This window comes from Nonomuraea sp. NPDC050022, assembly GCF_044460705.1.
GTDB lineage: Bacteria > Actinomycetota > Actinomycetes > Streptosporangiales > Streptosporangiaceae > Nonomuraea.
The window spans coordinates 168897-395765 of record NZ_JBITKE010000006.1 but is presented as its reverse complement, the minus strand read 5'-3'; the positions used below and the strand labels follow the sequence as shown (position 1 = coordinate 395765).

At 70.0% G+C, this 226869-nt stretch carries 209 protein-coding genes, 1 pseudogene and 1 riboswitch (2 of these 211 running past the window's edge); of the genes and pseudogenes, 108 read left to right on the top strand and 102 right to left on the bottom strand.

All coding sequences use genetic code 11. From position 1 onward, the window contains the following. The 3 genes in view from ACIBO2_RS27660 to ACIBO2_RS27650 are tightly spaced (at most 8 nt apart) and all read left to right on the top strand, a layout consistent with a single transcriptional unit that may run on beyond the window. Window positions 1–1461, top strand: partial view of an N-acetylneuraminate synthase family protein gene (locus tag ACIBO2_RS27660; RefSeq protein WP_397300430.1) — the 3' portion only. It extends 576 nt beyond the left edge of the window; 1461 of the gene's 2037 nt are visible here — the last part of the coding sequence; the start codon falls outside the window, past its left edge; its stop codon occupies window positions 1459–1461. Window positions 1462–1469: 8 nt separating this feature from the next. After that, a complete protein-coding gene (locus ACIBO2_RS27655) occupies window positions 1470–2450 on the top strand; it encodes a glycosyltransferase family 2 protein (protein WP_397300427.1) in 981 nt (326 codons plus the stop codon). Next, window positions 2447–3685, top strand: a complete 1239-nt coding sequence (locus ACIBO2_RS27650) for an alpha-2,8-polysialyltransferase family protein (protein WP_358550649.1) — start codon at window positions 2447–2449, stop codon at window positions 3683–3685. Before ACIBO2_RS27655 ends, ACIBO2_RS27650 begins: the two co-directional genes overlap by 4 nt. A gap of 87 nt (window positions 3686–3772) precedes the next feature. Here the strand turns inward: ACIBO2_RS27650 and ACIBO2_RS27645 are convergent, their stop codons facing one another. From ACIBO2_RS27645 to ACIBO2_RS27635, 3 genes are all read right to left on the bottom strand, one after another. Further along, on the bottom strand, window positions 3773–4933 hold the full coding sequence (locus tag ACIBO2_RS27645; protein WP_397300820.1) for a DUF6716 putative glycosyltransferase: 1161 nt from the start codon (window positions 4931–4933) through the stop codon (window positions 3773–3775). 174 nt (window positions 4934–5107) lie between these two features. Further along, window positions 5108–6028 carry a hypothetical protein gene (locus tag ACIBO2_RS27640; RefSeq protein WP_397300424.1) on the bottom strand — a complete coding sequence of 307 codons (921 nt, stop codon included), beginning with the start codon at window positions 6026–6028 and terminating at the stop codon, window positions 5108–5110. Between the two features lie 121 nt (window positions 6029–6149). Then, window positions 6150–7379: a transposase gene (locus ACIBO2_RS27635; RefSeq protein ID WP_358550645.1), complete on the bottom strand. Its 1230-nt coding sequence runs from the start codon at window positions 7377–7379 to the stop codon at window positions 6150–6152. A 137-nt stretch (window positions 7380–7516) separates the two neighbouring features. On the opposite strand from ACIBO2_RS27635, the gene ACIBO2_RS27630 reads away from it, so the two are divergent. From ACIBO2_RS27630 to ACIBO2_RS27615, 4 genes are all read left to right on the top strand, one after another. Further along, a complete protein-coding gene (locus ACIBO2_RS27630; RefSeq protein WP_358550643.1) occupies window positions 7517–8344 on the top strand; it encodes an aldo/keto reductase in 828 nt (275 codons plus the stop codon). Window positions 8345–8363: 19 nt separating this feature from the next. Then, a complete protein-coding gene (locus ACIBO2_RS27625) occupies window positions 8364–9317 on the top strand; it encodes a Gfo/Idh/MocA family oxidoreductase (protein WP_358550641.1) in 954 nt (317 codons plus the stop codon). 118 nt (window positions 9318–9435) lie between these two features. Next, window positions 9436–9574: riboswitch (cyclic di-AMP (ydaO/yuaA leader) on the top strand. Window positions 9575–9586: 12 nt separating this feature from the next. Further along, window positions 9587–10267 (top strand): CHAP domain-containing protein, encoded by a 681-nt coding sequence (locus ACIBO2_RS27620; RefSeq protein WP_358550639.1) that lies wholly within the window; start codon window positions 9587–9589, stop codon window positions 10265–10267. A 246-nt stretch (window positions 10268–10513) separates the two neighbouring features. Next, complete coding sequence (locus ACIBO2_RS27615; RefSeq protein WP_214641500.1) at window positions 10514–10678, top strand: hypothetical protein; 165 nt, start codon at window positions 10514–10516, stop codon at window positions 10676–10678. A gap of 200 nt (window positions 10679–10878) precedes the next feature. Here ACIBO2_RS27615 and ACIBO2_RS27610 read toward each other — a convergent pair whose 3' ends face one another. Continuing rightward, entirely contained in the window at window positions 10879–11193 is a 315-nt protein-coding gene (locus tag ACIBO2_RS27610; protein ID WP_397300420.1) for a hypothetical protein, read from the bottom strand. A 764-nt stretch (window positions 11194–11957) separates the two neighbouring features. On the opposite strand from ACIBO2_RS27610, the gene ACIBO2_RS27605 reads away from it, so the two are divergent. The 3 genes and pseudogenes from ACIBO2_RS27605 to ACIBO2_RS27595 all read left to right on the top strand — a co-directional run bounded on the left by ACIBO2_RS27605 (window position 11958) and on the right by ACIBO2_RS27595 (window position 14087). Next, window positions 11958–12641, top strand: coding sequence for a DUF1963 domain-containing protein (locus ACIBO2_RS27605; RefSeq protein ID WP_397300417.1), 684 nt, complete (start codon window positions 11958–11960; stop codon window positions 12639–12641). 293 nt (window positions 12642–12934) lie between these two features. After that, a pseudogene (locus ACIBO2_RS27600) lies at window positions 12935–13363 on the top strand (serine hydrolase domain-containing protein); the annotation flags it as partial. A 79-nt stretch (window positions 13364–13442) separates the two neighbouring features. Further along, window positions 13443–14087 (top strand): MerR family transcriptional regulator, encoded by a 645-nt coding sequence (locus tag ACIBO2_RS27595; RefSeq protein WP_397300837.1) that lies wholly within the window; start codon window positions 13443–13445, stop codon window positions 14085–14087. On the opposite strand, the gene ACIBO2_RS27590 is transcribed toward ACIBO2_RS27595, so the two are convergent. Next, complete coding sequence (locus ACIBO2_RS27590; protein ID WP_397300415.1) at window positions 14059–14391, bottom strand: hypothetical protein; 333 nt, start codon at window positions 14389–14391, stop codon at window positions 14059–14061. The genes ACIBO2_RS27595 and ACIBO2_RS27590 overlap by 29 nt on opposite strands. Window positions 14392–14793: 402 nt before the next feature. Here ACIBO2_RS27590 and ACIBO2_RS27585 point away from each other — a divergent pair, with 402 nt between their 5' ends. The 9 genes from ACIBO2_RS27585 to ACIBO2_RS27545 all read left to right on the top strand — a co-directional run bounded on the left by ACIBO2_RS27585 (window position 14794) and on the right by ACIBO2_RS27545 (window position 24750). Beyond that, window positions 14794–15225 carry a YciI family protein gene (locus tag ACIBO2_RS27585; protein WP_358550690.1) on the top strand — a complete coding sequence of 144 codons (432 nt, stop codon included), beginning with the start codon at window positions 14794–14796 and terminating at the stop codon, window positions 15223–15225. A gap of 305 nt (window positions 15226–15530) precedes the next feature. Next, window positions 15531–16775 (top strand): RNA polymerase sigma factor, encoded by a 1245-nt coding sequence (locus ACIBO2_RS27580; protein ID WP_358550625.1) that lies wholly within the window; start codon window positions 15531–15533, stop codon window positions 16773–16775. Between the two features lie 419 nt (window positions 16776–17194). Continuing rightward, the gene (locus ACIBO2_RS27575) at window positions 17195–18535 is read left to right on the top strand and encodes an extracellular solute-binding protein (RefSeq protein ID WP_358550623.1); all 1341 of its coding nucleotides are present in this window, start codon (window positions 17195–17197) and stop codon (window positions 18533–18535) included. A gap of 57 nt (window positions 18536–18592) precedes the next feature. After that, window positions 18593–19531: a carbohydrate ABC transporter permease gene (locus ACIBO2_RS27570; RefSeq protein WP_397300411.1), complete on the top strand. Its 939-nt coding sequence runs from the start codon at window positions 18593–18595 to the stop codon at window positions 19529–19531. Next, a complete protein-coding gene (locus tag ACIBO2_RS27565; protein WP_225295030.1) occupies window positions 19528–20358 on the top strand; it encodes a carbohydrate ABC transporter permease in 831 nt (276 codons plus the stop codon). The genes ACIBO2_RS27570 and ACIBO2_RS27565 overlap by 4 nt, the downstream gene beginning before the upstream one ends. Next, window positions 20355–21764 carry a GH1 family beta-glucosidase gene (locus ACIBO2_RS27560; protein WP_358550620.1) on the top strand — a complete coding sequence of 470 codons (1410 nt, stop codon included), beginning with the start codon at window positions 20355–20357 and terminating at the stop codon, window positions 21762–21764. Before ACIBO2_RS27565 ends, ACIBO2_RS27560 begins: the two co-directional genes overlap by 4 nt. Then, window positions 21745–22746 carry a LacI family DNA-binding transcriptional regulator gene (locus tag ACIBO2_RS27555; RefSeq protein ID WP_358550618.1) on the top strand — a complete coding sequence of 334 codons (1002 nt, stop codon included), beginning with the start codon at window positions 21745–21747 and terminating at the stop codon, window positions 22744–22746. Before ACIBO2_RS27560 ends, ACIBO2_RS27555 begins: the two co-directional genes overlap by 20 nt. A gap of 71 nt (window positions 22747–22817) precedes the next feature. Further along, the gene (locus ACIBO2_RS27550) at window positions 22818–23660 is read left to right on the top strand and encodes an aldose 1-epimerase family protein (RefSeq protein ID WP_397300406.1); all 843 of its coding nucleotides are present in this window, start codon (window positions 22818–22820) and stop codon (window positions 23658–23660) included. Between the two features lie 91 nt (window positions 23661–23751). Then, window positions 23752–24750, top strand: a complete 999-nt coding sequence (locus ACIBO2_RS27545; RefSeq protein WP_397300403.1) for a phosphotransferase family protein — start codon at window positions 23752–23754, stop codon at window positions 24748–24750. Here ACIBO2_RS27545 and ACIBO2_RS27540 read toward each other — a convergent pair. Together ACIBO2_RS27540 and ACIBO2_RS27535 are read right to left on the bottom strand one after the other, a co-directional pair. After that, a complete protein-coding gene (locus ACIBO2_RS27540) occupies window positions 24694–26943 on the bottom strand; it encodes a M64 family metallopeptidase (RefSeq protein ID WP_397300400.1) in 2250 nt (749 codons plus the stop codon). The two genes, ACIBO2_RS27545 and ACIBO2_RS27540, sit on opposite strands and share 57 nt — an antisense overlap. Before the next feature lie 58 nt (window positions 26944–27001). Then, the gene (locus ACIBO2_RS27535) at window positions 27002–27745 is read right to left on the bottom strand and encodes an anti-sigma factor domain-containing protein (protein WP_397300397.1); all 744 of its coding nucleotides are present in this window, start codon (window positions 27743–27745) and stop codon (window positions 27002–27004) included. 120 nt (window positions 27746–27865) lie between these two features. Here ACIBO2_RS27535 and ACIBO2_RS27530 point away from each other — a divergent pair, with 120 nt between their 5' ends. The 3 genes from ACIBO2_RS27530 (at window position 27866) to ACIBO2_RS27520 (ending at window position 31390) form a co-directional block, all read left to right on the top strand. After that, window positions 27866–29065 carry an FAD-dependent oxidoreductase gene (locus ACIBO2_RS27530; protein ID WP_397300817.1) on the top strand — a complete coding sequence of 400 codons (1200 nt, stop codon included), beginning with the start codon at window positions 27866–27868 and terminating at the stop codon, window positions 29063–29065. Window positions 29066–29153: 88 nt separating this feature from the next. Next, complete coding sequence (locus ACIBO2_RS27525; protein ID WP_397300814.1) at window positions 29154–30491, top strand: class II 3-deoxy-7-phosphoheptulonate synthase; 1338 nt, start codon at window positions 29154–29156, stop codon at window positions 30489–30491. Window positions 30492–30613: 122 nt separating this feature from the next. Then, entirely contained in the window at window positions 30614–31390 is a 777-nt protein-coding gene (locus ACIBO2_RS27520) for an SAM-dependent methyltransferase (protein ID WP_358550606.1), read from the top strand. A gap of 87 nt (window positions 31391–31477) precedes the next feature. Here ACIBO2_RS27520 and trxA read toward each other — a convergent pair whose 3' ends face one another. Further along, the gene (gene trxA / locus ACIBO2_RS27515) at window positions 31478–31852 is read right to left on the bottom strand and encodes a thioredoxin (protein WP_357952551.1); all 375 of its coding nucleotides are present in this window, start codon (window positions 31850–31852) and stop codon (window positions 31478–31480) included. Window positions 31853–32204: 352 nt separating this feature from the next. Between trxA and ACIBO2_RS27510 the strand changes: the two genes are divergently transcribed. Both ACIBO2_RS27510 and ACIBO2_RS27505 read left to right on the top strand, forming a co-directional pair. After that, the gene (locus ACIBO2_RS27510; RefSeq protein ID WP_358550686.1) at window positions 32205–33239 is read left to right on the top strand and encodes an iron-containing alcohol dehydrogenase family protein; all 1035 of its coding nucleotides are present in this window, start codon (window positions 32205–32207) and stop codon (window positions 33237–33239) included. Window positions 33240–33529: 290 nt separating this feature from the next. After that, the gene (locus ACIBO2_RS27505; protein ID WP_358550604.1) at window positions 33530–33793 is read left to right on the top strand and encodes a hypothetical protein; all 264 of its coding nucleotides are present in this window, start codon (window positions 33530–33532) and stop codon (window positions 33791–33793) included. 39 nt (window positions 33794–33832) lie between these two features. Here ACIBO2_RS27505 and ACIBO2_RS27500 read toward each other — a convergent pair whose 3' ends face one another. Together ACIBO2_RS27500 and ACIBO2_RS27495 are read right to left on the bottom strand one after the other, a co-directional pair. After that, complete coding sequence (locus ACIBO2_RS27500; protein WP_358550602.1) at window positions 33833–35443, bottom strand: DUF6880 family protein; 1611 nt, start codon at window positions 35441–35443, stop codon at window positions 33833–33835. 147 nt (window positions 35444–35590) lie between these two features. After that, on the bottom strand, window positions 35591–37273 hold the full coding sequence (locus tag ACIBO2_RS27495) for an ExeM/NucH family extracellular endonuclease (protein ID WP_358550600.1): 1683 nt from the start codon (window positions 37271–37273) through the stop codon (window positions 35591–35593). 106 nt (window positions 37274–37379) lie between these two features. Between ACIBO2_RS27495 and ACIBO2_RS27490 the strand changes: the two genes are divergently transcribed. Continuing rightward, entirely contained in the window at window positions 37380–38813 is a 1434-nt protein-coding gene (locus tag ACIBO2_RS27490; RefSeq protein ID WP_397300392.1) for a pentapeptide repeat-containing protein, read from the top strand. A gap of 72 nt (window positions 38814–38885) precedes the next feature. Here ACIBO2_RS27490 and ACIBO2_RS27485 read toward each other — a convergent pair whose 3' ends face one another. Genes ACIBO2_RS27485 through ACIBO2_RS27475 form a run of 3 tightly spaced genes read right to left on the bottom strand, consistent with a single transcriptional unit; the run spans window position 38886 to window position 40004 of the window. Further along, window positions 38886–39320, bottom strand: a complete 435-nt coding sequence (locus tag ACIBO2_RS27485; protein WP_397300390.1) for an SRPBCC domain-containing protein — start codon at window positions 39318–39320, stop codon at window positions 38886–38888. Then, window positions 39313–39654 (bottom strand): metalloregulator ArsR/SmtB family transcription factor, encoded by a 342-nt coding sequence (locus tag ACIBO2_RS27480; RefSeq protein WP_358550594.1) that lies wholly within the window; start codon window positions 39652–39654, stop codon window positions 39313–39315. Before ACIBO2_RS27480 ends, ACIBO2_RS27485 begins: the two co-directional genes overlap by 8 nt. Continuing rightward, complete coding sequence (locus tag ACIBO2_RS27475; RefSeq protein WP_397300387.1) at window positions 39651–40004, bottom strand: VOC family protein; 354 nt, start codon at window positions 40002–40004, stop codon at window positions 39651–39653. Before ACIBO2_RS27475 ends, ACIBO2_RS27480 begins: the two co-directional genes overlap by 4 nt. Window positions 40005–40096: 92 nt before the next feature. Here ACIBO2_RS27475 and ACIBO2_RS27470 point away from each other — a divergent pair, with 92 nt between their 5' ends. Next, window positions 40097–40795, top strand: coding sequence for a permease prefix domain 1-containing protein (locus ACIBO2_RS27470; RefSeq protein ID WP_358550590.1), 699 nt, complete (start codon window positions 40097–40099; stop codon window positions 40793–40795). Here the strand turns inward: ACIBO2_RS27470 and ACIBO2_RS27465 are convergent. Next, window positions 40766–41101: a helix-turn-helix transcriptional regulator gene (locus ACIBO2_RS27465; protein ID WP_358550588.1), complete on the bottom strand. Its 336-nt coding sequence runs from the start codon at window positions 41099–41101 to the stop codon at window positions 40766–40768. The two genes, ACIBO2_RS27470 and ACIBO2_RS27465, sit on opposite strands and share 30 nt — an antisense overlap. A gap of 105 nt (window positions 41102–41206) precedes the next feature. On the opposite strand from ACIBO2_RS27465, the gene ACIBO2_RS27460 reads away from it, so the two are divergent. Genes ACIBO2_RS27460 through cydC form a run of 4 tightly spaced genes read left to right on the top strand, consistent with a single transcriptional unit; the run spans window position 41207 to window position 46672 of the window. Continuing rightward, complete coding sequence (locus tag ACIBO2_RS27460; RefSeq protein ID WP_397300383.1) at window positions 41207–42358, top strand: cytochrome ubiquinol oxidase subunit I; 1152 nt, start codon at window positions 41207–41209, stop codon at window positions 42356–42358. Window positions 42359–42368: 10 nt separating this feature from the next. Beyond that, a complete protein-coding gene (locus tag ACIBO2_RS27455) occupies window positions 42369–43133 on the top strand; it encodes a cytochrome d ubiquinol oxidase subunit II (protein WP_397300380.1) in 765 nt (254 codons plus the stop codon). A 6-nt stretch (window positions 43134–43139) separates the two neighbouring features. Then, window positions 43140–44906, top strand: a complete 1767-nt coding sequence (cydD, locus tag ACIBO2_RS27450; RefSeq protein WP_358550582.1) for a thiol reductant ABC exporter subunit CydD — start codon at window positions 43140–43142, stop codon at window positions 44904–44906. Continuing rightward, window positions 44903–46672 (top strand): thiol reductant ABC exporter subunit CydC, encoded by a 1770-nt coding sequence (cydC, locus tag ACIBO2_RS27445; protein ID WP_397300377.1) that lies wholly within the window; start codon window positions 44903–44905, stop codon window positions 46670–46672. The genes cydD and cydC overlap by 4 nt, the downstream gene beginning before the upstream one ends. Before the next feature lie 10 nt (window positions 46673–46682). Here cydC and ACIBO2_RS27440 read toward each other — a convergent pair whose 3' ends face one another. Next, window positions 46683–47618, bottom strand: a complete 936-nt coding sequence (locus ACIBO2_RS27440; RefSeq protein WP_397300374.1) for a discoidin domain-containing protein — start codon at window positions 47616–47618, stop codon at window positions 46683–46685. A gap of 18 nt (window positions 47619–47636) precedes the next feature. Further along, entirely contained in the window at window positions 47637–49205 is a 1569-nt protein-coding gene (locus tag ACIBO2_RS27435) for an alkaline phosphatase D family protein (protein ID WP_397300371.1), read from the bottom strand. Between the two features lie 305 nt (window positions 49206–49510). Between ACIBO2_RS27435 and ACIBO2_RS27430 the strand changes: the two genes are divergently transcribed. Then, window positions 49511–49987, top strand: a complete 477-nt coding sequence (locus ACIBO2_RS27430; RefSeq protein ID WP_358550574.1) for a DUF5946 family protein — start codon at window positions 49511–49513, stop codon at window positions 49985–49987. Window positions 49988–49997: 10 nt separating this feature from the next. Here ACIBO2_RS27430 and ACIBO2_RS27425 read toward each other — a convergent pair whose 3' ends face one another. Then, a complete protein-coding gene (locus ACIBO2_RS27425) occupies window positions 49998–50990 on the bottom strand; it encodes an aldo/keto reductase (RefSeq protein ID WP_397300368.1) in 993 nt (330 codons plus the stop codon). Window positions 50991–51426: 436 nt separating this feature from the next. On the opposite strand from ACIBO2_RS27425, the gene ACIBO2_RS27420 reads away from it, so the two are divergent. Beyond that, a complete protein-coding gene (locus ACIBO2_RS27420; protein ID WP_358550570.1) occupies window positions 51427–52125 on the top strand; it encodes an SDR family oxidoreductase in 699 nt (232 codons plus the stop codon). A gap of 21 nt (window positions 52126–52146) precedes the next feature. Here the strand turns inward: ACIBO2_RS27420 and ACIBO2_RS27415 are convergent, their stop codons facing one another. From ACIBO2_RS27415 to ACIBO2_RS27400, 4 genes are all read right to left on the bottom strand, one after another. Continuing rightward, window positions 52147–52950 carry a transposase gene (locus ACIBO2_RS27415; RefSeq protein ID WP_397300364.1) on the bottom strand — a complete coding sequence of 268 codons (804 nt, stop codon included), beginning with the start codon at window positions 52948–52950 and terminating at the stop codon, window positions 52147–52149. A gap of 95 nt (window positions 52951–53045) precedes the next feature. Next, window positions 53046–53573, bottom strand: coding sequence for a hypothetical protein (locus ACIBO2_RS27410; RefSeq protein ID WP_358550568.1), 528 nt, complete (start codon window positions 53571–53573; stop codon window positions 53046–53048). A gap of 382 nt (window positions 53574–53955) precedes the next feature. Next, window positions 53956–54621 carry an AIM24 family protein gene (locus ACIBO2_RS27405; RefSeq protein ID WP_358550566.1) on the bottom strand — a complete coding sequence of 222 codons (666 nt, stop codon included), beginning with the start codon at window positions 54619–54621 and terminating at the stop codon, window positions 53956–53958. A 47-nt stretch (window positions 54622–54668) separates the two neighbouring features. Further along, a complete protein-coding gene (locus ACIBO2_RS27400) occupies window positions 54669–55643 on the bottom strand; it encodes a HEAT repeat domain-containing protein (RefSeq protein WP_397300360.1) in 975 nt (324 codons plus the stop codon). A 105-nt stretch (window positions 55644–55748) separates the two neighbouring features. Between ACIBO2_RS27400 and ACIBO2_RS27395 the strand changes: the two genes are divergently transcribed. After that, a complete protein-coding gene (locus ACIBO2_RS27395; protein WP_358550562.1) occupies window positions 55749–56015 on the top strand; it encodes a DUF1876 domain-containing protein in 267 nt (88 codons plus the stop codon). 49 nt (window positions 56016–56064) lie between these two features. Here ACIBO2_RS27395 and ACIBO2_RS27390 read toward each other — a convergent pair whose 3' ends face one another. Further along, a complete protein-coding gene (locus ACIBO2_RS27390) occupies window positions 56065–57468 on the bottom strand; it encodes a sensor histidine kinase (protein WP_397300356.1) in 1404 nt (467 codons plus the stop codon). Further along, window positions 57465–58172: a response regulator transcription factor gene (locus ACIBO2_RS27385; RefSeq protein ID WP_358550558.1), complete on the bottom strand. Its 708-nt coding sequence runs from the start codon at window positions 58170–58172 to the stop codon at window positions 57465–57467. Before ACIBO2_RS27385 ends, ACIBO2_RS27390 begins: the two co-directional genes overlap by 4 nt. Window positions 58173–58271: 99 nt before the next feature. Between ACIBO2_RS27385 and ACIBO2_RS27380 the strand changes: the two genes are divergently transcribed. The 7 genes from ACIBO2_RS27380 to ACIBO2_RS27350 all read left to right on the top strand — a co-directional run bounded on the left by ACIBO2_RS27380 (window position 58272) and on the right by ACIBO2_RS27350 (window position 63477). After that, on the top strand, window positions 58272–59618 hold the full coding sequence (locus ACIBO2_RS27380) for a ferredoxin reductase family protein (protein ID WP_358550556.1): 1347 nt from the start codon (window positions 58272–58274) through the stop codon (window positions 59616–59618). Between the two features lie 12 nt (window positions 59619–59630). Next, entirely contained in the window at window positions 59631–60110 is a 480-nt protein-coding gene (locus ACIBO2_RS27375; RefSeq protein WP_358550554.1) for an FMN-binding protein, read from the top strand. Further along, on the top strand, window positions 60107–60826 hold the full coding sequence (locus ACIBO2_RS27370) for an FAD:protein FMN transferase (RefSeq protein ID WP_397300352.1): 720 nt from the start codon (window positions 60107–60109) through the stop codon (window positions 60824–60826). Before ACIBO2_RS27375 ends, ACIBO2_RS27370 begins: the two co-directional genes overlap by 4 nt. A 93-nt stretch (window positions 60827–60919) precedes the next feature. Continuing rightward, window positions 60920–61549 (top strand): hypothetical protein, encoded by a 630-nt coding sequence (locus tag ACIBO2_RS27365; RefSeq protein WP_397300349.1) that lies wholly within the window; start codon window positions 60920–60922, stop codon window positions 61547–61549. Beyond that, the gene (locus tag ACIBO2_RS27360; protein WP_357962348.1) at window positions 61546–61866 is read left to right on the top strand and encodes a transcriptional regulator; all 321 of its coding nucleotides are present in this window, start codon (window positions 61546–61548) and stop codon (window positions 61864–61866) included. Before ACIBO2_RS27365 ends, ACIBO2_RS27360 begins: the two co-directional genes overlap by 4 nt. After that, window positions 61863–62744: an ABC transporter ATP-binding protein gene (locus tag ACIBO2_RS27355; RefSeq protein WP_358550548.1), complete on the top strand. Its 882-nt coding sequence runs from the start codon at window positions 61863–61865 to the stop codon at window positions 62742–62744. Before ACIBO2_RS27360 ends, ACIBO2_RS27355 begins: the two co-directional genes overlap by 4 nt. Then, the gene (locus ACIBO2_RS27350) at window positions 62737–63477 is read left to right on the top strand and encodes an ABC transporter permease (RefSeq protein ID WP_358550546.1); all 741 of its coding nucleotides are present in this window, start codon (window positions 62737–62739) and stop codon (window positions 63475–63477) included. Before ACIBO2_RS27355 ends, ACIBO2_RS27350 begins: the two co-directional genes overlap by 8 nt. Window positions 63478–63587: 110 nt before the next feature. On the opposite strand, the gene ACIBO2_RS27345 is transcribed toward ACIBO2_RS27350, so the two are convergent. Together ACIBO2_RS27345 and ACIBO2_RS27340 are read right to left on the bottom strand one after the other, a co-directional pair. Continuing rightward, a complete protein-coding gene (locus ACIBO2_RS27345; RefSeq protein ID WP_363988121.1) occupies window positions 63588–64829 on the bottom strand; it encodes a trypsin-like peptidase domain-containing protein in 1242 nt (413 codons plus the stop codon). Between the two features lie 252 nt (window positions 64830–65081). Further along, on the bottom strand, window positions 65082–66650 hold the full coding sequence (locus tag ACIBO2_RS27340) for a hypothetical protein (RefSeq protein WP_397300344.1): 1569 nt from the start codon (window positions 66648–66650) through the stop codon (window positions 65082–65084). A 462-nt stretch (window positions 66651–67112) separates the two neighbouring features. Between ACIBO2_RS27340 and ACIBO2_RS27335 the strand changes: the two genes are divergently transcribed. The 3 genes from ACIBO2_RS27335 to ACIBO2_RS27325 all read left to right on the top strand — a co-directional run bounded on the left by ACIBO2_RS27335 (window position 67113) and on the right by ACIBO2_RS27325 (window position 68537). Beyond that, on the top strand, window positions 67113–67352 hold the full coding sequence (locus ACIBO2_RS27335) for a hypothetical protein (protein ID WP_358550540.1): 240 nt from the start codon (window positions 67113–67115) through the stop codon (window positions 67350–67352). A gap of 124 nt (window positions 67353–67476) precedes the next feature. Beyond that, window positions 67477–68286 (top strand): DUF1963 domain-containing protein, encoded by an 810-nt coding sequence (locus ACIBO2_RS27330; protein ID WP_358550538.1) that lies wholly within the window; start codon window positions 67477–67479, stop codon window positions 68284–68286. Next, window positions 68280–68537, top strand: a complete 258-nt coding sequence (locus ACIBO2_RS27325; protein WP_358550682.1) for a DUF5713 family protein — start codon at window positions 68280–68282, stop codon at window positions 68535–68537. Before ACIBO2_RS27330 ends, ACIBO2_RS27325 begins: the two co-directional genes overlap by 7 nt. 103 nt (window positions 68538–68640) lie before the next feature. On the opposite strand, the gene ACIBO2_RS27320 is transcribed toward ACIBO2_RS27325, so the two are convergent. Beyond that, a complete protein-coding gene (locus ACIBO2_RS27320) occupies window positions 68641–69306 on the bottom strand; it encodes a DUF4352 domain-containing protein (protein WP_358550536.1) in 666 nt (221 codons plus the stop codon). Between the two features lie 413 nt (window positions 69307–69719). Between ACIBO2_RS27320 and ACIBO2_RS27315 the strand changes: the two genes are divergently transcribed. Beyond that, on the top strand, window positions 69720–70058 hold the full coding sequence (locus ACIBO2_RS27315; RefSeq protein ID WP_358550534.1) for a hypothetical protein: 339 nt from the start codon (window positions 69720–69722) through the stop codon (window positions 70056–70058). A gap of 14 nt (window positions 70059–70072) precedes the next feature. On the opposite strand, the gene ACIBO2_RS27310 is transcribed toward ACIBO2_RS27315, so the two are convergent. The 7 genes from ACIBO2_RS27310 to ACIBO2_RS27280 form a co-directional block, all read right to left on the bottom strand. Then, window positions 70073–70600 (bottom strand): VOC family protein, encoded by a 528-nt coding sequence (locus ACIBO2_RS27310; RefSeq protein WP_358550532.1) that lies wholly within the window; start codon window positions 70598–70600, stop codon window positions 70073–70075. Window positions 70601–70693: 93 nt separating this feature from the next. Then, window positions 70694–71596 (bottom strand): SDR family oxidoreductase, encoded by a 903-nt coding sequence (locus ACIBO2_RS27305; RefSeq protein ID WP_397300339.1) that lies wholly within the window; start codon window positions 71594–71596, stop codon window positions 70694–70696. Window positions 71597–71718: 122 nt separating this feature from the next. Next, the gene (locus ACIBO2_RS27300; protein WP_358550528.1) at window positions 71719–72867 is read right to left on the bottom strand and encodes a thiolase C-terminal domain-containing protein; all 1149 of its coding nucleotides are present in this window, start codon (window positions 72865–72867) and stop codon (window positions 71719–71721) included. After that, window positions 72864–73250, bottom strand: coding sequence for a Zn-ribbon domain-containing OB-fold protein (locus ACIBO2_RS27295; protein WP_397300335.1), 387 nt, complete (start codon window positions 73248–73250; stop codon window positions 72864–72866). The genes ACIBO2_RS27300 and ACIBO2_RS27295 overlap by 4 nt, the downstream gene beginning before the upstream one ends. Further along, the gene (locus ACIBO2_RS27290; RefSeq protein ID WP_358550524.1) at window positions 73247–74086 is read right to left on the bottom strand and encodes a MaoC/PaaZ C-terminal domain-containing protein; all 840 of its coding nucleotides are present in this window, start codon (window positions 74084–74086) and stop codon (window positions 73247–73249) included. Before ACIBO2_RS27290 ends, ACIBO2_RS27295 begins: the two co-directional genes overlap by 4 nt. 89 nt (window positions 74087–74175) lie before the next feature. Further along, window positions 74176–74829 (bottom strand): response regulator transcription factor, encoded by a 654-nt coding sequence (locus tag ACIBO2_RS27285; protein WP_358550522.1) that lies wholly within the window; start codon window positions 74827–74829, stop codon window positions 74176–74178. Continuing rightward, the gene (locus tag ACIBO2_RS27280) at window positions 74807–75958 is read right to left on the bottom strand and encodes a sensor histidine kinase (protein ID WP_397300333.1); all 1152 of its coding nucleotides are present in this window, start codon (window positions 75956–75958) and stop codon (window positions 74807–74809) included. The genes ACIBO2_RS27285 and ACIBO2_RS27280 overlap by 23 nt, the downstream gene beginning before the upstream one ends. A gap of 168 nt (window positions 75959–76126) precedes the next feature. Here ACIBO2_RS27280 and ACIBO2_RS27275 point away from each other — a divergent pair, with 168 nt between their 5' ends. Then, window positions 76127–77971: a serine hydrolase domain-containing protein gene (locus tag ACIBO2_RS27275; RefSeq protein ID WP_358550518.1), complete on the top strand. Its 1845-nt coding sequence runs from the start codon at window positions 76127–76129 to the stop codon at window positions 77969–77971. 54 nt (window positions 77972–78025) lie between these two features. On the opposite strand, the gene ACIBO2_RS27270 is transcribed toward ACIBO2_RS27275, so the two are convergent. The 8 genes from ACIBO2_RS27270 to ACIBO2_RS27235 form a co-directional block, all read right to left on the bottom strand. Next, complete coding sequence (locus ACIBO2_RS27270) at window positions 78026–79369, bottom strand: MFS transporter (protein ID WP_397300330.1); 1344 nt, start codon at window positions 79367–79369, stop codon at window positions 78026–78028. A gap of 381 nt (window positions 79370–79750) precedes the next feature. Then, window positions 79751–81286: an AMP-binding protein gene (locus tag ACIBO2_RS27265; protein ID WP_397300327.1), complete on the bottom strand. Its 1536-nt coding sequence runs from the start codon at window positions 81284–81286 to the stop codon at window positions 79751–79753. Between the two features lie 140 nt (window positions 81287–81426). Beyond that, on the bottom strand, window positions 81427–82023 hold the full coding sequence (locus ACIBO2_RS27260; protein WP_358550514.1) for a hypothetical protein: 597 nt from the start codon (window positions 82021–82023) through the stop codon (window positions 81427–81429). Window positions 82024–82156: 133 nt separating this feature from the next. After that, on the bottom strand, window positions 82157–82981 hold the full coding sequence (locus ACIBO2_RS27255) for a MetQ/NlpA family ABC transporter substrate-binding protein (protein WP_397300324.1): 825 nt from the start codon (window positions 82979–82981) through the stop codon (window positions 82157–82159). A gap of 9 nt (window positions 82982–82990) precedes the next feature. Beyond that, window positions 82991–83647: a methionine ABC transporter permease gene (locus tag ACIBO2_RS27250; protein WP_225291457.1), complete on the bottom strand. Its 657-nt coding sequence runs from the start codon at window positions 83645–83647 to the stop codon at window positions 82991–82993. Window positions 83648–83684: 37 nt separating this feature from the next. Next, window positions 83685–84629 carry an ATP-binding cassette domain-containing protein gene (locus tag ACIBO2_RS27245; protein ID WP_358197367.1) on the bottom strand — a complete coding sequence of 315 codons (945 nt, stop codon included), beginning with the start codon at window positions 84627–84629 and terminating at the stop codon, window positions 83685–83687. 272 nt (window positions 84630–84901) lie between these two features. After that, entirely contained in the window at window positions 84902–86197 is a 1296-nt protein-coding gene (locus ACIBO2_RS27240) for an alpha-amylase family glycosyl hydrolase (RefSeq protein WP_358550511.1), read from the bottom strand. Then, the gene (locus ACIBO2_RS27235; RefSeq protein ID WP_397300319.1) at window positions 86181–87437 is read right to left on the bottom strand and encodes an FUSC family protein; all 1257 of its coding nucleotides are present in this window, start codon (window positions 87435–87437) and stop codon (window positions 86181–86183) included. Before ACIBO2_RS27235 ends, ACIBO2_RS27240 begins: the two co-directional genes overlap by 17 nt. 110 nt (window positions 87438–87547) lie before the next feature. On the opposite strand from ACIBO2_RS27235, the gene ACIBO2_RS27230 reads away from it, so the two are divergent. Beyond that, window positions 87548–88015, top strand: a complete 468-nt coding sequence (locus ACIBO2_RS27230; RefSeq protein ID WP_358550507.1) for a MarR family transcriptional regulator — start codon at window positions 87548–87550, stop codon at window positions 88013–88015. Window positions 88016–88126: 111 nt separating this feature from the next. Here ACIBO2_RS27230 and ACIBO2_RS27225 read toward each other — a convergent pair whose 3' ends face one another. Beyond that, window positions 88127–88999 carry a helix-turn-helix domain-containing protein gene (locus ACIBO2_RS27225; protein ID WP_358550505.1) on the bottom strand — a complete coding sequence of 291 codons (873 nt, stop codon included), beginning with the start codon at window positions 88997–88999 and terminating at the stop codon, window positions 88127–88129. Between ACIBO2_RS27225 and ACIBO2_RS27220 the strand changes: the two genes are divergently transcribed. Next, window positions 88998–89540, top strand: a complete 543-nt coding sequence (locus ACIBO2_RS27220; RefSeq protein ID WP_358550503.1) for a TIGR03086 family metal-binding protein — start codon at window positions 88998–89000, stop codon at window positions 89538–89540. The genes ACIBO2_RS27225 and ACIBO2_RS27220 overlap by 2 nt on opposite strands. A gap of 217 nt (window positions 89541–89757) precedes the next feature. Here ACIBO2_RS27220 and ACIBO2_RS27215 read toward each other — a convergent pair whose 3' ends face one another. Together ACIBO2_RS27215 and lon are read right to left on the bottom strand one after the other, a co-directional pair. Next, window positions 89758–90906 carry a Fic family protein gene (locus tag ACIBO2_RS27215; protein WP_358550501.1) on the bottom strand — a complete coding sequence of 383 codons (1149 nt, stop codon included), beginning with the start codon at window positions 90904–90906 and terminating at the stop codon, window positions 89758–89760. Window positions 90907–91014: 108 nt separating this feature from the next. After that, entirely contained in the window at window positions 91015–93375 is a 2361-nt protein-coding gene (lon, locus tag ACIBO2_RS27210) for an endopeptidase La (RefSeq protein ID WP_358550499.1), read from the bottom strand. Window positions 93376–93544: 169 nt separating this feature from the next. Here lon and ACIBO2_RS27205 point away from each other — a divergent pair, with 169 nt between their 5' ends. The 3 genes from ACIBO2_RS27205 (at window position 93545) to ACIBO2_RS27195 (ending at window position 96978) form a co-directional block, all read left to right on the top strand. Beyond that, window positions 93545–94795 carry a sensor histidine kinase gene (locus ACIBO2_RS27205; protein ID WP_397300313.1) on the top strand — a complete coding sequence of 417 codons (1251 nt, stop codon included), beginning with the start codon at window positions 93545–93547 and terminating at the stop codon, window positions 94793–94795. Further along, a complete protein-coding gene (locus ACIBO2_RS27200; RefSeq protein WP_358550495.1) occupies window positions 94792–95448 on the top strand; it encodes a response regulator transcription factor in 657 nt (218 codons plus the stop codon). Before ACIBO2_RS27205 ends, ACIBO2_RS27200 begins: the two co-directional genes overlap by 4 nt. A gap of 168 nt (window positions 95449–95616) precedes the next feature. Beyond that, window positions 95617–96978, top strand: a complete 1362-nt coding sequence (locus ACIBO2_RS27195; protein ID WP_397300310.1) for a phenylacetate--CoA ligase family protein — start codon at window positions 95617–95619, stop codon at window positions 96976–96978. Window positions 96979–97671: 693 nt separating this feature from the next. On the opposite strand, the gene ACIBO2_RS27190 is transcribed toward ACIBO2_RS27195, so the two are convergent. Next, entirely contained in the window at window positions 97672–98469 is a 798-nt protein-coding gene (locus ACIBO2_RS27190; protein WP_358550491.1) for a DeoR/GlpR family DNA-binding transcription regulator, read from the bottom strand. 290 nt (window positions 98470–98759) lie between these two features. Between ACIBO2_RS27190 and ACIBO2_RS27185 the strand changes: the two genes are divergently transcribed. Genes ACIBO2_RS27185 through ACIBO2_RS27145 form a run of 9 tightly spaced genes read left to right on the top strand, consistent with a single transcriptional unit; the run spans window position 98760 to window position 108048 of the window. Then, window positions 98760–100109 carry an ABC transporter substrate-binding protein gene (locus ACIBO2_RS27185; RefSeq protein ID WP_397300307.1) on the top strand — a complete coding sequence of 450 codons (1350 nt, stop codon included), beginning with the start codon at window positions 98760–98762 and terminating at the stop codon, window positions 100107–100109. Between the two features lie 12 nt (window positions 100110–100121). Then, window positions 100122–100787, top strand: a complete 666-nt coding sequence (locus tag ACIBO2_RS27180; protein WP_358550487.1) for a glycerophosphodiester phosphodiesterase family protein — start codon at window positions 100122–100124, stop codon at window positions 100785–100787. Further along, on the top strand, window positions 100784–101572 hold the full coding sequence (locus tag ACIBO2_RS27175) for an inositol monophosphatase family protein (RefSeq protein ID WP_358550485.1): 789 nt from the start codon (window positions 100784–100786) through the stop codon (window positions 101570–101572). Before ACIBO2_RS27180 ends, ACIBO2_RS27175 begins: the two co-directional genes overlap by 4 nt. After that, entirely contained in the window at window positions 101569–102477 is a 909-nt protein-coding gene (locus ACIBO2_RS27170; protein ID WP_397300303.1) for a carbohydrate ABC transporter permease, read from the top strand. The genes ACIBO2_RS27175 and ACIBO2_RS27170 overlap by 4 nt, the downstream gene beginning before the upstream one ends. Continuing rightward, window positions 102474–103280: a carbohydrate ABC transporter permease gene (locus tag ACIBO2_RS27165; RefSeq protein ID WP_358550481.1), complete on the top strand. Its 807-nt coding sequence runs from the start codon at window positions 102474–102476 to the stop codon at window positions 103278–103280. The genes ACIBO2_RS27170 and ACIBO2_RS27165 overlap by 4 nt, the downstream gene beginning before the upstream one ends. Further along, window positions 103277–104776 carry a metallophosphoesterase gene (locus ACIBO2_RS27160; RefSeq protein WP_397300300.1) on the top strand — a complete coding sequence of 500 codons (1500 nt, stop codon included), beginning with the start codon at window positions 103277–103279 and terminating at the stop codon, window positions 104774–104776. Before ACIBO2_RS27165 ends, ACIBO2_RS27160 begins: the two co-directional genes overlap by 4 nt. Window positions 104777–104819: 43 nt before the next feature. Then, the gene (locus tag ACIBO2_RS27155) at window positions 104820–106481 is read left to right on the top strand and encodes a right-handed parallel beta-helix repeat-containing protein (RefSeq protein ID WP_358550477.1); all 1662 of its coding nucleotides are present in this window, start codon (window positions 104820–104822) and stop codon (window positions 106479–106481) included. 5 nt (window positions 106482–106486) lie between these two features. Further along, window positions 106487–107428: an inorganic phosphate transporter gene (locus ACIBO2_RS27150; RefSeq protein ID WP_358550475.1), complete on the top strand. Its 942-nt coding sequence runs from the start codon at window positions 106487–106489 to the stop codon at window positions 107426–107428. After that, window positions 107425–108048 carry a DUF47 domain-containing protein gene (locus ACIBO2_RS27145; RefSeq protein ID WP_397300296.1) on the top strand — a complete coding sequence of 208 codons (624 nt, stop codon included), beginning with the start codon at window positions 107425–107427 and terminating at the stop codon, window positions 108046–108048. Before ACIBO2_RS27150 ends, ACIBO2_RS27145 begins: the two co-directional genes overlap by 4 nt. Window positions 108049–108402: 354 nt before the next feature. Here ACIBO2_RS27145 and ACIBO2_RS27140 read toward each other — a convergent pair whose 3' ends face one another. Together ACIBO2_RS27140 and ACIBO2_RS27135 are read right to left on the bottom strand one after the other, a co-directional pair. Next, window positions 108403–109347, bottom strand: a complete 945-nt coding sequence (locus ACIBO2_RS27140; RefSeq protein ID WP_397300293.1) for an acyltransferase domain-containing protein — start codon at window positions 109345–109347, stop codon at window positions 108403–108405. 348 nt (window positions 109348–109695) lie between these two features. Beyond that, the gene (locus tag ACIBO2_RS27135) at window positions 109696–110550 is read right to left on the bottom strand and encodes an SDR family NAD(P)-dependent oxidoreductase (RefSeq protein ID WP_358550469.1); all 855 of its coding nucleotides are present in this window, start codon (window positions 110548–110550) and stop codon (window positions 109696–109698) included. Between the two features lie 210 nt (window positions 110551–110760). Between ACIBO2_RS27135 and ACIBO2_RS27130 the strand changes: the two genes are divergently transcribed. From ACIBO2_RS27130 to ACIBO2_RS27105, 6 genes are all read left to right on the top strand, one after another. Then, window positions 110761–111387, top strand: a complete 627-nt coding sequence (locus ACIBO2_RS27130; protein WP_358550467.1) for a TetR/AcrR family transcriptional regulator — start codon at window positions 110761–110763, stop codon at window positions 111385–111387. A gap of 377 nt (window positions 111388–111764) precedes the next feature. Continuing rightward, the gene (locus ACIBO2_RS27125) at window positions 111765–112652 is read left to right on the top strand and encodes an alpha/beta hydrolase (protein WP_358550465.1); all 888 of its coding nucleotides are present in this window, start codon (window positions 111765–111767) and stop codon (window positions 112650–112652) included. A 103-nt stretch (window positions 112653–112755) separates the two neighbouring features. Then, a complete protein-coding gene (locus tag ACIBO2_RS27120; RefSeq protein WP_358550463.1) occupies window positions 112756–113397 on the top strand; it encodes a biliverdin-producing heme oxygenase in 642 nt (213 codons plus the stop codon). 99 nt (window positions 113398–113496) lie between these two features. Further along, entirely contained in the window at window positions 113497–114171 is a 675-nt protein-coding gene (locus ACIBO2_RS27115; RefSeq protein ID WP_397300288.1) for a TetR/AcrR family transcriptional regulator, read from the top strand. 109 nt (window positions 114172–114280) lie between these two features. After that, window positions 114281–114598, top strand: coding sequence for a hypothetical protein (locus tag ACIBO2_RS27110; protein ID WP_358550459.1), 318 nt, complete (start codon window positions 114281–114283; stop codon window positions 114596–114598). 223 nt (window positions 114599–114821) lie between these two features. After that, complete coding sequence (locus ACIBO2_RS27105; protein ID WP_397300285.1) at window positions 114822–116072, top strand: DUF6745 domain-containing protein; 1251 nt, start codon at window positions 114822–114824, stop codon at window positions 116070–116072. Between the two features lie 166 nt (window positions 116073–116238). On the opposite strand, the gene ACIBO2_RS27100 is transcribed toward ACIBO2_RS27105, so the two are convergent. From ACIBO2_RS27100 to ACIBO2_RS27080, 5 genes are all read right to left on the bottom strand, one after another. After that, a complete protein-coding gene (locus tag ACIBO2_RS27100; RefSeq protein ID WP_397300283.1) occupies window positions 116239–117114 on the bottom strand; it encodes an STM4011 family radical SAM protein in 876 nt (291 codons plus the stop codon). Next, window positions 117101–118387: an STM4012 family radical SAM protein gene (locus ACIBO2_RS27095; protein ID WP_397300280.1), complete on the bottom strand. Its 1287-nt coding sequence runs from the start codon at window positions 118385–118387 to the stop codon at window positions 117101–117103. The genes ACIBO2_RS27100 and ACIBO2_RS27095 overlap by 14 nt, the downstream gene beginning before the upstream one ends. After that, complete coding sequence (locus ACIBO2_RS27090) at window positions 118387–119181, bottom strand: STM4013/SEN3800 family hydrolase (protein ID WP_397300809.1); 795 nt, start codon at window positions 119179–119181, stop codon at window positions 118387–118389. Before ACIBO2_RS27090 ends, ACIBO2_RS27095 begins: the two co-directional genes overlap by 1 nt. A 118-nt stretch (window positions 119182–119299) precedes the next feature. Then, window positions 119300–120451 (bottom strand): STM4014 family protein, encoded by a 1152-nt coding sequence (locus ACIBO2_RS27085; RefSeq protein ID WP_358550451.1) that lies wholly within the window; start codon window positions 120449–120451, stop codon window positions 119300–119302. After that, a complete protein-coding gene (locus ACIBO2_RS27080) occupies window positions 120448–121380 on the bottom strand; it encodes an STM4015 family protein (RefSeq protein WP_358550449.1) in 933 nt (310 codons plus the stop codon). Before ACIBO2_RS27080 ends, ACIBO2_RS27085 begins: the two co-directional genes overlap by 4 nt. Window positions 121381–121441: 61 nt before the next feature. On the opposite strand from ACIBO2_RS27080, the gene ACIBO2_RS27075 reads away from it, so the two are divergent. Next, window positions 121442–122842 (top strand): MFS transporter, encoded by a 1401-nt coding sequence (locus tag ACIBO2_RS27075; protein WP_397300276.1) that lies wholly within the window; start codon window positions 121442–121444, stop codon window positions 122840–122842. Here ACIBO2_RS27075 and ACIBO2_RS27070 read toward each other — a convergent pair. Next, entirely contained in the window at window positions 122832–124061 is a 1230-nt protein-coding gene (locus ACIBO2_RS27070; protein WP_397300273.1) for a cytochrome P450, read from the bottom strand. The two genes, ACIBO2_RS27075 and ACIBO2_RS27070, sit on opposite strands and share 11 nt — an antisense overlap. A gap of 67 nt (window positions 124062–124128) precedes the next feature. Between ACIBO2_RS27070 and ACIBO2_RS27065 the strand changes: the two genes are divergently transcribed. Next, complete coding sequence (locus tag ACIBO2_RS27065; protein WP_397300270.1) at window positions 124129–125523, top strand: FG-GAP and VCBS repeat-containing protein; 1395 nt, start codon at window positions 124129–124131, stop codon at window positions 125521–125523. Between the two features lie 106 nt (window positions 125524–125629). On the opposite strand, the gene ACIBO2_RS27060 is transcribed toward ACIBO2_RS27065, so the two are convergent. Genes ACIBO2_RS27060 through ACIBO2_RS27040 form a run of 5 tightly spaced genes read right to left on the bottom strand, consistent with a single transcriptional unit; the run spans window position 125630 to window position 130918 of the window. Next, complete coding sequence (locus tag ACIBO2_RS27060) at window positions 125630–126511, bottom strand: ATP-binding cassette domain-containing protein (protein ID WP_358550441.1); 882 nt, start codon at window positions 126509–126511, stop codon at window positions 125630–125632. Next, a complete protein-coding gene (locus tag ACIBO2_RS27055; RefSeq protein ID WP_358550439.1) occupies window positions 126504–127553 on the bottom strand; it encodes an ABC transporter ATP-binding protein in 1050 nt (349 codons plus the stop codon). The genes ACIBO2_RS27060 and ACIBO2_RS27055 overlap by 8 nt, the downstream gene beginning before the upstream one ends. Beyond that, complete coding sequence (locus ACIBO2_RS27050) at window positions 127550–128428, bottom strand: ABC transporter permease (protein ID WP_358550437.1); 879 nt, start codon at window positions 128426–128428, stop codon at window positions 127550–127552. Before ACIBO2_RS27050 ends, ACIBO2_RS27055 begins: the two co-directional genes overlap by 4 nt. Next, window positions 128425–129375 (bottom strand): ABC transporter permease, encoded by a 951-nt coding sequence (locus tag ACIBO2_RS27045; protein WP_358550435.1) that lies wholly within the window; start codon window positions 129373–129375, stop codon window positions 128425–128427. Before ACIBO2_RS27045 ends, ACIBO2_RS27050 begins: the two co-directional genes overlap by 4 nt. Window positions 129376–129391: 16 nt before the next feature. Next, a complete protein-coding gene (locus ACIBO2_RS27040; RefSeq protein WP_358550433.1) occupies window positions 129392–130918 on the bottom strand; it encodes an ABC transporter substrate-binding protein in 1527 nt (508 codons plus the stop codon). Window positions 130919–131165: 247 nt separating this feature from the next. Between ACIBO2_RS27040 and ACIBO2_RS27035 the strand changes: the two genes are divergently transcribed. From ACIBO2_RS27035 to ACIBO2_RS27025, 3 genes are all read left to right on the top strand, one after another. Next, window positions 131166–132626: an amidase gene (locus ACIBO2_RS27035; protein ID WP_397300263.1), complete on the top strand. Its 1461-nt coding sequence runs from the start codon at window positions 131166–131168 to the stop codon at window positions 132624–132626. Further along, window positions 132623–133387 carry a FadR/GntR family transcriptional regulator gene (locus ACIBO2_RS27030; protein WP_397300260.1) on the top strand — a complete coding sequence of 255 codons (765 nt, stop codon included), beginning with the start codon at window positions 132623–132625 and terminating at the stop codon, window positions 133385–133387. The genes ACIBO2_RS27035 and ACIBO2_RS27030 overlap by 4 nt, the downstream gene beginning before the upstream one ends. A 108-nt stretch (window positions 133388–133495) precedes the next feature. Continuing rightward, window positions 133496–135763: an arylsulfatase gene (locus ACIBO2_RS27025; RefSeq protein WP_397300258.1), complete on the top strand. Its 2268-nt coding sequence runs from the start codon at window positions 133496–133498 to the stop codon at window positions 135761–135763. Window positions 135764–135775: 12 nt separating this feature from the next. Here the strand turns inward: ACIBO2_RS27025 and ACIBO2_RS27020 are convergent, their stop codons facing one another. From ACIBO2_RS27020 to ACIBO2_RS26995, 6 genes are read right to left on the bottom strand one after another with little or no spacing between them, the layout of a single operon-like run. Continuing rightward, on the bottom strand, window positions 135776–137299 hold the full coding sequence (locus tag ACIBO2_RS27020) for a sensor histidine kinase (protein ID WP_397300255.1): 1524 nt from the start codon (window positions 137297–137299) through the stop codon (window positions 135776–135778). Window positions 137300–137311: 12 nt separating this feature from the next. Further along, window positions 137312–138004 carry a response regulator transcription factor gene (locus ACIBO2_RS27015; protein WP_225291483.1) on the bottom strand — a complete coding sequence of 231 codons (693 nt, stop codon included), beginning with the start codon at window positions 138002–138004 and terminating at the stop codon, window positions 137312–137314. Then, window positions 138001–138537 carry a hypothetical protein gene (locus tag ACIBO2_RS27010; protein WP_397300252.1) on the bottom strand — a complete coding sequence of 179 codons (537 nt, stop codon included), beginning with the start codon at window positions 138535–138537 and terminating at the stop codon, window positions 138001–138003. The genes ACIBO2_RS27015 and ACIBO2_RS27010 overlap by 4 nt, the downstream gene beginning before the upstream one ends. 22 nt (window positions 138538–138559) lie before the next feature. Then, the gene (locus ACIBO2_RS27005) at window positions 138560–139834 is read right to left on the bottom strand and encodes an ABC transporter permease (protein WP_358550422.1); all 1275 of its coding nucleotides are present in this window, start codon (window positions 139832–139834) and stop codon (window positions 138560–138562) included. Next, window positions 139831–140562: an ABC transporter ATP-binding protein gene (locus ACIBO2_RS27000; protein WP_357946184.1), complete on the bottom strand. Its 732-nt coding sequence runs from the start codon at window positions 140560–140562 to the stop codon at window positions 139831–139833. The genes ACIBO2_RS27005 and ACIBO2_RS27000 overlap by 4 nt, the downstream gene beginning before the upstream one ends. Continuing rightward, on the bottom strand, window positions 140559–141671 hold the full coding sequence (locus ACIBO2_RS26995) for an efflux RND transporter periplasmic adaptor subunit (RefSeq protein WP_397300247.1): 1113 nt from the start codon (window positions 141669–141671) through the stop codon (window positions 140559–140561). The genes ACIBO2_RS27000 and ACIBO2_RS26995 overlap by 4 nt, the downstream gene beginning before the upstream one ends. A 177-nt stretch (window positions 141672–141848) precedes the next feature. On the opposite strand from ACIBO2_RS26995, the gene ACIBO2_RS26990 reads away from it, so the two are divergent. Beyond that, entirely contained in the window at window positions 141849–143423 is a 1575-nt protein-coding gene (locus ACIBO2_RS26990) for an efflux RND transporter periplasmic adaptor subunit (RefSeq protein ID WP_397300244.1), read from the top strand. A gap of 121 nt (window positions 143424–143544) precedes the next feature. On the opposite strand, the gene ACIBO2_RS26985 is transcribed toward ACIBO2_RS26990, so the two are convergent. Further along, a complete protein-coding gene (locus tag ACIBO2_RS26985; protein WP_358550416.1) occupies window positions 143545–145071 on the bottom strand; it encodes an alkaline phosphatase D family protein in 1527 nt (508 codons plus the stop codon). Between the two features lie 103 nt (window positions 145072–145174). Continuing rightward, on the bottom strand, window positions 145175–149140 hold the full coding sequence (locus tag ACIBO2_RS26980) for a hypothetical protein (RefSeq protein ID WP_397300240.1): 3966 nt from the start codon (window positions 149138–149140) through the stop codon (window positions 145175–145177). A 194-nt stretch (window positions 149141–149334) separates the two neighbouring features. On the opposite strand from ACIBO2_RS26980, the gene ACIBO2_RS26975 reads away from it, so the two are divergent. Beyond that, window positions 149335–149502 carry a hypothetical protein gene (locus tag ACIBO2_RS26975; protein ID WP_358550412.1) on the top strand — a complete coding sequence of 56 codons (168 nt, stop codon included), beginning with the start codon at window positions 149335–149337 and terminating at the stop codon, window positions 149500–149502. Window positions 149503–149699: 197 nt separating this feature from the next. Here ACIBO2_RS26975 and ACIBO2_RS26970 read toward each other — a convergent pair whose 3' ends face one another. From ACIBO2_RS26970 to ACIBO2_RS26955, 4 genes are all read right to left on the bottom strand, one after another. Continuing rightward, window positions 149700–151412, bottom strand: a complete 1713-nt coding sequence (locus ACIBO2_RS26970) for a hypothetical protein (protein ID WP_358550410.1) — start codon at window positions 151410–151412, stop codon at window positions 149700–149702. Next, window positions 151405–153186, bottom strand: coding sequence for an HSP90 family protein (locus ACIBO2_RS26965; protein WP_358550408.1), 1782 nt, complete (start codon window positions 153184–153186; stop codon window positions 151405–151407). The genes ACIBO2_RS26970 and ACIBO2_RS26965 overlap by 8 nt, the downstream gene beginning before the upstream one ends. Window positions 153187–153270: 84 nt before the next feature. Further along, window positions 153271–153852, bottom strand: coding sequence for an HAD family phosphatase (locus ACIBO2_RS26960; RefSeq protein ID WP_358550406.1), 582 nt, complete (start codon window positions 153850–153852; stop codon window positions 153271–153273). Further along, window positions 153849–154667 (bottom strand): hypothetical protein, encoded by an 819-nt coding sequence (locus tag ACIBO2_RS26955; protein ID WP_358550404.1) that lies wholly within the window; start codon window positions 154665–154667, stop codon window positions 153849–153851. Before ACIBO2_RS26955 ends, ACIBO2_RS26960 begins: the two co-directional genes overlap by 4 nt. A gap of 160 nt (window positions 154668–154827) precedes the next feature. On the opposite strand from ACIBO2_RS26955, the gene ACIBO2_RS26950 reads away from it, so the two are divergent. Continuing rightward, on the top strand, window positions 154828–155106 hold the full coding sequence (locus ACIBO2_RS26950) for a helix-turn-helix transcriptional regulator (RefSeq protein WP_358550402.1): 279 nt from the start codon (window positions 154828–154830) through the stop codon (window positions 155104–155106). A 17-nt stretch (window positions 155107–155123) separates the two neighbouring features. On the opposite strand, the gene ACIBO2_RS26945 is transcribed toward ACIBO2_RS26950, so the two are convergent. Further along, complete coding sequence (locus ACIBO2_RS26945; protein WP_358550400.1) at window positions 155124–155951, bottom strand: hypothetical protein; 828 nt, start codon at window positions 155949–155951, stop codon at window positions 155124–155126. 113 nt (window positions 155952–156064) lie between these two features. Between ACIBO2_RS26945 and arfB the strand changes: the two genes are divergently transcribed. Further along, the gene (gene arfB, locus ACIBO2_RS26940) at window positions 156065–156472 is read left to right on the top strand and encodes an alternative ribosome rescue aminoacyl-tRNA hydrolase ArfB (protein ID WP_358550678.1); all 408 of its coding nucleotides are present in this window, start codon (window positions 156065–156067) and stop codon (window positions 156470–156472) included. A 59-nt stretch (window positions 156473–156531) separates the two neighbouring features. Here the strand turns inward: arfB and ACIBO2_RS26935 are convergent, their stop codons facing one another. Continuing rightward, window positions 156532–157095, bottom strand: coding sequence for an NAD(P)H-dependent oxidoreductase (locus ACIBO2_RS26935; protein WP_358550398.1), 564 nt, complete (start codon window positions 157093–157095; stop codon window positions 156532–156534). A 117-nt stretch (window positions 157096–157212) separates the two neighbouring features. Between ACIBO2_RS26935 and ACIBO2_RS26930 the strand changes: the two genes are divergently transcribed. Continuing rightward, the gene (locus ACIBO2_RS26930; protein WP_358550396.1) at window positions 157213–157461 is read left to right on the top strand and encodes an aldo/keto reductase; all 249 of its coding nucleotides are present in this window, start codon (window positions 157213–157215) and stop codon (window positions 157459–157461) included. Here ACIBO2_RS26930 and ACIBO2_RS26925 read toward each other — a convergent pair. Further along, a complete protein-coding gene (locus tag ACIBO2_RS26925; RefSeq protein WP_397300232.1) occupies window positions 157454–158728 on the bottom strand; it encodes a zinc ribbon domain-containing protein in 1275 nt (424 codons plus the stop codon). The genes ACIBO2_RS26930 and ACIBO2_RS26925 overlap by 8 nt on opposite strands. A 51-nt stretch (window positions 158729–158779) precedes the next feature. Next, window positions 158780–159466 carry a hypothetical protein gene (locus ACIBO2_RS26920; RefSeq protein ID WP_397300230.1) on the bottom strand — a complete coding sequence of 229 codons (687 nt, stop codon included), beginning with the start codon at window positions 159464–159466 and terminating at the stop codon, window positions 158780–158782. Window positions 159467–160010: 544 nt separating this feature from the next. Between ACIBO2_RS26920 and ACIBO2_RS26915 the strand changes: the two genes are divergently transcribed. Beyond that, entirely contained in the window at window positions 160011–160793 is a 783-nt protein-coding gene (locus ACIBO2_RS26915) for an aldo/keto reductase (RefSeq protein ID WP_397300806.1), read from the top strand. 171 nt (window positions 160794–160964) lie between these two features. Here the strand turns inward: ACIBO2_RS26915 and ACIBO2_RS26910 are convergent, their stop codons facing one another. Further along, window positions 160965–161885 (bottom strand): acyl-ACP desaturase, encoded by a 921-nt coding sequence (locus ACIBO2_RS26910; RefSeq protein WP_358555857.1) that lies wholly within the window; start codon window positions 161883–161885, stop codon window positions 160965–160967. 83 nt (window positions 161886–161968) lie between these two features. Between ACIBO2_RS26910 and ACIBO2_RS26905 the strand changes: the two genes are divergently transcribed. Next, the gene (locus ACIBO2_RS26905; RefSeq protein ID WP_358555851.1) at window positions 161969–162436 is read left to right on the top strand and encodes an NUDIX hydrolase; all 468 of its coding nucleotides are present in this window, start codon (window positions 161969–161971) and stop codon (window positions 162434–162436) included. Here the strand turns inward: ACIBO2_RS26905 and ACIBO2_RS26900 are convergent. Continuing rightward, entirely contained in the window at window positions 162399–163022 is a 624-nt protein-coding gene (locus ACIBO2_RS26900; protein ID WP_397300227.1) for a hypothetical protein, read from the bottom strand. The two genes, ACIBO2_RS26905 and ACIBO2_RS26900, sit on opposite strands and share 38 nt — an antisense overlap. Window positions 163023–163064: 42 nt before the next feature. After that, window positions 163065–163853, bottom strand: a complete 789-nt coding sequence (locus tag ACIBO2_RS26895; RefSeq protein ID WP_225291503.1) for an HAD-IIA family hydrolase — start codon at window positions 163851–163853, stop codon at window positions 163065–163067. Window positions 163854–163906: 53 nt separating this feature from the next. Here ACIBO2_RS26895 and ACIBO2_RS26890 point away from each other — a divergent pair, with 53 nt between their 5' ends. The 8 genes from ACIBO2_RS26890 (at window position 163907) to ACIBO2_RS26855 (ending at window position 172932) form a co-directional block, all read left to right on the top strand. Beyond that, entirely contained in the window at window positions 163907–165097 is a 1191-nt protein-coding gene (locus ACIBO2_RS26890) for a M20 family metallopeptidase (protein ID WP_397300224.1), read from the top strand. 15 nt (window positions 165098–165112) lie between these two features. Continuing rightward, window positions 165113–166075 (top strand): zinc-binding alcohol dehydrogenase family protein, encoded by a 963-nt coding sequence (locus ACIBO2_RS26885; protein ID WP_358555842.1) that lies wholly within the window; start codon window positions 165113–165115, stop codon window positions 166073–166075. Between the two features lie 150 nt (window positions 166076–166225). Then, the gene (locus ACIBO2_RS26880) at window positions 166226–168049 is read left to right on the top strand and encodes an ABC transporter substrate-binding protein (protein WP_358555839.1); all 1824 of its coding nucleotides are present in this window, start codon (window positions 166226–166228) and stop codon (window positions 168047–168049) included. 3 nt (window positions 168050–168052) lie between these two features. Further along, window positions 168053–169060, top strand: a complete 1008-nt coding sequence (locus ACIBO2_RS26875) for an ABC transporter permease (RefSeq protein ID WP_358555836.1) — start codon at window positions 168053–168055, stop codon at window positions 169058–169060. Beyond that, on the top strand, window positions 169057–169962 hold the full coding sequence (locus tag ACIBO2_RS26870) for an ABC transporter permease (RefSeq protein WP_358555833.1): 906 nt from the start codon (window positions 169057–169059) through the stop codon (window positions 169960–169962). Before ACIBO2_RS26875 ends, ACIBO2_RS26870 begins: the two co-directional genes overlap by 4 nt. A gap of 2 nt (window positions 169963–169964) precedes the next feature. After that, on the top strand, window positions 169965–170954 hold the full coding sequence (locus ACIBO2_RS26865; RefSeq protein WP_358555830.1) for an ABC transporter ATP-binding protein: 990 nt from the start codon (window positions 169965–169967) through the stop codon (window positions 170952–170954). Then, complete coding sequence (locus tag ACIBO2_RS26860; RefSeq protein WP_397300217.1) at window positions 170951–171961, top strand: ABC transporter ATP-binding protein; 1011 nt, start codon at window positions 170951–170953, stop codon at window positions 171959–171961. The genes ACIBO2_RS26865 and ACIBO2_RS26860 overlap by 4 nt, the downstream gene beginning before the upstream one ends. Then, on the top strand, window positions 171958–172932 hold the full coding sequence (locus ACIBO2_RS26855; RefSeq protein ID WP_358555824.1) for a GNAT family N-acetyltransferase: 975 nt from the start codon (window positions 171958–171960) through the stop codon (window positions 172930–172932). The genes ACIBO2_RS26860 and ACIBO2_RS26855 overlap by 4 nt, the downstream gene beginning before the upstream one ends. A 41-nt stretch (window positions 172933–172973) precedes the next feature. Here ACIBO2_RS26855 and ACIBO2_RS26850 read toward each other — a convergent pair whose 3' ends face one another. Next, complete coding sequence (locus ACIBO2_RS26850) at window positions 172974–174095, bottom strand: DUF1343 domain-containing protein (protein ID WP_358555821.1); 1122 nt, start codon at window positions 174093–174095, stop codon at window positions 172974–172976. A gap of 57 nt (window positions 174096–174152) precedes the next feature. On the opposite strand from ACIBO2_RS26850, the gene murQ reads away from it, so the two are divergent. From murQ to ACIBO2_RS26835, 3 genes are all read left to right on the top strand, one after another. Then, window positions 174153–175052: an N-acetylmuramic acid 6-phosphate etherase gene (murQ, locus tag ACIBO2_RS26845; protein ID WP_358555818.1), complete on the top strand. Its 900-nt coding sequence runs from the start codon at window positions 174153–174155 to the stop codon at window positions 175050–175052. Window positions 175053–175221: 169 nt separating this feature from the next. Continuing rightward, the gene (locus tag ACIBO2_RS26840; RefSeq protein WP_358555815.1) at window positions 175222–176277 is read left to right on the top strand and encodes a serine hydrolase domain-containing protein; all 1056 of its coding nucleotides are present in this window, start codon (window positions 175222–175224) and stop codon (window positions 176275–176277) included. 85 nt (window positions 176278–176362) lie between these two features. After that, window positions 176363–177334: an aldo/keto reductase gene (locus ACIBO2_RS26835; RefSeq protein WP_358555813.1), complete on the top strand. Its 972-nt coding sequence runs from the start codon at window positions 176363–176365 to the stop codon at window positions 177332–177334. A gap of 9 nt (window positions 177335–177343) precedes the next feature. Here ACIBO2_RS26835 and ACIBO2_RS26830 read toward each other — a convergent pair whose 3' ends face one another. Both ACIBO2_RS26830 and ACIBO2_RS26825 read right to left on the bottom strand, forming a co-directional pair. Next, on the bottom strand, window positions 177344–177715 hold the full coding sequence (locus ACIBO2_RS26830; RefSeq protein WP_358555810.1) for a hypothetical protein: 372 nt from the start codon (window positions 177713–177715) through the stop codon (window positions 177344–177346). Between the two features lie 18 nt (window positions 177716–177733). Next, on the bottom strand, window positions 177734–178825 hold the full coding sequence (locus tag ACIBO2_RS26825; protein ID WP_358555807.1) for a YafY family protein: 1092 nt from the start codon (window positions 178823–178825) through the stop codon (window positions 177734–177736). A gap of 61 nt (window positions 178826–178886) precedes the next feature. On the opposite strand from ACIBO2_RS26825, the gene ACIBO2_RS26820 reads away from it, so the two are divergent. Next, on the top strand, window positions 178887–179456 hold the full coding sequence (locus ACIBO2_RS26820) for a DinB family protein (protein WP_397300211.1): 570 nt from the start codon (window positions 178887–178889) through the stop codon (window positions 179454–179456). On the opposite strand, the gene ACIBO2_RS26815 is transcribed toward ACIBO2_RS26820, so the two are convergent. After that, window positions 179453–180352: a TIGR03619 family F420-dependent LLM class oxidoreductase gene (locus ACIBO2_RS26815; RefSeq protein ID WP_358555801.1), complete on the bottom strand. Its 900-nt coding sequence runs from the start codon at window positions 180350–180352 to the stop codon at window positions 179453–179455. The genes ACIBO2_RS26820 and ACIBO2_RS26815 overlap by 4 nt on opposite strands. Before the next feature lie 18 nt (window positions 180353–180370). Between ACIBO2_RS26815 and ACIBO2_RS26810 the strand changes: the two genes are divergently transcribed. Continuing rightward, window positions 180371–181225, top strand: a complete 855-nt coding sequence (locus ACIBO2_RS26810) for a phosphotransferase (RefSeq protein ID WP_358555798.1) — start codon at window positions 180371–180373, stop codon at window positions 181223–181225. 54 nt (window positions 181226–181279) lie between these two features. Next, window positions 181280–181540, top strand: coding sequence for a zf-TFIIB domain-containing protein (locus ACIBO2_RS26805; protein ID WP_358432879.1), 261 nt, complete (start codon window positions 181280–181282; stop codon window positions 181538–181540). 82 nt (window positions 181541–181622) lie between these two features. Here the strand turns inward: ACIBO2_RS26805 and ACIBO2_RS26800 are convergent, their stop codons facing one another. The 3 genes from ACIBO2_RS26800 to ACIBO2_RS26790 form a co-directional block, all read right to left on the bottom strand. Next, entirely contained in the window at window positions 181623–182615 is a 993-nt protein-coding gene (locus tag ACIBO2_RS26800) for a hypothetical protein (RefSeq protein WP_358555795.1), read from the bottom strand. Window positions 182616–182652: 37 nt separating this feature from the next. After that, window positions 182653–184233 carry an ABC-F family ATP-binding cassette domain-containing protein gene (locus ACIBO2_RS26795; protein WP_358555792.1) on the bottom strand — a complete coding sequence of 527 codons (1581 nt, stop codon included), beginning with the start codon at window positions 184231–184233 and terminating at the stop codon, window positions 182653–182655. A 220-nt stretch (window positions 184234–184453) separates the two neighbouring features. Then, a complete protein-coding gene (locus ACIBO2_RS26790; RefSeq protein ID WP_357946081.1) occupies window positions 184454–184975 on the bottom strand; it encodes a CGNR zinc finger domain-containing protein in 522 nt (173 codons plus the stop codon). Between the two features lie 25 nt (window positions 184976–185000). On the opposite strand from ACIBO2_RS26790, the gene ACIBO2_RS26785 reads away from it, so the two are divergent. Beyond that, entirely contained in the window at window positions 185001–185171 is a 171-nt protein-coding gene (locus tag ACIBO2_RS26785; protein ID WP_357946078.1) for a hypothetical protein, read from the top strand. Between the two features lie 71 nt (window positions 185172–185242). Next, entirely contained in the window at window positions 185243–187006 is a 1764-nt protein-coding gene (locus ACIBO2_RS26780; RefSeq protein WP_358555789.1) for a long-chain fatty acid--CoA ligase, read from the top strand. 10 nt (window positions 187007–187016) lie between these two features. Here the strand turns inward: ACIBO2_RS26780 and ACIBO2_RS26775 are convergent, their stop codons facing one another. The 5 genes from ACIBO2_RS26775 to meaB all read right to left on the bottom strand — a co-directional run bounded on the left by ACIBO2_RS26775 (window position 187017) and on the right by meaB (window position 193122). After that, window positions 187017–188111 carry an acyltransferase family protein gene (locus ACIBO2_RS26775; RefSeq protein ID WP_358555786.1) on the bottom strand — a complete coding sequence of 365 codons (1095 nt, stop codon included), beginning with the start codon at window positions 188109–188111 and terminating at the stop codon, window positions 187017–187019. Further along, window positions 188111–188728: a TetR family transcriptional regulator gene (locus ACIBO2_RS26770; protein ID WP_358555783.1), complete on the bottom strand. Its 618-nt coding sequence runs from the start codon at window positions 188726–188728 to the stop codon at window positions 188111–188113. The genes ACIBO2_RS26775 and ACIBO2_RS26770 overlap by 1 nt, the downstream gene beginning before the upstream one ends. Window positions 188729–188773: 45 nt before the next feature. Further along, a complete protein-coding gene (locus tag ACIBO2_RS26765; protein WP_397300202.1) occupies window positions 188774–189709 on the bottom strand; it encodes an acyltransferase domain-containing protein in 936 nt (311 codons plus the stop codon). Between the two features lie 5 nt (window positions 189710–189714). Further along, on the bottom strand, window positions 189715–192021 hold the full coding sequence (locus ACIBO2_RS26760; RefSeq protein ID WP_397300199.1) for a CehA/McbA family metallohydrolase: 2307 nt from the start codon (window positions 192019–192021) through the stop codon (window positions 189715–189717). Between the two features lie 135 nt (window positions 192022–192156). Continuing rightward, window positions 192157–193122 carry a methylmalonyl Co-A mutase-associated GTPase MeaB gene (gene meaB / locus ACIBO2_RS26755; RefSeq protein WP_397300196.1) on the bottom strand — a complete coding sequence of 322 codons (966 nt, stop codon included), beginning with the start codon at window positions 193120–193122 and terminating at the stop codon, window positions 192157–192159. 108 nt (window positions 193123–193230) lie between these two features. Between meaB and ACIBO2_RS26750 the strand changes: the two genes are divergently transcribed. The 3 genes from ACIBO2_RS26750 to ACIBO2_RS26740 are packed head-to-tail and all read left to right on the top strand — an operon-like array spanning window position 193231 to window position 196105. Next, window positions 193231–194727: a serine/threonine protein kinase gene (locus tag ACIBO2_RS26750; protein ID WP_397300193.1), complete on the top strand. Its 1497-nt coding sequence runs from the start codon at window positions 193231–193233 to the stop codon at window positions 194725–194727. 2 nt (window positions 194728–194729) lie between these two features. Next, entirely contained in the window at window positions 194730–195596 is an 867-nt protein-coding gene (locus tag ACIBO2_RS26745) for a serine/threonine-protein kinase (RefSeq protein WP_397300190.1), read from the top strand. After that, the gene (locus tag ACIBO2_RS26740; RefSeq protein ID WP_397300187.1) at window positions 195593–196105 is read left to right on the top strand and encodes a hypothetical protein; all 513 of its coding nucleotides are present in this window, start codon (window positions 195593–195595) and stop codon (window positions 196103–196105) included. The genes ACIBO2_RS26745 and ACIBO2_RS26740 overlap by 4 nt, the downstream gene beginning before the upstream one ends. A gap of 7 nt (window positions 196106–196112) precedes the next feature. On the opposite strand, the gene scpA is transcribed toward ACIBO2_RS26740, so the two are convergent. The 5 genes from scpA to ACIBO2_RS26715 form a co-directional block, all read right to left on the bottom strand. Then, window positions 196113–198383 (bottom strand): methylmalonyl-CoA mutase, encoded by a 2271-nt coding sequence (scpA, locus tag ACIBO2_RS26735; protein WP_358555763.1) that lies wholly within the window; start codon window positions 198381–198383, stop codon window positions 196113–196115. Next, a complete protein-coding gene (locus tag ACIBO2_RS26730; protein WP_397300184.1) occupies window positions 198380–200173 on the bottom strand; it encodes a methylmalonyl-CoA mutase subunit beta in 1794 nt (597 codons plus the stop codon). Before ACIBO2_RS26730 ends, scpA begins: the two co-directional genes overlap by 4 nt. A gap of 66 nt (window positions 200174–200239) precedes the next feature. Then, window positions 200240–201016 (bottom strand): N-acetylmuramoyl-L-alanine amidase, encoded by a 777-nt coding sequence (locus ACIBO2_RS26725; protein ID WP_358555757.1) that lies wholly within the window; start codon window positions 201014–201016, stop codon window positions 200240–200242. Between the two features lie 88 nt (window positions 201017–201104). Further along, a complete protein-coding gene (mtnA, locus tag ACIBO2_RS26720; RefSeq protein ID WP_358180721.1) occupies window positions 201105–202043 on the bottom strand; it encodes an S-methyl-5-thioribose-1-phosphate isomerase in 939 nt (312 codons plus the stop codon). Window positions 202044–202089: 46 nt separating this feature from the next. After that, complete coding sequence (locus ACIBO2_RS26715) at window positions 202090–203946, bottom strand: potassium transporter TrkA (RefSeq protein WP_358555754.1); 1857 nt, start codon at window positions 203944–203946, stop codon at window positions 202090–202092. Between the two features lie 117 nt (window positions 203947–204063). Between ACIBO2_RS26715 and ACIBO2_RS26710 the strand changes: the two genes are divergently transcribed. After that, a complete protein-coding gene (locus ACIBO2_RS26710) occupies window positions 204064–205614 on the top strand; it encodes a serine/threonine-protein kinase (protein WP_358555751.1) in 1551 nt (516 codons plus the stop codon). An 80-nt stretch (window positions 205615–205694) separates the two neighbouring features. Continuing rightward, window positions 205695–206804: a DUF5925 domain-containing protein gene (locus ACIBO2_RS26705; protein WP_358555748.1), complete on the top strand. Its 1110-nt coding sequence runs from the start codon at window positions 205695–205697 to the stop codon at window positions 206802–206804. An 81-nt stretch (window positions 206805–206885) separates the two neighbouring features. Here ACIBO2_RS26705 and ACIBO2_RS26700 read toward each other — a convergent pair whose 3' ends face one another. Continuing rightward, window positions 206886–209039 (bottom strand): DUF6493 family protein, encoded by a 2154-nt coding sequence (locus tag ACIBO2_RS26700; protein WP_397300180.1) that lies wholly within the window; start codon window positions 209037–209039, stop codon window positions 206886–206888. A 235-nt stretch (window positions 209040–209274) separates the two neighbouring features. Between ACIBO2_RS26700 and ACIBO2_RS26695 the strand changes: the two genes are divergently transcribed. The 3 genes from ACIBO2_RS26695 to ACIBO2_RS26685 are packed head-to-tail and all read left to right on the top strand — an operon-like array spanning window position 209275 to window position 213485. Further along, on the top strand, window positions 209275–210327 hold the full coding sequence (locus tag ACIBO2_RS26695) for a C39 family peptidase (protein WP_358555742.1): 1053 nt from the start codon (window positions 209275–209277) through the stop codon (window positions 210325–210327). A 3-nt stretch (window positions 210328–210330) separates the two neighbouring features. Next, the gene (locus ACIBO2_RS26690; protein ID WP_397300176.1) at window positions 210331–212226 is read left to right on the top strand and encodes a prolyl oligopeptidase family serine peptidase; all 1896 of its coding nucleotides are present in this window, start codon (window positions 210331–210333) and stop codon (window positions 212224–212226) included. Beyond that, complete coding sequence (locus ACIBO2_RS26685) at window positions 212223–213485, top strand: M20/M25/M40 family metallo-hydrolase (RefSeq protein WP_358555736.1); 1263 nt, start codon at window positions 212223–212225, stop codon at window positions 213483–213485. Before ACIBO2_RS26690 ends, ACIBO2_RS26685 begins: the two co-directional genes overlap by 4 nt. On the opposite strand, the gene ACIBO2_RS26680 is transcribed toward ACIBO2_RS26685, so the two are convergent. Beyond that, window positions 213482–214984, bottom strand: a complete 1503-nt coding sequence (locus ACIBO2_RS26680) for an FAD-dependent monooxygenase (RefSeq protein WP_397300173.1) — start codon at window positions 214982–214984, stop codon at window positions 213482–213484. The genes ACIBO2_RS26685 and ACIBO2_RS26680 overlap by 4 nt on opposite strands. A 95-nt stretch (window positions 214985–215079) precedes the next feature. On the opposite strand from ACIBO2_RS26680, the gene ACIBO2_RS26675 reads away from it, so the two are divergent. Then, complete coding sequence (locus tag ACIBO2_RS26675) at window positions 215080–215730, top strand: TetR family transcriptional regulator (protein WP_358555730.1); 651 nt, start codon at window positions 215080–215082, stop codon at window positions 215728–215730. A 41-nt stretch (window positions 215731–215771) separates the two neighbouring features. Next, a complete protein-coding gene (locus ACIBO2_RS26670; protein WP_397300170.1) occupies window positions 215772–216368 on the top strand; it encodes a TIGR03086 family metal-binding protein in 597 nt (198 codons plus the stop codon). Between the two features lie 68 nt (window positions 216369–216436). Here the strand turns inward: ACIBO2_RS26670 and ACIBO2_RS26665 are convergent, their stop codons facing one another. The 5 genes from ACIBO2_RS26665 to ACIBO2_RS26645 all read right to left on the bottom strand — a co-directional run bounded on the left by ACIBO2_RS26665 (window position 216437) and on the right by ACIBO2_RS26645 (window position 221064). Further along, window positions 216437–218038 (bottom strand): polyketide antibiotic transporter, encoded by a 1602-nt coding sequence (locus ACIBO2_RS26665; RefSeq protein WP_358555724.1) that lies wholly within the window; start codon window positions 218036–218038, stop codon window positions 216437–216439. Continuing rightward, entirely contained in the window at window positions 218035–218940 is a 906-nt protein-coding gene (locus ACIBO2_RS26660) for an ABC transporter ATP-binding protein (protein ID WP_358555854.1), read from the bottom strand. Before ACIBO2_RS26660 ends, ACIBO2_RS26665 begins: the two co-directional genes overlap by 4 nt. Before the next feature lie 204 nt (window positions 218941–219144). Next, entirely contained in the window at window positions 219145–219888 is a 744-nt protein-coding gene (locus ACIBO2_RS26655) for a DUF427 domain-containing protein (RefSeq protein ID WP_397300167.1), read from the bottom strand. A 39-nt stretch (window positions 219889–219927) separates the two neighbouring features. Next, window positions 219928–220515, bottom strand: a complete 588-nt coding sequence (locus ACIBO2_RS26650; RefSeq protein WP_357946013.1) for a hypothetical protein — start codon at window positions 220513–220515, stop codon at window positions 219928–219930. 81 nt (window positions 220516–220596) lie between these two features. Continuing rightward, the gene (locus tag ACIBO2_RS26645) at window positions 220597–221064 is read right to left on the bottom strand and encodes an adenylyltransferase/cytidyltransferase family protein (protein WP_358555718.1); all 468 of its coding nucleotides are present in this window, start codon (window positions 221062–221064) and stop codon (window positions 220597–220599) included. Between the two features lie 159 nt (window positions 221065–221223). Between ACIBO2_RS26645 and ACIBO2_RS26640 the strand changes: the two genes are divergently transcribed. Together ACIBO2_RS26640 and bla are read left to right on the top strand one after the other, a co-directional pair. After that, entirely contained in the window at window positions 221224–221676 is a 453-nt protein-coding gene (locus ACIBO2_RS26640; protein WP_358555715.1) for an ATP-binding protein, read from the top strand. 142 nt (window positions 221677–221818) lie between these two features. Beyond that, on the top strand, window positions 221819–222730 hold the full coding sequence (bla, locus tag ACIBO2_RS26635; protein ID WP_397300802.1) for a class A beta-lactamase: 912 nt from the start codon (window positions 221819–221821) through the stop codon (window positions 222728–222730). Between the two features lie 4 nt (window positions 222731–222734). Here the strand turns inward: bla and ACIBO2_RS26630 are convergent, their stop codons facing one another. Then, the gene (locus ACIBO2_RS26630) at window positions 222735–223712 is read right to left on the bottom strand and encodes a LuxR C-terminal-related transcriptional regulator (RefSeq protein WP_358555710.1); all 978 of its coding nucleotides are present in this window, start codon (window positions 223710–223712) and stop codon (window positions 222735–222737) included. A gap of 193 nt (window positions 223713–223905) precedes the next feature. Between ACIBO2_RS26630 and ACIBO2_RS26625 the strand changes: the two genes are divergently transcribed. The 3 genes in view from ACIBO2_RS26625 to ACIBO2_RS26615 are tightly spaced (at most 20 nt apart) and all read left to right on the top strand, a layout consistent with a single transcriptional unit that may run on beyond the window. Beyond that, on the top strand, window positions 223906–225900 hold the full coding sequence (locus ACIBO2_RS26625) for a TRAP transporter permease (RefSeq protein ID WP_397300162.1): 1995 nt from the start codon (window positions 223906–223908) through the stop codon (window positions 225898–225900). Continuing rightward, a complete protein-coding gene (locus ACIBO2_RS26620) occupies window positions 225897–226844 on the top strand; it encodes a TAXI family TRAP transporter solute-binding subunit (protein ID WP_358555704.1) in 948 nt (315 codons plus the stop codon). Before ACIBO2_RS26625 ends, ACIBO2_RS26620 begins: the two co-directional genes overlap by 4 nt. Before the next feature lie 20 nt (window positions 226845–226864). Then, a protein-coding gene (locus ACIBO2_RS26615; protein WP_358555702.1) for a DUF1850 domain-containing protein crosses the window boundary here: on the top strand, window positions 226865–226869 show its beginning. 508 nt of this gene lie beyond the right edge of the window; only the first 5 of its 513 coding nucleotides appear in the window; the start codon lies at window positions 226865–226867; the stop codon falls past the right edge of the window.

Below are 226869 nucleotides of genomic sequence, written 5' to 3'. Positions count from 1 at the left end.
GTGCCCGTGCGGCACGCGATCGAGATCGACGACCCCGAGGACCTGGAGCTGGCCCGCGCGCTGGCCCCGTTCGTGGACCTGCCCGAGCCGATCGACGTCGACGCGGTCATCACCGACTTCGACGGCGTGCACACCGACGACCGCGCCTACGTCGACTCCGACGGCCGCGAGATGGTGCTGGTCAGCCGCTCCGACGGGATGGGCATCGCGCTGCTGCGCCGCTCCGGGGTGAAGGTGCTGGTCATGTCGACCGAGCACAACCCGGTCGTGGCCGCCCGCGCCCGCAAGCTGGGCGTGCCCGTGCTGCAGGGCATCGCCGAGAAGCGGGTCGTGCTGCGCGACTGGCTGACGATCGAGGGCCTCGACCCGGCCCGCGTCGCCTACGTGGGCAACGACGTCAACGACCTGGGCCCGATGGCCGAGGTGGGCTGGCCGATCGCGGTGCCCGACGCGCACCCGCGGGTCCGGGCGGCCGCCAGGGTCGTGCTGTCCAAGCCGGGCGGCGAGGGTGCCGTACGCGAGCTGTGCGACCGGGTCGTGGCGGCCCGGCCCGAGGAGCCCACGCCCGAGGTCAGGCAGCGGCCCAGGTTCGGCCCGGTGGCGGTCGGCGAGGTGCTGGTCGGCGACGGCGAGCCCGTCTACGTCATCGGCGAGATCGGCATCAACCACAACGGCGACCTCGACCTGGCCCGCCGGCTCATCGACGTGGCGGCCGACGCGGGCTGCCAGGCGGTGAAGTTCCAGAAGCGCACCCCGGCCATCTGCGTGCCTGAGGCGCAGAAGGGGCAGATCAGGCAGACGCCCTGGGGCGAGATGACCTATCTGGAGTACAAGGAGCGGACCGAGTTCGGGTACGACGAGTATCGCCAGATCGCCAAGTACTGCGACGAGCGCGGCCTGCACTGGTTCGCCTCGCCGTGGGACGTGCCCTCCATCGACTTCCTCGAAGAGATGGACGTCGTGGCGCACAAGATCGCCTCGGCCAGCGTCGCCGACCACGAGCTGCTGCGCGCCCTCGCGGCGACGGGCAAGCCGCTGATGCTGTCGACCGGCATGTCCACGCTCTCCGAGATCGACCAGGCCGTCGAGATCCTCGGCACCGACAAACTGATCATGATGCACGCCACCTCCACCTACCCTCTCCCTCCGGAGGAGGCGAACCTGCGCACGATCACCACCCTCAAGGAGCGCTACGGCGTGCCCGTCGGCTACTCCGGGCACGAGCGCGGCCTGCAGATCTCGCTGGCCGCGGTGACGCTCGGCGCGGTCTGCGTGGAGCGGCACATCACGCTCGACCGGACCATGTGGGGCTCCGACCACGCCGCGTCGCTGGAGCCGTCGGGTCTGGAGCACCTGGTGCGCGACATCCGGATCATCGAGCAGGCGATGGGCGACGGCGTCAAGCGCGTCTTCCCCGGTGAGGAGGCCCCCAAGGCCCGCCTGCGTCGCGTCACCGTCTGAGCGCGATCTTGACCACTCTGTCCGTCATCGTGCCCGTGCGTGACGGCGAGCGTTTCATCGCCGACGCGCTCTCCTCGCTCTGCCGCAACGCCCGGCGCGACTTCGAGTTCATCGTCGTGGACGACGGGTCGGTGGACGCCACCGGCGCCATCGCCGATGACTTCCGCGCCGACCTGCCCGGCCTGTCCGTCCTGCGCAATCCGGCGCCGGTCGGGCTCGCCGACGCGCGCAACACCGGGCTGGCGGCCGCCTCGGGCCGGTACGTCACGTTCATGGACGGCGACGACTGGCTCGCCCCCGGCTACCTGGCCCGGCTCGTCGAGGCCATCGAGGGGCTCGGCTGTGACTTCGTCCGCGCCGACCACGTACAGGTCGAGGAACGTAAGCGGGTCGTGCACCGCGCTCCGCTGGCGCGGCGGGGCGTGGTGCTCAACCCTCGGGACGCGATCCTGCCCGCGAACGTGCGGACCATGGTCGACTATCCCTACGCCTGGGCCGGGATCTACCGGCGCTCGCTGCACGACCTGCTGCACTTCCCCGGCTCGCTGCACACCGCCGAGGACCGGCCGTGGATCTGGCGGCTGCACAGGGAGGCGGCCTCGTTCGCGGTGGTCTCCCTGGCCGGGGTGTTCTACCGGCGGATGGTGTCGGGGTCGCTCACGCGGGTGGGCGACGAGCGGCAGTTGCACTTCTTCGACGCCTTCGAGCTGGTGTTCAAGGACCTCGAGGAGGAGTTCCTGCCCAAGGCCGTACGGAACTTCTGCGCGCTGCTCGCCCACCACCTGGAGATCGCCGACCGCTTCACCCCGCAACTGCGCACCCGGTTCGAGGAGCGCGGCGCGGAGATGGTGCGCACGCTGCCCACCGGCCTGGTGGCGGACGTGGTGTCGCGGATGTCCGTGGAACGCGAGGCCACCCTGCGGACGCTGCTGCCCGACCTCCCCCCGAACCCCCACGTGCGGCCGCGCCGCGAACGGGAGGACTCATGACGACCGTCTTCTACGCCTCGACGCTGTTCGGGGCGATGTCGCTGGCGGCCGGGATCGACGAGGGCCGCTTCGCCGAGGGACGCCGGGTCCTCATCGTGTCCAACAACGCGGCGATCCCCGAGGTGACCGTCCCGCTCGACCGGACGCCGGGCTTCGCGGTGCTGCGCTCCCGCTTCGACGAGATCCACTCGTGGAACGACCTGATCGCGCCACTGCACCCGTCGGACTGGAAGGCCCGCGTCATCGAGGTACCGATGATGGAGCGGCTGATCCGCGCCCAGCTGGGGCTCGACGACCCGGCCGAGCTGGTGCTGGAGTCGATCGCGGTGCCGCCCGCCCGGACGATCGCCGGGCTGGTGCGCGACTGCCCGATCACCGTCTACTCCGACGGCCTGATGAGCTACGGCCCGACCCGCGACCCGCTGCCCGCCGAGATCTTCCGCCGCATCACCCGCCTGCTGCACCTGGACCTCGTGCCGGGACTGGAGCCGCTCCTGCTCAGCGAGTACGGCGTGCCGGCCCAGATCCTGCCGGACGAGGCGTTCCTGGCGGTGGTCCGGCAGGTGGCGACGACCGCGCCGGACATGCTGGCCGGGCAGGCGATGATCCTCGGGCAGTACCTGTCCGCGCTGGAGATCGTCACGCCCGAGGAGGAGGCGGCGCTGCACGAGACGATGCTGCGCGGCCTGGTCGCCCGGGGCTACTCGACCGTCGTGTTCAAGCCGCACCCGGCGGCCGGGCGCCGGCACGCGCAGCTGCTCAGAGCCGCCGCCGAGCCGCTGGACGTGCGGTTGCTGGTCGCCGGGGAGAGCGTCCCGGCCGAGGTGTGCTTCTCGGCGCTGCGGCCCGAGCTGGTCGTGGGCTGCTTCTCGACCGGCCTGATCACGGCCGGGCGCTACTTCGGGCTGCCGGTGGCCTCGTACGGGACCGATCTGGTGCTGGAGCGGCTGGCCCCGTACGAGAACAGCAACCGGATGCCCGTCACGATCGTCGACGCGCTGCTGCCCCGCATGTCGGCGGACGGCACCATCGAGCCGGCGCCGCGCGGCTACCTGCGGGAGCTGGTACGGGCCGTGGGTTACTGCATGCAGGCCGAGACCTACCCGGAGCTGCGGCCGGTGGACTTCGACTTCGACCCGCGCTACTTCAAGCGCAAGCGCCTGGAGACGCTCGGGCTGACGGCCAAGCCCACGGCGCTGACGCGGCTGCGCCGCAAGATCCGCTCAGCGATCTGAACGGACGGCGCCCCCGGAGACATCCTCCGGGGGCAACGGCTTTTCACGGTTTTCCTGGGCAGCGGCTTCGGTTCCTAGGCAGCGGCTTCAGGACAGCGCCCGCAGATACCGGCGCATCCGCCGCTTGGCCCGGTAGCCGACGCGCAGCATGGTGGGCGGCACGTCCAGGCGCATCCTGGCCCGGCGGCGGGCGGCGGCGTGCTCCGGCCCGTCGAGCAGCGACCTGGCCGGAACCCGCGGGCCGCCGGCCACCAGGCCGCCCAGCAGCCCGGCCCAGTCGTTGCGCTCCACCGGGTGGAAGTAGTTGGCCGCGCACCACCCGGCGTCGGCGGCGCGGAAGCCGCCACCGGCCAGCTCGTCGAGCGTGCCGAGCAGCCCGCTGTCCTCGAACACCAGGTTGATCATCTCCGCGCTCACGCCGAAGTCGCTCAGCACCAGCAGCGGCACGTCCTGCGCGATGGCCTCCAGCGCCGCCGTCGAGCTGACGGTCACGAACCCGGCCGCCTGGGCCAGCTGGTCGTGCATCGAGCCCGCCTCGAACGCCACCCGCCCCGGCTCGCCGAGCTCGCGCCAGAGCCGCTGGTAGTGGAAGCGCTCGTTGTGCGTCTGCCGCTCGTCCTCCAGGGCGCGCAGCTTCACCACCACGTCCAGGTCCGGGCGGCGGGCGGCCAGCTCGGCCAGGGACAGCAGGATGCGTTCGCGATCCTCGCGCTCACGCGGCACCTTGGCCTGGGTGGCGAACACCACCCGGTTCCCGCCGCCGCGCACGGCCCGCGGGCGCAGGAACGGCAGCCGGGCCAGCCCGACCGCCCCTCCCCCGCCGAGCTGGGCGGCGATCCCGCCGAACTCGGCCGCTTCCCGCTCGCTGTGCACCACGAACAGATCGCACCCGCTGCGGAACAGCCACGCCTTCTCCGTCGCGGGCACCGAGATGCCTGGTAGTCCAGCCACGAACACCGGCCGCGGCCGCAGCCCGGCGAACACCTCGGCCACCAGTACGTCCACGACCGGCCCCGTACAGGCCACGATGATCGCGTCCGGCCGGGTCCGCTCGGCCAGACGCCGCACCGCCCGCGCCGGCATCAGCGGCGGCGCGGGACGCCCGCCCACGGCGGCGGCGATCTGCTCGGGCGAGGGCGCGATCGGCGTGCGCACCACCGCGAGGTCCGTCTCGCAGCCGGGTGGCAGGTCGTCGAGCAGGCAGGCCGCCCACTTCAGGTATGAGTCGGAGTCGGCCACGGCCAGCACTCTCAAGTGGTCACTCCAGTCAAATACGGGCAAACGCCCAGTCGTATGGGTTGAACGCCCGTCTTAACCGGCCGTTCCAGTCATGTACGGAGTAAGCCGGTCACCCGGCCACTTCGATCAGCCGCGGGATGAGCCGGTCACCCGGCAACTCCCATCAGCGGCGAGATAAGCCGATCATCCGGTGACTCCGGTCAGATGGGAACGCAGGTCGGGGGCCGCCCTGCTGGTCCACCAGTCGTCCGGCACGTCCACCGCCTCGACCGCGACGCCGCGCGGGCCGAGCAGCACGCGCAGCGAGGTGATCGCGGTGGACGGCAGGCTGAGCACCCGCTGGGCGGGGTCGAGGCCGCGCAGTGTCAGCTCGGCCGGCACGCCGGCGTCGTGCACGGTGATCTCGGGCCGCTCGCGGATGACCGCCACGTCGGCGGGGTCCTCGCGGCGATGCGGGAAGTAGGCGAGCGGCTCCTCGGCGGCCCGCTCCATCAGCCAGCTCAGGTAGCGGTCGCGATGGACCAGTCCGTTCCTGACCAGGGAGGTGCCGAGCACGACGGTCCGCTCGGCCGGTCCTGGCCCGCTCAGCGGCTGCTCGCGCAGCCAGCCGAAGTCGTGGCGGACCAGGTCGACGCCCGCCGCGCGGACGGCCGCCGCCAGCCCGTCGGTCACCGGCAGCGCGGTGAAGACCGACACCCGGCTCGCGCGCAGCCTGATCGCCGCCGCCAGCCCCAGGGCCGCACGCAGCTTTCCCGGGTGGGCGCGCGCCCGCAACAGCGGTTTGTACGGCCCTTCGGCTAGCAGAGACAGCAACCGGAGCGTGGCCAGCCCGTCATCGACGATCACGATGCGGCCCGGATGGGAGACGAGCCAGCGCAACTGAACCCGGCCGGAGAAGGCGTCGCCGACGGCGTGCGGGGAGCGCGGCATCCGCTCGCGCGGCTCGGCCAGCTCCAGCCCCTCGGGCAGAGCCAGGCCGGACAGCTCCCGGCGGGTGGCCTTGAGCGCTCGCAGCCCGGCACGCGGCACGACGACCGTGGCAGGCCCCAGCAGCCCAGCGCGGTGCGCCTCTATGGCGCACAGCATCTGAAGCGGGGACTCCACCCAGGCCGACGCCTGTTTGCCCACTCTGTTACCCCCGCGGGGTGATAGCCCGATCACGACCGCTTCAAGCTAGCCCGGCCGCCTTAAGCCGCCAGAAACGGGACATGAACAATGGAACCCATCAACTACCACTGGTTGAAGCTGGTGGTTTGCTCTCACGGTCCCGTCTGGTTGAAGGGAGGCCGGTAGCGTGTGGCTGGTTGATGGCAGCCCAGCCCGCAGCGCCGCGTGTGGCGATGTTGCGGGCTGCGATGTGGTCGGCGTGCCCAGCGAGGCCACACCTGGTGCAGACGAACCGGCCCCGCGCCGGTCGGTTCGCCCTGCTGATGTTCCCGCAGTTCGGACACGCCTGCGAGGTGTAGGCGGGGTCGACCAGCACGAAGGCGACCCCCGTCCGGGCGGCCTTGTAGCGGGTGAACGTGGTCTGCTGGGCGAAGGCCCAGCTGTGCAGGGTGCGCCGCTGGAACCGGTGAGCCCTTACCCGCCCGCGGATACCCTGCAGATCCTCCAAGGCGACCCCGCGACCGGTGCGTTCGGCTTCACGCACCACATGCTTGCTGATCTGGTGGTTGAGGTCGGTCATCATCCGATGCTCACGACCGGACAGACGGCGCAGCACCCGCCGCGCCGCCGACGTGCCCTTCTTCTGCAACCGGCGGCGTTGCCGGTGTCGCCGCTCCCGCAGGGTTCGGACGTGGCCGTTGCCACCGACCGGCCCCGGCAGCGCCGGTCCGGGCAGCACCGCACCGTCGGAGGTGACCGCAAGGTTCGCCACCCCTTGATCCACCCCCACAAATCCGTGAACCGGCTCACGCACCGCCGGTCGGGGCAGGGTGAGCGCGACCTGCAGCAGCCACACGCCGCGTCGGCAGACCAGGTCGGCCTCGCCGAGCGGCAGCGTGTCGATGGCTTTGAGGTCTTCTGGGCGGCCGGTGTAGGGGGCGGTGACGCGGCCGGTGGGGGTCCACAGCGACACGGTGCGGGCGTCCCGGTTGAAGCTCATCAGCCGGGCGTCGTAGGGGACGGCGCCGTGCGGGCGGAAGATGTGGGCGCGTTTCTTGCTGGCGCGCCGGTTGGCATAGGCGCCGGCCACCCGGGCGATCGCCCGCACAGCCGCTTGCGCACCCAGCCCGGCCACCTGCCCGCGCACCTCGTAGTAGGCCAGCCGATGCAACTCCACCACCGCGAACGTGCGGTGCTGCCAGGCCAGGCGGGAGACAACAGTGGCCGCCTTATTACACAACAGCACCGCCGCCGCCAGCGCCTCCGCCTGGGCCGGAGTGGGCGTGAGCCGCAGTTGCACGATCGTGGGCAGGCCGTGGCGTTTGGCGGTGGAGCGGCGGATCGCCATCGCGCACCTCCTGTCACAGCAGCCCCACCCACCGCAGACATTACCGAACGTGACCAAGCCTTTCCACACTGTTTTCGAAAGGAGGAGTGGCGCTTCCTCCCGGCCCCGAAGGACCGGGTCTCCGCGCCACCATTCAGATGAACTCCCTACTACTCAACAGCGACGGCGTGCAGGTGCCGCAGCTCGGGTTCGGCGTCTGGCAGGTGCCGGACGACGAGGCCGAACAGGTCGTGACGGCCGCTCTGGAGGCCGGTTACCGCCACATCGACACCGCCAGCGCGTACGGGAACGAGGAGGGCGTCGGCCGGGCCGTACGCGCCTCGGGGATCCCGCGCGAGAAGCTGTTCGTCACCACCAAGCTCTTCAACAACGACCACGAGCGGGCGGAGGAGGCGTTCGACGAGAGCCTGTCCCGGCTCGGTCTCGACTACGTGGACCTGTACCTGATCCACTGGCCGGTGCCGTCGCAGGACAAGTACCTCCAGGCGTGGCGCGGCCTGGAGAAGATCTACCGTCAAGGCCGGGCGAAGGCGATCGGTGTGTCCAATTTCACCCCTGAGACGCTCACCCGGGTGATCGACGAGGCGGACATCACTCCGGCCATCAATCAGATCGAGCTGCACCCGCACTTCCAGCAACGGCAGATGCGGCAGTTCCACGAGGACAACGGCATCCTCACGGAGGCGTGGAGCCCGCTGGGGCAGGGCAAGGGCCTGCTCGGCGACCCGGCGCTCGCCGTGCTGTCGGAGAAGCACGCCAGGACGCCCGCGCAGATCGTGCTGCGCTGGCACATCCAGCTCGGCAACGTGGTGATCCCCAAATCGGTCACGCCGGCGCGGATCAAAGAGAACTTCGAGGTGTTCGACTTCGTCCTCGACACCGAGGACATGGCGGCCATCGGCGCGCTGAACCAGGAGAACGGCCGCATCGGCCCCAACCCGGACACTTTCGCCTGGATGGGGTGATTCCCTACGATCTTTCCTCATGAAGGATCTCTCATGGGGTATCGCGGCCACGGGTGTCATCGCCGCAAAGGTCGGGGCGGTCATCGCCGCTGAGCCGGGGATGCGGGTGGCCGCCGTCGGTTCGCGCGACCTCGGCCGCGCGCGGGCGCTGGCCTCGGAACTGGGCGCCGAGTCGGCGTACGGCTCGTACGCGGAGCTGTGCGCCGACCCCGGCGTCGACGCGGTCTACGTGGCGACCCCGCACGCCCAGCACCTGGAGGTCGCCGAGGCGGCGATCGCGGCGGGCAAGGCGGTGTTGTGCGAGAAGCCGCTCGCCGCGTCCGTCGCCGACGCCGAGCGGATGGTCCAGCTCGCCCGCGATGCCGGGGTGTTTCTGATGGAAGCCATGTGGACCCGGTTCAATCCGCTCATCCAGCGGGTGGCCGGCGATCCCCGGTTCGGGGAGATCCGCTCGGTCCAGGCGTCGTTCGGCTTCAAGGCTCCCTACGATCCCGCGCACCGGCTGTGGGCGCCGGAGCTGGGCGGCGGGGCGCTGCTCGACCTGGGCGTCTACTCGTTCGGGCTGGCGCAGCTGCTGCTCGGGATGCCCTCACGGATGCACGTCACGGGCTCGCTGGCGCCTTCAGGGGTGGACGCGGAGGCGGGCGGGGTGCTGGTCTATCCGGGGGGCAGGCGGGCTCTGGTGGAGTGCTCGCTGCTGGGCCCGTACGCGAACGACGCCCTCGTGGTGGGCACCGACATGCGCGCCCACATCAAGGCGCCGTTCTGGGCGCCGGAGCGGGTCGTGCTGAGCGGGCCGTCGATGGAGACGGAGGAGCTCGAGCTCGATCCGGCGGACAACGGGTACGCCGGCGAGGTGCGCGAGGTACGGGACGCCATGGCCGAAGGCAGGACCGAATCCGCGATCATGCCACTTGACGAAAGCCTTGCCATGATGGGGCTTCTGGCCGACGCGAGGGAGCAGCTCTCTTAGCTGGCGATTCATCTATTTGTAAGACCCTTGCCTCTTGCATTACCTTTGTGGTCATATGAGGCATACGTCCGGTTTGTCCGTTCGTTGCCAGACCATCGCACAAAGGCATCACAGGACCGTCCTGTGACCGCTGAATCCGCCTCGCGCGGAACCGGGGACCCACCGTCCTTTGGGGTGTATCGGCACGTCACGTGCCGTAGGACAGCTTCCACGTCCGAACCCGTCAGCTAACCCGGTAAGCGGCATGGAAGCAAGGAGTTACCCCCTCGATGGCGAAGTCCCATCTTTTTCGCGCCACCAAGTCGACCTTTGCTCACGCCGTCCTCGGCGTGAGCGTCGCGGCCGCCGCACTCGCCGGCCAGTCCGCCGCCCACGCGGACACCGCCACCGCCCACGCCGCCGTGGCCCCGGCACACGCCGCCGCGAAGAGCCACCCGGAGAGCGAGATCAAGGCCAAGGCCACGGTCTCGCGGGTGTTGGCGCTGGCCAAGGCCCAGGTCGGCACCACTGAGAACGCCTACGGTGGCGGCACCAAGTTCCAGAAGTGGTACATGAACTCCCCGCGCGCCCTGGAGACCCTCAGGCGCGACGGCGGCACCCGGGCGGACTACCTGAACGCCGCCTGGTGCTCGATGTTCGTCTCGTGGGTCGGCGAGCAGTCCGGCGCGCGCAGCATGATCGGCTGGGACGCCTACACGGTCGAGCACGCGAAGTGGTTCGCTCACAACAACCACTGGGGCACGACCCCGAAGCCGGGTGCCGTGGTGTTCTTCTCGTGGGGCGGCAGCAAGAGCCTGGACGACATCGAGCACGTCGGTTTCGTCGTCAAGGACAACCACGACGGCACGATTTCCACGATCGAGGGCAACACCGGCAACGGCAGCGTCCAGCAGCGCGTCCGGCCGACGTCCCAGGTGGTCGGCTACGGCTACCCGAGCTACGGCGCCTGACGACTTCCTGACCGAGGGCTCTCCTGCCGACGAGCGCGCGTCCTTCTGGACGCGCGCTCGTCGGCGTCTCACGCTCCCGTACCGGCTGCCGAAAAGCCCACCACGTTGGGCTGAACAGCGCATGGCTGCCTTATCTGCCCATCAGACCGCAACCCCCCAAGTTTGGGGATGTCACGGTCCTGCGATCACCTCAGACACTGACGGTGGCCGGACAGCGAGCCGGTTCTCGATACTGGAGGAGGGGACATGTCACCGACGACGCAGCAGGACAACTGGCGCTTCTGTAACAAGTGCTACACCCTTTGGTGGAATGGCCGCCCCGACAACGGGCACTGCCCCGCAGGCGGCGCCCACGAGGGGCACGGCAGCTGGAACTTCTACCTCCCGGCGAACCCCGCCGAGCACATCTGACGCAAGGCCGGGCCCCGGCCGATCTCCCCGCGACGCCACGGCTTCGCGGGGAGATCGGCGTTGGATCCCACAGGTCGGGAGGGAAGGGCGTCGACGATCCGCGCCGCGTACTCCTCTTCCTCGAAGTCGTTGTCCTGCCGCAGGCCGAGACAGATGACCTAGCGCTCGGCGGCGACACGACGGGCGTGTCGGCGGGTGCCTCAGCAGCCGTCGGTCACGTAGCAGCCCTTCACCTTCCACCTGCCGCTGTAGTAGGCGCCGCTGGTGGCCTTGCTCGTGCTGCCTATGGAGACCAGGCTGCCCGGGATGTAGGAGCAGGACGAGGTGGAACAGAAGTACCCGTAGACCCGGAAATAGGTCTCAAGCCCGCTGGTGCACTTGACGCTCACGGAGTGGTCGCTGCTCGCGGTCTTCGAGCAGCCGCTCACCGCGGCCGCCGGGGAGGCGGTGCCGCCGATGAGGGCGGTGGCCCCGATAACAATGCCGGCGACGCTGGAAATGATCTTTTTCGTCATGGGCGTTCATGATCGCCCGACTGTGCCCCTCTTTTCAAGAGATCCCCACAGCAATCCGGAAATTTCTCGATCTTTGCGCAAGCGTGAGCAGCTGCTCGTTCGAGGTGATTGAGGAGGGCTGCGTGCCGGTGACGCTGCCCACGTCGGCGTACCGCTACTTCGCCGAACCGGCCTGGTAGCCGTGGCGACGCCTCACTTGGCCGGAAATTCGATGTCCGTGGCAGGCAGTACGTTCCATGGCCCATGAACCTCTATGAGCTCTTCGAGCACGGTGACGTTGCGGCGCTCACGACTCACCTGGAACAACAGCCGGACAGCGCCGGTGACGTGCTGCAGATGGCGGCGCAGAGCGAACGTCTTGACCTACTGGAGTGCGTGTTATCTCACCGTCCGCCGGTGGGATCTCGATGTCGGGCTTGAGTACGCCGCACGACGCCGCGGCGCCGCCGCCTTCGTCCGGGTACTGCTCCCCGCCGGCGCCTCGCCGGCCGCGACCGGCAACCGCTCCCCGTTGTGGGCCGCGCAAGGGCCGGTGCTGTGGAGAACTTGCAGCTTCTGCTCGCCGCTGGCGCTGACGTCAACGTGGTGACACCGACATTGCACCGCCCGCTCGACATCGCGGAAGACCTCGGCGATGCGACCATCATTCGTCAGCTGCGAGAACGCGGCGCCAAGGTCGTGGGGCCCGAAGAACTCAACCCTGATCAGGCGGCTCGGTCGCCGGGGCGATCGTCGAGTATGGCGGGATCGAGGATCACAAGCTGGTGCTCGCCCTGGGGCAGTGCATCACCTTCGACGTTCCGGAGGTTGTGCCACGGCTGATCGCCGCCGGTGTCGACTGTGACTCGCCGAAAACTACTACAAGGCACCACCGCTCGTGCGAGGCACCGCTCACATTCTTCGTCCAGATCGACCTTTCCCGCACACCGAAAGCCGCACGGGAAGCCTTCGGCCTGGGCCTGCTGCAATTGTTCCCCTGCACAACGTGCAACCCTTACCACCCGTTCTCCAGCGGTGATCTGGTGCGGATCGTCGACCCGGCCGGCGCGGTCACCCCCGTGAAGGAACCGGAAGGAGCACGTGTGCTCCCGGTACGGCCGATCATCGGCTGGGGCCGCGCGGCCAAGGACTATCCCTATCGCGAGGCCGACGAGCCGGCGCTGCTCCCCGACGAACGCGAGGTCGTATTCACACTCAACCGCCAGGGCGACAAACTCGGCGGCTGGCCGAGCTGGGCACAAGATCCCGACTACCCGCGCTGCCCCCATGGCGACCACCGAATGACACAGCCGATCCTGCAGATCGACTCCAACCATGGCGTCGCACACACGTGGGGCGACAACGGCGCGCTCAACCAGGGCAAACAGCCGTTGTCACCGAATGATCGTCAAGATCGCCTGGGGACGATCGGCGTACGCAGACGAATCGAATCTGCCCTGTGGGCTTGACCTTGACGCTGCGTCAGCCCTCCATGCTGGCTGTCATGAGCAGCCCTCCAACAAGCCATCGGGTCCGATTGGACGGGCCCCGGGAGGGTGCTGGAGCACCCCTCCGAGGCCGCGCGCGCTACAGCAGAGCGCGGTGAACGGAACCCGATCCGCGAAGTCGTCCGGGGAGGACCCTGTGGAGCTCGCCGAGGAGTCGCTTCGGAACCACCCGGAGGGTCAGCGGATCAGTCCGAGGGGAGCGGCTGACCAACGCCATCGATGGCGGTTCCCGGGCGACAAACCGTAACGAGAGAATGGATATCCCAATGACAGCCGATCAGGGCCGCGACAACGCCTCCGTGAGCGGCGGTGGTGATGACGATCTCGAGCACGGTGTAGAGGAAGGCTGGGGAAAGCTCGCTGACGCGTTCCGCGCGAACTTCGAGGCCCCCGGCGAGGTCGGCGCGGCGTGCAGCGTATACGTGGGCGGCCGCCCTGTCGCCAACCTGTGGGGCGGGCTCGCCGATCGCGAAGCGAACCGACCGTGGCGCAAAAACACCATCGTCCACGTCGCATCCACGACGAAGGGCGCTACCGCGATCTGTGCCCATCTGCTGGCACAGCGTGGTGAGCTGGATCTGGACGCTCCGGTGGCCCAGTACTGGCCGGAGTTCGGCGCCAACGGCAAGGAACAGATCAAAGTGCGCTGGCTGCTGTCGCACCAGGCCGGTCTGCCGCTCGTCGACGGACCGCTGACGTTCGAGCAGGCGTGCGCGTGGCATCCGGTCATCCGTGCGATCGAGGCGCGGCGCGACGGCAGCCGTGTCCCTCATCAAGATCCGCACCCTCGCCAATGCCGACGTGCCACTGTCTCAAATCGGTCAGATGCTCGAAGCCGACGCATCGACCTTTGCCGAAGCGGTCCAAGAAATCGACAGCCACCTGCGCGAGGAGATCGAACGGCTTGAGACCAGCCGCAAGCAGATCGCGCAGCTCGGTGCCGGGGACCGTCTGGCGCTCCCGGCAGAGGTGACCTCCTATCTCGATCGGCTTCGGGAGATCGGGGCGTCAGAACGGATGGTGGAGGCTGAGCGGGACGGGTGGATCCTGGTTGCGGCTCGCTGGCCCGATCACATCCGCGAGGTTATGCCCTGGAAACTCACGCAGCTCGATGACCCCCAAATCGTTCGGCTCTATCGGGTCCTGTCGGAGATCTTGGAAAGCGGCGCAGGCGACGACCTGCGTCTCGAGGAAGCCGCCGACATCCTGGCCGGCCTGGCCGAGCAGGCGTACACCTCCGGCAAGATGGGGTACGACGATCTAGCATTTGACCTTATCGACGCACTTGCCGCCGAGTCCAACCCGCGGATGCTGGACCTGATGCGCGAGCGTGGCTGGGCCGGTTGGACCCGGCCGGAGCGGCTGGCGGAACCCCCGGCTAAACCGGGCGTCGACCGGCGGCAGTGATCGGTGACCGGCCCGATATCTTCACGGTGTCTTGGGCCAGCGGCCAGGTGGCTCTCCACGCTTGGGCGGACGCGGTGGGCCTGCGCTGCTCGTCCTCCTGCTCGCCCACCGTCTGGTGATACGCCTCCCGCACGATCGCCTGCGTGGCTGCCCGCCGCATGCGCTCTTCGAAATCCTCGAGTTGCCGCACGGCGTCGGCCGCCTCCTGCGGGCCCGGCCAGCAGGCCGCGCAGTCCCTGCGGTCGCGGGGCGCCGGTGCCGGACACGACGCGGGCAAGGGCTCCAGCAGCAACCGCATCACCATGCCAGCACTGTTGTGCGCCGTCCACGAGGAGGATGCCGTCGAATGCGGTCATGTGTTGGCCCCGCCAGTTCCAGACGCCGACCACCTCACCGGTCCGGCGGTCGAGCTCGACGATCTCTTTTTCGTGGAGCTCGAATCGGACTACGGCGGTTCCCAAGCCCGGATCATGGCCAGGAAGCTGTCCGGGTCCTCACTTGGAACGTAGACCCCCTGTCCTTTCCGCCGCAGGCCCGAAGCCGCCAGAGGGCTGAAAGCGGCCGGAGGGCCGAAAGCGCCGGTCTTGGTTCGCGGTGTCGGTGACCGCTGCGACGTCTCCTGGTGAAGAATTTCTGCTCACGTGTCGTTTCGGGGCCTGACCGTTCGACGCGTTCGTGAGAGTGAAGGAGGCGGATCGTGAAGTTCATGATCGTAGGAAAGGCGAACGAGGCGACCGAGGCCGGCGAGCTGCCCAGCCAGGAGCTCGTCGACGCGATGGGCGCCTACAACGAGAGCCTGGCCAAGGCGGGGGTGCTGCTGGCCGCCGAAGGGCTGTACCCCAGCTCCCACGGTGCGCAGATCGCCTACACCAAGGATGGCAAGGCGACGGTGCTCGACGGGCCGTTCGCCGAGGCCAAGGAGCTCATCGCCGGGTTCTGGCTGATCCAGGTCAAGTCCCGGGAAGAGGCCATCGAATGGGCCCTGCGAGTGCCGGTTCCCGGTGGGCATGAGGGGGTCGGGCTGGATGTCTGGCAGGTGTTCGACGCCGCCGACCTGCCGGACGAGTCGATGACCCCGGAGGCGGCCGAACGCGAGGCGGCATTGCGGGAGCGCCTGACGGGTTCCACCGAACGATAGAAGCCGACTGCCCGTCCGCGAGCCCAGCTCCCTGCTTATGGACCCAGCTCCCCGCTCGAGGACCCGGCCCCCGCTTACGGACCCGGCTCGCCTGGAACGAGGCCCCCGGCCCCGGCATGGCGGCCCGGCTCCGCGACCGGCTCGCCCGCCGGGCGACGCACCGCGACAGGACCTTGTCACGATCGCCCCGACCGGGGTCGGAGCGGACCGGCCCCCCAGGCCGGGGTCGGGGCGGACCGGTCTCTCACCCCAGGGCCCCGGGTCGGCTTGCGGGAGTTGGGGCGGGCTGGTCTTATGGCCAGGTGATGGCTTCCGATACGCATCGGGCGATCGAGACGGTCTGGCGGATGGAGGCGGCGCGGCTCATCGCCGGCCTGACCGGGCTGGTGCACGACCTCGGCCTGGCCGAAGAGCTGGCCCAGGACGCCCTGGTCGCGGCGCTGGAGCAGTGGCCGGAGTCGGGGGTGCCGGGCAATCCCGGCGCCTGGCTCATGACCGTCTCCAAGCGCCGCGCCATCGACCTGCTGCGCCGTCAGGAACGCTACGCGCGCAAGCTGGCCGAGATGGGCCGCGAGCTGTCGGACGAACCAGGCGCCGACGAGGAGCTGCCCGGCACTGACGAGATCGAGGACGACCTGCTGCGGCTGGTGTTCACGGCGTGTCATCCGGTGCTGTCCACGGAGGCCCGGGTAGCGCTCACGCTGCGGGTGCTCGGCGGGCTGAGCACCGACGAGATCGCCAGGGCGTTCCTGGTCCCGGAGCCGACGGTGGCGCAGCGGATCGTACGCGCCAAGCGGACGCTGGCCGACAAGCAGGTGCCGTTCGAGGTGCCGCAGGGTGAGGAGCTGGCCGGACGCCTGTCGTCGGTCCTGGAGGTCATCTACCTGATCTTCAACGAGGGCTACTCGGCCACGGCCGGTGACGACTGGATGCGGCCCGGACTCTGCGAGGACGCGCTGCGGCTCGGCCGGGTGCTGGCCGGGCTGATGCCCAAGGAGCCAGAGGTGCACGGCCTGGTCGCGTTGATGGAGATCCAGGCCTCGCGCGCGGCCGCCCGGGTGGGCCCGTCCGGCGAGCCGATCCTGCTGCTGGAGCAGAACCGGGGCCGCTGGGACCGCCTGCTCATCCGCCGTGGCCTGGACGCGCTCCAGCGGGCCGAGGATCTCGGCGACGAGCTGGGCCCGTACGTGCTGCAGGCCGCTATCGCCGCCTGTCACGCCAGGGCGCTCACCCCTGAGGAGACCGACTGGCGGGCCATCGCCACCCTCTACGAGGCGCTGGCACGGATGTCGCGGTCGCCGGTCGTCGAGCTCAACCGGGCGGTCGCGCTCGCCATGGCGTACGGTCCGGCTGTCGGGCTGGAGCTGGTGGACCAGCTGGTCGACGAACCGGCGCTGAAGGGCTACCACCTGCTGCCGAGCGTACGCGGAGATCTCCTGGTCAAGCTGGGACGACAGGGTGAGGCCCGCGCCGAGTTCGAACGGGCGGCGGCCATGACCCGCAACGCCCGCGAGCGCACCCTGCTGCGAGAGCGCGCCGCCGCCTGCTGATCCCTGTCGCCCGCTGATCCCTGTCGTCCGCTGGTCGCCGCAACGCGCCGTACGGACGCCACAGCCAAACGCCACGACAGGCGCGACCGCGAGCCCGACCGCGCTCGTGACCACGGGCGTGACCACGGGCGTGACCACGAGAAAAGCCCGCAGTGTGTGGGCGACATGCCCAGGAAGCAAACACAAACGAGTCCCTTGTGATGGGAGCGCTCCCAAACGGCTCTTTGCGGCGTAAGTAACCAAAAATCCCCTTTCAGAACGAGAAATCGCACCATTGGTAACGGTTGCGTTTCAGCGCATTGACGGGCACAGGCCATAAGTGCACCCTTTGTGGGAGCGCTCCCAAGGATTTCCCACCGCGGCCCGGAGCGTGTGTCGCGGTGCACCTCCCCACCCATTCACCCGAGAAGGGGTCCACCATGTTGAACCGCAAGCGTCGCGGCGGTCTCGCCGCGGCTTCCGCCCTGGCGGCGGCGGCCCTGACCGTCGCATCCTGCGGCTCCGGCGGCACTCCGGCGGCCAGTAACGCACCCGCGTCCTCGGCGGCCGCCGAGCCGGTCACGATCCGGGTGCAGACTTTCGGCGGCGGCTCGAACTTCGGCTACAAGAACGCCATCACGAAGTGGAACGCCGAGCACAAGGACATCCAGATCAAGGAAGAGCACCTGACCGACCAGTTCGAGCAGCAGTACTGGCCGCAGATGATCCAGTGGCTGCAGGCGGGCAACGGCGCGGGCGACGTGGTCGGCATCGACGAAGGTGGCATGGGCCTGGCCAAGGCGCACCCGGAGTGGTGGGCGGACCTGAAGGAATTCGGCCTGGACGCCCGCAAGGCGGACTTCCCCGCCTGGAAGTGGGAGAACGGCCTCACCGCCGACGGCAAGCTGTTCGGCCTGGGCACCGACATCGGCGGCATGAGCATCTGCTACCGCTCGGATCTGTTCAAGAAGGCCGGGCTGCCCTCCGAGCGCGACAAGGTCAGCGCCCTGTGGCCCGATTGGGATGCCTTCATGAAGGTCGGCCAGCAGTTCCAGGCGAAGGTGAAGGACACCAAGTTCGCCGACGGCACGAACACCCTCTACCAGGTGGTTCTCTACCAGGAGGCGGCCAAGAACGGCAACGTCACCTATTTCGACAAGGACAACAACCTCATCGTCGACAAGAACCCGGCGGTGAAGGCGGGCTTCGACTTCGCCACGAAGATGAGCCAGCAGGGCCTGACCGCCAAGCTGCGTAACTTCACCGACGAGTGGGCGGCGGGCACCCAGAAGGGCGCGTTCGCCACGGTCGGCTGCCCGTCGTGGATGCTCGGCGTGGTCAGCGGCAACGCCGGCGACGGCGGCAAGGGCAAGTGGGACGTGGCCGCGGTACCCGGCGGCGGCGGCAACTGGGGCGGCTCCTGGCTGTCCGTGCCGAAGCAGAGCAAGCACCCGAAGGAAGCCGCCGCGGTGGCCGACTACCTGACCCAGGCGCAGACCGAGGCGAGCATCTTCACCGACTTCGGCAACATGCCGAGCAACACGGCGGCGCAGCAGGACCCGGCCGTGCAGAGCGCGAAGAACGAGTTCTTCAACAACGCCCCCATCGGCGAGATCTTCGCCAAGTCGGCGTCGAGCCTCCAGCCGGTCTTCCTCGGCGTGAAGCACGCCCAGGTCAAGAACGCCATCGAGTCGGTGATCCAGGGCATGGACGACGGCTCGGTGCCCTACGGCAAGGCCTGGCAGCAGTTGGTGGACGACGCGGTGAAGGCCGCGGGCTGATCTCCCTGCCCGGCCCGCGCTGAAGCGGGCCGGGCTACTGCCGCCGAAAGGTCACTCATGAGTATCGACGCGGTGCGGCTCAGCCGGCATCAACCGCGCGGCCGCCGCTGGCGTTCCAGACTGGACGTCAAGGTGATGCCGTACACGCTGGTGTCCCCGTACTTCATCCTGTTCGCCGCCTTCGGGCTCTTCCCGCTGGCGTTCACCCTCTACTACTCGCTCTACGACTACGACCTGGCCGGGACCACGAAGTGGACCGGGCTGGGCAACTACGCCAAGCTGCTGGCCGATGAGGACTTCTGGAACGCCGTGGTCAACACGGTCGGCATGTTCCTGCTGGCCACCATCCCGCAGTTGCTGCTGGCGCTGTTCCTGGCCAACGCGCTGAACAAGCGGTTCCGGCTGCGCCTGGTGATCCGGATGAGCGTGCTGCTGCCGCTGGTGACCTCGGTGGTCGCGGTGGCGGTCGTGTTCACCCAGCTCTTCGCCCGCGACTGGGGCCTGGTCAACTGGATCCTCAGCTGGTTCGGCGTGGACGCCATCAACTGGCGGGCCGAGCGGGTCCCGTCGTGGCTGGCCATCGCCACCATGGTCGACTGGCGCTGGACCGGCTACAACGCGATCATCTTCCTGGCCGGCATGCAGACGATCCCGCGCGACCTGTACGAGGCCGCGGCCATCGACGGGGCCTCGCGGCGGCGGCAGTTCTGGCAGATCACCCTGCCGATGCTCCGCCCGACCATGATCTTCGTGGTGCTCAACTCCACGATCGGCGGGCTCACGCTGTTCTCCGAGCCGACGACGTTCTACAACGGCAACGTCGACGGCGGGTCACAGGGCCAGTTCCAGACGGTCGCGATGTTCGTCGTCAAGCAGGGCTTCCGCGAGTTCGACTACGGGTATGCCGCCGCGGCGGCCTGGCTGCTGTTCCTGCTCATCCTCATCGGCGCGCTGATCAACTTCCTGTTCGTCCGCAGGATCGGGGGCACCAAATGACCAACTGGTCGCCGACCCTCATCACCCGGGTCATGCTGGCGCTGGCCATCGTGCTGTCCGCCTTCCCGCTGTACTGGATGCTGGTCATCGCCTCGCGGACCAACGCCGACGCGGTCGCGGTGCCGCCGCCGTTCTTGCCCGGCGGGAATCTCGGCCAGAACATCGTCGCTGTGCTCAACAACGAGGACGCCCACTTCCTGCTCGGCCTGACCAACTCCTTCATCGTGGCGAGCGTGGTCACCGTCTCGGTGGTCATCATCTCGACGCTGGCCGGCTTCTCCTTCGCCAATCTGTCGTTCAAGGGCAGGAACGTGCTGCTCCTGGCCGTACTGCTGACGATGGCGGTGCCGCTGCAGCAGATGGGCGTGGTGCCGCTCTACCGGCTGATGGTGAGCCTGGAGTGGACGGGCACCCTCAAGGCGGTCATCCTGCCGTACCTGCTCAACGGGTTCGGCGTGTTCCTGATGACCCAGTACACCCGCCAGGCGGTGCCGATGGAACTGGTCGAGGCGGCCAGGGTCGACGGCGCGGCCACCCTGCGGATCTGGTGGAACGTCGTGCTGCCGGCCGTACGGCCGGGCATGGCGGTGCTCGGGATCAACACGTTCATGCTGATGTGGAATGACTTCATGTGGCCGCTGATCGTCCTCACTCCGGACAATCCGACGGTGCAGATCGCGATCACCTCGCTGAACGCCAGGTTCTCCACCAACTACACATTGATCTTCGCGGGAACGGCGCTGTCCATCATTCCGCTCATCGCGGTATTCGTCGCATTCGGCCGCCAGATCGTCGGCGGACTCATGGAAGGTGCGGTCAAGGCGTGACGACACAAGAGGAACAGACGCGTGCCGGGCTGCAGTTCCCCACGGGATTCGCGTTCGGCGCGGCCACCTCGGCGTACCAGATCGAAGGCGCGGTCGCCGAGGACGGGCGCGGCGTGTCCATCTGGGACACCTTCACCAAGACCCCGGGCCGCGTGCTCAACGGGGACCACGCGGACGTGGCCATCGACCACTACCACCGATACCGGGAAGACGCCCAGATCATGGCGGAGCTGGGCCTGACCGCCTACCGCTTCTCCGTCTCCTGGCCCCGGATCCAGCCCGACGGGTCCGGCAAGGTCAACCAGAAGGGTCTCGACTTCTACAAGCGGCTCACCGACGAGCTGCGGCAGCACGGCATCGACCCCTGGCTGACCCTCTACCACTGGGACCTGCCCCAGGCGCTGGAGGACAGGGGTGGCTGGCCCAACCGCGACACGGCCTACTGCTTCGCCGACTACGCGGCGACCGTGCACGAAGCGCTGAAGGACCACGTACATACCTTCAGCACCGTCAACGAGCCATGGTGCACCGCGTTCCTCGGCTACGCCTCGGGCGAGCACGCCCCGGGCCGTCGCGAGCCGGAGAACGCGATCAGGGGCGCGCACCATCTCAACCTCGCGCACGGCCTTTCCGTACAGGCGATGGGCGCGAGGCGGGTCGGCGGCTGCGTGAACCTCTACGCGATCACCCCGGCCACGGACAGCGAGGCGGACCAGGACGCGGCGCGGCGCATCGACGGGCTGCAGAACAGGTTCTTCCTCGACGCGCTGATGACCGGCCGCTACCCGCAGGACGTCCTCGACGACCTCGGGATGGACCTGGGCTTCATCAGGGACGGTGACCTGGCGACCATCAAGGCGCCGATCGACGTGCTGCTCGTCAACTACTACAGCCGCTTCACGGTTTCGGGAGCACCAGGCGGCAGGGCCTCGGCGGCGGCGGCGCCCACGGATTCCGCCTCGCCATGGGTGGGCAGCGAGCACGTGTCGTTCGTCGACGGCGGCCGGCCGGTCACCGCGATGGGCTGGGAGATCGACCGGGGCGGCCTGGTGGAGGTGCTGACCAGGGTGGCGCGGGACTACCCGGCGATCCCGATGGTCGTCTCCGAGAACGGCGCGGCCTTCGAGGACGTCCTGGAGCACGGCCGGGTGCACGACTCCGAGCGGGTGGCCTACTTCGAGGACCACCTGCGCGCCTGCCGCGACGCGATCGACGCCGGGGTGCCGCTGGAGGGCTATTTCGCCTGGTCACTGATGGATAATTTCGAGTGGGCATGGGGCTACGGCAAGCGTTTCGGCCTCGTGCACGTGGACTTCGAGAGCCAGCGGCGCGTGCTCAAGGACAGCGCTATCTGGTACTCGGAGATCATCCGGCAGAATAGGCGTCATGAACCGACCGACTCTTGAGGCAGTCGCTGCTCTGGCCGGAGTAGGCCGTGGCACGGTGTCCAGAGTCATCAACGGCTCACCCAACGTGAGCGAGAAGGCCCGCGACGCCGTGCAACGGGCCATCCAGGAGCTGGGCTACGTCCCCAACCGCGCGGCGCGGGCGCTGGTCACCCGGCGCACCGACACGGTGGCGCTGGTGGTGTCGGAGTCCGAGCTGCGCGTCTTCGACGAGCCCTACTTCGCCGGGACCATCAGGGGCATCGGCTCGGCGCTGGCCGAGACGGGCCTCCAGCTGATCCTGGCCATGGCCCAGTCGCAGGAGGAGCACGAACGCCTGGAGCACTACCTGACGGGGCAGCACGTCGACGGCGTGCTGCTCCTGTCGCTGCACGGCGCCGACCCGCTGCCCGGCCGGCTGGAGGCGATGGGCGTGCCGACCGTGCTGGGCGGCCGCCCGGTCGGCCTCACCCCTTACAGCTACGTCGACATGGACAACCGGGCCGGCGCCCGGCAGGCGGTCAAGCACCTGCTGGGTCTCGGCAGGCGGCGCATCGCCACGATCGCCGGGCCGCAGGACATGGGCGTGGGCGTCGACCGGCTGGCCGGCTACCACGACGCGCTGCTCACCTTGGGAGCGCGGGAGCTGGTCGCCTATGGCAGCGACTTTTCCGAGGAGAGCGGCGCGGCGGCGATGCGCGAGCTGCTGGCCGAAGAGCCGGAGCTCGACGCCGTGTTCGCCGCATCGGACCCGCTGGCGGTGGGGGCGATGCGGGTGCTCAAGCTCGAGGGCCGGGCCATCCCGGGTGATGTGGCGGTGGTCGGGTTCGACGACTCCAAGGTCGCCTTGCACGCCGACCCGCCGCTGACCACCGTGCACCAGCCTGCCGAGGAGATGGGCCGCCAGATGGCGCGGCTGCTGGTCGCGCGGATCAACGGCGAGGCGCTCCGCCAGCCCGTGGTCATCCTCGACACCCACCTGGTGCGCCGGGAGTCGGCCTGACCTCGGGATACCCTTTGCTCTTTTTGCTATTTGCTCGACCCCCTGCTCAACCCCCGAGAGAGGATCCTTCCGTGCCCCAGCTCGCCGCCGCCGGATACACCGCGCGGATCAGCCCGCGCGGCGCCGCGCTCAGGACGCTCCGCCACGGCGCGCGCGACCTGATCACGAGCTGGCCCGCCGAGGGCCCGGTCCCCTATTTCGCGGGTACGATCCTCGCCCCGTGGCCGAACCGGGTGGGCGGGGCCCGCTATCCGTTCGGCGGGCGGACGCACGAGCTGGCGGTGAGCGAGCCCGAGCGCGGCCACGCCCTGCACGGGCTGGTGTCCGGCGTCGACTGGCAGGTCGTGGAGCTGCTGGCCGCCGAGGACCACCACGCCTTCGTACGCCTGGCGCACACGATCACCCCCACGGCCGGCTACCCGTTCACGCTGACGCTGCGCGTGCTCCACCGGCTCGACGAGCACGGGCTGACCACCACGGTCACCGCCCGCAACGACGGCACCGACGCCGCCCCCTACGGCTGCGGCCCCCATCCCTGGCTGCTCGGCGACGACCTGGAGCTGCCCGCCGCCAAGGTGCTGGTCACCGACGAGCGGCTGCTGCCGCGGTCCCTGGACGACGTGTCCGGCTCCCCGTACGACTTCCGCGAGGCCAGGCCGCTCGACGGCGACGTGATCGACCACGCGTTCACCGGGCTGGCGGCCGGAGAGGCCCGGGTCGGGGGCGTACGCATGACGTGGGACCCGGCCGTGCTGCCCTGGGTGCAGGTCTGCACCAGCGGGCAGCTCGGCTACGAGGGCGTGGCGGTGGAGCCCATGACCTGCCCGCCCGACGCGTTCAACTCCGGCACCGACGTGGTGGTGCTCGAACCGGGCGCCGAGCACGTGGCCAGCTGGACGATCAGCGCCGCCTGACAGGGTCGGGCCGAGCTGGACGATCAGCACCGCCTGACGAGGTCGAGCCGAGCTGGACGATCAGCACGGCATGACCCCACAATCGGGTCTCGTGGACAGCAGGACGAAACGGCGCCTATCGCCCCCCGAGCTCGACGATCTCGCCCGGCGCGCGCTCGGCGCGGGCGTGACCCGATCCACCGAACTCACCGACGGCTACGCCAACGCGGTCTGGCGGCTCCTCCTCGACGACGGCCGCGACGTGGTACTCAAGCTGGCTCCCTCCCCCGAGCTGGACCAGCTCAGCTACGAGCGCAACCTGCTGCGGATGGAGGCGGCGGCCTGCGAGCTGGCCGTCGCCGCGGGCGTGCCGGTGGCGAGGCTGCTGGCCGCCGGGTTCGACGATCCGGTGCTCGGCGGCGACTACCTGCTGTTCGGGACGCTCGACGGCGTGTCGTGGAACGACGTGAAACCGGACGGCGCCGACGCGGCGCTCCGGCGGGAGCTGGGCCGCCACCTGGCCAGGTTCAACGCGGTGACGGGCGAGGTGTTCGGCTACCCGCACGCGGGCATCACCGGCCGCACCTGGCGTGAGGCGTACCTGGCCATGGTGGGGGCGCTGCTGGACGACACCGAGCGCTACCCGACGCCGCTCCCCCGGCCCGCCGCGGAGATCGGCGCGCTGCTCACCGCCGCCGCGCCCGTCCTGGACGAGGTGACCACGCCGCACCTCGTCCACTTCGACGTCTGGGCGGGCAACGTCTTCCTGGACCTGTCCGGGACGCCCAGGATCCAGGCGATCATCGACCACGAGCGGGCGTTCTGGGGCGACCCGCTGGCCGAGTTCGTCACGCCGACCATCTTCGGCGAGCTGCACGACGACGACCCGCTCCTGGCCGGGTACCGCGAGGTGACCCCACTGGAGCTCACCCCCGCCGCGCGGACCCGGCTCGACCTCTATCGTGCCTACCTCTACCTGATCCTGCTGGTGGAGAACGGGCCGCGGCAGTATCCCGAGTCGGAGTACGCGCGGGCCCGCGACCTGTCCACCGCCTCACTCACGGACGTCCTGGACCGCCTCGTAGGAGGTGCCCCCGGCTCCCGCGCCTAGCTTGCCGCACTGTCCCGTGCCCACGCCGGTGACCTTGTTGGGCACGCCCAGGTCGACCGGCGCGGGCGTGTTGCCCGTACAGGCGAGCGCGCCCTTGACCGTGGTGCCCGACAGGATCGGCGCCGTGTTCGCGGTCAGCAGGGCGGCGCCGCGGATGTCGGCGCCCACGACGGCCAGCGATCCGGCGCGGTCGACCGTCAGCGCGCCGTCCACCCGCGCGCCGAGGACCTGCACCGAGGCGGCCCGCGCGGCGATGAGGGCGCCGGAGAGCCGGCCGCCGGTGACGACCACCGAGGCGCCCGCCCGCACGGTCACCGGGCCGCTCACCTGCGCGTGGTCCAGGCAGGTGACGCCGTCGGCGACGGTCAGCGGGCCGCGCTGGGCGCCCGTCAGGGTCCTGGTGCAGGCCGGTGGCGGGGCGATCGTGGTGACCGTGAAGCTGCCCGCCCTGCCGTAGTTGCCCGAGCCGTCGATCGAGCGGTACTCGATCGTGTGCCGCCCCCTGGGGAGCTTGCCGTACACGAGGGAGTCGATGGTCGTGCCGTCCTCGGTGAACGTCCACGGCAGGTCGGAGGAGGTCGGCCAGCCGAAGTAGTTGAACCAGCCGTCGCCGTCGACCCTCGACTCCGATACCACGTAGCCGCCCTGGTCGTCGGTGCCGGTCAGCTTCATCGAGAACGGCCCGTTGTAGACGTAGGTGTCGCCGGACTTGACGAGCGGCGGCGACAGCTCGTAGCCGGTCTTCGGCGAGGTGGCGTCGACCGTCCAGGTCAGCGTCCGGTCGCCGAACGTCGCGGTGAGGGTGTGCGTGCCGTCCGACGGCTTCAGCGCGCCGAGGTCCAGGTCGCTGTCGCCCTCGCCGACCCGCTTCCCGTCGAGCGCCCACGCGACCGCGGGAACGCTCGCCGCCGGGTGCGTGGTCTCCACGTACACGACCTCCGTACGGCCCAGCGGCCGGTCCACCGAGGTGGCGGAGACGATGCCGGGGGTGACGCCGTCGGGCGGGGTGGTCAGCGACGTGTCGACGGTCCAGGAGCGGGAGGCGGACATCGCGCTGCGGATCGCCGGGTCCCTGACGAAGCTCGTCGGGTCGGTGACCGTCGCCTTGACCGTGTGGGTGCCCGGGGTGAGGCCGAGCGCGCGCAAGTCCAGGGCCGTGCCTTGTTCGGCGGGCCGGTCCGTGCCGTCGACGTTCCAGGTGACGGTGAGCGCGTGGCCGTTCGGGCGCATCGGCTCCACCCAGAGCACCCGGTCGGCGCCGACGGGCGCGGCCGACGGGGTGGCGTCCTGGATCACCGTCGTCTTGCCGGTGATCCGCTGCGCCATCACTTCCCGGCTCACCTGGTCGTAGTAGTAGCCGAGCGTCTTCATCATCGAGTGCCGGCTCGGCCGCCAGACGCCCGTGGTGGCGTACATACCGCCCTCGTAGCGGCCGATCGGGCCACCGGACTCGCTGGGCTCGCCGAGCCAGCGCCACCACTTCTTCTTCTGGTCGAGCATCTGCTGCTCGGTCAGCAGCGTGTGGTGGGCGGAGGCGGGCTCGGGCCCCGTGTACGCGCCGCCGGGGACGCCGCGCTGGTAGTAGTCGTACTCGTCCTGCAGGCCGCCCAGGGAGTGGCCCAGCTCGTGCGGGCTGATCAAGGCGGACATGGAATTGCTGCCGGAGGCGGTCGCGTAGGAACCGCCCGCGCCGCCGTACGTCCCGCTGTTGGCCAGCGCGAGGATCTGCCGGTTGGCCGAGGTCGTGCCGGTGACCAGGTTCGCGTAGCGGGTGGCGGCGGTGTTGTCCATGGTGATCAGCCGCTGGACGCTGCTGGGGTTGCACTGGCCCCAGAAGCCCATGCTGAGCGGGGTGGTCTTCTTCGGCGAGGTCAGGGCGGGGTCGCAGCTGACACCCGACTCGCCGGAGACGATGTCCACCCGGTAGACGTTGATGTAGGCGCGGTAGGACTTGTACGGCTCGATGGACCACATCACGTTGAGGTGCCGGTCGACGTCCGCCCGGAACTTCGCCTGCTCGGACTCGGTGTAGCCGTCGCCCATGATGACCAGGTTGAACCGTTTGGCGGGCGTACCGGTGACCTGGACCGGCACGACGGTGGCAGCGCCGGGTGCTTCTGCTGCGTTGGCTGCGTTGGTTGGGGGGATGTATAAGACGGCGGCGGCCAGGACCAGGGCCGCGGATTTACGCATGATCCGCATTATCGGCCTGTTGCGGATCGGCGTCTCATACCAAAGCCGATAAATCTGGTCAGGCTGTGGGGAGTTCGGCGAACAGGACCGGCTGGGTCGTGGGCTGCTTGGAGCCGCCCGCCGGTTCGACGGTGAGGCCGATGCGCTCGTCCCCCTTGGCCGCCCCGGCCAGCATGGGCGTGGTGACGCCGTCGGGGCGCCGGTCCAGGAGTCCCGCCGAGCGGATGCCGTCCGGGCCCATCAGCCACAGCTCGTACACCCTCGACCGGGGCAGTTCGGGCAGGCCCGACGACGTGAACACCATCCGGCCTCGGGCGCGCGACACCACGACGGTGCCGCTGCCGCCCGCGGTGACCGGCATTCGTACGGTCCGGACGTCGGGCGCGGCCAGGACCGCGGCGACCTCGCCGTCCTTGGCCTGGAGGTCGCCCAGGTCGCGGCGGGCGTCGAACACCACGACGCCGAGCGCGACGGCCGCCGCCGTGGACACGGCCGCCAACCCGGCCACCACCCTCCCCCGCCCTCGCCGACGCCACAGCCGCACGTCGCGGAGGATCCGCCGGGGCGAGCCCGCGGGAGTCTGCGGCGTGCGGGCGACGGCCGTGAGGACGCGGGTGCGCAGGGCGGCGGGGGGTGGCTCGGCGACCGCGAGGGCGAGCAGGACGGCCGTCTCGCGCAGCCGCCGTACCTCCGTCCGGCACGACGGGCATTCCTCCATGTGCGTTTCGAACAGCACCCCGTCGCTGTCCGGCAACGCGTGCACGGCGTAGGCGCCGGAAAGGGTGTGGAGCTCATCGCTCATATCGCACTCCACGTCGGTCGGGGTCACGTCATTTCTTCGGTAGTACTTCGGCGTTTCGGGCGTGTCGGATGGCACCAGGCAAGTGCATTTCTCCATAGACAGAGTTAAACTCAATACGTGATGAATTCCTGTGTGATCGCCGGCGGCGGCCCGGCGGGCGCGATGCTCGCCCTGCTGCTGGCCAGAGCAGGTGTCGAGGTCACCCTGCTGGAGAAGCACGCCGATTTCCTCCGCGACTTCCGCGGCGACACGATCCACCCGTCGACGCTTCAGGTGCTGGACGAGCTCGGGCTGGCCGCGGAGTTCCTGAAGATCCCCCACCGCAAGACGTATGGGTTCACCCTGCTGACCGACGACGGGCCGGTCCAGATGGCGAATCTTCGCGGGCTGCCGGGTAAGTACGACTACATCGCCTTCGTCCCGCAATGGGACTTCCTGAAGCTCGTCACGTCGGCCGCCGAGAAGTACCCGAAGTTCCGGCTGCTCATGAACGCCGAGGCGTACGGACTGATCCGCGAAGACGGTGCGGCCCGCGGACTGCGCTACCGCGACAAGTCGGGCGAGCACGAGATCAGGGCGGAGCTGACCGTGGCCGCGGACGGCCGCGGCTCGACGCTGCGCGCGGCCGCCGGACTGGTGCCGCAGGAGTTCGGCGCGCCGATGGACGTCCTGTGGTTCCGGCTGCCGCGCGTCGAGGGCGACCCCGAGCAGACGTTCCTGCGGATCTCCACCGGCCACGCGATCGTGGGCATCAACAGGGAGACCTACTGGCAGCTGGCCTACCTCATCCCCAAGGGCGGCTACGACCGGCTGGCCGGTCAGGGCATCGACGCGTTCCGTAAGCCGGTGGCGCGGCTGCTGCCGTACCTGGAGGGGCGCGTCGGGCAGATCGCGAGCTTCGACGACGTCAGCATGCTCACGGTGGTGCTCAACCGGCTCCGCCGCTGGTACCGGCCCGGTTTCCTGGCCATCGGCGACGCCGCGCACGCGATGTCACCGGTGTTCGGCGTCGGCATCAACCTGGCGGTGCAGGACGCGGTCGCCACGGCCAACCTGCTGGCCGAGCCGCTGCGGGCGGGCCGGCCCATTTCGGAGGCCATGTTGCGCCGGCTGGAGCGCCGCCGCATGCTGCCCACCAGGATCACCCAGGCCGCGCAGCGCGTGGCTCAGGACCGGCTGCTCGGCCCGACGATCGACAGCCAGGTGGGGCCGCCGCGCATTCCGGCGAAGCTGCCGCAGAATCCCCTGTTCAGCGGGGTGTTTCGGCGTTTCCTCGGGCTGGGGGTGCGCCCCGAGCACGTACGGACACCCGAACTCTGACCCGTCCCGCGGGGTCGCTTTCTCACAACGTGGACATCGGGGTCGGTGACGCCGAGCCGGTAGCATACCCTCGTATGTCGTGAGCGCACTGAGCAATCCCGAGGAACTCGATTCCTGGCGAGCCCTGCCGGCGGCCCAGCAGCCTGACTGGCCTGACCGCAGCGAGCTCGAGAAGGTCGTCGCCGAGCTCGGCGGCCTGCCCCCACTCGTCTTCGCCGGCGAGTGCGACCAGCTCAAGGAGCAGCTGGCCGCCGTCGCCCGAGGCGAGGCGTTCGTATTGCAAGGCGGTGACTGCGCCGAGACGTTCGCCGGGGCGACCGCCGACAATGTGCGCAACAAGCTCAAGACGCTGCTGCAGATGGCCATCGTGCTGACGTACGCCGCCAAGGTGCCGGTGGTCAAGATCGGCCGCGTGGCCGGGCAGTTCGCCAAGCCGCGTTCCAAGGGCACCGAGACGCGTGACGGCCTGGAGCTGCCCGCCTACCGGGGCGACATGGTCAACGGCTTCGCCTTCACCCCCGAGTCCCGCATGCCCGACCCGTGGCGGCTGCTGAAGGCCTACCACTCCTCGGCCGTGACGCTCAACCTGGCCCGCGCCTTCACCAAGGGCGGCTACGCCGACCTGCGCCAGGTGCACGCCTGGAACCAGGACTTCGTGGGCGAGTCCCCCGCCGGCCGCCGCTACGAGCAGCTGGCCAGGGAGATCGACCAGGCGCTCGCGTTCATGCGCGCCTGCGGGGCCGACCCGGAGGAGTTCCACACCGTCGAGTTCTACTCCTCGCACGAGGCGCTGATCCTCGACTACGACCGGGCGCTCACGCGCATCGACTCGCGGACCGGCAGCCCGTACGACGTGTCGGCGCACATGGTCTGGATCGGCGAGCGCACCCGCCAGCTCGACGGCGCGCATGTCGACTTCTTCTCGCGCATCCGCAACCCCATCGGCGTCAAGCTCGGCCCGACCACCACGCCCTCCGAGGCACTGGCGCTGGTCGAGAAGCTCAACCCCGAGAACGAGCCGGGGCGGCTCACGTTCATCACCCGGATGGGCGCCTCCAAGATCCGCGAGCACCTGCCCGCGCTGGTCAAGGAGGTCACCGCGGCGGGCGCGCAGGTCGCGTGGATCTGCGACCCGATGCACGGCAACACGTGGGAGGCGCCGAGCGGCCACAAGACGCGCCGGCTCGACGACGTGCTCGACGAGGTGACGGGCTTCTTCGAGGTGCACCGCTCGCTCGGCACGCACCCCGGCGGCATCCACATCGAGTTCACGGGCGACGACGTGACGGAGTGCGTGGGCGGCGGCCACGAGATCGTCGAGGACGACCTCTCGCGCCGCTACGAGACGGCCTGCGACCCGCGTCTCAACCGTGGCCAGTCGCTCGACCTCGCCTTCCGGGTGGCGGAGCTCTACCGCTCCAGCTGAGTACGTAGGCGGCAGCCCCGGGTTGGGCCGGGGCTGCCAGAGGATTCTTCGGTCACGCCCGTCCGCGATCTTCTATGATCGGCCTGACAAAGGTGAGAATTCCTCAACTATTGGGAGAAATCGTGGACAGCGCCCCAGATGGCGTGGACCCGAGCGTGCCCAACATCGCCCGGATGTACGACTACTTCCTGGACGGCAAGGACAACTTCGCCTCCGACCGGGAAGCGGCCGAGCAGATCTTGAAGCTGTTCCCCGGTACGAAGGACTCCGCGAGGGCAAACCGCGACTTCCTCCGCCGGGCCGTACGCCATCTGATCGACTCCGGCGTCGACCAGATCGTCGATCTCGGCGCCGGACTGCCCACCCAGGGCAACACGCACGAGATCGCGCCCGAGGCGCGCGTCGTCTACGTCGACTACGACCCCGTGGTGTGCGCGCACGGGCGGGCCCTGTTGTCCAGGGGCGTGAACGTGGAGTTCGTACAGGCCGACATCAGGGACATCGACCCGCTCCTGGAGACTCTGGCCGAGACGATCGACTTCGGCCGCCCGGTGGCGTTCCTGATGCTGGCCGTGCTGCACTTCCTGCCCGACGAGGCCGCGTACGGCATCGTCGGCAGGCTGCGCGACGCGGGTCCCGCGGGCAGCCGGCTGGTCATCAGCCACGCCGTGGACGCCGCGCCCGACTCCACGCCGCAGGCGCTGGAGATCTACAAGCAGGCGACGGCCGCGCTCAACCTGCGGACGCCCGAGGAGATCGCCGCCTTCTTCGAGGGCTACGAACTGGCCGAGCCCGGCCTGGTCTACCCCCAGAACTGGCGGCCCGACCCCGGCGAACCCCTGCTGGGCACGAAGGCCGTCACCGACGCCGGCTACGCGGGAGTCGGCCGCAAACCGTAAGCGTCAGGTTGTCGGCGCGACTCGTTGGCATCAGGCTGTGGAACGAGAAAAGCCCCGCTGGTACGGCGGGGCTTCATGGTGCGACGGTCAGTTCTGCTCGGCGTTCTTCATCTCCTCGTTGAGCTCGGTCCTGATCGCGTCCATGTCGAGCGCGCGCACCTGGCTGATCAGGTCTTCGAGCGCGGGCGCCGGAATCGCACCGGGCTGCGCGTAGACCACGATCCCATCGCGAATCGCCATGAGCGTCGGGATCGAGCTGATGTCGAAGCCCTGAGCGAGGGCCTGCTCCGCATCGGTGTCGATCTTACCGAAGGTGATGTCCTCATGCTTGTCGGACGCCTTCTCGAAGATCGGCCCGAACATCTTGCACGGGCCACACCACTCGGCCCAGAAGTCGAGCAGGACGATCCCCTTGTCGGCGATGTCGTTGAAGTTCGTCTCGGTTACCTCGATGGTCGCCACAAGTGGCTCCTCGTATCGTCGCGTGAAGTCTGTATGTCATCCCAGGGTGCAAAGCTGTCAACCACGTACCCTCCACCAGCATTCCATGCCCACGCCGCCGGGCCTCACATAACGGGCGCGGGGATTTCCTGGACGGCGACCTGTCCGGACCACGCGCTGGCGGGCTGAACACGGCGAATGCCTCGTTCGGCAATGAAGGCGACCTTGCGCTGCAGCGCGGATTGCGACTGTTGACGTCCCGAACACGAAGATCGCTAGATGCTGCTAATCTCACGCATTCGATCAGCTCAGTCCGGTCGCAGACGTCGACATTCATCCGAGGACAAGGACACCTATGCCGCTGTTGGCTCGCATGCTCTCCGCGCCCCTGTTCGTCGACGTCCGGGCCGGTGCGGTCGCCAGCCTCGGCACGCTGCTGACCGACCTGCAGATCGCCCGGCAGGGCAGGGTGGCTGTCGCCGTCGGTCCCAGTCAGGGTGACGGCATCTGCGAGGAATTGCGGATCGATGGGGCCGAGGTGCTCCGTATTCCCAACGGAACCCTTGCCGCCGCTGTTGAGCTCGGACAACAACTGCGGGCCGGCCAGTTCGAGGCGATCGCGGGCATCGGCGGCGGCAAGACCATCGACGTGGCCAAGTTCGCCGCGCACATGGCGGGCATCCCGATGGTGGCGGTGACCACGAGCCTGGGCCACGACGGCATCGCCTCGCCGGTCAGCACGCTGCGACACGAGTCGGGCACGGGCTCCTACGGCGTCGTGATGCCGGCGGCCGTCCTGGTGGATCTCGATCGCGTCCGGTCGGCCCCGGCGGCCCTCTCCACGGCCGGGATCGGCGATGCGATCAGCGACCTGTCCGCGGTGGCCGACTGGGAACTGGCCGCTGCCGAGGCCGGCGAGCACATCGACGGGCTGGCGGTGGCGATGGCCAGATCAGCGGCGCTGGTGGTCCTGCACCAGCCAGGCCTGGCTCGAGACGACGAGTTCCTCACCGTACTGGCCGAGTCACTGATCCTGTCCGGCATGGCGATGGCGGTAGCCGGGTCGAGCCGACCGGCCAGCGGCGGCGACCACGAGATCATGCATGCCATCAATCAGCTCTACCCCGGCACGGCAAGCCACGGAGAACTCGCCGGAGTCGGTGCGCTGTTCTGCAGCTACCTGCGTCAGGACGAAGCCAAGGTCGAGCTGATCTCCGCGTGCCTGGGACGGCACGGCCTCCCGCGCACCCCCGGCGATCTCGGCTTGTCAGATGCCGACTTCGCCAAGGCCGTGGCGTACGCGCCGCGGACCCGTCCGGGCCGGTACACCATCCTCGAGCATCTCGACCTATCCGAGGCTCAGCTCGCCGACCACGTGGGGGGCTACGTCAAGACAGTCGTGGGCTAACTCACGTACGTCGGGGGCTGACTTACGTCGCGGGCTGACCCATGTACGTCGGGGGCTGACTTACGTCGCGGGCTGACCCATGTACGTCGCGGGCTCACCCGCGTAAAGGGGAAGCGCCACTCACGGTTCAGGACCGCCTCCTCCTGAAGGCGCGCCGACGAGGGCCTGAGGCACCTCTCCTGGCCGGCGCGGTCAGGACGGCGTGCTCTATCCACAGAATCCGGTTCGCACAGATGGCGGCTCAACCTGATCGGCCATGCTGACGTGGTCGCCGATCAGGAGAGGACGCGATGCCTGAGTATTTCCAGCTGGCCGAGCTGCGCGAGCGCGGCTGGAGCCCGACGATGATCCGGAAGTTGCTGGACCCGCCGGACCTGCTGCGACCCAATCCGCTCTTCAGATCGGCGTCGCCCATGAGGCTGTACGAGACGGGGAGGGTGGTGTCGGCGGAGCAGTCCGAGTCGTTCGCCGCGCTGCGCGTCCGGGCGGCGCAGCAGTCGGAGGCGGCGAAGCGTCGCGGCACGCCGTCGCGGGGAGACCCTTGCCGACATTGAGCGGGTGCGCATCGCGATACCGGCGTCGGCGTGATGGCGTCAGAGGAGGCCCGCACCGTCCAGCTGGGTGTGGAAAGCCTTCTTGCCTGGGTGGGCGGCGCGGAGGCGGGCGACGTACGAGGCGAACTCGGTCTGATCTCCGGTGCGTTCGAACAGGGTCCGTAGCGTGAAGAGATACTGGATCGCCTCCTGGTAGCCGGGTCTGCTGGCCCGGCTGACGCAGGATTCGGCCAGTTCCCGGTAGACCGGGATGGCGTCCTCTGGATGGGTTTGGGCGCGGGCGTTGACCACGCGCATGCGCAGGTCAGGGTCCAGTCCGTACGTCTGGAGGACCTCCCAGGCGCCCGCCACGTCCCCGTTGATCAGCAGTACCTCGGCCAGTGTGGGGGCCATGGCGGGCGATGAGCGGAGGTGTGTGATGGCCTTGGCCTGCCACGGGGCCGCGTCCGGGGCGGCCTGGCGGGTCAGGCTCTGATAGGTGTGCGTGGACGGTGAGAGGGTGAACAGCTGCCAGCGGGTCTCGAGCGCCTGCTCGGTCCGTCCGGCGTGCTGATGGCAGTCAAGGGCGAGGGTGAGGAGGTGCTGATCGCGGCCGTAGCGGTTCATCCCCTGATCGATCCAGGCCAGGGCTTCGTCGTGGCGCTCCTCGCCGATCAGGAGACGGGCGATCTTCTCGATGTCACCGCTGCCGGCGGCCCGCTGGGCGAGCAGGGCGATCACGGCGTCGGTGCCGCCCTCGGCGCGGGCGAGCGACTCGCGCAGCGTGCTCAGCTTGTAGTCGCGGATCCCGCGTGCGAGGGTCCCGTCCAGCAGCTCGTGGCAGCGGCGCAGGCCCTGGTCGCCCAGCACGGGAGCATAGCCGGGCAGCGAGCTCTCGAAGGTGCACCAGTTGCTGGTCTGCACCTTGCCCATCAGCCACTCCGCCAGCCGCACCGGGTCGGGCGAGCCGGCCAGGCAGGCGTCGCGATGCATGCCCTGGACGCGTTCGAGATCGTCGACGAGCTGGCCGCCATAGACCTCTCCGGTGTCCAGCACCTCCTCGATGAGGTCGATCGCGCGGACGGTCAGCTCGCGAGCGGTGTCCGGTGACGGCTCGATCAGGTCGTCGATCTCGTCGAGGATCTCCTCCAGGTCCTCGAGATCGGGGTACCACTCACCCTCGTACCAGGAGTCGCACACATCCGCGGCCTCGGCCAGCAGGTCCGCCATGACTGATTCCAGGTCGGCGAGGAGGTCGGTCGACTCCTCGCCGATGATGGTCTCCGCGAGCTCGGTCCGCAGCCGGTCGGCGAGCGCGGGGTCCGTCGCGGCCAGAGTGGCGAGGCGGCGGGCCAGCCAGTCGGAGTCCTGGGTACGCAGCAGCGCGTACAGGTCGGGCGCGGGCCGCACATCGCCCATCCGGACCCAGGTCACCGCCGCGGCGGCCGCATGGGCGCACAATTCGGGATCCAGGCATTCGCAGACCGCGCGCATCCCGCTCGCGGTGAAGGTGACCGTCACCGAACGCCCGCTCACCAGCGCGGCGACCGACGTACCCTTCTCGGTCAACCCCGCGACCATGCCGCCGGCGACCAGTGCGAGAGCCTCGGCGAACACCGGCTCGCTGACCTGGCTCCGTACGGCTTCCTCGTCAACCTGGATGAGCGCCATGATTTCGATTATCCCGCAATGATCAACTGTGCTCGCCCCGGGTAGCACTCGATTCCACGTCACAGGCCGCCCGTACGGAACACGAGCCGCCGTGCGCAACACAGGCGGGCAGCCCGTACGGAATACCGGCCGCCCGTGACGAAAGGGTCAGTGGCCCGGCAGGGTGAGGCCGATGACGAGCGGGTCGTGGTCGGTGGACCGGAAGGCGTCCGGCTTGTACAGGGACGCCGGGTTGTACTCGGTGTTGTAGTCGAGAATGCGCGGTTCGTCCGAGTTTATGTGCCAGATCGTCGCGCTGGTGACCCGCTTGAGCAGCTGCCGGCCGACCAGCGCGTGGTCGAGCTCTCCGGCCAGGCCGTCGAACAGGTAGCTGTAGCGCTGCCGCGCCGGCACGAACCTCTTGGTCAGGCTGGTCAGCCCGCCCGCCTCCAGTGTGTGGATCGGGTCCTCCTCGCCGTAGGCGTTGAGGTCGCCGAGCACCACCGGGTTGGGCAGGTCCTTCACCAGGCCGAGCAGCGCCTGCGCCTGCTTGACGCGGGTGGCGTTCCAGCAGCTCTGCCCGTCGCCCTGGTCGGCGTCGGGGCCGTCGGCCGGGCAGCTGCCCTTGGACTTGAGGTGGTTGACGACCATCGTGAACGGCTGGCCGCCCGCCGTCCTGCGGAATGTCTGGATCAGCGGCGGCCGGCTGAACACCGCGTCCTGCGACGCCTGGGGAGCGCCGACGGGCGTGAGCTTGGCCGGCTTGTAGATCACCGCGACCTGGATGGCGTCCGTGCCAGGGTACGGGTGCTGGAGCGCCGCGTACGTACCCGCGCCGACCTCGGCGTTGACGGCGTCCACGAGGGCCTGGAGCGCCGTCTGGCCGTTGTTCTCGACCTCCATGAGGCCCACGGCGTCGGCGTCGAGCCCCTTCAGCGCCGCCACCAGCTTGGCGAGCTGCCGCTGCTGCTCCACGGCGTTGGTGGCGCCGCGCGATCCGAGGGTGGTGAACCAGTTCAGCGTGTTGAACGAGGCCACCTTGACGTTGCCGATGACCGGGAAGGGCCGGGGCGTCCGGGGGTTGGTGTCGCGGTAGTTGATCGGCTTGGTGGGTTGCAGGCGGTAGAGGCCGAACCCGTAGCCGAGCACGCCGGTGATGCCCGCGGCCAGGTCGCCGGTACGCACGATAGGCGGCAGGGTGGCCGGGTTCTCCCTGCTGGAGCCGTCGTCGATGAGCAGCGAGCGCCGCTTGTTCAGCGCCGCGTCCACGCCGGGCCGGTCCGTCGGCTGGAACAGCCGGCCGCCGGAGGAGACGGTGACCTCGCCGTAACGGCCCAGGTTGTAGTGCTCGCTGACGGTCAGCGGCTGCGGGAAGGTGAGCAGCATGTTCTCGACGGACTCCCGCCCGTCGTCCGGCAGCTTGTACGGCTGAGCCGCCACCGAGCCGGTGCCGCAGACGTCCACCGCGGTGACCGGTGACAGCTCCGTCCAGCCGTTGTACTCCGTCACCTTGCCCGTCACGAGCACCCGGTCGCCCGCCGCGACGTCCTTGAAGGTGTCGCGGGCGTAGGCGAACAGCCCTTCGGAGGTCTTCGGGTCGGTGTCCGGCTTCGGGTCCTGCAGGAAGAAACCGCTCAGCTGGTCGCCGCGCTGGAAGTCGCCGGTGACGATGCCTTCGACGGTGACGCTCTGCCCGGCCAGGGGGCTGGCATCACCGCTCCCCTGCACCTCCGAGATGCGCCGGCTCGGCGGCGTGTCGCACGCGGTGGCCGGTGCGGCGAGCGCCGGTGTGCCGGGGAGGGCAGCCGCCACGACGAACGCGACGAGAAAAGTTCTGGATAAAACACGCATGACCAGCACTTTAGAGGGAATTGCGGTCACAGATTTCCACCAAAAAGTGGCTAGAACATTAAATCATCGAACCTTGACACTGCCCCCTTGCGGGTATGAGCACTGCATGGACTGGGTCACCTGCGCCTATTCGGCAGCCTGCTCGGGAATCGCCCACCAGCCGTACGACCGTTGCCTGGCACATCTGCAACCGGACGAAGTAGCCGAGACCCTCGACGAGATGGCTCCCGGCCGCCTGCTCGACCTGCGCGGTACGCCGATCAACGGCGCGCTGCTCAGCAGGATCATCGAGGTCACCGGCGGCCGACCAGGACGGGCCCGGCTGGACCGGGTCACGTTCACCGGCGACGTACGGCTGTCCGGCGTGACCTTCGCCGGCGACGTGTCGCTCGACGGCGCCAGGTTCGAGCGGCTGGCCTCGTTCTTCGGCGCCCGGTTCGAGGGCAATGTCTCGCTGGCCGGGGCCGGGTTCGCCCGCGAGTTGTCCTTCCACGGCGTCCGAGTGCGCGGCCACGTGTCGCTGGACCGGGCGGTGATGTCGCGTGACGCGCTGTTCAGCCAGGCCGTGTTCGGTCACGGGCTGTCGTGCGAGCGGGCCAGGTTCGACGGCTACGCCACCTTCGACGGGGCCGCGCTGGGCGACGGCGCGAGCTTCCGCGGCGCCAGGTTCGGCCGTACGCTGTCCTTCCGCAAGGTCAGCGGCCCCGCCTGGTTCGACACCGCGCACTTCGCGGCCGACGCCTACCTGTCGGTCACCGGGCGGCTGTCCGCCTCGCGGGCCCGCGCCGACGGCACGCTCGACGTGGCAGTCGCCGCCGGCCGCGCGAACCTGCGGCGGATGGAGGTCACCGGCGCGACGACGATCCGGCTCGCCGATTCCGATGCCGACCTGGAGGGGTCGGTGCTGCGCGGCCCCGCGATGGTGACCGGGCGCGGCGGGTCCGCGCTGACCTCGCTGCGGCACGTCGACGCGGCCGACCTGGCGCTGTTCGGCCTCGACCTGTCGGGCTGCCGGTTCGCCGGGCTGGCCCGCCCGGCCGCGGTCCGGGTCAAGAACTGCACCTTCGCGCTGACCCCGCGGGGGGTGCGGGTGAGCCTGCACTGGCCGATGCTGCGCTGGTTCTCCCGGCGCAGCGCGCTGGCCGACGAGCACACGATGCGCGGCTGGGCTCCCCCCGCCCCCGCTCCGGACAAGAGCCCGGCCCCCCGGCCGGCCGCGTACGGCGCTCCGGCGGCGCAGGACCCGCCCGCCGGACCCGACCGGCTGGCCGCCCTCTACTCCGGGTTGCGCGCCCAGGTCGACGACGTGGGCACCTCGGCCGACTTCGCGTTCGCGGCGATGGAGATGCGCCGCCAGGCGGGCCGCCGGTGGTGGCTGTCCCTTTCGTGGCTTCTATGGGGGTACGGCATGCGGATGGGCCGGGCCGCGGGCTGGCTCGTCCTGCTGATGGCGATCACCGTGGCCGCGCTGTTCTGGACCTCGACCTCACACGCCGAACGCGGCGCCGAACAACCACCCGCACCCGCCGTCCACCCATAGCGGCCGTCCGCCCGCAGACGCCGCCCGCCCATAGAAGCCGTCCGTCACAAGCCGTCCGTCACAAGCCGTCCGTCACAACTCGTCGAGGACCTTGCCGATGGCGGCGAAGTGCATGGAGCGCCAGCCGCCGCCCATGATCTTGCGGGCCATCTGCTGCATGGCGTCGTCGGGGTCGAAGCCCTCGTGGTCGAGGAAGAGCCTGGTGCCCGTGCCCTCGGGCTCCAGCCGCCAGGTGACGGTCCAGTCGGCGAGCTTGCCATCGCTCCAGCTGATCTTCAGCAGCTTCTCCGGCTCCAGCTCCAGCACCTCGCAGTAGACGATGCCCTCGAAGCCGGTCTGCTTCACCGGCGTGGTGGTGAAGGTGAACCGGTGCCCCACCTGCGGGCTGAAGTCGTTGGGCATCAGCCAGCGGGCCACCAGTTCGGGCTCGGTCAGCGCCCGCCACACCTTCGCGGGCGCGTGCCCGAGGAACTGGTCCAGCCGGATCGAGCGCAGGTCGTCAGACATCGCCGTCTTCCCTTTCCTGGTCTTCCATCTCGTCGAGCAGGTCGCTCAGGCCGGAGAGCTTCTCTCTCCAGAAGCGTTCGTACGGCGTGAGCCACTCACGGATCTCCATGAGCGGAGCCGCCTCCAACCGGTAGAGCCGTTCTCTCCCCCGGCGCGTCTCGGCCACCAGTCCGGCATCCCTGAGCACCTTGAGATGCTCCGAGACACTGGGACGGCTCATGTCGAAGCGCTCGGCCAGCCGCCCGGCCGGTTGGCTGCCCTCATCGAGCAGCAGCCGCAACAACTCCCGCCGGGCCGGGCTGGCCAGCGCGGTGAACACGTGATCGGCGGTCATGCCTGGCTGACCACGAACCCGTTGCCGTCGGGGTCCTGGAACAGCAATTGCCTGCCCCACGGTTCGTCCGTCGGGCCTTCGCAGGCCGTACCGTGCTCGCGCAGGCGCCCGGCCAGCGCGTCGAGGTCGTCGGAGGCGACCACCAGGCCGCCGATGGCGGCCATGTCCGGGAACCAGGAGGCGAGCAGCAGCGTGGTCTCGGCCCCCTTCGGGGCGACCGTGAGCCAGCGGCCCATCGGGAACGGGTTGTCGGTGCGGGTCTCGAAGCCCAGGACGCCGCTGTAGAAGGCGAGCGCCCGCTGCTGGTCCGCTACTGGCACGGTCACGGTCGTGATGCTGAAGATTGGCATGTGGGCCACTATATGTAGGAATTTCCCTACGCATCAAGTCATCAGGGAGATCCCTGATTACGTACCGGGTTCCGCCTTCATAAGATGGGGGCATGCGGATCGACGACTACGTGGCCGAGCTGGGCAGGTCTCTGGCTGGGCCACCGGGGCCCAAGCGTGACCTGGTCGTCGAGGCGCGTGACAGCCTGGCCGACACCGCCGACGCGCTGGAGGCCGAGGGCCTGACCCGGGCCGAGGCCGAGCGGCTGGCGGTGCGGCAGTTCGGCGCGATCGCCGAGATCGCGCCCGGATACCAGCGGGAGCTGACCGGCGCGGCCGGCCGGATGCTGGGGACGCTGCTGCTCATCAGCGTGCCGATCACCGTGCTGATGTGGTCGGCGATCTGGCGCTTCTACCCTTATCCCCCCGCCGCTCAGGCCACCTGGGCGGCCCGGCCCGCCTGGTACAACGCCGCCTCGCGAGGGCTCGACATCCTGCAGTTGGCCACGGGCCTGTACGGCGGGCTGTCGCTGCTCGCGCTGAGCCGGGGCGCCCGGTGGCATCTCCGGCCGCAGCTGGTCACCAAGTGGCTGGGGGTCGTCGTCTGGGTGATGCTGCCGGTGAACGGGCTGCTGATCCTGCTACTCCTCCATGGGGCGGATATGCAGGGCATCAACACCTACCTGCCCGCCATCCTCGCCAATTTCCTGTCGGCGATCTTCTGGGGCCTGCAGCTCTACGGCGCGACGCGCTGCCTGCGCCTCACCCGGGCCACCTGCGCCTCACCCAGACTGCCTGATCCCCGGCCGTAGCACTCCGCCGATCACACTGGCGAACTCCGCCCAGGCCGACCGCTCCCCTTCCAGCTGTTTCCTGCCGGAATCGGTCAGGCGGTAGGTGCGCCGCTTGCGCCCGCCGACCGTGGCCCACTCACTGGCCAGATAGCCGATCCGCTCCAGCCTGCGCAGTGCCGGGTAGACGGTGCCGGTCGGCACGTTGAGCGCTCCCCCACTGCGCGTCTGCAGGGCCTCGATGATGGCGTAGCCGTGCAGCGGCTCACCCTCCAGCACAGAGAGCAGCAGGGCGTCCATGTGACCGCGCAGCGCGTCGGGGTTCATGACTCCGATCCTAGATAACCCTTCGTTCAGTAGCCAGTCTACATGTAGGCCGCCTATAGGTAGACTGTCTATAGGTAGACAGGCATAACGAAGGGGGTTTGGCGCATGGAAGCGCTGGAACTGGCCCGGTTGCAGTTCGCGATGACAGGGAACCTGCACTTCCTGTTCGTCGTGCTCACGCTGGGGCTCGCGCCGCTGGTGGCGATCATGCATACGCGCTGGGCGCTGGCGGGCAAGCCGCTGCACGAGCGGCTGACCAGGTTCTGGGGCCAGATATATGTCATCAACTACGCCTTGGGCATCGTCACCGGACTCGTGATGGAGTTCCAGTTCGGGCTCTCGTGGAGCGGGCTGACGCACTACGCGGGCGACGTCTTCGGCGCTCCGCTGGCCATGGAGACGCTGGTGGCGTTCTTCCTGGAGTCGACGTTCCTCGGCCTGTGGATCTTCGGCTGGGGACGGCTGCCGAAATGGGCGCATCTGGCCTGCATCTGGCTCGTCACGCTCACGGCGTACGGCAGCGCCTTCTTCATCATGGCGGCCAACTCCTTCCTGCAGAACCCCGCCGGAGCCGTCGTCAGGGGCGATCGGATGGAGCTGGTCGACATCGGCGCGATGTTCACCAACAAGACGCTGATCTTCTCCTTCCCGCACGTGATCGGGGCCGGGCTGTTCACCGGGGCGATGGTGCTGGTCGGGGCGAGCGCCTACCAGCTGCGCCGCCGTACGTCCGAGGTGGAGTTCTTCACCAAGTCGCTGCGCACCGGCGTGACCACGGCCGCGATCGGCATCTTCCTGACCGTGGGCTTCGGCTACGCCCAGTTCGCCGGCATCCAGGAGGGCAAGTTCGAGGGCGACACGGGGGTGGTGCCGCTCGGGATCATGATCGAGATCGGGCAGTTGCTCGCGCTCGTCGTGCTGTTCGCGATGCTGCCGCTGATCCGCGTGCTGCCGCGCTGGCGGTGGACGCATCCGCTGCTCATGCTGATGACGCCGCTGCCGTTCGTGCTGGCCATCTTGGGCTGGCTGGCCAGGGAGAGCGGGCGGCAGCCATGGATGATCTGGCAGAAGCTCACCGTCGCCGACGCCATGACGCCCGGCCTCACCCCACCGATGATCACCGGTTCACTGATCGCCTTCGTGGGCGTGCTGGTGCTGCTGGCGATCGTCGACTACATCCTCATCGCCAGGGTGGTCAGGCGCGGGCCGCGCGAGCTCGACCTCGGCGCCGTCCCCGAGCCCGCCCTGACCTACTAGGAGTCGTGACATGGAACTGATCTGGTTCGCCTGCTTCGCGTTGCTGCTGGCCGGATACTTCGCGCTGGAGGGCTTCGACCTGGGGGTCGGGCTCCTGCTGCCGATCCTCGGCAAGTCGGCCGGCAGCAAGGATCGCATGGTGGCGGCCATGGCCCCGTTCGTGCTGGCGAACGAGGTGTGGCTGGTGGCGGTCGCCGGAACGCTGTTCGGCGTCTATCCGGCGCTCGAGGGCGAGGTGCTGTTCGGGCTGTATCCGCTGGTGGTGGCCATGCTGCTGTCCTGGATCCTGCGGGACGCCGGGCTGTGGTTCCGCCGCCGGATCGGGGGCGCGGCCTGGCGGGGCTTCTGGGACCTGATGATCGCGCTCGGCTCGCTGGGGCTCTCGTTCGGCTGGGGGGTGGCTCTGTACGCGGCCGCCACCGGGTTCGGCTCGTCCCTGCTGAACCCGGTGGGGTTGATGCTGGGCGTGGTGATGACGCTGCTCCTGGCCTTCCATGGCTGGACGTTCCTGGCCTGGCGCTCCCCCGGCCTGGCCGGTGTCACCCGCTCGGGGCGCGCGCTGGCCGTGTCCGGGGCGGTGGCCGCGATCCCCGCCCTCGGGGTGCTCCTGGGCAGCATGCCGTACCTGCTGGACCACACCGCGCCGGCCGAGACGCTGAATGTGCTGAGTGTCATGGCGCTGCCGTTCGCGCCGATCGTCCTCATCGCGCAAGGATGGGTGTGGCGCACTTTCCGTCCCGGCAAGGACGCCGTCCGGATCCCGTCGTTCTTTTGAGGGCTCGTGCACAAAGATCTCCTGCGGCTCATGCGGGCCGAGCAGTCGGTGCGGCGCCACCTGACCGTCACCTTCGCGGCGGCGATGGCGGCCGGGCTGCTCGTGCTCGTACAGGCGGAGCTGCTGGCAGGGGTCCTGTCCGGCCGGTTCACGACCGTGGCGCTGGCGGGCCTGGCCGCCGTGGTGGGCCTGCGCGCGCTGCTGGGGTGGACGCAGGGCATCTTCGCCGGCCGTACGGCGACGGGCGTCAAGTCCGCGCTCCGGCACCGGCTGCTGGCCAGGCTGCGGGAGCTGGGACCGGCCAGGCTCGCCGGTCACCGCTCGGGTGAGCTGGTCACGCTGACGGGACGCGGCCTCGACCGGCTCGACGCCTACCTGACCGGCTACCTGCCCTCGATCGCCGTCGCGGCGGTGGTGCCGCTGGCGGTGCTCGTCCGGCTGTTCGCCGCCGACCTGGCGAGCGCGGTGATCGTACTGGTCACGCTGCCACTGATCCCGCTCTTCGGGGCGCTCGTGGGGATGACCACCAAGGCCGTCACGGAGCAGCAGTTCCGCGCGCTGTCGCGGCTCGGCGGGCACTTCCTCGACGTCGTACGCGGCCTGCCCACGCTGCGCGCCTTCGGCCGGGCCCGCTACCAGGCGACGGTCATCCAGCAGGTGGCCGAGGCACACCGGGCCACCACCATGCGTACGTTGCGGGTGGCGTTCCTGTCATCGCTGGTGCTGGAGCTGTGCGCGTCGCTGTCGCTGGCCCTGGTGGCGGTGCCGATCGGGCTGCGGCTGCTGGGCGGGTCGCTGGACCTGACGACGGCGCTGCTGGTGCTGCTGCTGGCCCCGGAGGCGTACCTGCCGCTGCGGGCCATGGGCACCCGCTTCCACGCCTCCATGGAGGGGGTGGCGGCGGCGGACGCGGCCTTCGCCGTACTGGACGCCGAGCCCACGGCCGTGCACGATGCCAAGCCCGCGGCCGGGCCGGACGCCGAACCCGCGGCCGTCGGCGCGGCCACGCCCCGGAAGCGACTGCCGCAGGGCGCCGAGGCCCCGTCGATCCGGCTGGAGGACGTCACCGTCCGTTACCCCGGCCGCGACGACCCGGCGCTCGAGCACGTCTCGCTCACCATCGAGCCCGGCGAACGCGTGGCCCTGGTCGGCGCGAGCGGCGGCGGCAAGAGCACCCTTCTGCACCTCATCCTGGGCTTCGTCCAGCCGTCCGAAGGCAGGGTCCTCGTCGACGGCACCGACCTGCGCGAGCTCGATCTGGACGCCTGGCGCGACAGGCTGGCCTTCGTCCCGCAGCGGCCGCACCTGTTCGCCACCTCGGTCGCCGGCAACATCCGCCTCGGTGCCCCGTCCGCCTCCCTGGAGCAGGTACGGCAGGCCGCCGCGGCCGCCTACGCCGACGACTTCATCCAGGCGCTCCCCGACGGCTACGACACGGCGGTGGGCGAACGGGGCGCGAACCTGTCCGCCGGCCAGCGGCAGCGCGTGGCCCTGGCGCGGGCCTTCTGCCGCCCGGACACCTCGGTCCTGCTGCTGGACGAGCCCACGGCCCGGCTCGACGGCCGCAGCGAGGCGGCCGTGGTGACGGCCACCGCCGACCTGGCCCGGGACCGCACGGCGATCATCGTGGCGCACCGGCCAGCCATGATCGACCTCGCCGACCGGGTCGTCCGCATCCACGAGGGCCGGGTGATCGCCGACCGCTCCGGCCTCGATACGAGCGCGACCCGCTCCGACCTCGATACAAGCACGGCCATGAGGGGTGACCGATGAACCGGCGCATGGGCCTGCGGCTCACCTGGGCGGTGCTGGCCGGAGCGGCGGCCGAGCTGGCCGGGCTGGGCCTGATCGCGGCGGCGGCGTGGCTGATCACGCGGGCCGCCGAGCAGCCGGAGCTGGCCGCGTTGAGCATCGCCATCGTGGCCACCAGAGCGTTCGCCACCAGCAAGGGCGTCTTCCGCTACGCCGAGCGGCTCACCGGCCACGATGTCGCCCTGCGCGCCCAGGCCGGCACCCGCGAACGCCTCTACCAGGCCCTCATCCCCCCGCAGCGGCCCCGGCACGGCGGCGCCGACCTGCTCAGCCGGATGGTGGACGACACGGAGGCCGTCCAGGACCTCCTGGTGCGCTGCCTGCTCCCCGCCATAGCCGCCGCGCTCGCGGGCCTGGCCGCCGTGGTCATCGGCCTCACTCTGCTCCCCGTCGCGGCCCTGGTCCTGCTGGCGGGGCTGGTCGTGGCGGGCGTCCTGCTGCCCGCCGCCACGGCCGCCGCCGCGCGCCGCTGGTCGGCCAGGATCGCCCCCGCCAGAGCCGCCCTCGCCGAGCGGGTGGCCGACCTGGTCCACGGCTCCGCCGACCTGGCCGCGTACGGCGCCGGTGACCGCGCCCTCGCCCAGGCCCGCGCCGCCGATGAGACCCTGGCCGGGCTGGAGCGCCGCCAAGCCCGCGTCCACGCCACCGCCCTGGGGGCCGGCACGCTGGTGCAGGGCCTGACGGTGGCGGCGATCGTACTGCTCGCCCAGGCCGCGGGGACCGACCGGGTGGCCATGGCGGTGCTCGCCCTGACCGCCCTGGTCTCCTTCGAGCCGGTGCTGCCGCTGGCGGCGGCGGGCGAACGCCTGGCGGGCATCCTGGCCGCGCTCAGACGCCTGCGTGAGGTGAGCGCCACCCCACCCGCCGTCACAGAGCCGGACACCGCGGCCACTCCCCCACCGTCCACTCCCGCGCCGTCGACTGCGGCACCATCCGCTCAAGCGCCGTCGGCTCCCGAACTGCCCGCTCAACCGCCACCCCCTCTCCCGCGGTCGCCGCTGACGGTCGAGATCGACGACCTGGTCGTACGGCACACGCCGGAGCAGCGGGCGGCCGTCGACGGGGTGTCGCTGAGCCTGACCCCTGGCAAGCGGGTGGCCCTGGTGGGGCCGAGCGGGGCCGGGAAGAGCACCCTGCTGGCCGCGCTGATGCGCCTGGTCGAGCCCGAGTCCGGCGCCGTCCGGGTCAACGACGTGGACATCCGCGGGCTGGCCTCGGACGACGTACGGGCCATGATGACGGGGCTCACCCAGGACCCCTACATCTTCCAGACCACCCTGCGCGCCAACCTGCGGCTCGCCGGTCCCGAGGCCGGTGACGAGGAGCTGCGGCAGGCCGTACGAGACGCTCGTCTGGAGGAGTGGGTCGAGCGGGCCGGGTGGGAGGCCGAGCTGGGAGAGGACGGCCGGACCGTGTCCGGCGGGCAGTTGCAGCGGCTGGCCCTGGCCAGGGCGCTGCTGTACGACCCGCCGGTGCTGCTGCTCGACGAGCCGGCCGAGGCGCTGGACGAGGAGACCGCCGACGCGCTCATGGCCGACCTGCTCGACGTGACGCACGACCGCACCACCTTGCTGGTCACCCACCGGCTCCGGGGCCTGGAGCAGGTGGACGAGATCGTCGTGCTGGAGGACGGGCGCGTGGTTCAGCGCGGCCACCACGACGATCTCGTCACCAAGCCGGGCTACTACCGCGACCTTTGGGAGTCGGAAGTCCTGACCAGACGGTGATCGCCGGGCGTCAGCGCACTTCGACCTCGACGATGCGGGTGTAGTCGTTGGCGCCGTTCGAGGCCAGCGCGACGATGCGGACGGCGTCCGCCGTGACCGGCGCGAAGTCCGAGCGGGCGTTGCCGGCGGTGTTGCCGCGTACCTGGGCGACCGTCTGCCACTGGCCCCCCACCTGGACCTGGACGTCCCAGTCGCGCAACCCGAAGGTCGAGGCCGGGTACCGTTCGGTGCTCAGCGTGTACAGGTCCACGCGGGAGACCTGCCTGGCGCCGCCCAGCGCGATGGCCACGGTGTCCGGCCAGGCCCTGGCGGTGGCGTCGTTCCAGCCGTTGCCGCCGGCCCAGCCGTTGGAGCCGTTGTCGCCGTCGGCGATGCTGCAGGGCGGGTAGTTGGCGTTGACGTGCTGGGAGGAGGCGGTGACCTGCCGCCGGAGCGCGAGGTTGCCGCCGTTGTCGAGTTTGTCCGGGGTCACCACCTCGACGGGTACGGCCAGTGTGCGGTCCCCGGTGCTCAGGCGCAGCCCGTACTGGCCCTCTGGGGTGGCCGGCGGGACAGCGACCAGCAGTTTCGCGCCGAGTTCGTAGCCGGGCGGCAGGTAGCTGGACAGGATCGAGCGGGAGGCACTGAGCGGCTGGTCGATCTCCACCCGTATGTCGGAGTAGGCGGCCTTCTTGGCGTCGCTGCGCATGCCGATCTCGATCTTGGCCGGGCAGGCGGGGTCCACGCCGAGCGGCGCGATGAGCTTGTCGGCGCCCGCGATGGGGGTCAGTTTGCCGGTGCCCTTGGACTTGCCCGGTCTGACGTTGATCGAGGTGACGGAGGCGGGCTGCTGCTCAGGAGGCTGGGCGGCGGGTGAGGGATCCTGCTGCGGAACGGCCGCGTTCGCGCCCGGCCCGGTCAGGACCGTGACGGCGGCGACGGCCAGCGCGGCGGTGAGGTGTCGCATGATCATTCCCTTCCTGGGTCAGAGGGCCTGGAGGCCGGGGGTACCGTCGAGGGTCACGAGGCTAGCCCTGGTGGAGACGGGCGCGCCTGGCTTGTCGACGTACGGGACGACCTTGAAGTCGGCCCGCCACTGGCTCCGGGTGACCTCGCAGGAGACGTAACCGCGCTGGTAGCTGGAGAACCTGAGGTGCGGGTTGACCGGGTCGCTGCCCCCGGCCGGCAGTCCGGTGGTGGCGTTGCCGTTGCCGCCGCTGCTGACCGAGGTGCCGATGAACTCTACGCCGACCGTGCGCGAGGCGGGGTCGTCGAAGTTCGCCTTGAGCTCGCCGGCCATGTTGTAGTGAATGTCGCCGGTCAGCACCACGGGGTTGCTGACCTCGCGGTCGATCATGCCGTTGATGACGCGGTCCTTGGCGGCCTTGTAGCCGTCCCAGAGGTCCATGCTGAGCTTCTGGGCGGGTCCGGGGTCGAAGTCGAGCTGGATCATGGCGATCTGCTGGGCCAGCACGTTCCACTTGGCGCGGGACCTGTCCAGGCCGTCGAGCAGCCACTTCTCCTGCTCGGCGCCGAGCATCTGCCGGGCCGGGTCGAGCCGGTCGGCGCAGTCGATCTGCTGGCCGTCGCCGCAGGCCTGGTCGTCGCGGTACTGCCGGGTGTCCAGCACGTTGAACTCGGCGAGGTCGCCGAAGGTGAACCGGCGGTAGATCCGGGCGTCCGGGCCCTGCACGGCGGGCACCCTGATGGGCATGTTCTCCCAGTAGGCCCGGAAGGCGTTGGCGCGGATCACCAGGTAGTCCTGCTCGGTCACCTCGCCGCCGGGACCGTACTTGCCCGCCCAGTTGTCCAGCACCTCGTGGTCGTCCCAGGTGACGATCCACGGCGCGCGGTGGTGCGCGGCCTGGAGGTCGGGGTCGCTCTTGTAGAGACCGTACTGGATGCGGAAGCGGTCGAGGGTGTCGCACTGCACCCGGTACTGCTCGGGCACCGGGGTGTTGCGCAGGCCGCCGGTGGGCACGATGCCGAACTCGTAGATGTAGTCGCCGAGGTGGAAGACCACATCGGGCTCCTCCTCCGCGAGGTGGCGGTAGGCGCTGTAGTAGCCGTCCTGCCACAGGGCGCACGAGGCGAAGGCCAGCTTCAGGGCGTCGGGCCTGCTCCTGGCCGCCGGGGCGGTCTTGGTCCGGCCGACCGGGCTGATCTGGCCGCCGGTGCGGAAGCGGTAGAAGTACTCGCGGCCGGGCCGCAGCCCGGTGGCGTCCACGTGGACCGAGTGACCGTACTCGGGCGTGGCCCACGCGGAGCCGTGCCCGGCGCGGCGGGTGAACGCCTCGTCCTCCGCGATCTCCCAGTCGACCTGGATCCTGCCGTTCGGCATGCCGCCGAGCGGCTCCAACGGGCTGACGGCCAGGCGCGTCCAGAGGATCACCCGGTCGGGCAGCGGATCCCCGGAGGCGACACCTAACTGGAAGGGGTAGTCGGCCCTGGCGTTGGCCTGGGCCGTCCAGGGGTCGGCGAGGTTGGTGGTGAAGGCCAGGGCAAGGGCGGAACCGCCGATCCCGAGGAAGGATCGGCGTGAGGGACTATGCATGGGCTTCCTAAGAACTGGGGGGTCGAAAGCCCTCACTTTTTAGCAAGCAGCCAAGCTCCTAACAAGACTTAGGTTAAAAATCACAGGCAATTGTGTTAAATCGTCCTACTCCTAGAGGCTTCCTCTGGATGCCGATGATGGAGTGGGAACGGCTGACGCCGCTCCTGCTTGCCCATCCGCGCCCAGCGCGATCGGCGGCTCGACCAGCAAACGGTGACCACTGGGATCTACCGTCGCAGCCGGCAAATCGCGTTGCGCTGTGTCGGCGAACCGAGGAAGAGTGGCGGTGACGGGAGGCGAAGGCAGTGTCTGGCTGCGAGGAGTGCGGGGCTGGAACGGACTCGTGCGAGGCTCTGTTCCACGAGTTGCTGGTGCGCGACTACTCGGGGCGGCCGCCGTGGGCCCCCCTGCACGCCGTGTCGGTGGCCTGCTACGTCTTCCAGCACCCGGCACGCATGGATGGCGCGACCCCTGCTTTCTACTGGGCGCTCTTGCACACCTACCTGTGGCAGGGCATCGACGCCCTCGCTCACACGGCGCAGCGCGCCCGGCAGCGCAACTCTCATCGGTTCGGAGGGCGAGCCCCCATAGCCGACGACTTCCCTGAGACACCACCGTTCCCCCAGGTAGTCGGCCGGCCCACGACGTATGCCGTCACCATCCAGGACGTCACCGGGGAAGGCCGCTTCCCCGCAGAAGGGTATGAGGATCGGGTCAAGCAGTGGGCCGACGCGACGATCTCGGCCTGGAAGCAGGCGTCCAGCAGCACCGGCGTGCCGTAAGCCGCTTGTCTCAGCCGGCGTGCGGCTGCAGCAGCTCGCGGATCTGCTCCATCTGCGCGTGGGCCAGCGGCCCGTGCCGCAGCGCGCCGGCGTTCTGCTCGGCCTGGTCGACCGTCCTGATGCCGGGGATCGGCACCGTGCGCCCGCTGCGGGCCAGCAGCCAGCCGAGGGCGCCTTGGGCGAGGGTACGCCCGTCGGAGGTCAGGATGTCGCGGATCGCGTCCAGCATGGCGAGGAACTCCGGGGCGGGCCGGCCGTCCTTGAAGAAGGTCATCCACTGCGGAGAATCGCCGCGTACGTCGTCCATCGGCAGCCGCGAGTCCCGGCCGTACTTGCCGGTGAGCAGCCCCATCGCCAGCGGCCCCCGGTTGACGGAGGCGAGCTCGTGGGTGTCGCACACCGCCAGCATCGCCGGGGTGTCGTGCAGGACGTTGAGGTCATGCTGCACGGCGGCGCAGTGCGGCCCTTTCGCGAACGCGGCCGCCCGTTCGGGGTCGTTGGTGCTCCAGCCGTAGGCTCGGATCAAACCCTCCTCGACGAGCTCCTCCAGCGTGGCGATCATCTCGTCCACCCGCTCCAGCGGTGCGTCCCCGACGTGCAACTGGTAGAGGTCGATGTGATCGGTTCCCAGCCGCTCCAGCGACGCCCGGCATGCCTGCCGGATGTATCCGGGCGAGGTGTCCTGGCCGGTGAGCGTCCGCGTCGCCGCGTCGAAGGTGAGGCCGAACTTGGTCGCGATCACGATCTCGTCCCACCGTCCGGACAGCGCTCTCCCGAGCACCCGCTCGCTGTGTCCGGTGCCGTACACGTCGGCCGTGTCGAAGAAGGTGACCCCCAGGTCGAGCGCCCGACGCGCAGCCGCCACTGACTCCTCGTCGTCCACCTGACCCCATCCGGCCGGCTTGCCACGGGCCATGAACGGTCCGCCGATCGCCCATGCCCCGAACCCGATCGCACTCACCCGCAGGCCGCTACGTCCCAAGATCCGGAATGAATCATTCATCTCGTGCTCTTCCTGACTTCGCGCAAATGGCTAGAGGGAAGACGCTGCCATCTGGAGTGGACTCCAGGTCAAGTACGTCGATCATCGGTTTCATTCGTCGGCATGCGGTACCGCGAAGCGTGGCGCCGGGCGGTAGAGACCGTGCCGCGCGAGGATTTCCTAGGGCGTGTTTTGGAGCTCCGGGCCGTGCCTGGGAAGCCCAGTCATCCGCGCTGGACGCACCGGCCGAAGGGCCGGAGCCAACCCAGGATCAGGCCTTCCGCCCGGCACGCCCACCGCGGCGTCTTAACTCCCCAGCCACGACCCGCCGAGGTGAGCCGTCTCAGCACTCTGGGATCATCACGGTGACGTCGAATGGTCGGATATCATGCGTCGGTCGGCGTTGATCAACAACTGGATTCCCTGCCGACGCCGCCGTCGATGAGGAGGCCGTCGCATGGAACCCGTCACTGTGGTCACCGGCGGTTCGAGCGGGATCGGCGCGGCCACCGCCCGGGCGCTGCTCAAGCAGGGGCACCGCGTGGCGGTCACCGGCCGCGACGCCGAGCGGCTGGCCGCGTTCGCCGCCTCGGCCGGGGCCGGGGAGCAGCTGCTGACGATCGCCGGTGACGCCGGCGACGCCAGCGATGTCGCCGCCACCGTGCGTCAGGTCGTGGACACCTGGGGACGGCTCGACACCGTCATCGCCAACGCCGGTTTCTCCCTGCCTGGCACGCTGGAGGACCACGACCCCGAGGCCATGCGTTCCATGGTCCTGACCAACGTCCTCGGCCCGGCTCTGCTGGTGCGCGAGACACTGCCGTACTTGCGGGAGTCCAGGGGCCGGATCGTGGTCGTCGGTTCGGTCGCGGGCATCAGGAACACGCCCGGCAACATGTACTCGGTCACCAAGTGGGCCGTGCACGCGCTGGTCGAGAACGTCCGGCTGCTGGTGGCCAAGGACCACGTCGGCGTCACGCTCGTCGCCCCGGGCGTCGTGGACAGCCCGTTCTGGGACGAGCGCGGCGGAACCCCGCAGGCGGCACCGGCGCTGACCGTCGAGCAGATCGCCAACGCGATCCTGTTCGCCGTCAACCAGCCCGAGGGCGTCGACATCAGCCAACTTGTGGTGCGGCCCACCGGCCAGCTCGGCTGAGACCCTATAGCGTGTCTTAGCTTAGAAGTCGGCTGACGGCTTTGCACCGTTGCGAGCAGCCATCCAGATGGTGACATCTTTGGCGATGCGGCTGATGTCGCTTTGAGTGGTCAGTTCGTGTTCGCGATGACGAACAACGCGTAGCTCGACTTCGTAGCCGCCCTCGTCCAGCAGAGATACCGAGGCGAACCAGGCTGGGTCGTCGGCGTCGGGCTGGATGACGACGAACGTGTTGTCGATGTGGTTCAGCTCGCCGAGCATCATGAACAGCGCGTCTTCAGACGGGTCGTCGATGCCGTTGCCGTTCTCCCCGTCCGCACGGTAGTACGAAGCGGGCATCGACTTCCCCCAAGACTCTGGCGATCCGGTCGCGACCAGCATCGCAGGTCGCGACCGGGGTTCACAGCCAGTCGGCCAGGGCCGCAGGTAGACCCGGTTGGCCCTCGAGCAGCAAGCCTTGTCGGCCCGCACCCGATCCGGGCGGCAGCGGGGACGACCAGCACCCGGGCGGGGCACCCGGATCGCCTCCAGTACCGGCACGAACTGTGGACTGTCGCCGCGCTGCCCAGCGGTGACGATCAGGGAAAGCAGGCGCTGCCCGTGTTCGCAAGCCAGGTGAATCTTGCTGGTCAGGCCGCCGCGGGAGCGGCCCAGACCGTGATCGGCCGGTTCGGTCTCCACCCCACCGGGCGACTCGTTCTGGGCTGCGCCGTCGCGGCGGGCACCGGCGGCGTGCTGGTGGGCCCGGCTGATCGTGGCGTCCACCGACACGTCCCACAAGTCCCCTCGCGCCGCACCGAGATCATCCCAGTGCGGCGCGATCAACGCGGCAGGGTTCTAAGACATGTCCTAGGCGAAGCCATCTTCTACCAACCCGGTCTCTGACAGACCGCCCGATCGAAGCTCCGTCAGCCAAAGCGTCAAAGCATCACCCAGCAATACAGATGTTGCTTTTGCCCAACCGCCTGTCGGGCAAGGCTGCACAACCGCCCCAGGACAGTCAGCACTTCATCCACCGACAGGCCCCGCAACTCCTCAATGGCCGCCCACTGCTCGGCAACACGACGGTAATCGTCGGCCGGCACAGCCGCTAGAGCATCACGCAACTGGTCTTTCAACTCCACAACAGACAGTCCCCAGCGAAGGTCGTTCAATGCGACTTCCAGCTCTTCCGGCGTGGCCTCGGGATCGATCCCGTGGTCGTAGAAGAACATCTCCCGCTCATCCGGATCGTCGGGAACGTCGACTTGACCGGGCCAGCTCTTGACTGAATCACCGATCTCCAGGAATGAGACGCCAGTCAGATGCTGCCCGAGTTGCCCCAGCGCCACAGAGGGCTCAGGCCCACCCACGCCGGCCACCTCGGAGGGACCATCCTCAATCAACTCTGGCGTAATTTCCTCTCGGACGCCGGAAAAGTATATGAACCTCACGCCCATGATCGACATGAAAGCACAAAGCCCTTGCGCATGTGACGCAGTTGAGTCATCCGTTCAACGCTCACGGGGCTTGGGGAAGTTGTCACCTGCCAGCCACGCACCAGCCGGTGGGTGGAGCTCGAGAACCGCACAACTGAGACCGTGTCGGTGAAATGGCTTGGCGACGCGGCCTACGGCCGACAGGTTCCCCCCAGAGAATCGACGCGGATTGCGGTCGTGTCCGGAGGCTGCCTGCTTAATGGAGCCGAAGACGTGATCGCGGCCGACACGGCCAGTGGACGGCGTTTCACCTTCGGTCCGCCCGCCTGCAACGGTGGAAAGTGGACTCTGCCGGCGAGTTGATCCGAAGCCGGCGTTGGGCCGGATGTGCACGCGGCGGGGGCTCCGGCGGCTACTGTGACTTCACCACCGGCACGCCCTCGCTCGCCTGCACCAGCACGAACCCCTGACCCTGGAAGGCGAGCTGCATCGCCTCGCCGCTCCCCCGGCCGATCAGCGCGCCGACCTTCATCGTCCGGTTCACGCCGACGTGCAGAGCGGTGCTCCAGCAGACGGCCGACTGCCCGTCGGCGTACGTCGGCATGGCCGCGGCGTCCAGCAGCACCGGCGTGCCGTGCGTGGTGACCGCCACCCACCCGGTGCCGGTGAGCGTCGTGTTGAACAGGCCGCCCGCCGCGACGCCCGCGCCCTGCACCCGCTGGATGTCCCAGGTGAGCTGCGGCTGGAAGGCCAGCAGGTTGCGCCCGTTGACGGTGAGCCCCTCGTTCTCCAGGTAGAACAGGTGGATGTCGTCGGCGTTGTCCGCGAGATAGAGCTGGCCCTGTCCGCGTACGCGCATCAGCGACGCGCCCTCACCCGTCATGGCCTTCTTGAACAGCTTGCCGATGCCGCCCGCGCCCTCGTACTCGAAGTCCATCTGGCCCTGGAAGGCCACCATCGAGCCCTGCTTGGCCAGCACCTCGTGCGGGAGCTGGACCCGGAGCATCTTGCCGTTCGCCAGGGAGAAGCCGGCGGGAACCTGGCGCGGATCGAGGTTGTCGAAGACGGAGCTGCGCATGATCGACCTTTCGGTGAAGAGGTCCCGCCAGCGTAGTGACTCCGGGGTCAGGCCAGCGGCTCGTCACCGAGGTCGCGCAGCGCCAGGGCGGCATAACCCCGGAGGTCACCGTCGTTGAACGCGATTCCCTCGTGCGCGGCGGCGTCGCGGCCGATCCAGCCCAGCAGTTCCTCCGCGACCCGGCCGTCCGCCTCCGCGCCCCGCAGCCGGGCCTGCGCGATGGCCGCGCCCCAGCGCACCACATCACGGGGATCATTGAGGGCAGCGTCCAGCACGGGCGCCGTCTCCTGCGATGGCGTCACGCCGGACGGGCTGAGCAGGCCGATCGCGACCAGGGCGGTGGCGGCCACCGCCGGGTGCTCGTCGGCCGCCACCCTGAGCAGCGGTGGCAGGCTGGCGGCCCGCTCCTCGGGGTACCAGGCCAGGGCGTAGGCCGCAGCGGCGCGCACCGGGGCGTCCGCGTCGGCGAGGAGGTCGCGGAACATCGGCAGCCCGGCGCCGACCGCGTCGTACGCCATCAGCGCGAAGTACGCGAACAGCCGCTCCTCGTCAGCGGGCTCAAGCGTCTGGAGGTACTGGAACAGGGCGACATCCTCGCCCCAGTCGTCGTCCTCTTCTTCGTCCTCTTCGTCTTCTTCGTCCTCGTCGTCCGTGAACTGCTTGCCGGCGGCCAGCAGCAGGTCCCCGCCCGCGGCCACGGCGCGATGGTCGTCAAGGGGGTAGCCGGACGGCAGGAGCTGCTCGCCGTAGCCGATGGCCAGCTGCGTCAGCAGGTGCAGCACGGCCGGGCGATCTGGCGTCTCGGGGTCGGCGACCAGTTCCAGCAGGAACGGCACCGCGTGGGCGCTCGCCTCGAAGCGGGTGCCCTGGTGGAAGATGTTCCCGTACAGGCTGTGCAGCGCCTTGTCCCGGATGCCGGGATCGGGAGAGCGCAGGGCCCGGATCTGGTCCGGCACATCCTTCGCGCGGCCGTAGGCGTGCGTCAGGTCGGCCCAGTCGATCGTGTCGAGACTCGCCAGCATGCGGACATGCTGGCATATGGCGCAGGCCGGTGTCCGGAAGTCCGTGACACCGCATCCTCTGGGGGCAGATGCCCAGTACGTACCGAGGACGTACAGGGAGGCATCATGCGGAGCAAGCAGTGGACCGTGCAGATCTACATCAGCGAGGACGACACCGATGCGCGCACGCTGGCCCGTGCGGTCCTGTCCGCCGAGGACAGCGGATGGCATGAGAGCGTCGGCGTGGCCAGGCGCAACCCCGACGACCGTGCGGTGCCGGAGATCGGCGACGAGCTGGCCGCGGGGCGGGCGCTGATGGACCTGGCCGACAAGCTCCTCGGCGACGCCGCCGAGGACGTGGCCACGCTCGGCGGCCCGATCGAGGCCCGTTGACCACGCGCACGAAAGCGCCCAGTGGGTAGCCCGCTGGGCGCTTTCACGCTCAGCCCTCCGAAGGCAGGAGCAGCCGGAACTCGGTCCGGCCCGGACGGCTCCGTACGTCCACCGAGCCGCCGTGCGCGGCCACCACGGCGCGGACGATCGCCAGCCCGAGCCCCGCACCTCCGGTGGCTCGTGACCGGCCCTGGTCGGCGCGGGAGAACCGCTCGAAGATCTCTTCCTCCAGCCCGGCCGGCACGCCGGGACCGTCGTCCACGACGGTGACCTCCACCGCGGCCGGCAGCCTCCGTACGGCCACGACCACCGTGGTGCCGTCCGGTGTGTGGATGCGGGCGTTGCTCAGCAGGCTCGCGATCACCTGGTGCAGCCGGAGTGGGTCGCCGGTCACCGTGACGGGGTCCTCCGGCAGCTCCAGTTGCCAGCGGTGGCCGGGGCCGGCGGCCCGCGCGTCGCCGGTGGCCTCGATGGCCAGGCGGGACAGGTCGACCTCCTCCTTGGCCAGCGGCCGTCCCGCGTCCAGCCGGGCCAGCAGGAGCAGTTCGTCGACCAGCTCGCTCATCCGCCCCGACTCGGCGTCGATTCGGCCGAGCGCGTGCCGTACGCCGTCCGGCATGGGCTGCGCACCCCGCAGAGCCAGCTCGGCGTGCCCGCGGATCGCGGCCAGCGGGGTGCGCAGCTCGTGGCTGGCGTCGGCGGCGAAGGCGCGCAGCCGCTGCTCGACGGCGTGCCGGCGGCCCAGAGCCGCCTCCACGTGGCCCAGCATGCGGTTGAACGCGGCGCCGACCTGTCCCGTCTCGGTGCGCGGGTCGGTGTCGGGTACGCGTTCGGCCAGAGTCACCTCGCCGCTGGCCAGGGGCAGCTCGGCGACCCTGCGGGCGGTCGTGGCGATGCGTTGCAGGGGGCGCAGCGCCAGCCGTACCCACAGTGCGCCCGCGATGCCCGCGGCGGCGAGCGCGCCGGCGAACATCAGCAGCTCGAACAGCTGCAGGCGTTCCATCGTCTCCTCCACACCGTGCAGGGACAGACCGGCGATCATGACGTCACCGTCCTCACCCGCGATGGCGAGGACCCGGTAGTCGTCCAGGGTGGACAGGTCCACGGTCTGCGGAGGACCCCCGACCGGAAGCGCCGCCAGGGTCTTCTCGTCGTCGGGGCTGAGCTTGGGCCGGGTGCCGTCCCGCTGCGACACCACCGCCGCATGGGTGACGCGCCCGCCGACCAGGCGCGCGCCGAACGTGCCCCGCTCCTGCCCCCGCGTGTCCTCGTCGTGCTCCAGGCTGGCGGCGAACTGTCCGCCCTCGGCGGCGATCTGCTGGTCGACGCGGGCGAGCAGGAACCGCTCCATCGCCACCGACGTGGCGACGCCGACGGCCGCGCACGACAGCGCGAGGAGCACGAGCAACCCGGCGATGAGCCGGGCCCTGAGCGTGCGAGGGACGAGGTTCACGGCTTGAGCACGTACCCGACGCCGCGCACGGTGTGGATCAGCGGCCGGCGGCCCGCGTCGATCTTCTTGCGCAGGTAGCTGATGTAGAGCTCCACGACGTGGGCCTGGCCGCCGAAGTCATAGGACCAGACGTGGTCGAGGATCTGCGCCTTGCTGAGCACCCGGCGCGGGTTGCACATGAGCAGCCGCAGCAGCTCGAACTCGGTGGGCGTCAGGTCGACCGGCGTGCCGGCCCTGGTCACCTCCCTGGCCTCCTCATCCATGGACAGGTCGGCCACGACAAGCCGGTCTCCGTCGCCGGGCCGCGCCATGCCCGCCCGGCGTAGCAGCCCGCGCAGCCGCGCGAGCACCTCGTCCAGGCTGAACGGCTTGGTCACGTAGTCGTCGCCGCCCGCCGTGATGCCCGCGACCCGGTCCTCGACCGCGTCACGCGCGGTCAGGAACAGCACGCACAGCTCGGGCCGCAGCACCCGGAGCCGGTTCATGAGCTCCAGCCCGTTCAGGTCGGGCAGCATGACGTCCAGGATCGCGGCGTCCGGCGCGAACTCCTCGGCCGCGAGGATCGCGGCGGCCCCGCTCGCCGCGGCGCGCACCTGCCAGCCTTCCTGGATCAGCGTCTTCTCCAGCACCTCCAGGAGGTCCGGCTCGTCGTCCACGACGAGCACGCGGATCGGCGTGCCGTCCGGGCGCAACAGGCTGCTCATCTTCACCCCCTCACTACAAAATACGGGCTTCTTCTGAGAATCCTCTGAAGGGTTCCGTTCATAGGGAAAACAGAGGTTGCCCTGGCACGGTGTGCTCCCATGACCACTCTTCACGCACCAACACGGCGAGCCGCCGTCCCGGCGCCGCCCCGCCGCCGGGTCCGGCCCGAGCTGTTGCTGTCGGCCATGGTGGCCGGCGCGTTCGCGGTCATCGGCCTGTGGTGGCGCGGCACGCCGTCCGTAGCGGGCCTGGACGGCTGGCTCACCGAATGCGGCCGCATCACGGGTTTGCTGGCCGGGTACGGCATGGCGGTGCTGCTCGGGCTGATGGCCCGCGTTCCGGCTCTGGAGCGCGGCGTGGGCAGCGACCGGCTGGCCCGCTGGCACGCCATGGGCGGCCGGTACGTCATCGGGCTGGTCACCGCGCACGTCCTGACGATCATCTGGGGGTACGCGGTCGCCGACCAGGCCGGGGTGGTGGACGAGGCGGTCACGATGGCGCTGTCCTTCCCCGATGTGCTGAAGGCGACCGTGGCCTTCTTCCTCCTGCTCGGCGTGGCTCTGGTCTCGGCCCGCGCCGCCCGCCGCAGGATGCGCTACGAGACCTGGTTCTACCTGCACTTCTACACCTACCTGGCGGCCTGGCTGGCGTTCGGGCACCAACTGGCGACCGGCGCCCAGTTCACCGGCGATCGGGTGGCCCAGTTCGCCTGGTACGCCCTCTACCTCGGAGTGGCCGCGCTGCTGGTGTGGTACCGCTTCCTCGGCCCGGTCCGGGTGTGGGCGCGCCACCGGCTGCGGGTGTCGCGCGTCACCACAGACGCGCCGGGGGTCGTCTCCATTCACCTCACCGGCCGTCGCCTGGCCCGGCTCGGCGCCGAGCCGGGCCAGTTCTTCCGGTGGCGCTTCCTGACCCGCGACCTGTGGTGGTCGGCCAACCCCTACTCGCTGTCCGCCGCGCCGGACCGTGGCGGGCTGCGCATCACGGTCAAGGCGCTGGGCGACCACAGCGCGGCGCTCGCCCGGCTGCGGCCGGGCACCCGGGTCATCGCCGAGGGGCCGTACGGCGGATTCACCGGACGCCTCGGCCGGAGTCCGAAGTCGGTGCTGATCGCCGGTGGCGTCGGCATCACCCCGCTGCGCACCCTGTTCGAGACACTGCCCGGGCAGGTGACCCTGCTCTACCGCGCTCGTACGCCGGAGGAGCTGCTGTTCAGGGACGAACTGGAGGAGATCGCCAGAGCACGCGGGGACGCCAGGCTCTACTGCTCGGTCGGCCCGAGATCCCCGGACCTGTTCACCGGGCTCGACCGCCTGCTGCCCGACCTGCGCGAGCACGACGCCTACGTGTGCGGGCCGCCGGAGATGACACGGTCGGCCATCCAGGCGCTGCGGTCGGCGGGCGTGCGGGCCCACCGGATCCATCACGAGTCTTTCGAGTTCTAGGGGGTTCCCGCCATGAAGAGAGTACTGCTCGCGGTGGTCACCACCGCCATCGGCCTGGTGCTGCTGCTGTCGTTCAAGCCGCACGACGTCACCGGGGCCGCCACCCAGCCGCCCGCCGCCATCGCCCAGACCCAGACCTCCGCGACACCGTCACCCACCAGCACTGAGAAGTCCGCCACGACCCAGAAGTCCGCCACGTCCCAGAAGTCCGCCGCCAGCCGGACGGTCGACGGCGACGCGGTCGACACGCGCTGGGGACCTGTGCAGGTGCAGATCAGCGTCGCCGGCGGCAAGATCTCCAGCGTCGAGGTGCTCCAGTCGCCGAACGGGAACCGGCGCGACATTGAGATCAACAACAGGGCTCTGCCCATCCTCCATGACGAGGCCATGTCCGCCCAGAGCGCCCAGATCGACTCCGTCTCCGGCGCCACCTACACCAGCGACGGCTACACCCAGTCCCTGCAGAGCGCCATCGACCGGGCCGGGCTATGACCCGTCACGTCGAGCACGTGATGGGGACGGTCTTCTCCTTCGACGTACGCCATGACGCCGACGACGCGGTGGCGCGGGCGGTCGCCTGGCTGCATCACGTGGACGCGGTCTTCTCCACCTACCGGCCGGACAGCGCGATCAGCCACCTCGGCCGAGGCGAGATCGAGCTGTCCGATTGCCCACCCGAGGTGGCCCAGGTGCTCTCGCTGTGCGCCCAGGCAGAACGCGACACGAACGGATATTTCACCATGTACCCCGGTGGCCGTCTGGACCCGTCCGGCCTGGTGAAAGGGTGGGCGATCGAGGAGGCGTCCCGGATCCTGTCCGAGGCGGGAGCGCACCGTCACTGCGTCAACGGCGGCGGCGACATCCAGCTCGGCCCCGATCCCTCGCCGTGGCGGATCGGCATCGCGCACCCCGCCCGACCCGGCGCCCTCTGCACCGTGGCCACCGGCCACGACCTGGCCATCGCCACCTCGGGCAGCGCCGAGCGGGGCCCGCACATCCTCGACCCGCACACCGGGCGCGCCGCAGGCGCACTGCTGTCCATCACCCTCGTCGGCCCCCGCCTCACCGCCGTCGACGCCTTCGCGACGGCGGCGTTCGCGATGGGCGACGCCGCCCGCGACTGGGTGGAGGAGACCTCCAACCTGGAGGCGTTCGCGGTGACCACGAGCGGCGACACCTGGCGGACCAAGGGCTTCCCCGCTCTCTGACTCCTCTCGGCACCACTCCTCGCCTCGGCGGGTTGTGTTGGCGGCGCAAGCTGGTTTAAAGTACAAACCAGTTTGAGGCTAAGAGGAGTTGTCATGGTAGACGACGGCGAGCAAGCCCCCAGCCCGGAGGAGACTCTGCGCCTCATCGAGGAGCAGCGGGCCGCCACGGTGCGAAGGTTCAGGGGTGATCCCCTGTTCCTGTACATCCCCTGGGGCGTGGCGTGGTTGGTCGGCTTCACCTGCTTCTTCCTGCACTACGGGCTCGACGGCAAGCCGTACGCGCCGATCTCCCAGACGCAGGCGCTGGCCGTCCTGATGATCTCCATGGTGATCGCCGGCTCCCTGGCCGCATACGAGATCACCAGGATGAACTCGGGCGTCCGGGGCGAGAGCTCGGCCAGGGGCACCATGTACGGCTACACGTGGTTCGCCGGGATGGTGGTGATGTCGATCATCGCCATCCGGGTCAGCCCGATGCTGCCGGAGGCGGAGGCCGGCCTGCTCTGGTCGGGCGTCTCCATGCTGGTGGTGGGCGTCATGTACATGGCCGGCGGCGCGATCTTCCTGTACTGGCCGATGTTCTTCGTCGGCATCGGCGTGACCGCCGTCAACGGCCTGGGCGTGCTGCTCGGCCCCGGCTGGCACGCCCTGCTGACGGCGGTGCTGCTCGGCTTCGGGCAGATCGTCGTGGGCCTGTGGTGGCGACGGAGGCAGTGCCGGTGACAGCCGGTGACGTTCCGGAGCTCGATCCGGTGATCCACGCGCAGGCCAGGCTACGCGTCGTGGCGACGCTCAACGCGATGGGCGGGGGCGACGAGATCGCCTTCCCGGCGCTCAAGGATCTGCTCGGCATGACGGCCGGCAACCTCTCGGTCCACCTGACCAAGCTCGAGGAAGTCGGCTACGTCCAGATCACGAAGACGCACAAGGGCCGTACCCCGGTCACCTATGTCTCGCTCACCAAGCGCGGCCGGGTCGCCTTCGACGACTACACCAAGGCGATCCGCGCCCTACTCGACTCCGCAGGAGGCACTTCATGACCATCCTCGCCAGAACGGTGGAGGTCACCCGGCGCTACGGCGACGTGCTGGCGCTCGACCGCGTCTCGCTCGACATCAGGGCGGGAGAGCTGGTCGGCCTGCTCGGCCCGAACGGCGCGGGCAAGTCGACGCTGATCAACCTGTTCGTGGGCCTGCGCAAACAGACGTCCGGCACGGTCGAGCTGCTCGGTGGCTCCCCGCAGGATCCGGTGGTACGCCGAGGCATCGGGGTCACGCCGCAGGAGACGGGCCTGCCCGAATCGCTGAGAGTCGGCGAGATCGTCGACTTCGTCTCAGCCCATTACCCGGAAAAGGCTGATAAAGGGGAGTTACTCGCCCGGTTCGGCCTCGACGACCTGGTCAAGCGGCAGATCGGCGGCCTGTCCGGTGGCCAGAAGCGGCGGCTGGGCGTGGCGCTGGCCTTCGCCGGCAACCCGCGGATGGTCTTCCTCGACGAGCCGACCACCGGCCTCGACGTGGAGGCCAGGCGCGCGCTCTGGGACGGCATCAAGGACTTCCATGAGGGCGGCGGCACGGTCCTGCTCACCAGCCACTACCTGGAGGAGATCGAGGCCCTGGCCCAGCGGGTCGTGGTCGTCGGCCACGGCCGGGTGCTGGCCGACGACACCGTGCGGGCCGTACGCGACATGGTGGGGGTGCGGCGCGTCTCGCTGGTCGCCGAGAACCTGCCCGAACTGCCCGGCGTGCTCGCCAGCGAACGTGCGGACGGCCGGATCAACCTGGTGACCACCGACCCCGACCGGCTGGTCGTCGAGCTGGTGCGGAGCGGCACGCCGTTCTCCGGTCTGGAGATCAGGCCGACCTCGCTCGAGGAAGCCTTCCTCGCCATCACCGCCAAGGAGACCGAGAATGTCTAGCCTGATCCTGGCCCACACCCGCTACCTGATGCTGGAGCAGATCCGGGTGCCGATCGGCCTGGTCGCCAGCTCGTTCTTCCCGGCCGCGTCGATGCTGGCGTTCGTGGTGCCGTTCACGGGGGACGATCCGGTGGCCGCGACGCGGGCGACGGGGTCGATGATGATGATCGGCGCCATGTCGGCCGCGCTCATGGGGCTCAGCATCACGGTCGCGCAGGACCGCGAGCTACCGTGGAACCCCTACGTGCGTACGCTGCCCGCTGGACCGTTCCCCCGCTTCGCCGGGCGGATCCTCACGACGATGGCCACGATGCTGGTGTCGACGATCCCGGTGGTGGTGATCGCGGCCCTGTTCACCACGGCGACCATCACGGTGCCCAATCTGCTGATCGGGCTGCTCGCCCTGCTCGGCGGGGCGGTGCCGTTCATGCTGATCGGCCTGTTCCTGGGCTTCGTGCTGGCTTCGAAGGCGGCCATCGGCGTGTCGCAGGTCGTGTTCTTCCCGATCGCGATCCTGGGCGGGCTGTTCCTGCCGCCGCAGATCATGCCGGACTTCGTGCAGAAGGTGTCGCCGTTCGTGCCGAGCCGTGGCGCCGGGGAGCTGATCTGGGCCGTGACGACGGGAACCGCGCCGAACATGGTCGCGGTAATCATGCTCGGCGTGTGGACCGTGATCGCGGCACTGGCCGCGGGCTGGGCCTACCGGCGCGACGAGGGCCGCCGCTTCTCCTGAGATCCCGCTTCTCCCGGGATCCCCTCTACACCTGAGATCTCCTCGAACGGGGGGTGTGCCGCCGAGTCCGCAGCGATCTCGACGGCACACCCGTCCGTGAGGGGGTCCGGTTATTTCTTCTCTTCGAGGGTGACGGAGACGTTACTCGACTTTCCGTCCCTCATATAAGTGATCTGAACCTGTTGGCCTACTTTGAAACCTCTGACCTGGCCAACAACTGTATCTCCGCCCTCCACCGGCGTGTTGCCGATCTTGGTGATGAGGTCGCCCTGCTTCAGTCCGGCCTTGTCGGCGGGGCTTCCGGAGGTGACCTGGCGGATCAGCGCGCCGGGCACGTCGCCGGTGGCGTCGGTGACACTCACGCCCAGGAAGGCGTGAGTCACCTTGCCACCGCTGATGAGCTGGTCGGAGACCTGCTTGGCGGTGTTGACCGGGATGGCGAAGCCGACACCGATGTTGCCGCTGCTGCCGCCGTTGGTGGCGATGGCGCTGTTGATGCCGATCACCTGACCGGCCGCGTTAACGAGCGCGCCGCCGGAGTTGCCCGGGTTGATGGCCGCGTCGGTCTGGATGGCGTCGCCGAGCGTCGTCGCCCCGCTCTCCTGACCCTGCTGCTGCTCCCGCTGCTGGCCCCAGCCAGGCGGAAGCTGCTGCTGCTGGTCCTGCTCGCCGCCGACGGTGACCGTGCGGTTGAGCGCGCTGACGATGCCCGCCGTGACGGATCCGTCGAGGCCGAGTGGGCTGCCGATGGCCAGTACGGCGTCGCCGACCTGAAGCTGGTCGCTGTCGCCGAGCGAGGCCTTGGTCAGGCCCGAGACGCCGTCGGCCCTGATGACCGCGAGGTCGGTGGACGGGTCGGTGCCCACGACCGACGCCTTGGCCGTCTTGCCGTCGTTGAACTTGACGGTCATCTGCCCGCCCTGCCCGGCGCCGACGACCACGTGGTTGTTGGTGAGGATGAGCCCGTCGTCGGACAGCACCACGCCCGACCCCTCGCCGGTCTGCCCCTGGATCATCACGACCGAAGGCTGCACCTTCTGCGCGACCTGGGCCACGGTGAGCTGGTTGGAGGCCGCCTTGAAGACCGGGCTCGGCGCGGAGACGACCGTGGTGTCCTGGAACGCCGTGGCGGCGACGGCCCCCACGGCGCCGCCGCCCACGGCCACGGCCGCCAGGGCGAGCCCGGCGATCGTCTTCCGCCCGACGGAGAAGCCCCGCCTGGGCGGCTTGGGAGGCGGAGGCTGGTTCATGATCACGGTCTCTCGCCGGGGAAAGCCCCCGGCGGAGGGCGGCTGGTCGCCGAACTGGCTCCAGCCGCCGGCGCCCTGCTCGCGAGGCTCGTTCGCGTTCATCGTCATCTCCTCAAGTACCGATGACTCAAGAGTGCCAAGGAGCGCGTAAGTGCAGGTTAAGCCGGTGATCAGAACTGTATGAGAGGGTTGACGGCAGCCTTATCACAGCTGGTCACGGCCCGGTTATCCGGATGAACTTGGTCGGAAATTTACCTTCGAGGCAACCACACAGGTCAAGGACGGTTTGATCGGCCCTCACTCGCTCTACAGCAAGCCGGCTCCCGTCCCGCGCGACACTCTCCCGGGCCGCGCTCATCTGGCTGTCCGGTGGGACCTGTCAGGCTGGGCGAGTACCAGGTCGGGGAGTTCGGCGAGGATCGGGTCAGGGCCCAGTTCGCGGACGGGGATGTGATGCGCGGTGGCGGCCAAAGCGTACAGGCGCGGCGGGGTGAGCGGCCGGACCGCCCAGCACACCAGTTGCGCTGCGCGTTCTTCGGCACTGGGGGTGCGGGCGGGCCGCTCGTCGGTGGCCGGGACCGGTGGATCCACGGCCAGGAACGCGACCGGCGCCATCCGGGGATCTTCGCCGAGCGGACGCACCCGCGCCCACGCCTGACCGTCGCGCATGCTGAGCCGGACGTACGGTTGCGGGCACAGCTGCCAGCCACTGCGGCGCAGCCGGGAGGACGTCCTGGCCATCGGCGACAGCCAGTGATTGGGGATGAGCACGGCCGCGTGGCCGGGATGCCACAGCACCCCGCAATCGACGTCGGCCTCGTCCTCGGCGGCGCCGGCGTGGTCCGCGTACCCGGCGAGCATCGCCTCCAGGCAGGCGATGGTGTCGGCCGGCGTTTTGTGCCGGGCGATCAGGGCGCCGCCCCGATAGACCAGATACAGGTTCCTGGGGCGTTCGATGGTCAGGGTGGCCGGCGCATACGTGGCGTTGGAGGCGTGCGCGGCGTGGGCGGTGTGCGCGGCGTGGGCGGTGTGCGCGGCGTGGGCGGTGTGCGTCGACAGCCAACCGTCGAGTTCGCCGGTGACCGCACCCCGGCTCGCGATGCCCACGACGCGGTCGCCGGCGCGGACCGGCCGCACCGAGGTGCCCTCGCCGGAGGTGACGTTCACCGAGCAGGAACTGGGCGTTTCCATCACCACCCGGTCGGGTTCGTCCCCGAGCATCGACACGATCGCGGCGCTCACCTGGTGGTAGCCCTCCAGGATCCGCGGGGGCGCGCTTGGGTGGAGCAGCACGCCGCTGGGCGTGCCTAGGGGCGCGGCCGCTCGGGCCAACTCGGCCAGCCCGGCCAGCCCCGTCGGCCCGGCGGTCGGCTCGGTCAGCTCAGCCAGCCCGGCCAGCTCGGTCGGGTCGGCCAGCCGGTCGAGTCCGGTGCCGGGAACGATTCCGAACACCCGAGTCTGGTCGTCGCCAGACACCACCACACCGCCGTCCCGCAAGGGCGCGTTGGCGGCCAGGTCGGTCAGGAGCTGGTCGCAGTAAGCGCAATCACGGCCCACCCCGACCGCCAGGATCGGCGTGCCAACTCGAGGGAACAGAGCGGCCCGCTGAAGCAGGTCACGCCGCAGCGCCCGCCCGCGCTCCTCGTACTCCTCGATCTCGGGATCACCGACCAGAATCGCGACCTGGTCATCCAGCGTGATGAGGCCCGCGCCCGCCCACACGCGCAAGCAGGAAAGGGCCGCCTGCCCGGGCGGTCCGTCCAGCCCGATCGCGACGATCTGCCGCAGCCAGCGAGCCGCCGGGGCGTTGAGATACGCCCCGATCGCGGTATCGGTGCGCGCCAGCACCGCCCCACCGGCCGCCAGTCCGGCCAGCACCGTCTGCCGCCCCCAGCCGATCTTCATCGACAGCGGCGCCTGCACACGGAGAGGTCGGGGGCGAGCGAGCAGCAGACCAGCCCTGGGCAGCATCGGCCTACCGGCCCAGCGATGCCACTACACAAGTCGCCTTCGGGTATGCATGCTTGGCCGGCGGTGTAGACCTGGGTGAAGAATTCTGGCGAGTCCATGCGAGGTGCTCCTTCACGTACTGGCGGCCATTGCGTTGTGCGAGGCCACAACCAGCGTCAATCACTGTAAGCATTCGGTCAATTGCATAAAGTTATGCAGGTCGGGCGTATCGGCCAACCCGCTACACACTTCTCCCCGAAAGGGTGAGGACCCGGGAAGCTCCTGCCGCCGCACCTCGCCTCATAGAGTGCAGGGATGGGGACCAACCGTCGGCTCCGCAGCCTTGTCGTCGGTGATACGACCTGGCTGTGGTCGGTACATCACAAACATGCCGAATGCCGCGAGATCCTCTCTCTTCATCGCGAGGGCACCGGTGTGACCCTGCGCCTCGTCTTTCGCGCGGGTCCCGGCCGCTATGTCGCCGAGGGACACTGGTACGCGGGCTCGGTCACGAATGGTCGCGGAGGTCTGCTCAACCTCAACGAGCCGGGGGTCGTCCGGCGACTCCTCGACGAGGCGGCGGCGCGCGACGCCCTGCCCGCAGCCCCCGGAGAGACGGAGCTGGACGGCTGGCCTCTCTTCGACGCACTCGTCAGCCGGGGCGACCGCCCTTGAACGTGGGCCGATATGAGCACGTCTGATCCCGTATGCCGCTAGCCCCGTTTTCCGCACATCGGGTTACGTGAAGATAGGTGTAACTCCTCTGCAGGACTCAGAGACGTGCGCTTGGATACGGTGCATGGATCTTCAGGATGCTTTGGCTGCCAATCGGGCATTGTGTGTGGAAGCGCTCGGAGAACGGCTTGGGCAGCAACTCACCGATCTGGCTCGGCCCGGGTTCGAACTGCGGCCTGCCACGGCCGGTCGTCCGGCGACAGGGATGTGCCGACTTGGTGGACCTGCGCTGCTGGAGCCGGGCATGGGATGGCCGGAGGCCGACGGTTCGCCGCTGAGTTTGTTCGCGGTTTTGGACATGGACGGGTTGGCGTCCTGGGTGGGGGATCAAGCGCCGGTACAGGCAGGAGTGCTCAACTTCTTCTATCTGGATCTGCCGCACAACCTCCAGTTGGACGACCCTCGGATCTGTGCGGTCGTTCCGGCGGATTCGATGAGGGCCGTCGAGGTCGCCTCGCCGGAGCCCTTGGTGGAGTTCGAGGTTGTGCGCCTGCATGCTTGGGGCGGGCTCTCTCTTCCTGGCCCGTATACCGAGTATTCCCCGGCGGTGTGGGAACGGTTCGAAATGGATGATGAGCTTCAGGAGGAGTTCGAGGAGAACTCCTTCAGATTCATGGTGAAGAGATTCGGGAAAGCCTGGCAAAACGATCCGGGGAGGCTGAGCGCTGACGAGCAAGCTTTCGGGTGGCCGCTGATGGAAACTCATCCGCTGAGGGCGCGGCTTGAAGAAGGGGATCGGCACCTTCTCACCCTATCCAGCAACCATGGGTCGTGGTGTTTCCCTAATGGTGGGTCGTTGATATTCTTCATGCCGGAGCGGGCGCTGCGGGATGGTGACTTTAGTCAGGTTTTCACTGAACCGGATGCCTGGTAGTCCACCAAGGGACGGACGATTTCGGCGAGAAAGGCCGGACCGGGCAGGAACTCCGAGATCTGCTGCAGCCGTCGGATCTGGCGGTGTTGTACCCGGCCACGGAGATCGCAACGGCAGAGTTCAACACGCTGGAGGAGGCGTTCGAGGCGGCCGGCAGTGAGGTCGAGACCGTCGCGCGAGAAGTGATCGCCGAGGACTTCTGGTTCGTGGCGTCGGCGTACGGTTTCGCGAACTCGGAGACCGCTCACTGATCGCGTCCGAAGCACATGCTGCGGCCCGACCTCCCCCGCTCCCAGCGGGAGCCGTACACGCCGAGACCCAAGGGAGGGACGGGCCTCCTCATCGTGCACACGGTCAGCGGTCGGCCAAGCTCAACTTGACTCCGTCAGAGAAGATGCTGTCGTGCAGCTCAATGCTGCTCGGTGTCATGCCCTTCGGCACATCGAAGAGGACGATTCCCTCGACACTGTTGCCCGGATTTATGTCCTCGTACAGGCTCTTGGAATCCTCCAGGTAAATGGCTGCCTCCGAGCTGGCTTCGTACTCCTTACCCTCGCTGTCGTACAACCTCTGGGCTCCCCCGTTGAAGGCTTGAGCCTCGTCGCCGACGTTCTTCACGGTGATGTGAACAAGCAGGAACTTGCCCTGCGCCCGCTTGCTCAGGTATTCGCCGCCGACTTTCGTGGCCGTTCCGATCTCGGTCACTTTGAAGGAGAACTTGCCGTCCCTCACGACCGTTCCGAGGCCAGGCGTCTTCGGTTCTTCCTGCTCCGACTTTCTGGGCTGATCGCTGGTCTTCTCGGCCACCGAGGTCGCCGGCTTGCCACTGCTGCCCACCGCGGCCACGAGGAGCGCGCATCCGCCGAACAACACGAGCCCGACAGCGCCGATGCAGAAGAGGATGAAGCCCGCGTTGCTCTTCTTGCGCGGCGGTGGAACTGGCGGGTAGCCGTAGCCTTGCTGTGGCCCGTACGGCTGATGGGGCTGATATTCGGGACCCTGCTCAAAGGGGGACGACATCGCAACTCCAGGTGCTGGGGGGAACGGGCAGGGGTTGAGACGTACCAGAGGCGCAGGTGGTTGGCGTTTCATGCGTGATCGGCATGTCTAAAAGTGGACACAGAGTAGTCACGTGCGTACAGCCGCGTGACCAAGCTTCGTGCGCGAGGTACGGCCCGCGGAGTCGACGAAGCTCGTCTACAACGGGTCGGTCGGCGATAGCTGAGCTAGCATCCAGGCCCTGAACGTCAGGCTTGCGTGGGGGCGGGTCAGCCGGATCCGGCCCACGGCCTGTGATCATCTGTTTGCGTCGGCCATTATCGTTCGCCTGGCGACCTCTGGCCTACGCTGTCGAGGTGACAACCGAACGCACGCATGACGATGCGCCCCAGCACCTCCCGAGAGTAGGCCACCGTCCTGGCGTCGGCGGTTGGATGCGGAAGATCGGCGGGGGAGCGCTCGCACTGTTCCTGGCCGCGTTCGCGCTTTTCGAGAGCGTCAAGTACGGTCTGCCGACCATGGTCGCCATGCTGGGATTCTTCGCTCTGCCGGACCTGGCACGGCTAGCCGGAGTCCGCCCGCCTGGACTGCCCTACCAAGCGGTGCACCGCGTGTGGGTCCCGCTGGCTATCGTGGTCGGCTACTCGCTCGGCCCGATCGTGTGGCCACCGCTTTTCACCGCCGGTCTCGGCTGGCTCACTCGCATCGCCGTCGAGCGAGCGTTCGGGCGTGGGCTTTCCACCTCGCACCAGAAGATCGGCCGTCTTGGGTGAAGTGATCGGCTCGGCTATCGAGGGCGGGTCCCCAACTGCTGAGAGATGCGCAGGAGATAGCCATCCGGGTCCTGCACCGCGAACTGGCGCACGCCCACGGCATCGACGCTCCGCTCGTACCAGCGCTCCTCCAACGGCAGCCACATCTCGTAACCGGCGGCAAGCAGCGCGGCGTGAATCCGCTCCACGTCATCCACCTCAACCGTCAAGTTGATCCCACGCCCATACGGGTGCTCCAGCTCCGCGCGCGGGTAGAGACGGTCCTGACTCCACGGCTGCTCCAGCATCAAGTCCGCCGCCCCGTCACGTTCCAGGTAAGCGAATCGCTCCTGGGGACGCTCATAGCGAATCTCGAAGCCCAGCAGGCGGTAGAAGGCCAGACTGGCCTGGATGTCGGAGCAGATCAGTTCAGGGACGAGTCGCGACATTTCGTCACTCTGGCAGTTCCCGAACACTCCAGCAAATCTCATCGTTGCGTAAAAGGGCTTCCCGGCAACCCCGTCGACCAGGCGATAAGGCGTCCTTACCTGGAGCAGGGTCACCGAGATCATCCCTTAGTCGCTCACAGCTCATACTCGTGGGGTCAGCGGACATCGACGCGCTCGGATGGCCTCAAGCCCGGCACGGCTACGACGTCAACCGGCGATCGGCCGACCGCTCATGTCTACGTTGGGCGCGGCCTTGGCGACCAGATCCGGGATCACACTGCCGAGGTCCGCGGCGTCCCAAAGATCCTGCTTGGTCACCTCCGGGCCGAGCCGCCACGCCTCGGCGACACCGATCCGCCCGCCGCCGACGTCGAACACCCGCCCGGTGACGGCGTCGCTCTCCGTACTGGCCAGCCAGGCCACCAGCGGCGAGACCTGCTCGGGCCCGAGACCAGCGGCGTAGTCGGCCGGCATGACGGCTTCGGTGAGCCGGGTGAACGCGGCGGGCGCGACGGCGTTCGCGGTCACACCGTAGCGGCCGAGTTCCGTGGCCGCGATGAGGGTGAACGCGGCGATGCCGGCCTTGGCCGCGCCATAGTTGGACTGGCCGAAGTTGCCGTAGATGCCCGAGGCCGAGGTGGTGTTGATGAGCCGGGCGCGCAGTGGCCGCTCGCTCTCCTTGGCCCGCGCGCGCCAGTACTCGGCGGCGAAATGGGTCGGCCCGGCGGTGCCACGCAGGTGGACCCGGATCACCGCGTCCCAGTTCTCCTCCGTCATGGACGCGATGGTCTGGTCGCGCAGGATGCCGGCGTTGTTCACCAGGACGTCCAGGCCGCCGAACTCGCCGATCGCCTGGTCGATGAGCCGCTTCGCGCCCTGCCAGTCAGCGACGTCGTCGGTGTTGGCGACGGCCTTGCCGCCCGCCGCCACGATCTCGTCCACCACCAGGCGCGCCGCGCCGGCGTCGGACCCGGTGCCGTCCGGGGCGCCGCCGAGGTCGTTGACCACCACGTGGGCCCCCTGCCGCGCCAGTTCCAGCGCGTGCGTACGGCCGAGACCGCGCCCCGCGCCGGTCACGATCGCCACCCGGCCTTCACAGATACCGCTCATATGGGCTTTGTCCTCCTGTTGTCGCGTTGTCCTGTTGTCGGGTCGTTCGGGTTCAGGACCTGCGGTTCAGGACCTGCGGTTCAGGGCCTGCGGTTCAGGGCCTGCGGTTCAGGGCCTGCGGTTCAGGGCCTGCGGTTGGACAGCACCAGGCTCCCCGAGGCCGCGAAGAACATCCCCACGCCCTGCACGAACCCGATCTCCACATCCGGCACCTGCGCGTCCGCCTCGCCCCTGAGCTGACGGACGGACTCCTGGATGGCGAACATCCCGTACATCCCGGTGTGGGTGTAACTGAGCCCGCCGCCGTTGGTGTTCATGGGCAGCGAGCCGCCGGGCCGGGTGTTGCCGTCGGCGATGAAGGCGCCCGACTCGCCGCGGCCGACGAAGCCGAGGTCTTCGAGCATGTACAGCGGTACGTGGGCGAAGGCGTCGTAGCACATCAGGTGGTCGATGTCCCCGTGGCTCACCCCGGCCGTGGCGAACGCCTCCGCGCTGGAGCGCCGGAAGGCCAGGCTGGAGCCCGGATCCTCCATCTGGGAGACCAGCGCGCCTTCGGCCGACTCGCCCGAGCCCAGCAGGTACACCGGCCGCCCGGGCAGATCGGCCGCCCGCTCGGCGCTGGTCAGCACCAGGGCGCCGCCCCCGTCGGTGACCACGCAGCACATATCCTTGGTGAACGGGTAGGCGATCACCGGCCCGGCCAGCACCTCGTCCACGGTCACGATGTCGCGGCGCATGGCGCGCGGGTTCTTGGCCGCCCACTCCCGCTGGGCCACCACCACCTGGGCCAGGTCCTCCCGGCCCATGTCGCGCTCGTGCAGGAAGCGCAGGGCGGGCAGGGTGAAGGTGGCGTACGGCAGCACCGCCCCGTACGGCATCTCGAACTGGCCCCCGGCGGAGGCCGCGTTCATGCCGTACTGGGGCACGCCCACGCGTGATCTGCCCGACTCGCCGTGCGTGATGAGCACCACGTCGGCAGCCCCGGCCGCGATCGCGGCGGCGGCGTGGCGGACGTGCAGCATGAAGCTGCAGCCGCCGACCATGGTGCCGTCCAGCCAGCGCGGCGTGATGCCCAGGTGGTGGGAGACCTCCATGGCCAGCGGGCCGGCGGTGGCGATGCCGTCCACGTCCGCCGGTGTCAGGCCGGCGTCCTTGAGGGCGCGGCGCGCCGCCCGCGCGTGCAGCTCGATCATGGAGACGTCGGGCAGTACGCCGACCTGCTCGGTCTCCGCCGCTCCGACGATCGCGACATCGCCTCCGTGCATGCTCATGCCGTCACCCCCTCCGGCTGGAAGACCGGCACGTCATCCTGGAAGCAGACCTGTAGCCGCAGGTCCAGCGGCAGGTTCTCCGGTGTGGGCTCGACGCCCATGATGTTGGTCATGAGGCGCGGCCCTTCGTCCAGTTCGACCAGCGCGACCACCGGCGACAGTCCCTCCAGGCCCGGCATCGGCCGCTGGTTGATGACGTAGGACACGAGGCGCGCCCGGCCGGACACGGTCACCCAATGCACCTCCTGCGAGAAGCAGTAGCGGCAGGCCGGGCGCGGGTAGAAGTAGTGACGGCCGCAGGCGCCGCAGCGCTGCACCCGCAGCTCGCCTTGGCGGGCGCCTTCCCAGTACGGCGCCGTCTCCGGCGTGGGCTGCGGCTTCACCCCGACACCCTGGTGAACACGCCGCGGTCGAGCACCACGGTGTCTCCCACCTTGGTGACGAAGCGGCCGTCGTCCCAGATGTGCACGGCGAGCTCCTGTCCGGGCACCACCGGAGCGGCGAAACGGGCCGACATCCCGCCGAACGCCGCCGGGTCCGAGTCGCACAGCGTGTGCAGCAGGGCCCGGCCGGTGAACCCGTACGTGCACAGCCCGTGCAGGATGGGCCGATCGAAGCCGGCGCGGGCGGCCAGCCACGGGTCGGAGTGCAAGGGGTTGCGGTCGCCGCTCAACCGGTACAGCAGCGCCTGGTCGGTGCGGGTCGGGTAGACGACGACGTGGTCGGCCGGGCGGTCGGGCCGCTCCCACGGGGCCGACTCGCCCCGCTCTCCGCCGAATCCGCCCTCGCCGCGGACGAAGATCCCGGTTCTGACCTCCACGACCGGCGCGCCGGTGTCGGCGTCGACGATCGTGGACTCCATGATGGCCAGCGCGCCGCTGCCCTTGTCGTAGATGCCCGCCACGTGGGAGGTCGAGCGCACCCGGCCGTCCACGGGCAGCGGGCCGGCCAGCCGGATCGACTGTTCGGCGTGCAGGATCTGCGCGAAGTCGAAGTCGCCCAGCTTGGGGCCGCCTCCGCCGCCGCCGAGCATCACGGCGAACGTGGGCAGCACCTGCTGGGCGATCCCGTGTGAGTTCTCGGTGGTGAAGGGCAGCTCGGCCAGCGGATCCTGCGCTCCGGCGCCGACCCCCAGGGCGTACAGGATGGCGTCCTTCGAGGTCCACGTGTGCTCGCCCGACTCCCAGGTCTGTCCGACGGCATCGAGGTTCATCGACATGTTCACTCCTTTCGCACCCGCAATGTATATAGACGAAAGCCGTCTGTAAAGACGTTCCAGATCTTTATTCGGGACGAGGCTGGGCTGAGTCAGTCGACCAGGCCGGCGCGGTAGGCGGCGATGGCCACCTGTACGCGGTTCGTGACGGCGAGCTTGTCGAACAGATGGGAGATGTGGCTCTTGACCGTGGCCTCGCTCATGTTCAGGCGGGCCGCGATCTCGGTGTTGGAGCGGCCGAGCCCGACCTCGGTGAGCACCTCGCGCTCGCGGGCGGTCAGGGCCTCCAGCCGGGCGAGCGCGTCACGGCGGCGCCGAATGGGCTGGTCAGTGGTGAGCCGGTGGATCAGCCGCCGGGTGACCCGCGGGGACAGCATCGAGTCGCCGCCGTGCGCGAGGCGGATCGCCCGGATCAGGTCGTGCGGCGAGGTGTCCTTGAGCAGGAAGCCGCAGGCCCCGGCCTCCAGGGCGGTGAAGACGTGCTCGTCGCTGTCGAACGTGGTCAGGATGATCACCGCGGGTGCCCGGTCGAGCCGGCGGATGGCCCCGGTGGCGGCCAGGCCGTCGTACCGGGGCATCCTGATGTCCATCAGGACGACGTCGGGCCCGAGGCGGCGGACCGCCTCGACGGCCTGGTTGCCGTCCTCGGCCTCGCCCACGATCTCCACGTCGGGTGCGGACTCGATGATGAACCGCAGCCCCGCGCGGATCAGCGACTCGTCGTCAACCAGCAGCGTCCTGATCATGTGATTCTCCCGGCGATGCGTCCGCGGCGTGCCACGGCAGCCGGCCCTCAAGACGCCAGCCTCCCGCATCGTCGGGCCCGCCGCGCACCCTTCCGCCGATCAGCCGGAAACGCTCCGCCAGGCCCACCAGCCCGACCCCGGCGCCGGTCTCCAGACTTGGCCGGCGCGATCGTTCGTTGACGACCGCGATCGTGACGCCGTCTTCCCTGCTCCCGGTCGCCGTGACCGTGACCGGGGCCCCATGGGCGTGCTTGTGCGCGTTGGTCAGGCCCTCCTGGACGAGGCGATGGGCGGCCCTGGCCGTCTCCGGCGGCCACGTGCCGATCTCGCCGTGCAGGGCGACGGTTGCGCCGACCGATACCCAGGAGTCCACCAGCCGCCGTAGGTCGGGGAAGCCGTCGTCGTCATCGTCGGGCCCGGCGCGCAGCACGCCGAGGATCTTGCGCAGCTCTTCGAGCGCCTCCTGCGCGCTGACCCTGATCAGCGCCGCCTCCCGCTCGACGCGCTCCGGCCCGGCGCTCGCGTTCACCTCCAGGCCGCCGGCGTGCAGCGAGATGAGCGTGACCTTGTGCGCGAGCACGTCGTGCATCTCCCGGGCGATCCGGCCGCGCTCGGCGGTCCTCGCCTGCTCGTTGCGCAGCCGCTGCTCGGTCTCGGCGCGTTCGGCGCGCTCGCGCAGCGATCGGGTCAGCTCGCGGCGGGCGGCGGCGTACGCCCCTGCCGCCAGCGTAACCCCCGTGGCGGTCACCGCCGAGATCAGCGCGTCCGTGCCCAACCGGCCGCCGTCCACCCACTGCTGGGCCAGGAACCCCGCCATGCCGATCGCCGCCAGCGCCAGGAAACGCGTGCCCGCGCCGGAGAACATGCTGATCAGCAGCGGCCCCGGGTTGCCCGACAGCACGTACGCGCCCGCCCCGACGACGGCCACCGCGACCGGCCACCGGCCCCGGAACCACACCGCGCCCGTGCCTGCCAGCCCGGCGGCGGCGATGACCGGTCGCGGCAGCGGCGCCCACGGCGTCTTGACCGCCAGGACGGTGAGGAACAGGCAGAGCGCCACGGAGGCCACGCTGATCGCGTGCGGCCCGAGCGCGGCCGACCGCCGCCGCGCCGCGCGGTACAACAGCATCGGTCCAGCGTAGCCAGGGCGGCGGCGCGCCACCTCATACCGGCGTCGGTGCCGGACGCCGGGCCGTCTCCGACTTTCGTCGGAGACGGCTATGGCCGCGATGGCGATGCGGCCGCCCCCTCGCCGGCCGCACCGTGGATGGCCTAAGACAGGGTTAGGAGCCGTCCTGTGTATGTCTTCCGTTCGATGCTCGTCGCGGTGTGCGCGGCGCTGACGATCCTCGTGCCGCGTCCCGCCACGGCAGCTACCGATATTCCGGACGAACGTGCTCTGGCAGACTTCTTCGACGCCGCGATGGCGGACGGGCTGGCGGCAAACCACGTGCCGGGCGCGGTCGTCTCGGTGGTGGGCGGCGGGAAGATCCTCTTCAGCAAGGGGTACGGGCTGGCCGACGTCGAGAACCGCAGGCCCTTCGATCCCGGCACCTCAATGGTCCGGATCGCCTCGATCACCAAGCTGTTCACCTGGACCGCGGTGATGCAGCAGGTCCAGCGGGGCAAGCTGGACCTGAAGGCGGACGTGAACCGCTACCTCACCGCGTTCCGGATCCCCGCGACCTACCCCCGGCCGATCACGCTGCAGGACCTGATGGACCACACGGCCGGATTCGAGGACCGCACGATCGGCGTGGGGGCGCGGAGCAAGGACGATGTGCCGCCCTTGGCCGACTATCTCGCCGACAACATGCCCGCGCGGGTGCGCCCGCCCGGCGAGGTGTCGGCGTACTCGAACTATGGGGCGGCGCTGGCCGGATACATCGTCTCGCGGGTGAGCGGGCAGCCGTACGACGAGTACATACGCGACCATATCCTCGACCCGCTCGCGATGCGGCACAGCACGGCCGCCGAGCCCGTCCCCGCCCCCTTGGCCGCGGATCTGGCGCGCAGCTACGACTACGAGGGCGGGGCGTACCTCCGCAAGCCGTTCGTCTTCGACAACCTCGCCCCCGACGGGTCGATCAGCGCCACCGCGAACGACATGGCCCACTTCATGATCGCCCACCTGCGGGACGGACGCTTCGGCGACCGGCGCATCCTCGACGAGCCCACGGGCCGGCTCATGCACCGGCGGACGTTCGCGGCCGATCCGCGCATCGACGGGTACGCCCACGGGTTCAAGGAGCAGACGCTCAACGGGCATCGCGTGATCATGCACGACGGCGGCTGGGAGCGCTTCGAGAGCGCGTTGCTGCTGGTGCCCGACGCCGACCTCGGCCTGTTCATCTCCACCAACAGTCCGGGCGGGACCGACGCCGCCACGAAGATCATTCCTGCCTTCTTCGACCGCTTCCTACCCGGAAAGCGCGCCGTGCCCGACGGCGGTGCTCCCGTCATGCCTGTCGAAGGCTTCTACAAGCTCACCCGGTCCGCCGAGTCCAGCATCGAGAAGGTGGTCGCCCTGACCAGCTCCACCCGGCTGTGGGCGGAGGGCGGGAAGCTCGTCTTCGGGGGCTCGACGTGGAACCCGCTGGGGCCCGGGCTCTATCAGCAGGACGGCGGTACGCGGCGGCTGGCGCTGGTGACCGGCGAAAGTGGTGTCGCGTACGTGGCCACGGACGGCCCCGCCTACCAACGCGTCCCCTGGTGGGACACCCCGCCGGTCAACGTCGTCATCGTCCTGCTGTTCGCCGTCACCGCCCTGACCGCCGTGCTCGGCCTGCCGGTGGCCGCTGTGGTCCGCCTGGCCAGGAAGCGTCCCGTTCCGCGTGCCTGGCGCACCGGGCGTGTCCTGGCCGGGCTCGCCGCCGCGGTCGGGCTGGTGTTCGTGGTGCTGTTCACGCTGGTCCTGACCGGCGACACGAGCATCCTGTACGGCGTGCCGGCCAACGTCCAGATTCTCCTGGTGCTGCCGCTGCTGGTCCTCGCACTCACCGTCGCCGGGGTCGCCACCACCGTACGGGCCTGGCGGCACGCGGGCGTCCTGGCCCGCGGCCACCAGGTGGTCGTGCTGGCGGGGCTGCTCGCCCTCCTCTGGTTCTGCCAGCACTGGAACCTGCTCGGCTGGCACCTGTGACCTCTCGACCGCCTGGCCGCCGGCGAGCGAGTCCGTACGCCCTCAGGACCGCCTCTAGCGCGCGAGCCGGGCCGCCTCCACCTTGGCCGCGTCGCGCTCGGGGTTCACCACCAGGGCGAACAGCAGCCCGCCCACGATGGCGATGCCGCCCATCAGCGCGAAGATCGTGGTGTAGCCCTCCGCGAGCGCACCCGTCGCCCGCGCGCTGTCGAGCACGCGGCCCGTGAGCAACGGCCCGCCGGCCGCCAGGATACCGGTCACGGCCAGCCCGATCGACAGGACGCTTCTTTGCTGGCCCACCGGCGCTATCTGCACGAGAGCCGGGTTGGTCATGGCGTTGACGGTCATGGCCAGCCCGTAGCCCAGCATCAGCAGGCCCATCGGGAACGCCACTCCGGAGGCGAGGGGCAGGGCGGCGAGGAAGACCCCGCCCAGCCCCAGCACCGCGCCGCCCATCAGCCCTCGGGCGCGCCGGGCCGTCGTCCCTCGCTTGAGCAGCCGGTCGCTCCAGGCGCCGCAGCTGTACAGGAACACCATGGCGGCGATGCTCGGCACGCCGAACAGCGAGCCCGCCGTCACCGCGGAGAACTCCAGGCCCACCTGGAAGTAGGACGGCAGCCAGGTGAGGACCACGATCGCGATCATCGCCGCGGCACTGTTGGCGATCACGAACCCGGCGAAGGTGCCGGTCAGCAGGATGGCGCGGACGGGCGCACGCGGTCCGGGCTCCGCCGGAGCCTCCGGCCGCGCTTTGGTGATGGCCGCCTGGCTGTAGGGCCCCTCGCGCCCGACGAACAGCCAGCCCACGGCCCAGAGAAGGCCGAGGATCGCGACGGCGAGGAACCCCGCCTCCCAGCTGAAGGCGGCGATGATGAGCGCCAGCGGCGGGGCGAAGAGCAGCTTGCCGAACGAGGCCCCGGTCGTCAGCAGCGCCGTGGGCAGGCCACGCCGTTCGTTGGGCCACCAGCTGTACGCGGTCGCGTACGCCGTCGGCGTCGCGGGCCCCTCGGCCAGGCCGAGCAGGAATCGCGTCGCCAGGAGCAGTCCTCCTGACGCGGCGAAGAAGACGGGCAGCTGGAGCAGGCACCAGATGAGGACGACGGTGAAGAGGGTCGTCTTGACGGGCAGCCTGTCGGCCACCAGCGCGTACAGGAACACCGAGAGCGGGCCGAGCAGGCCCGCGGCACTGCTGATGGCCCCGAACTCGGCCGCCGTGAGCCCCAGGTCGGCCATGGCCGGCTGAGCGACGAGCCCGAGGATCGCCTTGTCGAGGTACGCGATCAGCATGACGCCGACCAGCATCACCGTCATGCCCCAGGCCACGACTGGACGGGTCTTGCCCGCGGTGGCCGGTGCGGTGATCGGTTCGGGCTGCAAGGGGACGCTCTCGCTCACCATGATGGGTTCCTTCCGGGGGGCCGAAGGAGAAATGGGGGAAGTGAACCGGGCCATCCGCTCTCGAGAATGCGGAGGTCCGATGTGGCGACTTGGGATCGGGCTGCTTCGGCAGCCGAGCTGCGGCTTCGGGGAGCTCCACGATGGAGCTGCTCTGGGAAGCGGCGTGGGGAGAGATAGGTGGAGCCGCGGTTAATTTGGACGAAACACGTCTGCAATAAGCAAGCTAGGTCGTCTCACCAGCGGTGTCAATGGCAGCGGCAGCGCCCGTTCGGCGGCGGGCACGCGGTCGATCTTTAGCCGGATCTTGACAGAAAGTGGCCGGTCAGAGGTCAAGTACGAGCGCGGGCGAGGGCCCTGTCTCTACAGCCGGGGGACGGCGGCCTACGCGCCGGTGGGCCAGTACTCGTCCTTCAGCAACCGCTTGTAGAGCTTGCCCGTGGGGTGGCGCGGGAGCTCCACGCGGAAATCCACCGACTTGGGACACTTGTAGTGGGCCAGTCGCGCCCGGCAATACTCGATCAGCTCCGCCTCCAGCTCCGGCCCCGCCTCGGCCATCGACACCGGCTGCACCACGGCCTTGACCTGCTCGCCCATCTCCTCGTCCGGCACGCCGAAGACGGCCACGTCGGCGACCTTCGGGTGCAGGCACAGGATGTTCTCCGCCTCCTGCGGGTAGATGTTCACGCCGCCCGAGATGATCATGTACGAGCGGCGGTCCGTGAGGTAGAGGAAGCCGTCGGCGTCCAGGTAGCCGATGTCGCCGAGCGTGGTCCAGCCCCTCCCCTGAGGGTCCTGGACGGAGCGGGTCTTGTCGGGGTCACCGTGGTATTCGAAGCGGGTGGAGCTGTCGAAGTAGATCGTGCCGTGTTCGCCGGCCGGGAGTTCGTCGCCGTCCTCGTCGCAGACGCGCACGGTGCCGAGCAGCGAGCGGCCGACGGTGCCCCGGTGCTCCAGCCAGTCCTGCGAGCCGGTGTAGAGGAAGCCGTTGCCCTCGGTGCCCGCGTAGTACTCGTGGATGATCGGGCCCCACCAGGCGATCATCTGCTCCTTGACGGGGATGGGACAGGGGGCGGCGGCATGGATGGCGCACTGCAGGGACGACAGATCGTACTTTTTCCTGATCTCGGCGGGCAGTTTGAGCATCTTGATGAACATGGTCGGGACGAGCTGCGAATGCGTCACCCCGTACTTCTCGACCAGCTCCAGATAGCGTTCGGGATCGAAGCGCTCCATCACCACGATCGTCGCGCCGAGCCGCTGGAAGCTCAGGCAATAGCGCAGCGGCGCGGCGTGGTAGAGCGGCGCGGGCGACAGATAGACGCTGTCGGCCGTCGGCGCGAACAGGCCCTGGATGAGCTGGAGCAGCATGTTCGGCTCGGTCAGCGGCGTACGCGGCAGAGGGGGCTTGACGCCCTTGGGCCTGCCGGTGGTGCCGGAGGAGTAGAGCATGTCGGAGCCCTGGCACTCGTCGGCGATCGGCGTGACCGGCTGACCCGCCACCGCCTCCTCGTAGGAGTCGTAGCCCTCGGCGGCGCCGTCCAGCATGAGGCGCAGCTCGACGCCGGGCGTCACGGCGGTGATCGAGGTGGTGACCTCCGCCAGGCTCGCGTCCGAGATGAACACCCGGGCGCCGCAGTTGTTCACGATGTACGCGAGCTCGTCGGTGCCCAGCCGGGAGCTGATCGCCGTGTAGTACAGGCCCGACCGCTGCGCCGCCCACGCGATGGCCAGGAAGAGCGGATGGTTGGGGAGCATGAAGGCGACGTGGTCACCCGGCCGCAGCCCGGCGGCGCGGAACAGGTGGGCCAGCCGGTTCGACTCCTCGTCCAGCTGCCGGTAGGTGACCACCTGGCCGGAGCCGGCCATGATCACAGCGGGTTTGTCGGGGGTGACGGCTGCGATGGCTCCCGGGTACATGACCGAACACTATTCGGGAACGTGCGCGCAATGCCAGCGATCTCGAAGGTAACGCCGGCGGCCCCGCGAGTAAGCGGCGACGGCCCGGTAAATACGGCGGAGCCGCGATCTCATCGTCGAGATCGCGGCTCGCTTTTTGCTCAGGCGGCGTGATACACGTCCTGCCACCCGGAGTGGAACCCTGTCGGTCCGTGCCGGTTGCCCCTGCTCACGTCCACAAAGATGTGGGCCGCGTCCTTACCCGAGAAGGAGAACTCCTCGGAGTGCCTGCCGCACGTGGAGAAGGACCTGAACGACGCGTGACCGTCGCTGCCGACGACCTTGAAGGTCTCCCACGCGCACTTGTCGCGGCCCCACCACTTGTAGTTGGTGAGAGTGCTGTCGACGGTGAAGAAGTAGCTGAACCGCCACTCCCACACGCGCTTCTTGATCTTCTTGACGACGAACTCGCAGTGCCTCTTGTGCGTCTTCTTATCGAAGGTGCACACCTTCGTCTTGACGAAGAACGTCTTCCAGTGCCAGAACTTGAACCGCTTCTTGTCCACGCTCACGTGGCCTTCCGCCTTGGCCTTGTGATCGCTGGAGAAGTAGGGTCCCCAGCTCGCGTCGTAGAAGCTCGACGAGGTCGTGGCTGGAGTGGCGGTGGTGACGGTGGTGGCAGTGGCCGCTGCCGGTGCGCCGACAGCCACCACGGTGGTGGCTGCGACGCCGATCAGGATTCGCGAAACGAATCGCACGAGGGCCTCCTCGGGAGAGGTATTGCTGACCCAGCCTTCGTACGTCTCACCGATTGCCATGCACTTTCAACCGACTTAACACCACAGGTCGCGGGATAAGAGGATTTTCCCGATCTTCCGGATTTATCGGTTATTATCCGGCAGCGATCACGGCACCGGCGTACTTCTGCTTGATGAATTCCTTGACCTTCGGGTCCTGAAGGAGCTTGCCCAAGGTCACGATATTCGCGTCCTTTTCATGCCCAGCGGCCACGACCAGCCCATTGGTGTACGGGTTCCCCTCGGCCTTCTCCAGCACCAGGGCTTGCGAAGCGGGCTTGAGGCCGGCCTCGATGGCGTAGTTGCCGTTGATGACCGCGGCGTCGACGTCGTCGAGCGAGCGGGGCAGCTGCGCGGCCTCCAGCGGCTTGAACACCAGCTTTTTCGGGTTGTCGGTCACGTCACGCTCGGTCGCCGCGGTGCCGGCGCCGTCCTTGAGCTTGACCACGCCGTTGTCGGCGAGCAGCTTGAGCGCGCGGCCCAGGTTCGTGGCGTCGTTGGGCACGGCCACGGTGCCACCCTGCGGCAGGGCGGCCAGGGCGGTCACCTTCTTGGAGTACAACCCCAGCGGCTCCAGATGCACCGGCGTCACGAAGCTCAGCTTGGTGCCCTTGGAGGCGTTGAAGTCGTCCAGGTAGGGCTTGTGCTGGAAGAAGTTCGCGTCCAGCTGGCCCTCGCTGAGCTGTACGTTCGGCTGCACGTAGTCCGTGAACTCCACGATGTCCAGCTTCAGCCCGGCCGCGGGGGCCAGGTTCTGCTTGACGAAGTTCAGGATCTCGGCGTGCGGGACCGGGCTGGCGCCCACCTTCAGCACGGTGTCGGCCGACTCGGCGGTCTTGCCGGTCGCTCCCTGCGACGTTCCGCATGCGGCGAGCAACAGGGCAAGGGCAAGAGCGCCCACAATGGTCCGAAATTTCATTATTTTCCTTTACTTATGCGATAGCCGACGGGCGACCAGGTCGCCCAGGCTCTGGATCAGCTGCACCAGCACGACGAGCAGCACGACAGTGACGATCATGAGCAGGGTCTCGAACCGCTGGTACCCGTACCTGACGGCCAGGTCCCCCAGCCCGCCCCCGCCGATGGTCCCGGCCATGGCCGAGTAGCCGATGAGCGCGACGACGGTGACGGTCACCGCGGCGACGAGGCCGGGCAGCGCCTCGGGCAGCAGCACCTTGCGCACGATCGTCGTACGACCGGCGCCCATGGCCTGGGCCGCCTGCACCACGTCGGCGCCCACCTCGCGCAGCGCCGTCTCCACCAGCCTGGCGAAGAATGGCACCGCCCCCACGGTGAGCGGCACGACCACGGCCGCGGTGCCGATGGTGGTGCCCACGACAAGCCGGGTGAAGGGGATGATGGCGATCATCAGCACGATGAACGGCAGCGACCGCCCCACGTTCACCACGACGCCCAGCACCGACTTCAACGCCGGCGCCGGCCGCAGCCCGCCGCGATCGAACACCACGAGCGCCACGCCCAGGGGCAGCCCGAACAGCACAGTGAAGAGGGTCGACCAGCCGACCATCTGCGCGGTCTGCCCGGCCGCCTCCCAGAGCAACGGCCCCATCTCATCCCAGGTCATGCCGACTCCCCCGTGCTATGCCGTACAAGAAGCTTCGTCATGACACCAGCACTCCCCGCGAGCGCAGGAAGTCCAGCGCGCCGGCCTCCTCGCCCCCCGAGAAGGACACCCGCAGGCGCCCGACGGCGCCACCCGCGAGGTCCTCGATCGAGCCACCCAGGATGTTCACGTCAACGTCGAACTTGCGCACCACCTCCGACACGACCGCCTGCCGCGGGTCGCCGGTGAAGGTGAGCGTGACCGAGCCCGCGGGCGCCGGTTCGGGCAGCGGGAAGATCTCGCGCGTCAGTCGCGATCCCGGCGTCCTGATCAGGTCGGCGATCGTGCCCGACTCCTCGACGCGGCCGTCCGACATGATGGCGACCGAGTCGCAGACGCTCTTGACGACGTTCATCTCGTGGGTGATCAGCAGGATCGTCAGGCCGAGCTCGGTGTTGAGCCGCTTGAGCAGGGCCAGGATCGACTGCGTGGTGGCCGGGTCGAGCGCCGAGGTGGCCTCGTCCGACAGCAGGACCGACGGGTTGCCCGCGAGCGCCCTGGCGATGCCGACGCGCTGCTTCTGCCCGCCCGACAGCTGGTTCGGACGGTCGCCACCCCGGCCGCCGAGGCCGACCAGGTCGAGGAGTTCGGCGACGCGGCGCTCCCGCTCGGCCCTGGGCACGCCCATGACCTCCAGCGGGAAGGCGACGTTCCCGGCGACCGTGCGCGAGGAGAGCAGCGCGAAGTGCTGGTGGATCATGCCGATGCGCTGCCTGGCGCGATTGAGCTCGCCGCTGCGCAGCGCGGTCAGGTCCTGCCCGGCGACGGTGACGGTGCCCGCGGTGGGGCGTTCGAGCAGGTTGACGCAGCGCAGAAGGGTGCTCTTGCCCGCGCCGCTCTGACCGAGCACGCCGTAGATCTCGCCTTCGCGTACGTGTATGTCGACGCCGTCGAGAGCGACGGTGTTCCCGTACACCTTGCGCAGGCCGGACGCCTGAATCACGAAAAATCCCCACCACTAAGAGCGGCAGCACGCCGCTGGAATCGACATCGTTGGAGGCCCGCAGGCAGGCGGTCTAACGGGTGCCGGGGTGGAAGGGCAGGTGGCTCAACCTGCGCAGCACGAAACTGGGAGTAAGCAGCATGGGTGACCTTCGAGGAGGGACGGCTGGTTAGCGGACCTGGCAGCCCATGGCGGACATTCGCCCCATACAGCAACATCCGGCGCCGCGGCGGGCGCTCTGGTCTGTCACGTATGCCTCGTTCACGCCATTGTTAACGGCCCGACGACTTCCCGCTATTCCCTACTTCCTCGGTGACCTGCGTCACGACACTCCAGCTGTGCGCAGGGACGACGGTCGGATCGCTCACGCCGTGCCGCGGCTCGGCCGGGTCGGCCCGGCCGATCGGGAAGTGGTGCGGCTGGTCGCCGAGGTTCAGCAGCGTGACGATCTCCGCCCTGTCGCCGCCGCCGTCGCGCGGGCGGGAGCGGAGGGCCACAGCGGTGTTGGTCAGGTGTTCGGCGGTGGTACGGGCTCTGACCAGCCACGGGTGGCGCCTGCGCAGGCCGATGAGCCGCTGGTGCAGCCGGTAGACCTCGATCCCGTCCGGAGCGAGGCCGCCGGGCTCTGCCGGGAACTCCGGCCTGATCGCGTCGTCACCACCTGCCCGCTCCTCCTTCAGCCCCTGGAACGCCTGCTCGTCCCCGTAATAGACGCTCGGCAGGCCGCCGACGGTGAAGAGCACGGCCAGGGCGTGGCCGAGGTGGAGGGGGTTCTCTAGCCGGGTGGCGAGCCTGGTGACGTCGTGGTTCCCAACGAAGGTGAGGGGGACGAAGGTGTCCAGCAACCCGTCGTGGCGGTCGAGGGCCCAGGCCAGCTCGAAGAGGTTCCGGTCGTTCAGGGAGCTCCAGATGGCCTTCCACAGCTCGTACTGGGTGACGGAGTCGAGTCCCGACTCGGCGACATATCCGGCATAGTCGCCGTGGATCACCTCGCCGCCGAACCACGCCTGCGGGTGCCGCGCCCGCACCCCGGGCAGCACTTCCCGCCAGAACGACGCCGGGACGGCATAGGCCGCGTCGAGCCGCCAGCCCGCCGCGCCGCGGTCGAGCCAGTGGTTCAGTACGGCGGCGACGTGGTCTCGCACGGCCGGTTCGGTGTGGTCGAGCGCGACAAGCCCCGGATGCCCCTCGAACACCTCATAGCCGTCGGGCCCTTTCCTGAACCATCGTTCGTCAGCCTGGAACGATCGGCCGACGTGGTTGAACACGCCGTCGAGGATGATCCGGAGCCCGCGCCGCCGCGCCTCGGCGACGAGGGAGTCGAAGTCGGCGTCGTCACCGAGGCGCGGGTCGATCCTGAAGTGATCGACGGTGTCGTAGCCGTGGGTCTCGGCGGCGAAGATCGGCCCGAGCTGCAACCCCGAACAGCCGAGCTCCACGACATAGTCCAGCCACGCCTCCAGGTGGCGCAGCCGGTGCCGCACACCAGCCTGGGCGGCGGCCGGGGCTCCGGTGAAGCCGAGCGGGTAGACCTGCCACCAGATCGCATGGTCAGTCCACGATGGCACGTACGCTCCTCTCCCGGCGTACTGTCCAGGGTAGATAGCCGATCCCCAGGGCCAGCACGCAGCCTATGACCGTGTCCGCCAGCCGGTACCCGATCGTGGCGGGGGCCACTCTTCCACCGCCCTCCATGAGCAGCAGGACGAGCGGCGTCATGACGGTCGCGTACAGGGTGTACTGGCGCTCCTTGAGCACCGGGCGGACCGCGGCCAGCCCCGAGACGAGCAGCACGAACAGCCACGACGGCGGCACCCACAGCAGCACGGCGGACCCGGCCAGCACTCCGGCGGCGGTGCCCGCGGCCCGCTCGATCGCCCGCCGCAGCGCGCCGTCCAACTGTCGCCTGACCACGATCACGACGGTGACGGCGATCCAGGAGGCGTTCGGCTGCGGCCACACCAGGCTGATGACCTCGGCCGCGGCCAGGCAGGTGGTCAGGCGGATGGAGTACTGCCAGCCGCGCACGGTCCCGAGCGTCCGCCACCAGCGCTTCAGAAGCGCTCTGCTCGTGGGCGCGGGACCCGTCCGCCCCTCCTGGGGTGGTCGTCGCGTCCGGGCGCTCAGCGCGGTGAGCGGTGAGGGGGCTGGCGCGGTGAGCAGTGAGGGGGCTGGCGCGATGGGCGGCGCGGTGGGCAGTGTCGTGGGCAGTCCGATGGCTGGCGCGGTGGGCAGTGCCGTGACGAGGGCCGTGACCAGTAGACCCCAGATCGCCCCTTCGGCGAGCAGTACGGCGGCGGCGACGGGAGCGGCGGCCTGGGCGCCCAGGCCGGTCGTGATGACCATGAAGACGATGAAGCGCGTGGTGTGCTCAGCCATGGGACGACTCATCCCGCCCACCACCGCCACCACGGCAGCGACGAGCACGACGGCCACCGCCGTGATCCAGCCGTGTCCACCGGCGACGACACCGACGAGCCCCGCCCCGGTCGTGGCCACCAGTGCGCAACCTCCGCACACCAGCCCCTCAGCCAAGGAGGCGCCCCTGGCGGGTGCGGCGACGCCGTCGGCGCGTGTCGTACCCACCAAGCCTCCACCCACGGAAGCTCCGGACACCACCGCCCGGCCTCCACCCACGGAAACTCCGCTCACCACCGCCCGGCCTCCGCTCAGGGAAACCCCGCCCACGGCGAGGGCGCCAATGGCGGCCAGTGCGCCCAGGTCGGGGTGCCCGGCGGCGACGCCCCACGCGACCGGGCCGCCGAGCCCCAGCGCGGCGGCGATCATACGTCGCGTCTCGATCCCCACGTCGGCACCTCCCGACGCGGGAGCCTAGCACCATCTATACGCATTGCGTAGTAAATAAGAGATGAATACCGAGCACAGGCGAATATTTAGTAAGTGCTATCGTAATAATCATGGACGACGAGGAACTACGAGCCACGGCCGTGTCACTCCGCCGCGCAGCCGTCGGCCTGGCGCGGCGCCTGCGCGAGGAGCGCCCCGCACACGGCCTCGGCGCCCTGGCCCTCTCTCTGCTAGGGCACCTGCACCGGCGCGGCGCGATGACCGCCGGAGAGCTGGCATCGGCCGAACACCTCCAACCGCAGTCCGTCACCCGCGTCCTGGCCGCGCTGGACGAGCAGGGCCTGATCCGCCGCTCCCGCGACGAGGACGACCGCCGCCGGCACCACATCGTCCTCACCGAACGCGGCACCGCGATCCTCACCGAGCAGGCCGGCACCACGGACGTGTGGCTGGCCCAGGCGATGGCACAGCGGCTCACCCCGGCGGAGTGCCGCATCCTGGCCGTCGCCGCCGACCTGCTCGACCGGCTGCACGCTTCCACGGGCCGATCAGACCAGCCGTACCCCTCTACCTCCTGATCAGATCAACCACCCGCCTCTACCTCCCGATCAGACCAACCACCCCCGCCTCTACCGCCCGATCAGACCAGCCGCACCCCCCTACTTCCCGATCAGACCAACCACCCGCCTCTACCGTCCGGTCAAAGGAGAGGGCTCTTGGCTGACGTGAGGATCGGGGGTCTGGCTTCCGAGTCGGGCGTAGGCCGCGGGTGGCATGCCGACGGCGGCGGTGAAGTCGCGAGTCAGGTGCGCCTGGTCGGTGTAGCCGAGTTCGGTGGCCAGCGTGGCGAGATCGAGGCCCTGGTAGACGCGTTCCGCGGCCTCGTGCAGCCGGAAACGGCGGATCACCCACTTGGGGCCGATACCGACGTAGTCCCGGAACAACCGCTGCAGCGAGCGCACCGACCGTCCCGAGTTGGCGGCCAGCTCATCGACCCTGGTCATGGACACGTCGTCCTCCACCATCGCCACCAGCGCCGCGACCTCCTCGGCCAGCGGATCCGGCTCCGGCCCCACACTCAGCAGGAACGTCTCGATGAGCGCCATGGCGGCCCGGGAGTCAGGCTCTGCCAGGACCCGCTCGACCAAGGTCGCGCCCGCCGCGCCGTACATCTCGCCGATCTCCACGAAGCGGCCGGTCAGCTCGGAAACCGGGCCGTCGAGGAACGGCCGGAAGCCGCCGGGGCGGAAGCGCGTGCCGATCACCCGGCCGCTGCCCCGCATCGTGTACGAGAACCCGCCCCTGATCACTCCCGCGATCCGGTGGAAGTCATGGGTGATGGTCATGTTCACGGTGGGATGGGAGACGATGCGCTGTTCGTACGGCTCGGGGAGATCGGTCCAGGTGACGACCCAGAAGTGCTCCACGTAAGCCGAAATTTCGGATGATGGCGCCTGGCGGGCGAAATTGAAGGCGTCGAGTCCCGCGTACGGGTCGACCCAGCCGCGCTGTCGCGTTTCTACAAGCCGCGCCTGCGGTGGGCGGGGCACCATGGCTGCCATGGACGACATGATGCCGCTGATGACGCGTGCCACCGAACGCACCTCGGGGTTGGTGACCGGGGTGCGAGAGGAACAGTTCGGGTCGCCGACGCCATGCGCGAAGTTCGACGTCAAAGAGTTGATCAACCACCTGGAGTGGGTGGCGGAGATGTTCGAGTCGCTGGCGCGCAAGGGACCGCGCCTGGAGCAGGGGCCCTACGCGGGCGACTTCCCCGAGCAAGCGGAGCGCACGCTCGCCGCCTGGTCGCGGCGCGAGGCATGGGAGGGGACCAGCCCCGACATGGGTATGCCGATGACCGCGCTGGCCCACATGTACCTCATCGACCTGGTGGTGCACGGCTGGGACCTGGCCAGGGCCACCGGTCAGCAGTACGAGCCGGAGCCCGAGGCCATCTCGCGGGCGCTGGACTTCACCGACCGGATGGTGGAGATGGGCAGGCAGCGCGGCGTCTTCGGGCCGCCGGTGGCGGTGCCGGACGACGCCCCGGCGTTCGACCACCTGCTGGGCCTCATCGGCCGGGATCCGGCCTGGACACCGTGATCTTCGGTTAACCGGGGGCCTGCGGTCGGTCGAGGTCTACGGTCAGCCGAAGGCTTCGGCTGGTCGGCAGTCTGCGGTCGGTCGGGGGCCCGCGGTTGGTCGGCAGTCTGCGATCGGTCGGGGGCCCGATTGGTCGGCGGCCCGCGGTTGGTCGACGGTCTGCGGTTGGTCGGCGGTCTTGCGGTTGGACGCGTCTGCGGTTGATGGGGCGGCCACGCTAGGCGTTCGCGTCAGTCATCCGGCGGTAGGGGTCGCGCAGCGGGGTGACGCGTTCGGCGAAGTCGGCCTTGATCCTGGCCATGCGCGGACCGGGGGCGTAGAAGCGGCCCTTGGTCTCGCCGTACGGCTGGAGCCAGCCCTTGGCGGCGAGGTCGCGCAGGTCGCGGGCGGCCTGGCCCTGGCTGAGCCCTTCGTCGGCCTGGTAGCGGCTCCTGCGCAGACGCCTGTTGACGAACACCTCGTAGAGGGCGGAGACGGTCCGGTTGTTGAGACCGTCGCCGTCGACCTGCTCCTCCAGCAGCATCCAGATCTCCCCGGCCTCGGCCAGACGCTGCCCGACCCGTTGGGCCTGGAGATGGTGGGCCCGCAGGCAGAATCGCACCCAGGACAACATCTCGTCGTACGGCCGCCACGAGCCCTGCTGGATCTCCCGGAGCGCGCGGTAGTAATCGACCGTGTTCTCGCCTAGGCCGAGCCACTCCTCGATGGAGGAGAACTCAGGAGTGAGAATCTGCTCGCGGCCGAGGACCAGTGTCTGCAGGGCGCGCGACATCCTCCCGTTGCCGTCGCGCCACGGGTGGATCGCGACCAGGTTGAAGTGCGCCATCGCCCCACGCACGTAGCTTGGCGCGTCGAGATCTCCGGTGTTCAGCCACGTGACCAGCTCGTCGAGCAACCCCGGCACCTCTTCGGCGTCAGGGCCCTCGTAGACCACCTCTCCCGTCGCGGAATTGCGAACATAGATACCGCCGGGGCGTACTACTCCAGGCGTCTTGTCACGGTGATGGCCGATCATCATGAAGTTGAGCGCGTTGAGCAGCCCCACGTCGAAGCGGAAGGTGGGAGCGCGTGAAAGCATCTGGATATAGGTCAGCGCCTGCTGGTAACCCGCGATCTCCCGCGTCACCGATGCCGACGTCTCCAGCGGCTCCTCCCCCGACATGATCGACTCGATGTCTTCGACGCTGGCGTGATAGCCCTCGATCGAGTTGGATCCCTGAATCGCCCGCGCCTGCAGTTGCCTGCGGAGCTGTCCGTCCCAACGGTGCGACTCGGCCAAGCGATATTTCAAGTCGCGCCGCATGTCTTCGATCTCCGCGAGCACGCCCTTGTCGGCGGCCTCCAATGCGGGTGTGTCGTACAACATGAAGCCAGAAAAGCATGAGCGAATCATTCAGTCAAACGAACGGATAATTCGCCTAAATAGCCAAAAGCCCCGCCGTACCGAAGTACGACGGGGCAGATGGGTGACAGGTCAGGCCGCGACCGTCGAGGCGACCTGAGCCGGGGTCAGGGCGATGTCGAGGACCTCGCGCACGTCGCTGACCGGGTGGATCGTCAGCTCGTTACGCACCTCCTCGGGCACGTCGTCCAGGTCCGGCTCGTTGCGGGCCGGGATGAGGACCGTGGTGATGCCCGCCCGGTGCGCCGCCAGCAGCTTCTGCTTGACGCCGCCGATCGGCAGCACCCGGCCGGTGAGGGAGATCTCACCGGTCATGGCCACGTCACTGCGTACCGTACGACCGGACAGGAGCGAGGCCAGCGCGGTCGTCAGCGTCACGCCCGCCGAGGGGCCGTCCTTGGGCACGGCGCCCGCGGGGAAGTGGACGTGGACCGAGCGGTCCTTGAACGCGGTGACCGGCAGCTCCAGCTCCGCGCCGTGCGAGCGCAGGTAGGAGAGCGCGATCCGGGCCGACTCCTTCATCACGTCGCCGAGCTGGCCGGTGAGCGTGAGCCCCGTCTCGCCGGTCTCCGGCTCGGCCAGCGACGCCTCGACGTAGAGGACGTCGCCACCTGCGCCGGTGACCGCCAGGCCGGTCGCCACGCCGGGCACCGAGGTGCGCTGGGTGGCCTCCGGCAGCGACGACTCCGGCACGAACCTGGGGCGGCCGATGTAGCCGACCAGATCGTCCTCGCCGACCGTGACGGGCAGCTCGTTGTTGGCCGCGACCTTGCGCAGGATGCGGGCGACCGAGCGCTCCAGGGACCGTACGCCGGCCTCCCGGGTGTATTCGGCGGCCAGCCTGCGCAGCGCCGCGTCCTCGACGCCCACCTCTTCGGCGGTCAGACCGGCGAGGTCGAGCTGCCGGGGCAGCAGGTGGTCACGGGCGATCGCCACCTTCTCGTCCTCGGTGTAGCCGTCGAGCGTGACGACCTCCATGCGGTCGAGCAGCGGCCCGGGGATGGCCTCCAGGACGTTGGCCGTCGCCAGGAACAGCACGTCGGACAGGTCAAGCTCGACCTCGAGGTAGTGGTCGCGGAACGTGTGGTTCTGCGCCGGGTCGAGCACTTCGAGCAGGGCCGCCGTCGGGTCGCCGCGGTAGTCGGCGCCGACCTTGTCGACCTCGTCGAGCAGCACGACCGGGTTCATCGACCCGGCCTCGCGGATGGCGCGGACGATGCGGCCGGGCAGCGCGCCGACGTAAGTGCGCCGGTGACCGCGGATCTCCGCCTCGTCACGGACGCCGCCGAGCGCGACGCGGACGAACTTACGGCCCATCGCCCGCGCGACGGACTCGCCCAGCGAGGTCTTGCCCACTCCGGGAGGCCCGGCGAGCGCGAGTACGGCGCCGCTGCGACGGCCGCCCACCACGCCGAAGCCCTTGTCCTGGCGGCGCTTGCGCACGGCCAGGTGCTCGATGACGCGGTCCTTCACGTCGGCGAGGCCGGTGTGGTCGGCGTCCAGCACCGCACGGGCGCCGGTGATGTCGTAGTTGTCCTCGGTCCGCTCGTTCCAGGGCAGGTCGAGGACGGTGTCGAGCCACGTACGGATCCAGCCGGTCTCAGGAGACTGGTCGGACGTACGCTCCAGCTTGTCGACCTCCTTGAGCGCGGCCTCGCGCACCTTCTCCGGCAGGTCGGCGGCCTCGACGCGGGCCCGGTAGTCCTCTTCCTCGGTCTCGGTGGAGTCGCCGTTGAGCTCCTTGAGCTCCTTGCGGACCGCGGCGAGCTGCTGACGCAGCAGGAACTCACGCTGCTGCTTGTCCATGCCCTCCTGGACGTCCTTGCGGATCGTCTCGGCGACGTCGAGCTCGGCCAGATGCTCGCGCGACCACTCGACCAGCCTGGCCAGCCGCTCGGCCGGGTCGGCGGCCTCCAGCAGCTCGACCTTCTGGGCCGTCGTCAGCCAAGGCGTGTAGCCGGAGCTGTCGGCCAGCACCGACGGGTCGTCGATCTGGTTGACCTGGTCGACCACCTGCCAGGCGCCGCGCTTCTGCAGGATCGTGGTGGCCAGGGCCTTGTACTCCTTGGCCAGCTCCTGGGCGCGCTCACCGGCGGCGACGGTGTCGATCGTGATGGCCTCCACCCAAAGGGCGGCGCCGGGGCCGGTCGTGCCAGTGCCGACGCGCACGCGGTCGACGCCGCGCACCACGGCGGCGGGCTCGCCGCCGGGCAGCCTCCCGACCTGCTCGACAACGGCCTGCACGCCGACAGCGCCGTAACGGCCGTCGATCCGGGGAACGAGAAGGACCCGCGGCTTGTTACCACCGGATGCCTGAGCCGCGTCAATGGCAGCCCGCACCTCGGAGTCGGACAGGTCCAGCGGAACCACCATGCCCGGCAGGACGACCTCGTCGTCCAGCGGCAGGACCGGGAGGATCAAGCTCTCACTCATACGAACTCCAAAGGGTTGAGTTATATGGACTCAAGTCATTAGAGCCCGGCATTGTTCCCAGGGTTGCCGATGTTCGCTCACGGCGATCGTAATTATGTAAGCGACCCATACCTGAGGATGACGACCCAGGGTTGATGTCCGCCCGTCCACGCCCCCGTAGGGTGGTCGCGTGTTCTCGGCAGTCGTGCGTCCCTTCGCGCTGGCGCTGTTTCAGGGCGACGCGGACCCGCCGCCGCCCCGGTCGCAGCGACTGCGCCTCCGGCTGCCCCTCGTCGGCGTCGTCGATCTGGCTCAGGCCGCCGGCATCGTGCTGGCGCTGATCCTTTACGGCACCACGCTGTCCCAGCTGATGGACTGGAACGTCACGGGCACCCGGCGGATGTCCGAGCCGCTGCTCTACCTCACCGCCGCGGCCATCTCCGTGCCCGTGGCGCTGCGCGACCGATGGCCGCTGGCGGCCTGGCGGGCGACCATGGTCATGCTGCCGGTCGTCCTCTGGGTGACCCGGGCGGTCGGCACGAGTGATCCGCCCTACATGCTCGGGCTGGCGGTGATGTACCCGCTGGTGGCCTATTCGGTCGCCGTGCGCTGCGACCGCCGGATCACCGTCGCCGTTTGGGTGATCAGCTTCCTGACCGCGTGGATCATCGACCCCGACTCGCTCTACCTCGTCACGATCATGGTGACGGTCGCCGCCCTGTACGGCTACAACGTACGCGTCCGCCGCAACGCCACGGCCAGGCTCGCGGAGGAGGAGCGGCGCTCGCGGCTGGCCGAAGGCGCGCAGGCCGTGCTCGAAGAGCGCGCCAGGATCGCGCGGGAGCTGCACGACGTGGTCGCCCACCACATGTCGGTGATCGCCATCCAGGCCGAGGCGGTGCCGCTCAAGGCGGCCGGCGATCCCGCGCGGCTGGAGGCGGGCCTGGCCGAGATCCGCAGCCTGTCCCTGGAGGCCATCGCCGAGCTGCGCCAGGTGCTCGGCGTGCTGCGCGACCAGGACGGCCGCACCGACACCGCGCCGCAGCCCGGCCTCGACCGGCTGGACGATCTCGTGTCCAACGCCCGCGCCGCCGGGCTCACCGTGGGGGTCGAGCTGCCGGATCAGCTGCTCGGGGCGCTGCCGCCCGCCGTCGGGCTTTCCGCGTACCGGATCGTGCAGGAGTCACTGAGCAACGCGATGCGCCATGCGCCCGGCACCACGGTCACGGTCGTCGTCGCACGCGACGACGCCTTACGGCTCCACGTCACCAACGGTCCCGGCGCCACGCCGGGCGGCCCGGAAGGGACCGGTCAAGGGCTGGTGGGCATGCGGGAAAGGGCGGCCCTGCTCGGCGGCACGTTAGAGGCGAGACCCATCGAAGGGGGCGGTTTCCAGGTGTCCGCGACGTTACCGATCGCCGGGGCGGAGGAGACGGCGTGATCCGGGTGCTGATCGCGGACGATCAGGGCATGGTGCGCACCGGGTTCACGGTGTTCCTGAGCGCGCAGTCCGACATCGAGGTGGTGGGCGAGGCGGCCAACGGCGAAGAGGCGGTGCGGCGGGCGGCCGAGCTGCGGCCTGATGTGGTGCTCATGGACGTACGCATGCCGGTCATGGACGGACTGACGGCGACCAGGCGCCTCCTGTCGTCTGGCGACGGCCCGAAGGTCCTCATCCTGACCACCTTCGACCTCGACGACTATGTCTATGAGGCGCTGCGGGCGGGGGCGAGCGGGTTCCTGCTCAAGGACGCCTCGGCAGTCCAGCTGGCCGAGGCCGTGCGGGTCGTCGCGGCGGGCGACGCCCTCATCGCCCCGGCGGTCACCAAGCGGCTGATCCACGAGTTCGCCCGGTTGGGCGCGCCCCGGGCGCCGACGGTCCGGCGGCTGGCGGAGCTGACGGAGCGCGAGACGGAGGTGCTGGCGCTGGTGGCGCAGGCGATGTCCAACCAGGAGATCGCGGAGAAGCTGGTGGTGGCGGAGCAGACGGTCAAGACGCATGTGGGGCGGATGCTGATGAAACTGGGGCTGCGCGACAGGGCACAGGCGATCGTGTACGCGTACGAGACGGGACTGGTACGCCCGGGAGACTGAGGCGTACGGGTGGCTCCACCAGAGGCAGGCAGGCAGGTGGGGGCAGGCAGGTGACCGCGTGCGCGGACGGAGGGCGGGGCGGGCGAGTGACCGCGTGCGCGGACAGGGGGCAGAGACAGCCGGGATGACCGCGTGCGCGGACGGAAGGCAGGATCTACCGTCTGAGAAATGGACCCGCTTGCGCTTTTCCATCAGGTGTCCGCGTCGGTGCCCGCGTACGGGGAGTTCCTCGCCGCGCACGGTGTCAGTCCGGACCAGGTGTCGAGCATGGCCGACTTCGCGCGGTTGCCGCTGCTCACCAAGGACGGCTACCTCAACCGCCACCCACTCCCCCGGCTCTGCCGCGACGGCGTGATCGGCGACATGATCGCGGTCTCGTCCGGTTCGACGGGCACGCCGACGTTCTGGCCGCGTTCCGTGTCCGACGAGCGGGTGATCGCCGCGCGGTTCGAGGAGGTGTTCCGGGACTCCTTCGAGGCTCGGGAGCGCAGAACGCTGGCCGTCGTCTGCTTCGCGCTCGGCACCTGGGTGGGCGGGCTGTTCACCGTGGCCTGCTGCCGCCACCTGGCCGAGCGCGGCTACCCGATCACTGTGGTTGCCCCCGGCAGCGACAAGCGTGAGATCCTTCGCGTACTCCCGCAACTGGCCCCGCACTTCGACCAGGTCGTGCTCCTCGGCTATCCGCCCTTCCTCAAGGACGTCATCGACGCGGGACTTCCCTGGTCCAGGTGGAACGTCAAGCTTGTCACGGCCGGGGAGGTGTTCAGCGAGGAGTGGCGCACGCTCGTGGCGGACAGGGCGGGCATCGCCGACCCGGTACGTGGCATCGCCTCCCTGTACGGCACGGCCGACGCGGGCGTGCTGGGCAACGAGACGCCTCTTTCCGTGGAGATCCGCCGGTTCCTGGCCGGGCGTCCCGGGGCCGCGAGGGAGCTGTTCGGGGAGTCGCGGCTGCCGACGCTCGTCCAGTACGACCCGGAGGTCCGCTTCTTCGAGGAGCACGAGGGCACGCTGGTGTTCTCGGGCGACAATGGCATCCCCCTGGTCCGCTATCACATCGCCGACGAGGGCGGGATCGTGCCGTTCGAGCGGATGTCACGTTTCGTCCGGCACCACGGCTTCGAGCCTTCGGCGACCGGCCCGTCCCGGCCCTTCGTCTACGTGTTCGGGCGCAGCCACTTCACCGTGTCCTACTACGGGGCGAACGTGTACCCGGAGAACATCTCCGTAGGGCTGCAGCAGCCGGCTGTCAGCTCGCTGGTGACCGGAAAGTTCGTCATGGAGGCGGTCGAGGACGACCGGCGCGACCGGCACCTGACGGTGACGGTGGAACTCATGCCCGGTGAGAAGCCGTCGGAGGAGACGGCGAGGCTGGTGGGCGAGTCGATCCTCGAACAGTTGCTCCGGCTCAACAGCGAGTTCGCGGCCTATGTACCAATGGCCCAGCAGGCGCCGTTCATCCGGCTACGTGAGCTGGGCGACCCCGAGTACTTCCCACCCGGCACCAAACACCGCTACACCCGAGCGTGACGACCATCCCGGCAGGATGATCTCAGACCGGTCGATCATGCCCACCGGCACACCGGTGATGTCCGAGCCGCTGCTCTACTTCACCGCCGCGGCCATCTCCGTGCCCGTGGCGCTGCGCGACCGATGGCCGCTGGCGGCCTGGCGGCCTGGCGGGCTGGCGGGCTGGCGGGCGACCATGATCATGCTGCCGGTCGTCCTCTGGGTGACCCGGGCGGTCGGCACGAGTGATCCGCCCTACATGCTCGGGCTGGCGGTGATGTACCCGCTGGTGACCTATTCGGTCGCCGTGCGCTGCGACCGCCGGATCACCGTCGCCGTTTGGACGATCAGCTTCCTGACCGCGTGGATCATCGACCCCGACTCGCTCTACCTCGTCACGATCATGGTGACGGTCGCCGCCCTGTACGGCTACAACGTACGCGTCCGCCGCAACGCCACGGCCAGGCTCGCGGAAGAGGAGCGGCGCCACGAGCAGTCCCTGGTCGGCCCCGATCTGCACGAGATCGAGCCGGCGTCCATCGTCGGTGACCGCTTCGACAGCCGCGCGGCCGAAGCCGACCTCATCAGCGCGGGACTCGGCATCGGTCACATCCCGCCATCGCCCGGCACCAGGAGAGAGCCGCTGCTTCGGGCGGTGCGGGTAGGCCGGAGTAGGCCGCGTACAGATCGACCAGGTGGCCGTGACGGCCGTCCTCAGTCGTGCTCGGAGGGCACCACGTCGAAGGAGATGCCCTGGTCGCGCATCTCCTTGAGGGTCCGCTCGGGTGCGGCGTCGTTGGTGAGCACGAGGTCCCAGGCCGGCAGGGGCGCGACCCGGTGCAGGGCCACGCGGTCGAGCTTGGTGTGGTCGACCATGAGGACGCTGCGCTGGGCGGCGCGCATCATGGCCTGCTTGACCAGGACGACCTCCTGCTCCTGATGGTAGGTGAAGCCGCCGGACACGGCGGAGATCGAGGCGAACAGCAGGTCCACGCGCAGGGCCTCGATCGCCTCCAGGCACGGCACCCCGAGGAAGGACTCGTGGGGCCGGTACCAATCGCCGCCCAGCCCGATCAGGCGGATGTTGGGCAGGTCGCGCAGCACAGTGATGGCGCCCATGAAGTTCGTGACGACCGTGAGCGGAATGTCGTCGAGCAGCCGGGCGAGTTCCAGCGTGGTGGTCGAACCGTCGATCATGATGGCCATGCCGGGCTCGATCAGCTTACGTGCCCGCCGCGCGAGTGCGCGCTTCTCGCGTACGGCGCTACGCATCCGGTAGGCGACGTTGGACTCGAAGATGCTCGACGGCTGGACGCTGACACCGCCGCGATGTTTGTGCACGATGCGCTGGCGTTCCAGTTCGTCCAGGTCGCGGTGGATGGTCATGGTGCTGACGGCGAATCGCTCCGCGAGGTCCGCGGCCGTGGCCGAGCCGTGCTGGAGCACGTACTCGGTGATGTCGGCCTGGCGCTGAGCACGCTTGCTTCCCAGCCCGTTCTTGATATCGGACATCGCTCTCCTGTGATCATCTGTTGACGGAACGAGCATAGGCATGACCCCTGGCGTCAAGGCTTCTCACAGGATAGATGTTTTCATAACACGTAAATCTCACCACCGTCGAGCGTTCATCACAGCCGATCCGCTGCCACGAGTCCACTGAAGAGGGACAATTGTTATGAACGGGGCATCGTTGCGACACATCTATTGCGAAGTTCACGTTTGAATTGTTAGATGTAGCACCAACGCAACATCCTCGCGAGTGGTCCCAAGTGGCCGCTCGTCACCCCCCTCAGGAGGAACCCATGCCCCCGGGCAGGACCCTGCGTGGTATCGCCATGGCCGTCTCAGCCGTCATGGTCACCTCGGTGACCGCCTGCGGCGGAGGAGGTGACGGGTTCAGCGGCCAGACCGTCACGTTCTGGCACTCGATGGCCGGCAAGAACGGCGAAGCGGTCGCCAAACTGGTGGCGGACTACAACAGCAAGAACTCCGGCAAGATCCGGGTCCAGGCCATCTACCAGGGCAAGTACAACGACGCGCTGACCAAGCTACGCGCCTCCATCCAGTCCAGGCAGACCCCCAACCTGGTACAGGTCTTCGAGATCGGCACCCGGCTGATGGTCGACACCAAGGCCATCGTGCCGTTCGCCGACCTCGCGCAGGCCGGCGGCTTCTCCACCGGGGATCTGGAGCCGGGCATCGCCCGCTACTACACGGTGGGCGGGAAGCTACAGTCGCTGCCCTTCAACGCCTCCGCCCCACTGCTGTTCTACAACAAGGACGCCTTCAAGGAGGCCGGGCTCGACCCGAACAAGCCGCCCACCACGCTCGGGGAGATGGCCAAGGCCGCCAAGAAGCTGACGGTCAAGTCGGGCACCTCCGTCAGCCGGTACGGCTTCGTCGCCTCCATCGACGGCTGGCTCGTCGAGCAGCTCCTGGCCAACGCCGGAGTCGAGTACTGCGGCCCGGGCAACGGCCGGGCGGACGCGGCCACCGCCGTCAACTGGAACACCCCGACCCTGAAGAGCATCGTCGACTTCTGGTCCACCTCAGTGAAGGACGGCGTGGCGCTCAACGTCGGCCGCAACAACACCGACGCCTCCGCCGCGTTCCAGGCCGGGCGGGCCGCGATGCTCCCCTTCACCTCCGCGAACCTCCGCGACATCATCAGCGGCGCCAAGTTCGAGGTCGGAGTGGCGAACTACGTGCGACCCGACGACGCCGAGCCGGGCAAGGGCGGCGTCTTCAACGGCGGCGGCTCGATCTGGACCCTCGCCGACCACTCCAAGGAGCAACAGGCCGCCGCCTTCGACTTCCTGAAGTACCTCGCCTCCCCCGAGGCCCAGGCCACCTGGTCCACCAGCACCGGCTACATCGCGGTCAACGCCAAGGCCCAGGACACCGAGACCTACAAGAAGGTGCTGACGACCTACCCCGACTTCGCCAAGCCCGCCGAAGAACTGCGCGCCGCCGCCGACGCCCCCGCCGCCCAGGGCTGCCTCATGGGCGCGATGCCGCAGGCCAGGGACAAGATGAACGACATCGTGGAGAGCGTCATCCTCGGCCGCGCCACGCCGGAGGCCGCCATCGCCAACGCAGAGGCGGCCATCAAGCCGGCGATCGAGTCCTACAACAAGTCCGTCGGAAAGTGACGAGGAGCCCCCTTGCCGATCCTGATTGGTCACCGCGGCGCGCCCTTACAGCTGCTGGAGAACACCGTCGGCTCCCTGCGGCTGGCGCGCGAACTGGGCGCCGACGCGGTGGAGTTCGACGTACGCGCCAGCCGCGACGGGCACCCGGTGTTGCTGCACGACCGTACGCTCGACCGCTTCTGGGGACGCCCCTCGCCCGTGAGTGAGCTGACCGTGGCGGAGCTACGCGAGCTGCGCTGCGGCGAGCACCCCGAGGCCCGGATCGCCACGCTGGACGAGGTCGCCGAGAAGGTGGACCTGCGACTGGTGGTCGACGGCAAGGACCCCGCCCTGGTCCCTGCCATCATCGAGACCCTGCGCCGCTGCGACGCGCTCGCCCGCTCCTGCTTCATCGGCGCCCCCGACGTGCTCGGCGCCGTCAGGGACGCGTTGCCCGACGCCGAGCTCATCCTGTCCTGGTCAGGTACGGAGTCACCCGCCCCTGACCTACTCGACCGGCTGCGCCCGAGCACGATCAACCTGCCATGGAAGGACTTCGCCGAGCCCGTGTGCCGGGCCGCGCTGCAAGGCGGATACCAGGTGTGGACGTACTCGGTCGACACCCGCGCGGACGCCGAGCGGGCGAAGCGGCTCGGCGTCGAGGGCCTCATCAGCAACGACCTGCCGAGCATCGCATGACCGCCCCGCTGAACGAATGGCACGACCTGGCCATCCGACTCGCCGCCTGGGCCGGCGACGTGATCGCGAACGGACGCCCCGACCCCGCCACCGCCGAGACGAAGGTCAACGCCGGTGACTGGGTGACCTCGTTCGACCGGGAGGTCGAACAGCACGTCCGCGGCGAACTCCGGCGCCTGCTGCCCGACCATCGCGTGGTCGGCGAGGAGTACGGCGCCGACCCCGAAGACGCGGCGGTGACCTGGTACCTCGACCCGATCGACGGCACCACCAACTTCGTGCACGGAGTGCCCTGGGTGGCCTTCAGTCTGGCCGCCTGCGACGAACGCGGCGCGGCGGTGGGCGTGGTCGCCGACGTGTACCGCGGCGAGGTCTTCAGCGCCGTCCGCGGCGGCGGCGCCCGGCTCAATGGCGAGCCGGTGCGCTGCGCCCAGGACGCGGCCGTCACCGGCGGCGTGCTGCTCACTGAGTGGTCCCGGCAGGACGCCTGGCCCGGCATGTACGACTACCTCTCACGCATCTCCGCGACCTGCGGATCCACCCGGATCATGGGGTCGTGCGCACTCGCGCTGGCCACCGTCGGCGCCGGCCGGGCGGCGGGCGTGGTGCTGCCCGGCCACTACAACGCGTGGGACGTGGCGGCCGGCGTACTGATCGCCAGGGAGTCCGGCGCGCTGATCTACGACCGCGAGGGCCCGCACGACGACGTGCCGCTGCAGGGCGTGCTGGCCGCCCCTGCGAGCTCGGCCGAGGAGCTGTGGCGTGCGTGGGTGGGAACGCCATGAGTTCGGCCTCCCTGTCCCCCGGGCGGCACCGGCGCAAGGATGTCGTCGTGGCGTTGTGCTTCCTGGCACCCGCCACCGCGGTGTTCGTGCTGTTCGGCTTCTACCCGCTGGTCAGGACCATCTGGCTGAGCGTGGCAGCCAGCGACATCTTCGGCAACGTCACCGGATTCGTCGGCTTGGACAGGTACGGGGAGTTCTTCTCCGACCCCGCGCTGCGGCGGGTGCTGCTCATCACGCTCATGTTCGTCCTGCTGACCGTGCTGCCCACGCTGCTGATCGGGCTGTTCCTGGCACTCGTGTTGCAGGCCAGGGTGCCGGGTATCGGCTTCTTCCGCACACTGATGGCCACGCCGTTCGCCTTCTCCGCCGCCTCGGCGGCAGTGGTCTTCGACATCTTCTACAGCCCCAGCGTCGGCCTGTTCAACGGGCTGCTCGACCTGGCCGGCCTGCCAGTGGTCGAGTGGCTGACCGATCCTGCGACAGCGCTGCCGAGCCTGGCCCTGGTATCGGTCTGGCGTGACCTCGGCTACGCCATGCTCGTCTTCTCCGCCGGGCTGCAGGCCATCCCGGAATCGCTGTTCGAGGCGGCGCGCACCGACGGGGCGGGGCGCTGGACACTGCTGTGGCGCATCGTGCTGCCGCTGCTCAGCCCGACGATGTTCTTCCTGCTGGTGGTCTCCACGATCAGCTCGCTGCAGACCTTCGGTGAGATCAACATCCTCACCGGCGGCGGCCCCGACGGCGCGACCACCACCCTGGTCTACGGGCTCTACCAGTCGGCGTTCGCCTTCGGCAGCAGCGACTACGGACTCGCGTCCGTCCAGGCCGTGGTGCTGCTCGTCCTCGTCATGGTGATCACGATCATCCAGTTCCGGTTTCTGCAACGGAAGGTGTTCTACGGATGAGGAAGGCAGCCGCCCTCGCCGGGCTGACCGTGCTGCTGGCGATCGTCATCTTCCCGCTCTACTACGCGATCGCGGGCTCGCTGATGACTCAGGAGGACCTCACCAGGTTCCCGCCCGCGGTGTTCCCGAGCGGGCTGAACTGGGACAACTTCGCCGGCGTACTGCACGCGGTGCCCCTGGCCCGGCAATACCTGAACAGCATCGTCGTCTCGCTCTGCGTGGTGGCGGGCGTCCTCGTCACATCCGTGCTGGCCGGGTACGCGTTCACGTTCCTGGACTTCCCGTTCAGGCGGTTCGCGTTCGCGATGTTCCTGTCCACGATGATGATCCCCGCCGAGGCATCGATCATCCCGAACTACCTGACCATGGCGGACTGGGGGCTGGTGAACACCTTCCCCGCGCTCATCCTGCCGTTCCTGGCCAGCGGGTTCGGCACGTTCATGATGCGGCAGTTCTTCATGACCTTCCCCCGGGAGGTGTACGAGGCGGCCAAGGTCGAAGGCTGCGGGCACCTGCGCTTCCTGTGGTCCATCCTCGTGCCGCTGTCGCGGCCCGCGCTCGGCACACTGGCGGTCTACTCCTTCATCGGCACCTACAACCACTACTTCTGGCCGCTGCTGGTCACCAACACCCCCTCCATGCAGACCCTGCAGATCGGGCTCGACCAGCTCAACTCGGTCGAAGAGCGGGCGCCGAACCTCATCCTGGCCGGGGTGGTCATGGCTGTCATCCCCATGCTGATCATGATCTACGCCTTCCAACGGCACATCGTCCGCGGATTGACCACGGGAGCGGTGAAATGAGCACTCTGCTGCCGGGCGAGCCGCTCGGCGCGGGCACCGACGAGGTGTACCGGCGCCTGAAGCGCGGCCCCGACGAGCCGCACCGCCTTCGCTCGGACTTCACGCCGCCGCTCGCCCCCGGCCGGGTCGGCGGCCGGGTCGTGGCCACGCTCGCCCACCTCACCGACCTGCACGTGGTCGACCCCGGTTCTCCGGCCCGCCTTGACTTCGCGATGCGGTCGGGAGCCGGCCGGCCCGCCTGGGGCGGCGCGGTGGACTGGGTGTTCCGCCCGCAGGAGTCGCTCACCCCGTACGCGGTCAGGTCGATGGTCTCGACGCTGGCCGGGCTGCCCATCGACGTCTGCGTGGTGACCGGGGACAACATCGACAACGGCCAGACGAACGAACTGAACGCCTACCTGGCGCTGCTCGACGGCGGCGAGGTACGGCTGGCGCCCGCCTACCACGGCCCGCAACGCCTCGACTGGGACGACCACTGGTACTGGCGGCCCGACCCCGGTGACGATCAGTACAAACGGCGATGGGGCTTCCCCACCCACCCGGGACTGCTCGACCTGGCCTCATCCCCGTTCACCGCCGCTCCACTCGGCCACCCATGGCTCGGTTGCCTGGGCAACCACGACCTGCTGGTCGGCGGCGCCAGCCAGGGCCACGCCCACCTGGGCGACCTCGTGACGAGCGACCGCAAGCCCATCGAACTGCCCGACAACATCCCCTGCGGGCTCGACACACTGCTGTCCGACCCGGCCACCCTGTTCTCCGGACGCTCGCGACCAGTCCCGGCCGTGCCGGAGCGGGCCTTCGCGGGCCGTATGGAGCTGATCAGGCGGCATCTCGGCCATGGGTTCACCGAGGAGAACCTGCGCGACGGGACCGGCTACTACACCTACGACCCAGTACCGGGCCTGCGGGTGATCACGCTGGACACCAACCACGCACCCGGCCACTGGGACGGCAGCATGGACCAGCGGCAGCTCGCCTGGCTGGAAGACCAGCTCGCCAGGACACACGGGCCGGACGCCCCGCTGGTGGTGCTGGCCTCGCACCACGCGACCGCCTCGATGAACAACCGCTACGGAGTCTGCCCCGACCGGCAGGCCGACCGTGCCTACGCGGCCGAGGTCCTGAGCACGGCCCTGCGTTGCCCGAACGTCGTGCTCTGGCTCAACGGACACCACCATGCCAACCGGATCACCGCCCACTACCGGGCCGGCGGCGGCGGACTGTACGAGGTGACCACCGCGTCGATCACCGACTGGCCTAGCCAGGCCCGCCTCATCGAGATCGCGATCGAGCCGACCGGCGAGAGCCGGCTGACCACCACCATGATCGACCACGCGGCCCCGGCCACCGTCTCCGGCGACCTGGCGGACCCTGCCCAGCTCGCCACCCTGCATCGGGAGCTGGCCTACAACGACGGCGTACGCGCCGGGCGGCGCGGCGCCGAAGGCTCCCCGGCAGACCGCAACGTCCACCTGTACCTCCCACCGCGCTGACCTGCCGAGAACCCGGCCACCCCCCTTCCTTTAGGAGAACGACATGCCGCCCTTAGACCGGCGTCACCTGCTCCGCGCTGCCATCGTCGGCGGCACCGCCTCCGCCGCCGCGATGGCGACGGCGGCTGCCGCCGCCGCCTCTCCCACACCGCAGGAGACCCCCTCGCAGGCTCCGAACCCGTCGGCGGCCCACACCGGCACCTCCGACTTCATGGTGGTGAACGTCCGCGACCACGGCGCCAAGGGCGACGGCGCGACCGACGACACTGCCGCCATCCAGGCCGCGCTCAATGCCGGCAAGGGCACGACCGTCTACCTGCCACCCGGCACGTACCTGGTCTCGAACATGCTCAGCGTCTTCTCCAAGACGACCGTCCTCGCGACCTCGGCCACGGTGGTCAAGCGCACGGCCGGCCCGGCCCTGCTCGGCAACGGCGTACTGGGTGACTTCAGCGCCACCAAATGGGACGGTGAATCCGACATCGTCATCCATGGCGGCGTGTGGGACGTCAACGCGGGCGCGGTGAGCGCCAGCGCCGCCGGCTTCGGATTCAGCCACGGACAAAACATCCGGGTGTACGACGTGACCATCCGCGATGTACAGCGCCACCATGCGATCGAACTTTGTGGCGTGAAGTCCGCCAGAGTCGTCAACTGCCGTTTCCTCGGATTCTCCGACCCGGACGGCAACCGCGGCTACTCCGAGGCCATCCAGATGGACTACGCCGGAGGCCCCAGCCACTTCGGGCTGTTCGGCGCACCCGACTTCTACGGGTGCCAGGACATCGAGGTCAGCGGATGTTACTGCGGCCCCTCAGAGACGCTTCCATCCTTCCCCCGGCTGGCCGGCTCCCACGGCGGCCCGAACGGACACCAGCACACCGGGCTGCGCGTGCTCGGCAACTACGCCGAGGGTTGCACCGAGTGGGCCATCCGCCTCTACGACTGGGGGGACGCGCTGGTCGAAGGCAACCAGATCGTCAACGGCGGTGGCGGCATCCAGATCGGCCCCGCCGGGGTGCAGCCCAGCGCCAACATCATCGTCCGCGGCAACATCCTGCGCGGACTGAAGGGCGTCAAGGAGGCCGCCGGCCGCCCTACGGATGCCGCCATTTGCGTGGGCAGGCTCAACGAGTCACGCACCAGCCGCCTGGTCATCGACGCCAACATCGTGCAGGACGTCACCATGGAGGGCATCGCCGTCTTCCGTACCGATCACGCCGTCGTCTCCGGCAACCACACAGCCCGCACCGGCGGCGTGGGCATCCGGATCAACAACTCACCGCGCACGGTCGTCTCGGGCAACACCATCGAGCAGCCCGGGAAGGAGGGTATCGTCGCCCACCTCGGGAGCAACGGCAGCCTGATCACCGGCAACATCATCAAGGACTCCGGCGCGTACGGCATCGGCATCACCGATAAGATCTCCGACGTGGCCGTCCGGGACAACACCGTCCTCGGCTCGGGCACCACAGCCGGCACCGAAGCGGGCCTGCGGGTCAGCAACAACGCCAACCGTACGAGCCTGGTCGGCAACACCGTACGACGCCGAGGCAGCGGGAACGAGGCCGCCTACGGGCTGTCCATCACCGCCGCCTGCACCGGCACCTGGTACACCGGCAACGACCTGCGCGACTCGGGGGCGACCGGCCCGGTCAGCGACAGCGGCGCCGGTTCCCAGACCAGCCCGGGAGGGCCCTCCTGACGGCGTTGATCGTCACGGCGCTGTTCGCCCTGTTCACCGGCTACAACGACGCGGGGGCGGTGATCGGTCTCGGACTGCGGGCGCGCGGCCTGCGGCCGCTTACCGCCCTGCTCCTGCTGGCGCTGGCGGTCGTGGCTGCGCCGCTGGCCGTCGGCACGGCGGTGGCCGCCACGCTCAGCACGCGGCTGGTGTCGTTCGAGGGCGGCCGGGCGCCGCTGCTGGCCGCAATAGCGGCGGCGGTCCTGGTCACCGTGGTCCTGGCCACCTGCCGCCTGCCCACCAGCCTGACGCTCGCCCTCATCGGCGGCGTCTCGGGGGCGGGCCTGGGGGCGGGGGCCTCGGTCGACTGGTCCTTGGTGGCAACGGTCCTGGCCACCGCCGCGGTCGCGCCGTTCGCGGGGGCGCTCACCGCCCGCGCGGTCACGTGGCTGGTCGGGGTGGTGCCGGCGGGCAAGGGCGCAGGGGAACGGCTGCGCCGCATGCACGTGACGGCCTTCGCGGCCACGTGCGTGGCGTACGGCGCGAACGACGGCCAGAAGCTCCTGGCCGTCTACGCCGCAGTCCACGCGGTGCCCGCTGACCGGGCCGCCACATCGATCACAGCGCAGGCTCTGCTGGTCGGCTGCTTCCTGGCCGGGGCGGTGCTGGGCCTGCGCAGGCTCGCGGCCAGCATCGGCGGCGGGCTCGCCGCGGCCGACACCAGCGCGATCGTGGTAACCGAGACATCCGGTGCGGCCGTGGTGCTCGGCACCGCCCTGATCGGCGCCCCCGTGAGCATGACCCAGTCCCTGTCCGGCGCCATGATCGGCACCGGTCTGGCCCGCGGAACAAGGAGAGTGAGATGGCGAGCGGTACTACACCTGGGAACGGCCTGGTTGCTCACGCTGCCCATGGCCCTGGCCTGTGGCGCGGTGGGCGGCGCGGTAGCCGTCGCGGTGGCGCCGTGAGGTCGCTGTTCCGCGATCTGTCCGGGCGTACCGACCGCGTCCTCATCGAGCAGATCATTACGCAGCTCGACGCGGCCGCGGCGGGCGTGTGGCTGGCCACGGCGTCGGCCACTGGCGAGATCGACCCGGCGACGGCCCGCGCGCGGATGGTCGAGGTGGAGCACGAGGGGGACGAGGCCCGCGCGGCGCTGGTCGGCCAGATGCGCCGCAGCCTCACCTCGCCCATCGACCGTGAGGACCTCTTCCGCTTCTCCCGCGCTATCGACGACGTCCTCGACGCGGTGCGGGACTTCGTCAGGGAGCTGCACCTGTTCGCCGCGCCGCCCGACCCGTCGTACGCGAACCCGCTCCAGGCCCTGTCGGCCGGCATCGAGCAGCTCACGGAGGCGGCCCGGCTGCTGCCCGCCCGCCCCCGCGCCGCTGCCGAGGCCGCCAGGGGAGCCAAGAAGCCCGGCGTACGGGTCGCCTACCAGCTCTCGCTGGCCGAGGTCCTGTCGGCCCCGCTCACCCGCGACACCATCAAGGTGACGCTTCTGCTGACCCGCCTGGACGCCGCGGGAACCAGCCTTGCCGCGGCCGTGGACACCCTGGCCGACGGCGTGATCAAGCGCTACCAGTGACAACCTGGGTGATCTCCGGTTCCGTCACGCGGCTCGGCAGTACTCGTTGATCGCCCCCAAGCACTTTTGCGATATTCGATGCGACTTCGAGTCGTGTGTGCAGCGCTCTCTTTTATGGGGTGCTGTGTGACCTCGGCGGCGATCCGGTCGACACCATCGTTGAGTTTCAGCACCCGTTCGGCTTGTTCCAGAAGCCGGGTGACCAGCCGGAAATTGCCTGCGGTGGTGCGGTTGATCGCGGCGATGGCCTCGGTTGTGGTGGCGTCAGGCCGAGGTGGGCGAAGGCTGTGGTCAGGACGGTGGCGAGTCGAGTGCGAGCAGGAGTGACGCAAATCTGTGGATATCTCGGCCCGGCTACATCGGGAAGCGGCCGCGGCGGATGCGCCAGTGGCGGCCGGCCTTCAGGTGGTCGACGATCGCGCGCTGGAGCACAGTGCGGCGCGGCAGCTGGTCGAGCGGCGTGGTCAGGGTGCGGAACACGAACCGCAGCACCTCGACGTCGGCGTCCTGCCCCTCCGGCTCCTCGTAGGGCTCCAGCTCGAACCTCCGCTGGAACCGGACGATGTTGGAGTCCCCGGGCATGTACTCCAGTAACTGCGGGTCCAGCAGCCACGAGCCGCAGGAGAACTCCGTGTAGCGCTCGCCGGGAAAGTGGCGTGGGAAGAACGCGCGGGCCTCGTCGAGCGACGCCGTGACCGCCTCCGGGGTCATCGGCCCCGACTCGGGAATGTGCAGGCTGATGGTGGTGCCGCCGCGATGGTGCTGCAGTCGGCCCAGCTCGTAGATGCCGCCGCGCGCGTGCAATGTCAGCCAGCTCTGCATGACCGGCCAGCCCTCGCGGTGCATCCGCCGGTCGATCGCGAGATTGCGGCCCAGGTCCGCGAGGGTCACCCACGACACGGCATCGGGGATGCCGTGGTCGCGGTGGTAGCCCATGGCGACGTCGACCAGGGCCAGGTACGCGTACACGTAGAGGTGCCGCCAGGCGGGGCCCCGTTCGCGCGGCAGCTCCGGACCGGGCGGCAGCCAGCCGTGTCCCCCGAGATCGGCGCGGACCAGGGCGATCGAGCGGTCGAGCAGCCAGCGCAGCTCCGGAGTCCACAGGGGAGAGCCGGGGTCGGGCCAGCCCGCCATGATCTCGACGGCGTCGTCCGGCCGCACCGCGAGCCGGTCGAGGATCGCGGGCGCGTCGGCCTTGGCGGGCAGCGGAGCCGACGGCCGGTCGCCGGCGAGCTGGTGTACGCGGTCGACGTCCTCGGCGGGTACCCCGAGCCGGGCGGCGACGTCGTCCAGATCCACATGGACGATCCTACGATCAACGGCAACGCGACGGAGGAAGGTCAAGGGATCTACCTTTTTGCCCGTTTTGTCGATCTCCTGCTTTCCTCGGTGCGAGAGGTCTGCGAGCAGGGTCACCAACTGCCTTCAGCCGGTTGACGGGGCGACGAACGGACCCTCAGGCGAGGGCAGCTGTCCGACGCCACCGTTCGAGCCGAGCAACCTCTGGCCCGGCAGCTGTACGGCCGGCGCCGGCCGTACAGCTCACGCACTCACGACCACGAACCGGGAGGTGCCCTATCGAGTACCAGACTCCAGCCGGGGGCACATCGAGCCGAGAAGAACGACGCGGCTCAGATTTGGAAAGGCTCAAACCGCGGCCGGCTGGTCGGCCTTGCCGTGCGCCTCCAACGAAAGGTCCTGCCAGTCGGCCCACATCTTGAGCCGGTCGGCGTAGGCCTGCTGGATCATCGGGTGGAAGCCCTGGCCGAAGAGAACCCGCAGCGGTGGGTTGTCGGAGTCCACCAGCTTGAGCAGCGCCTGGGCCGCCGCGGCCGGGTCGCCGGCGGGCAGCTTGCCGGCCATCGCGCCGAGGCGCCGGCGGAGGCCGGCGTAGGCCGGGTCGGGCTCGGCCATGTGGCCGTTGTTGAGCGGGTCGGGGTTCTTGCCGGAGCGGGTGGCGAATCCGCCGGGCTCGATGATGGTCACCTTGACACCGAAGTCGGCGACCTCACCGGCGAGGGCCTCGTTCAAGCCCTCCAAGGCCCACTTGGAGGCGTGGTAGGCGCCGCCGAGCGGCATGGCGATCAGGCCGGCGGCCGAGGACAGCTGGATGATGCGTCCCGAGCGCTGCTCGCGCAGGTAGGGCAGCGCGGCCTGGACCACCCACACCGCGCCGAACAGGTTGGTCTCCAGCTGGTCGCGCAGTTGCTGCTCGGTCAGCTCTTCGACCGCGCCGACCTGGGCGTAGCCGGCGTTGTTCACGATGACGTCCAGGCGGCCGAAGTGCTCGGCGGCCCGCGCCACGCTCTCGAAGACGGCCGCCTTGTCGGTCACGTCCATCGCGAGCGGGAGCACCGCGTCGCCGTAGGCGGCGACCAGGTCGTCAAGGCTCTCGGCCTTCCGGGCGGCCGCGGCCACCTTGTCGCCACGAGACAGTGCTGCCTCGACAAAGCTGCGGCCCAGGCCGCGGGACGAACCAGTGACGAACCAGACCTTGCTCATGATGATCTTCCATTCTTTCGTTGCCGACTGCCGGACACGAGACGCCGACGACCTGATCCCTGTGACAGGTGCGGCTCTGTGATCTAGGCCATAGAGTATGTAGATGTGCAGTCATTGCACTCTCGTGCAATGATTGCATCAAGATATACTCATGCCACGAACGGCCGTCAAGTCGGCTGCGGACCGACCCGAGGAATGCCAGGGGGCACGATGACGAGTGACGAACCAGTCCGCCGCGGCGGACGCGAAGCGCAGCGCCGCCGCACTCGCAAGGCGATCGTCGACGCGGCGGTCCGCCTGAGCGCCATCGGAGTAACGCCGTCCATCGACGAGATCGCGGCCGCCGCCGACGTGTCACGCCGCACGATCTACATGCACTTCCCGACCCTCGACCACCTGCTGATCGACGCGACGGCGGGCGCGCTCAACGAGCCGCCGGTCGAAGCGGCACTGGCCGACCCCGCGCTCGCCAACGATCCTGTTGCCCGCGTAGACGCCCTCATCCGGACACTGCTGGAGTACTCACCGCAATCCCTTCCCCTGGGCCGCCGGCTGATCCGTCTAACCGTCGATCCGGCGCCGAACGACGCTCAGGAGCGAGCCACCCCGCGCCGGACTCGCCGCCGGGTGGAATGGCTGGAACAGGCCTGCGAACCACTCCGGAGCACCCTCAGCGAGGAACGGTTCCAGCGCCTCATCTCGGCCCTGACCATCGTGGTCGGCTGGGAGGCGCAGATCGCCCTACGCGACGTCCGCGGCCTTGACCCTCAGGCCGAGCAGGAGGCCATCACCTGGGCCGCACGCGCCCTGGTAGAGGCAGCGATCAAGGAAGGGTGACCTCCGCCAGGAACTGCCCCGTCTCAGCACCCGGTCAGCCCGCCATCCTGTCCTGGTGGCTCCCGCCTGGTGACCTATCGCGAGGACAAGCCATGCCGCACCGGCCCTCCCCAACCGTCGGACGGTGTGGATGACACCGGCGCCCTTGCAGGTAGGGCAGGCGACCTCGGAGGTGGCGCTGAACCAGCCCGGCCGCGGCGAGGCCTTCATACCAAGCAGCACCGTTGTTTCCGCTCGTACACCGGGAGGGCACGGCCCAGATCGCCCGCCGCCCCCACCAAGCGCTTGCCGACAGCCTTGTCAGCCCCAGGTACTACAAGAGAGTTCAACCCCAGCGGTGACGCGGTCGACGGCCTCCGTTTCGTAGCTTTCCGAGCATGCTCAGAATGCTCACGCTCGCCGGAAGTCTCGCGTTCGGCGCGGTCCTGGCGCTGCCCGGCCAGCACAGTGGCCGGCTTGTGAAGGTCTACGGCGACCTGGCCACCGCCGATCGGGTCGCCATCGTGGTGCCGGGGGCCGACACCACGGTGGCCACCTTCGAAGCGAGTACGAAGCGGCCGGGAGGCGCGGCGCGGGCGCTGCTGGCCGAGGCCGCCAAGGTGGGCCACGGCGAGCGGCTGGCCGTGATCGCCTGGCTCGGTTATGACGCGCCGCCTACGTGGAGCCTGGGCGCCATCACCGACACGGCGGCCGTCGAGGGGGCGAAGGCGCTGCGCCGTACCGTCGTGGAACTGCACGCGCGGACGTCCGCGCCGATCGCGTTACTGTGCCACAGCTACGGCTCGGTGGTGTGCGCCAAGGCCGGGACGGACCTGCCCGTCGCGGATGTGGCACTGTTCGGAAGCCCCGGCATCGACGCATCGTCCGGCCACGCACCGGCTGGCCGGGCGCCATCAGACCACCCGCCGTCCGACCAGGAACCGTCCGACGGGGCTCCGTCCGATGGGGCCCTGCCCGACCACCATCTGTCTGACGCGTCATATCGTCCTCCCTCCGACCACGGAGTGTCCAGCCCGGCGCCGTCTGTCACCAGGGTGTGGGCGGGTGTAGGTGGTAGTGATTGGATCAGGTTCGTGCCGAAGGTGAAGCTCGGGCCGCTTGGTTTCGGGGCCGACGCGCTGAGTCCCGGGTACGGAGCGCGGGTGTTTGAGGTGGGTCCCGGCGGGCACAGTGACTACTTCGCACCAGGAACGCCGTCGTTGCGCAATCTCACGCTGATCGCCCTCGGCCGCCCCGGCGATGTGACGGCTGCGGCGCCAGCATGACAGGGTCGGGTTTAATGACAGAGTGTCGTCATCAACTTGACGGGCCCGTCCAGGGTTTGTGACACTTTGTCATGAAAGACCTGGCAACACATTGGGGTGAAGCGTGACGTCGTTCTCCGAGACCTTGAAGAACGCCACTTGGGGCGACCACGAGTCGGCCGAGGACGAGAGCTACCTCAAAGAGCTGATGAGCGGCCGGTTGAGCGAGCACGACTACGGCGAGCTCGTCGCCCAGCACTACTTCGCCTACCTCGCCCTCGACGGCGCCGCCAAGGCCCTGGCCGATCACCCGGTGGCCGGCCGGTTCGTCTTCCCGGAGCTCTATCGGGAGCAGGCACTGGAGCGTGACCTGCAGACCGTCTACGGTGCCGGCTGGCGCGACCGGATCGTGCCCTCGAAGGCGACCCGGACCCTGGTGGCGCGGATCGAGCAGGTGGCCGACTGGCCGGGCGGTTATATCGCCCACCACTACACCCGCTACATGGGCGACCTGTCGGGCGGGCAGTTCATCCGGATGGAGCTGCAGAAGATCTACGGCTACCAGAAGGGCGGCGGGGTCGACTTCTACCTATTCGACGAGGTCGGCAGCCTGCCCCGATTCAAGAACGAATATCGTGCCCGCCTCGACGCGCTGCCCTTCGGCGAGCGGGAGCAGCATCGCGTGATCCGTGAGGTCAAGCTGGCCTACCAGCTCAACACCGAGGTACTCGGCGAGCTGCTCCACGTGATCAAGGCCGCAGCATAGGGTGCCTGAGAGGCTGGTCCATCCCACACCTCTCGTACGCGAAGTCCGGCCTATAGAAGTCGGCCTATAGCGGGATGGACACCGGCCTACCATGGACGCATGCCCCGCATCTCCGCAGCCACCATCGGTGAGCACCGAGCCCAGACGCGTGATCGCATCCTCGAGGCCGTCGCCCGCCTGTCGAGGGTGCAGGGGATCGACGCCATCTCCATGACGGACGTGGCGAACGAGGCCGAGATCACCCGGACCGTCCTCTACAACTACTACCCGGACAAGGCCGCCCTGCTGCTGGCCTTCACCGAGCGGGTCACCAGCTACTTCATCGAAAGCTACGAGCAGGAGCTGCCGGCCGTCGCCTCCCCCGCCGACCGGCTGCGGGTGTTCGTCCGGCTGCAGCTGACCGGCCTGCTGGCGCACCCGCACCCTGGAGCGGCGGATCTCAGCGCCGCCCTCGGCCCTGACGCCTACCAGCAGCTCGCCGAGCACGTGGCGCCCATGCAGCGCATCCTGGTGGAGATCTTGGAGAGCGGGATCGAGTCGGCCGATTTCCAGGTGGTCGACGTCGAGGCGACGGCCCGAATGATCATCGCGGTGATCGGCGCGGAGCGGGTGCCTCTGATCAGTGGCGCGGTGACCGTCGAGGCGGCGGGCCAGTTGGTGACGGGCTTCGTGCTAAGGGCTCTGGGCGCTGAGAGCCCTGCGGATCACCTCACCCCTGAGAGCCCTGCGGATCACCTCACCCCTGAGAGCCCTGCGGAACGCCTCACCTCCTGAGAGCCTGGGCAACGCCTCTCGTCAACTTGGCCCGGCCCGTCCACGACAGATCGCGGTGAATTGTCGGTCCTCCTCACTACCTTCGAGGTAGATCACCGAGGAGGTTCGCATGTTCCGTCAGGGAGACATCCTGATCGTTCCGGTCGCCGAGGACTCGGTGCCCAACCATCTGAAATCCGCACCATCCGCGCCCCGTGACGCGCGCGGCCGCCTCGTGCTCGCGCTCGGCGAGGCCACCGGCCATACCCACGCCATCCCGGGCCCGGGGACGTTGCTGGTCGATCGGGGCTCGTCCTATCTGCGCCTGCCCTTTGGCGGACGGCTGGTCCATGAGGAGCATGCCGAGATCTCGCTGCCCAAGGGGTGGTTCCGGGTGGTCAGGCAGCGCGAATACGTCCCGGGTGCCTACCGGCTCGTCGCCGACTGACAGTGGCTCTGTGGGCGAGTCCCCCACCGCGGCCTGGCCCAGCCGGCTGACAGTGGCTCTGTCGGTGAGCCCCCACCCCGGCCTGGCCCAGCCAACTGACAGTGGCTCTGTCGGTGAGCCCCCACCGTGGCCTGGTCCAGCGGCTGACCTTGGGGCGTCAATGGGAGCGCTCATCCGTTTTGCGCCGCCGTACCCCACCCCCCGATCCAGGAGCACTTCATCGATGACGACTACTGATGTGTCCGCATTCGTCTCCGCCGAGATGGCGACCCGGCTGACCGGGACCGCGTCCGCCTGGGAAGAGATCGCGTTCGCGAGTGGCCCGGCCGACCGGGCCGAGGCCGAGGCAGGTGTCCGGTCCGCCTATCAGGCTGTGGGGCTGGCGGAGCCTGACCATATCGTCTGGCTCTCCTCCCCTGCCCAGGGTGCGGTCGCGGCGGCTCTCCTCACGGGCGGCGCGGCGGTCCGCGACACCTTCGACTCGATCGGGCTAAGGCGGGTGATGGACGAGGTCAGCGCCCAGTTCTCCGGAGTTGGCGAGGCTGGGCCGTCCGTCCGGGAGCTCGTACGCACCGGGCCCTGGGAGCGGGCCCGGGCGGAGGTGGTCGCCACGCTTGGTGTCCACGTCTGGCCCCACGCCTGGCAGCTCACCGGCGCCCGTCTCTGGCCCGGCGTCCACCGTCTGGTGAACGACATCCGCACAGGCATCGCCGCGTCGGCAAGGGCGGCAAGCGCGGCGAGCACGGCAGGCGCGGCGGACGGTGGCCACGGCGGGGCCGCAGCGGTCGATGACGGCGTCGACGATGACGTGGCAGAGGCGGCGGCGTTGCTTCGGCGGGCCACTCTCGATGCCGTGTACGGTCAGCAGGACGCGCCGTGGCTGGCGCTGTTCGACGGGCTCGATGGGCTCGACGGCGACGCTCGACACGTCGCGTCTCTCGACGGGCTGATGCGGGTGGCGAGGGCGGCAGGATGGTGGTGGCCGTTCGAGCGGGTGGCCGTACTGTGTGAGCGCCCTGTCTCGATGCACCGCGACGACCTCGGCCGCCTGCATCGGGCCACCGGTCCCGCGCTGGCGTTCGCCGACGGGTTCGCGCTGTACGGCTGGCATGGCATGCCGGTCCCCGCCGATTTCGGGGCCGCCATGGCGGACCTCACGCCCGAGCGCATCCGACAGGAGGAGAACGCCGAGTTGCGCCGCGTCATGCTGGAGCATTTCGGCTTTGACCGCTACCTCACCGAGTCGGCTGCCACGCCGGTCCAACGGGACGCGGCGGGCGTGCTGTGGCGGCTGGAGCTGCCCGACGACGAGCCGCTGGCGATGGTCGAGGTGGTCAACTCCACGCCGGAGCCCGACGGCACCAGCCGGACCTACTTCCTGCGGGTGCCGCCATGGACCAGGACGGCGCAGGAGGGCGTGGCCTGGACGTTCGGGCTGGCGGCGGGCGATTACCGACCCGAACGGGAGACGTGACCGGCCTCGCCGGTGCGGGTCTGCCGCGCGATCCCCGCCATGGCCTCGCGATCCCCGTCATCGCGGCCTAGCGATCCCCGCCATAGCCTCGCGATCCCCGCCACGGCCTCGCGATCTCCGACCGGTGCCCGGAGGCCCGGTCCCTGTCGGGATCGGCCTCGCATGGTCATCCCAAGGCGGTGTCCTTGGGTGGCCAGCCCGCTGGGATGCGTTCGAGGACTCCCCCGGAGAACGTGTCGTACAAGCCCAACGGCTCCAGGTGCACATATCCGATATGGCAATCGCAAGAGCCCTTTGGGCAGCCCCTGGGCCGCAGAGCCGCCAGCGCCGTACCGTCGTAGAGGTTGCCCAGGCGATCCGGGACGAAGTGGCAGCGCCGCACCTCCCCCTCGCCGTCCACGGAGATCACGCTCTCCCCGGTACGACAGCGCAGACCACCACTGGTGTGCGGGTGACGGCTGTTGGCGAACAGGGGATCAAGGGCGGTCCAGTCCGCCGCCTCCGTGTCCGTGTAGGAGCCGCCCTCGGCCGCGTTGATCCAGAGGTACACCTCCGGTGGAAGGGCGGCCCGCAGGAGGCGTGCGGGTGTGAGGTGCTCGGGGAGGCCGACAACGCCGACGCTGTAGCGGACGCCCTTCGCCGACAGTTCACGGCAGCCGGCGAGAAACCGGTCATGTGTCACCTGGCCGGGGTGGTAGGTGGTCCAGAGTGCCAGCGTGTCGAGATCGGCGTCGACGAGCCAGCGGGTGCGGCCACTGAGGTTCGTCTGGATGGCCACGCGCGACACGTGTCCGAGGTGGCTGAGATCGACCATCGCCCGTCGATACCACGACCTGACCAGACCCTCCCCCCACGGCGTGAACAGCACTGAGATGCCGAACCGCTGCGCCGACACCCAGGCGGTGAAGCGTTCGAGCGCCGCCCGGTCGGCCCGCAGCTGGGCGGGAGTGTCTCGGCGCTTGGCGAACGGGCAGTACGGGCAGTCGTAGTCGCAGCTGGCCAAGGGGCCGCGATAGAGGATGGTCAGGTCAGCGCTGGTCATAGGAGTCCATCAGCTCTCGTACGCGGGCGGAGAACAGGGCCGGGCCGATGGCGTCGGAATGGGCGAGGCCCTCGGGGTTGAGCCTGATGCGTTCGGCCGCCGATTCGAGCCAGGCCCGGTCCGCGAAGCCGGACAGATCGAAGTCGTCGAGTACGTCGGCGCCGAACCGCTCTTTGTACGCCGGCCGATCGAGGCCCTCCACCTGGAGGAGGGACTGCAGGAGATGACGGCGGCGGCGCTCGGGGCCGTCCAGTTCGAAGCCGACGTTGGCGTGGGCGAACGACTCCTGGGGCAGCCGTACGTAGTCGTCGATGATGGCCCGCACGTGGCGGACGGCCACCGCGTACTCGAAGGAGTAGTGCAGGCGAGAGGTGTAGGAGCGGGCACCGCAGCCGAGGCCGATCATGCCGTCGCGCTGGCAGCAGTATTCGACGCCCGCGGGGGCGTCAGCCGGTAAGCGGAACATGCGCATCGACACCTGCTCGTAGCCTGCCGCGAGCAGATGGTCGCGGCCCGCTCGGTAGAGGGCGAGCCGCTGGTCGTCCCAGTCGCGCCGCCGCAGCCCGAGCCCGGTCAGCGGCCGTACGTACAGGGGATACAGATACAGCTCCTCCGGCTGCCAGGCCAGCGCGGCGTCCAGCGAATAGCGCCACGACGTCTCCGTCTGCCCATCGATGCCGTAGATGAGGTCCATGTTGAGGGTCGGCACCCCAGAGGCCCGGATGGCGGCCAGCGCCCGCTCGACCTCGGCCCGGCGCTGGGGCCGTACCGCCGCCCTGGCCTCGGCGTCGATGAAGCTCTGCACGCCGATCGACAGCCTGGTCACGCCGCGTGACGCGAGCACGGCGAGGCGGTCGGGAGTGGCGGTGGCAGGCGAGGTTTCCACGCCGAGCGGGATCGCCTGGAAGTCGGCGCCCAGAATGCGTTCGGCCAGGTCGAAGAGCCTGGTCAGCTCGGCGGCCGACAGATAGGTGGGGGTGCCGCCGCCGATGGCCGCCGTGGCGAAGCGGGCCTCGGGGATGGCTTCCCGAATGGCCGAGGCCTGGCGTTCGAGGGCGTCGAGGTAGGCGGCGACCAGGTGTTCCGGCGCGCCGGTCCTGGTGAACAGGTTGCAGAATCCGCATCGCATCTCGCAGAACGGGATGTGCAGGTACAGAAAAAGCGCCTCGGTCCGCTCGCCCGCCCACACTTCGCGGAGTGGCGGCCGGGGCTCCAGGGGACGGTAGGCGGTCTTGTGCGGATAAGCGTAGACATATCCCTCGTACGGGGTCATCACCACGTTCCCTTCCCAAGCACGAACTCCCCATAAGGCACGGTCCACACCACCTCATGGCCGATGCGATGGCCCACATGCCCGTCCTCGCCGTACGCGGTGCCGTGGTCGGAACAGACGATGGCCAGACACGGCCGCCGCGCGCTCATCAGCGCGAACAACCGGCCGATGTGCCGGTCGACGTAGGCGAGGGCAGCGGCCTGGCTGGCCGGGCCGTCGGCGGTGGCGGCCGGCAGGTAGAAGTGGTTGGGCTGGTGGAGCGCGGAGACGTTCACGAACAGGAACACCGGCCCCTCACGGCCCTCGACGACGCGCGCCGCCCGGTCGATCTGCCGTTCGAATGAGTCAGGGGCCGTCACGCCGAACTCCGGCTCCCAGTGCGACTCGGCGAACAGGTCCGGCAGTGAGGAGCCGAGCGGGGTCCGCTTGTTGAAGAAGCCGACGCCACCGACACAGATCGTGTGATAGCCCGCCTGAGCCAGGCCGGCGGGCAGATCCGCGGCCTTGAAGCACCAGGTGCCCTCGGCGGTGGTCTCGCTGCCCGGGAAGGCGGCGGCGAACAGCCGGGGGTGCGGTCCCGGCGTGACCGGAGTCGGCAGGAAACCGGCCAGCATCGCCGCGTGGGCCGCGTAGGTGAAGCTTCCCGGCGTGTGCCGACGCTCCCATACCCCGCCCGGCAGGGCTCGCGCCAGGTTGGGCAGCCGTCCGGCCGCGAGCGCCTCGGCGGCGACGTCGTAGCGCAGCGTGTCGAGCGTGACGAGCAGCAGGTCGTGTGTCCCGACCACCGCGCGCATGTCCCTCATCCGGCCCCCTCGAGGCATCCGGCCCGCTCGAGGCATCCGGCCCGCTCGAAAAACACGGTCCTCTTGGAAAACACGGTCCTCTCGAAGACACCCGGGTCCCCGAATGCCCTCACGCCGCCCGCCTCAGTGCCAGCGCCACCTGCGCGTCGTAGGTGTCGAGCCCGTCGGCTCCACTGCCCGGCAACCCCATGAGGCCCGGCAGCAGGTCTCCGAACGCGTTGACCTCCGCCACCGCGAACCGCCGCCGATCGACCCCGACCAGGAGGTCCACCCCCACCGCCGAACTGCCGGGGAAGCAGGCGGCGGCCTTGGCGCAGACGTCCATGGCGCGCGCCCAACCGGTCTCGCCGAGCGCCGAGCGCACCTCGCCGAGGTCTCCGCGCGCGCCGCCGAGGTGGAGGTTCGTCATAGGAGCGAGGCTGGTTCGCACGACCGCGTGCGTCGGCCGCCCGCCGGTCACGACGACTCTGAGGTCGAACACCCGCCCGCCGATCGACGCCTTGGGGAACCACCGCTCCACATGAAGCCCATCGGGGTCCAACGCGTCGATGATGGCCGCGACGGAAGGTTCGTCCTCGTAGGAGCGGACTCGCAGAGAATTGTGGAGCTCCGGCCCGAGCTCGACAGAGGTAACCGCCTTGACCCGGTCTCCGTGGGCCTCCACCGCGATGACCCCGGAGGCGGATGAGCCGTGAGCGGGCTTGACGAACACCCTGCTCCACCCGGCCGCACGCATCCGCGCCCGCAACCCGGCATAGCCACCGATCAACCCACTGAGCGGACCGCGAACAGAGCCCTCATCAGGCTCACCGGCAGGCAGCGCGAGAGGCACCGGCACCCCGGCCGCCAGCAGCCGGGCGTGGCAGCGCCGTTTGTCGAACATCACCGCGATCTCCGCCACATCCCCGAGCAGCCGGGCCCCAGGGGTACGTGCCACCGCCTCCCGTACGGACCTCAGGCCGCGCACGAACGCCGCGTGCCACGCCGCGCCCCCGCCGACGCGGGTGGGATCGCCCGGCCCGCGCAGGAGCGCGTCCGTGGCGGCGTCCTCCCCCGGCGACTCGACTCGTACGAGCGCTCCGCGTGGCAGACCCAGCCACCAGGCCCGCCGCGCCCCCGGATGGGGCGACCCGCCGGTCAGCACGTCGGACCAGGCGACCATGTACGGTTCGGGCAGCCCGTGACGTTCAAGAGCGGCGGCGAACAGGCGGACCCGCCGATCCCCGGGAGTACCGACGACGGCGAAGGCGGGCACGCTCACTCCGACACCGCGATGTAGCGCCAGTCCTCGTCATCCTCATTCTCCTGCACGTCCGACAGGTCGAGCCGGACCTCCGGCAGGGCGGCCTGGAGCCGGGCCATCATAGGCTCGCTCAGCCAGTGGTGGCTGAGGTCGAGGCTGCGCAGGTGGGTCAGCGGCTGCCCCGACAGCAGCGCCTCGGCGCCCTCGTCGGTCAGCACGCCCATCGACAGGTCGAGTGACTCCAGCCGCACGACGATCGGCGCGGCGGCCACGGCGGCGGCGACCTCGTCCTGCCGTTCGCTGTCCTGGAGGCCGAGGTGGCGCAGCGCGGGCAGGCCGGAGCCGGCCAGGATCCCGGCCCAGTCGCCGGGTCCGGAGTCGCCGGAATAGTTCTCCTCGCCGAGCCAGAGCTCCAGGTGGCGCAGCGCGGGGAACGAGCTCTCACCGACCGCGTGGACCACTCCGGCGGGCAGCCCGCCGCACTCGAACCGAAGGATCTCCAGCCCGGCGTGCACGATGGGCTGGAGCCGCAGCCCAGTGCTGCCGCGCACGTCGAGCCGCTTCAGCCGCGGATAGGCCGCGAGCAGCGGCGTGATGTCGCCCTGACTGATCCAGGAGAGTTCGGACTCCTCCGAGACGATGTCGCCCAGAAAGACCGCCTCCAGCGCTGGCAGCCGGTCGGCAACCCCCGTCAGCGCCTCGACCGCGACGTCCGCCGGGGAGTCGTAGTCGGGACCCCACTGTCCGACCACGATCGCCCGGATGCGCGTGCCGTCCACCCGGCTCAACAGGTCGTCGAGGTCCTCCCGGAGCGACGGCGCGTCCGATTCCCCGTAGGGAGACATTCCGGTGACGCGCCAGGCGGCGTCGGCGGGCAGCTCTTCGCCGTCCTCTCGATCACAGACCGGTAAGTCGTAGAAGGACGGGAGATGCTGGTGGAAGGACAACTGGGCTCCTCTCATCGGGGGGAGCTCAGATGTACCAGAAAGAGGTGACAAGATTGCCTTTATGCAGGACGACCATGTAGCGCTCAAGTCCGCCCGAGGGCGCTGGATCCTGGCGGCCACCGTGCTGGGCTCCGGGATGGCCCTGCTCGACAGCACCGTGGTGAACGTCGCGCTGCCCTTCCTCGGCGACGACCTCGACGCGGACATGGCCGGCCTGCAGTGGACGATCAACGCCTACACGCTCACCCTGGCCGGGCTGATCCTGCTGGGCGGCTCGCTCGGTGACCGCTACGGCAGGCGCAAGGTGTTCCTGATCGGCACGATCTGGTTCGCGCTGGCCTCGGCGCTGTGCGGGCTCTCGCCGAACGTCGAGCTCCTGGTGGCCGCCCGCGCGCTGCAAGGGGTAGGCGGCGCGCTGCTCACCCCGGGGTCGCTGGCGATCATCCAGGCGTCGTTCGTCAGGGACGACCGGCCGCGCGCGGTCGGCGCCTGGTCGGGGCTGGGCGGGGTGGCCGCCGCGATCGGTCCGCTGCTGGGCGGGGTGCTGGTGCAGACGGCGGGCTGGCGGTGGGCGTTCCTGCTCAATCTGCCGGTCGCGGCGCTGGTCGTGCTGGTCACGGTGCGGCACGTGCCCGAGAGCAGGGACGAGCAGGCCGCGGGCCGGTTCGACGTGCTGGGCGCGGTGCTGGCGGCGCTGGCCCTTGCCTTCCTCACCTACGGCCTGATCGAGAAGGGGGCGACGATCCCGCTGGTGGTGGGGGTGGCGCTGGGCGTGGCGTTCGTGGTGCTGGAGAAGCGCAGGTCCCCCGACGCGCTGGTGCCGGTGAGCATCTTCCGCGACCGGGTCTTCACGGCCGTGAACGTGGTGACACTGATCATGTACGCGGCCATGGGCGTGGTGTTCTTCCTGCTCGTCGTGCAGTTGCAGGTGGTGTCCGGGTTCGCGGCGACCCCGGCCGGGCTGTCGCTGCTGCCGACGACGATCCTTATGCTGCTGCTGTCGGCGCGCGCCGGTGAGGTGGCCAAGCGCTACGGCCCGCGCTGGCCCATGACGATCGGCATCCTGGTGGCCGGGCTCGGGTTCCTCCTGATGAGCACGATCGGCTTCGGCGCCTCGTACCCTCTTCAGGTCATCCCCGCGGTCACGGTGTTCGGGCTCGGTCTGTCGGCGGCGGTGGCGCCGCTGACCGCGACCGTGCTGGCAACCGTCGAAGAGCGCCACGCCGGTACGGCCAGCGGCGTCAACAACGCGGTGGCCCGCACCGGCAGCCTGCTCGCGGTGGCCGCGGTGCCGCCCCTGGTCGGCCTGGTCGGCGACGCCTTCAAGAACCCGCCCGTCTTCAACGCGGGCTTCCACACCGCGATGCTGATCAGCGCCGCGATGATGGCCGTCGCGGCACTGATCACCTTCCTGACGATCAGAAGGAACGTCCTGGCCCCGGAAGAGCAGCTCAGAACGTGAAGCCCTGACTGCGGACGCTGTTGTCGAAGTTGGACAGCAGCAGCTCCGGCTCGCCGACCGCGCGGATCTCCGGCAACCTGGTCAGCAGCACCCGGAACATCGTCCGCATCTCCTGCCTGGCCAGGTTGGCGCCCAGGCAGAAGTGCGGGCCAGGCCCGCCGAAGCCGACGTGCGGCTTGGTCTCGCGGGTGATGTCGAAGCTGTCGGGATCGGGGAAGACGCTCTCGTCGCGGTTGGCCGAGCCGTAGAAGAGGACCACCTTGTCGCCCTTCTTCAGCTCCAGGCCGCGCAGGGAGTAGTCCTGGGTCAGCGTGCGCCGGAACTGCATGATCGGCGAAACGTAGCGGACCATCTCCTCGATCGCGTTGCCGATGCGGCCGTCGAAATCCTCCATCAGCAGGTCGCGCTGCGCGGGGTTGTCGGTGAGCAGCTTGATGCCGTGGGCCATCGTGTTGCGCGCGGTCTCGTTGCCCGCCACCAGGAGCAGGGCGAAGAAGGAGCCGAGCTCGCGGTCGGTGAGCTTCTCGCCGTCGGGGTTGGCGGTGACCAGCAGGGACACCAGGTCGCCTTGTGGATCGGCGGCCCGCTCGTGCCCCAGCTTGATCACCATGCGCTGGAGGGCGAGCAGGGCCAGCATGTTCTGGCCGGCGAGCTGAACACTGCGGACCAGGCTGGGGCGTACGCCGGTGTAGGCGGTGGAGACGTCGACGTGTTCGTGGACCTTCGCCCGCAGGTCATCGGGGATGCCCATCATGTCGCAGATGACGTGGATGGGGAGCCGGGCCGCGACCTGGCCGACGAACTCGCGCGGGCCCTGCTCGATGACGTCGTCGACGATCCGCTCGCACGCGGCCTCGATGTCGTCCTGCAGGCCGGAGAGCATGCGCGGGCTGAACGAGCGGGTGACGATGCGCCGCAGCCGGGCGTGGCGCGGGTCGTCCATGTTGACCATCGACTCGCCGAACACCTGCTTGACCCAGCCCGGCGGCTCCGGGTTGGTCACGGCGGGCTCGCTGGAGAAGACCTTGGCGTCGCGGCTGGCCTCGACCACGTCCGCGTGCCTGACCAGGGCGTAGAAGCCGCTGCCGGACCGGAGGAAGGGCACCTTCTTCTCGGGGAAGAACACGGGATGCTCTAATTGCCGGAGTCTGGCGAACGCCTCATGCCGGGCCTTGGGGGCCTGGCGCCAGAAACCCAGATCCGCGAGGTCGATGTCCACCCGCCTATCCTGGCACGTTCCCGTAGCGTTAAGACCTGGTTCGGCCGGGGTGGAAATACCTACCGGTATGAACGCACTGCTAGCCGCCTGCCTGGTTCTTCCCCTCGTTTCGGGTACGAGCCACGCCGCGGCTCCGTCGTGTGGCGGATCCCCTTCCGACTTCGACGGCGACGGCCGTCCCGATCTGGCGGTGGCCGCCCCCTACGACAACCGGCGGGCCGGCTCCGTGACGGTCGTCTACGGCAGCGGACGCAAGGAGAAGCTGACCCAGGAGGGCGCCGAGCCGGGTGACTCGTTCGGCTCGGCTCTCGCGGTCGGCGACTTCAACGGAGACGGATGCGCCGACCTCGCGGTGGGCGTGTCAGAGGAGTTCGTGGGCGAGCGCGTGCCGGGGGCCGACGGCAACGGCGTCGTCGAGCTGTTCCACGGCTCGCCCACGGGCCTGCGGCCGGGCAGGGAGCTGGCGCCGGCGAAGCCGTCGAGCGACCGGTTCGGGGCGTCGCTGGCCGCCGGTGACTTCGACGGCGACGGACGCGACGAGCTCGCGGTGGGCGCCCCTGGCCACCGTACGGGCGGGGGCGTCACGATCTACTGGATGAAGGGCCGCAAGCCGTACCAGATCACCCAGAAGACCCCCTGGGTACGGCAGGCGGCGAGCGTGACGGACCAGTGGGGCGCGGCCCTGGCGAGCGGCGACTTCAACGGCGACGGACGCGCCGAGCTGGCCGTGGGCGCGCCCGCCGACAGTGTCACCCAGGACGGCCAGGGCTCCGTGACCGTCATCGACGTGCGGAGCCGGCGGGCCGGGCTCCTCACCCAGAGCAGCCCCGGGATCAAGGGCTCGGCGGAGAAGTGGGACGCGTTCGGGGCGGCCCTCACGACCGGCGACTTCGACGCCGACGGGCACGACGACCTGGTTGTCGGCGTACCCGGTGAAGGGCTGAGCGCCAACCAGCGGGCGATGGACTACGGCGACGGGGCCGTGCACGTCCTGTACGGGAGCGGGAGCGCGCTGCTGCGCGGCCCCCGGTCGGAGATGTGGACGCAGCGGCTGCTCAAGGGCACGCCCCGGTACTACGACCGGTTCGGCGCCGCGCTGGCGGCCGGGGACTTCAACGGCGACGGCGACGACGAGCTGGCCGTCGGCGTACCCGGTGAGAAGGGGGTCCAAGTGCTGGCCGGGGCCAGGAAGGGCGGGCTGACGAAGGACGGCAACCTGCTCATCAAGGGCAAGGGGCGCGACTTCGGCGCGTCCCTGGCCGCGCTGCCCGCGCTCGGCGGGCGCTACCGGCAGCTCACCAAGGAACGTCCGCTGTACGGGCTGGTGGTGGCGGCGCCGGACCAGGGCAAGGTGCTGTACGTGCCCGGCTCGCGCCAGACGGGCCTGCGGCCCGGCCTGCTCCCGGGAAAGGTCCGCGAGCTGAGCAGCGGCCCCGGCCTGTACGGCTACGCGTTCGGCTGATCCCAGCCCGAGAGGCGAGGCGATACACACTTGTCGCCGATGGGAAGACCCGCGGGAAACTCCCTCCCCACGGAGCTGTCGCCGTCGGCGGGTTCGACGTGGGCGGTCACGGTCGGTACTCCCGGTTGAGGTCGGCCGCCGACACACCGGACAGTGCCTTGCCCAGAGTCGGAACGGCGGCGATGAGGCTGCGTGTGTAGGAATGTCGCGGTTCCTCGTACACCTGCTCCGTGGACCCGATCTCCACGATCTCCCCGTCATTCATGACCGCGACCCGGTCGCACACATGACGTACCACGGACAGGTCGTGGGAGACGAAGACCAGCGTGAGGGACAGCTCGTCGACGAGGTCGGCGATGAGGTTGAGCACCTGGGCCCGTACGGACACGTCCAGGGCACTCACCGGCTCGTCGGCCACGATGATCTTCGGACGGGGGGCGAGAGCGCGCGCGATCGAGATGCGCTGCCGCTGGCCGCCGGAGAACTGGTGGGGATAGCGGTCCGCCGCGTCGGCTCGCAGGCCGACGGCCTCGAGCAATTCGGCCACCCGCTCCCTGCGATTGGGATGCCCCTGCGCGACGAGCGGCTCGGCCACGATGTCGCCGACGCGCATGCGCGGGTCCAGCGAACTCATCGGGTCCTGAAAGACGAGTTGGAGCCGCTCGCGGACGAACCGCAGCCGGCTCTCCCGGAGCCCGGTGATGTCCCGGCCGTCGATCGCGACGCTGCCGCTGGTGGGGCGGTCGAGCCCGGCCAGAATGCGGAGCAGGGTCGACTTGCCGCACCCCGACTCGCCCACGATGCCGAACCGTTGCCCCTGAGGGACGGCGAAGCTGACGCCGCGCAGGGCGTGCACCGGCGGGCTGGGGTGGCGCAGCGAGGTACGAGGCCGCCGGTAGTCGCGCGTGACGTCACGGACGCTGATGGCGTCCGGGGGGCCGGTCTGCGACCCGGGTGCGAGGGGGGCGCTGGTCGGCTGCTCAGCCACGGCCGGCCTCCTGGTTCATGGGTGTGCCGGTCCCGCGTGCGGCGCTCTGGGATACCGGGTGGAAGCAGGCGTAGCCGGAGTCCGGCCCGGTAGGGACCCATTCCGGCCTGGTGGCGCATACGTCGGTCGCCTGAGCGCATCTGTTCCTGAAGACGCATCCGGCGGGGAAGCGGCCCGCCGGCGGAACCGACCCGCCGATCGTGGCCAGCCGGCCGCGGTCGTCGACCATGGTCAGGTCCGACGCGCCGATCAGGCCCTGGGTGTAGCGGTGCCGGGGGCGCGTGAACACCTCCCGGACCGGGCCGGACTCGATCAACCGCCCGCCGTACATGACCATGACCCGCTCGCAGACGGTGGCCACCACGGCCAGGTCGTGGGTGATGAAGAGCATGGCCGACCCGTGTTCCTGAACGCCCCGCACGATCAGGTCGAGCACCCGCGCCTGCACCGTGACGTCGAGCGCGGTGGTGGGTTCGTCGCAGACCAGGAGCGCGGGGTCGTTCGCGAGGGCGATGGCCAGCACCACCCGCTGCCGCTGGCCGCCGGAGAACTGGTGCGGGTAGGCGGTCGCGGCGGCCGCGGGATCGGGCAGCCCCACCTGGGCGAGCAGTTCCACGGCGGCGGCCTGAGCGGAGGCGCGGTCGGGCCTGGTCCGGTGGATCAGCAGCACCTCGGCGATCTGCCGCCCGACCCTCATCGTGGGGTTCAGAGCGGTCATGGGCTCCTGGAAGACCATGGCGATCTCCTTGCCCCGCACCCGGGACATCCGCGCCTCGTCGGCACCCACCAGGTCGTGGTCGACTCCGGCGAGCCGCACCGAACCCGTGGCCGAGAGCCCATCAGGCAGCAGCCCCATGACGCTCAGCGCCGTCAGCGACTTGCCCGACCCCGATTCACCGATCAGACCGACCCGCTCGCCGGCCCGGATGGTGAAGTCGACATCTTCGAGGAGTTTGAGGCCACCCACCGCGACGTCGAGATTCCGCACGGCCAGGACGTCGTCCGGCCCGGAGGCCGGTGCCGTGTCAGGTGCCGGGGTCATCGGCGGTCCTCCAGCTTGGGGTCGAAACGGTCGCGCAGGCCGTCACCGAGCAAGTTGAATCCGAGCACCGCCACCGCGATCGCGATGCCCGGGAACACGGCCAGCCGGGGAGCCGACCACAACATCTCCTGGCTCTCCTGCAGCATCCGGCCCCAGGACGGTACCGGGGGCGGGGTGCCGAAGCCCAGGAAGGACAGCGCGGCTTCGGCGAGTACGGCGATGGCGAAACCGACCGACGACTGGACGATGACGAGACTGCTGACGTTGGGCAGGACATGCCGCAGGCCGATCGAGAACGGCCTGCGGCCCGCCGCGCGCGCCGCGATGACGTATTCGGTCTTCATCACCTGCAGCGTGCCGCTGCGGGTCAGCCGGGCGAAATGGGGGATGGACGCGATGCCGATGGCGATCATCGCGACCAGCGTGCTGGCGCCGTACACGGCGGCGAACATGATGGTCAGCAGGAGCGCCGGGAAGGCGAGAAGCAGGTCGTTGCCGCGCATCAGGAGCTCGCCGAACCAGCGGGGCGCCATCCCGGCGACGATGCCGAGGGGCACCCCGACCAGGGCCGCGACTCCCACCGCCACGAAGCCGACGAACAGCGTGGTGCGCGAGCCCACCAGGATCTGGCTGAACACGTCGCGGCCGAACTTGTCCGTGCCGAACCAGTACTCCAGCGACGGCTTCCGCAGCCGCGCCAAGGCGTTCACCAGGGTCGGGTCGTGCGGGGTCCACACGAAGGACAGCAGCGCCATGCCGAGCACGACCGAGACGATGAGACCGCCCACCAGAAGGCTGCCTGTCATCGGGCGGCGCCGCCGACGGCCGTCGGGCACCGTGGACGCGGCAGCGGCTTCGGTGTCCGGAGCACTCATGACGCGCCCGCCCTGAGCCGCGGGTCGATCATCAGGTAGATCACGTCCACCAGGAAGTTCACCAGCAGCACCGCCATTGCGATGATCATGACCACGTCCTGCACCATGATGAGGTCCCGGTTGGAGACGCTGTCCAGCAGCAGGCTCCCGAGCCCGGGGATGACGAAGACCCGTTCGATGACGACCGCGCCCACCAGCAGCGTGGCGAGCTGCAACGCCATGACCGTGACCACGGGCACCGCCGCGTTCCGCAGGCCGTGCCGCAGCAGTGCCCGCGTCGGGCGAAGTCCTTTGGCGCGAGCGGTGCGCAGATAGTCCTCCCGGAGGACGTCGAGCACGGCGCTGCGGACGTAGCGGGTGAGCACCGCCCCCTGCACCAGGCCGAGGGACAGCGCGGGCAGCACCAGCTGTTTGAGGAACAGGACCGGATCCTGCGCCGGGGGTGTCCAGCCGTTCGCCGGCAGCCACCCGAGCCCCACCGCGAACACGGTGATCAGGAGGATGCCCGCGAGGAAGGCCGGGACGGCCACGCCGACCTGGGACAGGGCCGAGAGAATGAGCCCGGACGGCCTGCGGTGCCGCATGGCCATGAGCGTGGCCATGGGGACCGCCAGGACGAAGGCGAGCACCATCGCGGTGCCGACGAGCCACAGGGTGACCAGAAGGCGGTCGGCGATCTGCGGGCCGATCGGCGTGTGCGAGATGTAGGAGTTTCCCGGGTCGAAGGTCACCAGTCCGTGTATCCAGCTGAGGTACTGGGCCGCGAGCGGCCGGTTGAGCCCGAACTCCGCGCGCAGTTGCGCCACCGCCGCGTCCGACGCGTTGACGCCGAGGGCGACACGGGCCGGATCCCCTGGCAGCACCGCCATGAACGCGAACACCAGCACGGAGCTCACGACAAGGCTGGCCAGGAGGATCGCGACCCGCTGCACCAGACGGACGATCATCGGTTGACGCCGCCTTTCACGAGCGGCCCAGACCGGTGAGATCCAGTGACTCGGAGACGGAGTTCACGGGCAGGCCGGTGATGTCCTTGTCCGCCACCATCAGGTTCGGCAGCAGGAACAGCCAGTCGGCCGCGGCGTCCTTGGACAGCAGCCGGGCAGCCGCTCGCATGGAGGTGATCTCCTGCTCCTGAGTGCCCTCGTCCGCCTTCTTCAGCAACGCGCGGAATTCAGGGTTGTCGTAGCGGGTGTAGTAGGTCTTGTTCCCGAACACCGTATAGATGTCGCGGGGCTCCACATGGGAGATGATGGACATGTCATAGTCGGCGTTCTTGAACACGGTGGTCAGCCAGGCGGCGGGAAACTCCAGCTGGTCGAGCTCGACCTTGAACCCGGCCTGTTCGAGCTGGCTCTTGACCACGGTGCCGCACGCGGTGGCATAAGGCAGCGTCGGCAGCCGCAGCCGCAGGGTGGTGCCGGCCTCGCCGGACTCCGCAAGGAGTTTCTTGGCCTTGCCGATGTCGTACGGATACTCGTTCGCGAGGTCCTCGTACCACGGGTCGGTCGGCGGGACCATGCTGCCGATGAGCTTGCCGCGGCCTGCCCAGCAGGTGTCCACCAGGGCTTTGTGGTCGATGGCGTAGCGGACCGCCTGGCGGGCCTTCAGATTCTTCAGCGGGCCCGAGCCGTTGTTGAAGGAGAGGACCACCTCGCCGTTGGTCGAGCCCTCGATGATCTGGTACTTCGGGTTGTTCTGGAACCGGTCCAGAGCGTCCGGGGGCTGCATCGTGCCGATCACGTTGATGGTGCCCGTGAGCAGCGCGTTGTGCATGGCCGTCGGGTCCTTGAAGTACTTGAGGGTGACCGACGCGAAGTGCGGTTTGGGCCCCCAGTAGCCATCATTACGGGCCAGCGTGATCGAGTCGCCGCGGGTCCACGACTTCAGCGCGTACGGGCCGGTGCCCACCGGCTCGGTGGCCAGCTTGCTCACGCCGGTCCGGCTGAACATCGCGCCCACGCGGGTGGTCATCCAGTACAGCCAGTTGTTGCTCGGCTCTTTCAGGGTCACCTTCAGTTCGGTGGGCGACACCGCCTGCACCGTGTCGACGACGTCCATCCGGGACTTCAGCGCTATCGTCCAGCCGGAGGTGACGCGTTCGATGGAGAACTTGGCGTCCTCGGCCGTGAACGGTGCGCCATTGCTGAACTTGGCGTCCTTCACCAACTGGAACGTGTATGTCTTGCGGTCCTTGGACAGGGTCCACGACGTGGCCAGATCTGGCCCTATCTTCCCGGTTTGGTCCGCCTTCACCAGGTTCTCGTAGACGTTGTAGAGCAGTGCCTGCGGAATGGCCGCACCTTCGGTTTTGGTGAAGTCGAGGTTGGCCGGCTCGGCGACGAGGCCGATCTTCAGGGCGTCGCCCGCAGGGCCGCCGGTGCTTTTTCCCGCTGTCGTGGACCCGGCCGAGCAGGCTGTCAGCAGCAGCGATGCGAGCGCGGCCGCGACCGTCCCGATGTGCCGCGTCCGCTGCTTGTTAGGTTTCATAGGTTCAACCCCTGGCTTTCCATCACGTTGGACTTGGTCACCAGGCACAGGTGCCCCGACCGCCGACCGGCCAGGGCGAAGGCATGATGCGCCGCCCGCTCGATGGCGCGTTGGTGTCCCTCGTCATAGACGCCACCTTTCGCTATGACTGGCCTGACCAGTAAGCTCACTTGCAGGTACCGTGGCGACTGAAGCAGCACTTGTCAAGAGTTCGAATGCCCCCCGTATCGCGACCGAAGGAGAGCGGGTGCTCACGGAACACGGTCTGGCCGCCATGCCCGCCGCCGAGATGGTGGCCGGATTCGCTGATCGCACGTTGTCGCCGGTCGAAGTCCACGACGCCGTCCAGTCGGTGATCGAGGCGCGTGAGAGTGTGCTCAACGCGTTCTGGGTGCGCGATCCAGCCGAGTCCCGTAAGGCGGCCCTGGCCAGCCAGGCCCGATGGGCGGCTGGGGAACCGCTCGGGCCGATCGACGGCGTGCCTGTGACGCTGAAGGAGAACATCGCCCGCAGGGGCGTCCCCATGCCCTCGGGCAACGCGGGGGTCGAGCCGGTCACCCCCGAGGCGGACGCGCCCATCACCGCGCGGGTCGTCGAATCCGGCGGGGTGATACTCGGGTCGACCGTGATGCCGGACTGGGGCATGCTCTCCTCGGGGGTCTCCAGCCGGCACGGCATCGCGCGCAGCCCCTGGAACGCCGCCTGGACCACGGGCGGTTCCAGCTCCGGCGCGGGGGCCGCGGCCGCCGGAGGATACGGTCCGCTCCATGTCGGCACCGACATCGGGGGATCGATCCGGCTGCCGGGCACCTGGTTGGGACTCGCCACGCTCAAGCCCAGCTACGGGAGGATCCCGCTGGACACCCCGTACCTGGGGCGCAACGCCGGCCCCATGACGCGCACCGTGGCGGACGCGGCCCTGTTCATGCGCGTCCTGAGCAGACCGGATCCCCGGGACTGGTCGAGCCTGCCACCGCAGGACATCGACTGGTCGGCGCTGGAGGGCGATGTACGCGGACTGCGGGTGGGCGTGCACATGGACGCCGGTTGCGGGGAGCCGTGCGACGCCGAGATCCTCGCCGCGGTCAACCGTGCCGCCGCAGTCTTCGAGGCGGCGGGAGCCGTCGTGGAGCCGGTCGAGCCGTTCATGAGCCAAGATCTCCTCGATGACCTGGATCTGTTCTGGCGGGTGCGGTCCTGGAACGACTTCCGCGAACTGGCGCCCGAGGCCGGGCTGCGCGTCCACCCCTACGTCATCCAATGGTGCCAGGGGGGCGCGGACATATCGGGCACAAGGCTACTCCAGTGCTACCAGCAGATCATGCGCATCCAGGCGCGGACCGTGGCGGCGACGCTTCCGTACGACCTCGTGCTCTCGCCGGTCGCTCCGGTGGCGGCGTTTCCCGCTGAGCAGCCGATGCCGTTCATGGGGGACGGGAAGACCATGTCCCACATCGGCTTCACCGCGCCGTACAACATGTCGGGGCAACCCGCCGCGACCGTCAACTGTGGCTTCACGGCGGACCGTCGGCCCATCGGGGTGCAGATCGCGGGCCGCCGCTTCGACGATCTCGGCGTCTTGAGGGCGGCGGCGTGGTACGAACGGAACCGACCTGCCGACGCGGTCCCGCGCTGGCCGGACGGCGCCCCCGGGGCGCCCACCGGGGAGAAGACGACATGGACCACGCTCGAGGGGAAGAAGCCATGAGTGACGGGGCACAGTTCCGGCAGGTTTCGCCGGTACGGCTCTACCAGCGCATCGTCGAGCAGATCGAGCAAGCGATCGTTCGAGGTGACCTGAAGCCCGGTCAACGGCTGCCGAGCGAGCGAGAGCTGGTGACGCAGTTCGGGGCGAGCCGGCCCACAGTGCGAGAGGCCTTGCGCGTGCTGGAGAGCAACGGGCTCGTCCGCTCGCGTCCGGGCGACCCGAACGGCCCAGAGATCCTGCCGTTCTCGCCGGCCGGTCTGACCAAGGAGATGACCCGGCTCGTCCAGTTCGACAATATGTCGATGGCCGAGTTGATCTCGTTCCGCATGATCCTCGACGGGTCGGCGAGCTTGCTGGCGGCTCGGCTGCGGTCCGAGGAGGAGCTGTCCTCCATGGAACGGACGATCGCCGTCATGTCGGACGCGATCGAGGCAGGGTACGAGGAGTTCAGCAAGGCGGACGTCGCCTTCCATGAGGCGGTGGCCCGGGCCAGCCGCAACTCCCTCATCGAGGTCTGCAACCAGGTGGTCAGGGACGCCGTCCTCTCGCTGATCTCGGACAAGGTCGCCCACGCGCTCAACAGCACGGCGCTCATGCGAGAGTCGCTCCACCACCACCAGGAGGTGCTGGAGGCGATCCGGGAACGGGACGGCTTGGCGGCGGCACGCATCTCGCGGCGCAATCTCTACGACTACTACGCCGGCTACGTCACCGAGAACGAGCAGGGGCTGCTGCTCGCGCTCCTGGACGAAGAGCCCTGAGCTTCCACCACACGGGGTCTGATCTCAGGGCGCGGGCGCGCCGCTCAGCAGATGTGATGAGTGCGGACCCCGCTGCGTTCACATGTCCCCGCAAAAGGAGCGTCCTGGATGACCAATGCCTCTCCGCATCCGCCGGCCGCGAGCGGTACCTTCCACGGCAAGATCGGCATGACCTACGAGGAGTCGACTCCGTGGTGGCCCGATCCGCAGGCGCTTCCCGAGGACACGCCCAATGTCGTGGTGATCGTGCTCGACGACGTCGGCTTCTCCGACCTCGGCTGCTTCGGCTCTGACATCGACACCCCGGCCATGGACGCCCTGGCCGCCAGTGGCCTTCGCTACACCAACTTCCACACCACCACGCTGTGTTCGCCGACCCGTGCCGCCCTGCTGACCGGCCGAAACCACCACTCCGTCGGTATGCGCATGCTGTCCAACTTCGACACCGGCTTCCCCAGCGGTCGCGGACGGATCACCAGGGCCGCCGCGACACTGTCCGAGGTGCTGCGCGACAGCGGCTTCAACACCATGGCCGTGGGCAAGTGGCACCTGGCGCCGATGGAACAGACCACCGCGTCCGGGCCGTACACCCAGTGGCCGCTGTCTCGCGGGTTCGAGCGTTACTACGGATTTCTGGAAGCGGAGACGGACAGCTTCTATCCGGAACTGTTCTACGACAATCACGCCGTGGCTCCGCCGAAGAGCCCGGAAGAGGGCTATCACCTCAGTGAGGACCTGGTCGACCGGGCGATCGAATTCATCACGGACCAGACTTCGGTCACTCCGGACAAGCCGTTCTTCCTGTACCTGGGGTTCGGCGCGGCGCACGCCCCGCACCAGGCCCCCCGGGAATACCTGGAGAAGTACCGGGGCCGGTTCGACCACGGCTGGGACGCCGAGCGCGACATTCGGCACGCCCGACAGATCGAACGGGGCATCCTGCCGCCCGGCACCGAATTGGCGCCGCGCAACCCCGGGGTCGTTCCCTTCGACGAACTGTCGGACGACGAGAAGAAGCTGTCCGTACGCCTTCAGGAGGCCTACGCGGCGATGGTCGACCACACCGACCACCAGATCGGCCGGCTGACGGAGTTCCTGGAGCGGATGGGCCGGATGGAGAACACCATCACCATCCTGCTCTCGGACAACGGGGCCAGCCAGGAGGGCGGCCAGAAGGGATCGCTCAATCCCACGGCATTTCAGAACGGCGTCCCCGAGGACCTCGAGGAGATGATCGCGCGGATCGATGAGATCGGCACCACACGAGCTCACTCCAACTACCCCTGGGGCTGGGCGCAGGCGGGCAACACGCCGTTCAAGCGCTACAAGCAGAACACCCACGAAGGTGGCGTCCGCTGCCCGCTCATCGTGCGGTGGCCCCGGGGGCTGCCGCGCACCGACGAGATCAGGCAGCAGTTCCATCATGTCACCGACATCGTCCCGACCCTTTTCGAACTGCTCGGTCTGCGGGCTCCCGCGGTCTACAACGGCATCCCGCAACTGCCGATACACGGTGTCAGCATGGCCTACACCTTCGACTCGCCGACCGAGCCGACGCGCAAGGAAGCCCAGTACTTCGAAATGTTCGGGCATCGCGCGCTCTGGCACGACGGCTGGAAGGCCGTCGCCTTCCACCAACGCGGAACGCCGTTCGACGCGGACCGATGGGAGCTCTACCACCACGACACCGACTTCTCGGAATGCAACGACCTGGCGCGGGCGCGGCCCGAGCAACTGGAGAAGATGATCTCCCGCTTCTGGGCGGAAGCAGGGAAGTACGATGTGCTGCCGCTGGACGATCACGGATTCGCCTACCGGGCGAAGATTCCGCGTCCCGGCTCTCCACGCATGCGCACCACCTTCACCTACTACCCCGGCATGGCTCATCTGCCCGGCGCCGCGGTGCCACCGGTGATGAACCGCGGGCACCGCATCACCGCGTTCGTCGACCGGAGCACCGCGGCGGACGAGGGTGTCCTGGTGTCCCTGGGCAACATCAGCAGCGGATACGTCCTGTATGTCAAGGACAACCGGCTGGTCTACGAGTACAACTTCCTCGGCACCCTGTACGCGGTGACCTCGGCGGACGAACTCCCGATCGGCCCGGCGGAGCTGACCTTCGAATTCGTCAAGACCGGTGACATGCGGGGCGTCGGACATCTGTACGTGTCAGGAAAGCCGGTCGGCACCGAGGCCATTCCGCAGGTCCTCCCCCACTTCCTGGGATGGCAGGGCCTCGACATCGGCCGGGACACCCTGTCGCCCTCCTCACCCAACTATGACGGCGAATTCGCGTTCACCGGAAAGCTGGAGAAGGTCGTCTTCACCGTCGCGCCGGACGAAGAAAGCAGGGAACCCTTCGAGCGAATCGACTGACTCTCCTGGGGGCTAAAGCCCGTGCGGTTGAGACGCGGCCTGCCCGCTCACCCGAAGCCGAGGTTCAGCGGTCTGGGACGGGGCGAGCGGGAGCGTGACACGGAACGTGGCGCCCTTGCCCGGCTCGCTCGACGCGGACACGCTGCCCCCGTGCGCCTCGACGAGGGTGGCCGCGATCGACAGGCCCAGCCCGGCACCGCCGTAGCTGCGCGCCGGATCGGCCCGGTAGAACCGCTCGAACACCCGCTCGGCCACCTCCGGCGAGAACCCGGGCCCCTCGTCGGCCACCTCGACGACGGCCTGCCCGTCACGCGCGCCGACCCCGACAGTGAAGGCGGTGCCCGGCGGCGTGTGGCTGAGCGCGTTGCCCACCAGGTTGCCGAGCACCTGCCCGAGCCGCGGCTCGTCGCCGGTCACGAACACCGCCCCCTCGCTCCCGTACAGCATGACCAGCTCGATCTTCCGGTCCGGCGCGAGCGTCTGGGCGTCGATCACGGCGGTGGCGGCGAGGCTGAGCACGTCGACGGGCTGTTCGCCGAGCTCGCGGCGCTGGTCGAGCCTGGCCAGCAGCAGCATGTCCTCGACCAGCAGGCCCATCCGCGCGGCCTGGCCCTCGATCCGGCTCAGCAGCCGGGTCGCCTCCGCCAGGTCCTTGTCCGCCCCGAGCCGGAACAGCTCGGCGAACCCCCTGATCGAGGTGAGCGGGGTACGCAGCTCGTGCGAGGCGTCGGCCATGAACCTGCGGGTCAGCTCCTCCGAGCGCTGGGCCGACCGGGCCGACTCGCGGGCCGACTCGGCCGCCGCCTCGCGCTCGCGCACGGCCACCTCGATGCGGGCGAGCATGCCGTTCAGGGCCCGGCCGAGCTTGCCGACCTCGGTGGTGGCCGACCAGAGCGGTACGCGGCGGGACAGGTCGCCGTCCGCGATGTGGCGGGCGGTCCGCTCGATCTCCCCCAAAGGGCGCAGGCTCCGCCGTACGAGCCAGTAACAGGCGAAACCGAGCACCACGAGGGTCCCGCCGCCGCCGACCGCCACGATGAGCAGCAGCTGGGAGACCGTGTCGTCCAGGTCGCCCAGGCTGATCGCGATGATCCTGCTGTCGCCGTCGCGGCCCGGCATGGCCACGGCCCGCCAGTAGGGTCCCTGCGGATCCTGCGACTCGACGGTGAACGGCTGCCCGGCCATGAGCGCGACGTCGGTGCTGGTGAGCCTGGGCAGCTTGGGGATGTGCGTCTCGGTCGACTCGGTCATGGTCCGGATCTTGACGCCGGTGGAGTCCACGAGCACCGAGTGGAACAGGCCGAAGAAGCGCTGCGGGCGTGGGCCCGGCTGCGGCTCAGGAGGCGGCGGCGCGCCCCGCCACGGCACGCTGGCGGCACGCAACTGCTGGTCGACGCGCTCGACGAGATAGCCGCGCAGCAGCCGTACGGCGAACAGCCCGGTCAACGTGATGGCCAGCGTGACCATCAGCAGGGTCGCCGAGACGAGCCGCAGCCACAGCGGCGTCCGCGCGAGATACCTCCTCAGTCCTGCCATTCGGGGCCGGGGTCAATCCTTGGGCGGGCGCAGGATGTAGCCGACGCCACGCAGGGTGTGCAGGTATCTCCGCTCGCCGGTGTCGATCTTGCGGCGCAGATAGGAGACGTAGGACTCGACGAGCCCCACGTCGGTGCGCCAGTCGCCGTTCCAGACGTGGTCGAGGATCTGCGTCTTGGACAGCACCCGGCCCGCGTTGAGCATGAAGTAGAGCAGCAGCCGGTATTCGGTGGGCGACAGCCGCACCTGGACGCCGTCGCGCCACACCTCGTGCGTCTCCTCGTCCAGCTCCAGGTCGGCGATGCGCAGCCGGTTCGGCGGCGGCGCGCCCCGCCGGGTCCGGCGCAGCACCGCGCGGATGCGGGCGATGACCTCCTCCAGGCTGAACGGCTTGGTCACGTAGTCCTCGCCGAGCCCCAGCCCGGCGAGCCGGTCCTCCGGCGTGTCCTTGGCCGTCACGAACAGCACCGGGACCCGGCGACCGCGGGACCGCAGCCTGCCCGCGACCGCCAGGCCGTCCAGGTCGGGCAGCATGACGTCCAGCATGACCAGGTCGGGCGTGCTCTGCTCGGCGACCCGCAGGGCCTCCTTGCCGTCGGCCGCCGTCAGCACCTCGAACCCGGCCATACGCAGGCTGGCGGAGAACAGCTCCCTGATGTTGGGCTCGTCGTCCACCACCAGCAGCCTGGCCTCCGGCTCGGTCATCTGCCGACTCCCCCCTGGCTGATCGAGGTGGCGGCCACCGAGCCGTCCCCGCCCTTCTCGCCGCGGACCACGACGTTGGTGCCGGTCCGCAGATCGGCCAGCTTGCCCGGCTTGGTCACCTGGACCGTGGTCGCGTCGGTGGTGGTCACCGTGACCGTGGAGCCGTCCATGGTCTTGACGTAGATCTTGCCGCCCTCGACCTTCTCGACCGTCCCCACGGTGCCGCCGCCCGCGCCGCCCATCCTCTGACCGTACCCGCCCGGCTGTCTGCCCTGCTGACCGTACCCGCCGGGCTGCCTCCCTCCGGGTTGCTGGCCGTACCCGCCGGGCAGCTGCCGGCCGCCCGGCTGCATGGCGGCGGTCGTGTCGGGGGCGCCCAGCGCCTTCTGCGCCTGGATGCCGATCACCACCCCGGCCACCAGCACCACGCCCGCGATCAGTCCGAGCGTCACCTTCGACATCGGCTTGCGCGGCTGGACGGCCAGCTCGCTGTCCAGATCGTCCGGATACGGCGAGCCGTCGAGTTTGGCCATTTCTGTCTCCTTCGGGGGTCCGTCACTCATGGCGCAGGGCCTGGATCGGCCTCAACTTGGCCGCCCTGTTGGCGGGATAACTGCCGAAGAACAATCCGATGCCGACGGAGACGCCCAGCGCGAGCGCGACCGACGACGGTACGAGCACCGGCTGGATGCCCGCGACGGTGAAGCGGGTGCCCAGGAACGCCACCAGCACCCCGGAGAGCCCGCCGACCAGGCTGAGCAGCGTGGCCTCCATCAGGAACTGGCCCAGGATCGCGCTCCTGGGCGCGCCGATGGCCTTGCGGATGCCGATCTCCCTGGTCCGCTCCGTGACGGTCACCAGCATGATGTTGGTGATGCCGATGCCGCCGACCAGCAGTGAGATCGCCGCGACCGCGCCGAGCAGCACGGTGAACGTGCCGGTCGCCGCACTGACGGTCTCCTGCAGGGTGGCCTGGTTGAGGATCCGGAAGTCGGCCGAGGCGGTGCCGCTGATGCCGTGCCGCTGGTTGAGGATGGCCGTGACCTCCGACTGCGCCGACTCCGTCGCCGTCGAGCCGCCGGCCTGAACGACGATGGAGTTGAGCGAGCCGAACCCGGTCAGGCTCTGCTGTACGGCCGGCAGCGGCGCGATGGCCACGTCGTCGGCGTCCTGGCCGCCCGTCGACCCGGTCTCCTTCAGCACGCCGACGACCGTGAACGGCACCCCGGAGACCGTCACCTGCTTGCCGATCGGGTCGAGGGTGCCGAACAGCTCCTCGACCACGGTCTGCCCGAGCACCACGACCTTCCTGGCGGCCAGGACGTCGTCGTTGAAGAAGTACGTGCCCTTGGTCACCGGCTTGTTCGTGGCCTCGAAGTAGCTCGGGTAGGTGCCGACGAGCTGGGCGATCGAGTGGCTGGCCGCCCCGTAGGTGGTGGCGGCCGAGGAGGCGGTCACGACCGGCGAGACCGACTTGACCGACGGGGCCACCGTCTTGTCGGTCAGGGCCTTGGCGTCGGCGAGGGTGAGCTGCCTGGCCTGGGTACGCGGGCCGGTGTTCTGCTGCCCGCCGCCGGGTCCGCCACCGCCGGCCCGCCCGAAGCCGCCGCCACCACCGCCACCGCCCGCGAAGGACTGGGAGATCGTCAGCGTGTTGGCGCCGAGTCGCTGGATGTTCTTCTGGATGCTCTGCGAGGAGCCCTCGCCGACGGCGACCAGCATGATGACCGCGGCGACGCCGATGAGGATGCCGAGCGTGGTCAGCGAGCTGCGCATCTTGTTGGCCAGCAGCCCGCGCAGGGCGAAGCGCAGGACCTCGAACTGGTTCATCGAGCGACCTCCGCCATTCGCGGCGGCGGCCCGTCGATCGGGCCCTGCCGGACGTCTTCCACGATCTCGCCGTCCACCAGCCTGATGACCCGCTTGGCGTGCGCCGCCACGTCGTTCTCGTGCGTGATGAGCACGATCGTGCGGCCCGAGTCGCTGAGCCTGTCCATGATCTCCAGTACGTCCTGCGTGGACGCGGTGTCGAGGTTGCCGGTGGGCTCGTCGGCCAGCAGGAGGGCGGGGGCGGTGATGAGCGCCCTGGCCACGGCCACGCGTTGCTGCTGGCCGCCGGACAGCTGGTTGGGCTCGTGGTGGACGCGGTCCGACAGGCCGACCTGCTCCAGCGCGGCCAGTGCGCGCCTGCGCCGCTCGGCCTGGCCGATGCCGCCGTAGACCAGCGGCAGCTCGACGTTGGCCAGCGCGCTCATGCGCGGGATCAGGTTGAAGGACTGGAAGACGAAGCCGACCCTGCGGTTGCGCAGCTTGGCGAGCTGGTGTTCGTCGAGCTGCCCGACGTCGGCGCCGTCGATCAGGTAGCGGCCGGTGGTGGGCACGTCCAGGCAGCCGAGGATGTTCATCAGCGTCGACTTGCCGGAGCCGGAGGCGCCCATGATGGCGACGTAGTCCCCCTGCTCGACGTCGAGGTTCACCCCGCGCAGCGCCCGTACCCTGGCGTCGCCCTCGCCGTACTCCTTGACCAGGTTCTGCACGCGCAGGACGGGAGCGGTCATCGCCCGCCTCCCGGCACGCCGCCGCCACCGGGGAAGCCGCCGCCGAAGCCGCCCTGCCGCTGGTTGTTGCCGGTGCCCGTGGTCGTGGTGGCCGGCGGGACGATCTGGTCGCCTTCGGCGACGCCGGACTTGATCTCGGTCAGCGAGGCGCCCTGTACGCCCACCTCGACCGGGGTTCTAACCTGCTGGCCGTTCTTGAGCAGGGTGACCGTGTTCTGCCCGCCGCTGGTGGAGATCGCGGTGGAAGGTACGGAGATGACGTTCTCCGCCTCGCCGGTCACCACCTCCACGGTGGTGGTCTGCCCTAGTCGCACCTGTTTGGGGACCTTGGTGAAGGAGATCGTCACCGGATACTGCACGACGTTGTTACTGGTGGCGGCGACCGGCTCGATCTGGGTGACCTTGCCGGTGGCGGTGACGCCCGGCAGCGCGTCGAACGTGACGGTGGCCGCCTGGCCGACCTTGAGCTTGCTGACGTCCGACTCGGTGAAGGTACCGACCAGCTGGAGCTTGCCGGTGTCGGCCAGGTCGATGAACCCGGATCCCGATCCGTTGCCCGACTGGCTGCCACTCTGCCCGCTCTGGCCGGTGCTTTGGCCGGTGCTCTGGGTGGTGGACGTGCCGGATCCGTTGGAGGAACCACCGACGGTGCCGTTGACGGCCGTGACCGTGCCGCCGAACGGCGCTCGCAGCACCGTCGCCGCGGCCGTCCGCTGGGCCTCGCGGTAGGCGTTGCGCGCCTTGATGTAGGCGGCGTTGAGCTGGGCGGTCGAGGTCCCGTCGTCGAGGGCGCTGTTGTACGTGGCAAGGGCGGCCGACAGGTTCTCCTGCGCCGCCGCGTCGTCGAGCCTGGCCAGGATGTCGTCCTTGCGGACCTTGTCACCGGCCTTGACGTAGATGTGCTCGACCGTGCCGCTCGTACCGAACGCGAGTGATCTGCTCTTGGAGCTCTCCACCGCCCCCGAGGCGGACACCGAGGCGGTCACGGTGCCGCGCCCGGCGGTCACCGTGCGGGTGACCGTCTCGCTCGCCACCTCGCCCGTGCCGAGCTGGGCGTACGCGAACGCGACCCCGCCCAGCAGGAGCACGCTCAGGGCTCCGTTGGTCATCAGCGCTCTGCGCCTTGTCGACACCTTCACAGGCGGTGACCCTTGCACACCAGTCTGCGCTGGAGCCGGGAGCTAGCTGAAGGTTCGCTGACAAAGGCGGAGCATACGGAGACACACAGACAACTCTGAGCCCGCTCGCAGCCTCGTACCCATCTGTTCACGCCATGATGGGCCTTCATGAGATCGACTATCCCGCCGAAGGCGCTCAAACTCGGCGGGCTCACCCTGGCCGTCCTGGTGGCCGGCTCCGGCCTGGTGCTGGCGCTCCGTGACGATTCGGAGCCCGCCGCCCAGGTACGGCTGGCGGCGGCCAAGCGGGGCGTCGTCACCGCCTCGGTCACGGCCGCGGGCAACACCGTGGACGGCTCGCGGCGTGACCTGGGCTTCGGCGGCTCCGGAACGGTGACCAAGGTCTACGTCAAGGTCGGTGCCAAGGTCAAGAAGGGGCAGGTGCTGGCCCGGGTGGACAGCCGGGCGGCCCGCGAGGGCTACACGGCCGCCACGGCCGACCTGGCCGCCGCCGAGGAGGCCCTGGACACCGCCTCGACCGCCGCCACCAGCACGGCCTCGTGCGCGCCGAGCAGCGGCACGTCCGCCTCCGTCGCCGGGGCGGTCGCCGCCAAGGGCGCCTTCGGACCTTCCGCGGTTCCCGTCGTGGACGCTGGCAAGGGCGCCTTCGGGCCTTCCGCGGTTCCCGTCGTGGACGCCGGCCCCACCACCACGCTCACTCCGAGCACGACGCCGACCCCCCGGCCCACCTGGACGCCGACCCCGGAGCCCACGCCGAGCGGCCCCGAGCCGCAGCCCACCGTCACGGTGACCGTGACGGCCACGGCGACCGTCACCGCGACCGTCACGGCCACGCCGGAGGGCGGCCGCCCGTCGGCCTCGCCGACCGGCACCTCCACCGGCAAGCCGTCCGCCAAACCCACGGGGAAACCCACGGGCAAGGCCACCGGCAAGCCCACAGGTAAGGCCACCGGGAGGCCCACGGGCAAGCCGTCGACCGGCGCCTCGGGCCGGCCGACCGGGAAGGCCACGCCCGGAACCCGCCAGTCCCAGGGCGGCAGCCCCTGCGCCGGCACGAACGGCAAGGGCGGCATCAGCGAGGACCAGGCCAGCGCGAACGTCGACCGCGCCCAGGCCGCCCTTGAACAGGCCGCCGACGCGGTGCGCGGCACCCGGATCGTGGCCCCCGCGTCCGGCACGGTTCTGTCGGTGGCGGGATCGGTCGGCGACACGGCGGGCACCAGTACGTTCATCAGCCTCGGCAACCTGAACGAGCTCCAGGTCGACGCGCTGGTCACCGAATCCGACGTGAACAAGCTCAAGCTCGGCCAGCAGGCGAGCATCACCCTGGCCACGCGCGGCGCGCGGAAGTACCCGGGCACGGTCACCCGCATCGCGCCGACCGCCACCGTGAGCGACCAGCTCGTCCGCTACTCGGTGACGCTCGCCTTCGACGAGCCGCCGCGCGGGCTGATGCTCGGGCAGACCGCCTCGGTGTCGGTGACGACGGGCACGGCCAATGACGGGATCTACGTGCCGGCCGAAGCGGTGAAGAGCCGGGCCGACGGTACGAGCGTGGTCACCGTACGCTCGGGCGGGCATGACGCGGCGCGGGCCGTGCGTACCGGGGTGCGCGGGGACCAGTACGTGGAGATCATCTCGGGCCTGAGCGAGAGCGACCAGGTGGTCATGGCGGACAGCACCACGGGCGAGTTCCCGGACGACAGCTGGCCGGAGAGCTGACCACCCACCGGCCGGGCCACATGGGGTGGCTCGGCCGCGTTTCCGTTGAGCGAACCCTCAGCCGTTTGACAGCGAACGTTCAGGCTCGGGCTCGGGTCGGGGGGCTCGGAATCGGGCGGGTTCAGGCTCGGGGTCCGGCGGTGGCCGGGATGGTGAGGCTGTGGGCGGTCTTGGCCGGGGCGCCCTTGCGCGAGATGTAATCCAACGTCCGGAAATCCACCGAAATATCGTCACGAGTGACCTTGGCCATCAGGTAGCCCCGCCGCTGGTCGATGTAGGAGATGTGCGGGTTCTCCTGCAGCGACTCGGCGATCCACGTCCGGTCCCGGTACCCGTCCCCGTCGCTGGCGATCGACGAGGTCACCAGTTCCTTGGCCACCACGGGCGAGTCGGGGTCGTCGAAGTCGGCCTTGAGGTCGGCCAGGTGGTGCATGTGGGCGTCGCCGGTCAGCACGACCGGGTTCGAGGTGCCGGACAGCGAGCCCAGCAGCCGGGTCCGCTCGGCGGCGTACCCGTCCCACGCGTCGAGGTTCACCTCGCGGCCCGGCCCCACCTTGTAGTCGCGCTGCGCCATCAGGATCTGCTGCCCGAGGAGGTTCCACCGGGTGCCGGAGCCGCGCAGGCCGTCCTCCAGCCAGCGCCACTGGTCGGCGCCCAGCAGCGTACGCCCGGCCGCCAGCCGCTCGTCGCACCCGGCGCGTACCCCGTCCAGGCACGCCTGGTCGTCACGGAACTGCCGCGTGTCGAGCAGGTGGAAGCGGGCCAGCGACCCCCAGGAGACGCGCCGGTTCACCCGTAGCACCGCGCCCTGCAGGCTCTCCCGGCGCAGCGGCATGTTCTCGTAGTACGCCCGGAAGGCGTCCGCCCGGCGCCGGGTGAAGTGGGGAGCGTCGGTGCTGGAGACGGACCCGGCCCAGTTGTTCTCCACCTCGTGGTCGTCGAAGGCCACCAGCCACGGCGCCACCGCGTGCGCCCGCTGGAGGTCGTGGTCGCTCTTGTACTGGGCGTGCCGCAGCCGGTAGTCGGCCAGCGTCTCGCACTTGCCCGGCGTGTGCGTACGCACCCGGCCGGCGAGCGCGGTGTAGCCGCTGGGCCCGTACTCGTACATGTAGTCCCCGAGGAAGACCACCAGCTCGGGCTCCTGCTCGGCCAGACGCCGGTAGGCGGTGTAGTAGCCGTGCTCGTAGTGCGCGCACGCGGCGACCGCGAACGTGAGCGGCACCTCTCCCATGGGCGTGGTCCTGGTACGGCCGGCGGGCGAGAGCCTGCCCTCGCTCTTGAACCGGTAGAAGTAGTCGCGCCCCGGCTCCAGGCCGGCGACCTCGACGTGGACGCTGTGCGCGGCGCCCGGCCGCGCCTCGGCCGTACCGGACTTGACGATCTTCGAGAAGCGCTCGTCGGTGGAGACCTGCCAGTCGACGTCCACGCCACGGGAGGGCATGCCGCCGCGACCGTCTCCGGAGAGCGGGTTCGGGGCGAGCCGGGTCCAGAGGACAAAGCCGTCGGTGGACGGATCTCCGGAGGCCACGCCTAGGGTGAACGGGTCGGATTTGAGGGTTCGGGTCTGCTGGAAAGAGGCTGCTGCTGCCTGCTGGGATGGCGCGAGGAACGTCACTGCCGCCGCGGCGAGGAAGGATCTGCGGTCCACGGTCCAGGTATGTCCACCTCGACTGACAGGGTTGTGACAGTGGAGTCAAGGCTGGATGAACAGCGTCGGTCGTCCAGTTCCAGCGGCTGAACCCGCTGCGCCCTCAGATCGTCCGGCAGCTGTTCCGGTAGGGAAGTTCATGGATGTGGGCCTTCCAGTCCGCCGGAGACAAGGCGCCGAACTGGGCACAGAACGCATCCTTGATCTTGCCGGGTGCGATGACGTGGGTGCGGAGACGGCTGTGGCCGTCGACGGCCAGGACGGTCGAGCCGTCCCGGGTGAACGCCAGCGAGTACAGGGAACTGAAGCCCGAGGAGTCGGCTTCCGGTGGAATGCCGGCGAACGGTAGCCCGAGAGGCCGGTTGGTGGCGACGTCCCACAGCTGGATCTGGTCCGCCGCGTCCGGCACGGCCATGAGACGTCCGTCGGGAGAGAAGGCCACAGGGGCGCCGCCGATGGACGCCTCCCCCTCCTGCCGCAATGTTCGGCTGTTCCGAAGCCGGAGCTTGCCGCTGCCCCTGTGGTAGTCGGCGAGAACTCCGGCAGAGCTCAGCGCTACCGGACGATCCATGCCAGAGTCGGGCGGGACCACCCGCGCGCCGGTGGAGGCGTCGACAACGCCCTGGTCTGAAGAGGAGATGATGGTCCGGCCATCCGGGCCGAAAAAGACCTGACCGTCCCAGATGATGATGCCGGGAAGACCGTACTGTCCGGCGGTGGGCTGCCCGGCGACCGAGGCGCGTGGGACTCCCGAGGCGATGTCCCACAGCGTCAAGAGGGAGGCGTTCCTGGAGCCGTTCTTGGTGAGCGCCGCCAGGGTCTTTCCATCGGGTGAGAACGTGACAGTGGCGGAGTCGGCGAAGCGGAACCGTGTTCTCAGGACGGTCTTCCTACGCGCCGTGGCCACGTCCCAGATGTAGGTGTCCCCATCGTCTTCCATGATGGCCAGCAGGCGGCCGTCCGGGGACAGCCGGTAACCGGCGAAGCCGGCCAGCCGCTCGGCGGGGATGGTGTTCCGGCGCGTCATCTTGATGGGATCCCAGATCGTGACAGGCCCCAGATCCTTGACAGGCCCCAGATCCGCGACCACAAGGGTCGAACCGTCGTCGCTGAGCTCCGCGAGGGCTCCGTACGCGCGGTCGCTGAAGGCGACCGGATCAAGGATGGCGGCAAGGGACACCACGACGGTGGACGAAGAGGCATCCGCATGACACCGCAGGGTGCGATCGCCGAGTCCGAATCTGAAGTTGAAGCACTTGGCGTCGGCGTACGTGAAGACCGGGTGATCATCCGCGTCCCCGGCGGGCGCCTGGTCGAGCATGTCCCTGGTGTCCCACACGGCTCCGTTGAAGGAGACGTACCTGCCTGTGGAGCTGAAGATGATCGGCTCGTCGACGGCGGGGACGGAGGGCTTGCGGATGGTCCGCCACCTGATCCGGGAGGGGCCGAGTTTCGCGAAAGTGACGAGCCCGAGCCGGGTGTCGTCCCCTAGCCGGTTGCCCTGGACGAGGGCGAGGAGTTTGCGATCAGGACTGAACGCGACCTTCAGGATCGGTCCGGCTTCCGTGGCCGGCCGCACGGTGCGTGCCTTGTGGCCGGTGCGCAGGTCCCAGAAATCCAGCGACGTGTCGTGCGTGGTGATCAGATATCGCTGGTCCGGGGTGATCTCGGCCGAAGTCAGGTAGTAGGGAATGCGCACCAGGAGCTCGCCGGACGAGGTGTCCCACACGCTCGTGGCGGTGGCGCTCTTGGCGAGCAGCAGGTGTTCGCCTACGGTCTCCAGAATCGGGGGCGCCTGAAGAGTGATCGGCCGGAGCCGGCCGGTCGCCATGTCCAGCAGGACATCGGTGCCGTCCAGAACGGGCAGCGCCAAGGTCTTCCCGTCATCACTGAGCCGCAGCCGGGCGAAGTCTTCGGCGTTCAGGGGCTGACCGGGGAAGGTGAACGACCTGATCATCCGGCGTGCGTCGACGTCGGCGATCTTCACCTCGTTGCCCCGGACATAGACGCGCAGACGGCCGGTGTGGTCAGCGTCGGTGCGCCAGCTCTCGTCGACTCCCGGAGGACGGTAGGTGTACAGCTCCGGCTGGGCGGAGAGCGTCAGCAGCGCGTGGCGGGCCTCGTAGCCGCCGGGGTCCAGGCTCGCGGCGGCGACGGCGAGTTGTTTGGCGGTGATCGGATCGGCACGGCGCATCGCGATGGCCGTCCCCGCCACACGGCTCCCGACCGCCTCGGCGAGCTGCCGGGAGATGGTCAGGGCCCGCTCGGTCAACCTCCGGCCCTGCACGATGGCCGTGGCCGCCGTGCCGGTGGCGATGATGAGCAGGACCGCCAGTGCCGCGCTCAGCACCGTGCGGTTGCGGCTGCGCCGCCGGGCCGCGTCCCGCTCGGCCTGGCCGTACCGGATGCCGGCCTCCAGGAAGGCCCGTGCCTCCGGCCCGAGGCTCGCCGGGGCGTCTTTGGTGGCGTTCCGGGCGATCTCCAGGCGCGTGTCCCGATACAGGAACGCGGGGTCGCGACGCTTCCTGCTCCACTCCTGGGCGTCCTCTTCGAGCTGCTGCCGGACCAGTAGGGAGGCGCGGCCGGCCTCGATCCACGCGCGAAGCTGCCACCAGGCCCGGATCAGCGCTTCATGGGTGATCTCGACCGTGTTCTGTTCCACGGTCACCAGCCGGGACTCGACGAACCTGTCGAGGACCTCGCGGACCGCGCCGTGCTCAGGAGTGTCCTGCGGCGGAAGCAGTTCCGTCAGCGGCAACCGGCGGCGCGTGTCCTCCGTCCCCTCGCCCAGGCGGACCAGGCGGAGCAGCAGCGACCGGGCGGTTTCGCGGCCGATCAGGTCGAGCCGCTTCAACGTCGCGTCCGCGGTGCGGGCCAGGGACCGGCTGATCCCGCCGGTCGCGCGATAGCCGGCCAGTGTGAGCTCCCGTCCCTCCCGACGCTCCCAGGTGACGAGCAAGGAGTGCGAGAGCAGCGGAAGCGCGCCGCCGCCCGCGGTGGAGGCGGCTCCCAGGTCGTCAAGGAGCAGTTCCACCAGCCCCGCCTGAAGGGTGAGTCCCGCGAGCTTGGCGGGTTCCTCGATGACCTCGCGTAGCTGCGCCGTGGTCATCGGCCCGACGATCAGCGGCTGCTGGAGGGCGGGCAGCAGTTCGGGATAGGCCGCGCAGTGGCCGAAGAAGTCGGCGCGCAACCCGATGACCACCACAGCGGACGCGCAGGCCGCGTGCAAAGCCCGGATGAAGACCTGGCGCTCATGCTCCTCGACAGAGGCGGTGAAGATCTCCTCGAACTGGTCGACGATGACGATCCTGCCGCGATCGCCCGGTCCGAGCAGGTCGCGTAGACAGCAGGGGGCGTCGACCAGGCGTCGCCGTACGTCGTCCGGGCGGTCGGCGCCGCAGAACCGTTCGGCGAGAACCCGGACGGGCTCGTCCCCCGGAGTGAAGATCACGGGGGCGCCGGGCGCGGACCGCTCGTCCTCAGGGAGGAGACCGGCCCGCAGCAGCGACGACTTGCCCGCCCCCGAAGGCCCGGCCACCAGCAGCGGACCATCCAGCGCGGACTGCGCCGCCATCCGGTCCAGGAGCGTGCCGGTGAGCTCCTTGCGCCCGAAGAAGTATCGCGCCTTCTCGGGGCCGAACGCGGCCAGTCCCGGGTAAGGGCATTCGCCCGGATCGGCGGCCGCGGGGCCGGGGGCGGCCGGGTGCCGGGCGCCGGTGGTGCGGGCCTGCTCCCAACGGGTCTTCCACAGCTCGTGCTCGGAGCGCCACCATGGGTGTCTCGGGTGGTAAGGCGCCGGGGCGTCGGTGTCCGCCAGGGCCAGGAGCACGCGGACCAGCGCCCAGAGCAGGGGGAACTCTCTGGCGACACTACCCCTGGTGAACCACTCGCTGACCGTCTGCGGGGTCAGTTCCGCGGTGATCCGCTGTGCCTCGAGCAAGTCGTTGGCCTGTTCGATGGCCTTGGCTCGCGAGAACGCGGTCGTCCGCTCGCGGGCTCGCCGTTCCAACAGGACCAACTCCCGTTTCAGCACCGCTCGCGGGGCGGGCAGATGCTCGGTGCCGGTCATGCGCCTGGCCTTGGACCGCCGGCGTCCATCCGGCGCCTCCGGCCGGATCGTCGATCGGCACCGCCGCCACCTGGACGCTTCCAGCGCCGATCCGGTGTGTCCGGAAACTCTTCAGGTGCCGCCGGCCACCGGCTGAGCTTGCGGACGACGTCGCAGCCGGCCCTCCGGCTGCCGGGCAGGGAAAGGACGCGTCGATGAACCTCACGATGTGGGCACTGGTGCCGATGGCCGGCGTGGCGTGCGCGGCCCTCGCAGCGGTGCTGATGGTCCTCATAGCCACCCGGGGCTGCGCGGCGGCCGACCGGGCACGGGTGTTGCGCGCTCTGGCCGAAGTGGTCCGCGCGGTGTGGGGCAAACGCTGACCCGGCGACCGGGACCACCGTCCACGCGGCAGCGACTGCGATCCTCTGTCCCACCCGAGCCCCCAGTCGATCCCGTCACCCGCAACGGCCGTCGGCCTCCTGGGTCCAGTCTGCAAGTCCGGTATCGATGCCGGGGGTGATGATGCCGAAGAGGTTGGCGTTGCGGAGGAAGGGAGCCGTGACGGAGGCGAACGGCGTCAGCCCTCCTGCTCCGTCTCTTCTCGCAGTCCTTCCAGAAGCTCGCGGACCGGCACGGCGCCTATGTGATCGTCGAGAGCCAGATAGGCGTCGAGGGCTTCCTGGCAGCGTTCGGCCGCGGCCTCGTAGCGCCCGGCCCACCTGAGGGCGACGGCCTCGTCGTAACCGAGTCCGGCCAGCTCCCAGGCCGCCTCCCGCCGTTGCCCCGTGTCCGACTGCCCTGTGCCCGGCTCCCCCGCCTCCGACGCCGCGGTCAGGACGGCTCTGGCTTGGGCGTACGCCTCGCTGATCTCGGCGATGTCGTCGCTGGCGAAGTAGACGCACTTCGCGCGCTGCCTCATGGCGCAGCCTGCGGCGAGGAGCTCGCCGGCGTTCCGGTAGAGGTCGGCCGCCACCGCGTACGCCTGTGCCGCCTCCACGTCCAGATCGAGGTCGGCCAGCTCCTTGGCCGCCTCCATGGCCGCGGCCGGGTCGCCCGCCTCGCGCAGGGCGGCCTGCCCGGCTTCGTGTTCGCCCAGCTCGAACAGCGCGCGGACCGCCATACGGCTGTCGGTGTCCGCCGGGTCGATCCGTCCGTCCGGCTCGCCGCGGCGGGCAGGTGAGAGGAGGGTTGGCGAGAAGAGGGCGGGCGAGAAGAGAGGGAGGTGGGCGACCAGCGGCTCGGCCGCCAGCGTGGCCGCCACGCGATGCGTGTGGACGTCGTCGCCGTTTCGGGCGTCGAAGCGGGCGGCGATCTCCCGCGCCCCGGCCGCCAGCTCCGCGTGCAGCTCCGGCACCGGCACGTCGCGGCCGGCCCGCCGTACGGTGAGCCCGTCGTGGCCCGTCTCCATCAGGCGGCGCAGCACCAGCGCGGCGCCCGTCATGAACGAGCAGGCCTGCGCCGGCGACGGCGGCCGCTCCAGCAGCGGCAGCTCCCGCTCCAGGATCTCCAGCCCGCGCGTCTCGTTCCCGGTCAGCGCGCAGAATTCCAGGTGGTCGCCGATGTCGTCCAGATATCCGATCTGTCCCTGCACGATCCGGTATGCCCGGCGGTGCGCCTCCGCGGCCTCGTCCAGATGCCCGGTCTTGAGGTACGGCGTGAGCAGCGTGCACAGGATGCTCTGCGGCTGCACTCCGCAGGAGAACTCACCCGCGACAACGGGCCCGCCGACGGCCACGGCCTCCTCGTACCGGCCCAGCGACGCCAGCACGTACGCCCGGCCGCCGAGGTCGCAGGCGCGGCAGTCGGACAGGTCGTCGCGCGGCGCGGTCTCCCAGCGGTGCAGCCACTCCTCGGCACCCGGCTCGTCGCCGAGGTGGAGCGCGACGCGGCAGCGCTGCGCGTACACGGCCTGGGGCGCCCCGGCCTCGCGGTAGCGCCGCTCCATGTCGTCCAGCGCGTCCAGCGCCCGGCGCAGCGGGATCTCCGGGAACCTGCGCATGTCGCTCATGATCCACTTGAACTGCCAGAGCACCCTGCGCGCCTGCCACGCGGTGAACCGGCCGGGCTCGGCGTCGTAGGCGGCCACGGTCCGGGAGAAGGTGGCGAACGACTTCGCGGGCTCACCGCCGTACTGGTAGGCCTGGGTGAGCGCGAGCCGCGCCGCGATGGCCGGCTCCGGCTCGCGCAGCGCCTCGGCCTCACGCAGCGCCCGCTCGGCCAGCACGGTCCTGGCCTCCCCGTACGGCAGCCGCGCCGCCTCCGCCAGCAGCGTCTCGACCTGGTCAGCCATGCGTGCCCCCTTGCACGGCCCAGTCGAGCAGGCCGAGGAACGAACGGTTGAGCGCCGCGGTGTCGGCGGGCCGCAGCGGGTGGTGGCCGTGGAGCAGCGCCATGCCGTACAGCGCCTCGACCGCGGTGGCGGCCAGAGTCAGGTCCGGCAGCCCGGTGACGCGGCGGACCAGCGGATTGCGGTGATTGAGCACCAGCCTGGGCCGGTCCACCGCCAGCGTGCGCTCCATCGCGCCGAGCACGTCGGCCCAGAGCTCGTCCCCCAGGTCGCGGGCCTCGCGCAGCTCCGCGTGGTGCTGGGCCGCGCGGCTGGTCAGGTAGAGGGCGGGCAGTGAGGCCGGGTCGAACTCGCGCAGCACCACCTCGCAGCCGAGCGGGTCGAGCACCCGACCGGCGGCGCCGAGGAACGGGCGGGCGCGTAGTTCCGCCTCGGGGTCCGCCGGGCCCAGGTGGGTGACCAGCTCGCTGGGGTCGAGGCGGGCCAGCCGGGCGTCCGGGTCGATGCGGGTGAGGCGCGGCAGGATCTCGCCGTCGTAGACGTAGCCGCCGTTGACCAGGCCGACGCCCTGTGCGCCGGAAACGGCCGCGAGCTGGCGGAACTCGTCGACGCTGGTGGTGTAGCGGCCGTTCGGGTGCCTCGACCTGAACTGGGCGAGCGTCATCCGCCCGGCGCTGGTCTCGTACTCCAGCCATTGATCGACCAGCCTGAGCATCTCGTCGTCGTGCAGGGCCAGAGCCTTGACGCCCAGGTGGTGCAGCCCCAGGAAGGCACGCAGGCCGTCAGGGTCGGTCTCGGCCAGCCGGACCAGCCAGGCGCGCAGCTGGCGGCCGAGCTCCAGGCGGGTGTGTTCGAGGAGGTCGTCCTCGTAGAGCGCCTCACGGCTGGCGGTGGGCCGCAGCTCGGCCGCGTCGACGACGCCGCGGGCGAAGAACGCCCAGTCGGGCAGCAGGCCGTCGGCGCTCTCGGTGAGGAGCATGCGCTTGAGGTAGACGCGGTGGCCGCCACGGACGGCCGGGTTCGCCGGGGTGGGCAGGATGTAGGCCACGCCGGTGAGCCCGGCTTCGGGGACGTGGAGGTCGACGACGTCGAGCGGCGTGAAGCCGAACAGCTCTGCGCCATGCTTTTGCAGGAAATTCCGTCTTATCGCGGGAGAGGCGTGCTTTGTCTGCCAGGGCGGGGCGCCGACGGTGGTGCGGCGGCCGTTCACGGTGACGTCGATCGGCAGGAGCGAGCCGTACAGCTCCGCCAGTTCGGTGATCGTCCGCTCCGTCACCCACTCGGCGGCGTCCGGCCGCGCCGCGAGGGTGACCGTAGTGCCCGGCTCGTCCCGCTCCTCCCCCGCCGGCGCCACCTCGTAGCGGCCGTCGGAGCGTCCGGTCCAGAGCACGGTCGGGCCGCCCGTCGCCGACCTGGTCCGCACGCTGATCTCGTCGGCCACCAGGAAGCCGGACAGCAGGCCGATGCCGAACTGGCCGAGGAACTCGTGCCGGGCGAAACCCAGCTCGTCGCGCTTGGAGGAGCGGCCGATGGTGGCCAGGAGCACGTGGACCTCGTCCTCGGTGAGGCCGATGCCGGTGTCGTGCACACTGAGCCGCCCATCGGCCACCTCGATGGTCACCGTGGCGGGCGCCTCCGGGTCGACCGCCCGGCGTGCGGTGATCGCGTCGGCCGCGTTCTGGAGGAGCTCGCGTACGTAGACGCGGGGGCTCGAGTACAGGTGGCGGCTGAGCAGGTCGACCACGCCGCGCAGATCGACATTAAACGCGCTTTCCATTTGAAACACCATAAATCACATAAGACAAAATGCGCCGCTCGATTAACGCGCCTCACGCCTTGAACGCCTGACACCTTGAGCGCCTCACGCCTTGAACGCCTCACGCAGCGCCTCGGCGGAGGTGAAGCGGATGCCCGTCATGCCCGCGCGCTCGGCCCCGGCCACGTTCTCCGCGCGGTCGTCGATGAACACGATCTCGGCCGGGTCGGCGTCGAGGTCGGCCGCCATCCGGTCGAAGATCTCCCGGTCCGGCTTCACCAGGCCCATCCTGCCGCTGTAGAAGCGGTGCTTGATGTTGGCGATCCAGGGCAGGCCGTCCAGGCCGTCGGCCAGGCAGGCGGGCGCGTTGGACAGCAGGGCCACGTTGCCGCCGTCGTCCAGGAGATCGTTCAGGATGGCGACCGTCCCCTCGTCCGGGTAGGCCCAGCTGGCCACGTCCATCGCGACCAGCCGGGCGATCTCGGCGATGGTAGCCGGCCGGCCGAGCACCGCCGACCAGTAGGCGGCCGGAGACAGCGCCGCCCGGTCGAACTCCAGGCGGTGCTCCCAGTAGCCCCGCTTGAACGCCTCGGGATCGGCGTTCACCGCCTGGGCCATCTCGTCGGCGTCGGACTCGGACTGGGGCAGGGACAGCACGTTGCCGTAGTCGAAGACAATCCACGTCATGGCAGGAATGGTCGCAGATGCGGGTCGAGCGCCGGGCAACCCAGGTATTTCTCGGCGGTGTGGAAGTCGATCCAGTCGAGATTGACGAGTTCCTCCACGTCCACGCCGGTGAAGCTTCCGCACAGATCGGGTGGGATGGCCGCGATGTCGTCTTTGTCGGCGATGTTCACCCAGCGCTTGACGCCGCCGGGTCGGCTGCCGAGTCCGTTGATCGGGGCGGGCAGGAGGCGCTCGAAGACCACGTTGCGCATGCCCAGCGGGCTGCCGAGGGTGATCAGCAGGTCGACCTCGAGGTCCGGGTTGGCCCAGAGCGTCTCATAGGCCACGACGCTGCCCAGCGAATGGGCGATCACCACCCGGGGGCTGTGCTTCCTGATCGTGTCGCGGACCGCCTCCTGGCACCTCTCGCGCCGGGCCGGGTCGGTCAGGTAGGCCGCCACCTCCGGCGCGAACAGCGACGCGAACGCCGCCGACCTGCTGTCGAGCCGGGCCAGCAGCCACCCGGTGAACAACTTGAGCGCTCCGGTGAAGCGCTCCCCCAGGCCCATGTTCCTGGCCCAGTCGACGAGCACCTGGTGGGCGGAGCCCTGCATGGCCGCGAACGCCTGCGGGCCCTCCGTGGGCCGGCCGTCGTGCAGCAGATGGGAGAAGTAGGCCACCTCGCTGAAGTACTCCCGGCCCTCTCCCCCGAGCGCCGCCTGTAGGTAGCGGTCCCACTTGAGGCGCATCGCCTCCGCCGCCCCGGCCGCGGAGTTGCCCGCCGCCACGTAGTAGTTGTACTTGCCGATCCCGTGCACGCCGACGATGCCCGCCACAGCGCCCTCCCTGTTTCCCCGTGATTCCAGGCGATGGTGACACACCCCACTTGCAGATCGTTTGCCGGTTTAGTCTTGCCTAAAGGTTTAGGTAGAGCTAAAGTTGAGTCACCAGGAACCGAACGCTGAGAGCGGGACCGAGATGGCCTTTCGCCGGAGCATGCCTGACGAGGTGAGCCCGGGCGGTCTCGCCCAGGACGCCGTCGACGAGATCACTTGGTATATGCGTGAACACAAGGTCTCGCGGGCCGATCTGGCCGCCTCGATGGGCGTGTCGCCGGGCCGGGTGAGCCAGATCCTGTCGGGGGACGAGAACCTCACGCTCCGCACTCTCGGCGCCGTGGTCAAGGCGCTCGGCGCCCGCATCGAGTTCACGCTGAGCGAGGCCGAGGAGGAGTCCATCCTGCTCGTCGAGGAGACTCGCGGCTCTCATGGGTGAAGCCTGAGCGACGCGTCTCAGGGGTGAGGTCTGAGCGGCGTGGCGATTCGTGACCGCGTCGGCGGTACGAACCTGGGCAGCGACCGATACCCGCTCCGATAGGCCGAGGCCAGCAGCCGCAGCACGTCGTTCTCAGCGTCATGCCGCAGGATGCCGTGTAACCGGGTCAGATCATTGATGTAACGCTCATACCTGGCCAGCCGCGTATGCCGGGAGCCGCGCAGCGCGGTGATCACCTTGGACCGCGACGCCCCGTCCTCGACCAGCGCGGCCACGTCCAGCCGCCGCTCGATCGCGTCGAGCCTGGCGTGCACCCGCTCCTTCCTGCGCTCCTCCACCGAGAGCCGCTCGCCGATGCGCTCGTGGTAGCGGTTGGCGGCCAGGCTCAGCTCGTAGACACTCCACGAGTCGTCGACCCGCTTCTCGCACCAGGCCCGCTGGTCCTCGGCCATCGCCTGGTCGAGCTTGGCCAGCAACGACACCAGCCAGAACGTCGCCGCCTCCTTGGCCAGCGAGCGCCGGTCGTCCTCACGGGAGCGCACCTGGCTCAGCCACAGGCCGCCCGGCGCGACCGCGCCCAGCACCGTGGACAGGTAGTTGTTCAGCAGCTCACCGCCCACCAGCGCCACGGCCGAGGAGACCAGCCCGGTCAGCAGGATGATGACGACCGCCAGCCACCAGCCGCCTGGCCCGAACGGCCGGCCCTTGCCCTGGCAGCGGAGTAAGAGGAATCCGGTGGCGGAGGCGATGGCCAGGGGCACCGTCAGGGCTATCTGCGTCGCCGTCACGTGCACCAGGGCCAGCTGCACCGCCGTCACGTGCACCACGGAATCGGCCTCCCCCACAGATCGTTCATTCCATAGTCGCAGCGGCGTTACCGATTTAAAATCCCATTGCTTTCGGCATATGTAGCTCAGATACGGTGACATTCCACTTCGGAGAACAGGAGCACCCCGCCATGCCCGGCCCGCTGGTCGTCAACGACTCGGTCGTCATCCCGGACGCCGAGCTCGTCTGGCGTTTCTCCCGCTCTTCAGGCCCGGGCGGCCAGGGCGTCAACACCACGGACAGCCGGGTGGAGCTCGTCTTCGACGTGTCGGCCACCGCGGCGCTGCCGCCGGAGCTCAAGGCCCGCGCCCTAGACCGGCTCGGCTCGGCCACGATCACCATCGCCGCCTCTGAATACCGCTCCCAGCTGCGCAACCGCGAGGCCGCCGAACAGCGCCTGGCCCAGCGCATCCGCGAGGCCATCGCGCCCCCGCCCAAGCGCCGCCGCGCCACCAAGCCCAGCCGGGGCTCGGTCGAGCGCCGCATCGCCACCAAGAAGCTCCGCTCCGACGTCAAGCGCCTGCGCCGCAGCCCCTGACCCCCAGCCACCATGGATCGCGTCCATGCCGAAGGACCCGCCGTAGACCGGGGCCGGGACTATGCCGAAGGGCCCGCCAGGACGAGACGGGGCGTGAATGCGGGCCGCGTCCTGTGCGGTACGGGGCAGAGCTGGCCGACCACTTCCCGTACCTGGTCGCGCAGGTAGAGCGCCGTCAGACGGCCCTGGTCGTCGAAGTGCGGGCAGGTGGGCGAGAGCACCAGCTCCGTGCCCATCACGACCGCGCCCGCGCCGGTGAGCTCCTTGAACAGCTCGGCCTGCGCCCACATGGCGCCGCAGGCGCGCACACTGGCGCTCATCACGGCGACGTGCTTGCCCGCCAGGCGCCCGCCGCTCGACATCCAGCGCAGCGCGTGGCCCAGCTCAGCGGGGAGCAGGCTGTGCTCGGGCGCGGTGATCAGCACCGCGTCGGACTCGTCCAGCTTGCGCAGCAGGCCCCCGACCTGCTCCGGTACGGGACCGAGGGAGTGAGGCGGGACCGTGCCGAGCCCCCGCCAGCACTCCAGGCGCGCCCCCCGGGGCAGCTCACCCTGCATTGCCTCCAGCAACCTGGTGATGAACGATCCCGCGTGGAGGCTCGCGGCGATCCCGAAGATTCTCACCCTTCACTCCCAGGGATGTTGATGTGTGGCCCGTAGTCCTGAACCTTCCCGATGTCGCGGATGTCCAAGACCATCTCCGGGTCAAGAGGGGGCACGGGCTTACCGGATGATGGGCTGATGGAATACGTACGCGTGGGAACGTCGGGCCTGAAGGTGTCGCGTATCGGCCTGGGCATGATGAGCTACGGCGACCCGGCGGACTCTCCCTGGTTCCTGCCCGAGGAGGCCGCCGAGCCGATCGTGCGCCGGGCGGTGGAGGGTGGGGTGACCTTCTTCGACACCGCCGACATGTACTCCGAAGACGTCAGCGAGGAGATCACCGGCAGCGTCTTGAATTCCCTGTGGTTGCCTGACGGAATCAGGTAACTCGGACGGGCGTAACCTGCTTTGGGCCGCCCCCGTGCTCGGCAAGCGTGAGCACGGGGGCGGCTTTGGCGTGGTGGAAGCCGGTCCGATGGTGAGAGTTCCTGACATGCCCTGTCCGGTACGGCTGGTGCCGTCCCGGCTTGGGTGCATGGCCCGCCGGACGCTGTCCACCGCTGGCAGGCGGTGGGGCGGGCACCGTGCGCCGGTCGGGCACACGGCTGAAAGTCATCGGGTTGTCTCGTGAGCTGTCTGGTGAGTTGTTGTCTGAGTTGGCCGGGACGCGGGTGGGCCGTTTCGCGGTGGGGCGCCTCTTGGCTCTGTCGCGTGCTGCTGGTCGGGGATGCAGGTCTGCTCGGGTGCGGCGGGCGCGCCGGGCCGCCCGGGTGAGTTTGCGTCGTGGTCGGGCGCGGGCCACGTTGCCCTCCACGACGGCGTGGATGGTGCGCACGCCGGTGGAGCGGTGGGTGCGGGTGGCGTTTTGGCCGAGCAGGCCGCGTGCGAGGATCCGCTCGGCCGCTGCCCAGTCCCGGTCACCCGACAGGCCACAGGCCGGGCAGGAGGCCCACCTCCATCCCCGCTCACCGACCCGATCCGGAGCAGAGCAATGCATGAGCACCGACGTACCCTGGCCGCAGCGGGGGCAGTATCGGGAGGTCCCACGCGCCGGGACGGTGACCACCGCGATGGAGTGTCTGGCCGCCAGGTGCCGAATCGCCTCGACGATCTTCCCGCGCACCTGCCCCGACAGCCGCGCGTTCACGCTCCCCCGTCGCCCGCGCGCCTCCAGGGTCGCCAGGTCCTCCAGGTAGATGACCGTCGCCCCGGCGCTCACGGCGTGGTCGACCGCCCAGCGTGCCGCCGACCAGGCCAGCGCCTTGTTCAGGTTGCGGATGCGGGCGCACAACCGCTCATGCTCAACCCCGATGCGCTGCCAGGCCGTACGCAACGCGGCGTAGCGGGAATCGGCGGGCGTGATGCCCGCCAGAAGCCTTTCCAGGTGCCGGTGTTTGGCGGCCAGGTGCTCACGCTCGGCCCGCAACCGGTGCAACTTGGCGCAGATGCCGCTCGCGTCGTAGGCGAACGGCCGCCCATCACTGATCACCCGGCCATCAACCAACTGCCCTGTCACGCCGGTCAACAGGGTGTTGAGGCCCCAGTCGAAGCCGCACCCGACGGTATGACCCGTGGCGGGCGCGACACCGATCGGGATCTTGAACGGCAGATCGACGCGCACCCGACCCTTGGCCACTCGCACGGTGGGCGTCAACAACGTCGCCTCAGGTGTGACGGTCGGCGGCAACGCGATCGGCAGCACATGCTACGCCCAGTCCCTGCCACTGGCGGGAAACTCGACCAGCGGAAGCCGCACCCGCAGTCGGGCGGTGCGGTCGCCGGTGCGCTCCACGGTCACCAGTTGCCGGTCGGCCGCCGCCAAGACCACCTGCGCCGCAACGTTCGGCGGCCCCTCCAACTCGATCAGATCGGCCGGGAACACGCCATGCTCGTCGAGGTAGGCGCCGATCTGCCGGGTCCGGTTCCGGATGTCCGCCGCGCTCACCCCGTCCGGCAGCAGCGCGCGCAGCCCGTCCCATTCAGCGCCGGTGCGCGCACCCGCATCCCGCGGCCAGGTCGCTACGATCGCCGCCACCAGCCGGCGCCGGTACAGCGCCAGCCGCAAGGCACGGGCGGCCTGCTCCTGCGCGCACCGCAGCACCCGATCACACACATGCACGCCCGAAGGCGGGCCCACGCCCCAGCCCAGCCGACGGACAGCCATCCAGCCCTTCGACGGCAACCCTCGCCCGTCCAACCCCACCCCGGACGCCAAGGCGTCCAAATCGGCCGCATTCCACCGGGCGACCACCACGCGGGCGGTCAGGTCGCGTGCCAGAACGGCCAGCCAGGCCACCCGCCGCACCAGCAGCGGCTGAGCAACGACCTCGCCGCTCGCCTCCACCACCGCCGCATGAGCGGTGCAGGAAGCGGTGGCAGTGAGTTCACTCATGCACCGCTCCAGCCTCCGGGCAGGCGGAATCCCGGGAGGTGGAATCCCGGGTGGGCGGACGGTGACGCACCGCGCTCGGATCGGCCGTCCTGTGAGCACTGCCCGACAGTCGGCGACCAGGTACGGGCGAGGGTGCCGGCCGGGCGGCGGTCGTGGCAACGGCCGCACCGCGCGGTCGGCGCGGCCCGATCGCAGGAGAGCTGGTTTGCCCGCATATCTGCACCCCCGCCCCCGGAACACAACCTCACGATCGGTAATTGAAAGATTACCATTGGTTGACCCCGGCGGGTAGAACAGGTGAACGACAATGCTTTGAATCTGCCTGCCCGCCCGGCCAGAACCAGCCGCAGCCCATCGCATCACAAGCGGGCAGACTCAGCGACACCGCAGGCAACGATGCGGCGAGTATCCCACCGACCCATGACGCGCCCCGCGGGCCGATCATGCTCGGCCCGGCCGACGCCGCCGCCGACCAAGAGGAAACCTTCACAGATCATGGCGGATGTTCAGGCTTTCAAAGCGAATATGAGCAGCGGTTCATACCCTGCTGCGCCGGCCCTTCGACCGCCGCGAGGACTACGTTCTGGCGACCAAGGTCGGTTACCCCATGGGCAAGGGGGTCAACGATCGCGGGTTGTCGCGCAAGCACATCCTGGACTCGATCGACGCGTCACTGCGGCGGCTCGGCACCGACCACGTGGATCTCTACCAGATCCACCGCTGGGACGACGAGACGCCCGTCGAGGAGACCATGCGGGCGCTGGACGACGTGGTCAGGGCGGGCAAGGCCCGCTACATCGGGGCTTCCCTCATGTACGGCTGGCAGCTGGCCAAGGCGCAGCATGTGGCGAAGGCGGCGGGATTGACCAGGTTCGTGGCGATGCAGACCCGCTACAACCTCGCCTACCGGGAGGAAGAGCGCGAGGTGCTCCCCTACTGTGCCGACCAGGGGCTGGGCGTGCTGCCGTACAGTCCGCTCGCCCGTGGCCTGCTGGCCGGCGGGGAAGGGCGGGCCACCACCAGGGCGGCCCACGAGGACCGTGCGCCCGAGAACGACGGCGTCGTGGCGGCTCTGCGGGCCGTCGCCGGGGAGCGCGGCGTACCGCCCGCGCGAGTCGCGCTGGCCTGGCTGCTCGGCAAGAAGCCCGGCAACGGCACGGCGGCCGGGCACGCCGCGAGCGCCGTCGCCGCGCCGATCGTGGGGGCGACGCGCCCCGGCCACCTCGACGACGCGCTCGCCGCCGTGGACCTCGTCCTCACCCCTGACGAGGTCGCCCGCCTGGAGGCCCCTTACCGGCCGCGCGAACCCTTCGGCTACGGCTGGTGATCGGCGGACGTGCCTGGCCGTGGTGATCGGCGGCCGAGCAAGGCCCGAGAGATCCGGCCATGCGGCGATCTAACGAGCCTGGCCCGTGAGGTCCGGCCGCGCGGCGACCGGACGTACTCGACCGGGCCAGGAATCGAGCCGGGCGGCGTCAGGAGCGGCCCGGACTCTCGATCAGCGCTGGGCGGCGCGAGCCTTGCGTTCGGCCCGGCGCTCGACGAACCTGGCCGCCGTCGTCTCGGTCTTGGCCAGGAACTCGGCCAGCTCCTCCCGAGCCTGCTCCCCGCCCGCGTCGAGGCCGGTCTTGTCGAACACCGACCACTGCTTCAGCACCGGCATGAGCACGTCGTCGAGGTGCAGGCGCAGGTCGTAGATGCCCTCGTGAGCGATGATCATCGCCTTGCGGGTGAAGCCCTCGATGCTGGAGCCGGGCATCTGGAAGGTCTTCACGACGTCGGTCACGGCGCGCATGGTCTGGTTGGGGTCCAGCTCGAAGGCGGCCTTGAGCAGGTTGCGGTAGAAGAGCATGTGCAGGTTCTCGTCGGCGGCGATCCTGGCCAGCAGCCGCTCGCAGCCCTCGTCGCCGGAGGCCCGGCCGGTGTTGCGGTGCGCGATGCGGGTGGCCAGCTCCTGGAAGGAGACGTAGGCCAGCTGCTCCAGCATCGTGCCGTACTCGGTGGCGAAGCCCGCCTCCATGTGCGTCATTCGGGCGCGCTCCAGCGCGACCGGGTCGACCGCGCGCGTCACCGTGAGGTAGTCGCGGATCGCGACGCCGTGCCGGCCCTCCTCGGCGGTCCAGCGCCCCACCCAGGTGCCCCACGCGCCGTCACGGCCGAACGTCGTGGCGATCTCGTGGTGGTAGCTGGGCAGGTTGTCCTCGGTGAGGAGGTTGACGATGAGCGAGACCCGGGCGGCCTCGGGCAGCTTCGAGTCGCTGTCCTGCCAGGCCTCGCCGCCGTAGACGCCGTCGAAATCGCGGCCTTCGCTCCACGGAATGTATTCGTGCGGGAACCACTCTTTCGCCATCGCGTTATGGCGGTCGAGCTCCCCGGCGACCACGGGCTCCAGCTCGTGCAGAAGTTGCGTCTGCGTCATCGCCTTCAAGATCGTCTCCCTGTAGGTTACGGTACCGTAAGTTAGGCTACCCGAAGGTCATACCGGCCAAATAGGGTGGTCTTATGCGACCGAGTGTCCGTGGTGTCCTCCTTGACCATGACGAGCAATTAGTGATCTTCCGCCGGACGGTGCCGGGGCGCCAGGTCTACTGGTCCGTGCCCGGCGGCCATGTCGAGCCCCAGGACGCGACCCTGGAGCACACGCTGCACCGGGAACTGCTGGAAGAGCTGGGCGCGACGGTCTCGGGTGTGACCCCGCTGACCACGGTCACCTATCCGTGGCAGGGCGAGGTCAAGACTCAGCACGTATATGGCTGCCGCCTGATCGACATGGACCCGGCCCTGCGGCACGGGCCCGAGTTCGAGGACCCGTCGCGCGGCGTCTACGAGGTCGTCCGGCTGCCGCTGCGGGAGACGGAGATCACCTCCCGGCACGTCGTCCCCGAGGCCGTGGCCGCCTACCTGTCGCGCAACATCAGCGCGCTGCCGCGTCTCATCGGCGGTCCTCGATCTCCCACAGATGGTCGATGACGTGCCAGGCTGTCCGCCGCACGGCGTAGGCGGGCGGCCAGCCGGTGGTCTGCGGCGGTTGCCAGGGGCGTGACAGCACCTCGGCCAGCTCCTCGCGCATGGCGTCGCGGTCCGCCGGGCTCTTGTACGGCTTGTGCCGTACATCCACCTTCCGGGCGTAGGAGCGCTCCGCCTCCGTGACGTGCGCCACGACCTTCGACAGGTCGCGCCCACCGCCCCGTGGCCCCTTGCGCAGTTCCTCCGGCGATTCGGCGGTCACCTCGTCGAACAGCCCCCAGGCGGCGCGCAGCAGCGCGACGTGGCGGCGCGCGGTCTCGGCGTCGATCGGCTCCTGGTCGAGCTCGGGGATCGCGTACGGCGCGCCGAAGTCGGTCATCTCGCTGCCCTGCTCGCGGGCGACCACCACGGGATCGCCCGGCTCGAACGGCAGCCCGGCCCGCTCGGCGATCGGCCGGTAGCGGGGCGCGTAGTCCACGAGCAGGTCGATGGCCGCCTCCTCGCCCTTGGCCACCCGGCACCAGCCGGGCCACTCCAGCGAGCAGGCGAAGACCTTCTTGGGGCCGACCTCCAGGTAGATATGCGTCATACGGGGCACCTTGCCAGGCTTACCTGCCAACTAGTGTCAGGTTCATATCAGGTCGATGAGATCCGCCACCGAGTCCACGACCAGCGACGGCCTGAAGGGGAAGCGGTCGATCTGCTCTCGCTGGGTGACGCCGGTGAGCACCAGGATCGTGTAGAGCCCGGCCTCCATCCCGCACACGATGTCGGTGTCCATCCGGTCGCCGATCATCGCGGTGGTCTCGCTGTGCGCCTCGATCTCGTTGAGCGCGCTGCGCATCATCCGCGGGTTGGGCTTGCCGACGAAGTAGGGCTCGACGTCGGTGGCCTTGGTGATCATGGCGGCGACCGCGCCGCAGGCGGGCAGCGAGCCCTCGGTGGACGGGCCGACCGGGTCCGGGTTCGTGGCGATGAAGCGGGCGCCGCCCTCGATGAGGCGGATCGCCCGGGTGATCTGCGTGAAGCTGTAGGTACGCGTCTCGCCCAGCACCACGTAGTCGGGGTCGAGGTCGGTCAGCACGTAGCCGACCTCGTGCAGCGCGGTGGTCAGCCCGGCCTCGCCGATCACGTAGGCGGAGCCGCCCGGCCGCTGGTCGTCGAGGAACTGGGCGGTGGCCAGCGCCGAGGTCCAGATCGACTCGGCGGGCACCTCCAGACCGGCGTTCGCCAGGCGTACCGACAGGTCTCGCTGGGTGTAGATGGAGTTGTTCGTCAGCACCCGGAATTTCTTGCCGGACTCGCTGAGCCGCTTGATGAACACATCCGCACCCGGGACGGGCCGGCCCTCGTGTACGAGAACGCCGTCCATGTCGGAAAGCCAGGAGTTGATCCGCTTACGCTGAGTCACGCGGCCCATCGTACAGAGTGTCCCTTATCGACTTCCCGACCAGCACATGAAGAATGTTGTTCATGTCGTTCACTGAATCCGCGCGGGACCTGCGGGACGAGCTCGTCCGGCTGCGTCAGTCACTGCACACCACTCCCGAGATCGGCCTCACGCTGCCGCGTACCCAGGAGAAAGTCCTGGCGGCGCTCGACGGGCTGCCCCTGGAGATCACCACGGGGAAGGCGCTCAGCTCGATCACCGCCGTGCTCAGGGGCGGCCGGCCGGGTCCGGCGGTGCTGCTGCGCGGCGACATGGACGCGCTGCCGGTCACCGAGCGCAATGATCTGCCCTACCGCTCGCAGATCGACGGGCAGATGCACGCGTGCGGTCACGACCTGCACACCGCCATGCTCGCCGGCGCCGCGCACCTGCTCAGCGCGCGGCGGGCGGAGCTGGCCGGGGACGTCATCTTCATGTTCCAGCCGGGCGAGGAGGGTCACGAGGGCGCCAAGCACATGATCGAGGAGGGGGTGCTGGACGCGGCGGGCGCGCGGCCCGTCGCCGCGTACGGGATGCACGTCGTCTCCTCGATGCTGCCCCCTGGCCTGTTCGCCTCCCGGCCGGGACCGCTCATGGCCGCGGCCGACGTGTTCGAGGTGACGGTGAAGGGGCGCGGCGGGCACGGCTCCAGCCCGCACCGCGCGCTCGACCCCATCCAGGCGGGCTGCGAGATGGTGACGTCGCTGCAGGCGATGGTGACCAGGACCTTCGACGTGTTCGACCCGGTCGTGGTCACGGTCGGGTCCTTCCACGGGGGCACAGCCGACAACGTGATCCCGGACGAGGCGCGCTTCGAGGCGACGGTGCGCACGTTCTCGCCGGGCAACCGGGAGCTGGTGAAGCGGCGGCTGGTGGAGGTGGTCGAGGGCGTCGCGACCGCGCACGGGCTGTCGGTCGAGGCGTCGTTCGGCATGGGCTACCCGGTCACCGTGAACGATCCCACCGAGGCGGACTTCGTCTCCAGGACCGCCGAGGAGCTGTTCGGGCCCGGACGCTACTTCGTCTCGCCGCAGCCGGTGATGGGCTCGGAGGACTTCTCGTACGTGCTGCAGGCCATCCCCGGGGCATTCGTCTTCCTGGGGGCGTGCCCGCCCGACCGCGATCCGGCCACGGCGCCGTACAACCACTCCCCAGAGGCGCAGTTCGACGACTCCGTGCTGCCGGACGGCGCCGCCCTGTACGCCTCTCTGGCGCTGTCCCGGCTGGCGTCCTGAGCTGAAGGGGGCCCGATGAAGGCATGGATTCCGGATCCGGACCGGCTACTGGTCATGGTGGACAAGCCCATGCCGGAGCCGGGCGTCGGGGAGGTGCTGGTCCAGGTCGAGGCCTGCGGGGTGTGCCGGACCGACCTGCACCTGGTCGAAGGGGACCTGCCGCCCCGCCACCCCGCGATCTCGCCCGGCCACCAGGTGGTCGGGCGGGTGGTCGGCGGGGACGGGGACGTCGGGCAGCGGGTGGGGGTCGCGTGGCTCCGGTGGACCTGTGGGGCCTGTCGCTACTGCCTGGACGGCAAAGAAAATCTTTGCCTTTCGTCGGCCTATACCGGGTGGGATGCCGACGGCGGTTACGCTGAGTATCTGACGGTGCCCGCCGCCTACGTCTACGCCCTGCCCGAAGGGGCGCCCGCCGAGAAGCTTGCGCCCCTGCTGTGCGCCGGGATCGTGGGCTATCGGGCGCTGCTCCGAGCCGACCTGCCGGAAGGCGGCCGGCTCGGGGTCTACGGGTTCGGCGCGTCCGCCCACCTGACCGCGCAGGCGGCCATCGCCCAGGGGGCCGTCATCCACGTGGTCACCAGGTCCAGCGCCGCCAGGAAGCTGGCCCTGGAGCTGGGCGCGGCCTCCGCCGGAGACCGCCCGCCCGAGCCGCTGGACTCGGCCATCCTGTTCGCGCCCGTGGGCGATCTGGTGCCCGTGGCACTGGCGGCGCTCGACCGGGGCGGCACGCTCGCCGTGGCCGGGATCCACCTCACCGACATCCCCACGCTGAACTACGAGCGCCACCTGTTCCAGGAACGAACACTACGGAGCGTGACCGCCAACACCAGGGCCGACGGACGGGCCTATCTCGACCTGTCATTCGGGCGTCCGCCGCACGTGATGACGACGCCCTATCCCTTCGACAGGGCCGCTTCCGCGCTCCGTGATCTGGCAGACGGGCAGGTCAACGGGGCTGCGGTGCTTATGCTGGGCTAATGGCGCCGAGCGCCATCGACATGGGGCATGAAGGAAAGTTACATTAGCCTCACAACACCTGGAGATTATTGACGTGACCTGTGCGTGACCGTAGGGTCCGGCTAATCCCACGCGATCCTCAAGCAGGTCCGACACTCCCCGGAGCGGTACATGAAGCGACTAGCAGCGGTAGTAGCGTTGCTGGGCCTGGCCACTGCCACAGCGTGCAGCAGTGGCTCCACCAACAAGTCCAGCTCGGGCGGTGGTGGCGGGCTCTTCACCACGATCGACGTCAACCGGCCCGGCCTCGACGCCTCGGCGCCGGCCAACCCGTACAACCCCAAGGGCAACTCCTTCTCGGGCTTCAACGCGATGCGAATCGCGTGGGTCAAGAACCACCTGACGGACCCGAACCAGGCTCTGCCCGGCATCGCGGCGAGCTGGGAGATCGCGCCGGACAACTCCGCGATCACGCTGAAGCTCCAGCCGAACGCCAAGTGGTCCGACGGCAAGCCGGTCACCGCCGAGGACGTCAAGATGTCCATCGGCATCGCCTACACGCAGGGCAGCACGGCCTTCTCGGTCACCCCTGGCGCGGCGGGCGCCGCCGCGGAGGTCACGGTCGTCGACAACCAGACCTTGAAGATCACGCAGGACATGGCCAGCCCCAGTCCGAAGTTCGCCCGCGGCGTGCTCGACACGGCCGTCCTGCCCGCCCACGTGTGGAGCAGCGTTCTTCCGGCGGACTTCTGGGACAAGCTCAAGACCGCCCGGGGCGACGGCGCGGAGGCCGAGAAGGCCCGCACGGAGATCACCGCCATCGGCCAGAAGGTGATCGCCTTCGCCCCGCCCAAGGACGTCTCCGCCGGTCCGTTCGTGCTGGAGCGGGTCAACCCCGGAGAAGCCCTGCTGGTCAAGAACAAGAACTTCTACAACGCCGCCAACGTGGCTCCGGCGCAGGTGAAGTTCCTCAACTACACCGGCAACGAGCAGATCTGGAACTACCTCACCGCCGGCAAGCTCGACCAGTCCGGATTCGTCGCCGCTCCCACGGACGTGATGAACCGGATCAAGCAGGGCCCAGGCAACGAGGTCATCAAGGGCTACTCGCCGGTGGCCGTGAGCATGGCCTTCAACCAGTCCAAGAAGCCCTATGACAACGTCCACGTGCGCAGGGGCCTGGCCTACCTCATCGACCGCGACCAGGTCACCAAGGTCGCCTCGCCCGAGGGTGGCACGCCGGCCGTCACGACCAGCGGCATCCACCAGAAGGCCGCGCAGGCCTGGATCCCCGACACGCTTCCGAAGCTCGACCCGTACAAGCCCGACGCGGCCAAGGCCGAGGCGGAGTTCAAGTCGGCCGGGCTGACGAAGAAGGACGGCAAGTGGACGCTGGCCGACGGCAAGCCGTGGAAGGTGTCCATGCACGCGCCGGCCGGCTTCTCCGACTGGCTGTCGGCGCAGGAGAACATCAAGAGCCAGCTGGTCAAGGCCGGCATCGACGCGGAGATCCAGACCAGCCCCGACTACCCCGTCTACCTTGAGGAGCTGGCGGCCGGCAAGTACGACGTGGGCTTCTGGCTCATGGCGCTCGGCCCGGCGCCGTACGACATCTTCCAGCGCCTCTACGGTGCCTCCAACGGCTGGACCAACGTCGCGGGCAAGATCGAGCACTCCCCGGCGGGCAAGAACGGCAACTGGATGGGCGGCCCCGAGCAGATCGACGTCAACGGCACCAAGATCGACCCGGGTGAGCTGACCGGCAAGCTGAACTCGGCCAACGAGGAGGCGGCCAAGCCGATCATGGCGCAGCTGGCGACGGCGGCCAACCAGGACCTGCCGGTCATCCAGCTCTGGGACTACGTCAACAACCAGTTCGTCAACAACAGCCGATTCACCGGCTGGCCCCACGACGACGAGATCCTTCGTCTCGGCACCGGCGTGCTCGCGTCCGGTGTGTGGATCCAGCTCGGCATGGTCAAGTCGAAGCAGTAACTTATGACACTTATCGCACGACGACTCGCGGGCCACCTGGCCCGCGGTTTCGTCATGATCGTCGTAGTGGCGACGATCAGCTTCTTCATCATCAACAACATCCCGGGCGACCCCATGGCGGCCCAGTACGACAAGCTGCTCCAGAGCGGCATGTCTCCGGAGGCGGCCACGCAGGCCGTCAAGGTGCTGTACGGGTTCCAGCCGACGGGCTCGCTGTGGCAGCAGTACACCGACTACATCGGCGGGCTGCTCCACTTCGACCTCGGCACCTCGGTCAGCCGCCCGGGACAGCCCGTCCTCGGCGTGCTCGGCGAGGCGGCCAAGTGGACCATCCTGCCGGTGCTGGGGGGCACGCTGCTCAGCTTCCTCGTCGGCGTCATCCTCGGCGTCTACGCGGCCATCAAGCGCAAGAGCAAGCTGGGCGACGCCCTGGCCATCTCCGGCTCGCTGCTGCACGGCATCCCGCAGTATGTGCTGGCGATGCTGCTCGTGGTCATCTTCGCCACGCTCATCCCCATCCTGCCCGCCGACGGGCCGGTGGACATCATGTTCGAGCCGGGGTTCAACGCCGGCTACCTCGGCTCGCTGGCCGAGCACGCGGTGCTGCCGATCGCCACCTACGCGCTGTCGGCCTACGGCGGCTGGGTGCTGGCGATGAAGTCGAGCGTGGTCACCGTGCTCGGCGACGACTTCATCCTGGCCGCCGAGCTGCGCGGCATGAAGCGCTCGATCATCTTCCGCTACATCGCGCGCAACGCGATCCTGCCGCTGTTCACGATCCTCGCCCTGTCTCTGGGGCTGCTGCTCGGCGGCGCGGTCTTCATCGAGAAGATCTTCAACTATCCGGGACTCGGGTGGCTGCTCATCGAGAGCATCAACACCCGCGACTACGCGCTGATGGGCGGGGCGTTCCTGCTGATCACCGCCGCTGTCATCGTGGCGAACATCGTGGCCGACCTGTTCTACACGGTGATCGACCCGCGGGTGCGCGGCGGAGAGGACTCGACATGAGCACCGTGCTGATCCCTGAGACGGCGTCCGCCGCCGCGACCATGCGCCGTAACTTCTGGCTCGGCGTCTGGCGGGTGATGAAGCGCAAGCCCAGCCGGCTGGCCGGGGTGATCATCATCGCCGGCTTCGCGTTCATGGGCGCCTTCGGGCCGCTGTTCTATCCGGACCAGCTGCCGGGCGACACCAACGCCATCACCCAGGCGCCGAGCTGGGCGCACTGGTTCGGCACCGATCCCCAGGGCAGGGACGTGCTCGCGCTGGTCATCACCGGCTCCCGCTACGTCCTGCTCAGCGCCGCGGTGACCGCGGTCATCACGGTGGTCTTCGGTACGACGCTCGGCCTGTTCTCCGGGTTCAAGCGGGGCCGCTGGGACAGCGTGCTCATGCGGATCACCGACATGAAGCTCACCATCCCCGGCCTGCCGCTGCTGCTGGTCCTGGCGATGGTCTGGAAGTTCGGCAGCCCGATCCAGATGGGCCTGGTGCTCGGCCTGCTCGGCTGGGGCGGGGTGGCGCGGGCCGTGCGCGCGCAGACGCTGTCCCTGCGTGAACGCGGCTTCATCGAGGCCGCGCGCGGGCTGGGCCTGTCCACCAGGCACATCATCAGCAAGGAACTGCTGCCCAGCATGGCTCCGTACATCGCGATGAACATGCTCATCGCGGTCACCGGCGCCGTCTACGCGCAGGTGGGCCTGTTCTTCCTGGGCGTGCTGCCGTACGAGGCGAACAACTGGGGCGTGATGCTCAACCTGGCCGTGTTCCAGGCGGGCGCCATGATCACACCCAACGCGCTCGGTTACCTGCTGGGGCCGCTGCTGGCGATCCTGCTGCTCACCCTTGGCATCGTGCTCGTGGTCGACGCCATGGACGAGATCTTCAACCCCCGGCTGCGTGAGGAGTAGCAGTGGCGGAGCAAGCGCCGGGAGTGCGCATCGACGGCCTCACGGTCGTCTACAAGACGCCGGCGGGCGAGTTGCCCGCCGTACGCGGCATCAGCCTGACCCTGGAGCCCGGCACGATCACCGGCATCGTCGGTGAATCGGGATCCGGCAAGTCGACGCTGGCCCTGTCGCTGCTCAACGCGGTGCAGCCGCCGGGCAGGATCTCGGCGGGCAGCGTGGAGATCGACGGGCTCGGCGACGTGGTCGGGCTCGCGGGCGAGCAGTTGCGCAAGGCCAGGGGCGCCCACATCGGGTACGTCTTCCAGGCCGCCCAGAACTCCCTCAACCCGCTCAAGACGGTCGGCAAGCAACTCCTCGACCTGGGCCGCTCGCACGGCGTCGAGGACCTGCCCGGCCTGGTCCGCGAGGCCAGGGAACTGCTGGGCCGGATGGGTCTGGACGGGGCCAGGGTGCTGGACTCGCACCAGCACGAGCTGTCCGGAGGTATGCGGCAGCGGGTCGGCATCATGCTGGCACTGGTGCTCAACGCGCACCTGGTGGTGCTGGACGAGCCGACGACCGCGCTGGACATGATCACCCAGGCGAACATCCTGAAGATCGTCCGCGAGGTGCACGCCGAGCGCGGCCTGACCACCCTGGTGATCACGCACGACATCGGCGTGGTGGCCGAGGTGGCCGACCGGCTCGCGGTCATGTACGGCGGACGCCTGGTGGAGCAGGGGCCCACCAGGGAGGTGCTGGGCGCGCCCCGCCATCCCTACACCAGGGGCCTGATCAACGCGATCCCCCGGCTGGTCGGCGACATCGACGAGGCCCGCGCGCTGCCGGGACGGCCGCCGACGCTGGCGACGGTGCCCAAGGAGGGCTGCGTGTTCAGGGAGCGCTGCGCGCTGCGGATGGACGTGTGCGACACCGTCGATCCCTCGGTGGTGGCGGACGGGGCGAGGTTCGTGGCCTGCCACGCGGTGACGGTGAAGGAGCACGCTTCGTGATTACCGGGACGGGCGTCACCAAGACGTTCAAGCAGCGCGGCAACATGCTGGGCAAGCGGGAGGTCCCGGCGCTGCGCGGCGTGGACTTCGCGATCGCCAAGGGCGGGTCCGCCTCGTTCATCGGCGAGTCGGGCTGCGGCAAGACCACGCTCGGGCGCATCATCGCCGGGCTGGAGACCTACGACGCGGGCGAGATCGCGATCGACGGGACGCCCATGTCGCCGCTGAAGGTCAAGCAGCGGCAGCCGCACTTCCGCAAGATCCAGATGATCCACCAGGACCCCTACTCGGCGCTGAACCCGACCCGGACGATCTACCAGACCCTCCAGGCGCCGCTGGCGCTGCGGGCCGGGCAGACCGGCCGGCCCAAGAGCTGGATCGACGAGCGGGCCGCCGAGGTGCTGTCGCTGGTCGGCCTCGACCCCGGAACGGTCCTGTCGCGCTACCCGCACCAGCTCTCGGGCGGCATGCGGCAGCGCGTGGTGATCGCCCGCGCGCTGACCGTCGACCCCGAGATGCTCGTCGCCGACGAGGCGGTCTCGATGATCGACGTGTCGCTGCGGCTCGGCATCCTGGCGCTGCTGAAGGACCTGCGCGAGCGGCTGGGCGTCAGCGTGCTGTTCATCACGCACGACGTGGCCACCGCGCGCTACATCGGCGGCGACGGCGAGCTGTACGTGATCTACCGCGGCCAGGTCGTGGAGCGCGGGCCGGTGGACACGATCATCGCCGATCCGGTGCATCCATACACGCAGTCGCTGCTGTCCGCCATCCCCGTCCTGCACGGGCTGGAGCGGCCCGGTGAGGAGCCGGTGGTGCCGTTGGAGGCGCTCGCCGCGGACCACTCCGACAGCGGGTGCCTGTTCGCGCCCCGGTGCCCGTTCCGGGGCGACGGGTGCACGAGCGAGCGGCCGCTGCTCCAGGTGACGGAGGGCGTACCTCAGGAGCACGCCTGCTACTACCCGCGGCGGCGCAGCGTCATCGCACGCCCGATGAGCGAGGTGTGACCCCGGTGACCCGGCAGGCCGACTCCGCCGACCTCGCGGGCGCCGCGGAGGTGATCCGGCACGCCGACGCCGACCTCGCAAGCGCCGCGCAGGTGATCCGGCAGGCCGACTCCGCCGACCTCGCGGGCGCCGCGCAGGTGGCGCGGGCGGCGCTGACGCTGGACGGCGGCGAAGGGGCGGCCCTGGTCGAGCGGCTGGCGCATCCGCCCGCCGGTCGGCGCTGGACCGCCCTGGTGATGGACGGCGGGGTCGTCATGGCCTCGGTGTCCGCCAAGGATCCGGCCGTCGGGCACCTCGATCTGCTGGCCGTACACCCTGACGCGCGGGGTCGGGGGCACGGTCGGGCGCTGGTCGGCGCGGCCGAGGAGTGGCTGCGGTCGGAGGGGGCGAGGCAGGCGCGCTTCGCCGGGAACCCGCCCTGCTACGCCTGGCCGGGCATCGACGTGCGCTACACCGCCGCCGCGTGCCTGGCGGAGAGCCTCGGCTACGAGCGCTATCACGTGGCCTGGAACATGACCGCCGACCTCGGCGCGGACCTGTCCGTCGAAGAGGAGCCGGTACGGCTGGCCGAGGCCGGAGTGAGCGTGCACGCGGCCTCGGACTCGGCGGAGCGGGGGCACGCGGCGGACCGCGAGCGGGTCGCCGCCTTTGTGCGTGAGCACTGGAACGAGAACTGGGCCTGGGAGGCCGCCAACGCCGCCGGGCTGCACTACGCCGAGCGCGACGGGCGGATCCTGGGGTTCGCCGCCTGGGGGGCGCGGCCCGCGTGGTTCGGGCCGATGGGGACGGCGCCCGAGGCGCGCGGGCTCGGCGTGGGCGGCGTGCTGCTGCGCCGCTGCCTGGCCGAGATGCGCGCCGCCGGACTGTCCAGCGCGCAGATCGGCTGGGTCGGGCCGCTGCGGTTCTACTCGCACGCCGTGGGCGCGCGGGCCGAACGCGTCTTCTGGCTCTACCGACGCGATCTGGCGTGATGTCGCACGCCGGTACGGATCCCGCAACCTTCGGTGCGCCGCTAAACGCGGCCTCCGTAGAGGAGCTGTCCCTCAGGGTGGACGGGGTCGGGGCAGAGGGTACGTGGGTCCTCCCCGGCGTCCAGGCACCTCGTGAGCGTGTCGGAGCCCCACAGGTGGTCCATGAACAGCTCGGGCCCCCACCAGGCCAGCTCGCCCGGGTAGAGCGCGCGAGCCACGTGCAGCATCGACAGGCCGGTCAGCACCGGCCGGTACGTCTCCCGGTCGTGCACGTGCAGCTGGACTCCGTGCACGGTCGTGCCCGCGTGCTTGTGGAACGTCGGCGTGAACCAGGTCTCCCTGAACCGCACCCCGGGCAGGCCGAGCGCGTTGAGCGCGGGCGCGAAGCGGTCGTCGACGTACGGGGCACCGACCAGCTCGAACGGCCGGGTGGTGCCGCGCCCCTCGGAGAAGTTCGTGCCCTCGAACAGCCCGGTGGCCGGGTAGGCGTACGCGGTCTCGACGGTCGGCATGTTGACCGACGGCATCACCCAGGGCAGCCCGGTCTCGGCGAAGGTCATGCCGCGCCGCCACCCGTCCATGGTGACCACGCGCAGGTCCAGGTCGAAGCCGAACAGCGTGGCCAGTTCCCCGGCGGTCCTGCCGTGGCGTACCGGCAGCGGGAATCTGCCGACGAAGCTGGCGAACTCCGGGTCGAGCAGCGGTCCCTCCTCGATGGTCCCGCCGAGCGGGTTGGGCCGGTCCAGCACCACGAACCGCAGGCCCAGCCTGCTCGCCGATGCCATCAGGTCGTACATGGTCCAGATGTAGGTGTAGAAGCGGGTGCCGACGTCGGCGATGTCGAACACCAGCGTGTCGACCCCGGAGCCGGCCACCACCTCGTCCAGTGCCGCGCCCGAGACCTTGTGCGTGTTGAAGACGGGCAGGCCGGTTCTGGGGTCGATCGTGTCGGACTCGCCGCCGTTCGCCTGAGCGGTGCCCCGCATGCCGTGCTCCGGGCCGAACAGCGCCGTCAGCGGCACTCCGGCCGCGCTGAGGGCGTCCGTCGTGGGGGTCAGATCAGGCAGGACTCCTGTGGGGTTGGTGATCAGGCCGAGCCGGTCGCCGCCCGCCAGGGTGGGATCCGTGGCCAGCCGTTCAGCGCCAGTGCGTACGTACGTCATGAACCCATTGTCTGAAAGATATTTACAAGAGAGAAGTAGAGGGTGGAAATTAGCGTCATGATTGATCCGCTCCCCGAGCTGCCCACCGAACAGAGCGATCCCCGCTACAGCCAGATCGACCGGCTGCCGACAGAGCAGGTCGCCCGGCTGATGAACCAGGCCGACGCCGCCGTGCCCGCCGCGGTCGCCGTCGCGATTCCGGTCATCTCCGCCGCCATCGACGCGATCGCCGCGCGCATGGCGGAGGGCGGGCGGCTGCTGTACGTCGGCGCCGGTACGTCGGGGCGGCTGGCCGTGCTCGACGCCTCCGAGTGCCCGCCGACGTTCGGCACCGATCCGTCGCTCGTCCAGGGCATCATCGCGGGCGGTCTGGACGCGCTCACCCGCTCTGTCGAGGGCGCGGAGGACGACGCCGAAGCGGGCGCCGCCTCGCTCGCGGAGCTGGAGGTGGGCCCGCTCGACTCGGTGGTGGGCGTGTCGGCCAGCGGGCGGGCGCCTTTCGTGCTCGGCGCGCTGGCGGAGGCGTCCCGGCGGGACGCGCTGACCGTCAGCCTTTCGTGCAACGACGGTGCGCCCCTGTCGGCCGCCGCCGAGCACGCGATCGAGGTGGTGGTGGGTCCCGAGGTGGTGACCGGCTCCACCCGGCTCAAGGCGGGCACGGCTCAGAAGCTGGTGCTCAACATGATCTCCACCATCTCCATGGTCCGGCTCGGCCGTACGTACGGCAACAAGATGATCGAGATGTCGGCGATGAACAGCAAGCTGGCGGACCGGGCGCTCCGCATGGTGCGCGACATCACCGGCGCCGACAACGACACGGCGGGCAAGGCGCTGGACGCGGCGGGCGGACAGGCGAAGATAGCGGTGCTGATGATCCAGCATGGGCTCGACGCCGACGGGGCCCGCGCCCTGCTGGAATCGCACGGCGAGCGGCTGAGCGACGCGCTGAGCAGCTGAGAGCGACGTGCTGAGCAGCTGAGCGACTGAGCGACGTGCTGAGCGGCTGAGCGACTGACGGGCTGTATCACGGGCCGGACTGCTTGACGGACCGGATTCCTGTACGGCCCGGAACTGCTCGTGGGCGCGGTGAACCCACGAGCCGGCGGACTTACGGGGAGGCTGAACGATGTCCGATCGGCTGGACGCGATCCTGGCGGACGGCGTGCCGCGCGTGTGCTCGGCGGCGGTGGCGGTGATCTCCGTGGACGGCTCGGTGGCGGCCTCGGCCGTCGCCGGGGAGCTCGTCCGCTATGCCGATCTGGAGGGCACCCTGACCGCCGAGCGGCCGGCGGCGGCCCGCGACTCGGTCTTCGATCTGGCCTCGATCAGCAAGCTGTTCACCACGGCCGTGGTGCTGTCGCTGGCCGAGGAGAGCCGCCTGGACCTCGACGAGCCGGTGGCGGCCTGGCTGCCGGGCGCCGACCCCCGGGTCACCCTGCGACGCCTGCTCACGCACACGGCCGGCCTGCGGCCCACCCGCCGCATAGACCTCGAACTACCCGGCGCCGATCCGGCCGCGCGCATGGCGGCGATGGTCGGCACCCCGGTCACCGGCCCGGTCGGCGGGCCGTACCTCTACAGCGACGTGGGCATGGTCATGGTGGGCCGCATCGCCGAACTGGCGGGCGGCGCGCCGCTGGACGCGCTGGTCGGCGAACGGGTCACCGGCGTACTCGGCCTGACCGACACCGGCTACCGCCCAGGCCCGGCGACGCTCCCGCGCGTCGCCGCCACCGAGTGGAAGCCCGAACGCCAGGGACCCGGCTGCGTGCGCGGCGAGGTGCACGACGAGACCGCGTACGGCCTGGGCGGTGTGGCGGGGCACGCGGGGGTGTTCGCGACGGCCGACGACCTGCTGACGTTCGGCGAGACACTGCGGCTGGGCGGTGGCGCGATGCTGCGCCCGGAGACCGTGGCCGAGATGGTCCGCGACCAGGGAGCGGAGGGCGCGGCGTTCCGGCACGGCCTCGGCGTGCGGATCGGCGACCCGGCCATCGTGGGACCGCTGGACGCCGCCTTCGGCCATTCCGGCTTCACCGGCACCTCGCTGGTCGTCGACCCGGCCCGCCGGCTGACCGTGGTGCTGCTGACGAACGCCGTACACCCGGTGCGGGGACGCGACGGCATCCGCGGCCTGCGTCACGCGGTCGCGGGAGAGGCGCTCCGGCTCGCGGCGTCCTGACACCGGACCCCCATCGCTCCTGGTCAAAGCGCTGGTGTGACATCATCCCGAGCGGTATACCGACTATGAAAGCAGGGGCGCCGAGATGCGTGATGAGCTGGCTGTGCGGCCGATGGGGCGGAGCGGGTTGCCGGTCACGCCGGTGGGGATCGGGTTGGCCGCGCTGGGCCGGCCGGCGTACATCACACTCGGCCGGGACGAAGATCTCGGCGGTGATCGCAGCGTCGCCGCGATGCGGGCGCGGACCTGGGCGGTGCTGGATGCGGCGCTGGCGGCCGGCGTACGGTACTTCGACGTGGCCCGCTCCTACGGCAGAGCCGAGGAGTTCCTCGGCGGCTGGCTACGTGAGCGCGCCATCGCGCCCGGGGCCGTGACCGTGGGGTCGAAGTGGGGGTACGCCTACGTCGGCGACTGGCGGATGGACGCCGACCGGCATGAGGTGAAGGAACTGTCCGCCGATCGGCTGCGCCACCAACTGGACCAGACCCGAGCACTGCTGGGCGAGCACCTTTCGCTCTACCAGATCCACTCGGCCACCGTCGAAAGCGGCGTGCTCGGCGACGAGGACATCCTGGCCGAACTACGCGAGTTGCGCGCCGGGGGCGTCTCGGTCGGCCTGTCCACGACCGGCCCGCACCAGGCGGACACCATCGACCGGGCGATCGAGATCGGCCTGTTCGACACGATCCAGGCCACCTGGAACCTGCTGGAGCGAGCCGCCGGCCCCGCCTTGGCCCGGGCGCACCGGTCCGGCCTGGGCGTGATCGTCAAGGAGGGCGTGGCGAACGGCCGCCTGACCTCCCACGCCGCCCCTCCGGCGCTCGTCCGTGCCGCCGGGGAGCGCGGTCTCGCGCCGGACGCACTGGCCTTGGCCGCCGTCCTCGCGCAACCGTGGGCCGGCGTGGTGCTCAGCGGGGCCGCCTCGGTGGATCAGTTCCACAGCAACCTGACCGCGATCGGGGTCGGCTGGGACACGGAACTGGACGAGCGCCTGGCCACGCTGACCGAGGACCCCCAGACCTACTGGACGACGCGAAGCTCGCTGAAGTGGCAGTGATCGCTCAGGTCAGCCGCGAAGCAGATCGAGGATGTGCGGCCAGGCGGCCGCTCCAAGCTCGGCGTCGTCGGCGGCGTCACCCCCGTAAAGGAACCGCGGCCCTTCGGGAGCCGGGCCTTCACCTGGAAGACGTGGGCGATGGCCGGCTTCGGCCCGGCTGATCAGGCGAGCGGTGCCGCGACGGGCCACGAGTCGCTCGGCGAACGGGAGGGGCGGCCACATCGCATCATCCCCTCCCGCCACCAGCAGCACGTCGGCCCTGCTCTCCTCGATGGGGATCTCGGCGGCCGGGAGCAGGCCGGCGAACGTCCGCTCGAACCCGCCAGAACAAGAACGCCCGTGTGGCCGATGACGTCTGGAGTGATCAGGACGCCTTCCCACGGCTCGATCAGTTCCTGCTCATGCATGTTCATCCTCACCTCGTTCATCCTCACCTCGTTCATCCTCACCTCGTTCAACCTCACCTCGTTCAACCTCACCTCGTTCAACCTCACCTCGTTCAACCTCACCTCGTTCAACCTCACCATGTCCGTCAGCCGTTCCGGCCATCGCCGCGAGGCGGCGGGCGAGTAAGGCGCTGGCCTCCCGCAGCTCCGGAGGTTCCAGCACCTGCGCTTCGAAGCCCAGTCGGGCCACGTGCACGGCGAGCCAGTCCAGGCTCTCCCCACCGGCGACGAGCACGCACCATCCGTCGCGATCGTCCTCGACCCGCCCCACCTGGGGCGGCACCAGCTCCCGCACCTCGTCGGGCCGGGCGTGCACCCGCACCCGGGCGAGATACGGGTACGGCGCCTCGGTCACGGACCGCTGCACGTAGGCGACCGGGTCCGGATGCTCCCTCGCGCGGAAGCGCCAAGTCGTCGCCAGCACCTCACTCATCCGGTCCAGCCGGAAGGTGCGCCAGTCGTCGCGGTCGACGTCCCAGGCCATCAGGTACCAGCGGCGGGCGGTGGCGACCATCCGTACCGGCTCGACCGTGCGTTCGCGCTCCGCGCCGGCGCGTCCGGCGTATCGGAATCGCACCCGCACGGCGTCGCGACAGGCCCGCGCGAGCGTCACCAGCAGCTCCGCGTCGATCTCGGTCCCAGGGCCGACGAGGGTCTCGGTGGCGCCGTGCACCGCCCGTACCTCGGCCCGTAACCGGGGTGGCATCACCTGGTCGAGCTTCGCGAGCGCCCGCAGTGCCGCCTCCCCCGCCCCGGCGACCGTGCCCCCCGACGCCATCCGCAGGGACACCGCGGTCGCGATCGCTTCCTCGTCGTCGAGGAGCAGCGGCGGCAGCCGGGTGCCCGCGCCGAGCTGGTAGCCGCCGCCGACGCCCGCCGTCGCGTGCACGGGGTAGCCGACCGCGCGCAGCCGTTCCACGTCGCGGCGCACCGAGCGGTCGGTGACCCCCAGTTCGGCGGCCAGCTCAGTGGCGGTCCAGGACGGCCGGTGCTGCAGCAGCGCCAGCAGCCGCAGCACCCGCTCGGTCGTCGCCTCGACAGTCACGCGCTCATCGTTCCACGGATAGCGGAACGATCCTGTCCGCTATCTGCGGCAGGCTGGACCCATGACCGACCAGACCTGGAACACCCTGCTCCGAGATCAGACCGACTGGCACTGGACCCATCAGGTGCGCGAACGCCTCGACGGGCTCACCGACGAGGAGTACTTCTGGGAGCCCGCGCCCGGCTGCTGGAGCGTGCGCCCGCGCGGCACCGGCGACGCGCCGGTGCGGGCCGGGTCCGGCGCGATGACCATCGACTTCGCGATACCGATGCCCGATCCGCCGCCGTTCACGACGATCGCCTGGCGGCTCGGGCACGTGATCGTCGGCGTGCTCGCGGTGCGCAACGCCGCGCACTTCGGTCGCGCGCCCACCGACTACCAGTCGTTCGAGTACGCCGCGACCGCGGACGCGGCGCTGGCCCAGCTCGACGCGGAGTACGCCACGTGGCTGGCCGGGGTCGAGTCCCTCGGCGAAGCCGGCCTCGCCCGCCCGTGCGGAAAGGCGGAGGGACCGTACGCCAAGTATCCGCTGTCCGCGCTGGTGCTGCACATCAACCGCGAGCTGATCCACCATCTGGCCGAGGTATGCCTGCTCCGCGACCTCCACCTGCACACCCGGCAGCGCGCCTAGGCGGAGGGTGCCAGGGCCTCCAGGGCCTCCTCCGCGCGGCGCATCGCCTCCTTGGCGTCGCAGGTGACGATCTCCGGGTCGAAGTTCAGGTCGTGGAAGACCTCCGTGACCCCCTGGGCCGCCAGTTCGCCGACGTCCGCCCTGATCTGCTCGTAGGTGCCCGTCAGTGGCTGCCGATCCGCAGCGTCTTCCGGGCGTACGCGGGTCACGCCCCGGCAGACGAAGCGGAGCGCGTCGGCGTCGCGGCGGCCCGCCTCCGCTGCCGCCGACTTGATCAGCTCGATCCGCCCGGCGACCGCCGACAGGTCCTCCCGGCTCGAACTGATCCAGCCGTCCGCGAGCCGCCCGGCCCGCCGTAGCGCGACGTCGGCGGTGCCGCCGAGCAGGATGGGCGGCGCCGGCGACGGCTTGGGGTCGATGTGGGAGCGCGGCACCTGGTAGAACTCCCCGTGGTGCTCGACCACCTCGTCCTGCCACGCCTTGCGCAGGACCTGGACGAACTCCTCCCCCCTGCGCCCCCGATGCTCGAAGCCGACCCCCGCCGCCTCGAACTCCTCCCGCAGCCACCCCAGCCCGAGCCCGGCCGTCAGCCTGCCCATGGAGACGCTCTGCAGCGTCGCGAGCTGCTTGGCCAGCGGCACCGGCTGGACGAAGGCGTTGACGATCGCCACGCCCAGCCGGATCGTGCTGGTCACCCCGGCCAGGTAGGCGAGCGTCACGAGCGGGTCGTGCACGCTGCGATATGTCGGTCCCATCGGATGTCCCACCGGATAGAGCACCCGCTGGAAGGTCCAGAGCTCGTGATATCCCAGCTCCTCGGCGCGGGCGGCGACGCGACGCATGTTGCCCGGCGTGGCCCATGGCCCGGATTGGGGCACGGCGAAACCTATTCTCATGACCTCTAGTCTGTACGAGTGGCTCTGGAGGAGGAGCTGGCGGGGATCGCCGGCGCTTATGGCGGCACGGGCGACATCGTGCGCCATCCGACGCGTACGGACGTGGTGGTCCTGCGCCGGGGCGAGGTGGTGGTGAAGGCGCACTCGGCGCGCGACGAGGTGGAGTCGCTGCGGCCGAGGCTGCGCGCGGCCGCGTCGGCGGCGCTGAGCGGCCTGATGCTGGCGCCGCTGGATCCCGAGGTGCTGACGGTGGCGGGCCGTGCCGTCACGGTGTGGCCGGCGGGCCGTCCGGTCTCCCAGGACGCCCCCGACTCCGCGCCCTGGGAGGAGGGGGCCAGGCTGCTCGCCCGGTTACACGCCGTACCCCTGACGCTGTTACCGCCGCTGCCCGCGGCCGGCGGACCGGCTCGGGCCGCCCGCGCGGTGCGGCGGATGCCCGGCGACGGTCCCGTCGAGCAGCTCGTACGCCGGGCGTTCAGCGAGCTCCCCGAGCCCGAGCCGGGCCCCGGGCTGCTCACCCACGGCGACTGGCACCTGGGCCAGCTCGTCTGCCGCGACCGCTGGCTGCTCATCGACGTCGACGACCTGGGCGTCGGCGACCCGGCTTGGGACCTGGCCAGACCGGCCGCCTGGTACGCCGCGGGGCTGCTCGACCCGGCCATCTGGGACCGGTTCCTGGGCGCCTACCTCGCCTCCGGCGGGCCCGCGCTCGGCCGGGGCGACGACCCGTGGCAATGGCTGGACCTTCCCGCCCGGGCGCTGACCGTGCAACTGGCCGCCGTGGCGGTGCTCAACGCCTTCCGGGAGCGTCGGGAACTGGACGAGGTGGAGCATTCGTTGGTCGAGTCGTGCAACAGAATCGTCCGAGCGTGACGGTGTTTCGCGCGGTAGGTTCTTCCCTAAACTCCAAGCCGAGGAGAGCGTGAAATGCAGTGCCCGAAGTGCCGCGGCAATATGCGGACATATGAGCGTAATGGCGTCCACATCGAGCAGTGCGACAACTGCCGGGGGATCTTCCTCGACTATGGCGAGCTCGAGACGCTGACCCGGATGGAGTCGCAGTACCACGCCGCTCCGCCGCCCGCGCCGGGCCCGGCGTGGGGTGCTCCGCAGCACCACGGTGGCGGCCACCACTACGGCCACCACCGTGGCCAGCGCAGCTGGGTGGGCATGCTGTTCTCGACCTGATCCAGGTCTCGGCCTGATCCAGGTCTGCTCCCCCGATCCAGCGGGCCGCGTACTCCAACTCCAAGTACGCGGCCCCGGCCCGTCAGTGCGGGAACTGCTCCGGATCCACGTCGGAGGTGCGGGCGTTGCCGCCGGAGATGGCGTGCAGCGTGACTCGCCAGTCGTGCCAGCGGATCTGCGTCGCGGTGAACGTGGTCTTGAACTTCACCGTCTTCTGGAACCGCTCGAAACTGCACTCACGGGTGAACGACTTGCTCTTGCCGTCCCAGTCCACGCCGTGCGTGAAGAAGATCTTGTAGCTGCCGTCGCGCACGCCCCTGACCTTGAACTTCGTCTTCTTGCGCACGTACACGCTGAACGCCGTTGACTTGCCCTTCAGGACAGTGACGACCGCGTCGCGGGTGCCGCCGTTGTCGATCTGCAGCGAGCTGCGGCCCGACATGCTGGTCTTGCGTAGATAGTGGCCGTTGCCAAGCCGCCTCGACTGCTTGCCCTTGGCCTTCACGGTGACCACGTCGGCCGGATAGCCACCGGCGCCCTGCAGTGCCTCGCCCGCCTGGTCGAGCGAGTCGAGCCGGTCGCCCAGGTCGGTCAGCACGGCCGACGACGTGCACAGGTTGCCGCTGCGGACCTTGCCCGCCGTGGTGCCGAGCTGGGTGGCGAATTCGCGCAGGCTGGCCACGTACGCGTCGTGCTGGGCGCGTACCTGCTGCGGCGGCGCGATGGCGGTCAGCTCGTTGGCGGCGCCCAGCAGTTGCTCCTGGGCGCTCTGCACGCGCTGGTTGAGCGTCTTGACGGTACGGGCGCCGGCCATGGCGTTGATCGCGTCGAGCATGGCCTTGTGCTTGGTGCCCAGCTCGCTCTTGTACGCCTCGGCGGTCAGCGCGGCCGGGCCGGTCGGGCCGCTGCTCTGCGGGGTGGCGGGACCGGAGTTCGCGACGATCGAGCCGGTGCCGCCACCGACACCGCTCACACTGGCCTCGCCGCCGCTCGGCCGCTGGGGCGTGGCGGAGCACGCGGCCAGTGTGAGGGTCGCGAGCGCGAGCGTGGAACAGATCAAGCGAGGGGGAGCCACGTGCCACACTATCGCCGGATTGATCCCCACCCGTCAATTACGATTCGGTCAGTCCCTCCTCGCGGTCCTGCCGCAGCCACCTGGTCAAACCGAGCATCTCCAGGAAGGGCAGATCGTGGCTGGCCACGATCAGCGCCCCCCGGTAGGCGGCGAGCGCCTGCGCCAGCTGGCGGACGCTGGGCATGTCGAGATTGTTGGTCGGCTCGTCGAGCAGGAGCAGCTGCGGCGGCGGCTCCGCCGACAGCAACGCCGCCAGGGTCGCGCGGAACCGCTCGCCGCCCGACAGCGTGCCCACCGGCCGCGCCACCCGATCTCCCCGGAACAGGAACCGCGCCAGGCGGGCGCGTACCTCGTTCACCGGCGCGGCCGGCGCCAGCGCGCGGACGTTGTCGAGCACGCTCAGCGAGTCGTCGAGCAGGTCGAGCCGCTGGGCCAGGTAGCGGACCGGGACGTTCGCCCCGTGTTCGGTGATGCGCCGCAGCAGGGTGGTCTTGCCGGACCCGTTGGGGCCGAGCAGCGCGATCCGCTCGGGTCCGCGCACGACCAGCTGCTTCAGCGCCTGATCGGACTCACGCGTCGTACGGGACAGCGGGAGTTCCAGGACGACCCGACCGGCGGGCACCACGGTGCCCGGTAGCTTGATGCGGATCTCCGCGTCGTCGCGGACCGCCTGCTCGGCCTCGGTCAGCCGGTCACGGGCCTCCTCCAGCTTCTCGGCATGCATGTTGCGGTGCTTGCCCGCCGACACCTGGGCCTGGCGCTTGCGCGCCTGCATGATGATCTTCGGTTCGCGCTTGCTGGCGTACATCTTCGCGCCGTAGCGCTGACGCCGGTCGAGCTTGGTGCCGGCCTCGACCAGCTCGCGCTGCTGCCGCTTCACATCGGCCTCGGCGACCCGGACGCCGCGTTCCGCAGCCTCCTGCTCGGCGGCGAGGATCTCCTCGTACGCGCTCAGGTTGCCGCCGTAGCGGCGGACGGTGCCTTCGCGCAGGTCGGCGATGCGGTCGACGAGCTCTAGCAGCGCCCGGTCGTGGCTGACGACCACCATCACCCCCGGCCACGCGGCGACCGCGGCGTAGAGGCGCCGCCGCGCGTCGAGGTCGAGGTTGTTGGTGGGCTCGTCGAGCAGCAGGACGTCGGGCCGCTTGAGGAACTGGGCGGCCAGCGCGACCATGACGGTCTCGCCGCCCGACAACGTGGCGACGGTACGGTCGAGCTCCACGTGGCCGAGGCCGAGTGGGTCCAGCTCGGCCCGCGCGCGCTCCTCCACGTCCCAGCCGTCGCCGACGGCCGTGAAGTGCTCCTCGGCGACGTCACCGGCCTCGATGGCGTGCAGCGCCGTCCGGGCCGCGCTGATGCCGAGCAGGTCGGAGACGGTACGGGCGGCGTTCAGGGAGAGGCTCTGCGGCAGGTAGCCCACCTCTCCCATGACCGAGACGGATCCGGCAGAGGGGGTCAGCTCGCCGGCGATGATCCTGAGCAGGGTGGACTTGCCGGAGCCGTTGGCCCCGATCAGGCCGGTGCGCCCGGCCGGGAAGGCGGCGTCGAGGCCGTCGAGCACAGGGGTGCCGTCGGACCAGGCGAAGGACACGCCGTCGACGACGATGGAGAATGACATGAGGTGGCTCCCGTCACAAAGATCGAAATTTCGTGACTTGGCGGGAACACCGCTGAATACGACGCCTGATGACGACAGCTGGATGCGACAAAGGATCGTACGCCGAAGGAATCGGCCAGGTGCGGTGCCCGCGACCTCAGACCCTCACGTCAACTGCCCCCAGGGCTCGGCGATACGTCGCAGAGGACTGTACCCGGCCGGAAATCATCCGGCAACGCATTTATCCGGCAAGGCCCCTGGCCCGATGGGCCGCCACGTTCACCCGGTTGGCGCAGGCCAGCGAGCAGAACCGGCGCCGACCGTTGCGCGAGGTGTCGACGTAGACCGTCTCGCACCCCGGCCTGTCGCACCGGCCGAGCCGGCGCCCGTCGGAGAAGGAGATGGCCATGGCCAGCCCGCCCGCGGTGGTGTCCTTCGCCCTGCTGACGATGTCGGCGTCGACGGAGAAGAAGTGCAGGTGCGGCTCGCGGCCGTCGTGCGCGCTCACATAGGGCTTGGACGCCGTGATGTCGAGCAGGTCGTTGATCAGCTTGATCTGGGTGTCCTGGTCCTGCTCGCCGAAGAGCGGGGCGAGGCGGTGCCGCCACTCCGCCAGTTCGGCCGCCTGCTCGGGCGTGACCTGCGGGCGGAGCATGGCGTGCTCGGCGAGCATCGCCTCGACCGCCTCCGGCCGGAAGTCGGTGCCGTTGACCAGGGCGGCCGCCAGGGCGGCGCCATTGCCTCCGTAAGCATTGAAATGCATAAGACCATTACATCAGTCTGGAGTCATGCATTCCAGAGACCTCCACGATCCGCTGGCTCTCGCCGTCGTCTCCTCCCACATGACCTCCGAGGGCGTCGTGTCCTACCTGCGCTGCGCCTGCGGCGCGTGGGAGGTGCGGACCGCGCGCCTGGTCGGCACCGCCCGCCCGCGCGGCGGCGTACGGCAGCACGTCTGACGATCAGGCATCGACTGGCATGGGGGACGGCACCTAGAGTCGGCAGCAACGTCCCCACCAGGAGGCCAGGCATGTCCAGCATCCCCGCCCTGCTGCGCGACCGGATCTCGGCCACCCCCGACGCGGCCGCCTATCTGGTGCCGTCGGACGACGGCTGGACCTCACTGTCCTGGCGGGAGGTCGGCGAACGCGTACGCGGGCTCACGCTCGGCCTGGCCGCCCTGGGCGCCGGTCCGGGCACCCGCGTGTCGATCCTCTGCTCCACCCGGCTCGAATGGGTGCTCACCGACCTGGCCGTGCTGTCCACCGGGGCCGCGACCACCACGATCTACCCGTCCAACACCGCCGCCGAGTCGGCCTTCGTCATCACCGACTCCGGCAGCACGATCGTCGTCGCCGAGAACGACGACCAGGTGGCCAAGCTGAGGTCCGTACAGAAGGAGCTGCCGGACGTCACCCAGGTGATCGTCATCGACGGCGCGCCCGCCGACGACGGCTGGGTGGTCACGCTCGACTCGCTGAGCACGCGCGGCGCCGGCCACGGCGACTATGACGCGATGGTCGACGCCATCGGTGAGCACGATCTGGCCACGCTCATCTACACCTCCGGCACCACCGGCCGCCCCAAGGGGGTGGAGCTGACCCACGACAACTGGCTGTACGCGGCCGACGCGGTCCGCAAGATCGAGCTGATCTCCGAAGACGACCTGCACTTCCTCTGGCTGCCGCTGTCGCACTCGTTCGGCAAGCTGCTGGAGGTGGTGATGATCGACATCGGCGTGGCCACCGCGATCGACGGCCGTCTCGACCGCATCGCCGACAACCTCGGCACGCTCAAGCCGACCATCATGGCCGCCGCGCCGCGCATCTTCGAGAAGATCCACAACACCGTGGCGTCCACGGTGGCGCGCGAGGGCGGCGTCAAGGCGCGCATCTTCGCCTGGGCCAGGAAAACGGGCATCCGGGTCAGCAAGGCGCGCCAGCGCGGCGCCGCGATCCCGCTCAGCGTCCGCCTGGAGTACGGGCTGGCCGACCGGCTGGTGTTCGCCAAGCTGCGGGAGCGGTTCGGCGGCCGGATCCGCTACTTCATCTCCGGCTCGGCGCCGCTCAACCAGGACATCGCCGAGTTCTTCGACGCGGCGGGCCTGACGATCCTCGAAGGCTACGGGCTGACCGAGTCGTCGGCGGGCAGCTTCCTCAACCGGCCGGACTCGGTGAAGTACGGCACGGTCGGGCCGCCGCTCCCCGGCACCAGGGTGCGGATCGCCGAGGACGGGGAGATCCTCATCGGCGGGTGCGGCATCATGCGCGGCTATCACAACCTGCCGGAGGAGACGGCCGAGACGCTGTCGGACGGCTGGCTGCACACCGGCGACATCGGCGAGCTCGACCAGGCCGGGCGGCTGATCATCACCGATCGCAAGAAGGAGCTGATCAAGACCTCGGGCGGCAAGTACGTGGCCCCCACCTACCTGGAGGGCCGCATCAAGGCCACCTGCCCGTACCTGTCGCACGTCTTCGTCCACGGCGACCGGCGCAACTACGTCACGGCGCTGGTGACGCTCGACATGGAGGTCGTCAAGCCCTGGGCCGAGGCCGAGGGACTGCCCCTCGACCCCGAGCGGCTGCGCGAGCATCCGCGCATGCGCGCGGAGGTCGAGAGCGCGGTCAAGCAGGTCAACGCCGATCAGGCCAGCTACGCGACGGTCAAGAAGTTCGCGATCCTGGCGGCGGACTTCACGGTGGAGACGGGCGAGCTCACGCCGAGCCTGAAGGTCAAGCGCAAGGCCGTCGAGGAGCGCTACGGCGACACGCTCGACTCGTTCTACGCGTGATCTTCAGACATCACAGCACCCGTTTGGCGCCCGGCAGCGACCGTACGAGGTAGGCCAGCCCCCAGCAGACCGGCAGCGCGATGACGGCCGCGATGGCGAACTTGACGATCGCGATCGCGTGCAGCCCGCTCAGCGCGTAGCCGATCGCGACCAGGACCAGCGGGTGGATGATGTATACGGTGAACGCCTGGGCCGACAGCCACTTGCCGCGCGGCCCCTGGTGGTTGAAGCGCTCCCTGAAGACCACGGTGAGCCCGATGATCACGCTGACCGCGAAGGCCGACTCCCAGGTGGCGGTCACGGCGGTCGACAGCGTGCCCGTGGTGACCTGCGAGAGCGGCAGCAGCACGGCGCTCACCAGGGCCGCGATGCCGAACCCGAGCGGCCCCGCCTTGGCGGGCAGGGTCATGAACCAGCCGCGTCTGAAGGCGATGAGCCCGACCACGAACATGGCCGCGTACTGCGGCAGGAAGTACGGCGTCGGCAGCCCCAGCACCGGCACATAGGAGCCGACGGGCACCGGGATACGCCACAGCGTGGTGGCCACCGACAGGCCGACGGTGAACAGCACGATCCAGCGCGGCCGCAACACCGAGTGCTCCGCCCCGAACGGCGTCTCGACCGGCGCGCTGAAGCGCCGCCACAGCGCGTAGAGGGCGGCGAACACGATCAGCACCTCGACGAACCACATCGGTCCCGGGTCCCACGACCCGATGTAGTACTGCCAGTACGGCAACGAGGCGTAGTCGGACCGGTAGGAGCCGATCGTCACCAGCGGCCGCAGCACGAGCAGGAAGACCAGCAGCGGGATGCCCAGCCGAATCAGGCGGTCCCGCAGGAACGACCGTCCGCCCTTGCGGTCGTAGGAGCCGGGCGTGAAGAAGCCGGAGATCAGGAAGAAGAAGCCCATGAAGAACGCCTGGTCGAACACCACGAGGATGTCCAGCGCGACCCCCGAGGGGTCCTTGGCGGGCTCGGTGTAGAACCAGAGCGGGATGTTTCCGTAGGTGACCGCGACATGGTGGATGACGACCAGCGCGGTCAGCACGATGCGCAGGTTGTCGATGGCGAAGAGCCGCGTGGCAGTCCTCGGCTCGGTCTTCATTATTTGACAGCCCTCTCGAATAGGTCGGCCAGCTCTCTGGCGTGTGCATCGAGGTCGTGGTCGGGATAGGTCACCCAGTAGCCGAACATGTTGTCGATGGCCGACGACATCGTGACGGCCATCACGCGCACGTCGAACGTCCTGAACTCCCCGGCGGCCTGGCCGGCACGGTAGATCCGCTCCAGCGCCGCGTAGGTCTCCTCGTTGGCCTTGAAGCCGTAGCGCGGCTGGCCGTCGGCGGTGCGCAGGTTGTAGTAGATCTGGCCGAGCGCTCTGAGTTGCGTCCGGTGCTCCTTCATGTGCGAGGCGATGGCCAGGATGTACGTCCTGAGCAGGTCCGTGGCCGATTCCTGCCCCTCCATCCGGGCCCGTACGTGCTCGTCGATCGCGCTGTAGACCTGGTTGACGACCTCCTCCATCAACTCGTCCTTGCCGGCGAAGTGATAGGAGATGACGCCTTTGCTGATGCCGGCGTGCTGGGCGATCCGGGCCAGCGACGCCCCGGCGAACCCGGACTCGGCGATCACCTCGATCGCGGACGCGACGATCTGGGCCCGCCGCGCCTCTTCGATGAACGAACGCGCCTTCTGGCCGCTCGGTTCATTTTCTGACCGCATGGCCAAAATTTAACACATGCGGTCATCATCCGCGTATCGCCCTGGTCAGAGCCTGAGCCAGCCCGCCCGGCCGTACCATTCGCCGCCCGCGGCGAGGTGGTCGGCGATGGCCCGCTCCAGCCGCGTCCGGCGGGGCCACTCGGCCGCGGCCTTGGACCCGAAGACGAAGTCGAGCACGGCACTGGTGTCGCCCCGGTGCAGCAGGTGGAAGCGGCGCTGGAAGGCGACGATGTTGGAGCTCGCGGGCAGGTAAACGGCGAGCTGGTCGTCGAGCAGCCACGAATGGCACGTCGCGACGAGGAAGCGTTCCTCCGGGAAACAGCGCGGGAAGAACTGCCTGGCCCCCTCGAACGACGCGTCGCAGGCGGCGGGCGTGAGGGGGCCCTTGAAGTCGGGGATGTGCACGCCCAGCGCCGGATCCCCCGGCCCGGCGGGCAGCCCCGCCGCCGCGACGCCCTCGCCGGTCCTGGTGCCCATCCTGACCCGCTCGAACTGCAGCCTGCCCAGCTCGTACAGGATGCCGCGGGCGTGCCGCATGAACCACCTGGGGTGGTGCAGGCCACCGGTGCCGTGCCGCTTGCGGTGCGCGGCCATGTTGCGGCCCAGGTCGGCGAGCGTGGCCCGGGAGACCTCCTCTGGGACGCCGTGTCCGCGGTGATACCGCCTGGTGTACGGCAGGGCGGCGACGTACACGTGCACGAAGAAGTACGGGCCCAGCTCGGGCAGGGCGGGAAAGGCAGGGGGCGGGTCGAGGCTGCCCATGGCCGACACCAGCGCGCCGACACACCGTTCGGCCAGCCACCACAGCGGGCCGCCCGGCTCCGGCAGCGTGGCCAGGACGGCGCCGATGTCCTCGTGCGGCACGGCGAGCCTGACCAGCTCGTCCGCGAGGTCGTCGGGGAAGGCGATCTTGGCGGGACCGCCGGATTCGAGGTGGCCGAGCCAGTCGGGGTGGTCGCGGAGCAGCGTCTCGATGTCCATCGACCTCAGCGTAAACGCGACTGGTAAACCGCTCTGGCCTGTCGCAGCACGGCCAGGTGGTCGACGAGCTGGTCGCGGGCGGCCAGCCTGGCGTGCTGCTTGATGAGATCTTCCAGCAGTTCGAGCCAGTCGAGGCACCACCGCACGTCGGCTGGCGTGGCCACCGGTCTGCCGTCGACGTCTACGTACACGGGGCTGGTCAGGGCGTAGCCGGTGTGGTTGAGCGTGCGCGGGTGCGGGTCGCACAGGGCCTCGGCGACCACGTACGTGGGGCGGTCGGTCTCCAGCTCGACCGTCACGCTCAGCACCTCCTCCTCGCCGCGCCAGTGGACCGTGGGCGGGCGCCCACCGGCCTCGAACCAGTCGCCGGGGCTGGTAGCGGGCTCCAGGCCGCGTACCTCGCCACCCCACCGCTCGCCGGCCGGCAGGCGCTCCGCCCCGGCGCGGACGCCCTCCGCCGTGCGGACGCGGACCGCCGTGACCTCCGGGCCGATGGCGGTGGCGGTGACCGTCAGCCGGTCGCCGCGGCACGTGTCGATCGTGTCGCCCGGCCCGTACCCGTCGACCGAGAGCTCCAGCCAGGGCCCGGTGGTGGCGAACGTACGGCCGGCCCGTACCGCCTCGGCGAACGACGCGGCGGTCAGCGCGCCCTCCACCTGGGCGTAGACGCGGGCCCAGCCCAGCGGGTTCGACTGGTTGCCGGCCCGGGTGAAGGAGATCATGGAGTCGGTGCCCGCCGTGACGGCCAGCCGGTTGCCCGCCCCGATCAGCCGCCGATACACCGCCGCGCTCGCCGTGATCGAGGAGTGGGTCAGCACGTCGAGGCTGTCGACGAGCCCGAGCGCGGCGTCGGCGACCAGCTCCCTGGCGGCGCAGTTGCGCGGCGCGGGCCAGACGATGGACTTGGGCGAGTCGCAGTCGCCGATCGGCTGGTGGAACGGGTGACTGTAGCCGACGAGCGCCCCCAGGCCGCGCAGCTCGCGCAGACCCTCGGCGTTGGGCGGCCAGTCGGCGTCCCCGTCGAACCCGGCGTGGAAGCGCTCCGGCGCCGCCCGTGGCGCGAAGGCGTAGACATGGCCGAGCAGGTCGTTGCGGTATTCGGCGCCCATCCTGGCCAGGTGGGTTCCATCAGACCAGGGCAGGTCGGCGCCGCTCCAGTGGTCGAGCGCCGCCCGGTCGTAGACGCGGCTGCCCGACACGTTGCCGGCCACCAGGTTGAGCACGTGCAGGTCCTCGCCGTGCTGCGCCGCCGCCGCGTCGGCCGGCAGGCCGACCACGTCACCGGCCCAGTTGAGGTGTACGTGCATGTCGCCGCCGTACCAGCCGAGGGCCGCGGCGTCGTAGATCCTGCGCGGGGCCAGCCGTACCAGGTGCTCCTCGCCCGGCTCCGGGGTGATCTCCGCAGTGGCCGTGCCGTACTCCATGCCCCTGGTCACCGTGACCGTCAGCGGCTCGGCCGGGACGCGCAGGACGAGGTCGTCGCCGTGGAAGTACGGGCGGCCGTGGAAGTCGTGGCGGTGCGGGGTCGCCTCGGGGAACCAGCCCTGTCCGTCGGCGCCGGCGACACTCCACCGGCAGGGGAACCCGGCGCTCAGCCGTAACGTGGCCGCCGGGGCCGTCCTGGTCAGCCCGTCGATCGGCACGGGTGCTCCGTCGACGGTGACCGTGCTGTCGCCGTCGATCTCGACCAGCCAGGCGCCTCTCGGCGCGACGACCCGTTCGGCGCCGTCCACGACGACGATGCTGGCGACGTCGCGCCGCGAGTCGACCAGCATCGCGAACCGCGGCGGTCCGGTGCGATCCGCACGGTACGGCGGCCCGCCTGTCGCGGGGTCCGGCTGCGCACCAGCCGTGGGGTTCCGCTGCGCGCCCGTCGCGGGGTCCGGCTGCGCACCAGCCGTGCCGTTCCGCTGCGGGCCCGTCGCGGGGTCCGGCACGGTGTGCGGTACGCGGTCCAGCAGCGCGCGTGGCGTACAGTCCAGTACGGCGCCGCCGGACGTCAGGCGCAGGGCGGCCAGGTGGGCGGGCAGTTCGCCGTCGAGCGCGTCGCGCAGGAGCTCGTCGAAGTCCAGCTCCGCCAGACGGGTGGCGAGCCGGTCCTGGGTCTCACCGGGGTGACGCTCGGCGAGGCGGCCGTAGGCCAGCCGCCAGAACCGGTCCATCTGGGCGGGAGGCAGGACCCTGCGCCTGGCGAAGAGCTTGACGTAGTGGATCTCCGGCTCGCCCCAGGTGATGCCGTGCTCGCCGAGCAGCCGCCCGTACTCCGCCAATGCCTCTGTGACCGACTCCGGCAGCCCCGACTCCGCACCCATATGCCCCTCCGAGCCTCGATGGGGGCAATAGTGACATGAATCACGTCACTGACTGATTACGGGGCGTAGAAGCGGATGGGATATACCACCCAGCGGAGGAGGAATCTCAACCCGAGACCCACTCACCTATGCCGATCACCGGCGCGGGCGCTCGAAAGCGGACAGGAGACGGTCGGCGGCGAGGGCCGGGGTGAGGGTGCCCGCGAGGACGTCCCGCTCGACCTCCGCCGCGATCGCCGCCACCTCCGGCGCGTCCCGGAGCTCGGCCAGCAGCCGGTCGCGCACCAGCGTCCACGTCCACTGCACCTGCTGGCGGCGGCGCTTGGCGGCCAGGTCCAGCGACTTCTGGTGGGCCAGCACTTTGCGCCACAGCTCGTCGAGCCCCGCGCCCGTGAGGCCGCTGCAGGTGAGGACCGGCGGCGGCACGCTGTCGGAACGCAGCATGCGCAGCGCCCCCGCGAGCTCCCGCGCCGCCTTGCGCGCCGCGGGCTCGTGCTCGCCGTCCGCCTTGTTGATCGCGATGACGTCGGCCAGTTCGAGCACGCCCTTCTTGATGCCCTGCAGCTGGTCCCCGGTACGCGCCAGGCTGAGCAGCAGGAACGTGTCGACCATGTCGGCCACCGCCGTCTCCGACTGACCGACGCCCACGGTCTCGACGAGCACCACGTCGAACCCGCCCGCCTCCACCACGACCATGGCCTCCCTGGTCGCCTTGGCCACGCCGCCCAGGGTGCCCGAGGTGGGCGAGGGCCGGATGAAGGCGGCGGGGTCCATCGACAGGCGGGCCATACGGGTCTTGTCGCCCAGGATGCTCCCGCCGGTCCTGGTGGAGGAGGGGTCCACGGCCAGTACGGCGACCTTGTGGCCCTGGCCGGTCAGCATGGTGCCGAGGGCGTCGATGAAGGTGGACTTGCCCACGCCGGGCACCCCCGAGACGCCCACCCGCGTGGCCCCGCCGGACAGCGGGGTGAGCTCGACCAGCAGCCGCTGGGCGAGCGCGATGTGGTCCGCCCTGGTCGACTCCACGAGCGTGATGGCGCGGGCGATCCAGGTACGCGAGCCTTCGCGCACCCCACGGGCATAGTCCTCCAGCGAGCGCACTCGCCCCCCCTTTCTCAGGCTTGGTCAGCTTAACTTCCGACAGATCCTGACTTTTGGCGCTAGGGTGCTGGACGTCTATTCTCAGCTGTCACAGGAGTCACTCCGCTTATGCCCAATGTCGAACCCCTACGAGCGGGCGACCCGGCGGCGGTGGGGCGTTATCGGCTCGTCGGACGGCTGGGCGCGGGCGGTCAGGGCGTGGTCTACCTCGGCCAGGCGCGCAACGGGGCACCGGTCGCGATCAAGGTACTCCGCGAGGACATCGCGGGCGACGACCGCTTCGCCAAGGAGATCGCCGCGGCGCGGCGGGTGGAGCCGTTCTGCATCGCGCAGGTGCTCGACGCGTCGACCTCTGGCCGGCCGTACATCGTGACCGAGTACGTGGACGGCCCATCCCTCCAGCACGCGGGCCTGCACAGCGGGGCGCGGCTGCAACGGCTCGCGGTCGCGACGGCGACCGCGCTGGCCGCCATCCACCAGGCGGGCGTCGTGCATCGCGACTTCACGCCGTCGAACGTCCTGCTCGGGCGGGACGGCCCCCGCGTCATCGACTTCGGCATCGCCCGCGCACTGGTCTCGGGGGTGACCTCGACCAGCAGCATCGTCGGCACGCCCGCCTACATGGCGCCGGAGCAGCTGGCGGGGCAGGTGGTGGGGGCTCAGGCGGACGTGTTCGCGTGGGCGTCGGTGATCGTGTACGCGGCGTCGGGGGTGCCGCCGTTCGGCGACGACTCGCTGCCCGCGGTGATCAATCGCATCGTGCACAGCGAACCGCAGGTGGGTGAGCTGCCGGAGCCGCTGCGGTCGGTGGTGCTGAGCTGCCTGGCCAAGGATCCGGCCCGTCGGCCGTCCATGCAGGACGTTCTGCTGCACCTGCTCGGCGGACAGTCCCGACCTCCGGCACCGCCGGAGCAACCTGGCTACGATCCCGCGCCGGACCAGGGCGGATATGGTGCCGCACCCGAGCAGGCCGCCACTCAGGTGAGCCCGCAGGCGGCCGGGGGCGACGGCAAGGCGCGGCCCCGGCGGCGGCGTGTGAAGACCGTAGCCATCGCGGGCGCCTCCGGCATCTCGGTGCTGGCGCTGGGCGCGGCGATCGTGTGGCTGACCCCTTCGACACCGCAGCCGAAGACCAAGAACCTGTCCGGCGTCTCCACGCCGACCTCGTCGGCCACCTCCCCCACGCGTACACCCCGTCCGAAGAAGACCCGCACGTCCCAGCCGACCCCGGACCCCGCGAGCCAGAACGGCACCCCCAGCGCGGACCCGACGGCCACGTCCGTCGCGGGCGGGCAGCTCAAGGTCCGGTACGTCCGCGCCGGCGGCGCGCTCGACAACGGGTGCTACTCCGGTGGCCAGGTGACGCTCAGGGGGCTGGTCCAGCGTCAGGGCGATCCGCTGAACTTCAGCTTCGCCTGGGTCATCGACGGCAGGACGGTGTCGCGGTCGACGGCCACCATCCCGCAGGACGGCGAGCTGTATCTGACCTCGCCCCGCAACATCAACGGCAGCGGGAGCACCCACCTCGCGACCCTGCGGATCACCTCGCCCGTGGCCAGGCAGCGGAGCGTCTCCGTCACGCTGTGCCCGGGTGAGACGAACTGACGATGGCCGCGGAACCGCTCCTGCCGGAGGATCCCGGCGCTGTCGGCCCGTACCGGCTGGTCGGGCGGCTGGGCGAGGGCGGCCAGGGCGTGGTCTACCTGGCGCAGGCGCCGAACGGCGGGCCGGTCGCGGTCAAGGTGCTGCTGGACGGGCTGGTCGGCGACGACCGCTTCGCCAAGGAGGTCGCGGCGGCGCGGCGGGTGGAGCCGTTCTGCATCGCGCAGGTGCTCGACGCCTCGCTGGGCGCCCGGCCGTACGTCGTGACCGAGTACGTCGAAGGCCCCTCGCTCCAGCAGGCCGGCCGGCACACCGGCGCGGGCCTGCAACGCCTGGCGGTCGCCACGGCCACGGCGCTGGCCGCCATCCACCGTGCGGGCGTCGTGCACCGGGACTTCAAACCGGCCAACGTCCTGCTCGGTCCCGGCGGTCCCCGGGTCATCGACTTCGGCATCGCCCGCGCCGCCGGCTCCGCGCTCACGGTCACCAGCGGCATCGTCGGCACCCCGGTGTACATGGCGCCCGAGCAGTTGTCCGGGACCGCCGTCGGGGCCGCGGCGGACGTGTTCGCGTGGGCGTCGGTGATCGTGTACGCGGCCTCGGGGGTGCCGCCGTTCGGAAACGACGCGCTGCCGGCCGTCATCAACCGCATCCTCAACAACGAACCCCAGCTCGGCGACCTGCCGGACGGGCTGCGGCCGATCGTGTACGCCTGCCTGTCCAAGGGCCCGTCCCGCCGCCCCACCATGCAGGACGTCCTGCTGCGACTCCTCGGCGGCACGGCGAACCCTCTGGCAGCGGCTCACGCGACAGCCCCCGGGCAGAGCGGGGGTGGGCATGCGGGTCACGGACCGGCCGGAAACGCACCGTGACGCCCACCACCAGCCCCTCCCCTACCGGCGCTTCCCCCACCAAGACCACCGGAGCCAAGGGCAAGCAGTCCGCGACGCCCTCACCCGGCCGCAAGCGGCCCACACACGACACGAAGACCACCAAACCCGCCACCGAACCGAGCGCGAAGCCCAGCACCACCGCGACCGAACCCGCCACCAACGCCACCACCGAGGCGACGGCCGCGAGCGGCGGGGTTCGATCGGTGACCCTGCGGCCGGAAGGCATCGACCTGGGCGGCTGCTGGCGTAGCGACCTCAACGTGTACGCCGTCATCGACGGCCCCAAAGGCCACGCCTTCACCTACCGCTGGCTCGTCGACGGCCAGAACCTGGGCCGCACCCCCGCCGAAACACCGTACAAGGTCTACCTGCCGGCCGGGTCGTTCAAGACGCAGGGCAAGCACCGGGTCGCCTTCAACGTGGTCAGCGGGGGCAGCCGCCAGAGCGTCATCACCGTGAACATGTGCGCGATGAACAGGCTGGACTGAGGCCGGGTCAGTGCCCCAGGCGGGACGCGAGCTCCACCAGCAGGTCCAGGGCGGCGTCGGCGATCACCGTACCGGGCGGGAAGATCGCCGAGGCGCCGGCCGCGCGCAGTTCGTCGAAGTCGCCCGGCGGGACGACACCGCCGACCACGATCATCACGTCGTCCGCGCCCAGCGCCGCCAGTGCCTGCCTGAGCGCGGGCACTAGGGTCAGGTGCCCGGCCGCCAGCGAGGACACCCCGACGATGTGCACGTCCGCCTCGACGGCCTGCCGCGCCACCTCCTCCGGCGTCTGGAACAGCGGGCCGACGTCCACGTCGAACCCCAGGTCGGCGAACGCGGTGGCGATCACCTTCTGGCCGCGGTCGTGTCCGTCCTGGCCCATCTTGGCCACCAGGATGCGCGGGCGACGGCCCTCGGCGCGCTCGAAGTCGGCGCTCGCCCGGCGTACCCGCTCGATGTTGGCGGCCGGGCCCGCCTCGTCGCGATACACGCCGGAGATGGTACGGACCTGCTCCGCGTGGCGCCCGAAGACCCGCTCCAGCGCGTCGGAGATCTCGCCCACGGTCGCCTTGGCGCGGGCGGCGTCGACCGCCAGTTTCAGCAGGTTGTGCTCGAGGCCGGGGGCGGGCTCGCCGGCGGCCTTCGTCAGGGCGTCGAGCGCGCGGGCCACTGCGCCGCCGTCGCGTTCGGCCCGCAGCCTGCGCAGCTTGTCGAGCTGCTGCGCCCGCACGGCGCTGTTGTCGACCTTGAGCACCTCGATCGGCTCGTCGGCGTCGGTACGGTACTTGTTGACGCCGATCACGGGCTGGCGGCCCGAGTCGATGCGGGCCTGGGCGCGGGCCGCGGCCTCCTCGATGCGGAGCTTGGGCAGCCCGGCCTCGATGGCGCGGGCCATGCCGCCGGCGGCCTCGACCTCCTGGATGTGGGCCCAGGCGCGTTCGGCGAGATCGTGGGTGAGGCGTTCGACGTAGTACGAGCCGCCCCACGGGTCGATCACCTTGGTGGTGCCCGACTCCTGCTGGAGGAGGAGCTGGGTGTTGCGGGCGATCCGGGCGGAGAAGTCGGTGGGCAGCGCGAGCGCCTCGTCGAGGGCGTTGGTGTGCAGGGACTGGGTGTGGCCCTGGGTGGCGGCCATGGCCTCGACGCACGTACGGGCGACGTTGTTGAACGGGTCTTGTGCGGTGAGGGACCAGCCGGAGGTCTGGGAGTGGGTACGGAGGCTCAGAGATTTCGGATTTTTCGCGTTAAATCCGGAAACGAGGTTCGCCCACAGGAGGCGAGCGGCCCGGAGCTTGGCGACCTCCATGAAGAAGTTCATGCCGATGCACCAGAAGAACGACAACCTGGGCGCGAACCTGTCGACGTCCATCCCGGCGGCGACACCTGCCCGCAGGTATTCGACCCCGTCGGCCAGGGTGTAGGCGAGTTCGAGGTCGCAGGTGGCCCCGGCCTCCTGGATGTGGTAGCCGGAGATGCTGATGGAATTAAACTTCGGCATCTTTTCACTGGTAAACGCGAAAATATCCGAAATTATGCGCATTGATGGGCCTGGGGGATAAATGTAGGTGTTGCGGACCATGAACTCTTTGAGGATGTCGTTCTGGATGGTCCCGGCCAGCTGCTCGGGCGCCACCCCCTGCTCCTCGGCCGCCACGATGTAGAGGGCCAGTACGGGCAGGACCGCGCCGTTCATGGTCATCGACACCGACATCCGGTCGAGCGGGATCCCGTCGAACAGCTGCCGCATGTCATAGATCGAGTCGATCGCCACCCCCGCCATGCCCACGTCACCGGCCACCCGCGGATGGTCTGAGTCGTAGCCCCGGTGCGTGGCCAGGTCGAACGCCACCGACAGGCCCTTCTGCCCGGCGGCCAGGTTGCGGCGGTAGAAGGCGTTGGAGTCCTCGGCAGTGGAGAAGCCCGCGTACTGGCGGATCGTCCAGGGCTGGTTGACGTACATGGTCGGATAGGGCCCGCGCAGGTACGGCGCGGCGCCGGGATAGGTCCGCAGGAAGTCGAGCCCGTCGAGGTCGTCGGCCGTGTAGACCGGCTTGACCGCGATCCCCTCGGGCGTCTCCCAGACCTCGGCCGCATCGGGACTCGGCTGGGCTGCCTCGGTGTCCCCGGCGGGGTGGGCGGGCTGAGCGACCTCGGTTGGCCGGGCGGCCTGGGCGGCCTGGGCGGCACCTGCGGCGGGCTGGGCGGGCTCGGCCGCATCCGCAGCGGGCTTGGTGGGGGTCGGGTCGGTCAGTGGGATGGCCGAGAAGTCCGGGATCATCGCGTCACCTCCAGGTCGTCGAAGGTCGTGCGGAGCACGGCGAGCGCGTCGCACCCGGCGTAGAGGCAGTCGTCGACGCCTTCGTAGCTCCCCTTCCCCGCCAGCCAGATCTTTCTCGCGCCCGCCCGTCTCAGCGCGGCGGCGACCGCCTCGGCGTGCAGGCCGTACATCTTGTCGCTGGAGCACAGGCAGGCCACGTCGCTGCCGCTGACGGCGAAGGCGGTGGCGATCTGGTCGGGGTCGGTCCCCGGCCCGGCGGTCTGGATGGCCAGGCCGCCCGCCTGGAACAGGTTCGCGGCGAACGCGGCACGAGCCGTGTGGGCGGCGACGGGCCCGAAGGTGGCCAGGAACACCACGGGCCGCTCCGGCTGCGCGTCAGCGAGATCCCGCAGCTCCTCGAACTCCCGCGCGTACCGGATCCGCGGCAACCCCTCATCCGGGAGCGCGCCCCCATTCCCAGAACTCTCCCTCGCGACCGCGCCCTCATCCCCGGCGCTCTCCCCCGCGAGCGCGCCTCCGTCAACGGGGCTCCGGCGGACCGGTTTCTCGTCGAGGTGGGGGAACTCGCTCACGCCGGTGATCGGGAAGCGCCGGTGGGCGATGTCGTCGGCGCGGCGTTCCCTGGTCGCCGCGATCCGCTCGGCGACCAGGCCGGAGGCCGCCATGATCCCCCCGGCGGCCTCGATCTCCTGGAACCAGGCCCAGGCGCGGTCGGCCAGGTCGGCGGTCCGGCGCTCGACGTACCAGGAGCCGGCCGCCGGGTCGGCCACCCGGCCCGCCCCGGCCTCCTCCAGCAGCAGCGCCTGCGTGTTGCGCGCCATCCGCCGGGCGAACGCGTCCGGCACCCCCAGGCACGCGTCGAACGGCTGCACGGTCACCGCGTCCGCGCCTCCTACCCCGGCGGCGAAGCAGGCGATGGTGGTGCGGAGCAGGTTCACCCAGGGGTCGCGGGCGGTCATCATGGCGGAACTCGTCACCGCGTGCTGCCGCTGCCCGCCGTCCGCCGCCCCGCACACCTGGGCCACCCGCGCCCAGAGCGTACGGGCGGCCCGCAGCTTGGCGATGGCGGCGAACTGGTCGTCGGTGACGGCGTAACGGAACTCCAGCTGCCCGAACGCCTGCTCGACGGTGAGCCCCGCACCGGTCAGCGCGCGCAGGTGCTCGACGCCCAGCGCGATCGAGCAGCCGAGCTCGTCGGCGTCGCTCCCGCCCGCGTCGTGGTACGGCGTGGCGTCCAGCAGGACGGCCCGCATCCCGGGGTAGCCTTCCGCGCACCGCGCCGCCAGCTCGGCCGTCGTCTCCCGGCCGGCCGTAGCGATCGAGGCGCCCAGGTTGCCCGTCGGCGAGACGCCGCGCTCCGCCGCCAGCCCGAACAGGGTCTCGGCGGCCTCCCGCACCTCGGGCCCGGCCTCCAGGACGATCGGCGCGAGATCCAGAAGGACCTCCCGCAGCAGGTCGGCGAGGTGAGCGACCGGGATCGCGCCGGCACCCAGGACCAGCCAGAGCGAGGTGACGCCGTGCTCCAGATCGGCCAGTACGGCCTCGGCGTCGGCCACGGCGTGCCGCTGCCGCACATCCCACCCGGCGCGCGCTCCGGGGGCGCCCTTCCTCAGGGTCTTGGGGAGATCGGCGGCGTCGTAGAGCGGCGCGAGCGTCACCCCGTCGTACGTGATGCTGGACAGCGCCTCTTCGGGCGACCCGGCTTCGACACCCGTCTTACGCAGGACCTCAAGCGCCAGCGCCCGCCAGTCATCCCGATTGGTGGGGGGAAAACCCGCTACCAGATGCATGTTCGGATAGTAGGCGTTGCCCTGTTAGGCGAGGAACCCCGGGTTCGCCCCTGACCGACCCCACTGTCAGGGCAGCGGTGCCTCCCAGCTCAGCCGCCAGGTGGTCGGACCGACGATGCCGTCGTCGTCGATGCTCACGCTGCGCTGGAAACGACGGCACACGTCGCGCGAGGCGCTGCCGTAGGCGCCGTCGACGTCGATCTCCCAGCCGCGTACCTTCATCTGCTGCTGCCACGTACGCACGTCCTCGCCCTGCGTCACGGGCGGGTACTTGAGCAGCCGCCCGGGGAACGGCGGCGCCGTCGGCAGCTCGGGCCCACCACCGCCGCCGTCACCCGGCCGGGGCGCGCCGCGCTTGACCCACGCGTAGAGGGGCTCGCCGGGGCAGTCGGTCGAGTAGCCGTCCCGGTGTCCCTTGATCTCCTTGCCCGCCTTGCCGCGTTCCCGGACGTACTCGACCGCGTCCAGGATGCCGTTGAGCAGGCCGTCGGGCGGCTCCACCAGCCCGGCGTTGCCGACCAGGCCGAGCACGGCGTAATGGCCCGAGTTGAGCCCGGCCCCATTGGCCGCCGGTAAGTGGTGCAGCCCTCGCCCCTCGAACACCTTCCGATGCGGGCACGCCACGAACGAGTAGCCGATGTCGATCCAGCCGTTGCCGTCCATGTGGAAGCCCTGAATCGACTGCACCAGCGACACGCAGCCCGCGTGGTCGGCGACGATGCCCGGCTCGACCCGGCCGCCCGTGTAGTGGACCTTCACTCCTTTGGTGGAGTCGAGCTGTGTGTAGTCACCGTGCGGCGCACGGGCGTGCCAGTCACGCCGTAACACGAGGTCGATGGCCACCTTGTGTCTCCGGGGGTAGGGGAATGTGACCACTGAGCGTAGCCCGGAGTGCGCGGAAAGGTGGGTAGATCTGGAATTTTCAGGGTTCTTAGGGTCTGATCACCCTTTTGTCGGTGACTATCGCGGTGATGAGATCGTGCGGGGTCACGTCGAACGCCGGGTTCAGCGCGCGCGTGCCCTCGGGCGCCACCCGCATGCCCCTGATGGAGACGATCTCGTCTGCGCCTCGATCCTCGATCTCGATCTGCCGGCCCGAGGGGGTGGCCTGGTCGATGGTGGTCTCGGGCGCGACGACGATGAACGGCACCCCGGCCCGTTCCGCGCCGAGCGCCAGTGCGTACGAGCCGATCTTGTTGGCGGTGTCGCCGTTGGCGGCGATGCGGTCGGCGCCGATGAGCACCGCGTCGATGTCCCCCTTGGCCAGCAGGTACGGCCCGGCGGAGTCGGCGACGAGCCGGTGCGGCGCGCCCATCCTGCCGAGCTCCCAGGTGGTGAGCCGGGCCCCCTGCAGCAGCGGACGGGTCTCCAGGGCGAGCACCTCGGCCAGCCGGCCGCGCTCGTGCAGCGTCTGGACGACGCCGAGCGCGGTGCCCCGTTCGACGGCCGCCAGACCGCCGGTGTTGCACACGGTCATGATGCGCAGCCGGTCGCCTTCGAGCAGGTCGGCACCGCGCCGGCCCATCGCCTCGCACGCGGCGATGTCGTCGTCGCGGATGCGCAGCGCGGCCTTGAGCACGGCCTGCGGCCCCTTGGGCAGGTGCGTGGCGGCCTGGTCGACGCCCCAGGCGAGGTTCACGGCGGTGGGCCGGGCCGCGCGCAGCCTGGCTATGGCGTCCTGGTCGCCGGCCGCCAGCACGACGCCGAGCGCCCCGGCCACACCGAGCGCGGGCGCCCCGCGTACGGCCAGCCGCCGGATGGCGTCGATCAGGTCCGCGACGGTCTCGATCCGCACCATGACGCACTCGTCCGGCAGGCGCGTCTGATCCACCAGCTCGACCGCGCCGTCTACCCAGTCAATCGTCCTCACGCCCAAACCGTAGCCTTCCGGGCAAGTCCGCGCCGTCACCAGGGGTTCAGCGTTCGGCCAGGACGATCACCGCGTCCTGCCGGTTCAGCACGATGGGCTGGGACTTCGGTGGGTTGAGGACGATGCCGTAGTGCGGCGGGACGTTGAGCGCCGAGCTGTCGCGATAGCCGATGGCCGTCTCACCTCTGCGGCGTGCCGCCTCGATGACCGTCGAAAAGGTGACCTGCGTCCCCGAGGCCACGTACGAGCCAGCGGGGCGCGGGTAGATCTCCGAGCCGCGCGAGTCGAACAGGTAGCCGAACACGTCCGCCAGGTGCCGGTTCTCCGCCAGCTGGGCCAGCAGGAGGCCGATCACCGTGTCGCTGATCACGATGTCGTCGGCCTCGGTCACCTCCGCGAGCGCGCGGTTGTTCTCGTCGTGCATCTCGCTGACGATCGAGTAGTGCTCGCCCATCGCGCTCTGCATGTCGCGCAGTTGCAGCAGCGTCATGAGCGTGCGGGTGTCGGCGTGGTGCGGCTTGAAGCGGTCGTCCGACAGGACGATGACGTGCTGGAAGAGGCCGACGCCGAGGGATTCGAGCGCGTACCGGTCCGTGGTGTCGCATTCCTTGACGTTCACGGTGAGGTTGACCAGGTCCGCCAGGCCGGTCCCGGCCTTGGGATGGTCGGCGGCGATCTCCAGGACCGAGCCGGGGGCGACGTAGGCGTCGAGGTAGTGGACGATCTCGTCGGCCCGGCCGTTCCAGTTGAGCAGGAGCGTGCGCGCGGGTTCGAGCGGGGAGCCGCCGGCGACGGCGATCGCGTTCTCGTCAAAGGCGGCCTCGCCGGTGGCGAGCCGGATGGCGGAGTCGTCGTGGGCTATGACGATGATCTGGTCGGCAGCCTCGATGACGGTGTCCATGGGCGGGTTCAGGATGACTCCGGTGGGCCGGCGCAGGCCGATGACCGTGGCCGTCTCGTAGGCGTGCAGCGCGTCGCCGTACGTGCTGCCCGCCAGCTCCGTCCCGGCGCGCAGGTAGATCTCGCCGCCGTCGAAGTTCAGCAGGTCCATGCAGACGACGGACATGCCCGACTGCCGCGAGGACTGGACGATGAGCCGGGCGGCGGTGTCGTCGGAGTCGACCAGGTGCACGTCCTTGCCACCGGCCAGGCGCGCCGCGGCGATGTTGCGGCTGGCGGCGATGGCGGCGACCACCGGCGGGCGGGTGCCCTGGCGCTTGGCCAGGGCGAGCAGGATCTTGATGACGTGCGCGTCGGGGTCCTCGCCGTCGGGTGAGAGCACGACGACGGACCTGGCGGCGGCCAGGTTCATCAGGTTGAGGTCACGCGACTCGGTGGGCCGTCCCGTGCGGCAGACCAGGCGGGTCCTGCCCAGGTCGCCGATGTTCTCGCGGATGTCCTCCTCCATGGCCAGCTTGTCGCGTTCGGCCAGTACGGCGATGACCGAGCCCGGCTGGCTGGCATGCGCCTTGGCCAGCTCGGCGACGATCGTGAACACCTGGTCCGACCAACCGAGCACCACCGTGTGCCCGGACTCGACGATGCGGGAGCGGCCCCTGCGCAGCCGGTCGACCTTCTGCTTGAGGCCGTTGGACAGCAGGCCGACGAGCATGCTGACGACGAAGATGCCGCCGAGCGACCCGGCGAACATCACCGCCATATAGGCGACCGACCCCTTGTCGCTGGCGACCTTGCTCGGAGTGAGCGCGTGCATGAGCGCGATCCACATCACGTGGCCGGCGCCGCCGACGCCCTCGGGCTCCTCCGGAGCCAGCCAGAGAGTGAGCCCGGCGACCACCACGATGAGCCCGACCGACACCACGGCCAGCCAGCCGATCAGTGAGGCCGTGCCCTTCGACATGGTGTTGTCGAACCAGTACCGCGCGCGCTCACGGAACGTCACCCTCGCCACCCCAGAAACCCCCACGTACGCAGTGATTCGATCAAGGACACTTTCGATCGAGGACACAAGGTACCGGGCTATCTATGCGGATGCATGGCGAGCGGTAACGTATCCGCCATGGCGACCCCCCTGACCCCGGACGACCCGGCGTCGCTGGGCGCGTACCGCCTGGCCGGGCGGCTCGGCAGGGGCGGGCAGGGCGTCGTCTACCTGGCGCACTCCCGCGACGGCGAGGCGGTCGCGATCAAGCTGCTCAGCACCGGTGACGAGGAGACCCGCGCGCGGCTGGCGCGGGAGCTCGACGCGCTGGAGAGCATCGCCTCCTTCTGTACGGCGCGCGTGCTGGACGCCTCGATCGACGGGCCGCGGCCCTACGTGGTGAGCGAATTCGTGGAGGGGCTGTCGCTGGCCGAGCGCGCCCGCGAACGCGGCCCGCTGCGCGGCGGCGAACTGGAACGCCTGGTGGTCGGCACGGCCACGGCCCTGGCCGCCATCCACGCGGCGGGCATCGTGCACCGCGACTTCAAGCCGGCCAATGTCCTGCTCGGCCCGGACGGGCCCCGGGTGGTGGACTTCGGCATCGCCAGGGCGGAGGGCGCGGCGACGCTGACCTCGGGACTGATCGGGACGCCCGCCTACCTGTCGCCCGAGCAGATCGCCGGCTCACCCGCCTCCCCCGCGTCGGACGTGTTCGCGTGGGCGGCGACGATGGTGTTCGCGGCGACGGGTCGCAGCCCGTTCGGCGCGGACACGGTGCCCGCGGTGCTGCACCGGGTCCTGCACGCCGACCCGGACTTGTCGGAGCTGCCGCCCCGGCTGCGGGGGCTGATGGCGTCGTGCCTGGCGAAGGCCCCCACGCACCGGCCCACGGCCCGCGACCTGATGGTCTCCCTGGTCAGCCCCGCATCGACCCCGCTCGCCCCCGCGCCGGGCGTCCCTGATAGGTCGGGTGTCGCCGCCACGGGACGTCAGGGTCAGGCCACTGGGAGGCCGGGTGCCGCGGGACTTCTGGGCCAGGTCGCCGGGCGGCCGGGCGTCCCCGCCGGACCCCCCGATACCGGCGCTGGGGAACGTACAGGACCGGGAGCCGCGGCGCTCACCACAGACGTCTCCAAGCGGAACCGCTCGCGTGGCCTGCTGATCGGCGCGGTGGCGGCCGTGCTCGCCCTGGGGGCGGCGGGCGGCACCCTCCTGTGGATCAACCGCTCCCCGACCTTCACCACGACCCAGACATCCTCGACTCCAGCACCAAGCCAGAGCACCATCGCCCAGGAACCCACGAGCACCGCTACTGAGAAGACCACCACCGAAACGAAACCTCAAAGCGGCTCGCCGAAGATCCCCGGCGCGTTCGCCGGCAAGTGGTCCGGCCGCATCACCTCCACGAACCCGCTCGACTCCGAGGGCGCCGCCATCACGATCGACCTGAAGACCGGGCAACCCATCGCCCGATGGACGGAGAAGAACAGCGCCGCCAGTTGCACCGGCAAGATCACCCTGACGCAGGTGGCCGGGACGAAGCTCACCTTCTCTCTCCAGCCCGACACCGGCGACTGCATCGCCGGCACGGTCTGGCTCACGCTCGACGGCGGCAAGCTCACCTACGTGTGGCGCGACGTACCAGGGCTCGGCATGGTCGAGGAGACCGGAGATCTGAGCAAGGGCTGAGACCCGGAGCGCCAGCAATACCTCTGGAATTGCGCAAATGCCGTCGACAGACCGGGCCGCGAACCTGGATCATTACTGTTATGTCTGTGATTAAGGAGGTGCCGTTCCCCAGCCCGGACTCCCCTGAGCTCCCGATGAACATCTGGATCGACGACGCCGACTCCGCCATCGACGTCATCGACGCTCTGGCCTTGTCGCCGTTCGCGACCGGCGTCCAGCCCTGGTCCCGCCTGGCCAACCTGGAACGTGTACGCCCCGACGCCGCGCTCCGCCCCGAGCAGGGCAGGACCGTACGCACCGCGCAGGTGCAGGACGGCTCCGTGTCGAGCCTGATCTGCGGCGACGGCTGGACCCTGCGGGTCATCCGGCACCGCAACCGCACCGCGACCGTCAGTGTCACAGCGGTCAGCGACGAGCTCGCCCGCTCCGTGCTGAAGGAGTGCACCGAGGGCGCCGAGGAGCCGGAGCCCGACACCGACCACGTCGAGATGGGCTTCTGGTGGCGTGGCGCGCACGGCGGCACCCGCTCCGAGAAGCCGATCACCGCTTCGCCCTGGGATGAGATCAGCGGCAACTACTCCGCCCGCGTACGCCACTCGCTCGACGGCCTGATGGCGGTCACCCCGGCCGACATCGGCGGGCGCCTCGTCCTGCTGCACGGCCCGCCGGGCACGGGCAAGACCACGCTGCTGCGCTCGCTGGCCAAGCAGTGGCAGGACTGGTGCCAGGTGGACTGCGTACTCGATCCGGAGCGCCTGTTCAACGAGCCGGGCTACCTGATGGAGGTGGCGGTCGGCTACGACACCGACGAGGAGGCGCAGCGGTGGCGGCTGCTCGTGCTGGAGGACTGCGACGAGCTGATCAGCTCCTCCGCCAAGGCCCAGACGGGCCAGGGGCTGTCGCGGCTGCTGAACCTCACCGACGGCCTGCTGGGACAGGGCCGTGACGTGCTGGTGGCGATCACCACGAACGAGGACCTGACCCGGCTGCACCCCGCCGTCGTACGTCCGGGCCGCTGCCTGGCCCAGATCGAGATCGGCCCGCTGACCAGGAACGAGGCGGTCGGCTGGCTCGGCTCATCCGAGGGCGTCGGCCCGTCGGGCGCCACGCTGGCGGAGCTGTACGCGCTCCGCTCGGGCCGCGCGATCCCCGCACCCACCGAGGGCGAATCCACCGGCCTGTACCTCTGACCCCCCACCCGCGCCACCGGCCGAGGCGACATGCCCCGGCCGGCAATCACGCCCACTGAGTGGAGCGGGCGCGCGGGCGGGTCAGGTGAGCCGGGTGTGGAGGCGGCGCGCTTCGCGGACGAAGCCGCTGCTCCCCTTGCGTCGCGCGATCTCCGCGACACATGGCAGCTCACCCCGCGCCCCCGCCCACGACGCGGCCCGTACAGCGAAGCCGAGCGCCTGCGTGTGGGCGGTGCGCGCCCGCTCCCCGGGACCTGGCAGGTACACCTCCAGGAACCCGGCCACCACCTCCCACACCTCCCGATGCGCCCCATGCCGAGCCGCGCTCTCCAGCGACTCGACCACCGCGCTCAGCTTGTACCAGGCCCTGCGCAACAGCAGCGCGAGCTGCCGCCCCAACTCGGCGGCGGGCAGGTCGCCCCGCGCGGCCATCTCGACCAGCACCCGGACCCCCTCATTGGGCTGCTTCCCGCCCACCCAGGAGTCCCGTTCGACCAGGAAGTACGCCAGGAGCAGCGCGACCCCCTCACCCGCCGGCCCACCAGCTCGGGCCAGCGCCCAGAGCATGTCCGGCTCCACCCCGGGCGCGTTCCAGTGGTAGAGCAGGAACGGCAGGCAGTGCAGCGCCACCACCTCCCGGTCCGACGGCAGAACGGCGGGCCACCACGGTAGGTAGACGCCGTGACCGTCCCGCCGCGACGCGTCCGGGTCGTCGAGCAGATCACGAAGCGGCCCGAACCCGCCGTACGAGAGAGGAAGCGGCCCGGACTCGCCCTGCGTGAGTCCGAGCGGCCCGGACTCACCGTGCGAGAGGCCGAGAGCACCGGACTCACCGTCCGAGAGACTGAGCGGACCCGACTCGCCGCACGGGAGGGCGATCCTGGGCACGAGGTCGGGATGCTTCCCGCCAGCGGGCTCGCGGTCACCGGTGTAGGTGGTGAAGCCGCGAGTCCACTCGACGGCTGTCACCGGCACGGGCCGGTCGCCGCTCATCCAGCGGGCGGCCGTGACACCCGCCCCGGACGTCAGCCCGCTCGCCCGCGCCGCCACCTCGGGCGCGACCGAGCGGGGCAGCCGCAGGAGCGCCTGCCACAGGTCGGCGTCCATGACCTTGGCGCCAGTACGTTCGTAGCCTTCGAGCCGGTCGACCAGCACGCCGGGATCCAGGTGCCCAGTGCCACTCGTAGGGGTCGCCAGCAGATACGGCGGCAGCGTGCCCGCCCGCAGCGCGGCGTGGACCTCGGCCCAGCGTCGCAGCAGGAACAGGTGCGGCGGCGACACCCGTACGGGCGACGGCAGCAGCGACGACGACCGGCCGAGCCAGGTCTCGGGCGTGACGATCTGCCTGGCCATCGCCTCGGACCACTGGTCCAGGTAGCGCCACTCCGGCTGCACGTCCAGACGGGTCGGCCAGCTCGTCCAGCGTGTCAGGACGGAGCGGAGCAGGTCACGGTCGTCGGTGCAGAACCGGACGAACCCCTCCAGCCACCGCTCGGCGCCCTGCCAGTCCTCGCGCTCGGGGAAGGCGCCCAGTTCCCGGATGTCACCGATCAGCGGGAAACCAGCGTCCTCCTGGGGAGACGCGGGCAGCGGCACGGGCATGAAGCAGTCGTCGTCCTCATCGGCCGCCACCTCGCCGCCGTACACCGTCACGAGTTGTTCGCCGAGGTCCGGCGGGAGCAGCCCGAGCGCGTCACGGATCACCTCGGCGCCCACGGAGGTGAATCGGGCGGCGTGCTTGAGCGCGAGCCGTACGGCCCGCTCCTGGAGGTCGGGGGCGTCGCACGCGAAGGCGTACGCCAGGGCCGGCGCGTAGTCGTCGGCATCGTCAGCGGCGTCGCGGACGGCCTGGTCGAGCCAGCTCAGCCCGATCGACACCAGCTTGCGCTCGGGCCTGAACAGCAGCGCCCGCAGGGCCTCGGCCACATCGGCGGGGTCGAGCGTGTCGAGGCGGCGCAGGTGCCGCAGCGCCAGCTCGGCGACCACAGGTGGCGCGGCGGGCAGCAGCCGCAGGTAGTCGTGGGCCCGCGCCGCGATCTCGGCGTGGGCGGGCTCGACGAGCTCGTGCAGCCGGGCGAAGAAGCGCAGGTCGGCGACCTGGCCGCCGCGCAGGAAGCGGCGGACGCAGCCGTCGAGCAGCAACTCCCTGTCGATCACGCCCTCGCGCACGATCTCCGCGACCTTGACCGCGTCACGGGTGGCGATGGCCTCCTCGACGACCTCCCAAGCGCTCACGCCCGGGCCTCGGGCCTGAGCCGGTCGCTGAAGAATCTGGGGTGGGTCCGGGGGCTGGATAACGCCGCCCCACCGGAGGTCGAGAGAGCGGGTCTGCCGTCGGTCAGCAGGGAGGGTCGGGCGTAGGAATACGCCTGCACTGCTTGATTCATGGCCGGAACATTAGAGATCACCACCGACAAGATCACCGCAGTACGTAAACCTTCCGATGCGCGACAACCGGTACGAAACCACAATGGGTCCGGTGCTCACCGTGGACCCGGCCCGCGTCGCCTTCGCCCGCTTCGCCGTGCCCGCCACCCCATTGACCTCATGGACCAGCCCGGAACACCCGATCGGCTTCACCGCGACCCAGCTCGTCCCCTCGTGGACCGCGCGGACCCCGCCGGGCACGTGGATCGAGGTTGAGCTGCAGGTCAGGCTCGCGACGGGCGAGCAGTCGAAGTGGTACGTCATGGGCCACTGGGCCGAGCACGACGAGATCCGCACCTCCTTCCCCGGCCAGGGTGACGAGGACGGCGACGTGGCCGTGGACACGTTCGTGGCGCGCCGGCCGGTCACGGCCTATCGAGTGCGGGTCACGCCGCACGGCGCGGGCGCGCGCGTGGACTGCCTGGGCGTGATGGCCTCCGCGCTCCCCCAGGGTCCCCCCGCCCCGAGCCTTCCGGGTACGGCCGGAGCCGTCGAGCTGGTGGTGCCCCGGCACTCTCAGTACACGCACGCCGGTCACCATCCGGAGCTGGACGGCGGCGGCGCCAACTGGTGCAGCCCCGCCTCGGTGGCGATGGTCCTCGGGTTCTGGGGCCGCGGCCCCGGTCCCGAGGAGCTGGCCTGGGTGGTGGCCGGCGATCCCAGTCCTGTGGTCGATCACGCCGCGCGTGGCACGTTCGACCACAGCTACCAGGGGACCGGCAACTGGCCGTTCAACGTGGCCTACGCGGGCCGTTTCGGGCTGGCCGGGTTCGTGACCAGGCTGCGGTCGGCCGCCGAGCTGGACCTGTTCGTGCGGGCGGGGATCCCGGTGATCGTGTCGCTGGCGTTCAAGGCGCACGAGCTGCCGGGGTCCGGCTACTCCTCGGGCGGGCACATCATGGTCGTCACCGGTTTCACCGCCGAGGGCGACGTCGTCGTCAACGACCCGGCCGCGCCGAGCGACGCCGACGTGCGCCGGGTCTATCCGCGGGCCGCGTTCGAGAACGTCTGGCTCCGGAGCTCGGGCAGCGGCGGCATCGTGTACGTCCTCCACCCGCCCGAGCGTTCCTTGCCCCCTTCCGATGGCAATTGGTGAGATATGAGCATTCGACCGATCGACGTGGCCCGTACCGATGGCGGCCCCCAGTGGGTGGAGGCCGTCGCCACGCCCGCCGGACCGGAGGTCTGGTGGGACGAGCCACGCCCGCACGAGGGCGGCCGGCGCTGCGTGGTGCGCCGCCTGCCGGACGGCTCCCCGGTCGACGCTCTGCCTGAGGGGTGGAACGCGCGCAACCGCGTGGTCGAGTACGGCGGGCGGTCCTGGCGCCCGCTGCCCGGCGGCGGCCTGGTCTTCACCAACTGGTCCGACCAGCGCGTCTACCGCCTGGACGGCCCACCTGCGGCCGGCGATCTCAGAGCCACCACGCCCGCGACCGGACAGCCCGTGGCGCTCACACCTGAGGGGACGGCGCGCTACGCCGACCTCTACCTCCCGCCCGGCCGGGACGAGGTGTGGGCCGTACGCGAGCAGGACGACATGCGCGACCTGGTCGCGGTGCCACTCGGCGGCGGCGCGCTCAGAGTGATCACCAAAGCCCAACATTTCCTAATGAACCCCCGCATTTCCCCCGACGGCGGATATGTCGCCTGGATCGGCTGGGACCACCCGAACATGCCCTGGGACGGCACCGAACTCTGCGTGGCCCCCCTCGACCAGGACGGAACCGCCGGCCCGTACCAGGTGATCGCGGGCGGCCCGGCGGAGTCCGTGATCCAGGCGGAGTGGCGCGACGAGCGCACCCTGTACGCGGTCGCCGACCCGAGCGGCTGGTGGAACATCCACCTCGTCGCCCGCGACGGCTCCGGCGCCCGCAACCTCACCCCGATGGCCTCCGAGGTCGGCACCGCGCCCTGGAAGCCGGGCAGCACCTACTTCGCCATCTCCGGCGACCGTCTGGTGCTCGTGCACGGCACGCCCGACCGCCGCCTCCTGAGCGTCCTGGATCTGGAGAGCGGCGACCTGCGCGAGATCGGCGGCGAGGCGACGTACTGGGCGCCGACGATCTCGGCGGCAGGGGGCAAGGCGGTGGCGGTGTCCGCCACTCCGTACACGCCCACGCGGGTGACCGTGGTCGACCTCGACGGCGGCGCGCACGAGGCGGTGTCGGCGCCGAAGCCGCTGCCCGACCGGGCGCTGCTGCCGACGCCCGAGACGGTGACGATCGAGGGCGTGCACGCGCACCTGTACCACCCGACCGGGGTTCAGGGGCCCGCGCCGTACGTGGTCTTCGCGCACGGCGGGCCCACCGGCAGCTTCACGATGACCCTCGACCTGGAGGTCTCCTACTTCACCAGCCGGGGCCTCGGCGTGGCGGAGGTGAACTACGGCGGTTCCACCGGCTACGGGCGGGCCTACCGCGAGCGGCTGCGGCACCAGTGGGGCGTGGTCGACGTGGCCGACTGCGCGAAGGTGGCGCGCGGGCTGGTCGAGCTGGGCCGGGCCGACGCCGCCAAGATCGCGATCCGGGGAGGCAGCGCCGGTGGCTGGACCACGGTCGCGGCGCTGGTGCACAGTGACGTGTTCGCGGGCGGCGTCGCGCACTACGCGATCACCGACCCGGAGAGCTGGGCGGCCGAGACACACGACTTCGAGTCGCGCTACCTCGACGGCCTGATCGGACCGCTGCCCGAGACCCGCCGGCGTTACACCGACCGCTCGCCGCTGCTGCATGCCGCGCGGGCGTCGGGGCCGTGCCTGATGCTGCACGGCCTGGAGGACGCGATCGTGGACGTGGGCCAGGCCGAGCGGTTCGTCGCCGAGCTGGACCGGCACGGTAAACAGTGGGCCCTGCTCACCTTCGCCGGCGAGCAGCACGGCTGGCGCCGGGAGGAGACCATCGTCGCGGTGCTGGAGGCCGAACTGGCATTCTATGGACTGATCTTCGGGTTCGAGACGCCCGAGGTGGCACCGCTCAAGCTGAAGGGACGGTCGTGAAGAGCGTCGGCGAGATCTGCTCGGACCTGATCAGGTTCGACACCTCCAACCCGGGGTCGGGCGAACGCCCGGCGGCCGAGTACGTGGCCACGCTGCTGGCCGACGCCGGGCTGGAGCCGGTGGTGTTCGAGTCGGCGCCGAAGCGGACGACCGTGGTCGCCAGGATCGACGGCGACTCCCGCGACGCGCTGCTCGTCCACGGCCACCTCGACGTGGTGCCCGCCGACCCGGCCGAGTGGCGGATGCACCCGTTCTCGGGCGAGATCGTCGACGGCTGCGTCTACGGCAGGGGCGCGGTCGACATGAAGGGGTCGTGCGCGATGACGCTCTCGGCCGTGCTCGGCATGGCGGCGCGCGGCCTGCGTCCCAAGCGCGACCTGGTGCTGGCGTTCCTGGCCGACGAGGAGGCGACGGGCGACTACGGCTCGCGGCACGCCGTCACCGAGCACCGGGAGCTGTTCGACGGCGTGACGGAGGCGATCAGCGAGTCCGGCGGCTTCAGCGTCGCCGCCGGCGACCACCGCGTCTACCCGATCGCGGTGGGCGAGCGCGGCACGGCCTGGATGAAGCTCACCGCCCACGGCGTGGCCGGCCACGGCTCCCGGCCCGCGGTGGACAACCCGGTCGCGACGCTGGTGCACGCCCTGTCGCGGGTGGCCGCCCACCAGTGGCCGGTACGCCTGACGCCGTCGGTCTCGGCGCTGCTCCAGAGCCTGTCGGAGATCACCGGCCAGCCGATCGACCTCGACCGCCTCGACGAGGAGGCGACCCGGCTGGGCGCGCTCGGCCACCTGTTCAGGGCGCAGATCCGCAACTCGGCCAACCCGACGATGCTCGACGCGGGCTACAAGGTGAACGTCGTGCCGTCCACGGCCCACGCGCACATGGACGGCCGCTACCTGCCTGGCCTTCAGGAGGAGTTCCTGGCGACCATGGACGAGCTGCTCGGGCCGAAGATCACCAGGGAGTTCGTCAATCTGGAGGACGCGCCGGACGCGCCATACCCCTCGTCGTTCTTCGACTCGCTCGCGGGCTCGCTCGTGGCCGAGGACCCGCTCGCCCGGCCGGTGCCGTACGTGATGAGCGGCGGCACCGACGCCAAGTCCTTCGCCACGATCGGCATCAAGGGATACGGTTTCGCGCCGCTCATGCTGCGGCCCGATCTGGACTACTTCGGGATGTTCCATGGGAAGGACGAGCGGGTGCCGGTGGAGGGGCTGGAGTTCGGCACCCGTGTGCTGACCCGGCTGCTGACCTAACCGACCCCGAACCAGGCGTCGAGGGCCTCGGTGAGACCGGCTTCGCCGGAACCGGCCCAGGCGACATAACCGTCAGGGCGTACCAGCACGGCGGCCGCGTCGGCTTGATCCACGGTTCCGCCCACCACGCGGACACGATCATCGCGGCCTTTCGCGGCCGCGCGGGTCTCCGGTGAGCCCGCGAGGTCCAGCAGCAGGCCGCGGCCGTCCCTCAGCGACTCCCTGGCCCACCCCACGCCCTCGATCTTCCAATCCGGTACGAACCGCCCGACCAGCGACCGCGACGCGTCCGGCGCGTAGTCGATGTCCGTGCCGTTGGCCATGGCGATGAAGTGCCCCCTGGTCTCGGGGAGCTCCAGCGCCTCGGAGATCACCTCGCGCAGCGCGTCGACCTGCGGCCCCGGCCGCATCAGCGCGACCTGGGCCCTGGTGTTGCGCAGGACGCGGGCCGCCACCGGGTGCCGCTCGGCGGTGTAGGTGTCCAGGAGCCGTTCGGGCGCCTGGCCGCAGACCACCAGGGCGAGCTTCCAGCCCAGGTTGGCCGCGTCCTGGAGGCCGAGGTTGAGACCCTGGCCGCCGATCGGCGAGTGGACGTGCGCCGCGTCCCCGGCGAGCAGGATGCGCCCCTGGCGATACGTCTCGGCGTGCCGGGTGTTGTCGCTGTAGCGGATGCCGGCCTCCAGGCTGAGGACGACCGCGTCCGTGCCGCTCGCCCGCTGGATGCTCGCCTGCATCTCCTCGGCGGTGACCGGCGCGTCCCGCTCGGTGGGACCGCCGTCGAACTCGATGGTGGCGACCTCCCCCGGCACCAGCGACAGGTTCACCAGGCCGCCGGGGGCGCGCAGGGACGAGGTGAGCGCGCCGGGGTCGGCCAGCTCGGCCACGGCGGTGCGCCCGGTCATGGTCGCGGACGTGCCGGTGAACGGGATGCCGGACTGCTTGCGCACGAGGCTCCGGCCGCCGTCACACCCCACCAGGTATCCGGCCCGTACGACCCGGCCGTCCGCGAGTGTGGCGACCACGCCGTCGCCCTCGTCGGCGATCTCGGCGACCCGGCACCCGGACCGGACCTCGACGCCGAGCCCGGCCGCGTGCTCGGCCAGAACCCGCTCCAGCTGGTGCTGCTTGAGCATGAGCAGCTCGGGAACCCGGTTGCCGGCCTCGCCGATCAGCGGCAGGCCGCTGAAGTGGCCGCCGCTCATGCCCTGCTTGAGCATGTACACCAGCCCAGCGACCATGTCCCCCGCGGCGGGCTCACGACCGGTCCCCAGCTCGTCGAACAGCGCCCACTGCGCCTCGGCCAGCGGCTCCACCAGCCCGCGCAGGCCCAGCGTGTGGAGGGTGCGCGCGTTGAGCGAGCGCATCCCGAGGCTGCGCGTGATCCGTTCCTGGCCGGTGGCCGCCTCCAGCACCAGCGGGTCCACCCCCGCCAGCTTCAGCTCGCAGGCCAGCAGCAGGCCGACCGGCCCGCCACCGACGATCAGTACGTCCGCGTTCACGGAATCTCCTTACTTACGGTGTATGCTTACGCCGTAAGTACATACATACACCGTAAGCTCTGTCAACCGGAGTTCTACGGCAGGAGGAATGGCGAATGGCCCGGCGCGAGCCGCTGAACAGGGAGAAGGTTCTGGACGCGGCCCTGGAATTGGCCATGGAAGAAGGCCTCGAAGGGCTGTCCATGCGGCGGCTGGCGAAGTCGCTCGGCGTCGAGGCGATGTCGCTCTACAACCATGTCTCCAACAAGGCCGACATCCTGGACGGCCTGGCGGAGCGGGCCTTCGACCAGGTCGAGCTACCCGACCCGGCGCTGCCCTGGCCGCAGCGGCTCCGAGCGGTGGCGCTGAGCATGTACGGGGTGTTCGCCCGCTCTCCGGTGGTGCCGATGGCGTTGCTGACCGACCAGTCCAACCCGACCACCGTGCGGGCGCTGGCTCCGATCGACAGCGTGGTCGGCGCCCTGTACGAGGCCGGCTTCGACGACGCGGCCGCGTGGCGCGCGCTCGGCGCGGTGAACAGCCTGATCTTCGGGTCGCTGCTGCTGTCCACCGGAGGATTCAACGTCGACACCGGCGAGCACGCGGGACGAAAGCAGGTCGGCGTCTACATCCAGGAGATGGACCCGGCCCAGCTCCCGCATTTCAGCAGGCTGCTACGGAACATCCCCCCGACCGACCCCGCCACCGACTTCGAGCGCGCGCTGGACATGCTCATTATCGGACTGGAACAAAGCATTCCGTTCTGATAGAGTGGAACACACAGCAGAACGAACGGAAGGAACCCCCCATGAGCGACAACATGCCGACCGGCTGGGACGTACTCGACGCCGCGCACCAGGCGCTCCGCCAGGCCGTGGCCGGCGTCCCCGCCGACGGCTGGGGCCTGCCGACCCCCTGCGCGAAGTGGAACGTCACCCAGGTGCTCCAGCACGCCGCGGGCGACCAGGTGGGCTTCGCCGCCTTCCTCACCGGGGAGCCGGGTCCCGCCGAGAACCCGTTCGAGCCGACGGGCGAGCTGGCCGAGGACCCCCGGGCGTACGCGGAGGCCGCGATGGAGCGCTCGGCCAGGGCCTGGGCCGGTGTCGACAAGAACGCCGAGCAGGTGCCCGTCCCGGTGCCGCCGAACACGATGGCACCGGCGCTCGGCGCGGGCGCCTGCGCGCTCGACGCGGCGGTGCACGCCTGGGACATCGCCGTGGCCACCGGACAGTCCTCGCCGCTGACCCCGGAACTGGCCGGGGAGCTGCTGCCGGTGGCGAAGGCCATCGTCGAGCCGCTGCGCCAGTGGGGCGCCTACGCCGCGGTGGTGCCCGCCGAGCCGGGCGACGACGAGATCGCGGAGCTCCTCCGCTACCTGGGCCGCAACCCGGCCTGGACGGCTTGAGCGACCGGGCCGGAGTCCTCCCCCGTGACCGGGCCGGGCGGGCGGTGGCGCGGCTATGGGAGGGCTGATCAGCCGAAGTCGCGGCGGCGGAGGGCGAATAGCCCGCCACCGAGCAGCAGCGCTGACAGCGCGACCATGGTGAGGGCAGGCACCGGGTCGAAGGGGGCACCGGCGACGGTGTTGGGGATGTAGTGGAACGGCTCGAAGGGGGTCCCGCCCCACAGTCCGTACAGTGGGCCGGCGGCCCGCCCCATGACCGCCACCGCGACCCAGGTGATCCAGCCGATCGTCACGGAGGCCCTCGGGACCAGGCCGTAGGCGAGCACGCAGATCGCCCCGACCAGCCAGGCGGCGGGGACGGTGCCCAGGGTGCCGGCGAGGATGCGGACGATGTCCGACGCGGGATCACCGACGAGGAAGGCGTAGAACGTACCGAAGACGACTCCGGCGACGGCGAGCAGGGCCGCCGAGCCAAGACCGGCCACCACCAGCTGCCCGGTGGCCCAGCGCAGCCGGGTCATCGGGGTGGCCTGTACGGCTTCCGCGCGCCCGGTGGTCTCGTCGGCGCGCAGCCGCTGGACCATGAGGACCGGATAGAGCGCGATGACGTGCGCGAAGATCAGGATGATGGCCCACAGCGCGAAGTCGACCGCCCCACCTCCCGAGCTGCCGCCGAAAGCCTTCAGCAGGTTGTCGACCGTGACGCCAGGCGCCTCGGTGAACTGGTACGCCAGGGTGCTGACGCCCCCGGCCGCCGCCGCGAAACAGGCGATTCCGGCGGCCCAGGTGATCAGCAGGCCGCGGTGGAGCCGCCAGGACAGGCTGATCGGGCCGCGCAGGCCGGGGGCGGTCACGGGCCCGCGACGCTCATGGATCACTCCGGCGCCGAGGTCGCGGCGGCCGGCCAGGCGGTAGGCGATGGCCGTCAGGGCAGCGGTCACCGCCGCCGGAATCGCCAGCGCCCACCACCGATCACTCCAGTACGGCTCCACCAGATGGCTCCAGCCGATCGGGGAGATGTACTTCATCCAGTACTGTCCGGAGGCGTCGCCGGCGTAGCGCAGGATGTAGGCGAGGCCGAGCACCGACAGGGCGATGGCTCTGGCCATACGGGCGGTCTGCGCGAGTTGGGCGGCCACGGCGGCGATGGCGCCGAACACCCACCCGGCCATGGTGATGGCCGCGCCGTAGTCGATCGACCCGGCCGGATCCAGCCCGATCCCGATCAGCACGATCGTGGTCGCCGCGCCACCGGCGAAGCTGACCCCGCCCGCCACCAGCAGGGCCGCGGTCAGGGGAGCCTGGCGGCCGAGCACGCCCGCGCGCAGCAGCTCGATCCGGCCGGCCTCCTCGTCGGCGCGGGTGTAGCGGACGACGGCCATCAGGGCGGCCAGCCCGTTCAGCACGTAGAGGAACCCGCCGCTGCGCCAGGCCTGCATATAGCCCAGGTCAGGCACGACGAAGCCGCCGCCGAGCGCCCGGAAGAAGCTGTTGCGGTTGATCATCGTGGTGTAGGTGGTCATCACCTCGGGGGTGGGCATGTTCCGGTTGATGTAGGAGACCAGTGACAGGGCCAAGGCGACGAGCAGGATGATCCACCACGGCGCGATGCGTCTTTCGCGGCGCAGCGCCAGCCGTGCCGACCGAGCCGTCCCGGTGAGCGCGTTCATCGGCCCGCCTCCGCGCGCGTCCTGTCGTAGTACCGCAGGAACATCTGCTCGAGCGTGGGCGGTTGGCTGACGAGGCCACGGACGCCGAGCGAGGCCAGGCACCGCAGCACCGGGCCGAGCTCGTCGGCCTCGACGTCGAAGCGCACCAGACCGTTCTCCGTCCGCAGGTCATGCACTCCCGGCAGCTTGGCGAGCTCGCTGGGAGGGCCGGACAGTTCGGCCTGAATGGAGGTGCGGGTCAGGTGCCGCAGATCGGACAGGCTGCCGGTGTCGATCGTCCGGCCGTCGCGGATGATGGTGACCCGGTCGCACAGCTCTTCGACCTCGGTGAGGATGTGGCTGGACAGCAGTACGGTACGGTCGCCGCGTCGGCGCGTCTCGCGAATGACGTCGCGGAACACCTCCTCCATCAACGGGTCCAGGCCCGCGGTGGGCTCATCGAGGATCAGCAGCTCGACGTCGGAGGCGAGCGCGGCGATCAGCGCCACCTTCTGCCGGTTGCCCTTGGAGTAGGCGCGGGCCTTGACCCCGGGGTCCAGGTCGAAGCGTTCGATCAGCTCTTGGCGCCGGGCACGGTCGGCACGGCCACGCGACTGCATGAGCAGGTCGATGACCTCGCCGCCGGACAGGCCCGGCCAGAGCGTGACGTCTCCCGGCACGTAGGCCAGCCGGGAATGCAGTCTGGTCGCGTCGTCCCACGGGTCGCCGCCGAGCAGCCGGGCGGTGCCCGCGTCGGCGCGCAGTAAGCCGAGCAGGATCCGGATCGTGGTGCTCTTGCCGGCACCGTTCGGTCCGAGAAAACCGTGCACCTCGCCGGAGTTCACGGTCAGGTCTAGTCCGTCCAGCGCCCGGGTGCGGCCGAACGTCTTGACCAGACCGCTCACTGAGATGGGAGCAGTCATCATGAGCCTTTCTCGTGGGCGCCGATCCCTTTGTTCGCGGCGCCGCGTCCCGGATCCGAGCGTCGGCGACCCGATCAGGGCCGTGCGCCGACACCTATCCGCGCGTATATCTTACTACGCGATGAGAAAGCCTACTACACACATGTGTAGTCGCTCAGGCAGCCCTCTTGGCAGGCTCGGTAACAGATGCCGATCCCCGGCGCGTCAGGCGAACTTGGTCTTCGGCCGCTCCTGGAGCTCGCCGTCGAGGTAGATGTCGAGCTTCTCGTTGTAGAACGCGATCAGCCCCGCGACCCGCTGGCTCTCCGGCAGCGGCGTCCGGTACGACCAGGCGAGGTCCTTGGCGCCGTTGACCGTCCAGTACTCCGCCGTGCCCTTGTACGGGCAGTTGGTGGCGGTGTCGGTGTGTTCGAGCAGGTCGAGCCGTACATCCGTCTTGGGCAGGTAATAGCGGGCGGGCAGGCCCGTCTCGAACAGGATGCGGGGGCTGTGCGAGTCGGCCACCGTCACACCGTCGACCTCGACGCGTACGTGCCGCGAACTCGGCAGGATGTCGACCCTGGTGTACGGGTCACGCGGGTGGAAGAAGACCTCCTCGTCCTCCTCGAACCACGATTCCAAGGCGTCCCACTCGAAGCGGATGTGCCCGCGGATGTCCGCCAGCGGCGACTCCGGGTAGACCAGCCCCGCCTCCGGGGCCTCCGCGCCTCCCGAGGTGACGGTGTAGACGACACCGTCTCCCCTGCTGGGCGAGTGCTTCGTGGTGCCCGTCGGCTTGAGCGCCGACTCGTCGACGTCCGAGAGCGGGAAGTAGTACGTCGGGTAATAGGGGATCTCCCACACCAGGAGGGCCTGGGTGGTGTCGGCCACCGCCCGGCCGCCGAGGTAGGTCCTGACACGCTTGGCGGAGCGCTCGACACGCACCCGGCCGCGGTTCGTGGTTTCCATGGTCGCGGCAACCCCTATGAAGCCACCGCTATTCCGCCCTTATCGGATGCCGAACGCCGCCAGGGTCACCCATGTCGACGCCACACCCACCAGCGCCCCGGCCACCACCTGCGCCCACGTGTGGTGCGCCAGCCGTACCCGGGCCCAGCACACCAGCGCCACCACGGCCGCGCCCACCAGGCCGGTCGGCACGGCGGGCAGGACGTGGGCGAGCACCACCACGGTGCCCGCGCAGACGGCGGCGTGGAAGGAGATCTTCCAGCGCATCGTGACCGGCACAGTGACGGCCAGCGCGACGAGCATCGCGGTCACCGTGGCCACCAGCAGCGTCGGGGCGCCCAGCGCGACGAGGAGCACCAGAGCGACCAGTACGGCGGCGACAGCGGCCAGCAGGGGCCCGGTGCGGCGGGTCCGGTCGACGATGTGGTGGGAGTCCAGCCGCCCCGAGCGGACGCCCAGCGCGATCACCCCGGCGGGCACACCGCCGCACAGCGCCGAGGCCGCCAGGCCCCATGCGGCGCCGCTCCAGCCGTGCGCGATCAGCCCCACGGCGGGGGGCATGGTGATCACCAGCACCTGCGGGGCCAGCAGGTCCGTCACCCGCTTGGCTACCAGATCGACCGTCATGTCAGCAAAGCCTACGCGATCTTGGAAGGACCGGCCTTCCATGACTACGCGATCTTGAAAAGACCGGCCCGCCAAAAGGGGTCAGCCCTTGCCCGCCGCGTTGACGATCCTGGTGGTCGAGCGATTGGGAATGGCCTCCAGCTCCCAGCACTCGGCGCCCAGCAGCGCGGCCGCGGCGCATCGGCCGCCCGCGTGCGGGTCGCCCGCGGTGTGCGCCAGCGCGCCGGGCCGCATGGGGGCGAGCAGGTCGATGTAGTCCTCCGGGCCGTGCGCCGCCGGGGGCCCGGTCACGATGAACACCCCACTCACGAAGCGGAGCGCGGCCAGCACCTCGGCGCGCTCCGCCGCCGGGTTGAACGGGCGCGTCGGCCCCTTCCACGCGCGCACGCGCGGGTCGTCCTCCACGCCGACGACCAGCGGCAGCCCGCGCCCTGCGACGGCACCCAGGTAACGCACGTGTCCGACGTGCAGGATGTCGAAAACTCCGGTCACGAACACTGCCCCCGGGTGATCGTACGGCTGCACCCAGACGGCCTCCAGGCTGCTCACGCAGGCACCCCTCCTAGTCGACTCGTCGATCGCAGCGTACTCGGTCCGCCCGGACAGTCGCGCGGGCGACCATGGGAAAGGGCATTCCTACCTTTTAGCGATAATCTCCCGCACCCCTCTGACGCGTCTCATGACGTCGCCGTAATCGGGGAGGTCGCCGTGGCACCGCCGGACTTTCACCAGTTAGAAGAAGGGGGCCGGGAGCCGTTCGTCGTCCGGTTCCCGGGGATTCCGTCCCAGGTGGCCAGGGCCAGGGGGCTCGTGACGGCGGCGCTCGGGCGTGATCATCCGCTGTACGACGACTGCGTGCTGCTCACCAGCGAGCTGGCCACGAACGCGATCCTGCACTCCCGCTCGGGTGAGGGCGGCTCGTTCACGGTGTCGGTGCTCGCCGCGGGATCCCTTGTGCGGGTGCTCGTCAGGGACGGGGGTTCGAGCGGGCCGCCGTGCGCGTGCCGCACCGAGACGCAGGCGACCAGCGGACGCGGCCTGCCGTTGATCGAGACGCTCAGCCACCGGTGGGGGCTCGTCCGCGAGAACGGCGCGACGTCCGTGTGGTTCGAGTTGCGGCAGGTGATGATCCCCGCGCAACGGTCGGCGGAGGCCATCTGACCTGCGATCATTTGTCAGCCGATATAGACCCCTTCTCCATATCGATATTGGACACCATCTGATCCGATCTGCTGTGCTCCTCTCCTCTGACGGACGAGAGCAAGGACATGGCATGCGACACCCTCGCCGCCTCACGGCCGCGCTGCAAGCGACCGCGCTGACGGTCTCCCTCCTGGCGGGCGGCGCCTACGGAGCCGGCACCGCCTCGGCCGCGACCGCGCCGTCTCAGGTGCTGAGCGACGGTCAGGCGGCCGCGAAGAAGGAGTTGCGCGCGCTGGAGGCGTCCTACAAGGGCCGCATCGGCGCGTACGCCCTGGACACGGCCACGGGGAAGACGATCGCCTACCGGGCGGGCGAGCGTTTCCCGCTGCTGTCCACCTTCAAGGCGATGGTCTCCGCCGCCGCGCTGCACAAGGCCCGCACCTCCGACCCTGGGCTGATGGAGCGGGTCGTCCACTGGACGGCCGACGACCTGAAGCCGAACTCGCCGGTCACCGAGAAGCACGTCAAGGACGGGCTGACCGTCGCCGAGCTGTGCAAGGCGGCGATCACCTACAGCGACAACACCGCCGGCAACATGGTGCTGAAGCAGATCGGCGGACCGGCGGGCCTGACCCGCTACTTCCGTACGCTGAAGGACCCGATCTCCCGCCTGGACCGCTGGGAGACCGAGCTCAACGACTGGACCCCCAAGGAGAAGCGGGACACCACCACGCCCGCCTCCTTGGCCCGCGACCTCGGGAAGGTCACGACCGGCGACGCGCTCACCGCCAAGGACCGGGAGACGCTCAACGGCTGGCTGATCGCCAACACGACCGGTGACGCCCGCATCCGCGCCGGCCTGCCCAAGACCTGGACGGTCGGCGACAAGACCGGCACCGGCCCGTCGTACGGGACGGCCAACGACATCGCCATCGCCTGGCCCAAGAAGGGGGCCGCGCCCATCATCCTGGCGATCTACACCAACCGCCCGGCCGCCGATGCCGCCAACGACGAGAAGGTCATCGCCGACACCGCCACGATCCTCGCCCGCGGTTTGGGCAAGATCTCCTAGCGGGCTAGACGTCGAGGCGGCATAGCCCCTCGGCGAGCGCCTTGGTGGTGAGGCGGGTGCGGCTGTCGCAGCCCAGCTTGGCGAAGATGTGCTCCAGGTGGGTGGTCACGGTGCGGACGCTGAGCACCAGGGCGGCCGCGATCTGCGGGTTGGAGTCGCCGGCGGCCACCCGGGTGAGCACGTCCACCTCCCTGCCGGTCAGCTCGTACGGCAGGGAGCACGGGCGTTCGGCCACCACCGCGCCCTGGAGCGAGCCCTGGAAGCCGACGCCGGCCCGCAGCACCCGCACCTCGTGCCAGCGGCCGACGCGGTCGAGCCAGAGGCCGCGGCGGCTCAGCTCGCGCGAGTCGATGAAGGCGCGGGCGAGCCCCGCGATGGCCGGTTCGTTCCACAAGGCCGCGGATCTGGCTACGCCGGGGACCTGGCGGCGGACGCCCAGCCGGTCGTAGGCGGCCGCGAGAAACCCGGCGGGCAGCCCCACAGGGTCGATCACGCACCGGGTCAGGTCCGTGACATGCGCCAGCATGGGCGCCACGGCCGCGACCAGCGAGCCGGTGAGCTCGGGGAACGTCTCCCTGGCCGCCAGGTGCAGCAGACCCGTGTAGCGGCCCTCGGCCAGGAACAGCGGCGCGGTCAGCCCGGCGCGCCACCCATAAGGGGCGAGATGGCGGCGGAAATAGCGCTCGGTGCCCGGCTCGGGCATCGGCACCGGCGCCCGCGTGGCCATCGCCCTGCGGTAGGCCTCCAACCCGATGTATTCCTCTGCGGCGTCGCCGTCGATGCGCCGGTGGCCGTCGGAGACGACGCTGTGGTGCCGCCCGCTGGCCGGGTCGAACGCGACGAACTCGTAGGCGTCGACCGGGACCACCCGGCGCAGCGCGGCCATCGCACCGCGCGCGCCACCGCCCCCGCCGCCCGCCGCCTGGTAGCCGATTTCGGCGAACGCCTGCAGCTGGCGGACGTTCAGGGTGATCTCGGCCACGGTTCTTTATATCAGTGCGTGCACGCACACACTGCGGTCTCCGGCTACGGCCTGCCGCTCCGGAACACCGGCCAAGCGTCGCGGCCGAGTCGCCCGCCGATCGCCGCCGTCCAGATTTCTGTACCGAACTGGGCCTTCCTCATTGCGTAAAGGACTCGTAAAGTCCCTTCAAACGCCCTGTCAGGGAGGACACTTGACCGAGCTGAGCGACCGCGACGCGGAGCTGGTGTCGGCCCACGAGCAGGAGCGGCCGGCCCGGCGGCTGACCGGGACGCTGCGGCTCGGCGTGTGGATCGTCGGCGGGCTGCTGTCCGCGTACTCACTGGTGGTGGTGTTCAGGCCGGTCGAGGCGCTGGAGCATCGGCTGACGTTCCTGGCGGTGGCGCTGCCGCTGGTGTTCCTCTGCTACCGCTCGGGGATCTCCTCGGCGCTGCGGCGGGTACGCGGCACGGCGCCGCCTGAGCAGCCGCCCGAACAGCCGTCCGAGGAGGCGCGCCGTGACGTGGTCGATCGGCCCGGGGTGGGTGACTGGCTGCTGGCGGCGGCCGCGCTCGCGGTGCTCGTCTACCCGCTGCTCGACATCGACGCCTTCCGCGACCGGGGCTCGGGCGCGGCGCTGACCGGGCTCGACATCGCGGCCGGTCTGGTGCTGACCGTGCTGCTGCTGGAAGCGGTCCGCCGCACGGTCGGCTGGTCACTCACCATCATCTGCCTAATTTTCCTGGCTTATGCCTATTTCGGAGCATATTTGCCGATTGGGTGGACGATTGGCCATCGCGGCTTCGACCTCGCGCAGATCGTGTCGCAGCTCTACACCGGCACCGAGGGCTTTTTCGGCGTCCCCATGCAGGTCGCGGCCAGCTACATCATCCTTTTCACGATTTATGGCGCGGTGCTGGATTATTCGGGTGCGAGCAAGTTCTTCATCGACCTGAGCTTCGCCGCCTTCCGCAAATCCCGCGCCGCCCCCGGCCGTACGGTCACCACCGCCGGCTTCCTGCTCGGCACCGTCTCCGGCTCCGGCGTGGCCACCACGGTCAGCCTCGGCAGCGTCGCCTGGCCGGTGCTCCGGCGGGCCGGCTACCCCAAGGAGGCGGCGGGCGGCATCCTCGCCTCGGGCGGCATCGGCGCGATCCTCTCCCCGCCCACGCTCGGCGCGGCGGCGTTCATCATCGCCGAGTACCTCAAGGTCAGCTACCTCGAAGTGCTCGTGTACGCGACGATCCCCACGATCCTTTACTACCTGGGCATCTTCCTGTCCATCGAGATCGACTCGCGCCGCTTCGGCACCCACGCCGTCGCGGTGGACGCGCCGAAGGCGGGCCGGCTGCTGCTGCGCTTCGGCTACCACTTCAGCTCGCTGATCCTCATCATCGTGCTGATGGCGCTGGACCGATCGGCGTTCCAGTCGGTCGTGATCGCCACCGCCATCGCGTTCGCGCTGTCCTTCCTCGACCCCGAGCACCGGATGGGCCCGAAACGGACCGCGCAGGCGCTGGCCAAGGGCACGCTGGAGGTGCTGCCCGTGACGGCGGTGTGCGCCGCGGCGGGCATCATCGTGGGCGTCATCACCCAGACCGGGCTCGGGCTCAACCTCAGCGCGATCATCGTGGACGTCGCCGCGGGCAACCTCATCCTGACCACGTTCATGTCCGGGGTCGCGGTCATGCTGCTGGGCCTGGCCGTACCGGTGACCGCGAGCTTCATCATCGCCGCGGTGATCATCGCGCCGGCGCTCACCACGCTCGGCGTCACGTCCGCCGAGGCGTACATGTTCGTCTTCTACTACGCGGTGCTGTCCGAGGTGAGCCCGCCGACCGCGCTGTCGGCCGTCGCGGCGGCGGCGATCACCGGCGGCAACACCTACAAGACGATGATGATGACCTGGCGCTACACGCTGCCCGCGTTCCTGGTGCCGTTCGCGTTCGTGCTCACGCCGAACGGACAGGCACTGCTCGGGCAGGGACCGATCGGCACGGTGCTGCTGATGAGCGCGGTCTCGGCCGTCGCCGTGGCGGCCCTGGCCATGGCGACCGGCGGGGTGACCGGGTGGCCCGAGCGGCTGCTGGCCACCGTGGCGGCCGTGTTGCTGCTGTTCCTCGAACCCGTCCCCATCGTCGCGGGCCTGGCCGTCCTGGCCGTCGCGGCGGCCGTGCACCTCATCAGGAGAAGGAGAGTCCCAGCGTGAAGCGGATCCTTGCGGTACTCGCCGCCACGGCACTGGCCGCCGGGGCGGCGGCCTGCGGCGACGTGAGCGGATCGGGCCACCGGTTGTCGATCGCCACGGGCGGCACGACCGGCGTCTACTACGTGTACGGCGGGGGCCTGGCCAAGCAGCTGACCGACAACATCGCCAACACCCAGGCGACCGCGTCCGTCACCTCCGCCTCCGTCGAGAACATCAAGCTGCTGGCCACCGGTAAGGCCGACATCGCCTTCTCGCAGAGCGACACGGCCGCCGACGCCGTCAACGGGACCGGGTCCTTCACCGCCAAGCAGCCGATCAAGGCCATCGCCCGCATCTACGACAACTACGCCCACGTCGTCATCGCCCCCGGCCTCGCCGCGAGCAAGGTCGCCGACCTGAAGGGCAAGCGGGTCTCGATCGGCCCGCCCAACTCCGGCACCCAGGTGCTGGCCAGGCGCCTGCTGGAGGCGGCCGGCCTGAACCCCGACTCCGACATCTCCAAGCAGCAGCTGTCCATCAACGAGTCGGTCCAGGCCGTCAAGGACGGCACGATCGACGCCTTCGTCTGGGTCGGCGGGCTGCCCACGGGCGGCATCGTGGACCTGGCCACCAGCAAGCCGGACATGAAGCTGCTCGACGCCACCGACCTGCTCGCCCCGATGCAAGCCAAGTACGGCAAGGAGTACATCGGGCTCGACATCGACATGTCCCTCTACAAGCTGCCGGGCACCGTCAAGACGGTCGGCGTGGCCAATGTCCTGCTCGTGCCCGACAAGATGGACGAACAGCTCGCGTACGACATCACCAAGACGCTGTTCGAGAAGAAGGCCCAGCTCGCGGCCGTTCACCCCGAGGCGGCCAAGCTCGATGTCAAGATCGGCCAGCAGGTGGAGCCGGTCGCGCTGCACCCGGGCGCGGCCCGCTACTACAAGGAGAAGGGCTGATCCGCCTCGCGCTCGCGCTGGTGAC

Bases quoted from the DNA above. Each gene is read 5' to 3' on its own strand.
- ACIBO2_RS27650 (WP_358550649.1), top strand. From the start codon at position 2,447: ATGACGACCGTCTTCTACGCCTCGACGCTGTTCGGGGCGATGTCGCTG.
- ACIBO2_RS27635 (WP_358550645.1), bottom strand. From the start codon at position 7,379: ATGGCGATCCGCCGCTCCACCGCCAAACGCCACGGCCTGCCCACGATC.
- ACIBO2_RS27630 (WP_358550643.1), top strand. From the start codon at position 7,517: ATGAACTCCCTACTACTCAACAGCGACGGCGTGCAGGTGCCGCAGCTC.
- ACIBO2_RS27625 (WP_358550641.1), top strand. From the start codon at position 8,364: ATGAAGGATCTCTCATGGGGTATCGCGGCCACGGGTGTCATCGCCGCA.
- ACIBO2_RS27620 (WP_358550639.1), top strand. From the start codon at position 9,587: ATGGCGAAGTCCCATCTTTTTCGCGCCACCAAGTCGACCTTTGCTCAC.
- ACIBO2_RS27615 (WP_214641500.1), top strand. From the start codon at position 10,514: ATGTCACCGACGACGCAGCAGGACAACTGGCGCTTCTGTAACAAGTGC.
- ACIBO2_RS27610 (WP_397300420.1), bottom strand. From the start codon at position 11,193: ATGACGAAAAAGATCATTTCCAGCGTCGCCGGCATTGTTATCGGGGCC.
- ACIBO2_RS27590 (WP_397300415.1), bottom strand. From the start codon at position 14,391: ATGGTGATGCGGTTGCTGCTGGAGCCCTTGCCCGCGTCGTGTCCGGCA.
- ACIBO2_RS27585 (WP_358550690.1), top strand. From the start codon at position 14,794: ATGATCGTAGGAAAGGCGAACGAGGCGACCGAGGCCGGCGAGCTGCCC.
- ACIBO2_RS27580 (WP_358550625.1), top strand. From the start codon at position 15,531: ATGGCTTCCGATACGCATCGGGCGATCGAGACGGTCTGGCGGATGGAG.
- ACIBO2_RS27575 (WP_358550623.1), top strand. From the start codon at position 17,195: ATGTTGAACCGCAAGCGTCGCGGCGGTCTCGCCGCGGCTTCCGCCCTG.
- ACIBO2_RS27570 (WP_397300411.1), top strand. From the start codon at position 18,593: ATGAGTATCGACGCGGTGCGGCTCAGCCGGCATCAACCGCGCGGCCGC.
- ACIBO2_RS27565 (WP_225295030.1), top strand. From the start codon at position 19,528: ATGACCAACTGGTCGCCGACCCTCATCACCCGGGTCATGCTGGCGCTG.
- ACIBO2_RS27555 (WP_358550618.1), top strand. From the start codon at position 21,745: ATGAACCGACCGACTCTTGAGGCAGTCGCTGCTCTGGCCGGAGTAGGC.
- ACIBO2_RS27540 (WP_397300400.1), bottom strand. From the start codon at position 26,943: ATGCGTAAATCCGCGGCCCTGGTCCTGGCCGCCGCCGTCTTATACATC.
- ACIBO2_RS27535 (WP_397300397.1), bottom strand. From the start codon at position 27,745: ATGAGCGATGAGCTCCACACCCTTTCCGGCGCCTACGCCGTGCACGCG.
- ACIBO2_RS27530 (WP_397300817.1), top strand. From the start codon at position 27,866: ATGAATTCCTGTGTGATCGCCGGCGGCGGCCCGGCGGGCGCGATGCTC.
- ACIBO2_RS27510 (WP_358550686.1), top strand. From the start codon at position 32,205: ATGCTCTCCGCGCCCCTGTTCGTCGACGTCCGGGCCGGTGCGGTCGCC.
- ACIBO2_RS27505 (WP_358550604.1), top strand. From the start codon at position 33,530: ATGCCTGAGTATTTCCAGCTGGCCGAGCTGCGCGAGCGCGGCTGGAGC.
- ACIBO2_RS27500 (WP_358550602.1), bottom strand. From the start codon at position 35,443: ATGGCGCTCATCCAGGTTGACGAGGAAGCCGTACGGAGCCAGGTCAGC.
- ACIBO2_RS27495 (WP_358550600.1), bottom strand. From the start codon at position 37,273: ATGCGTGTTTTATCCAGAACTTTTCTCGTCGCGTTCGTCGTGGCGGCT.
- ACIBO2_RS27490 (WP_397300392.1), top strand. From the start codon at position 37,380: ATGGACTGGGTCACCTGCGCCTATTCGGCAGCCTGCTCGGGAATCGCC.
- ACIBO2_RS27485 (WP_397300390.1), bottom strand. From the start codon at position 39,320: ATGTCTGACGACCTGCGCTCGATCCGGCTGGACCAGTTCCTCGGGCAC.
- ACIBO2_RS27480 (WP_358550594.1), bottom strand. From the start codon at position 39,654: ATGACCGCCGATCACGTGTTCACCGCGCTGGCCAGCCCGGCCCGGCGG.
- ACIBO2_RS27475 (WP_397300387.1), bottom strand. From the start codon at position 40,004: ATGCCAATCTTCAGCATCACGACCGTGACCGTGCCAGTAGCGGACCAG.
- ACIBO2_RS27470 (WP_358550590.1), top strand. From the start codon at position 40,097: ATGCGGATCGACGACTACGTGGCCGAGCTGGGCAGGTCTCTGGCTGGG.
- ACIBO2_RS27465 (WP_358550588.1), bottom strand. From the start codon at position 41,101: ATGAACCCCGACGCGCTGCGCGGTCACATGGACGCCCTGCTGCTCTCT.
- ACIBO2_RS27460 (WP_397300383.1), top strand. From the start codon at position 41,207: ATGGAAGCGCTGGAACTGGCCCGGTTGCAGTTCGCGATGACAGGGAAC.
- ACIBO2_RS27455 (WP_397300380.1), top strand. From the start codon at position 42,369: ATGGAACTGATCTGGTTCGCCTGCTTCGCGTTGCTGCTGGCCGGATAC.
- cydC (WP_397300377.1), top strand. From the start codon at position 44,903: ATGAACCGGCGCATGGGCCTGCGGCTCACCTGGGCGGTGCTGGCCGGA.
- ACIBO2_RS27440 (WP_397300374.1), bottom strand. From the start codon at position 47,618: ATGCGACACCTCACCGCCGCGCTGGCCGTCGCCGCCGTCACGGTCCTG.
- ACIBO2_RS27435 (WP_397300371.1), bottom strand. From the start codon at position 49,205: ATGCATAGTCCCTCACGCCGATCCTTCCTCGGGATCGGCGGTTCCGCC.
- ACIBO2_RS27425 (WP_397300368.1), bottom strand. From the start codon at position 50,990: ATGAATGATTCATTCCGGATCTTGGGACGTAGCGGCCTGCGGGTGAGT.
- ACIBO2_RS27420 (WP_358550570.1), top strand. From the start codon at position 51,427: ATGGAACCCGTCACTGTGGTCACCGGCGGTTCGAGCGGGATCGGCGCG.
- ACIBO2_RS27410 (WP_358550568.1), bottom strand. From the start codon at position 53,573: ATGTCGATCATGGGCGTGAGGTTCATATACTTTTCCGGCGTCCGAGAG.
- ACIBO2_RS27405 (WP_358550566.1), bottom strand. From the start codon at position 54,621: ATGCGCAGCTCCGTCTTCGACAACCTCGATCCGCGCCAGGTTCCCGCC.
- ACIBO2_RS27400 (WP_397300360.1), bottom strand. From the start codon at position 55,643: ATGCTGGCGAGTCTCGACACGATCGACTGGGCCGACCTGACGCACGCC.
- ACIBO2_RS27395 (WP_358550562.1), top strand. From the start codon at position 55,749: ATGCGGAGCAAGCAGTGGACCGTGCAGATCTACATCAGCGAGGACGAC.
- ACIBO2_RS27385 (WP_358550558.1), bottom strand. From the start codon at position 58,172: ATGAGCAGCCTGTTGCGCCCGGACGGCACGCCGATCCGCGTGCTCGTC.
- ACIBO2_RS27380 (WP_358550556.1), top strand. From the start codon at position 58,272: ATGACCACTCTTCACGCACCAACACGGCGAGCCGCCGTCCCGGCGCCG.
- ACIBO2_RS27375 (WP_358550554.1), top strand. From the start codon at position 59,631: ATGAAGAGAGTACTGCTCGCGGTGGTCACCACCGCCATCGGCCTGGTG.
- ACIBO2_RS27370 (WP_397300352.1), top strand. From the start codon at position 60,107: ATGACCCGTCACGTCGAGCACGTGATGGGGACGGTCTTCTCCTTCGAC.
- ACIBO2_RS27365 (WP_397300349.1), top strand. From the start codon at position 60,920: ATGGTAGACGACGGCGAGCAAGCCCCCAGCCCGGAGGAGACTCTGCGC.
- ACIBO2_RS27355 (WP_358550548.1), top strand. From the start codon at position 61,863: ATGACCATCCTCGCCAGAACGGTGGAGGTCACCCGGCGCTACGGCGAC.
- ACIBO2_RS27350 (WP_358550546.1), top strand. From the start codon at position 62,737: ATGTCTAGCCTGATCCTGGCCCACACCCGCTACCTGATGCTGGAGCAG.
- ACIBO2_RS27345 (WP_363988121.1), bottom strand. From the start codon at position 64,829: ATGAACGCGAACGAGCCTCGCGAGCAGGGCGCCGGCGGCTGGAGCCAG.
- ACIBO2_RS27330 (WP_358550538.1), top strand. From the start codon at position 67,477: ATGGATCTTCAGGATGCTTTGGCTGCCAATCGGGCATTGTGTGTGGAA.
- ACIBO2_RS27320 (WP_358550536.1), bottom strand. From the start codon at position 69,306: ATGTCGTCCCCCTTTGAGCAGGGTCCCGAATATCAGCCCCATCAGCCG.
- ACIBO2_RS27315 (WP_358550534.1), top strand. From the start codon at position 69,720: ATGCGGAAGATCGGCGGGGGAGCGCTCGCACTGTTCCTGGCCGCGTTC.
- ACIBO2_RS27305 (WP_397300339.1), bottom strand. From the start codon at position 71,596: ATGAGCGGTATCTGTGAAGGCCGGGTGGCGATCGTGACCGGCGCGGGG.
- ACIBO2_RS27300 (WP_358550528.1), bottom strand. From the start codon at position 72,867: ATGAGCATGCACGGAGGCGATGTCGCGATCGTCGGAGCGGCGGAGACC.
- ACIBO2_RS27290 (WP_358550524.1), bottom strand. From the start codon at position 74,086: ATGTCGATGAACCTCGATGCCGTCGGACAGACCTGGGAGTCGGGCGAG.
- ACIBO2_RS27285 (WP_358550522.1), bottom strand. From the start codon at position 74,829: ATGATCAGGACGCTGCTGGTTGACGACGAGTCGCTGATCCGCGCGGGG.
- ACIBO2_RS27280 (WP_397300333.1), bottom strand. From the start codon at position 75,958: ATGCTGTTGTACCGCGCGGCGCGGCGGCGGTCGGCCGCGCTCGGGCCG.
- ACIBO2_RS27270 (WP_397300330.1), bottom strand. From the start codon at position 79,369: ATGGTGAGCGAGAGCGTCCCCTTGCAGCCCGAACCGATCACCGCACCG.
- ACIBO2_RS27265 (WP_397300327.1), bottom strand. From the start codon at position 81,286: ATGTACCCGGGAGCCATCGCAGCCGTCACCCCCGACAAACCCGCTGTG.
- ACIBO2_RS27255 (WP_397300324.1), bottom strand. From the start codon at position 82,981: ATGAAATTTCGGACCATTGTGGGCGCTCTTGCCCTTGCCCTGTTGCTC.
- ACIBO2_RS27250 (WP_225291457.1), bottom strand. From the start codon at position 83,647: ATGACCTGGGATGAGATGGGGCCGTTGCTCTGGGAGGCGGCCGGGCAG.
- ACIBO2_RS27230 (WP_358550507.1), top strand. From the start codon at position 87,548: ATGGACGACGAGGAACTACGAGCCACGGCCGTGTCACTCCGCCGCGCA.
- ACIBO2_RS27220 (WP_358550503.1), top strand. From the start codon at position 88,998: ATGGACGACATGATGCCGCTGATGACGCGTGCCACCGAACGCACCTCG.
- ACIBO2_RS27225 (WP_358550505.1), bottom strand. From the start codon at position 88,999: ATGGCAGCCATGGTGCCCCGCCCACCGCAGGCGCGGCTTGTAGAAACG.
- ACIBO2_RS27215 (WP_358550501.1), bottom strand. From the start codon at position 90,906: ATGTTGTACGACACACCCGCATTGGAGGCCGCCGACAAGGGCGTGCTC.
- lon (WP_358550499.1), bottom strand. From the start codon at position 93,375: ATGAGTGAGAGCTTGATCCTCCCGGTCCTGCCGCTGGACGACGAGGTC.
- ACIBO2_RS27195 (WP_397300310.1), top strand. From the start codon at position 95,617: ATGGACCCGCTTGCGCTTTTCCATCAGGTGTCCGCGTCGGTGCCCGCG.
- ACIBO2_RS27190 (WP_358550491.1), bottom strand. From the start codon at position 98,469: ATGTCCGATATCAAGAACGGGCTGGGAAGCAAGCGTGCTCAGCGCCAG.
- ACIBO2_RS27185 (WP_397300307.1), top strand. From the start codon at position 98,760: ATGCCCCCGGGCAGGACCCTGCGTGGTATCGCCATGGCCGTCTCAGCC.
- ACIBO2_RS27175 (WP_358550485.1), top strand. From the start codon at position 100,784: ATGACCGCCCCGCTGAACGAATGGCACGACCTGGCCATCCGACTCGCC.
- ACIBO2_RS27170 (WP_397300303.1), top strand. From the start codon at position 101,569: ATGAGTTCGGCCTCCCTGTCCCCCGGGCGGCACCGGCGCAAGGATGTC.
- ACIBO2_RS27165 (WP_358550481.1), top strand. From the start codon at position 102,474: ATGAGGAAGGCAGCCGCCCTCGCCGGGCTGACCGTGCTGCTGGCGATC.
- ACIBO2_RS27160 (WP_397300300.1), top strand. From the start codon at position 103,277: ATGAGCACTCTGCTGCCGGGCGAGCCGCTCGGCGCGGGCACCGACGAG.
- ACIBO2_RS27155 (WP_358550477.1), top strand. From the start codon at position 104,820: ATGCCGCCCTTAGACCGGCGTCACCTGCTCCGCGCTGCCATCGTCGGC.
- ACIBO2_RS27135 (WP_358550469.1), bottom strand. From the start codon at position 110,550: ATGAGCAAGGTCTGGTTCGTCACTGGTTCGTCCCGCGGCCTGGGCCGC.
- ACIBO2_RS27130 (WP_358550467.1), top strand. From the start codon at position 110,761: ATGACGAGTGACGAACCAGTCCGCCGCGGCGGACGCGAAGCGCAGCGC.
- ACIBO2_RS27125 (WP_358550465.1), top strand. From the start codon at position 111,765: ATGCTCAGAATGCTCACGCTCGCCGGAAGTCTCGCGTTCGGCGCGGTC.
- ACIBO2_RS27115 (WP_397300288.1), top strand. From the start codon at position 113,497: ATGCCCCGCATCTCCGCAGCCACCATCGGTGAGCACCGAGCCCAGACG.
- ACIBO2_RS27110 (WP_358550459.1), top strand. From the start codon at position 114,281: ATGTTCCGTCAGGGAGACATCCTGATCGTTCCGGTCGCCGAGGACTCG.
- ACIBO2_RS27105 (WP_397300285.1), top strand. From the start codon at position 114,822: ATGACGACTACTGATGTGTCCGCATTCGTCTCCGCCGAGATGGCGACC.
- ACIBO2_RS27100 (WP_397300283.1), bottom strand. From the start codon at position 117,114: ATGACCAGCGCTGACCTGACCATCCTCTATCGCGGCCCCTTGGCCAGC.
- ACIBO2_RS27095 (WP_397300280.1), bottom strand. From the start codon at position 118,387: ATGACCCCGTACGAGGGATATGTCTACGCTTATCCGCACAAGACCGCC.
- ACIBO2_RS27090 (WP_397300809.1), bottom strand. From the start codon at position 119,181: ATGCGCGCGGTGGTCGGGACACACGACCTGCTGCTCGTCACGCTCGAC.
- ACIBO2_RS27075 (WP_397300276.1), top strand. From the start codon at position 121,442: ATGCAGGACGACCATGTAGCGCTCAAGTCCGCCCGAGGGCGCTGGATC.
- ACIBO2_RS27065 (WP_397300270.1), top strand. From the start codon at position 124,129: ATGAACGCACTGCTAGCCGCCTGCCTGGTTCTTCCCCTCGTTTCGGGT.
- ACIBO2_RS27055 (WP_358550439.1), bottom strand. From the start codon at position 127,553: ATGACCCCGGCACCTGACACGGCACCGGCCTCCGGGCCGGACGACGTC.
- ACIBO2_RS27050 (WP_358550437.1), bottom strand. From the start codon at position 128,428: ATGAGTGCTCCGGACACCGAAGCCGCTGCCGCGTCCACGGTGCCCGAC.
- ACIBO2_RS27045 (WP_358550435.1), bottom strand. From the start codon at position 129,375: ATGATCGTCCGTCTGGTGCAGCGGGTCGCGATCCTCCTGGCCAGCCTT.
- ACIBO2_RS27040 (WP_358550433.1), bottom strand. From the start codon at position 130,918: ATGAAACCTAACAAGCAGCGGACGCGGCACATCGGGACGGTCGCGGCC.
- ACIBO2_RS27030 (WP_397300260.1), top strand. From the start codon at position 132,623: ATGAGTGACGGGGCACAGTTCCGGCAGGTTTCGCCGGTACGGCTCTAC.
- ACIBO2_RS27025 (WP_397300258.1), top strand. From the start codon at position 133,496: ATGACCAATGCCTCTCCGCATCCGCCGGCCGCGAGCGGTACCTTCCAC.
- ACIBO2_RS27020 (WP_397300255.1), bottom strand. From the start codon at position 137,299: ATGGCAGGACTGAGGAGGTATCTCGCGCGGACGCCGCTGTGGCTGCGG.
- ACIBO2_RS27015 (WP_225291483.1), bottom strand. From the start codon at position 138,004: ATGACCGAGCCGGAGGCCAGGCTGCTGGTGGTGGACGACGAGCCCAAC.
- ACIBO2_RS27010 (WP_397300252.1), bottom strand. From the start codon at position 138,537: ATGGCCAAACTCGACGGCTCGCCGTATCCGGACGATCTGGACAGCGAG.
- ACIBO2_RS27005 (WP_358550422.1), bottom strand. From the start codon at position 139,834: ATGAACCAGTTCGAGGTCCTGCGCTTCGCCCTGCGCGGGCTGCTGGCC.
- ACIBO2_RS27000 (WP_357946184.1), bottom strand. From the start codon at position 140,562: ATGACCGCTCCCGTCCTGCGCGTGCAGAACCTGGTCAAGGAGTACGGC.
- ACIBO2_RS26995 (WP_397300247.1), bottom strand. From the start codon at position 141,671: ATGACCAACGGAGCCCTGAGCGTGCTCCTGCTGGGCGGGGTCGCGTTC.
- ACIBO2_RS26990 (WP_397300244.1), top strand. From the start codon at position 141,849: ATGAGATCGACTATCCCGCCGAAGGCGCTCAAACTCGGCGGGCTCACC.
- ACIBO2_RS26980 (WP_397300240.1), bottom strand. From the start codon at position 149,140: ATGACCGGCACCGAGCATCTGCCCGCCCCGCGAGCGGTGCTGAAACGG.
- ACIBO2_RS26975 (WP_358550412.1), top strand. From the start codon at position 149,335: ATGAACCTCACGATGTGGGCACTGGTGCCGATGGCCGGCGTGGCGTGC.
- ACIBO2_RS26970 (WP_358550410.1), bottom strand. From the start codon at position 151,412: ATGGCTGACCAGGTCGAGACGCTGCTGGCGGAGGCGGCGCGGCTGCCG.
- ACIBO2_RS26965 (WP_358550408.1), bottom strand. From the start codon at position 153,186: ATGGAAAGCGCGTTTAATGTCGATCTGCGCGGCGTGGTCGACCTGCTC.
- ACIBO2_RS26960 (WP_358550406.1), bottom strand. From the start codon at position 153,852: ATGACGTGGATTGTCTTCGACTACGGCAACGTGCTGTCCCTGCCCCAG.
- ACIBO2_RS26950 (WP_358550402.1), top strand. From the start codon at position 154,828: ATGCCTGACGAGGTGAGCCCGGGCGGTCTCGCCCAGGACGCCGTCGAC.
- arfB (WP_358550678.1), top strand. From the start codon at position 156,065: ATGCCCGGCCCGCTGGTCGTCAACGACTCGGTCGTCATCCCGGACGCC.
- ACIBO2_RS26930 (WP_358550396.1), top strand. From the start codon at position 157,213: ATGGAATACGTACGCGTGGGAACGTCGGGCCTGAAGGTGTCGCGTATC.
- ACIBO2_RS26920 (WP_397300230.1), bottom strand. From the start codon at position 159,466: ATGAGTGAACTCACTGCCACCGCTTCCTGCACCGCTCATGCGGCGGTG.
- ACIBO2_RS26910 (WP_358555857.1), bottom strand. From the start codon at position 161,885: ATGACGCAGACGCAACTTCTGCACGAGCTGGAGCCCGTGGTCGCCGGG.
- ACIBO2_RS26905 (WP_358555851.1), top strand. From the start codon at position 161,969: ATGCGACCGAGTGTCCGTGGTGTCCTCCTTGACCATGACGAGCAATTA.
- ACIBO2_RS26900 (WP_397300227.1), bottom strand. From the start codon at position 163,022: ATGACGCATATCTACCTGGAGGTCGGCCCCAAGAAGGTCTTCGCCTGC.
- ACIBO2_RS26895 (WP_225291503.1), bottom strand. From the start codon at position 163,853: ATGGGCCGCGTGACTCAGCGTAAGCGGATCAACTCCTGGCTTTCCGAC.
- ACIBO2_RS26890 (WP_397300224.1), top strand. From the start codon at position 163,907: ATGTCGTTCACTGAATCCGCGCGGGACCTGCGGGACGAGCTCGTCCGG.
- ACIBO2_RS26885 (WP_358555842.1), top strand. From the start codon at position 165,113: ATGAAGGCATGGATTCCGGATCCGGACCGGCTACTGGTCATGGTGGAC.
- ACIBO2_RS26880 (WP_358555839.1), top strand. From the start codon at position 166,226: ATGAAGCGACTAGCAGCGGTAGTAGCGTTGCTGGGCCTGGCCACTGCC.
- ACIBO2_RS26875 (WP_358555836.1), top strand. From the start codon at position 168,053: ATGACACTTATCGCACGACGACTCGCGGGCCACCTGGCCCGCGGTTTC.
- ACIBO2_RS26870 (WP_358555833.1), top strand. From the start codon at position 169,057: ATGAGCACCGTGCTGATCCCTGAGACGGCGTCCGCCGCCGCGACCATG.
- ACIBO2_RS26850 (WP_358555821.1), bottom strand. From the start codon at position 174,095: ATGACGTACGTACGCACTGGCGCTGAACGGCTGGCCACGGATCCCACC.
- murQ (WP_358555818.1), top strand. From the start codon at position 174,153: ATGATTGATCCGCTCCCCGAGCTGCCCACCGAACAGAGCGATCCCCGC.
- ACIBO2_RS26840 (WP_358555815.1), top strand. From the start codon at position 175,222: ATGTCCGATCGGCTGGACGCGATCCTGGCGGACGGCGTGCCGCGCGTG.
- ACIBO2_RS26835 (WP_358555813.1), top strand. From the start codon at position 176,363: ATGCGTGATGAGCTGGCTGTGCGGCCGATGGGGCGGAGCGGGTTGCCG.
- ACIBO2_RS26820 (WP_397300211.1), top strand. From the start codon at position 178,887: ATGACCGACCAGACCTGGAACACCCTGCTCCGAGATCAGACCGACTGG.
- ACIBO2_RS26815 (WP_358555801.1), bottom strand. From the start codon at position 180,352: ATGAGAATAGGTTTCGCCGTGCCCCAATCCGGGCCATGGGCCACGCCG.
- ACIBO2_RS26805 (WP_358432879.1), top strand. From the start codon at position 181,280: ATGCAGTGCCCGAAGTGCCGCGGCAATATGCGGACATATGAGCGTAAT.
- ACIBO2_RS26795 (WP_358555792.1), bottom strand. From the start codon at position 184,233: ATGTCATTCTCCATCGTCGTCGACGGCGTGTCCTTCGCCTGGTCCGAC.
- ACIBO2_RS26790 (WP_357946081.1), bottom strand. From the start codon at position 184,975: ATGCATTTCAATGCTTACGGAGGCAATGGCGCCGCCCTGGCGGCCGCC.
- ACIBO2_RS26785 (WP_357946078.1), top strand. From the start codon at position 185,001: ATGCATTCCAGAGACCTCCACGATCCGCTGGCTCTCGCCGTCGTCTCC.
- ACIBO2_RS26780 (WP_358555789.1), top strand. From the start codon at position 185,243: ATGTCCAGCATCCCCGCCCTGCTGCGCGACCGGATCTCGGCCACCCCC.
- ACIBO2_RS26775 (WP_358555786.1), bottom strand. From the start codon at position 188,111: ATGAAGACCGAGCCGAGGACTGCCACGCGGCTCTTCGCCATCGACAAC.
- ACIBO2_RS26770 (WP_358555783.1), bottom strand. From the start codon at position 188,728: ATGCGGTCAGAAAATGAACCGAGCGGCCAGAAGGCGCGTTCGTTCATC.
- ACIBO2_RS26765 (WP_397300202.1), bottom strand. From the start codon at position 189,709: ATGGACATCGAGACGCTGCTCCGCGACCACCCCGACTGGCTCGGCCAC.
- ACIBO2_RS26760 (WP_397300199.1), bottom strand. From the start codon at position 192,021: ATGGGTGCGGAGTCGGGGCTGCCGGAGTCGGTCACAGAGGCATTGGCG.
- ACIBO2_RS26750 (WP_397300193.1), top strand. From the start codon at position 193,231: ATGCCCAATGTCGAACCCCTACGAGCGGGCGACCCGGCGGCGGTGGGG.
- ACIBO2_RS26745 (WP_397300190.1), top strand. From the start codon at position 194,730: ATGGCCGCGGAACCGCTCCTGCCGGAGGATCCCGGCGCTGTCGGCCCG.
- scpA (WP_358555763.1), bottom strand. From the start codon at position 198,383: ATGATCCCGGACTTCTCGGCCATCCCACTGACCGACCCGACCCCCACC.
- ACIBO2_RS26730 (WP_397300184.1), bottom strand. From the start codon at position 200,173: ATGCATCTGGTAGCGGGTTTTCCCCCCACCAATCGGGATGACTGGCGG.
- ACIBO2_RS26710 (WP_358555751.1), top strand. From the start codon at position 204,064: ATGGCGACCCCCCTGACCCCGGACGACCCGGCGTCGCTGGGCGCGTAC.
- ACIBO2_RS26705 (WP_358555748.1), top strand. From the start codon at position 205,695: ATGTCTGTGATTAAGGAGGTGCCGTTCCCCAGCCCGGACTCCCCTGAG.
- ACIBO2_RS26695 (WP_358555742.1), top strand. From the start codon at position 209,275: ATGGGTCCGGTGCTCACCGTGGACCCGGCCCGCGTCGCCTTCGCCCGC.
- ACIBO2_RS26690 (WP_397300176.1), top strand. From the start codon at position 210,331: ATGAGCATTCGACCGATCGACGTGGCCCGTACCGATGGCGGCCCCCAG.
- ACIBO2_RS26675 (WP_358555730.1), top strand. From the start codon at position 215,080: ATGGCCCGGCGCGAGCCGCTGAACAGGGAGAAGGTTCTGGACGCGGCC.
- ACIBO2_RS26670 (WP_397300170.1), top strand. From the start codon at position 215,772: ATGAGCGACAACATGCCGACCGGCTGGGACGTACTCGACGCCGCGCAC.
- ACIBO2_RS26665 (WP_358555724.1), bottom strand. From the start codon at position 218,038: ATGAACGCGCTCACCGGGACGGCTCGGTCGGCACGGCTGGCGCTGCGC.
- ACIBO2_RS26660 (WP_358555854.1), bottom strand. From the start codon at position 218,940: ATGACTGCTCCCATCTCAGTGAGCGGTCTGGTCAAGACGTTCGGCCGC.
- ACIBO2_RS26655 (WP_397300167.1), bottom strand. From the start codon at position 219,888: ATGGAAACCACGAACCGCGGCCGGGTGCGTGTCGAGCGCTCCGCCAAG.
- ACIBO2_RS26650 (WP_357946013.1), bottom strand. From the start codon at position 220,515: ATGACGGTCGATCTGGTAGCCAAGCGGGTGACGGACCTGCTGGCCCCG.